General features: G+C 67.7%; 210 protein-coding genes, 3 tRNA genes, 1 pseudogene and 1 riboswitch (1 of these 215 cut by a window edge). Of the genes and pseudogenes, 123 read left to right on the top strand and 91 right to left on the bottom strand.

Annotated elements, in window-relative coordinates; genetic code table 11:
- The 4 genes from ABD210_RS24370 to ABD210_RS24355 all read left to right on the top strand — a co-directional run.
- Positions 1–586 carry the 3' portion of a GNAT family N-acetyltransferase gene (locus ABD210_RS24370; protein WP_344114407.1) on the top strand. The gene continues 206 nt to the left of window position 1, outside the view, so only the last 586 of its 792 coding nucleotides appear in the window; its start codon lies beyond the left edge, outside the window; its stop codon occupies positions 584–586.
- Positions 587–770: 184 nt separating this feature from the next.
- Entirely contained in the window at positions 771–3,098 is a 2,328-nt protein-coding gene (locus tag ABD210_RS24365; RefSeq protein WP_344114406.1) for a glycosyltransferase, read from the top strand.
- A complete protein-coding gene (locus tag ABD210_RS24360; RefSeq protein WP_344114405.1) occupies positions 3,098–3,928 on the top strand; it encodes a hypothetical protein in 831 nt (276 codons plus the stop codon). Before ABD210_RS24365 ends, ABD210_RS24360 begins: the two co-directional genes overlap by 1 nt.
- A complete protein-coding gene (locus ABD210_RS24355; RefSeq protein ID WP_344114404.1) occupies positions 3,921–5,696 on the top strand; it encodes a serine/threonine-protein kinase in 1,776 nt (591 codons plus the stop codon). The genes ABD210_RS24360 and ABD210_RS24355 overlap by 8 nt, the downstream gene beginning before the upstream one ends.
- 8 nt (positions 5,697–5,704) lie before the next feature.
- On the opposite strand, the gene ABD210_RS24350 is transcribed toward ABD210_RS24355, so the two are convergent.
- Entirely contained in the window at positions 5,705–6,658 is a 954-nt protein-coding gene (locus ABD210_RS24350) for a glycosyltransferase family 2 protein (RefSeq protein WP_344114403.1), read from the bottom strand.
- 3 nt (positions 6,659–6,661) lie between these two features.
- Between ABD210_RS24350 and ABD210_RS24345 the strand changes: the two genes are divergently transcribed.
- On the top strand, positions 6,662–7,192 hold the full coding sequence (locus ABD210_RS24345) for a GtrA family protein (protein WP_344114402.1): 531 nt from the start codon (positions 6,662–6,664) through the stop codon (positions 7,190–7,192).
- Positions 7,193–7,286: 94 nt separating this feature from the next.
- Entirely contained in the window at positions 7,287–8,027 is a 741-nt protein-coding gene (locus ABD210_RS24340; protein ID WP_344114401.1) for a class I SAM-dependent methyltransferase, read from the top strand.
- Positions 8,028–8,102: 75 nt separating this feature from the next.
- Here the strand turns inward: ABD210_RS24340 and pseI are convergent, their stop codons facing one another.
- Together pseI and ABD210_RS24330 are read right to left on the bottom strand one after the other, a co-directional pair.
- Entirely contained in the window at positions 8,103–9,161 is a 1,059-nt protein-coding gene (gene pseI, locus ABD210_RS24335; RefSeq protein ID WP_344114400.1) for a pseudaminic acid synthase, read from the bottom strand.
- Positions 9,162–9,165: 4 nt separating this feature from the next.
- On the bottom strand, positions 9,166–9,696 hold the full coding sequence (locus ABD210_RS24330; protein WP_344114399.1) for a GNAT family N-acetyltransferase: 531 nt from the start codon (positions 9,694–9,696) through the stop codon (positions 9,166–9,168).
- 185 nt (positions 9,697–9,881) lie between these two features.
- Between ABD210_RS24330 and ABD210_RS24325 the strand changes: the two genes are divergently transcribed.
- The 7 genes from ABD210_RS24325 (at position 9,882) to ABD210_RS24295 (ending at position 15,101) form a co-directional block, all read left to right on the top strand.
- A complete protein-coding gene (locus ABD210_RS24325) occupies positions 9,882–11,456 on the top strand; it encodes a glycoside hydrolase family 10-like protein (RefSeq protein ID WP_344114398.1) in 1,575 nt (524 codons plus the stop codon).
- 56 nt (positions 11,457–11,512) lie between these two features.
- Positions 11,513–11,719, top strand: coding sequence for a hypothetical protein (locus tag ABD210_RS24320; protein ID WP_344114397.1), 207 nt, complete (start codon positions 11,513–11,515; stop codon positions 11,717–11,719).
- Between the two features lie 10 nt (positions 11,720–11,729).
- On the top strand, positions 11,730–12,416 hold the full coding sequence (locus ABD210_RS24315) for a class I SAM-dependent methyltransferase (RefSeq protein WP_344114396.1): 687 nt from the start codon (positions 11,730–11,732) through the stop codon (positions 12,414–12,416).
- 65 nt (positions 12,417–12,481) lie between these two features.
- A complete protein-coding gene (locus tag ABD210_RS24310) occupies positions 12,482–12,733 on the top strand; it encodes a phosphopantetheine-binding protein (protein ID WP_344114395.1) in 252 nt (83 codons plus the stop codon).
- Complete coding sequence (locus ABD210_RS24305; protein WP_344114394.1) at positions 12,730–13,986, top strand: AMP-binding protein; 1,257 nt, start codon at positions 12,730–12,732, stop codon at positions 13,984–13,986. Before ABD210_RS24310 ends, ABD210_RS24305 begins: the two co-directional genes overlap by 4 nt.
- On the top strand, positions 13,979–14,725 hold the full coding sequence (locus tag ABD210_RS24300; protein WP_344114393.1) for an SDR family NAD(P)-dependent oxidoreductase: 747 nt from the start codon (positions 13,979–13,981) through the stop codon (positions 14,723–14,725). The genes ABD210_RS24305 and ABD210_RS24300 overlap by 8 nt, the downstream gene beginning before the upstream one ends.
- Positions 14,706–15,101 carry a hypothetical protein gene (locus ABD210_RS24295; RefSeq protein ID WP_344114392.1) on the top strand — a complete coding sequence of 132 codons (396 nt, stop codon included), beginning with the start codon at positions 14,706–14,708 and terminating at the stop codon, positions 15,099–15,101. Before ABD210_RS24300 ends, ABD210_RS24295 begins: the two co-directional genes overlap by 20 nt.
- Here ABD210_RS24295 and ABD210_RS24290 read toward each other — a convergent pair.
- Together ABD210_RS24290 and ABD210_RS24285 are read right to left on the bottom strand one after the other, a co-directional pair.
- Positions 15,088–16,482, bottom strand: coding sequence for an FAD-binding oxidoreductase (locus ABD210_RS24290; RefSeq protein WP_344114391.1), 1,395 nt, complete (start codon positions 16,480–16,482; stop codon positions 15,088–15,090). The genes ABD210_RS24295 and ABD210_RS24290 overlap by 14 nt on opposite strands.
- 109 nt (positions 16,483–16,591) lie before the next feature.
- On the bottom strand, positions 16,592–16,930 hold the full coding sequence (locus ABD210_RS24285; protein ID WP_344114390.1) for a hypothetical protein: 339 nt from the start codon (positions 16,928–16,930) through the stop codon (positions 16,592–16,594).
- Between the two features lie 135 nt (positions 16,931–17,065).
- Here ABD210_RS24285 and ABD210_RS24280 point away from each other — a divergent pair, with 135 nt between their 5' ends.
- The 3 genes from ABD210_RS24280 (at position 17,066) to ABD210_RS24270 (ending at position 19,912) form a co-directional block, all read left to right on the top strand.
- Positions 17,066–17,317: a hypothetical protein gene (locus ABD210_RS24280; protein ID WP_344114389.1), complete on the top strand. Its 252-nt coding sequence runs from the start codon at positions 17,066–17,068 to the stop codon at positions 17,315–17,317.
- On the top strand, positions 17,314–18,621 hold the full coding sequence (locus ABD210_RS24275) for an RNA polymerase subunit sigma-70 (RefSeq protein WP_344114388.1): 1,308 nt from the start codon (positions 17,314–17,316) through the stop codon (positions 18,619–18,621). Before ABD210_RS24280 ends, ABD210_RS24275 begins: the two co-directional genes overlap by 4 nt.
- Before the next feature lie 61 nt (positions 18,622–18,682).
- Positions 18,683–19,912 (top strand): DUF2786 domain-containing protein, encoded by a 1,230-nt coding sequence (locus tag ABD210_RS24270; RefSeq protein ID WP_344114387.1) that lies wholly within the window; start codon positions 18,683–18,685, stop codon positions 19,910–19,912.
- Positions 19,913–19,925: 13 nt separating this feature from the next.
- On the opposite strand, the gene ABD210_RS24265 is transcribed toward ABD210_RS24270, so the two are convergent.
- Positions 19,926–20,516, bottom strand: coding sequence for a TetR/AcrR family transcriptional regulator (locus ABD210_RS24265; protein ID WP_344114386.1), 591 nt, complete (start codon positions 20,514–20,516; stop codon positions 19,926–19,928).
- Positions 20,517–20,686: 170 nt separating this feature from the next.
- Here ABD210_RS24265 and ABD210_RS24260 point away from each other — a divergent pair, with 170 nt between their 5' ends.
- The 5 genes from ABD210_RS24260 (at position 20,687) to ABD210_RS24240 (ending at position 26,527) form a co-directional block, all read left to right on the top strand.
- Positions 20,687–22,207, top strand: coding sequence for an MFS transporter (locus ABD210_RS24260; protein ID WP_344114385.1), 1,521 nt, complete (start codon positions 20,687–20,689; stop codon positions 22,205–22,207).
- Positions 22,208–22,401: 194 nt separating this feature from the next.
- Positions 22,402–23,403, top strand: a complete 1,002-nt coding sequence (locus ABD210_RS24255) for a 2-keto-3-deoxygluconate permease (RefSeq protein ID WP_344114384.1) — start codon at positions 22,402–22,404, stop codon at positions 23,401–23,403.
- A complete protein-coding gene (locus tag ABD210_RS24250; RefSeq protein WP_344114383.1) occupies positions 23,400–24,605 on the top strand; it encodes a four-carbon acid sugar kinase family protein in 1,206 nt (401 codons plus the stop codon). The genes ABD210_RS24255 and ABD210_RS24250 overlap by 4 nt, the downstream gene beginning before the upstream one ends.
- Positions 24,602–25,648 carry a 4-hydroxythreonine-4-phosphate dehydrogenase PdxA gene (pdxA, locus tag ABD210_RS24245; RefSeq protein ID WP_344114382.1) on the top strand — a complete coding sequence of 349 codons (1,047 nt, stop codon included), beginning with the start codon at positions 24,602–24,604 and terminating at the stop codon, positions 25,646–25,648. The genes ABD210_RS24250 and pdxA overlap by 4 nt, the downstream gene beginning before the upstream one ends.
- A 24-nt stretch (positions 25,649–25,672) precedes the next feature.
- Positions 25,673–26,527: a GntR family transcriptional regulator gene (locus tag ABD210_RS24240; protein ID WP_344114381.1), complete on the top strand. Its 855-nt coding sequence runs from the start codon at positions 25,673–25,675 to the stop codon at positions 26,525–26,527.
- Between the two features lie 14 nt (positions 26,528–26,541).
- Here the strand turns inward: ABD210_RS24240 and ABD210_RS24235 are convergent, their stop codons facing one another.
- The 4 genes from ABD210_RS24235 to ABD210_RS24220 all read right to left on the bottom strand — a co-directional run bounded on the left by ABD210_RS24235 (position 26,542) and on the right by ABD210_RS24220 (position 32,689).
- Positions 26,542–27,528, bottom strand: a complete 987-nt coding sequence (locus tag ABD210_RS24235) for a GNAT family N-acetyltransferase (protein ID WP_344114380.1) — start codon at positions 27,526–27,528, stop codon at positions 26,542–26,544.
- A 41-nt stretch (positions 27,529–27,569) separates the two neighbouring features.
- Positions 27,570–28,598, bottom strand: coding sequence for an alpha/beta hydrolase-fold protein (locus tag ABD210_RS24230; RefSeq protein ID WP_344114379.1), 1,029 nt, complete (start codon positions 28,596–28,598; stop codon positions 27,570–27,572).
- Between the two features lie 19 nt (positions 28,599–28,617).
- Positions 28,618–30,327 carry an arginine--tRNA ligase gene (gene argS, locus ABD210_RS24225; RefSeq protein ID WP_344114378.1) on the bottom strand — a complete coding sequence of 570 codons (1,710 nt, stop codon included), beginning with the start codon at positions 30,325–30,327 and terminating at the stop codon, positions 28,618–28,620.
- Between the two features lie 136 nt (positions 30,328–30,463).
- On the bottom strand, positions 30,464–32,689 hold the full coding sequence (locus ABD210_RS24220) for a bifunctional glycosyltransferase/CDP-glycerol:glycerophosphate glycerophosphotransferase (RefSeq protein WP_344114377.1): 2,226 nt from the start codon (positions 32,687–32,689) through the stop codon (positions 30,464–30,466).
- A gap of 25 nt (positions 32,690–32,714) precedes the next feature.
- On the opposite strand from ABD210_RS24220, the gene ABD210_RS24215 reads away from it, so the two are divergent.
- Positions 32,715–33,515 carry a Fic family protein gene (locus ABD210_RS24215; protein WP_344114376.1) on the top strand — a complete coding sequence of 267 codons (801 nt, stop codon included), beginning with the start codon at positions 32,715–32,717 and terminating at the stop codon, positions 33,513–33,515.
- A gap of 313 nt (positions 33,516–33,828) precedes the next feature.
- On the opposite strand, the gene ABD210_RS24210 is transcribed toward ABD210_RS24215, so the two are convergent.
- The gene (locus ABD210_RS24210; protein WP_425552724.1) at positions 33,829–34,662 is read right to left on the bottom strand and encodes an HAD family hydrolase; all 834 of its coding nucleotides are present in this window, start codon (positions 34,660–34,662) and stop codon (positions 33,829–33,831) included.
- A 475-nt stretch (positions 34,663–35,137) separates the two neighbouring features.
- On the opposite strand from ABD210_RS24210, the gene ABD210_RS24205 reads away from it, so the two are divergent.
- Both ABD210_RS24205 and ABD210_RS24200 read left to right on the top strand, forming a co-directional pair.
- The gene (locus tag ABD210_RS24205; protein WP_344114374.1) at positions 35,138–36,850 is read left to right on the top strand and encodes a chitinase; all 1,713 of its coding nucleotides are present in this window, start codon (positions 35,138–35,140) and stop codon (positions 36,848–36,850) included.
- A 4-nt stretch (positions 36,851–36,854) separates the two neighbouring features.
- Positions 36,855–37,778 (top strand): helix-turn-helix transcriptional regulator, encoded by a 924-nt coding sequence (locus ABD210_RS24200; protein WP_344114373.1) that lies wholly within the window; start codon positions 36,855–36,857, stop codon positions 37,776–37,778.
- Here the strand turns inward: ABD210_RS24200 and ABD210_RS24195 are convergent.
- The 4 genes from ABD210_RS24195 to ABD210_RS24180 all read right to left on the bottom strand — a co-directional run bounded on the left by ABD210_RS24195 (position 37,775) and on the right by ABD210_RS24180 (position 42,910).
- Positions 37,775–38,224 carry an aminoacyl-tRNA deacylase gene (locus ABD210_RS24195; RefSeq protein ID WP_344114372.1) on the bottom strand — a complete coding sequence of 150 codons (450 nt, stop codon included), beginning with the start codon at positions 38,222–38,224 and terminating at the stop codon, positions 37,775–37,777. The two genes, ABD210_RS24200 and ABD210_RS24195, sit on opposite strands and share 4 nt — an antisense overlap.
- Before the next feature lie 4 nt (positions 38,225–38,228).
- Positions 38,229–39,455 (bottom strand): MFS transporter, encoded by a 1,227-nt coding sequence (locus tag ABD210_RS24190; protein ID WP_344114371.1) that lies wholly within the window; start codon positions 39,453–39,455, stop codon positions 38,229–38,231.
- A gap of 124 nt (positions 39,456–39,579) precedes the next feature.
- Positions 39,580–41,136, bottom strand: coding sequence for a glycoside hydrolase family 18 protein (locus ABD210_RS24185; protein WP_344114370.1), 1,557 nt, complete (start codon positions 41,134–41,136; stop codon positions 39,580–39,582).
- Between the two features lie 28 nt (positions 41,137–41,164).
- Complete coding sequence (locus ABD210_RS24180) at positions 41,165–42,910, bottom strand: glycosyl hydrolase family 18 protein (RefSeq protein ID WP_344114369.1); 1,746 nt, start codon at positions 42,908–42,910, stop codon at positions 41,165–41,167.
- A gap of 251 nt (positions 42,911–43,161) precedes the next feature.
- Here ABD210_RS24180 and ssd point away from each other — a divergent pair, with 251 nt between their 5' ends.
- The 5 genes from ssd (at position 43,162) to ABD210_RS24155 (ending at position 49,698) form a co-directional block, all read left to right on the top strand.
- Positions 43,162–44,247, top strand: a complete 1,086-nt coding sequence (gene ssd, locus ABD210_RS24175) for a septum site-determining protein Ssd (RefSeq protein ID WP_344114368.1) — start codon at positions 43,162–43,164, stop codon at positions 44,245–44,247.
- Positions 44,244–45,401 (top strand): TadA family conjugal transfer-associated ATPase, encoded by a 1,158-nt coding sequence (locus ABD210_RS24170; RefSeq protein ID WP_344114367.1) that lies wholly within the window; start codon positions 44,244–44,246, stop codon positions 45,399–45,401. The genes ssd and ABD210_RS24170 overlap by 4 nt, the downstream gene beginning before the upstream one ends.
- Positions 45,398–46,249, top strand: coding sequence for a type II secretion system F family protein (locus ABD210_RS24165; protein WP_344114366.1), 852 nt, complete (start codon positions 45,398–45,400; stop codon positions 46,247–46,249). Before ABD210_RS24170 ends, ABD210_RS24165 begins: the two co-directional genes overlap by 4 nt.
- A gap of 195 nt (positions 46,250–46,444) precedes the next feature.
- Positions 46,445–47,542, top strand: a complete 1,098-nt coding sequence (locus ABD210_RS24160; RefSeq protein WP_344114365.1) for a type II secretion system F family protein — start codon at positions 46,445–46,447, stop codon at positions 47,540–47,542.
- An 80-nt stretch (positions 47,543–47,622) separates the two neighbouring features.
- Positions 47,623–49,698 carry a DUF222 domain-containing protein gene (locus ABD210_RS24155; RefSeq protein WP_344114364.1) on the top strand — a complete coding sequence of 692 codons (2,076 nt, stop codon included), beginning with the start codon at positions 47,623–47,625 and terminating at the stop codon, positions 49,696–49,698.
- A 297-nt stretch (positions 49,699–49,995) separates the two neighbouring features.
- Here ABD210_RS24155 and ABD210_RS24150 read toward each other — a convergent pair whose 3' ends face one another.
- Complete coding sequence (locus ABD210_RS24150; RefSeq protein ID WP_344114363.1) at positions 49,996–50,601, bottom strand: TetR/AcrR family transcriptional regulator; 606 nt, start codon at positions 50,599–50,601, stop codon at positions 49,996–49,998.
- Positions 50,602–50,675: 74 nt separating this feature from the next.
- Between ABD210_RS24150 and ABD210_RS24145 the strand changes: the two genes are divergently transcribed.
- On the top strand, positions 50,676–51,197 hold the full coding sequence (locus ABD210_RS24145) for a cupin domain-containing protein (protein WP_344114362.1): 522 nt from the start codon (positions 50,676–50,678) through the stop codon (positions 51,195–51,197).
- A gap of 99 nt (positions 51,198–51,296) precedes the next feature.
- Here ABD210_RS24145 and ABD210_RS24140 read toward each other — a convergent pair whose 3' ends face one another.
- Positions 51,297–51,590, bottom strand: coding sequence for a YciI family protein (locus tag ABD210_RS24140; RefSeq protein WP_344114361.1), 294 nt, complete (start codon positions 51,588–51,590; stop codon positions 51,297–51,299).
- A 373-nt stretch (positions 51,591–51,963) separates the two neighbouring features.
- Between ABD210_RS24140 and ABD210_RS24135 the strand changes: the two genes are divergently transcribed.
- The 4 genes from ABD210_RS24135 to ABD210_RS24125 all read left to right on the top strand — a co-directional run bounded on the left by ABD210_RS24135 (position 51,964) and on the right by ABD210_RS24125 (position 54,162).
- Positions 51,964–52,173, top strand: coding sequence for a DUF4244 domain-containing protein (locus ABD210_RS24135; protein ID WP_344114360.1), 210 nt, complete (start codon positions 51,964–51,966; stop codon positions 52,171–52,173).
- 245 nt (positions 52,174–52,418) lie between these two features.
- Positions 52,419–52,835: a TadE family type IV pilus minor pilin gene (locus ABD210_RS24130; protein ID WP_344114359.1), complete on the top strand. Its 417-nt coding sequence runs from the start codon at positions 52,419–52,421 to the stop codon at positions 52,833–52,835.
- Positions 52,832–53,290 (top strand): Rv3654c family TadE-like protein, encoded by a 459-nt coding sequence (locus ABD210_RS32535; protein ID WP_425552722.1) that lies wholly within the window; start codon positions 52,832–52,834, stop codon positions 53,288–53,290. Before ABD210_RS24130 ends, ABD210_RS32535 begins: the two co-directional genes overlap by 4 nt.
- A 692-nt stretch (positions 53,291–53,982) precedes the next feature.
- A complete protein-coding gene (locus ABD210_RS24125) occupies positions 53,983–54,162 on the top strand; it encodes a hypothetical protein (protein ID WP_344114358.1) in 180 nt (59 codons plus the stop codon).
- Positions 54,163–54,463: 301 nt separating this feature from the next.
- Here the strand turns inward: ABD210_RS24125 and ABD210_RS24120 are convergent, their stop codons facing one another.
- The 9 genes from ABD210_RS24120 to ABD210_RS24080 all read right to left on the bottom strand — a co-directional run bounded on the left by ABD210_RS24120 (position 54,464) and on the right by ABD210_RS24080 (position 65,742).
- Positions 54,464–55,084, bottom strand: coding sequence for a response regulator transcription factor (locus ABD210_RS24120; RefSeq protein ID WP_344114357.1), 621 nt, complete (start codon positions 55,082–55,084; stop codon positions 54,464–54,466).
- A 443-nt stretch (positions 55,085–55,527) separates the two neighbouring features.
- Complete coding sequence (locus ABD210_RS24115) at positions 55,528–56,784, bottom strand: CehA/McbA family metallohydrolase (RefSeq protein WP_344114356.1); 1,257 nt, start codon at positions 56,782–56,784, stop codon at positions 55,528–55,530.
- Positions 56,784–58,001, bottom strand: coding sequence for an ABC transporter ATP-binding protein (locus tag ABD210_RS24110; protein WP_344114355.1), 1,218 nt, complete (start codon positions 57,999–58,001; stop codon positions 56,784–56,786). The genes ABD210_RS24115 and ABD210_RS24110 overlap by 1 nt, the downstream gene beginning before the upstream one ends.
- 45 nt (positions 58,002–58,046) lie before the next feature.
- On the bottom strand, positions 58,047–58,868 hold the full coding sequence (locus ABD210_RS24105) for a carbohydrate ABC transporter permease (protein ID WP_344114354.1): 822 nt from the start codon (positions 58,866–58,868) through the stop codon (positions 58,047–58,049).
- The gene (locus ABD210_RS24100; protein WP_344114353.1) at positions 58,865–59,788 is read right to left on the bottom strand and encodes a carbohydrate ABC transporter permease; all 924 of its coding nucleotides are present in this window, start codon (positions 59,786–59,788) and stop codon (positions 58,865–58,867) included. The genes ABD210_RS24105 and ABD210_RS24100 overlap by 4 nt, the downstream gene beginning before the upstream one ends.
- The gene (locus ABD210_RS24095) at positions 59,788–61,215 is read right to left on the bottom strand and encodes an extracellular solute-binding protein (protein ID WP_344114352.1); all 1,428 of its coding nucleotides are present in this window, start codon (positions 61,213–61,215) and stop codon (positions 59,788–59,790) included. The genes ABD210_RS24100 and ABD210_RS24095 overlap by 1 nt, the downstream gene beginning before the upstream one ends.
- A gap of 627 nt (positions 61,216–61,842) precedes the next feature.
- Complete coding sequence (locus ABD210_RS24090) at positions 61,843–62,589, bottom strand: RICIN domain-containing protein (protein ID WP_344114351.1); 747 nt, start codon at positions 62,587–62,589, stop codon at positions 61,843–61,845.
- A gap of 384 nt (positions 62,590–62,973) precedes the next feature.
- A complete protein-coding gene (locus ABD210_RS24085) occupies positions 62,974–63,387 on the bottom strand; it encodes a hypothetical protein (protein WP_344114350.1) in 414 nt (137 codons plus the stop codon).
- Positions 63,388–63,426: 39 nt separating this feature from the next.
- Positions 63,427–65,742, bottom strand: a complete 2,316-nt coding sequence (locus tag ABD210_RS24080; RefSeq protein WP_344114349.1) for a DEAD/DEAH box helicase — start codon at positions 65,740–65,742, stop codon at positions 63,427–63,429.
- Positions 65,743–65,936: 194 nt separating this feature from the next.
- On the opposite strand from ABD210_RS24080, the gene ABD210_RS24075 reads away from it, so the two are divergent.
- From ABD210_RS24075 to ABD210_RS24050, 6 genes are all read left to right on the top strand, one after another.
- On the top strand, positions 65,937–66,266 hold the full coding sequence (locus ABD210_RS24075) for an STAS domain-containing protein (protein WP_344114348.1): 330 nt from the start codon (positions 65,937–65,939) through the stop codon (positions 66,264–66,266).
- Positions 66,267–66,482: 216 nt separating this feature from the next.
- The gene (locus tag ABD210_RS24070; RefSeq protein WP_344114347.1) at positions 66,483–68,786 is read left to right on the top strand and encodes a sodium-translocating pyrophosphatase; all 2,304 of its coding nucleotides are present in this window, start codon (positions 66,483–66,485) and stop codon (positions 68,784–68,786) included.
- Positions 68,787–69,158: 372 nt separating this feature from the next.
- Positions 69,159–70,160, top strand: coding sequence for an ABC transporter ATP-binding protein (locus ABD210_RS24065; RefSeq protein WP_344114346.1), 1,002 nt, complete (start codon positions 69,159–69,161; stop codon positions 70,158–70,160).
- A gap of 1 nt (position 70,161) precedes the next feature.
- Entirely contained in the window at positions 70,162–70,926 is a 765-nt protein-coding gene (locus ABD210_RS24060) for a hypothetical protein (protein WP_344114345.1), read from the top strand.
- A 104-nt stretch (positions 70,927–71,030) separates the two neighbouring features.
- The gene (locus ABD210_RS24055) at positions 71,031–71,825 is read left to right on the top strand and encodes a DUF2785 domain-containing protein (RefSeq protein WP_344114344.1); all 795 of its coding nucleotides are present in this window, start codon (positions 71,031–71,033) and stop codon (positions 71,823–71,825) included.
- Positions 71,826–72,014: 189 nt separating this feature from the next.
- Entirely contained in the window at positions 72,015–73,475 is a 1,461-nt protein-coding gene (locus tag ABD210_RS24050; RefSeq protein WP_344114343.1) for a DUF7059 domain-containing protein, read from the top strand.
- Here ABD210_RS24050 and ABD210_RS24045 read toward each other — a convergent pair.
- From ABD210_RS24045 to ABD210_RS24035, 3 genes are all read right to left on the bottom strand, one after another.
- Positions 73,465–75,033, bottom strand: a complete 1,569-nt coding sequence (locus ABD210_RS24045; protein WP_344114342.1) for a GGDEF domain-containing protein — start codon at positions 75,031–75,033, stop codon at positions 73,465–73,467. The genes ABD210_RS24050 and ABD210_RS24045 overlap by 11 nt on opposite strands.
- 22 nt (positions 75,034–75,055) lie before the next feature.
- Positions 75,056–76,609: a GGDEF domain-containing protein gene (locus tag ABD210_RS24040; RefSeq protein ID WP_344114341.1), complete on the bottom strand. Its 1,554-nt coding sequence runs from the start codon at positions 76,607–76,609 to the stop codon at positions 75,056–75,058.
- A 114-nt stretch (positions 76,610–76,723) separates the two neighbouring features.
- Positions 76,724–78,025: a cytochrome P450 gene (locus ABD210_RS24035; protein ID WP_344114340.1), complete on the bottom strand. Its 1,302-nt coding sequence runs from the start codon at positions 78,023–78,025 to the stop codon at positions 76,724–76,726.
- Between the two features lie 689 nt (positions 78,026–78,714).
- On the opposite strand from ABD210_RS24035, the gene ABD210_RS24030 reads away from it, so the two are divergent.
- The 10 genes from ABD210_RS24030 (at position 78,715) to ABD210_RS23985 (ending at position 94,115) form a co-directional block, all read left to right on the top strand.
- Entirely contained in the window at positions 78,715–79,995 is a 1,281-nt protein-coding gene (locus ABD210_RS24030; RefSeq protein ID WP_344114339.1) for an alpha/beta hydrolase family protein, read from the top strand.
- A 284-nt stretch (positions 79,996–80,279) separates the two neighbouring features.
- Positions 80,280–83,063, top strand: coding sequence for a type I DNA topoisomerase (topA, locus tag ABD210_RS24025; RefSeq protein ID WP_344114338.1), 2,784 nt, complete (start codon positions 80,280–80,282; stop codon positions 83,061–83,063).
- Between the two features lie 18 nt (positions 83,064–83,081).
- Positions 83,082–83,531: a Fur family transcriptional regulator gene (locus ABD210_RS24020; protein ID WP_344114337.1), complete on the top strand. Its 450-nt coding sequence runs from the start codon at positions 83,082–83,084 to the stop codon at positions 83,529–83,531.
- 62 nt (positions 83,532–83,593) lie between these two features.
- Positions 83,594–86,464 carry a glycoside hydrolase family 2 TIM barrel-domain containing protein gene (locus tag ABD210_RS24015; RefSeq protein WP_344114336.1) on the top strand — a complete coding sequence of 957 codons (2,871 nt, stop codon included), beginning with the start codon at positions 83,594–83,596 and terminating at the stop codon, positions 86,462–86,464.
- A gap of 180 nt (positions 86,465–86,644) precedes the next feature.
- Positions 86,645–88,636, top strand: coding sequence for a dTMP kinase (tmk, locus tag ABD210_RS24010; RefSeq protein WP_344114335.1), 1,992 nt, complete (start codon positions 86,645–86,647; stop codon positions 88,634–88,636).
- Positions 88,633–89,802, top strand: a complete 1,170-nt coding sequence (locus tag ABD210_RS24005; protein WP_344114334.1) for a DNA polymerase III subunit delta' — start codon at positions 88,633–88,635, stop codon at positions 89,800–89,802. The genes tmk and ABD210_RS24005 overlap by 4 nt, the downstream gene beginning before the upstream one ends.
- 120 nt (positions 89,803–89,922) lie before the next feature.
- Positions 89,923–90,591 (top strand): DUF4190 domain-containing protein, encoded by a 669-nt coding sequence (locus ABD210_RS24000; RefSeq protein WP_344114333.1) that lies wholly within the window; start codon positions 89,923–89,925, stop codon positions 90,589–90,591.
- A 10-nt stretch (positions 90,592–90,601) separates the two neighbouring features.
- Complete coding sequence (locus ABD210_RS23995) at positions 90,602–91,489, top strand: DUF4190 domain-containing protein (RefSeq protein ID WP_344114332.1); 888 nt, start codon at positions 90,602–90,604, stop codon at positions 91,487–91,489.
- Between the two features lie 26 nt (positions 91,490–91,515).
- On the top strand, positions 91,516–92,565 hold the full coding sequence (locus ABD210_RS23990; protein WP_344114485.1) for a PSP1 domain-containing protein: 1,050 nt from the start codon (positions 91,516–91,518) through the stop codon (positions 92,563–92,565).
- Entirely contained in the window at positions 92,565–94,115 is a 1,551-nt protein-coding gene (locus tag ABD210_RS23985) for an alpha/beta hydrolase (RefSeq protein WP_344114331.1), read from the top strand. Before ABD210_RS23990 ends, ABD210_RS23985 begins: the two co-directional genes overlap by 1 nt.
- Before the next feature lie 21 nt (positions 94,116–94,136).
- Here ABD210_RS23985 and ABD210_RS23980 read toward each other — a convergent pair whose 3' ends face one another.
- Positions 94,137–94,763 (bottom strand): hypothetical protein, encoded by a 627-nt coding sequence (locus ABD210_RS23980; RefSeq protein ID WP_344114330.1) that lies wholly within the window; start codon positions 94,761–94,763, stop codon positions 94,137–94,139.
- Between the two features lie 89 nt (positions 94,764–94,852).
- On the opposite strand from ABD210_RS23980, the gene ABD210_RS23975 reads away from it, so the two are divergent.
- From ABD210_RS23975 to ABD210_RS23960, 4 genes are all read left to right on the top strand, one after another.
- A complete protein-coding gene (locus tag ABD210_RS23975) occupies positions 94,853–95,194 on the top strand; it encodes a sterol carrier family protein (protein WP_344114484.1) in 342 nt (113 codons plus the stop codon).
- 46 nt (positions 95,195–95,240) lie between these two features.
- Complete coding sequence (locus tag ABD210_RS23970) at positions 95,241–96,527, top strand: MFS transporter (protein WP_344114329.1); 1,287 nt, start codon at positions 95,241–95,243, stop codon at positions 96,525–96,527.
- Between the two features lie 210 nt (positions 96,528–96,737).
- Complete coding sequence (gene fdhA / locus ABD210_RS23965; RefSeq protein ID WP_344114328.1) at positions 96,738–97,952, top strand: formaldehyde dehydrogenase, glutathione-independent; 1,215 nt, start codon at positions 96,738–96,740, stop codon at positions 97,950–97,952.
- 122 nt (positions 97,953–98,074) lie between these two features.
- Positions 98,075–98,266: a hypothetical protein gene (locus ABD210_RS23960; RefSeq protein WP_344114327.1), complete on the top strand. Its 192-nt coding sequence runs from the start codon at positions 98,075–98,077 to the stop codon at positions 98,264–98,266.
- Between the two features lie 107 nt (positions 98,267–98,373).
- Here ABD210_RS23960 and ABD210_RS23955 read toward each other — a convergent pair whose 3' ends face one another.
- Complete coding sequence (locus tag ABD210_RS23955) at positions 98,374–98,526, bottom strand: hypothetical protein (RefSeq protein WP_344114326.1); 153 nt, start codon at positions 98,524–98,526, stop codon at positions 98,374–98,376.
- A gap of 185 nt (positions 98,527–98,711) precedes the next feature.
- On the opposite strand from ABD210_RS23955, the gene ABD210_RS23950 reads away from it, so the two are divergent.
- From ABD210_RS23950 to ABD210_RS23940, 3 genes are all read left to right on the top strand, one after another.
- Positions 98,712–98,891 (top strand): winged helix-turn-helix transcriptional regulator, encoded by a 180-nt coding sequence (locus ABD210_RS23950; protein WP_344114483.1) that lies wholly within the window; start codon positions 98,712–98,714, stop codon positions 98,889–98,891.
- A 357-nt stretch (positions 98,892–99,248) separates the two neighbouring features.
- On the top strand, positions 99,249–100,022 hold the full coding sequence (locus ABD210_RS23945) for a hypothetical protein (protein WP_344114325.1): 774 nt from the start codon (positions 99,249–99,251) through the stop codon (positions 100,020–100,022).
- A 130-nt stretch (positions 100,023–100,152) separates the two neighbouring features.
- Positions 100,153–101,640: a CYTH and CHAD domain-containing protein gene (locus ABD210_RS23940; RefSeq protein ID WP_344114323.1), complete on the top strand. Its 1,488-nt coding sequence runs from the start codon at positions 100,153–100,155 to the stop codon at positions 101,638–101,640.
- Positions 101,641–101,740: 100 nt separating this feature from the next.
- Here ABD210_RS23940 and ABD210_RS23935 read toward each other — a convergent pair whose 3' ends face one another.
- The 8 genes from ABD210_RS23935 to ABD210_RS23900 form a co-directional block, all read right to left on the bottom strand.
- The gene (locus ABD210_RS23935; RefSeq protein WP_425552721.1) at positions 101,741–103,387 is read right to left on the bottom strand and encodes a solute symporter family protein; all 1,647 of its coding nucleotides are present in this window, start codon (positions 103,385–103,387) and stop codon (positions 101,741–101,743) included.
- Positions 103,384–103,728 (bottom strand): DUF485 domain-containing protein, encoded by a 345-nt coding sequence (locus tag ABD210_RS23930; protein WP_344114321.1) that lies wholly within the window; start codon positions 103,726–103,728, stop codon positions 103,384–103,386. The genes ABD210_RS23935 and ABD210_RS23930 overlap by 4 nt, the downstream gene beginning before the upstream one ends.
- A gap of 194 nt (positions 103,729–103,922) precedes the next feature.
- The gene (locus ABD210_RS23925; protein WP_344114319.1) at positions 103,923–105,458 is read right to left on the bottom strand and encodes a sodium/solute symporter; all 1,536 of its coding nucleotides are present in this window, start codon (positions 105,456–105,458) and stop codon (positions 103,923–103,925) included.
- A 12-nt stretch (positions 105,459–105,470) separates the two neighbouring features.
- Positions 105,471–105,854, bottom strand: a complete 384-nt coding sequence (locus tag ABD210_RS23920; RefSeq protein WP_344114317.1) for a hypothetical protein — start codon at positions 105,852–105,854, stop codon at positions 105,471–105,473.
- Positions 105,855–105,922: 68 nt separating this feature from the next.
- Positions 105,923–106,672 (bottom strand): LytR/AlgR family response regulator transcription factor, encoded by a 750-nt coding sequence (locus ABD210_RS23915; protein ID WP_344114315.1) that lies wholly within the window; start codon positions 106,670–106,672, stop codon positions 105,923–105,925.
- Positions 106,673–106,682: 10 nt separating this feature from the next.
- Complete coding sequence (locus tag ABD210_RS23910) at positions 106,683–107,813, bottom strand: histidine kinase (RefSeq protein ID WP_344114313.1); 1,131 nt, start codon at positions 107,811–107,813, stop codon at positions 106,683–106,685.
- A gap of 17 nt (positions 107,814–107,830) precedes the next feature.
- Positions 107,831–108,580, bottom strand: coding sequence for a metallophosphoesterase family protein (locus tag ABD210_RS23905; protein WP_344114311.1), 750 nt, complete (start codon positions 108,578–108,580; stop codon positions 107,831–107,833).
- A 112-nt stretch (positions 108,581–108,692) separates the two neighbouring features.
- On the bottom strand, positions 108,693–109,847 hold the full coding sequence (locus tag ABD210_RS23900; protein ID WP_344114309.1) for a PQQ-binding-like beta-propeller repeat protein: 1,155 nt from the start codon (positions 109,845–109,847) through the stop codon (positions 108,693–108,695).
- A gap of 253 nt (positions 109,848–110,100) precedes the next feature.
- Here ABD210_RS23900 and ABD210_RS23895 point away from each other — a divergent pair, with 253 nt between their 5' ends.
- The 5 genes from ABD210_RS23895 to ABD210_RS23875 are packed head-to-tail and all read left to right on the top strand — an operon-like array spanning position 110,101 to position 115,727.
- The gene (locus tag ABD210_RS23895; protein WP_344114308.1) at positions 110,101–111,531 is read left to right on the top strand and encodes a serine/threonine-protein kinase; all 1,431 of its coding nucleotides are present in this window, start codon (positions 110,101–110,103) and stop codon (positions 111,529–111,531) included.
- A 24-nt stretch (positions 111,532–111,555) separates the two neighbouring features.
- Complete coding sequence (locus ABD210_RS23890) at positions 111,556–112,881, top strand: dipeptidase (RefSeq protein WP_344114307.1); 1,326 nt, start codon at positions 111,556–111,558, stop codon at positions 112,879–112,881.
- 52 nt (positions 112,882–112,933) lie between these two features.
- Positions 112,934–114,058, top strand: a complete 1,125-nt coding sequence (locus tag ABD210_RS23885; protein ID WP_344114306.1) for an NAD(P) transhydrogenase subunit alpha — start codon at positions 112,934–112,936, stop codon at positions 114,056–114,058.
- Positions 114,055–114,360 carry an NAD(P) transhydrogenase subunit alpha part 2 gene (locus ABD210_RS23880; protein ID WP_344114305.1) on the top strand — a complete coding sequence of 102 codons (306 nt, stop codon included), beginning with the start codon at positions 114,055–114,057 and terminating at the stop codon, positions 114,358–114,360. The genes ABD210_RS23885 and ABD210_RS23880 overlap by 4 nt, the downstream gene beginning before the upstream one ends.
- Positions 114,357–115,727 (top strand): NAD(P)(+) transhydrogenase (Re/Si-specific) subunit beta, encoded by a 1,371-nt coding sequence (locus tag ABD210_RS23875; RefSeq protein ID WP_344114304.1) that lies wholly within the window; start codon positions 114,357–114,359, stop codon positions 115,725–115,727. Before ABD210_RS23880 ends, ABD210_RS23875 begins: the two co-directional genes overlap by 4 nt.
- Before the next feature lie 13 nt (positions 115,728–115,740).
- On the opposite strand, the gene ABD210_RS23870 is transcribed toward ABD210_RS23875, so the two are convergent.
- Positions 115,741–116,895, bottom strand: a complete 1,155-nt coding sequence (locus ABD210_RS23870; protein WP_344114302.1) for an ROK family transcriptional regulator — start codon at positions 116,893–116,895, stop codon at positions 115,741–115,743.
- A gap of 89 nt (positions 116,896–116,984) precedes the next feature.
- Between ABD210_RS23870 and ABD210_RS23865 the strand changes: the two genes are divergently transcribed.
- On the top strand, positions 116,985–118,175 hold the full coding sequence (locus ABD210_RS23865; RefSeq protein WP_344114300.1) for an MFS transporter: 1,191 nt from the start codon (positions 116,985–116,987) through the stop codon (positions 118,173–118,175).
- Positions 118,176–118,841: 666 nt separating this feature from the next.
- Here the strand turns inward: ABD210_RS23865 and ABD210_RS23860 are convergent.
- Entirely contained in the window at positions 118,842–119,696 is an 855-nt protein-coding gene (locus ABD210_RS23860; RefSeq protein WP_344114298.1) for a helix-turn-helix transcriptional regulator, read from the bottom strand.
- Between the two features lie 233 nt (positions 119,697–119,929).
- Here ABD210_RS23860 and ABD210_RS23855 point away from each other — a divergent pair, with 233 nt between their 5' ends.
- The 3 genes from ABD210_RS23855 to purM all read left to right on the top strand — a co-directional run bounded on the left by ABD210_RS23855 (position 119,930) and on the right by purM (position 122,840).
- Positions 119,930–120,064, top strand: coding sequence for a hypothetical protein (locus tag ABD210_RS23855; protein ID WP_344114297.1), 135 nt, complete (start codon positions 119,930–119,932; stop codon positions 120,062–120,064).
- Positions 120,065–120,074: 10 nt separating this feature from the next.
- Positions 120,075–121,637 carry an amidophosphoribosyltransferase gene (gene purF, locus ABD210_RS23850; RefSeq protein ID WP_344114295.1) on the top strand — a complete coding sequence of 521 codons (1,563 nt, stop codon included), beginning with the start codon at positions 120,075–120,077 and terminating at the stop codon, positions 121,635–121,637.
- A 114-nt stretch (positions 121,638–121,751) separates the two neighbouring features.
- Positions 121,752–122,840 carry a phosphoribosylformylglycinamidine cyclo-ligase gene (gene purM / locus ABD210_RS23845; RefSeq protein WP_344114293.1) on the top strand — a complete coding sequence of 363 codons (1,089 nt, stop codon included), beginning with the start codon at positions 121,752–121,754 and terminating at the stop codon, positions 122,838–122,840.
- Between the two features lie 169 nt (positions 122,841–123,009).
- Here purM and ABD210_RS23840 read toward each other — a convergent pair whose 3' ends face one another.
- From ABD210_RS23840 to ABD210_RS23830, 3 genes are all read right to left on the bottom strand, one after another.
- Positions 123,010–123,198, bottom strand: a complete 189-nt coding sequence (locus ABD210_RS23840) for a DUF3073 domain-containing protein (RefSeq protein WP_344114292.1) — start codon at positions 123,196–123,198, stop codon at positions 123,010–123,012.
- A 216-nt stretch (positions 123,199–123,414) separates the two neighbouring features.
- Entirely contained in the window at positions 123,415–124,224 is an 810-nt protein-coding gene (locus tag ABD210_RS23835; protein WP_344114291.1) for an ABC transporter permease, read from the bottom strand.
- Between the two features lie 28 nt (positions 124,225–124,252).
- Positions 124,253–125,140 carry an ABC transporter ATP-binding protein gene (locus ABD210_RS23830; RefSeq protein ID WP_344114290.1) on the bottom strand — a complete coding sequence of 296 codons (888 nt, stop codon included), beginning with the start codon at positions 125,138–125,140 and terminating at the stop codon, positions 124,253–124,255.
- A gap of 142 nt (positions 125,141–125,282) precedes the next feature.
- Here ABD210_RS23830 and ABD210_RS23825 point away from each other — a divergent pair, with 142 nt between their 5' ends.
- Positions 125,283–126,482, top strand: a complete 1,200-nt coding sequence (locus ABD210_RS23825; protein WP_344114288.1) for a sensor histidine kinase — start codon at positions 125,283–125,285, stop codon at positions 126,480–126,482.
- Positions 126,479–127,135, top strand: coding sequence for a response regulator (locus ABD210_RS23820; RefSeq protein ID WP_344114287.1), 657 nt, complete (start codon positions 126,479–126,481; stop codon positions 127,133–127,135). The genes ABD210_RS23825 and ABD210_RS23820 overlap by 4 nt, the downstream gene beginning before the upstream one ends.
- A gap of 123 nt (positions 127,136–127,258) precedes the next feature.
- Here ABD210_RS23820 and ABD210_RS23815 read toward each other — a convergent pair whose 3' ends face one another.
- Together ABD210_RS23815 and ABD210_RS23810 are read right to left on the bottom strand one after the other, a co-directional pair.
- The gene (locus tag ABD210_RS23815; protein WP_344114286.1) at positions 127,259–128,116 is read right to left on the bottom strand and encodes a C40 family peptidase; all 858 of its coding nucleotides are present in this window, start codon (positions 128,114–128,116) and stop codon (positions 127,259–127,261) included.
- Positions 128,116–128,307, bottom strand: a riboswitch (cyclic di-AMP (ydaO/yuaA leader). It overlaps the preceding gene by 1 nt.
- A 253-nt stretch (positions 128,308–128,560) precedes the next feature.
- Entirely contained in the window at positions 128,561–129,511 is a 951-nt protein-coding gene (locus tag ABD210_RS23810) for a pyridoxal-phosphate dependent enzyme (protein ID WP_344114284.1), read from the bottom strand.
- A 195-nt stretch (positions 129,512–129,706) separates the two neighbouring features.
- On the opposite strand from ABD210_RS23810, the gene ABD210_RS23805 reads away from it, so the two are divergent.
- A complete protein-coding gene (locus ABD210_RS23805) occupies positions 129,707–130,069 on the top strand; it encodes a YciI family protein (RefSeq protein WP_344114283.1) in 363 nt (120 codons plus the stop codon).
- Positions 130,070–130,192: 123 nt separating this feature from the next.
- Here the strand turns inward: ABD210_RS23805 and ABD210_RS23800 are convergent, their stop codons facing one another.
- Both ABD210_RS23800 and ABD210_RS23795 read right to left on the bottom strand, forming a co-directional pair.
- Positions 130,193–130,378 carry a YegP family protein gene (locus ABD210_RS23800; RefSeq protein ID WP_344114281.1) on the bottom strand — a complete coding sequence of 62 codons (186 nt, stop codon included), beginning with the start codon at positions 130,376–130,378 and terminating at the stop codon, positions 130,193–130,195.
- A 108-nt stretch (positions 130,379–130,486) separates the two neighbouring features.
- Positions 130,487–131,173 carry a TetR/AcrR family transcriptional regulator gene (locus ABD210_RS23795; protein ID WP_344114279.1) on the bottom strand — a complete coding sequence of 229 codons (687 nt, stop codon included), beginning with the start codon at positions 131,171–131,173 and terminating at the stop codon, positions 130,487–130,489.
- 87 nt (positions 131,174–131,260) lie between these two features.
- On the opposite strand from ABD210_RS23795, the gene ABD210_RS23790 reads away from it, so the two are divergent.
- Positions 131,261–132,688, top strand: a complete 1,428-nt coding sequence (locus ABD210_RS23790; protein WP_344114277.1) for an MFS transporter — start codon at positions 131,261–131,263, stop codon at positions 132,686–132,688.
- A gap of 217 nt (positions 132,689–132,905) precedes the next feature.
- On the opposite strand, the gene ABD210_RS23785 is transcribed toward ABD210_RS23790, so the two are convergent.
- Together ABD210_RS23785 and ABD210_RS23780 are read right to left on the bottom strand one after the other, a co-directional pair.
- Positions 132,906–133,490 carry a class I SAM-dependent methyltransferase gene (locus tag ABD210_RS23785; protein ID WP_344114275.1) on the bottom strand — a complete coding sequence of 195 codons (585 nt, stop codon included), beginning with the start codon at positions 133,488–133,490 and terminating at the stop codon, positions 132,906–132,908.
- A 33-nt stretch (positions 133,491–133,523) separates the two neighbouring features.
- On the bottom strand, positions 133,524–134,405 hold the full coding sequence (locus tag ABD210_RS23780; protein ID WP_344114273.1) for a TolB family protein: 882 nt from the start codon (positions 134,403–134,405) through the stop codon (positions 133,524–133,526).
- A 115-nt stretch (positions 134,406–134,520) separates the two neighbouring features.
- Here ABD210_RS23780 and ABD210_RS23775 point away from each other — a divergent pair, with 115 nt between their 5' ends.
- Together ABD210_RS23775 and ABD210_RS23770 are read left to right on the top strand one after the other, a co-directional pair.
- Positions 134,521–136,182, top strand: coding sequence for an FAD-dependent oxidoreductase (locus ABD210_RS23775; RefSeq protein WP_344114271.1), 1,662 nt, complete (start codon positions 134,521–134,523; stop codon positions 136,180–136,182).
- On the top strand, positions 136,182–137,573 hold the full coding sequence (locus ABD210_RS23770) for a sensor histidine kinase (protein WP_344114269.1): 1,392 nt from the start codon (positions 136,182–136,184) through the stop codon (positions 137,571–137,573). Before ABD210_RS23775 ends, ABD210_RS23770 begins: the two co-directional genes overlap by 1 nt.
- Here the strand turns inward: ABD210_RS23770 and ABD210_RS23765 are convergent.
- Positions 137,535–138,092 carry a nucleoside/nucleotide kinase family protein gene (locus ABD210_RS23765; protein WP_344114268.1) on the bottom strand — a complete coding sequence of 186 codons (558 nt, stop codon included), beginning with the start codon at positions 138,090–138,092 and terminating at the stop codon, positions 137,535–137,537. The two genes, ABD210_RS23770 and ABD210_RS23765, sit on opposite strands and share 39 nt — an antisense overlap.
- 123 nt (positions 138,093–138,215) lie before the next feature.
- Between ABD210_RS23765 and ABD210_RS23760 the strand changes: the two genes are divergently transcribed.
- Positions 138,216–139,745 (top strand): GntT/GntP/DsdX family permease, encoded by a 1,530-nt coding sequence (locus tag ABD210_RS23760; RefSeq protein WP_344114266.1) that lies wholly within the window; start codon positions 138,216–138,218, stop codon positions 139,743–139,745.
- Positions 139,746–139,768: 23 nt separating this feature from the next.
- Here ABD210_RS23760 and ABD210_RS23755 read toward each other — a convergent pair whose 3' ends face one another.
- Positions 139,769–140,635, bottom strand: coding sequence for a hypothetical protein (locus ABD210_RS23755; RefSeq protein ID WP_344114265.1), 867 nt, complete (start codon positions 140,633–140,635; stop codon positions 139,769–139,771).
- A gap of 8 nt (positions 140,636–140,643) precedes the next feature.
- Positions 140,644–142,008 carry an FGGY-family carbohydrate kinase gene (locus ABD210_RS23750; protein ID WP_344114264.1) on the bottom strand — a complete coding sequence of 455 codons (1,365 nt, stop codon included), beginning with the start codon at positions 142,006–142,008 and terminating at the stop codon, positions 140,644–140,646.
- Between the two features lie 60 nt (positions 142,009–142,068).
- Between ABD210_RS23750 and ABD210_RS23745 the strand changes: the two genes are divergently transcribed.
- The gene (locus tag ABD210_RS23745; RefSeq protein ID WP_344114262.1) at positions 142,069–142,800 is read left to right on the top strand and encodes a polyprenol monophosphomannose synthase; all 732 of its coding nucleotides are present in this window, start codon (positions 142,069–142,071) and stop codon (positions 142,798–142,800) included.
- A 3-nt stretch (positions 142,801–142,803) separates the two neighbouring features.
- On the opposite strand, the gene ABD210_RS23740 is transcribed toward ABD210_RS23745, so the two are convergent.
- The 3 genes from ABD210_RS23740 to ABD210_RS23730 all read right to left on the bottom strand — a co-directional run bounded on the left by ABD210_RS23740 (position 142,804) and on the right by ABD210_RS23730 (position 144,556).
- Entirely contained in the window at positions 142,804–143,100 is a 297-nt protein-coding gene (locus ABD210_RS23740; RefSeq protein ID WP_344114261.1) for a hypothetical protein, read from the bottom strand.
- Complete coding sequence (locus tag ABD210_RS23735; RefSeq protein ID WP_344114260.1) at positions 143,097–144,101, bottom strand: hypothetical protein; 1,005 nt, start codon at positions 144,099–144,101, stop codon at positions 143,097–143,099. Before ABD210_RS23735 ends, ABD210_RS23740 begins: the two co-directional genes overlap by 4 nt.
- Positions 144,102–144,214: 113 nt before the next feature.
- A complete protein-coding gene (locus tag ABD210_RS23730; protein ID WP_425552728.1) occupies positions 144,215–144,556 on the bottom strand; it encodes a metallopeptidase family protein in 342 nt (113 codons plus the stop codon).
- A gap of 182 nt (positions 144,557–144,738) precedes the next feature.
- Here ABD210_RS23730 and ABD210_RS23725 point away from each other — a divergent pair.
- The 3 genes from ABD210_RS23725 to ABD210_RS23715 all read left to right on the top strand — a co-directional run bounded on the left by ABD210_RS23725 (position 144,739) and on the right by ABD210_RS23715 (position 145,068).
- Positions 144,739–144,811, top strand: a tRNA-Glu gene (locus ABD210_RS23725).
- 59 nt (positions 144,812–144,870) lie between these two features.
- Positions 144,871–144,947, top strand: a tRNA-Asp gene (locus ABD210_RS23720).
- Between the two features lie 48 nt (positions 144,948–144,995).
- Positions 144,996–145,068: transfer RNA gene (locus ABD210_RS23715), tRNA-Phe, on the top strand.
- A gap of 74 nt (positions 145,069–145,142) precedes the next feature.
- On the opposite strand, the gene ABD210_RS23710 is transcribed toward ABD210_RS23715, so the two are convergent.
- Complete coding sequence (locus tag ABD210_RS23710) at positions 145,143–145,676, bottom strand: site-specific integrase (RefSeq protein WP_344114481.1); 534 nt, start codon at positions 145,674–145,676, stop codon at positions 145,143–145,145.
- On the opposite strand from ABD210_RS23710, the gene ABD210_RS23705 reads away from it, so the two are divergent.
- From ABD210_RS23705 to ABD210_RS23695, 3 genes are read left to right on the top strand one after another with little or no spacing between them, the layout of a single operon-like run.
- Positions 145,610–146,041, top strand: coding sequence for a GntR family transcriptional regulator (locus tag ABD210_RS23705; protein WP_344114480.1), 432 nt, complete (start codon positions 145,610–145,612; stop codon positions 146,039–146,041). The two genes, ABD210_RS23710 and ABD210_RS23705, sit on opposite strands and share 67 nt — an antisense overlap.
- Positions 146,041–146,538, top strand: a complete 498-nt coding sequence (locus ABD210_RS23700) for a GNAT family N-acetyltransferase (protein ID WP_344114258.1) — start codon at positions 146,041–146,043, stop codon at positions 146,536–146,538. Before ABD210_RS23705 ends, ABD210_RS23700 begins: the two co-directional genes overlap by 1 nt.
- A 7-nt stretch (positions 146,539–146,545) precedes the next feature.
- Positions 146,546–147,088, top strand: a complete 543-nt coding sequence (locus ABD210_RS23695) for a hypothetical protein (protein WP_344114257.1) — start codon at positions 146,546–146,548, stop codon at positions 147,086–147,088.
- A 100-nt stretch (positions 147,089–147,188) separates the two neighbouring features.
- Here ABD210_RS23695 and ABD210_RS23690 read toward each other — a convergent pair whose 3' ends face one another.
- From ABD210_RS23690 to ABD210_RS23680, 3 genes are all read right to left on the bottom strand, one after another.
- Positions 147,189–147,989 (bottom strand): SLATT domain-containing protein, encoded by an 801-nt coding sequence (locus ABD210_RS23690; protein ID WP_344114256.1) that lies wholly within the window; start codon positions 147,987–147,989, stop codon positions 147,189–147,191.
- A gap of 644 nt (positions 147,990–148,633) precedes the next feature.
- Positions 148,634–150,166, bottom strand: a complete 1,533-nt coding sequence (locus ABD210_RS23685; RefSeq protein ID WP_344114254.1) for a tetratricopeptide repeat protein — start codon at positions 150,164–150,166, stop codon at positions 148,634–148,636.
- Positions 150,166–151,170 (bottom strand): protein kinase domain-containing protein, encoded by a 1,005-nt coding sequence (locus tag ABD210_RS23680; protein ID WP_344114253.1) that lies wholly within the window; start codon positions 151,168–151,170, stop codon positions 150,166–150,168. Before ABD210_RS23680 ends, ABD210_RS23685 begins: the two co-directional genes overlap by 1 nt.
- A gap of 701 nt (positions 151,171–151,871) precedes the next feature.
- On the opposite strand from ABD210_RS23680, the gene ABD210_RS23675 reads away from it, so the two are divergent.
- From ABD210_RS23675 to ABD210_RS23665, 3 genes are all read left to right on the top strand, one after another.
- Positions 151,872–152,708, top strand: coding sequence for a hypothetical protein (locus tag ABD210_RS23675; RefSeq protein WP_344114252.1), 837 nt, complete (start codon positions 151,872–151,874; stop codon positions 152,706–152,708).
- Between the two features lie 418 nt (positions 152,709–153,126).
- A complete protein-coding gene (locus ABD210_RS23670) occupies positions 153,127–153,672 on the top strand; it encodes a DUF6414 family protein (RefSeq protein WP_344114250.1) in 546 nt (181 codons plus the stop codon).
- Entirely contained in the window at positions 153,669–153,986 is a 318-nt protein-coding gene (locus ABD210_RS23665; RefSeq protein WP_344114249.1) for a DUF6414 family protein, read from the top strand. Before ABD210_RS23670 ends, ABD210_RS23665 begins: the two co-directional genes overlap by 4 nt.
- Positions 153,987–154,505: 519 nt before the next feature.
- Here the strand turns inward: ABD210_RS23665 and ABD210_RS23660 are convergent.
- A complete protein-coding gene (locus ABD210_RS23660) occupies positions 154,506–154,958 on the bottom strand; it encodes a hypothetical protein (RefSeq protein ID WP_344114248.1) in 453 nt (150 codons plus the stop codon).
- Between the two features lie 435 nt (positions 154,959–155,393).
- On the opposite strand from ABD210_RS23660, the gene ABD210_RS23655 reads away from it, so the two are divergent.
- Complete coding sequence (locus tag ABD210_RS23655; RefSeq protein WP_344114247.1) at positions 155,394–155,939, top strand: DUF2231 domain-containing protein; 546 nt, start codon at positions 155,394–155,396, stop codon at positions 155,937–155,939.
- A 305-nt stretch (positions 155,940–156,244) separates the two neighbouring features.
- Positions 156,245–157,066, top strand: a complete 822-nt coding sequence (locus ABD210_RS23650; protein ID WP_344114246.1) for an SCO6745 family protein — start codon at positions 156,245–156,247, stop codon at positions 157,064–157,066.
- A 234-nt stretch (positions 157,067–157,300) separates the two neighbouring features.
- Here the strand turns inward: ABD210_RS23650 and ABD210_RS23645 are convergent, their stop codons facing one another.
- Positions 157,301–157,429: a hypothetical protein gene (locus ABD210_RS23645; protein WP_344114245.1), complete on the bottom strand. Its 129-nt coding sequence runs from the start codon at positions 157,427–157,429 to the stop codon at positions 157,301–157,303.
- A gap of 121 nt (positions 157,430–157,550) precedes the next feature.
- On the opposite strand from ABD210_RS23645, the gene ABD210_RS23640 reads away from it, so the two are divergent.
- On the top strand, positions 157,551–158,468 hold the full coding sequence (locus ABD210_RS23640) for an alpha/beta hydrolase (RefSeq protein ID WP_344114244.1): 918 nt from the start codon (positions 157,551–157,553) through the stop codon (positions 158,466–158,468).
- 3 nt (positions 158,469–158,471) lie between these two features.
- Here ABD210_RS23640 and ABD210_RS23635 read toward each other — a convergent pair whose 3' ends face one another.
- The gene (locus ABD210_RS23635; RefSeq protein WP_344114243.1) at positions 158,472–159,440 is read right to left on the bottom strand and encodes a hypothetical protein; all 969 of its coding nucleotides are present in this window, start codon (positions 159,438–159,440) and stop codon (positions 158,472–158,474) included.
- Between the two features lie 300 nt (positions 159,441–159,740).
- On the opposite strand from ABD210_RS23635, the gene ABD210_RS23630 reads away from it, so the two are divergent.
- Positions 159,741–160,013 (top strand): YciI family protein, encoded by a 273-nt coding sequence (locus tag ABD210_RS23630; protein ID WP_344114242.1) that lies wholly within the window; start codon positions 159,741–159,743, stop codon positions 160,011–160,013.
- 66 nt (positions 160,014–160,079) lie between these two features.
- Here the strand turns inward: ABD210_RS23630 and ABD210_RS23625 are convergent, their stop codons facing one another.
- From ABD210_RS23625 to ABD210_RS23570, 12 genes are all read right to left on the bottom strand, one after another.
- Complete coding sequence (locus ABD210_RS23625) at positions 160,080–162,236, bottom strand: sensor histidine kinase (protein ID WP_344114240.1); 2,157 nt, start codon at positions 162,234–162,236, stop codon at positions 160,080–160,082.
- Between the two features lie 460 nt (positions 162,237–162,696).
- A complete protein-coding gene (locus ABD210_RS23620; protein WP_344114238.1) occupies positions 162,697–164,577 on the bottom strand; it encodes a YyaL domain-containing protein in 1,881 nt (626 codons plus the stop codon).
- A complete protein-coding gene (locus ABD210_RS23615) occupies positions 164,568–167,060 on the bottom strand; it encodes a glycoside hydrolase family 2 protein (RefSeq protein ID WP_344114237.1) in 2,493 nt (830 codons plus the stop codon). The genes ABD210_RS23620 and ABD210_RS23615 overlap by 10 nt, the downstream gene beginning before the upstream one ends.
- 1 nt (position 167,061) lies before the next feature.
- The gene (locus ABD210_RS23610) at positions 167,062–169,536 is read right to left on the bottom strand and encodes an alpha-mannosidase (RefSeq protein WP_344114235.1); all 2,475 of its coding nucleotides are present in this window, start codon (positions 169,534–169,536) and stop codon (positions 167,062–167,064) included.
- Positions 169,537–169,552: 16 nt separating this feature from the next.
- Positions 169,553–170,149, bottom strand: a complete 597-nt coding sequence (locus ABD210_RS23605) for a D-sedoheptulose-7-phosphate isomerase (RefSeq protein WP_344114233.1) — start codon at positions 170,147–170,149, stop codon at positions 169,553–169,555.
- Complete coding sequence (locus tag ABD210_RS23600) at positions 170,146–171,099, bottom strand: ROK family protein (protein WP_344114232.1); 954 nt, start codon at positions 171,097–171,099, stop codon at positions 170,146–170,148. Before ABD210_RS23600 ends, ABD210_RS23605 begins: the two co-directional genes overlap by 4 nt.
- 10 nt (positions 171,100–171,109) lie before the next feature.
- Positions 171,110–172,024, bottom strand: a complete 915-nt coding sequence (locus tag ABD210_RS23595) for a carbohydrate ABC transporter permease (RefSeq protein WP_344114231.1) — start codon at positions 172,022–172,024, stop codon at positions 171,110–171,112.
- Between the two features lie 3 nt (positions 172,025–172,027).
- On the bottom strand, positions 172,028–173,008 hold the full coding sequence (locus tag ABD210_RS23590) for a carbohydrate ABC transporter permease (RefSeq protein ID WP_344114230.1): 981 nt from the start codon (positions 173,006–173,008) through the stop codon (positions 172,028–172,030).
- Between the two features lie 3 nt (positions 173,009–173,011).
- Positions 173,012–174,379 carry an extracellular solute-binding protein gene (locus tag ABD210_RS23585; RefSeq protein ID WP_344114228.1) on the bottom strand — a complete coding sequence of 456 codons (1,368 nt, stop codon included), beginning with the start codon at positions 174,377–174,379 and terminating at the stop codon, positions 173,012–173,014.
- 1,016 nt (positions 174,380–175,395) lie between these two features.
- A complete protein-coding gene (locus ABD210_RS23580) occupies positions 175,396–176,436 on the bottom strand; it encodes a LacI family DNA-binding transcriptional regulator (RefSeq protein ID WP_344114226.1) in 1,041 nt (346 codons plus the stop codon).
- 10 nt (positions 176,437–176,446) lie between these two features.
- Positions 176,447–178,168: an alpha-amylase family protein gene (locus ABD210_RS23575; RefSeq protein WP_344114225.1), complete on the bottom strand. Its 1,722-nt coding sequence runs from the start codon at positions 178,166–178,168 to the stop codon at positions 176,447–176,449.
- A gap of 35 nt (positions 178,169–178,203) precedes the next feature.
- The gene (locus tag ABD210_RS23570) at positions 178,204–179,982 is read right to left on the bottom strand and encodes an MBL fold metallo-hydrolase (RefSeq protein WP_344114223.1); all 1,779 of its coding nucleotides are present in this window, start codon (positions 179,980–179,982) and stop codon (positions 178,204–178,206) included.
- 173 nt (positions 179,983–180,155) lie between these two features.
- On the opposite strand from ABD210_RS23570, the gene ABD210_RS23565 reads away from it, so the two are divergent.
- Genes ABD210_RS23565 through ABD210_RS23525 form a run of 9 tightly spaced genes read left to right on the top strand, consistent with a single transcriptional unit; the run spans position 180,156 to position 190,023 of the window.
- Complete coding sequence (locus ABD210_RS23565) at positions 180,156–181,796, top strand: carbamoyltransferase family protein (RefSeq protein ID WP_344114222.1); 1,641 nt, start codon at positions 180,156–180,158, stop codon at positions 181,794–181,796.
- A complete protein-coding gene (locus ABD210_RS23560; protein ID WP_344114221.1) occupies positions 181,793–183,250 on the top strand; it encodes an HAD-IIIA family hydrolase in 1,458 nt (485 codons plus the stop codon). The genes ABD210_RS23565 and ABD210_RS23560 overlap by 4 nt, the downstream gene beginning before the upstream one ends.
- On the top strand, positions 183,250–184,257 hold the full coding sequence (locus ABD210_RS23555; protein WP_344114219.1) for a glycosyltransferase family 9 protein: 1,008 nt from the start codon (positions 183,250–183,252) through the stop codon (positions 184,255–184,257). The genes ABD210_RS23560 and ABD210_RS23555 overlap by 1 nt, the downstream gene beginning before the upstream one ends.
- The gene (locus ABD210_RS23550) at positions 184,254–185,213 is read left to right on the top strand and encodes a glycosyltransferase (protein ID WP_344114218.1); all 960 of its coding nucleotides are present in this window, start codon (positions 184,254–184,256) and stop codon (positions 185,211–185,213) included. The genes ABD210_RS23555 and ABD210_RS23550 overlap by 4 nt, the downstream gene beginning before the upstream one ends.
- Entirely contained in the window at positions 185,210–186,421 is a 1,212-nt protein-coding gene (locus tag ABD210_RS23545) for a glycosyltransferase (RefSeq protein ID WP_344114217.1), read from the top strand. The genes ABD210_RS23550 and ABD210_RS23545 overlap by 4 nt, the downstream gene beginning before the upstream one ends.
- Positions 186,421–187,035: a D-sedoheptulose-7-phosphate isomerase gene (locus tag ABD210_RS23540; RefSeq protein WP_344114216.1), complete on the top strand. Its 615-nt coding sequence runs from the start codon at positions 186,421–186,423 to the stop codon at positions 187,033–187,035. Before ABD210_RS23545 ends, ABD210_RS23540 begins: the two co-directional genes overlap by 1 nt.
- The gene (locus tag ABD210_RS23535) at positions 187,032–188,396 is read left to right on the top strand and encodes a PfkB family carbohydrate kinase (protein ID WP_344114214.1); all 1,365 of its coding nucleotides are present in this window, start codon (positions 187,032–187,034) and stop codon (positions 188,394–188,396) included. The genes ABD210_RS23540 and ABD210_RS23535 overlap by 4 nt, the downstream gene beginning before the upstream one ends.
- Entirely contained in the window at positions 188,393–189,082 is a 690-nt protein-coding gene (locus ABD210_RS23530) for an SDR family oxidoreductase (protein WP_344114212.1), read from the top strand. Before ABD210_RS23535 ends, ABD210_RS23530 begins: the two co-directional genes overlap by 4 nt.
- Positions 189,052–190,023: a glycosyltransferase family 9 protein gene (locus ABD210_RS23525; protein ID WP_344114211.1), complete on the top strand. Its 972-nt coding sequence runs from the start codon at positions 189,052–189,054 to the stop codon at positions 190,021–190,023. Before ABD210_RS23530 ends, ABD210_RS23525 begins: the two co-directional genes overlap by 31 nt.
- A gap of 158 nt (positions 190,024–190,181) precedes the next feature.
- On the opposite strand, the gene ABD210_RS23520 is transcribed toward ABD210_RS23525, so the two are convergent.
- The 3 genes and pseudogenes from ABD210_RS23520 to ABD210_RS32530 all read right to left on the bottom strand — a co-directional run.
- Positions 190,182–190,898, bottom strand: coding sequence for a DNA alkylation repair protein (locus tag ABD210_RS23520; RefSeq protein ID WP_344114479.1), 717 nt, complete (start codon positions 190,896–190,898; stop codon positions 190,182–190,184).
- A 26-nt stretch (positions 190,899–190,924) separates the two neighbouring features.
- Positions 190,925–191,671 carry an SDR family oxidoreductase gene (locus tag ABD210_RS23515; protein ID WP_344114209.1) on the bottom strand — a complete coding sequence of 249 codons (747 nt, stop codon included), beginning with the start codon at positions 191,669–191,671 and terminating at the stop codon, positions 190,925–190,927.
- 102 nt (positions 191,672–191,773) lie between these two features.
- A pseudogene (locus ABD210_RS32530) lies at positions 191,774–191,893 on the bottom strand (DUF305 domain-containing protein); the annotation flags it as partial.
- Positions 191,894–192,039: 146 nt separating this feature from the next.
- Between ABD210_RS32530 and ABD210_RS23510 the strand changes: the two are divergent.
- On the top strand, positions 192,040–192,429 hold the full coding sequence (locus ABD210_RS23510) for an STAS domain-containing protein (RefSeq protein ID WP_344114208.1): 390 nt from the start codon (positions 192,040–192,042) through the stop codon (positions 192,427–192,429).
- A 74-nt stretch (positions 192,430–192,503) separates the two neighbouring features.
- Here ABD210_RS23510 and ABD210_RS23505 read toward each other — a convergent pair whose 3' ends face one another.
- Together ABD210_RS23505 and ABD210_RS23500 are read right to left on the bottom strand one after the other, a co-directional pair.
- Positions 192,504–194,012 (bottom strand): DHA2 family efflux MFS transporter permease subunit, encoded by a 1,509-nt coding sequence (locus ABD210_RS23505; RefSeq protein ID WP_344114207.1) that lies wholly within the window; start codon positions 194,010–194,012, stop codon positions 192,504–192,506.
- A 41-nt stretch (positions 194,013–194,053) separates the two neighbouring features.
- The gene (locus ABD210_RS23500) at positions 194,054–194,764 is read right to left on the bottom strand and encodes a hypothetical protein (protein ID WP_344114206.1); all 711 of its coding nucleotides are present in this window, start codon (positions 194,762–194,764) and stop codon (positions 194,054–194,056) included.
- A 15-nt stretch (positions 194,765–194,779) separates the two neighbouring features.
- On the opposite strand from ABD210_RS23500, the gene ABD210_RS23495 reads away from it, so the two are divergent.
- The 4 genes from ABD210_RS23495 (at position 194,780) to ABD210_RS23480 (ending at position 198,742) form a co-directional block, all read left to right on the top strand.
- The gene (locus tag ABD210_RS23495) at positions 194,780–195,790 is read left to right on the top strand and encodes a DUF4397 domain-containing protein (RefSeq protein WP_344114204.1); all 1,011 of its coding nucleotides are present in this window, start codon (positions 194,780–194,782) and stop codon (positions 195,788–195,790) included.
- Positions 195,791–195,984: 194 nt separating this feature from the next.
- Positions 195,985–196,482: a class F sortase gene (locus tag ABD210_RS23490; RefSeq protein WP_344114203.1), complete on the top strand. Its 498-nt coding sequence runs from the start codon at positions 195,985–195,987 to the stop codon at positions 196,480–196,482.
- A 76-nt stretch (positions 196,483–196,558) separates the two neighbouring features.
- Positions 196,559–197,932 (top strand): S41 family peptidase, encoded by a 1,374-nt coding sequence (locus ABD210_RS23485; RefSeq protein WP_344114202.1) that lies wholly within the window; start codon positions 196,559–196,561, stop codon positions 197,930–197,932.
- A gap of 189 nt (positions 197,933–198,121) precedes the next feature.
- Positions 198,122–198,742: an L-threonylcarbamoyladenylate synthase gene (locus tag ABD210_RS23480; protein WP_344114201.1), complete on the top strand. Its 621-nt coding sequence runs from the start codon at positions 198,122–198,124 to the stop codon at positions 198,740–198,742.
- A gap of 91 nt (positions 198,743–198,833) precedes the next feature.
- On the opposite strand, the gene ABD210_RS23475 is transcribed toward ABD210_RS23480, so the two are convergent.
- Positions 198,834–199,415: a dihydrofolate reductase family protein gene (locus ABD210_RS23475; RefSeq protein WP_344114200.1), complete on the bottom strand. Its 582-nt coding sequence runs from the start codon at positions 199,413–199,415 to the stop codon at positions 198,834–198,836.
- A 103-nt stretch (positions 199,416–199,518) separates the two neighbouring features.
- On the opposite strand from ABD210_RS23475, the gene ABD210_RS23470 reads away from it, so the two are divergent.
- Both ABD210_RS23470 and ABD210_RS23465 read left to right on the top strand, forming a co-directional pair.
- A complete protein-coding gene (locus tag ABD210_RS23470; protein WP_344114198.1) occupies positions 199,519–199,641 on the top strand; it encodes a hypothetical protein in 123 nt (40 codons plus the stop codon).
- Between the two features lie 12 nt (positions 199,642–199,653).
- A complete protein-coding gene (locus ABD210_RS23465; RefSeq protein ID WP_344114197.1) occupies positions 199,654–200,298 on the top strand; it encodes a nitroreductase family protein in 645 nt (214 codons plus the stop codon).
- Here the strand turns inward: ABD210_RS23465 and ABD210_RS23460 are convergent.
- The 4 genes from ABD210_RS23460 to ABD210_RS23445 all read right to left on the bottom strand — a co-directional run bounded on the left by ABD210_RS23460 (position 200,243) and on the right by ABD210_RS23445 (position 203,250).
- Positions 200,243–200,650, bottom strand: a complete 408-nt coding sequence (locus ABD210_RS23460) for a hypothetical protein (RefSeq protein ID WP_344114196.1) — start codon at positions 200,648–200,650, stop codon at positions 200,243–200,245. The genes ABD210_RS23465 and ABD210_RS23460 overlap by 56 nt on opposite strands.
- Positions 200,651–200,721: 71 nt before the next feature.
- Positions 200,722–201,234 carry a DNA polymerase ligase N-terminal domain-containing protein gene (locus tag ABD210_RS23455; protein WP_344114195.1) on the bottom strand — a complete coding sequence of 171 codons (513 nt, stop codon included), beginning with the start codon at positions 201,232–201,234 and terminating at the stop codon, positions 200,722–200,724.
- Between the two features lie 123 nt (positions 201,235–201,357).
- Positions 201,358–202,185 (bottom strand): sigma-70 family RNA polymerase sigma factor, encoded by an 828-nt coding sequence (locus tag ABD210_RS23450; protein ID WP_344114194.1) that lies wholly within the window; start codon positions 202,183–202,185, stop codon positions 201,358–201,360.
- Positions 202,186–202,377: 192 nt separating this feature from the next.
- Positions 202,378–203,250, bottom strand: coding sequence for a LysR family transcriptional regulator (locus ABD210_RS23445; protein ID WP_344114193.1), 873 nt, complete (start codon positions 203,248–203,250; stop codon positions 202,378–202,380).
- Positions 203,251–203,342: 92 nt separating this feature from the next.
- Between ABD210_RS23445 and ABD210_RS23440 the strand changes: the two genes are divergently transcribed.
- The 3 genes from ABD210_RS23440 to ABD210_RS23430 all read left to right on the top strand — a co-directional run bounded on the left by ABD210_RS23440 (position 203,343) and on the right by ABD210_RS23430 (position 204,831).
- On the top strand, positions 203,343–203,531 hold the full coding sequence (locus ABD210_RS23440) for a polyamine aminopropyltransferase (RefSeq protein WP_344114192.1): 189 nt from the start codon (positions 203,343–203,345) through the stop codon (positions 203,529–203,531).
- Positions 203,532–203,606: 75 nt separating this feature from the next.
- Complete coding sequence (locus ABD210_RS23435) at positions 203,607–203,753, top strand: hypothetical protein (RefSeq protein WP_344114191.1); 147 nt, start codon at positions 203,607–203,609, stop codon at positions 203,751–203,753.
- 121 nt (positions 203,754–203,874) lie between these two features.
- A complete protein-coding gene (locus ABD210_RS23430) occupies positions 203,875–204,831 on the top strand; it encodes a TIGR03557 family F420-dependent LLM class oxidoreductase (protein ID WP_344114190.1) in 957 nt (318 codons plus the stop codon).
- A 39-nt stretch (positions 204,832–204,870) separates the two neighbouring features.
- On the opposite strand, the gene ABD210_RS23425 is transcribed toward ABD210_RS23430, so the two are convergent.
- The 3 genes from ABD210_RS23425 to ABD210_RS23415 are packed head-to-tail and all read right to left on the bottom strand — an operon-like array spanning position 204,871 to position 206,005.
- Positions 204,871–205,131, bottom strand: a complete 261-nt coding sequence (locus tag ABD210_RS23425; RefSeq protein WP_344114189.1) for a DUF4235 domain-containing protein — start codon at positions 205,129–205,131, stop codon at positions 204,871–204,873.
- Positions 205,132–205,145: 14 nt separating this feature from the next.
- Positions 205,146–205,517, bottom strand: coding sequence for a DUF3618 domain-containing protein (locus ABD210_RS23420; protein ID WP_344114188.1), 372 nt, complete (start codon positions 205,515–205,517; stop codon positions 205,146–205,148).
- A complete protein-coding gene (locus ABD210_RS23415; protein ID WP_344114187.1) occupies positions 205,514–206,005 on the bottom strand; it encodes a phage holin family protein in 492 nt (163 codons plus the stop codon). Before ABD210_RS23415 ends, ABD210_RS23420 begins: the two co-directional genes overlap by 4 nt.
- 194 nt (positions 206,006–206,199) lie before the next feature.
- On the opposite strand from ABD210_RS23415, the gene ABD210_RS23410 reads away from it, so the two are divergent.
- Positions 206,200–206,571, top strand: coding sequence for a glyoxalase superfamily protein (locus tag ABD210_RS23410; RefSeq protein WP_344114186.1), 372 nt, complete (start codon positions 206,200–206,202; stop codon positions 206,569–206,571).
- 140 nt (positions 206,572–206,711) lie between these two features.
- Here the strand turns inward: ABD210_RS23410 and ABD210_RS23405 are convergent, their stop codons facing one another.
- Positions 206,712–206,909 carry a hypothetical protein gene (locus ABD210_RS23405; protein ID WP_344114185.1) on the bottom strand — a complete coding sequence of 66 codons (198 nt, stop codon included), beginning with the start codon at positions 206,907–206,909 and terminating at the stop codon, positions 206,712–206,714.
- Positions 206,910–207,301: 392 nt separating this feature from the next.
- Here ABD210_RS23405 and ABD210_RS23400 point away from each other — a divergent pair, with 392 nt between their 5' ends.
- A complete protein-coding gene (locus tag ABD210_RS23400; protein ID WP_344114184.1) occupies positions 207,302–207,484 on the top strand; it encodes a hypothetical protein in 183 nt (60 codons plus the stop codon).
- Positions 207,485–207,558: 74 nt separating this feature from the next.
- On the opposite strand, the gene ABD210_RS23395 is transcribed toward ABD210_RS23400, so the two are convergent.
- Positions 207,559–208,668, bottom strand: coding sequence for a serine hydrolase domain-containing protein (locus ABD210_RS23395; RefSeq protein ID WP_344114183.1), 1,110 nt, complete (start codon positions 208,666–208,668; stop codon positions 207,559–207,561).
- Positions 208,669–208,859: 191 nt separating this feature from the next.
- Here ABD210_RS23395 and ABD210_RS23390 point away from each other — a divergent pair, with 191 nt between their 5' ends.
- The 15 genes from ABD210_RS23390 (at position 208,860) to ABD210_RS23320 (ending at position 227,579) form a co-directional block, all read left to right on the top strand.
- Positions 208,860–210,791 (top strand): APC family permease, encoded by a 1,932-nt coding sequence (locus tag ABD210_RS23390; RefSeq protein ID WP_344114182.1) that lies wholly within the window; start codon positions 208,860–208,862, stop codon positions 210,789–210,791.
- 138 nt (positions 210,792–210,929) lie between these two features.
- Positions 210,930–211,865 (top strand): LysR family transcriptional regulator, encoded by a 936-nt coding sequence (locus tag ABD210_RS23385; RefSeq protein WP_344114181.1) that lies wholly within the window; start codon positions 210,930–210,932, stop codon positions 211,863–211,865.
- Positions 211,866–211,955: 90 nt separating this feature from the next.
- Positions 211,956–212,714: an SDR family oxidoreductase gene (locus ABD210_RS23380; RefSeq protein WP_344114180.1), complete on the top strand. Its 759-nt coding sequence runs from the start codon at positions 211,956–211,958 to the stop codon at positions 212,712–212,714.
- Positions 212,715–212,888: 174 nt separating this feature from the next.
- Positions 212,889–213,782, top strand: coding sequence for an SDR family oxidoreductase (locus tag ABD210_RS23375; RefSeq protein WP_344114178.1), 894 nt, complete (start codon positions 212,889–212,891; stop codon positions 213,780–213,782).
- A gap of 435 nt (positions 213,783–214,217) precedes the next feature.
- The gene (locus ABD210_RS23370; RefSeq protein WP_344114177.1) at positions 214,218–214,904 is read left to right on the top strand and encodes a GAF and ANTAR domain-containing protein; all 687 of its coding nucleotides are present in this window, start codon (positions 214,218–214,220) and stop codon (positions 214,902–214,904) included.
- 305 nt (positions 214,905–215,209) lie between these two features.
- Positions 215,210–216,019, top strand: a complete 810-nt coding sequence (locus ABD210_RS23365; RefSeq protein WP_344114176.1) for a glycoside hydrolase family 16 protein — start codon at positions 215,210–215,212, stop codon at positions 216,017–216,019.
- Between the two features lie 73 nt (positions 216,020–216,092).
- Entirely contained in the window at positions 216,093–216,308 is a 216-nt protein-coding gene (locus tag ABD210_RS23360) for a DUF3072 domain-containing protein (RefSeq protein WP_344114175.1), read from the top strand.
- Between the two features lie 290 nt (positions 216,309–216,598).
- Positions 216,599–218,938, top strand: a complete 2,340-nt coding sequence (locus tag ABD210_RS23355) for an MDR family MFS transporter (protein WP_344114174.1) — start codon at positions 216,599–216,601, stop codon at positions 218,936–218,938.
- Between the two features lie 62 nt (positions 218,939–219,000).
- Entirely contained in the window at positions 219,001–220,329 is a 1,329-nt protein-coding gene (locus ABD210_RS23350) for an SWIM zinc finger family protein (protein WP_344114171.1), read from the top strand.
- An 82-nt stretch (positions 220,330–220,411) separates the two neighbouring features.
- The gene (locus ABD210_RS23345; RefSeq protein WP_344114168.1) at positions 220,412–221,791 is read left to right on the top strand and encodes a DUF5691 domain-containing protein; all 1,380 of its coding nucleotides are present in this window, start codon (positions 220,412–220,414) and stop codon (positions 221,789–221,791) included.
- A complete protein-coding gene (locus ABD210_RS23340) occupies positions 221,788–222,897 on the top strand; it encodes an ATP-binding protein (RefSeq protein WP_344114167.1) in 1,110 nt (369 codons plus the stop codon). The genes ABD210_RS23345 and ABD210_RS23340 overlap by 4 nt, the downstream gene beginning before the upstream one ends.
- Positions 222,894–225,071: a DUF5682 family protein gene (locus ABD210_RS23335; RefSeq protein ID WP_344114165.1), complete on the top strand. Its 2,178-nt coding sequence runs from the start codon at positions 222,894–222,896 to the stop codon at positions 225,069–225,071. The genes ABD210_RS23340 and ABD210_RS23335 overlap by 4 nt, the downstream gene beginning before the upstream one ends.
- A 15-nt stretch (positions 225,072–225,086) precedes the next feature.
- Positions 225,087–225,428, top strand: coding sequence for a hypothetical protein (locus ABD210_RS23330; RefSeq protein WP_344114164.1), 342 nt, complete (start codon positions 225,087–225,089; stop codon positions 225,426–225,428).
- Between the two features lie 89 nt (positions 225,429–225,517).
- Positions 225,518–226,603, top strand: a complete 1,086-nt coding sequence (locus ABD210_RS23325; protein WP_344114162.1) for a VWA domain-containing protein — start codon at positions 225,518–225,520, stop codon at positions 226,601–226,603.
- Between the two features lie 532 nt (positions 226,604–227,135).
- Positions 227,136–227,579 (top strand): GNAT family N-acetyltransferase, encoded by a 444-nt coding sequence (locus ABD210_RS23320; protein ID WP_344114160.1) that lies wholly within the window; start codon positions 227,136–227,138, stop codon positions 227,577–227,579.
- Positions 227,580–227,835: 256 nt separating this feature from the next.
- On the opposite strand, the gene ABD210_RS23315 is transcribed toward ABD210_RS23320, so the two are convergent.
- Positions 227,836–228,487, bottom strand: a 652-nt coding sequence (locus ABD210_RS23315) for an HNH endonuclease signature motif containing protein (protein WP_344114158.1), incomplete at its 5' end; no start/stop codon positions are given.

Below are 228,487 nucleotides of genomic sequence, written 5' to 3'. Positions count from 1 at the left end.
GGCGCTGACAGGTGGTTCGCGGACGGCCGTGCTGGCGGACAGCCTCGTGTACTGGTCCCTCCCGGTCGGCAAGGGTCGTCGTCCGGCACCGTTGGCGGGCTTCAACGCCGGGCTGGAGCGCGAGGTCGACGACGACCTGGTGGACGACCTGGTCGGCGACATCTTCGGCGACTACGGCAACCACTACTGCGCGAACCCGTTGTTCGACAGGGCTCTCGCACTCGCCGGCTACCAGGAGTGGGCCCGGCGCAGCATCGCCGCCGGTGGTGCGGTCGTACTGCGCGGCCCGGACCGCCGGGTGCTCGGACTCGCCACGGTCGACCAGGAACCTTCCTGGACCGAGATCGAGCTGGCCGGGGTGGTCCCCTCCGAGCAGGGCCGGGGGCGCTACGGGCATCTGCTCGCGGCTGTCGAGGACGCGGCCACCTCCAAGCGGCTCGTCATCTCCACCCAGGGGCACAACACCGGGGTACAGCGGGCCTGGGCACGTTACGGTTTCGAGCCCGTTCACACGCTGTTGACGGTCCATCTGGTAACGCCCGGATTACCACTGGGTGAAGCTCTCCGCAGCGGTCGCGAAGGGTGACGCAGCCGTCGGGACCAGGCACGGCCGGTGCTAACATGACCGCGAGATCTTTGGTCGCCGCCCGGCCTCGGTTGCTCGGAGCGACGTGCCGCAGCAGCATCGGTCAGGCACGTGCAGCCGATCATGATGTCGATGCTGACCGAACTGTCTGTGACCGACCGACCGAGCCGAGGAGAACGCCGTTGTGACGCCGCGGCTGAGTGTCGTTGTGCCTTTCTACAACGTCGGCGAATACATCGGGGACTGTCTCGATTCGATCGCCCGCCAGACGTGGACCGACTTCGAGGCGATCCTGGTCGACGACGGGTCCCCGGACGACAGTGCCGCGATCGCGAAGGAGTTCTGCGCCCGCGACTCCCGGTTCCGGATCGTCGAGCAGCAGAACCAGGGGCTCGGCCCGGCCCGCAACACCGGCGTACGGCACGCGGACGGCGAGTACCTCACCTTCGTCGACAGTGACGACCTGGTCACCCGGCACGGTTTCGAGAAGCTGGTCCGGACCCTGGACGAGACCGGCTCCTCGTTCGCCGGCGGCAACGCCCGGCGGTTCAACAACAGCGCCGGCGTCCGGCCGTCCTGGATCCATCGGCTGCCGTTCGCCAAGGACCGGATCGCCACCCACGTGATCGAGACCCCGGACCTGATCCTGGACCGGATGGTCTGGAACAAGGTGTACCGGCGGTCCTTCTGGGACGAGTACGGCTACGAGTTCCCCGCGATCCGCTACGAGGACTACCCGGTGACGCTGAAGGCGCATCTGGACGCCGTCACCGTCGACGCCCTCGCCGTACCGGTCTACTACTGGCGCGAGCGCGAGTCCGGCGAGTCCATCACGCAGCAGAAGTTCCAGTTCGGCAACCTCGAGGACCGGGTCCGGTCGGCCGAGCAGGTGATGGACCTGATCGAGACCGGCGTGCCCGAAGTACGCCGCCGGGTGCACTCGCACTTCACCCAGATCGACCTGCTGACGCTGATGATGGCGTTCGGCGCGGCCCCGGCCGAGGAAGAGCAGAACCTGATCAAGCTGGCCCGACGGCTGATGGACCGGCTGGACGCGTCGGTGCTCGCTCGGGCCCACAGCTACGACCGGCTGCAGCACTCCGCGCTCCAGGCCGGTGACGTCGACCTGCTCCGCCGGCTGGCCCAGTTCCGCAACGACGGTGGATTGCGCGGCGGCGCCCGGGCCCTGTCGCGCCCCGGCCGGCCGTGGCAGTTCGAGCACAACTACCCAGGGGTGCAGGACCCGCGGAGCCCGGTGCCGCGCGAGCTCTACAAGCTGCCGATCAAGGACCTGACGCTGGCGACCAGCGTGCACGAGGTGGCCTGGCTGAACGGCGAGCTGTCCGTGAAGGGCACCGCCGAGATCCGTCACCTGGAGACCAAGACCTCCTCCAGCCTGCGGATCGCGCTCGTCATCGCGGGCGCCGAGACCCCGCTGGCCGTCCGTCGGTACGACGCGACCGACACACACGGTGATCCCGCGCTGGTCGGCTTCGAGGTGCGCCTCGACAAGACTGTGCTGGCCAAGCTCAAGGGCACCGCGGCGCCGGCGCACTTCGTCGTCCGGATGCGGTCCGGGCGGTTGCGCCGCAACGGCAAACTGCGCGGCCAGCGTCCGGGCAGTCCCGGCTGGCCGCCGGGTGCCTGGATCGACGGCACCAGCTGGATCCAGCCCGGTCCGGGCGCGGACGGCGCCTTCGTGCTGCGCAAGATGGTGGACCCGTGCCGCCTGACCTCGGTTGAGCAGACCGCCGACGCGCTGGTGCTGAACGGACGCGTCACCGGCGGGCTGGAGCACCCGAAGCTGCAGGTGACCCGGCCACTGTCCGGCCAGGACCAGATGCTGCCGCTCGCGTTGAGTGGTGACGGTCGCGACTTCTCCGTCCGGATCCCGATCCGCCCGATCATCGAGGACACCAACCCCGACGATCCGTTCACCCAGCGCACCACCTGGGCGTTCCGGCTGATCGGGTCGGACGACGAGGAGAAGCTGCTGCTCTGGACAGCCCCGCCGCAGGCGGCCAGACACATAGATCAGGGCCGCGTGGTGACGTTGACCCGGTCCACCGGCGGCTACGTGAACCTGCACGAAGCACCGCTGCGGGTGACCGCCGACCACGCCGAGGCGGTTGCCAATGGCAACGAAGTCGAGCTGCGGATCGCCGGCCCGGTGACCGACGGGGAGGCCGCCCACACGTTCAGCTGGCGGCGGTACCTGGAGGATTCCGACGACCACCTGGACGCCGCGTGCCGGCGTACGGTCGTCGACGGGAGGTGGACGGCGGCGGTCGAGCTGACCGAGCTGATCCCGGCGGACGCCGTGGCCAGTTCCACCGATCCGCTGGCCAGCCTGGCGGACTGGATCCTGTTCGCCGTCGCCCCGGACGGCACGTCGCACGCGGTGCAGTGCGAGCCGTTCCTGGCCTGCCGGTTGCCGATCGAGGCCGAGCAGGACGGCCACACCGCCGCGTTGCGCCCGCACGCCGGCACCCTCCACGTCGAGGTCCGCTGATGCATCACCACAACCTCTACTACGGACAGGCCCACATCCTGGCCCGGTACGCCGGGCTGGACGACGAGTACCCGCCCCGGCTGCGTGGCTACCTGCAGCACGGCTGGAACATCGCGGACGGCTGGAACCCGGTGCACGAGTTCTACGACGGTGCCTGGCGATTCACCTGGAGCGATGCACCCCGCCGCCGCGGCCACGCGCTGGGCCGGCGGAACTACCACAGCATCGGCGCCCCTTTCCTTTACCTGCAGGAGCTGGAGCCCGAGCTCGGCGCCGTGCCGGAGGAGGAGCGTGAGGGCACGCTCTGGTTCCTCTTCCACGGCTGGGAGGGCGGCAAGATCCAGGGCGACCACAAGCGCCTCATCGACGAGATCCGCGAGACCGAGCCCGGCCCGGTCACCTTCAGCCTGTACTACACCGAGTACGACCGGCCCGAGGTCCGCAAGTCGTACGAGGACGCCGGTTTCCGGGTGGTGTCGTTCGGCCGTCGCGGCTTCTCCTACGAGGGCACGGACGCGCGCTTCCTCTACAAGCAGCTGGCCGAGCTCCGCAAGCACAAGCGGGTCGCCGCGAACAGGCTGTCCACCGCGATCTTCTACGGCATCGCCGCGGGCTGCGAGCCGGCCGTGTACGGCGATCCGATGGAGATGGAAGGCGAGAACCCGCTGTTCGGGGGGCAGAGCCGGATCGCCAGGCTCTGGCCTGAGATGCTCGGCAAGGAGATCGACCTGGCCGCCGCTCGTGCGACGACCGACCTGGAACTCGGTGTCCCCTGGATGATGCCGCCCGAGGAACTGCGCATGGTGTTCGATTGGAGAGAGCGTGTCTGACAACCAGCTGGCCGTCGATGTGGTCCGCGGCGAGATGCAGCCGTGGAGCGACTACAGCGGCAAGCGTGGGCCTGTCCAGGGACCGGTGCTGCGAGCACTGCTGGACGACGTACTGCCCGAGCAGGCACGCACGCTGATCCTCGGCCCGCACGGTGCGGACCTCGTCGAGGCCGTTGTCGCCAAGGCCTCCGAGACCACGCTGCTGGTGCGGTCCGTGTCGGACGCGGCCGAGCTCAGCGAGCGGTTCGGTGACAGGCTGCAGGTCGTCGCTGGCGCTCTGGACGGTCTGGCTGCTGCGGACAAGCCTGCTTTCGACGTCGTGGTTGCCGCCGACGGCCTGGACCGGGTTCTCGGCTATGACAGCGACGACCTGGACTGGTCGCAGCGGCTGGACGCGCTGGCGGCAGTGGCTTCCCCTGAGGCAGTGCTGGTGCTTGGCCTGGAGAACGAATTCTCCCTGACCAACCTGCTGGACCGGCGCCCTGCGGACGAGCGGCACGCCGATGACGAGTGGCGGCCGCTGCACGACGACCCCTCCCGGCCGGTGTCCACTGACCAGCTGGCCGCTTCTTTGGCGCGAGTGGGCTTCGAGAGCTCCGTGGCTTATGCAGCCTTCTCCGTCGAAGAGGCTCCCTTCGCGCTGGTGACCGCGGAGGTCGCTGCGGCCGCACGACCGGGGCAACTCCCCGCACGCCTTGCTGTGGAGGCACTGGAGGCTTCGGCAGCCGCAGTACCGCTGCTGGCTCCGATCGCTGAGGGTGCCGAGTCTGCGGCCCGCGCTGGGCTGCTGGGTGCAACGCCGACCGGCTGGATCGCGGTCACCGGTGCCGTCAAGCACGCTATCTACGCGCACACTCCGGGCTACCCCTCAGTGCTGACCGCCGACGCTGCAGACAATGGCTGGACGGTCGCAGTGACCGCCGGTACTGCGGACGCTGGTTCCGCTGACCTCAAGTTCGACGCCGAGGCTGTTCCGCCGACCGTGCCGGGTGGGGTCACCGCTGAGACCCTGCTGTTCCGTCTCGCCGCGGCCGAGGATGTTCCGGGCTTCCGGGATCTGGCAGCGCGGCTTGGCGACTGGGCCCGTTCGCAGACCAGCTCTCAGACGTTGCTGCGCTGGGACGACGTGGTGGTGGACGGTGACAGCTTCGCCTTCGGGGTCTCGCCCTGGCAGACGGTTGCCGAGGAGAGCAAGAAGGACCTGCTGGCTGCGGCGTGGCAGCGGTTCCACGACCGGCTCATCGGCGGACACCGTCGGCACCCGTGGCCGCCGTGGATGGTCGGCGACGACCTGGTCTCAGCGTGGCTGGCGATGTCCGGTATCGAGGCGCCGAAGCAGGTCCCGGCGACCGGCCCGGACACCCCGTCCGCCTCGGTGGCACAAGTTGCCCGCGGCAAGGCTCTGGCGAAGGCGCTGGCTGCTGTGGTGGGGATTCCCGCCGACGCCTCGCAGACTCCCGACGTACGGACTGCGCTGGCAGACGCGGAGCGGGCGAAGAAGGAGTCGTTCGAGCTGGCCGGGCAGGTCTTCGGCCTCGAGCGCACCCTCGGCTTCCGGGACAAGGCTCTCAAGACCCGCGAGACCCGGATCCGCGAGATGCGGACCCAGGTCGCGAAGTCGAACGCGGAGCGGACCCGGCTGCGCAATTCCAAGGCGTACTCGGTGGTCAAGCTGATCCGCAAGGTCGCGATGATCCGGCACCCGCGCAAGTTCGCCGGCAAGGTCAAGCGCAAGCTCAACCGCCAGATCCGCAACAAGGTCGGCTGAGGTCAGCCTCAGTCGCTCTCGCTGGTGATGTCGGGGTGCGCGTCCACGTCCGTGCGCTCGCGGATCACGTAGGTTGGCCGGCCCATCGAGCCCGAGTGCAACCGCCCGACATACTCGCCGAGCACGCCGAGTGCGAGCATCTGGGCGCCCGAGAAGAGCGCGACCATCGAGGCGATCGTGGTGAAACCCGCCACCGTGGTCGCGCCCGCGGCGTACTTGTAGATGATCACGCCGAACAACCCGACACCGAACGCCGCGCAGATGAAGCCCAGGTAGCCGACCAGCCGCAGCGGCTCGGTGGAGTAGCCCGTGATCAGCGTCAGGGCGTGCTTCATCAGCATCCAGGTCGTGTAGTTCGACTTGCCCTCGGCGCGATCTTCCATCCGCACCGTGGTCTGTGCGATCCGGGTGGTGGACCACGACAGCGCCACGTCAACGGAGGCGTGCGGCCCGTCAAGCCCGTCGAAGCCGTCCCGCAGGAAGGTCCGGAACGCCCGGAAGGCGCTGATGGATTTGGCGCCCTTCACGGACAGGGTGTTCGACATCGCGGTCTTGACCAGCCGGGACGACAGACTCCGGAAGAACCCGTGCTCCTCATCGACCGGTACGCCGTACACCAGGTCGATGTCGTCGGTCAGCGCCCTCAACAGCACCGGGATCTGGTCGGCCGGGTGCTGCAGGTCGTCATCCATCGTGACGACGACCTCGTAGCGGGCGTTGCGGACGCCGGCGATGAGGGCGTTGTGCTGCCCGTAGTTCCGCGCCAGTCGCATCGCCCGGGTTTCCGCGTATTTGTTCGACAGTTCGCTGGCCACCTGCCAGGTGTCGTCGGGGCTGCCGTCCACCACCAGGACGATCTCGTAACCGCTGGTGACCTCGGGTAAGACCTGGGTGAGGTTTTCGACGAGGCGCGGAAGCGTGCCTGCCGACCGATAGCATGGCACGACGACGGAGACGAACACTGCTTGCCCTTCTGCTGGTGTCACAGGCGGAGATGCGGCGATGGCAGTTCCGCCGCTGCGATTATTCCACCGTATAGAAGAGGTGCTGTCATTTCCGTCGCTGAACTCGGCGCCCGGGCCACCGCGAAGGCCGCGAAGGCCACCGGGAACCCGCGGGTCCGCTATCTGATCGTCGGTGCCGGCACCAATGTCTTGTACTTCGGGCTGTTCTGGCTCGGCTGGCACCTGCTTCAAGGCACCGCGCCTTATCTGGCAGTCACCGCGGCGGCCAACTTCGCCACCGCCCTGATCGTGTACCCGCTCTACCGGGACTTCGTCTTCGGTTCCGCGACGGCAGGCTGGATCCGCGGTTTCGCCAAGTTCTACACGGTTTACCTGATGGGCCTGGCCTGTTCGCTGCTGGGCATGCCGCTGCTGATCGAGCTGCTCGGATTCCCGGTCCTCCTGGCGCAGGCACTCCTGATCGCCATCGTGCCGGTCGTCTCCTACCTGCTCCATCACTTCTGGACCTTCCGCGACATCTCCCACACCTGAAAGATGCCCAGCCCGCCGCGCAGGTTGTCTCCCGGCGGGTGAGTACTTCTCCGCTCTCTACACCGCCTGAGCCGTTTACGCGCTATCGTGCCGCATGGCCAAACTGATGCAGCGGGTCAAGCGGCGCCTCCGTCGCACGTTGTTCCCGCAGGCAAAACCGAACCAGACACCGGCGAAGCCCAGCGCGCAGCCCGCCCCGCAGTCCACCGGTCGCGCCGCCATCGACCGCGAGGCGTGGGAGACGGCGGCACAGAACGGTGAGCTCGGCTTCCACAAGCGGCACAACTTCCGCGCCGAGCAGGAAGTCTGGTGGACGCACGTGCAGCGGGACTGGGAGGCCCTCGGCCTCAAACCGACCGGCTGGGAAGGCAAGGTCATCGTCGACGTCGGCGCCGGCAGCAAGCTGCGCAGCGTGTACTTCGAGGGCGCGACGCTGATTGTGCTGGAGCCGCTCGCGGACCGGTACATGAGCGAGGTCGAGTGGCACGACCTCGACAAGGCCGACGAGATCTACTCGGTGCCGGCCGAGCAGTTCGTCCCCGAGCTCGAGAACCGGGCCGACCTCATCGTGTCGATCAACGCGCTCGACCACGGCTTCGACTTCGCGGAGGGCGTGCGGAACATCCGCCGGTACATGAAGCCGGACGCGACCGCGCTGCTGAGCTTCGACATGCACGACAAGCCGGACGACATGCACCCGCTGATCCTCACCGACGAGATCTGCCAGAAGATCTTTGTCGACGCCGGCTTCAAGATCGAGAAGTCCGAGAAGGGCAGGCGGTACCACGGTGCGGCCGGACCGCAAGCCACCCACTGGTGGCTCCGTCCCGTCTGAGCCCCAGTCATCAGTTAGGCCAGCGGGCGCCGGCTTCGACAGCCGGCGCCCGCTCTTTGCTGTCTGGCCAGGGGATCAGAGGACGTCCCAGGTCAGCGGGGTGCCGGCCGGGGCGTCGACGCGGAACTCGCGGCCCTCGACCGAGCCGAAGGCGTCCGGTGCCAGGCCGCCGGCCGGGCGGACCGAGCGGACGTTGTCGGCGGCGACCTTCTCTCCGGCCTTCACATCCCGGGTGACGTAGAGCGAGCGGCGGAACCGCAGAACGTTCTGCTCCGCCTGCTTCGGTCCGACGATCGGCTCGCCGAGCGCCTGCTGCGCGACCTTGGTGCCCTCGACCAGCGCCTTGACCTCGGCCGGCTCCAGCGAGAACGCCGAGTCCACACCGCCGTCGGCCCGGGACAGCGTGACGTGCTTCTCGATCACGGTCGCGCCGAGCGCCACCGCGGCGATCGAGGCGCCGATGCCCATCGTGTGGTCCGACAGGCCGATCTGCACGCCCAGGGCGTCGCGCAGGACGGGGATCGAGCGCAGGTTGGACTGGTCGGCGGGGGCCGGGTAGCTCGCGGTGCAGGACAGCACGATGATCTGCTCGTTGCCGGTCGAGCGGGCCGCGCGAACCGCCGCGTCGATGTCCATCAGCGTCGCGGAGCCGGTCGAGATGATGATCGGCTTGCCGGTCTCGGCCATGCCGCGGACCAGCGGCAGGTCGCCGATCTCGTTCGACGCGACCTTGTACGCCGGCACGTTCAGCTTCTCCAGTAACTCGATCGCGGTCGGGTCGAACGGCGACGAGAACGCCAGCATGCCGAGGGAGTTCGCCAGCTCGAACAGCGGCTCGTGCCACTCCCAGGGGGTGTGTGCCTCTTCGTAGAGGTCATACAGCCGGGTGCCGCCCCACAGTTCGTGCTCGGACGGCAGCCGGAAGGCCGGCAGGTCCACGTCCAGCGTGATCGTGTCGGCGGTGTACGTCTGCAGCTTCAACGCGTGCACGCCGGTCTCGGCCATCGCGCGGACGATGTCCTTGGCCCGCTCGAGGTCGCCGTTGTGGTTGCCCGACATCTCCGCGATGATGAACGGCTGGTGATCGGGGCCGACGGGGACGTCGCCGAAGTTGATGGTCTTGCTGGCACTCATGAGGTCAGTTTCCCTTCGGCTTCCGCCGGTTGTGCTTGTTCAGGCTGATGGGCAGCACGGTGATCTCGCGCCCGTCGGCGTACCGGGTCTCCGGCTCGCCCTCGACGAACCGGAACCGCCGGTTCATCTGCCGTACGACGGTGTTGTGCTCGAGGACCTCGCCGTTCAGGTCGTCCAGGCCGAGCTCGTCGAAGGCATAGTTCGTGGCGTCTTTCATGACCTCGATCCAGGCGGGCAAGGTCTCGCCCCGCTCGGCCAGGCCGTCGGCGTCCAGGAAGAACCCCCAGGCGCCGGTGCGCGGTTCACTGTCGAGCTCCAGGTCGAAGAAATTGACGACGCCGGCGACGGTGCCTGCACTGCCCTCGCGTTCGTAGATCAGCACCCGCCGGCTGGGGTCGACACTCGCCTTGGCCCACCAGCCGGCGTGCTCGTCGGCCGAGATCTCGTGCGCGGTGATGCTGACCTCGCGATTGGGCTGCTGGTTGCGCAGGGTCCGGATGATGTCGACGTCGCCGTCGGTGGCCGTGCGCAGCACTGGTCTCGCCCTCTCCCTACCGGATGATTCGGCCACCACGGTACCGGCTGCCAGGTGCCGGTTGCGATCCGGCGGCCAGAGCGGTACCGCATCAGGTCATCAGCGAATCGAATCACCCTCTTCTGTGCGGTCGCGGAGTGTGTAACTATCTTTCGAATCAATCCGTGGACCGGTCGGAGAGTGACATGAGAGTGTGGCGGATGGTCGGTGTCCTAGGCGCGGCAGCTGGTCTGTTGCTCGGCGCCCTTCCCGGTACTGCGAGCGCCGCGGCGCCCGCCCCTGAGGGCAGCTGCGCGCCGGACCCCAGTACTCCGCTGAGGCAGTTCCGCGCCAGCTGGGTCGCGTCGGTGGTGAACATCGACTGGCCGTCCAAGACAGGGCTTACCGCGGCCCAGCAGCAGGCCGAGCTGGTCGGCTGGTTCGATGACGCCGTCCGCCAGCACCACAACGCTGTCGTCCTCCAGGTCCGCCCGACTGCCGATGCGTTCTGGCCGTCCAAGGTCGAGCCCTGGTCGCAGTATCTGACCGGCAAGCAGGGCGGGGATCCGGGCTACGACCCGCTGGCCTTCGCCGTCGCCGAGGCGCACAAGCGGAACCTCGAGCTGCACGCGTGGTTCAACCCGTACCGGTTGTCGATGGGCACGAACCTCCAGGCGCTGGTCCCCGAGCACCCGGCCCGGCAACACCCGGAGTGGGTCGTCACCTATAGCGGCAAGCTCTACTACAACCCGGGAATCCCCGCGGCGCGCAAGCTGGTCGAGGACGCCATCATGGACGCCGTTTCCCGGTACGACATCGACGGTGTGCACTTCGACGACTACTTCTACCCCTATCCGGTGGCAGGCCAGGTTTTCGACGACGCGGCCACCTACGCGCAGTACGGCGCGGGCTTCCCGACGCTCGCGGAGTGGCGGAGGAACAACATCAACCTGTTGATCCAGGAGCTGCAGGGACGTATCAAGGCGGCCAAGCCGTGGGTGAAGTTCGGGGTCTCGCCGTTCGCGGTCTGGCGCAACAAGGGCACCGATCCGCTCGGCTCCGACACGACTGCGGGAGTCCAGACCTACGACGACCTGGCTGCCGACACGCGGCGCTGGGTGCGGGAGCACTGGATCGACTACATCGTGCCGCAGGTCTACTGGGCGGGCGGCTTCGCGCCGGCCGACTACAACAAGATCGTGCCGTGGTGGGCCGAGCAGGTCCGTGGTACCGGCGTACACCTCTACATCGGCCAGGCCACCTACAAGGTCGGCACGTCGACGCAGTCGCCCGACTGGTCCGACCCGGCCGAGCTGAGCGACCACCTGGCCTTCAACAGCACGATTCCCGAGGTCAAGGGCGACATCTACTTCTCCGCCAAGGATGTCCGCGCCGACAGGCTCGGGGCTACCAGCCTGTTGAACAGCAACTGGTACAGCCGTCCTGCGCTGGTTCCGGCGATGCCGTCGCTGGATTCCCGCCCGCCGTTGCCGGTCCGCTCGCTGCACTCGGACCGCACGGAAACGGGAGTCCGCCTGCAGTGGCAAGCCACCTCGGCCGACACCACGTCGTACGGGATCTATCGACGCGACCTTGCGGCCGGCGACTGGTGTCCCGACAACGACGCACGCAACCTGCTCGCGACGGTTCGTGCGGGCACTGGGCAGCAGACCTTCGTCGACACCACAGCGATCGTGGGGCACCAATACGTCTACCTCGTCACCGCGCTCGACCGGACCTGGAACGAGAGCATCCCGCTGCCCACGATCAGCCGCCGCTGAGCCGTTTACCGGAGGAGCCAAAGTGCTTACACTCAGTAGGCGACAGTCTCCAGTCCGTGACCGCAGGGGGAGGCATCATGTCCGCCCAGCACATCGCCGGCCTACCGATCGAAGAACTGCTCCTCGCAGCCATCGCCACCGCGACCCCTCTGATCGCCCTGATCACTTGGGAAATCCGGGACCGCCTCCGCCGCCTCCGCCACTCCCTGCAACGGTCCGCCTCGGACGACCCCCTGCCGGACCCCGCGGGCGAAAGCAGGTAAGACTGGTGAGGTGATCTCCGCCGGGCGCAAGGAAACGATCAGGTACCACCAGGACTTCTACGCCCGGCACCAGCTCCACGACCCCGGCACCTGGCTCAGCCGACCTTCCCCGTTCGTACTGCGAGCTATCGCGACGGCGGCAACCACAGGACCGGTACTCGCGGTCGACCTCGGCTGCGGCGTCGGCCGCCACGCAATTCCAGCCGCCCAGTCGCTGCCGCCGGGTTCCCGGGTGATCGGGGTGGATCTTCTCCCCATCGCAGCTGAGCGCCTGAGAGAAAACGCCGTGATCGCAGGGGTCTGGGTCCAGCCTGTGGTCGCGGACCTCGAGACATTTGCCATCGCGCCGGACCGAGCTGACCTGGTGATCTCCTGCTCGGCCCTCGAGCATGTCTCCAGTCGATCAGCCTTCGAGCAAGCGCTGGTGTGCTGGCAGCAGCTGACCACGGTGGGCGGGCTTCATTGCTTGGTGATCGGCGTCGACAAGCGGGAGGTATCTGCCGACGGGAGCACCCGGCCGGCGGTGGTCGAGTTCGACCTGTCGCTGCAAGCGGCCGAGGAAATCCTAGAGCGCGTTTATCGCGGCTGGGAGCGGCTGGACTATGGCGTGGACCACTACTCGGTGGCAGAGGCTCGTGACGGTCTGGAGTACCGGTTGGAATCGGTCTGCGTGCGCCTGTTGGCCCGGCGGGCGTGAGGTGGACCACTGTGGATCTGTGGGTGGGTCGGCGTGGTGACTGGCAACCGCTAGGCTCTGGGCTCATGAGTGAGTTGACGCGCGCCCAGATCCGGGACCTGATGGGCGAGGTGATGAAGGCGCAGGGCAAGGCGCTGCCGGGTGACGACAGTGCGGACCTGCGCGAGATCGGCTTCCGGTCGCTGGACTTCTCCGAGCTGGCCCTGCGGGTCGAGGACGAGATCGGCGACGAGCTGAACTTCGACGCCCCCGGCCTGCGGCAGATCGCCAAGGTCGGTGACGTCCTCGACTTCATCGAGCAGCTCCAGTCGGCGTGACCGCCCAGCGTCGTACGACCGCCTTGATCGGCGACGACAACCGCGTCGTCGTCGGTGGCAAGACGCTGACCTGGCGGACCCTGCACAAGCTGCCGCAGCTGCCCTCACCGGCGGCTGTCCTGGTGGACAACGGCGCCGATGCGCTCGCGGCCGTCCGGCACCACGCCGTGCACGGCACCGAGCTGCTGGTCGCCACCTCGTCCCGGGTCGACCTCGGCATGCGCGAGGAACTGGGCGAGTCCGGCTTCGCCGTGGTGATCGCGAACGGTGATGAGCACTCCGTCACGCCCGCGAAGCTGAAGCGGGTGGAGGAGTCCGGCCGAGTCTGGCTGCTCACCTCTGGTTCGACTGGCCGGCCCAAGCGGATCGGGCACACGCTCGAGTCGCTGACCACGGTCCGCGGCCAGCAGCAGCCGCGCACCTGGCTGGTCCCATACTCCCCGGGCACCTACGCCTGGTGGCAGGTCATCACGATCTCGCTCACCCAGGCCGACCAGGGCCTGGTCGTGATCGAGCCGTCCGAGCTGGATACGTGGCCGACGATCGCCGCCGAGCACGGCGTCACGGCAGCCTCCGGTACGCCGACCTTCTGGCGCCAGACGATCTACCGCGACAGCGAGGCGCTCGCCAAGGTCCCGCTGGAGCAGATCACCCTCGGCGGCGAGCCGGTGGACCAGGCGATCCTGGACCGGCTACACGAGATCTTCCCGCAGGCGCGGATCTCCTGGATCTACGCGTCGTCGGAGGTCGGGGCGTCGATCGTCGTCCACGACGGCAAGGCGGGATTCCCCAAGGCCTGGCTCGACCGCGACCCCGATCCCGAGTCTGAGCGGCCGATCCTGCACGTCGACGGTGACGAGCTGGTGATCAGCTCCCCGCACCACGGCGCCGGGCTCGAAGGCGCGCACCGGACCGGCGACCGGGTCGAGTTCGTCGACGACCGGGTGCTGATCACCGGTCGCCTCGACTCCGACGAGATCAACGTCGGCGGTTCGAAGGTGTCGGCCGGCATGGTCCGCAACGTGCTGATGGCCCACCCGGCCGTCGCGTGGGCCCGGGTGTTCGCCCGTAAGGCCCCGCTGGTCGGCCGGATGGTCGCCGCCGAGGTCGTCGCCGACCCTGAGCTCGGCCCGATCACCGACGCCGACCTGGTGCAGTGGTGCACGACCAGGCTGCCGGACTACGGCGTACCGCGCCGGATCCGGTTCCTGGACGAGATTCCCCAGAAGGAGACCCTGAAAAGCGATGTCTGACCCTACTTTGGTGCCGCCCTCGAAGGTGGTCCTCGTCTCCGGCGGTTCCAAGGGCCTTGGCCTGGCCATCGTCACCGACCTGATCGACTCGGGCGTCAAGGTGGCCGCGTTCGCGCGGACGGTGACCCCGGAGCTGACCGCGCTGGCCGAGAAGTACCCGGACCAGGTGCACGTCGGGTCGGTCGACATCAACGACGAGAAGGGCGCTCAGGCCTTCGTCAAGGAGGTCGAGGGCACGCTCGGCCCGATCGACGGCATCGTCAACAACGCCGCGATGGGTCAGGACTCGCTGCACGTGCACACCTCGGCCGAGCAGATCGCCAACATCATCCAGACGAACCTGACCGCGCCGCTGGTGCTGACCCGGTTCGTACTGCGCCGGATGATGGCCAAGGGCCTGAAGGGCCGGATCGTCAACGTCACCTCGATCTGCGCCCAGCGCGGCTACCCGGGCCTGGTCGCGTACTCGGCCACCAAGGGCGGCATGGACGCGGCGACCCGCTCGCTGGCCCGCGAGCTCGGCGGCCGCGTGCTCGCCAACGCGGTGGCGCCCGGCTTCTTCGCCTCGGACATGTCCGCGGTGCTCGGCCAGACCCAGCTCGACCAGATCGTCCGCCGCACCCCGACCGGTCACCTGACCGAGCCGGAGGAGGTCGTGCCGGTGGTCCGGATGCTGCTGCTGGACAACACCAACATCAACGGCCAGGTCATGGTCATCGATGGTGCCGCCAGTATCTGAGCTGCTCGCCTCGGCCCCGGATCACCTGCGGGTGGGATCGGCCGAGGAGATGGCGGACGCCGTCACCCGGTCTCACCTGCCCGACTTCCGCTGTGTCGGCTGGTACGCCGTCCCGCCGCCCGGGTGGTCGGTCGTGATCGACGCCGAGTACGCCGACCAGGTGGTTCCGGCGCCGCTGGCCCGCCGGTTCGGCGTCGAGGGGTTCTGGGATCGGTGGACCCGGGCGGAGTGCCTGTGCAAGCTCGCCGACGTCCCGATGCTGGCGTGGTGGCCCGAGCACGGCCTCGACGTACCGGCTGATTTCGACGGCGAATGGCGGACCCTGGCGGTGGGTCCGCTCATCGTCACCGTTGCCCTGGCTCCTAGCCGGGCTTGATGTTGGCGTTGCGGTGGAACACGTTTCCCGGGTCGTACTGCGCCTTGATGGCGGCGAGCCGGTCGTACTTGGCGCCGTACGACGCCCTCACCCGGTCGTCGGCGTCGTCATCGCTGATCGCGTTGACGTAGCTCCCGATCCCGCGGCTGTACGGCAGCAGGGCCTCCCAGAAGGATCGAACCCAGGCCCGGTCGTGCACGAGGAGCTCCGGGGTCGGACAGACAGCGATGATGAACATCGCGTACCCAGGCGAACGACCACCGCTGAACGCCGTCGCGTCCTCGGCGACCTCCGCGTAGGCCTCGTCCAGGCGGTAGACCAACATCACCGACAGCGGGGACTGCTTGAGCGGCATCTGGTCGGTGATCACCTGGATCGCCTCGTCCGAGAAGTCGTCCAGGTAGATGCCCTTGTCGTAGGCATGGAATCCCCACGCGTTCGCCTCGTCCAGCAGTTGCTGCAGGGCCGTGTACGGCATCGGCGTGGCGAATTCGAACAGCGGTGGCAAGGCTGTCCGGATCTCGGCCATCGTCTGCTCGTGTTCCTCGGCCGAGGAGAATCCAGTGACCACCAGGGCGTACCCGGGCTTGTAGTGATACTGCTCCGGGACGAACGGCACGGGTGGTGCGTTGACGCCGCCGATCAGGATGTTCAGCTCGCGGGGGAGTTTCGCGATCACCTCGCGCGCCAGCCGGAGCACCTCCGGACCCTGGGCGATATCCCAGAAGAGCATCCCGTACTGCACGATCGGACCCACCTCGTGCAGGCGGAACTCGAACTCCGTGACGACGCCGAAGTTGCCGCCGCCACCGCGGATGGCCCATAACAAGTCCGGGTTCTCGTCCTCTGCTGCCCGCCTGATCTGCCCGTCGGCCGTGACCACCTGGGCCGAGACGAGGTTGTCGATGCTGAGCCCGTGCTTGCGGCTCAGCCAGCCCATGCCGCCGCCGAGGGTGAGCCCCGCGACGCCCGTGTGGCTGATCATCCCCGCCGGTGTGGCGAGGCCGTGCTCCTGGGTCGCCGCGTCGAGCGCTCCCAGCAGCGCGCCGCCGCCCACCCGGGCCCGCTTCGCCTCCGGGTCGACCGTGACCTGGTTGAGCAGGCTGAGGTCGATCATCAGCCCGTCGTCGACGGCGGCCGAGCCCCCAGGATTGTGTGCACCGCCGCGGACCGCGATCTCAAGGCCGTTCCGGACGGCGAACACGACGGCATTGCTGACGTCCTCGGCGCTCTGGCATCGCGTGATCACCGCCGGTCGCCGGTCGATCCCCGCGTTCCAGAGCCGGCGGGCGTCGTCGTAGCCGGGATCGAGCGGACCGAGCACCGGCCCGGCGATCGTTGTTCTCAGTTGCCCGATGCCGCTGTCGGCAAGTTGAGTCATGTTGCTTCCTCCCCCTAGTTCCTTCGGATCTCTTTCACCGTAGATCTGTTCAGACCCGGTGACAGCAAATTCTTTGGGGGCAACATTGCTCCGGGCGATTAAGGCAGCCTTAAAGTACCTTCTGTTCCGGAGCTGCCTCTGTCTGTGACGACCCGGTGGCTCCAAACGAACCGGTGTACGTGCCGACGACTGTGACGTCGGTCCGCTCGGGTGCAGCGACCACCCGGCGGCCGAAGTCGCGCTGGAACTCCCGGAACGCGGGCAGCTCCGTCAGACCCTCGCCGATGACGAGGTGCAGGAAGGAAACGCCGTCGGCCAGCCGGACGCTCGTGTATTGCAGGCCGTCCGGTGTCTTCGCGGCGAGCTCGGCGAAGACATCTTCGATCAGGCGCTGGTTCTCGTCGGCCGCCTCCGGCGTGGTCCGGTAGCGGATCATTGCTGTACTCATGGCTTCTCCCTAGGTGATGGCCTCTGTCTACTTCAGACCGCTCGGAAGACCAGAACTCATCGCACCGATTAATCCAGGACCGCGCCGCTGTCAGTACCAGTGACAGACCAGTGACAGCGAATTCCTGGAGGATCTGTGCGCAAGGAAAGAACAACAGCCGAGCAGCGATGGGTGCTGGCCCTGACCTCGATCGGCTGCGCGCTGGCCTTCCCGCCTCAACGGCGCGGCTGGGCGATCGGCATCTTCAGCGGCGTCACCGGCCTGGCAGTACTCGGTGGCCCGATGATCGGTGGCTGCGCGGTGCCGCGCTGGTCACTCTCGCGGTGCTCGGCCTCGTCTGGGGTGTCGTCCGCGGCGCCGTCGCCGGCTGGGGAAGCCCGGAGGTGATTGGCTCGTTCGTGCTCGGATCCCTGCTGCTGCTGGGATTCCTGGTCTGGGAGAGCCGGGCCGAGCAGCCGATGCTGCCGCTGACATTCTTCCGCAACCGCGCCTTCTCGGCCGGTAACGCGGCGAGCTTCTTCCTGACCGCCGCACTCTTCGGCGCGGTCTTCTTCCTCGCTCAGTTCATGCAGGCCGTGCTCGGCTACGGACCACTGAAGGCCGGTCTGCAGCTGCTGCCGTGGACGGCCACGCTCTTCCTCGTCGCACCCATCGCAGGCCGCTTGGTGGACAAGTTCGGCGAGCGGCCCTTCGTGGCCACCGGCCTGACCCTGCAGGCCATCGGCATGCTCTGGATCGCCCAGGTGGCCGACCCGACAGTCCAGTACCACGAGTTGGTGGCGCCGCTGGTCGTGGCAGGCTGCGGCGTCTCCATGGCGATGCCGGCCACCCAGAGCGCGAGTATCGGTGCGCTGCCACAGCAGGCTGTCGGAATCGCCTCCGGCATCTTCAGCATGATGCGCCAGCTCGGTGGCGTCGTCGGAGTCGCCGTACTGGCCGCGGTGTTCGCCGCAGCTCGCCGCATGGTCCCGTCCGCCCTAGGTGCTCCTGGCAACGACCCGGACGAGATCGTCGGGCAGGCCCCGGAGGTCAGCTGGCTGGAGCCGTTCCCCGACCTGCTGCTGAACGCTGACCCGGCCTCGGTGGTCGGGACTCGGCAGAGCCTCCGCCTGGCGATGGTGGCCGCGCTGCAGCACCTGCCGCCGCGGCAGCGCGCAGTACTGATCCTGCGGGATGTTCTGGCGTGGCAGGCGTCCGAGGTGGCCGAGTTGCTCGGCACGTCGACCGCTGCGGTGAACAGCTCACTGCAGCGGGCCCGTGCCGAGCTGACGAAGCTGGCTCCCGCCGAGGAGGAGCTCAGCGAACCAGCTGAACCTGTGCGCCGCGCGCTGCTCGACCAGTACGCCACAGCCTTCGAGAAGGCGGACCTGGTTGCGCTGGAAGGGCTTCTGACCCAGGACACCCGGTGGGAGATGCCGCCGATTCCCACCTGGTTCGACGGCCGGGTGGATGTGCTGCGTCTCCTGGCGGCGAAGCTGCCGAAGGGGGAGGGCAAGCGGCTGGTGGTAGAGACGACGGCCAATGGTCAGCCGGCGTTCGCCCTCTACATCCGGGGCCGCGACGGCGGATTCCATGCGCACGACGTCCAGGTCCTGACCGTCAGCAAGACCGGCATCTCCGCCGTCCTGGCCTTCCACCTCCCCGCGCTCTTCCCCGCCTTCGGGTTGCCGATCAGTAGACCGGCGGACTAGTTATCCACAGAGTTTGGCCGACGGTCAGCGGCGGTTGGTTCCGGATGCCAGACTTCACTGCGTGACCGACGAGGAAATCCTGCGGATGCTGCCGTTCGCGGCTGCCGCGATCGAGGTGAACGAGCGACTGGCCGATCAGCACCTGGCCCAGCTCGGCCAGTACGACGAGCGCGACCAGGCGCAGGTGGATCGTTGCGTCCAACGACTGCTGGAAGGGCTCATCCGCGCTGCGTGGGAGCGCGGCTGGGCCCCGGCAGACGTTGTCCAGCACAGTCGCCGGAAGCTCGACGCGGCGATCGAGCCGTTGCTCCTCGCGGTCATCGCCTCGGAGCACCGCGCGTACCGGGACTCCACGATCGATCCGCGCTGGCTCGACCAACTGTCCGATCTCGGCGTCGACCGCCCCTTCGCCGAGCTCCAGCTGACCACCTGGGCCTCAGTGCAGCGCCTGGGCCGTTACCTCACTCTGCACAACGCCCTTGCGCTCGCCGGCTTCCTGCAGAAACTGCCGCCCCTGGCTCGCCTCTACCCACTCCCCGGCGCGGCCGTGCCTCAGAGTTCCGCGGGCGGCTCAGCAGGGCAGAGAGCCGCGGCGAGTGGGAAGATGTTGCCCCGGATCAGGGCCTTGCTGGCCAAGGCGGAGGCGACGGACTTCCCGGACGAAGCGGAGGCGCTGTCGGCGAAGGCGCAGGAGCTGATGGCGAAATTCTCGCTCGACCGGGCGTTGGTGGACGCCGATCCCGATCATCAGCTCGACGACGACTCGGCCGCACGGCGGATCTGGGTGGAAACCCCCTATGTGTCGGCGAAAGCGCAACTCGTCGGCGCCGTCGCCTCGGCGAACAACTGCCGCACCGTCTCGATGGATCAGCTCGCGGTGGTCACGATCGTCGGCGCCGAGCTGGATCTCCAGTTGACCGAACTGCTCAGCACCTCCCTGCTCGTGCAGGCGAACCGCGCGATGCTCGCAGCAGGCAAGCACTTCGGCCATCGCGGCGAGTCCCGCACGCGCTCGTTCCGGCAGTCGTTCCTGATGGCTTATGCCCAGCGGATCGGCGAACGCCTCCAGGCAACCACGGAGGCGACCCGGGCCGCCGTGCCTGAGCAGGATGCGAATCGCCTGCTGCCGGTGCTGAGTAAGCGGGAGGAGCAGGTCGAGGCGTTGTTCGTGAGGTTGTTCCCTGCCACGGTGCTCCGGCGTACGAGGGTCTCCAACGGCGCAGGCTGGGCAGCAGGCCTCAGCGCAGCCGACCTGGCCCAGCTAGAAGCCCGCCGCCCGGTATCTCGCTGACACCCGAGAGCTATCAGGCGGGGGTCGGCCTGAGCCCGGCCAGGACGATGTCGAGCAGGCGTTCGGCCTGGGCGGGCTCGATGTCGCGGCCCATGGTGATGCCACCGACCAGGCGCAGGATGTCCATCAGGTCGAGCTCCGGGCGGACCGCGCCGGCCGCCTTCGCCTTGCTCAGCAGCAGATCGCCCGCCTCGCGGACGTTCATCTTGCAGACCGAGAAGAACTCCGAATCCTTGCCCAGCGCAACGGTCAGCTCGCCGGCCAGGCTCTTCTTCGAGATGCTGTACCCGACAAAGCTCCGTAGCCATGCCTCCAGCGCCTCGAACGGCCCCAACTTGTCGGCGAACCCGTTGGCCCGGTCGCAGACCGACTGGATCTCGTCCACGTAGACGGCCTCGAGCAGCGCGGTCCGGCTCGGGAACCGCCGGTACAACGTCCCGATCCCGACCCCCGCCCGCCGGGCGATCTCCTCCAGGGACGTGTCGGTGCCATGCTCCGCGAACGCCTGTCGCGCGGCTGTCACCAGCAGGTCGTAGTTCCGCGCCGCGTCTGCCCGGGTCGGCCTGCTACACGGCAGCGGATGCGACGCGGCAGTCGAACTCATCCCGGCCTCCTTGCCGAATCGTCCGGACGTGCGGGTCCGGACAGGCCCGCAGAAAGTCATTCCGATAATCGCTTGATAAACCGGAGGCTGCCTCCGTATTGTATCCGGAGGAGCGCTCCACTTCTGCTGTCTCTCACTCTAGCCCCTCCGGGGTAAGGAGCAAGTCACATATGTCGGCAACATCCGCGGCGCCGAGCGGCGCCTCTACCGGCACGCCCGCACGGCGGCCGGGGGTAGTCCTCGCAGTCATCCTGGTCACCCAGTTGATGGTGATCCTGGACGGTACCGTGGTGAACATCGCGATGCCCAAGATCCAGCACGCTCTCGACTTCAGCCCGTCCAACCTCTCCTGGGTCCAGAACGCCTACGCGCTCGCTTTCGGTGGCCTGCTGCTCCTCGGCGCCCGGGCCGGTGACCTGCTCGGCCGCCGCCGCGTCTTCATCACCGGCGTCACTGTCTTCACCGGCGCCTCGTTGCTCGGAGGTCTCGCCCCGACCGCCGAGCTCCTGCTGGCCGCGCGCGTCCTGCAGGGCATCGGTGGCGCGATCGCGGCTCCGGCCGCACTCACCCTGTTGATGCTCACCTTCCGCGAGGGTCCCGAGCGACTGAAAGCTCTCGGCCTTTACAGCCTGGTCTCGTCCGGTGGCGCAAGCGTCGGGCTGGTCGTCGGCGGCATGCTCACCGACTGGGTGTCCTGGCGCTGGGGCCTGTTCATCAACGTGCCGATCGGAATCGGGCTGGTCTTCGCGGCCCGCTACGTCCTGACCGAGACCCCTGCTGAGTCCGGCAAGTTCGACGTCGCCGGCGCGCTCACCTCGACGCTGGGCATCACCTCGCTCGTGTACGGCTTCATTCGCGTCGCTGAAGCAGGCTGGACCTCTCCCGAGGTGCTTGCGGCCTTTGCGGTCGGCCTGGTGCTGCTGACCACGTTCGTGCTGATCGAACGCCGGGTGAGCCACCCGATCGTGCCGCTGCGGTTGTTCCGCGACTCCGACCGGGTGGCGGCATACCTGACCATGCTGTTGGTGGTCGGGACGATGTTCGGGATGTTCTTCTTCCTCACCCAGTACCTGCAGGGCGTGCTCGGCCTCAGCCCGCTGGCCGCGGGGCTGGCCTTCCTGCCGCTGACCGGTCTGCTCTTCACCTCGTCGCGGATCGTGCCGAGGCTGTTGGGCCGGGTCGACGGCGGCAAGCTGATGATCGCCGGGGCGATCTCGGTGACGGCCGGGATGATCTGGCTGACCCGTCTCACCCTCGACAGCAGCTACCTGACCGGAGTCGTCGGTCCGCTGGTTCTGTTCGGGTTCGGCGCGGGGATGATCTTCATCCCGCTGACCGGTCGCGCGCTGGCCGGCGTTCAGCCGGAGAACGCAGGTGCTGCCTCAGGTCTGCTGAACGTGCTGCAGCAGGTGGGCGGGGCTCTCGGCCTCGGCATCCTGGTCACGATCTTCGGTACTGCGAGCCGTTCGTCCATCGCCGACGGCGGTTCCGCGAACCCGGTCGAGCGCGCTCGTGAGGTCCTGACCGACGGCGTGCACGCCGCCTTCATCGGTTCGGCGGTCTACGCCGCGCTGACGTTGACCGTGATCGTCCTCGGCATCCGCCCCTGGACCTGGCGCCGCAGCCGGGCCGCCGAGGTGGCCACCGAGCCGACTGCGGTCGAGCCTGTGGTGGTCGACTCGCACATCTGAGACGATCCGTCCGAAGTCCGAGGCCCTGGCCACGCTCATCGCGTGACCGGGGCCTTGGCGCGTCCACGGCGCTGTCGCGGGCGCCGTCTCAATCTGTGTCGACCGGGGTTTACATCCGTGTAATCGTCGTGCCATCCTGTGCGGACAAGTTGTACGTACAAGTTACGACGGGCGTCGAGACGAGGAGAGGCCGCGTGAACGGCACCAGAACGACACGGATCCCGATGTTCGCGACCATGCAGCGGATCCCGGGCGGGCTGATGCTCATCCCGCTCATCCTCGGGTCGCTGATCGGGACGTTCGCGCCCGGCGCACTGGAGATCGGGAGCTTTACGACCGCCCTGTTCAGCAAGGGGGCGCTTCCGCTGATCGCCCTGCTGATCTTTGCCACGGGCACCCAGGTGGAGGGCCGGTCCGGCGCGGGGGTCGCCAGTCACACCATCGTCGTTCTGGTCTTCAAGACGTTGATCCCGGCCGGCCTCGTCGTGCTGCTCGGCACCCAGGTAGGGATCGACGGCTTCTGGGGCATCTCGATCCTCGCGCTGATCACCTGTTTCGCGAACAGCAACGGCGGCCTCTGGCTCGCGTTCGCCGGTCAGTACGGCGATGAGCGGGACCGTGGCGCGTACATCGCCAGCGCGTTCGACGACGGCCCGTTCCTGGTGCTGCTGTTCATCGGCGCCTCCGGGCTCGGCGACGTCCCGCTGATCGCCCTGGTCGCGGCGGTGGTGCCGTTCCTGCTCGGCGTCCTCGTCGGCAACCTGGACCAGGACTGGCGCAAGGCGGTCGAACCGGTACCGAACATCGTGATCCCGTTCTTCGCCTTCGCCCTCGGCGCCGGGATCAACATCAAGGACATCGCCACCGGTGGTTTCGCCGGCCTGTTCATCGGAGCCGGAGTGGTGCTGTTCACCGGTGGACTGCTGTACCTGGCTTACCGCTTCATCCTGCACCGCGGCCCGAAGTCCGGAATCGGGTTCGCGGCCGGCACCACAGCAGGCAACGCGGTCGCAACACCCGCGATCGTGGTCGCGGCCGACGCATCCTTCGAGCCCTACCTCGACTCCGCGATCGCCCAGGTGGCCGCCGCAGTGCTCGTCACCGCCCTGCTGGCGCCTACGGTTGCAGCGTTCGTGCTGCGGCGCGAAGGTGGACTGCAACCATCCACCCCGCTCGTCACCGAAGGTGCCGTATGACCTCACGTGTCGTCGTCCTCGCCGACGACCTCACCGGCGCGGCCGACACGGCCGGCCAGTTCGACCGGGCCGGCTGGACCGCCGAGTTGCAGGTCGGACCCGGTGGACCGAGCGACGCCGAGGTCGTTGCGATCAACACCGACTCGCGAGCGCTGGAGCCGGCCGCGGCGGCCGACGCCATCCGGACGGCGCTCGACAAGGTGGCGCTCGAGGAGGACTGGGCTGCCGTCTACCTCAAGGTGGACTCCACGCTGCGTGGACCGGTCCGAGCCATGACGCACGCAGTGCTGCAAGCACGCGGCGGTGACGTCGTCGCCGTGGTCTGTCCGGCGTTCCCGGCGGTCGGCCGCACCATGGTTGCCGGCACCCTGCTGGTGCACGGCGTACCCGTGGCCGAGACCGCGGTCGGCCGTGACCCGGTCACGCCGGTCCGGGAGAGTCACGTCCCGACGTTGCTCGGCGCACCGCTGGTCGAGCTCGATCCGCAAGCGGACGACACCGAGTTGGCCTCGGCTCTGCGCGGCCACGGCCCGGTCGTGGTGGTCGATGCGCGCGATGAGGTCGACCTCGACCGGGTCGCCCGCGCAGTACTTGCGCTAGGCAACCAAGCCGTCGCGGTCGGCTCGGCTGGGCTCGCGGCACATCTCGCCCGCAGGTGGCGGCCGCTTCGGAGTGGTCCTGTCCTGGTCGTGGTGAGCTCTCTGCACGATGCGTCCCGTGGTCAGGCCGAGTTGCTGGCCGCGGCCGGCGCGCGACGGATCCAGCCGGTTGCGGCCACCCTGGAGGACGCCGGAGCCTGGGAGCGGTTCGCCCGCTCGGTCGTTTCCGGCACACCGCTGGACGACTTCGGAGTACTGGTCCTGATGGGGCCGGCACGGGACGGCGAGGCGGTCGAGCCGTCCCTGGTAGCCGGCCGGCTGGGCGACCTGGCCGCGCGGCTGACGAGCATCCAACGTCCGGCCGGGCTTGTCCTGGCCGGCGGCGACGGGGCACTGGCCGTGCTCAGTGCCCTGTCCGCGACCGGTATCCGGCTGGACGGCGAGGTCGCGAACGGCGTCCCGATCGGCTCTCTCACGGGCGGTCCGTACGCAGGGCTGCCCGTTGTCACCAAGGCCGGAGGTTTCGGCGCCGACGACATCCTGATCCGCGCGGCCGAGGCTGTTCGGTCCAGGCCGCTCGATCCACGAAGGAGCTGTGCATGACCATCCCCACCCTCGCACTGACGATCGGCGACGCAGCCGGCATCGGTCCGGAGACGACCGCCCGGACCCTGCTCGGGCACGACGACCTCCGGGAGATCTGCCGTCCAGTCGTGATCGGTGACGCCGACGCCGTACGGCGCGGTGTCGAGGTGGTCGGTGGGGACCCGGAGTCGGTCCGGGTCATCGACAGCCCGGCCGATGCGCGCAACGAGCCCGGCACCATCGAGCTGATCCAGGACGGGCCCTCGCTCGGGAAGGTGCCCTGGGGCGAGATCAGCCCGGCGGCGGGCGATGGTGCCGCCCGGTTCGTCATGCGCGCCTGTGCGCTGGCTCGGGACGGCCTCGTCGACGGCATCGTCACCGCGCCGCTGAACAAGGCGGCGATGCACGCGGGTGGTCACAACTGGCCCGGGCACACCGAGTTGCTGGCGCACGAGTTCGGCGTCCGCAACTTCAGCCTGGTCCTGTCGGCGGGCGACCTGTACTTCTTCCACCTCACCACCCACGTGTCGCTTCGGCAGGCGATCGAGGACGTGACCCGCGAGCGTACCGACAACGTGCTGCGGTTGGTCGGTTCGTTCGCTCGCGCCCTCGGCCGGCCGGACGAGCGGATCGGCGTCGCCGGGCTCAACCCGCACGCCGGCGAGAACCGCATCTTCGGTGACGAGGACGCCGACATCCTGGCCCCCGCGGTCGAGGCGGCTCGAGCGGCCGGCCTGAACGCGCACGGCCCGCTGCCCGCGGACGCGCTGATCCCGCAGGCGGTGAAGGGCAAGTGGAACCTGGTGATCGTCTGCTACCACGACCAGGGCCACGCGCCGTTCAAGGCCGTGTACGGCGATGACGGCGTGAACATCACCGTCGGTCTGCCGGTCGTCCGGGTGTCGGTCGACCACGGTACGGCGTTCGACATCGCGGGGCAGGGGATCGCCCGCGAGGCCAGCCTGGTCCTTGCCACCCGCCGGGCCGCGGAACTGGCCCCCGGCTGGTCGGACGTCTGGGAGACCGCGCGGCGGGCCGACGAGGCGACCGCCACTCCGTAGCGTCCCGGACACTAGGCTGACGCCGTGGACGCCGAACGCTCTGACCTGGACCGGTCCGCAGCGGCGCCGCTCTATCTGCAGATCGCGGAGTCGCTGCGCCGGGAGATCCTCGGCCACGACTTGCCCCCCGGGTCGGCGCTGCCCAGCGAATCCGATCTCCAGCACCGGTTCGGCGTCGCCCGCAGTGTGGTGCGGCAAGCCATCGCGCGACTTGCCGAGGACGGCCTCGTCCACCGGCATCAGGGTCGGCCGAGCGTCGTCGCGCCGCAGCCGGAACACCGTCGGCTGGTGCAGCGAGCGACTGGCATGTTCGACCAGTTCGCCCGCACCGGGCGTCGGTTGAGCACTCGGATCGACGCGATCGAGCATGATGTGCCGCCGCCGGAGGCGCTGGCGTTCCTGCGCACCCGCGACGCCCTGCGGCTGGAACGGTTGCGGTCGATCGACGGTGAACCGCTGTCCTACGTGCGGACCTGGCTCCCGCGCGGACGGGTGCCGGAGCTGACGGCCGATGAGCTGACCGACGCGTCGCTGCACAAGCTGCTCAGCAGCAGGTTCGGGCTGCGGCCGGTGAGCGGCCGTCGGCAGGTCCGGGCCGTCGCGGCGGACGAGCGGCTGGCCACCGCCCTCGAGGTGCCGCCCGGGACACCTCTCCTGCTGCTCGAGGGGGAGACCGTCGATCAGCACGGCAATCCGCTGGAGTGGTTCACCACCTGGCACCGCGCCGACAAGGTCGTCTTCGACATCGACGTCACCGATGGCGCCGAGTTGCTGTCGCTCGATCCGGCCGGTGCACGCCCTGCCGAGGAGCCACCCGTCGGCGACGAGATCGCCAGAGCCCGCGACCTCGTCGCCGAGCTCGGCCGCATACTCGGCTGAGTCGCGCCCCCTGGCTAGCTGATCGGGCGGCGGTAGCTGATCGACTTGGTCTTCATCCGGAAGCCCAGCTTCTCGTAGAGGCCCAGCGCACCGGTCGGGTTCTCGGCATCCACGCCGAGCGAAACCCGCTTGAAGTCCGCCTCCTGGGCCACGGTCATGACCCGGGCCAGCGCGGCTCGGGCCGCACCCTTGCCCCGGTGGTCCCGCCTGGTTCCGACCTGGCCGACGTACAGCTCCTTGATGCCCGTGGCTGCGGTGTCGGCGACATACTCATAGCCGAGGACGTAGGCCGCGATCCGCTCGCCGTCCAACACCAGGAACGACTGAGCTGCCCGGAACGTCCTGGAGCCGGTGAACCAGGTCCGCCACGACTCCGGGTCCCGGGGCGTCGAGCCCCAGTGATCCAGGAACACCTCGTTGTGCGCCACCCTCAGCCTCTCGTCGTACGACGGGTCGAAGCCCACCAGGCGCAGGCCGCCCGCCACCGGCGAATCGGGCACCGGATCGGCGCCGAGGTCACGCTCCATTCCGAAGAAGTACCGGCAGGGCTCGAAGCCCCGCGCGGAGAACGGCTGATCCGCGGACGTGTTCGTGCTGATCGCGCCGACGCCGATCTCACCCGGCGCCTCCGGGTGACGCTCCCGGTGCAAAGCCGTGGCCCGGGGGATCAGCCAGCTCATCAAGGCGTCGCCCACACCCTTGCCCCGCCACTGGGGATGCACCGCGCCCTCGGCGAAGACCCGGTCGACGTCGACCACCTCATCCGGCCCGGTCACCTTGCCGTAGCCGACCAGCTGCCCGCCCGACCAGAGGCCGAGCGTGTCCGTCGCGGCGTTCAGCTTCGGGTCGTCGAGCTCCTCGAGCAGGTTGTCGGCGTCGTAGTTCTCACCCTCCTGGTCGACCTTCTCCTTGGCCGCCAGCAGGTCGGCCCACGCCTCGGCGTCCGCCTTCTCGATCGGCCGCGCCTCGACGCCGGCCGGCCACCCCTGAGCTATCCCCATGGCGAGAACGGTAGAGCCGGAACCATCCCCTGGCATCTGAATTAGCTGAGTTGCTTGCACAGCCAGGCGACAGCCAGTGGGTAGCGGTACTCGATCCCGCCGTGCTTGCCCTCGAACAGCTCGAAGTGCACCCGCTGGTCCGGTACTCCGGCCTCTCGCACCGCCTGGTGGAACGCCGTCGCGCCGAGATCGAGGTAATACTCGTCCTGCCTGCCCGCGTCGATCCACACGGCTCGCATCGACCGCAACGCCTCGGCGTACTCCGGCTGAGCAGCCATCTCCACCGGATCGCGGGACAGCCAGCGCTCCCACACTTCCGGGATCACTCGGCCCAGCTCGTCGTACGGGAGCAGGACTGTGCCGTCCTCCTCAGCCGAGTACGCCGCGGCGTACCCGTACATCTCCAGGAGCTCCAGATCCTGGTGGGTGTTCTGCCCGGCGCGGCTCTCGAAATCGGCGAAGAACTTCTCGTACGACCCCTCGTACAGATCGCGCAGTTGGCGGGCTCGGACCGGGAACTCGGGCTGGTAGCAGAGCTCGAACGCGGCATCTCCGGCATGAGTCGCCAGCGCGCCGAACACGTCCGGCCGGAGTAGCGGCGTCACCATCGCGGCGTATCCACCGCTGGACTTCCCGGTGATGGCCCGGTGGTCCCGGTCCGCGACGGTGCGATAGCGCGCGTCCACCCACGGCACGATCTCGTCGCACAGATACGAGTGGTAGCGCCCGGTGCCGGGGGAGTCGAGGTACTGGCTGCCGCCGAGCCTGGTCCACGCGTCGACGAACACCACGATCGCCGGCGGCACCTCACCCGTCGCGAACAACGCGTCCAACAACTCGGGATAGGGCTGCCGGAAAGGCGTCCGGTTGAACCACATCCCGAGGTGTCCGGTGTACCCCATCGCCACATAGATCGACGGATACCGCTGCTCCGACTCGTCGTACCCGGGCGGCAGGTAGACCAGCACCGGCCGCTCGTGCGGATCGCCGAGCGGATTCCCGCGCAGCAGCGAACTCTCGAACGTGGGCCGCTCGAACCGACCGGCCAATTCCGCGGACCACGGCAACATCAGACGACCTCCGGGTTGTTCACATGGTGTCGGGTGCGGTGATCCCGAGCAGACCCAGCCCATCCTGCAGCACCCGCCGGGTCGCCGCGCACAACGCGAGCCGGCTCGCCCGCACCTCACCCGCGCTGGTCAACACCGGACACGACTCGTAGAACGCGGACAAGGCGGCCGCCACGTCGTACAGATAGGTGCACAACCGATGTGGTTGCAACGTCTCAGCAACCTGTACGACGCTGTCGCCGAAGCCGGCCAGCAGCAACGCCAGCCGCTGCTCGGCTGGTTCCGCCAGGACTGTCACCTGCCCGGGTACCTCGCCCGCCTTGGCCAGGATCCGCGTCAACCGAGCGTGCGCATACTGCAGGTAGGGCCCGGTGTTGCCGGTCATCGCGACCATCCGGTCCAGGTCGAACACGTAGTCGTTGATCCGGTCGTTGGAAAGGTCCGCGTACTTGATCGCGCCGATCCCGACCGCCTCCGCGATTGCCAGCCGCTCCGACTCCGCCATCGCGTCGTCCCGGCCCTCCAACAGTGCCGCGGCCCGGGCGACGGCGCCATCGAGCAGTGACGCGAGCCGGACCGTGTCACCATCCCTTGTCTTGAAGGGCTTTCCAGCGGTATCAAGAACGGTGCCAAAGGCAACGTGTTCGGCTGGAGTTGTCGCTGGCAACCACCCGGCGGCCCGGGCGAGCGCGAAGATCTGCTGGAAGTGCAAGGCCTGCCGATGGTCGACCACGTACACGATCCGATCGGCGTGCAGGTCGTCGACCCGGTGCCGCACGGCCGCGAGGTCCGTCGCGCTGTAACCAAATCCGCCATCGGACTTCTGCACGATCACCGGCAGCGGCGATCCGTCCCGGCCGGTGAAGCCCGGCAGGAAGGCGCACTGCGCACCGCCTGACTCGGTGAGCAGACCGGCGGCAGCGAGATCGTCCACAACCACTTGCAGTTGGTCGTTGTACGCGCTCTCGCCTACGACGTCCGCTCGGGTCAACGGCGAACCCAGCTTGGCGTAGAGCCGGTCGAACTCCACCAGCGAGACCTGGACCATCGTCTGCCAGATCGCCCGCGTCCCGGCGTCTCCCGACTGCAGCAGCACCACCCGCGCCCGGGAACGATCGGCGAAGGTCGGATCACTGTCAAAGTGCTTCCGGCCCCGTTGGTAGAGCTGCTGCATCCCTTCTATATCAAGGGATTCCACCTGCAGCTGCTCCGAGAGGACCTGCTCGACCATCATGCCGAACTGAGTTCCCCAGTCTCCGACATGGTTCTGCCGGATGACGTCGTACCCGACGTACCGCAGTACGTTGCAGAGTGCGTCCCCGATGACAGTCGACCGGAGATGGCCGACGTGCATCTGTTTGGCGACGTTGGGCTGCGAGTAGTCCACGACCACCCGCTCGCCCCGTGGCGGCAGGGGACCGCGCAGCGAGTTGACCCCGGCCGCCAACACCGACGGAAGCAGGGTCAGGTTGACGAATCCCGGCCCGGCGATCGCCGCCGGCTCACACAGCCCGTCCAGCTCGAGCGCGGCGACCAGCCGGATCGCGATCTGCCGGGGTTGTTCACCCAGCGACTTGGCCAGTCGCAGGGCCAGGTTGGTCTGGAAGTGCCCGAACTCGGGCTTGGTTGCCGCCCGCAACTCAGGATCGAGCTCGCCGTACGACGGACCGAAAGCGGTCGCGACGGCAGCGGACAGCCGGGAGGCAAGGACAGGCAGCACAGCGGGCATGAGGAAATTCCTAAGAGACGAGGCACTGGAACAGGACTGACGTGTTCAGGCAGTGCGTCGTCGTCGCAGGCCGGAGCGATCGCGCAAGGCGCTCACGATCACCGGGCTCGTCGACATGGACTCAAGTATGCACGACTCAGAACCGGTGCGGCGAAGGAGCCGGATTCCGCTCCGCCGGCGGAACGACCGGCGGCAGCTCGGTCTCACCCAGATAGACGCGCCGGACCACCCGCTCCGCGGCCCGACCGTCGTCGAACTCGCAGAACTTCTCGCGGAACAGCTGCCGGTGCTTGGCCGCCTCCGCGCCGGCGAACCGGCCCGTCTGCAACGCGGACAGCAACTCCTCGCCGGACCGGGCCACCAGCCCCGGCGGGAACTCGGTGATGTCGAAGTAGGTGCCGCGGGTGTTCTCGTAGGCGCCCTGGTCGTCCACCAGCAGCATGATCGGCCGGTCCAGGTTCGCGTAGTCGAAGGTGATCGACGAGTAGTCCGAGATCAGCACATCGGCCGCGAGCATCAGGTCCTCCACCCGCGGGTAGTCCGACGCATCGACCACCCTGTCCGAGTGGATCGACGGCGACCTCGACAGTGAGTAGTGCGTCCGGACCAGCACCCGCCCGTGCTCCCCGACCGCCGCGGCCAGCCGATCCAGATCAAGATGGATCCCGGTGCCGCCCAGATCCACCACCCCGGTCGGTGTCCGTACCGCGTCGTGGCCGTCCCGCCAGGTCGGCGCGTACAGCACGACCAGGTGGGAGTCGTCGAACCCGAAGGACGCCCGGATCGCTCGCACCTGGTCCAGCGTCGCGTCCAGCAGCCGGTCGTTCCGCGGAAACCCGAACTCGAGCTCCTCGAAGTGGGAAGGGTAGGTGCGCTCCCAGATCTCCGAGGAGTAGCGGTTCGCAGAGAGGTTGAAATCCCACCGGTCGACCTGGCGCATCAGCTCCTCCAGGTCGAGGTCCTTCGCCGCGATCGGGTAGTGGCGCAGATCCGTCCCCATCGTCTTCAGCGGCGTCCCGTGCTGCGTCTGGAGGTGGATCTGTCCGTCGCGCTTGTCGAGCTCGCGCGGCAGATTCATGTTGCTGACGAAGTACGTCGCGGTATTCACCAACTTCTTGTACGCCGGAGACCCGGCCACCACATACTCCACACCCTCTGGGATCGCGGACACGTGGTCGGCGTCGATCACCCAGACGCCGCGCAGGTGCGGTGCGAGCTCGGCCGCCTTCTCGTAGATCGCCCGCGGGTTGCAGGCGTACTGCTTGAACCAGTAGGCGGCGTACAGAACCAGGTTCGGATCCAGCCCGCCCCGGCGCAGCAGCTTGTCGACCGTCTTCCGCCGGCTCGGCACACTCAGCACCTTGGCGCTCAGCTTCAGCGTCGTGTACGTCGCGTAGTCGTCGTGCACGATCAGCCACCGCTTGAAGCCCCGGCTGGTCCGGTCGCAGACGTAGCCCTCCGGTTTCCATCGCTTGGCGAAGGCGGCCGCCGCGTGGAAGAACTCGGCCCGGTCCTCCGGCGCGAGCCGCTCGGGCTTCGCGAGCACGGCCAGGATGTGGTCGAGCGAACGGTCGAAGGCGAACCGTCGCCAACTCGCCAGCTCGGGATCCGCCGTGATGAACGCGTGCACCCGGTCGTACTGGTCGAAGATGTCGAACTGCCGCCGGGTCCGGGTGCCGTGGATGTTGCCGCCGGTCCGGTGCTGCCGGTAGTGCACCACCACCCGGTCCAGCGTGGCGATCCGCTCGGCCGTGAGCATCGTGGAGTACGTCCAGGGGGCGTCCTCGTAGTACCCGGCGGTGAAGACGAAGCCGTGCAGGGTGAGGAAGTCGCGGCGGCATGCCTTGTTCCAGACCACCTCGAGGAAGGTCAGGAACACGGGTCGCTCGGCTGCGGTGAAGACGCCGTCACCCTCCCGGGCAAACGCGTCGTGCCGCTGGTTGCGGACCACCTTGCCGTCCCAGAAGATCCGCTCGTAGTCGAACATCATGATGTCCGGCCGGTCGGTCTGGTCGATCCGGGCCGAGATCGCCTCGAGCGAGCCGGGCAGGTAGACGTCGTCGGCGTCCAGGAACAGCACGTAGTCGCCGCGGCACGCCTTGAGCCCGACGTTGCGGGTCAGGCCGAGCCCGATGTCCTCGGTCAGGTGGATCGCGCGGACGCGCGGATCGGCCGCGGCGTACTCGTCCAGGATCCGGCCCGAACCATCCGTGCTCGCGCCGTCCACCCCGATGACCTCGAAGTCGGTGAAGGACTGCCCGAGCATCGAGTCGAGGCAGGGCCGCAGCCAGGCCCGTGCGTTGTGACACGGGACCACGATGCTGAACCTCGGGACCCCGGCGGAGTCGGTGCTGGCGGCCATGAGACGCCATCTTAGGCTGCGGACCATGAGCCAACCTCAAGCCGACGTCTTCGAACCACTGGCCGGTCTCGAGGGGGTCGGGTCGGCGGCCAGGGCCGCGCGGGACGCGGTCGACGTGCTGCTCCGGGACCGCGGCCTGCGCAAGGTCGGCTCCGACATGACAGCCGAGGCCCTGCTCCGGGGCGCACACGCCTCCGCCGCGCTGGCCGGCAGCCCGGAATCACTCGAGCAAGTACGCCGGGGCGCGACCGACCCCCGCGCGATCGGTGCCGTGCGGATGACGGGCGAACTCATGGCCCTTGCGCCGCGGGTGGATACCGCCCCCGTACAGGTCTGGACCAGACTGCACCAGTTGGCGGCGGCTGAACTCGGGAGCGAAGACCAGTTGGGTCATCTGCGGACCAACCAGGAGCCCCTGCCGGACGACATCCCGGGTCTGCCGGAGGCTCCCCCCGCGGAGGTCGTGTGGGAGCGCCTGAGCGGGCTGGCCCGGGCGCTGACCCGGCCCACGAACGCGCCGGGAATCGTCGTTGCCGCCATCGTGCACGCCGAGCTCGCGGTGCTCCGGCCGTTCCCGACGGCGAACGGCCTGGTCGCGCGAGCGGCCGAACGTGCCCTGCTGGTTGCCCGGGGCATCGATCCCGTCGCGGTCACGGTGCCGGAGGCCGGCCACTTCGAACTGGGTGGTTCGTACTCGCAGGGATTACGCGATTACGCCGACCGGGGGCTGGTCGGCGTCCGGGACTGGTTGCTGCGCTCGTGTGAGGTGGTCGCGCTGGGTGCCGAACGTTCACCACTCAACATCTCTGCCCAGCAAGGAAAGTGAGTTCCGTCGGCTGCCGATCCGGGTGAAAGAAAATGCGAACGGCGCTCTCAGACGAGAGCGCCGTCGCTGGCACGCCATCCTGGTTACCAAGCGTGCACCTTGTCTGCCGCCTCTTGCTGGTCCTCTCGGACCAGGCCTGAGGTCGTGCTGCCCGGTTGGGATGGGCTGGTCGCCGCGTGGGTGCCTGGCTGCCGTGCAATCTCTACAGGACCGAGGTCCCTTGTGTCTTCCTTTGTACTCCCCGAATCCCTTCGTGGGAAGCGTTTGAGCAGCGTTCATGAAGTTGTGAAAGATGAGGATCTGTCGCCGCGGGTCACGCCGCGCCGGTGTTCCGCGCGCGTCGCCGGGCGGCGTAGAGCAGCACTCCGGCGGCGGCGAGACCGGCGCCGACGGCGGTCGCGGCGACGGCCGGCCGGCGTACCTCGTGGAAGCGGGTGCGCTCGGTCAGGGCCACCGGTTTGGTGAAGTCCAGCACCGGCCAGTCGCGCGAGATCGCCACCCGGCGGAGCGCGCGGTCGGGGTTCACGGCGAACGGATGGCCGACCGCGGCCAGCATCGGCTCGTCGGTGATGGAGTCGGAATAGCCGTAGGAATCCTTCAGCACATAGCCTTCCGCGGCGGCGAGGTCGGTGATCGCGCTCGCCTTGTGCGGGCCGTAGACGTACTCCTCGATCTCACCGGTGTATTTGCCATCGGCAACGACCATGCGAGTGGCGATCACCTTGTCGGCACCGAGCATCCGGCCGATCGGCTCGACCACCTCGAAGCCGGAGGAGGAGACGATCACCACGTCCCGGCCGGCCGCGCGGTGCTCCTCGATCAGGGTCACCGCCTCGTCGTAGACGATCGGGTCGACGATGTGGTGCAGGGTGTCGGCGACGATCGCGCGGACCGTCTGGACGTCCCATCCTGTGCACATAGCGGACAGGTACTCCCGCATCCGCTCCATCTGGTCGTGGTCCGCGCCACCGAGCAGGTAGACGAACTGGGCGTACGCGCTGCGCAGTACGGTCCGCCGGTTGATCAGCCCGCCGGCGTAGAACGGGCGCGAGAACGCCAGGGTGCTGGAGCGGGCGATAACGGTCTTGTCCAGATCGAAGAAGGCGGCTGATCGGGACGTCCCCAGGTGCTCCATACCGACGAGCATAGGGCGGCCGGAAGAAACGCCGAGGGCCCGGCCTTTCGTGTGGCCTACTCTCCCGTTAGACTGTTGAACAGTGTGACAGTGACACTGGTCCGGGAGTCCCCCAGTGGGGGCGTCCGGGCGTCTGGATGTCGAGGTCTCAGTTTTACAGAACTGAGATGTGTGAGGTCCAGACTCGGGGGGTACATACCTTTCGACAGTGGCAGACTGTCGCCTCCTGATCGGCCCCCGGCTCCTCCCCCCGAGCCCGTGGCCGAAGACGGCCCCCGGTCACCCCCCCGCCGGGGGCCGTCGCCTTTCTCCTGGCAGAAGGGCGCGGCTCCGTTCAGATCTCTTGAGTCGTTGAGCTGCGATTTAGTTGCGCCCAGGCCCGAAAAAGTCAGAACGAAGTATAGTTTTCACTTTTTCTGACCGTGAGAGCGTTCCCACTTTATGTAGGGTCTTGACAATGTAGTTGACTGGTCACACTTTGTGAGTCATGAAACCGCGAACCCGCCCCCGCAGTACCGTCGCGATCATCCTGATCACCTTGTTCCTGGCCGTCGCCGGAATCGTGCTGGTGCCCAGCGCCGGCTCGGCGGCGACCAACCTTGTCACGAACGGGACTTTCGAGACCGGCTCTCTGAGCGGCTGGTCCTGCTCCGCCGGAACCGGAGCCGCCGTCAGCGGTTCGGCCCACACCGGGACCTGGGCCCTGCAAGGCAGTCCCACTTCCGGTGACAACGCCCGCTGCAGCCAGTCGGTTTCCGTCCGCCCCAGCTCGACGTACACGCTTTCCGCCTGGGTCAAGGGCTCGAACGTGTACCTCGGCGCCGACGGCGGCACGAGCACGTGGAGCACGAACACGGCGTGGAACCAGCTGACCACGACCTTCACCACGACCGCCTCCGCCAGCACGGTCACGATCTACCTGCACGGCTGGTATGGCCTCCCGGCGTACCAGGCGGACGACGTGGTACTGGACGGCCCGGGCGGTACGGGTCCGCCCCCGGACACCACGCCGCCGACGACGCCCGGTGGTCTCACGGTCGGCAGCCCGACGTCCAGCTCGCTGCAGTTGACCTGGTCTGCCGCGTCCGACGCGAACGGCATAGACCACTACGACGTGGTTCGTGGCACCGATGCCGCGCAGAGCGTTGGCAACGTCACCAGCTGGACAGCCACCGGGCTGAGCGCGAGCACCACCTACAGCTTCAAGGTGCGGGCCTGCGACGCGGCTGGCAACTGCTCCCCGTACGGCGCGACAGCGTCTGGCACCACCTCGAGCGGGCCGACCAACCCGCCGCCTGGCAACCTGCCGAAGCACGTCCTCACCGGCTACTGGCAGAACTTCGACAACGGCGCAACGGTGCAGCGGATCCGCGATGTGCAGGCGCAGTACGACCTGATCGCGGTGGCGTTCGCCGATGCCGACCCGAGCCGGCAGGGCGCCATCACGTTCACGCTGGACCCGACCCTGTCCAGCCGCCTGGGTGGTTACACGGCCGCGGACTTCAAGGCCGACATCGCCGCCAAGAAGGCGGCCGGCAAGAAGGTCATCCTGTCCGTGGGCGGCCAGAACGGCACCATCTCGGTGACCAACGCCAGCGCAGCCACCAACTTCGCCGACAGCGCCCTGTCCGTACTGCGTGAGTACGGCTTCGACGGGATCGACATCGACCTGGAGAACGGCGTCAACTCGCAGTACCTGGGCCAGGCGCTTCGCAGCCTGCAGAGCCGGTTCGGCAGCGGTCTGGTGATCGCCATGGCGCCGCAGACGATCGACATGCAGAGCACCTCGTTCGAGTACTTCAAGCTGGCGCTGAACATCAAGGACATCCTGACCGTGGTCAACGTCCAGTACTACAACTCCGGCTCGATGAACGGCTGCAACGGCCAGGTGTACTCGCAAGGCACGGTCGACTTCATCACCGCCCAGGCCTGCATCATGCTGCAGAACGGGTTGCGCCCGGACCAGGTCGGTCTCGGCCTGCCGGCGTCCTCCCGGGCGGCGGGCAGCGGCTACGTCTCGCCGACGATCGTCAACAACGCCTTGGACTGCCTCACCAAGGGCACCAACTGCGGCAGCTTCAAGCCGAGCACCACTTGGCCGACGCTGCGTGGCGCGATGACCTGGTCCACCAACTGGGATGCCCTGAACGGCAATGCCTTCGCCAACCAGGTCGGCTCCCACGTACACGCCCTTCCCTGAGGCCGTGCACAACTACCGCCCCGCGCAGGTGCTGGAAGCGCTCGGAGTGTGCTGCGAGGACGAGCAGCTCTACCGAGCGCTTCTGGCCCGGCCGGAAGCCACCACGACAGAACTAGTCGCCGACACGGGCTGGCCCACCGCACGCGTGGCCCGGCACCTCAGATCCCTGCTCACCCTAGGCCTTGCATCCCGTACTCCGGGCCGCCCGGCTAGGTTCACCCCGGCCGTCCCTGAGGCTGCCGTGGAACTCCTGGCCCTGCGGAAGCAGGCCGCGATCGTCCAGGCCCGGCTCGGTGCCTCCGTGCTGACCGAGGAGTTCCGGGCCAAGCGGGACGCCGGGCCGTTCACGGTGATCAGCGGTGCCGCGGCCATAGCGCAGCGGTTCTACCAGGCACAGCAGAGTGCGCAGAGCGAGGTACTGATCCTCGACAAGCCGCCCTACGCTGTGCTCCCGATCGAGCCCCGACGGGCCTACGGGGTGACCTATCGGACGATCTACGACATGGCCGCGCTGGGGAATCCGGCGGAATTGGCTGCAGCCCGTAGTGCGGGAACCAGTTGCAGGATGCTCCGCGAGGTACCGCTGAAGCTGGTGGTTGCGGACCGGCGTACGGGGTTGTTGCAGACCGGACAGGAGGTCATCGAGCTGGGGCCGTCGAGCCTGCTGGATGCGCTGTTGAAGCTGTTCGAGTTGCTTTGGCAGCAGGCGACTCCGCTGACGCCGGTGTCGGCTGACGGGCCGTTGAGCGTCGAGGATCAGCAGTTGCTTTCGTTGGCCGCGGCGGGACTCACCGATCAGGCGATCGCTCGTCGGATCGGGGTGGCGCAGCGGACCGTCGAGCGACGGATGCAGCGGATCCTCAGGGCTCTGGACGCGACCACGCGCTTCCAGGCAGGACTACGCGCAGGCCAGCGGGGGCTGCTCTAGTCGGTGACGTCCGCCACCGTCGCGTTGAGGCTCTTGGCCAAGGCCTCGGCGTCGACGGTCAGGCCGACGCCGTGGTCGCCGCCGCCGATCGAGATGGTTCCGGTGATCCGTTCGTCGGCGATGACCGGCCAGGCGTGTGTACTGCCGAGCGGAGTGATGGTGCCGCGGACGTAGCCGGTGACCGCGAGGGCCGTGTCCGCGCTGGGCATCGAGATCCGGTTGATGCCCAGCAATGTGCGCAGCTTCGGCCAGGCGATCTCGCGGTCACCTGGGACGAGGACGAACCGGTAGTCGTCGTCGGACAGTCGCACCACGATCGTCTTGATCAGCTTGGCCGGCTCGATCCCGCGGGCCGCGGCGGCTTCCTCGAGGGAGTTCACCCGTCCGTGCCGGGTCTCTTCATAGGTCAGGCCTAGTGCGTCTGCGGCTTCGGTAGCTCGGGTCACCCGGCTAGTTTCGCACCCGGCTGGGAATGCGCCTGAGTAGCAGAGCAAGGAGCAGGGTGATGAGGAGCAGCCCGGCTGCCTCGCCGACGACACCCGGCCAGGCGGCGCGCGTCCACGCAGTACCGGCTAGACCGCCGAACACGGACGAGCCGAGGTAATAGGCGAACAGGTAGAGACTGACGGCCTGTCCCGTGCCACCGCCTCCTGCGTGTGCCCGGACGGCTACCCAACCGCTGGCTACTCCGTGCACTGCGAAGAAGCCGGCGGTCATGACTGCCAAACCAAGGACCATGACCGGCAGCGGCGTTGCCAAGGTCGTCGCGACACCGGCCAGAGTGATCAGGCAGCCGAGGGGGACCACCGTGCGCCGGCCGTACTTGTCGGCCAGTCTTCCTGCTGCCGCAGACGCGGCCGAGCCCACCAAGTAGACGGCGAACACGAGCCCTGCCAGCCCCGGGCCGAGGAGGTATGGCGCTGCCGCCAGCCGGAAGCCGGTTGCGTTGTAGACCGCGACGAATGCGCCCATCGCCGTCGCTGCGATCCCGTAGAGGGCCAACAAGGCCGGGTCCTTGAGGACACGGACGGTCTGTTGCAGAAGCCTGTTGGGGCTCGGGGGTGCGGCAACGAAGTTCTGTGAAGGCGGTAGCAGGACGGCCACCAGGCCGGCGCACAGTATAGAGAGCAAGGCGATGCCGCCGAGTGCGGCCCGCCAACCGCCGAGGTCAGCGAGGGCACCTGCGATCAGCCGGCCGGTCATGCCGCCTACTGCTGTGCCGGCGACGTAGAGGCCGCTCGCTCGGGCATGGCTGCTCTCGTGGACCTCTTCGCGAAGGTACGCCATGGCGACAGCCGGGAGTCCGGCTAGCGCGATGCCTTGCAGGCCTCTGAGTGCCAGCAGTGCAGGCCAGTTGGGCGCCAGTGCGCAGAGGACAGCGATCGCGGCCGAGACTGCCACTGACCACCGCATCAGCTTGGTCCGGCCGAAGACCTCTGAGGCCGGACCGGCGATGAGTAGCGCGAGGCCGAGACCCAGTGTGGCCAACGACACGGTGAAGGCGCTCTGACTCGGCGAAACCTTGAACACCGTCGCAAGCTCCGGCAAAAGTGGCTGGGTGCTGTAGAGCATCGCGAAGGTCGCTAGGCCGGCTGCGAAGAGGGCGATCGACAGCCTGCGGTACCTGGGATCACCCGGTAGATAGCCCACCGGCGTGGTCTCGGGCAGTGTCTGCATGCTGTCGACGGTGCCAGATGTGCTGACATACGCAAAATGTCCTGGCTAGCATCGATCGATACGATCTGCGTACTGCGGCAGCTAGACGCGGTGGCCCGCCCCAGCTGCCGCAGTACGGGGTGGATCAGAAGCCTGCGGCGATGCGGGTGAACTCCCAGTCGGGCTGGGCGATGCCGCTGCAGTTGGAGACCACGCCGCCGCCGGCGCAGCCGCGGTCACGGTTCACCGACCAGAACGCCAGCCGGCCGAGGCTCTTGCTCTTGGCCCAGTTGGTGATGTTCTGCCAGGTCGCCGTGGTGGTCAGCTCCTGCTGGTCCGACAGACCGTTCATGCCCGAGATGCCCTGGTGGGCGTAGGCCTGTGCGTCGGTCCAGCCGAAGGTCGCCTTCAGCTTGTTCTTCAGGCCCTCGGACGCGCCGACGGTGTCGTTGTAGATGTTGGCGCTGCCGAAGTCGAACGGCATCAGCGTGAAGATGTCGATGTTCGCGCCGAGTGCGGCCGAGCGCTCGATCAGCCGGCTGCCCCAGTAGTTCGGGCCGGTGGTCGAGGTGCCGAAGGTGAGGATCGTCTGGATGCCGGGGTTGTTCTGCTTGACGATCTTGAGGGCGTTCAGGATGCGATCCTGGACGACCTCGCTCTCGAACTCGTCGGAGTTCTCGATGTCGATGTCGATCGCCTTCAGGTTGTAGGCGTTGATCACGGTCTGGTAGGCGCCGGCGAGGGCCTCCGGAGTACTGCAGTTCGGGCCCAGCTTGTTGCCGCTCCAGCCGCCGATCGACGGCACGATGTCGCCGCCTGCCGCACGGATCGCGGAGATGGCGGTGGCGTCGGCGCTTCCTTGCAGCGGCCTGCTGCCGTCCCAGGCCGGGTTGCATCCGCCGGAGGACAGGATGAAGGCCATGGTGAACCACTTGACACCGGTGGCGTTCATGACGGTCGCCGGGCTCGGCGGGTTGCCCCAGCCCATGTAGAGGTACGGCGCCGCCTTGCGGGAGCCGGTGCCACCGCCGCCACCACCTGCCTGCGTCGTGACGGAGATGGAGCCGCTCTTGGCGCCTTCACCCGCGCTGTTCGAGGCGCTGACCTGGTAGCTGTAGCTGGTGCTCGCGGAGAGCCCGGAGTCCGTGTACGACATACCGGTCGGGCTGCCCACCTTCGTACCGTTCCGGTAGACGTTGTAGCTGGTGGCGCCGCTAACGGCCGACCAGGACAAGCTCACGGAGGACGAGGTCGACGTACCGGAGAGTCCGCCTGGTGCGCCGGGCACGGTGCCTCCACCGCCGCCACCCGAGCAGGAACCACCGTTCAGTCGGCAGGCGGCGATACCAGGGAAGTTGCCCGGGCTGCCGTTGAAGCCGAAGGTGACGCTGGCGCCGGGTGCGAGCGGTCCGGCCCAGCTGGGCGGCGTGAAGGTGTGCGTCTGGCCGCTGCTGGTACGGGTGGCGTCCCATGAACTGCTGATCGTGTAGCCGGACGGGAAGTCCAACGCCACCGACCAGGTGCTGATGGAACTGGTGGTGCCGTTGGTGACGGTCACCTTGCCTTCGAATCCGCTGCCCCAGTCCGAGACCTTGGTGAAGGCGGCATTGACCCCTGCGGCCTGTGCTGCCGGGATTACGAGCACAGACATCACCACGGCGGCTATGGCGGCTATTGCTGTGGACAAGTACTTGCGTTTCATGATGCTCCGATCAGTGGGCGGTACGTGATCAGACCCGTCCCCAGAGCGCGGGGACGTTCGGCGGTTCCCAACCGGTCTGGGAGGTGTGGCCCTGGATGCACCGGTAGGTGACGCCGTTGTAGGACACCAGCGAGCCGGTCGCGTACGCCGTGTTGGGCGCCCACGGGGTTGCCGTCGGCGGGGTGGTCGGCGGCGTCGTGGGAGGTGTCGTCGGGGGAGTCGTGGGCGGTGTGGTGGGAGGCGTCGTCGGTGGGGTGGTCGGCGGTGGGGTGGGCGGCGTCGTCGGCGGCGTCGTCGGGGGGCCGCTGCAGCCGGGGGTTGCCGCGTTGACCGAGTTGACGACCGCGTTGAAGAGGGTGACGTTCGGGTCCAGCGCCTCGAGGGAGTACATCATCGCGCCGGCCAACCCCTGGCAGTGCTGGTAGTCGGCCTTCTCCTTGATCGAGCGGGCGTTGTCGCCGGTCCAGAAGGTTCCGTTGCTGAAGAACCAGGAGGCCTTGGTGGCATCGTCGAAGTACGTGGACGACGGGTTGTCGACGAAGCCGGTCAGCTCCTTGTAGAAGGACACACCGGGCACATTGCCGCTCAGCGCATGTCCGTCGGCGGGGCCCGTGGCTGTCTGGTACTTGCCGTTGCCGGTGCTGGGAACGCCCTTCCATCCCCTGTAGTAGAAGGGATACCCGATGGTCAGCTTGTTCGCGGGGAACCCGCCGGGAATGCCGTACGCCGGGTCGCCCGTGGTCCAGGCCTTGACCGCGCCGTCGATGGAGTACTTGGCCGAGCCGGGCGGGATCGGCGTACTGGGGTCGTTCGGTGCCTGGTACAAGGGATCCTGGAAGTTCGTCGGCCCGGTGGCATCCCAGCCGCCATGCATGTCGTACGTCATCACGTTGTTGTAGTCGAGGTACTGGCCGATCTTGTTCGTCTCGATCGTGGCGATCTTGTCCTGCCCGGCCGGAGTGGCCGCGGTCAGCCACATCTTCCGGCCAACGCTGTTGCCGTAGGCATCGAGTTGGGCGCGGAGCTCGGCGAGGAGCAGGGTGAAGTTCTGCTTGTCCGCGGCGCTGTAGTGGTTGCCGAGGTGACCGTTCGGCGAGCCCGGGTATTCCCAGTCGATGTCGATGCCGTCGAAGATCCCGGCGGCGCTGCCCGGTCCGCCGAAGCCGTCGACCAGCGGCAGGTCGCCCTTGAGGAACATGTTCACGCAGGAGCTGACGAACGCCTTGCGCTTGGCGTCGGTGGAGGCAGCGTCGGAGAAGTACTTCGAGTAGGTCCAGCCGCCGATCGAGATCAGGATCTTCAGGTTCGGGTACTTCGCCTTCAGCTTCTTCAGTTGGTTGAAGTTGCCCTGGATCGGCTGGTTCCAGACGTCGCCGACGCCGTCGACGCTGATGTCCGCACCGTACGACTTGCCGTAGTCCGCGAACGCGTCGCCCGAGCCGTCACCTGCGTTCGGGTTGTTCTCATCCTGCGAGGCGGCCTGGTTCGCCATGAAGCACGTGTGGCTGGTCGGGTGGATGTTCGCGAACGCGTAGTTCAGGAAGTCCAGCTTGCCCGCGGCGCCGGTGGTGACCAGGTTCTTCGGGTAGAACGCGTTCTGGTAGATGCCCCACTGGGTGAAGTAGGCCGTCTTCACGCCACCACTCGTGGCCGCCGGGGCAGCTTGGGCCTGGTTGGCTGATGGTCCTGCTGTTGCCACGGAGATGCCGGCGGCGGCGATCAAGGCGGTGGCGGCCACTGTGGCCGCGGCGGTGAGGCTGCGCATTCGACTCATTGGGCGGTCCTCCGGTCAGGAGCTGAGCAGTGCACGGATGTCCAGCTGGTGTCCACGAGTGGACGGGTTCGTAGCTTTCTGCAAGAAACTTAGTTAAAGACGCTTCGAAAGGAACGGTAGCCTTTTGCCGCGCGTTGGTCGCCGGGTCGCGCTGGCGGATTGCCGCTGCTGACGGGAATCCGACAGGGGGCTTATCCACAGCGCCGCGGCCCGTTCTGTCGGGGCCCTGAAACGACGGCACCTTCTCAGGCATGGACAACACTTCCTTGATGCCGGCGTCGGCGGTCCTGCTCGCCACCGCTGACGAGATGCTGCTCGACGACCTGCTCCGCCTCGCCGCGGCCGCTGAGGTGAGCCCGCGGGTGGAGACAGACCTACTCGGCCTGCGCCGCTGCTGGCAGAGCGCCACCCTCGTCGTGGTCGGCCAGGACCTGGTCGACCCTCTGGCCCGAACCCAACCGGTACGCCGCTCAGGTGTCCTGGTGGCCGGAGTGGACGCCGATGATCCGGAGGTCTATCGGCGTGCTCTCGCGATCGGCGCCGAGGGCGTCTTCCCGCTGCCGGCTGAAGAGGCTGCGCTCGGCGACAAGCTCGCGGACACCCTCGACGGCGGCGTGCGGTCTGCCATCACGCTCGCCTTCGTCGGCGGCTGCGGGGGAGCGGGTGCGACCACGATTGCCTCAGCCGTCGCCGTGACGGGCAGTCGACGTGGCCTGCGGACGATGCTGATCGACGGGGATCCACTCGGTGGTGGCATCGACCTGGCATTGGGCAGCGAGACTGACAGGGGCTCTCGGTGGCCCGAGCTCCTCAATGCGGCGGGCAGGGTCAGCGCGGCGGCTCTGCGTTCGGCACTGCCTTTGGTCAATGGGCTGGCCGTGTTGTCGTGGGATCGGTCTGACGTGACTGCCTTGCCTCCTGAGGCAATGCGGTCCGTGCTCGGCGCGGCCCAGCGGAGCAGTGATCTGGTGGTGGTCGATCTACCTCGCCGTGCAGATCCCGCCGCGGAGGAGGCCTTTGTCCGGGCGACTGCCACGCTGGTGGTTGTTCCGCGAGACGTCCGATCCTGCGCTGCTGCTGCTCGCCTGGTCGCGCCGTTGCGTGAAGTGGCCAGCGATCTGCGGGTGGTCGCCCGTGAGCCCGGGTTGAGTGGGTTGTCCGCTGTCGATGTCGCGGATCACCTGTCGTTGCCGCTGGCCGCCAAGCTGAGCTTCGATCGCGACCTGCCGTCCCTGATGGACAAGGGTCGCTTCGATCCGCGACCGCGGGGTGCCCTCGGCCGGACCGCTTCGGACCTGCTCGATCTCTTCGGTCTCTACGGGTTGATGGCAGCATGAACGTCCCGATGGAGCTCGTGGAGAGAGTGCGCGGAACCCTTGCCGCACAAGGATCCGAGCCGACTCCAGCCCGGGTTGCCGCCGCCCTCCGAGCGGATGGCGGCGTCTTCGGGGACTCCACCGTGCTCGCAGTGGTGGCCGCCTTGCGCCGTGAGGCTCTAGGCGCGGGACCACTCGACGGCCTGCTCTCCGAGCCCGGGATCACCGACATCCTGGTGAACGGAGCGAACGAGGTGTATGTCGATCGCGGCTCCGGGCTGGAGCGCGTCGCCCTCCGGACCGGTGACGAATCCGCCGTCCGTCGGCTGGCCACCCGCCTCGCCGCTGCTGCGGGCCGCCGCTTGGACGACGCCACGCCTTATGTCGATGTGCGCCTGGCCGATGGGACGCGGTTCCACGCAGTGCTGTCGCCTGTCGCTGCACCCGGTACTTGCCTGTCGTTACGGGTCCCCTCGCGCAAGGTGTTCGGTCTGGACGACTTGGTTGCGGCTGGCTCCTTGCCCGCCGGCGGAGTCTCGGTGCTGCGCGATCTGCTGGATGCCCGGTTGGCCTTCCTGATCAGCGGCGGTACTGGTACAGGCAAGACGACCTTGCTCAATTCGCTGCTGTCCTTGGTGGATGCCTCCGAGCGGCTGGTGTTGGTGGAGGACGCGAGCGAGCTCCGCCCGGATCATCCGCACGTCGTTCGGCTCGAGGCCCGTCCACCCAATGTCGAGGGAACTGGCGAGATCACCCTGCGCGAGCTGGTCCGCCAGGCACTGCGAATGCGCCCCGATCGCCTGGTCGTCGGGGAGGTCCGGGGTCCTGAGGTGGTGGACCTGCTGAGCGCCTTGAACACGGGACATGAGGGCGGTTGCGGCACAGTCCACGCGAACTCTGCATCCGACGTGCCGGCTCGATTGGAGGCGCTGGGCTCGTTGGCGGGCCTCGGCCGGGACGCCCTGCACAGCCAGGTCTCTTCGGCCCTGCAGGCGGTGATCCACCTCGTTCGAGGACCTGACGGCCGGCGTCGTGTGTCCGAGATCCGAGTAGTTGATCGGCTGAGTGATGGCCACGCGACCACGTTGCCCGCCGTCAGATTCGTTGCTGACGGCAATCTCGAACTCTGCGACGGAGCCAGTCGCTTCACCAAACTCCTGGCAGGTGCGGCATGACCTCAGCTGCCCTGGCCGCGCTCACGGTCCTCATCGCCCTGCTCCTGATCCTTCCACGACGTGGACGGGGTATCCATCGCCTTGCCGCTGCTTCACACCCACCGTCGGGGGTGATCGAAAGGCGGCGCCTCTTATCCGTCGGCAGCCTCGACCTGGCACGCACTGCGGGCCGGCGCTTGGGCCTACTAGCCCTGGTAGTTGCTATAGGCATCAGCATCACCGCCTCCCTGGGACCGCAGGTCTTGGTCTCGTCCATCGCCATTGGTGTGATCGCCGCTCTAGTCCTCACCCAACGCGCCCGTCACCGTCGTGACCGCGCCGAGGCTTCCCGCCGCGCCCAGATCATCGAGGCCTGCGACGTCCTCGCCGCAGACCTGAGCGCCGGCCGCCCACCCTCGGAGGCCCTCGCCGGTGCGGCCACCCTCTGCGCGGACCTGCAAATCGCCTCAGCAGCGGCAAACCTAGGCGGCGACGTCCCCGCCGCCCTCGAACTGGCCGCCGAATCCCCAGGCTCCGCCGGCCTCCGCGCCCTGGCCGCCGCCTGGCGAGTAGCCGAAGAATCCGGCGCCGCCTTCGCCGCCATCACCGAACGCCTGGCCGACTCACTCCGAGCCGACGAGGCGATCCGCCGCCAGATAGCAGCCAGCCTCGCAGGCACCCGCGCAACCGCCCGCCTCCTAGCCGCCCTCCCTCTCTTCGGCACAGCCCTCGGCTACGCCCTAGGCGCCAACCCCCTGACCTTCCTCACGGCCACCCCCACCGGCTGGCTCTGCCTAGCCCTGGGCCTCGCCCTAACCACCACAGGCCTCCTCTGGACCACCCACCTATCCCAACCCCGCACCCCCTAACCACCACAGGCCTCCTCTGGACCACCCACCTATCCCAACCCCGCACCCCCTAACCACCACAGGCCTCCTCTGGACCACCCAGCTATCCCAACCCCGCACCCCCTAACCACCCCCGGCCCCACCATCTCCCGCCCTACCACTTCCCGCCGCGCCCGAACCGGAGCACCTTGGGCAAGCCGACCGCCGCCACCTCGCGTGCCGCGAGCGCATCCCGGCAGCGCACCCGGAAAAGTCTGGCCGCCCAGCGCCGCGGACCCAGCGCCGCGGACCCAGCGCCGCCGACTCAGCTACCGACCGTGCACAACAGGTCGGCCCAAGAGCCTCGCCATCTCCTCCGCGAAGCCTCTGTTCCGCGTCACCTATGTCCATCATCCCGACCAGGCAGGAGCTCATGCGGTGTTCTCGGTTGTTCATCTCACGCTGGCAACTGTTCTACCTCTTACGGACCTGCCCGCGACGCTCGTGGATTCCGACGATGTAGTCGCCAGAACCGCCACGTCCGCGGCACCCGTGACCACAGCGGCGAACGGTCCGGCCCTGGTTCTCACGGCGCTGATAGCGGCGCTCACAGTGACCCTTGTGGTGCCCGGCCGTCCAGGCCCGCGTCGTCTGATCAAACGTCCGACTCTCCTCTCGAGACTATGGCCGACCTCAAAACGCTTCCGAGCAGGAGCCGTCTCCCCTTCGACCCGCCGAGTTCATCGCCTGGCCGCCGGTGTCGCTGCCGCTAGCGCATTGCTGCTTATTGGGTTTCCGTGGGGCCTCCTCCTCGCCCTCCCAGCCTTCTTCTGCATCCCCGTTGCCCTGAGCAGGCTCGAGCCAGCTGCAACAAGACAGCGCCACGCAAGGATCACAGCCGACCTCCCCTTAGCCGTAGACCTCCTCGCAGCCTGCCTTCGCGCCGGCCGCCCACCGCAGGCGGCCGTTGGCACTGTCGCCAAGGCAATCAATGGGCCATTGGCCGAACTATTGGCCCAGCTCGATCACCGGCTCAACCTAGGTACGGACCCAATCGACGCCTGGTCCTGCCTCCTGTCCGAACCCGCCTGCTCCAGCTTCGCCCGCGCTGTCCAGCGGGCCCTCCGATCGGGAGCGCCGTTGGCAAAATCTCTCGAGCACTTAGCAGACGACGCCCGCCAGGTACGTCGATGGACCGCCGACGAGCAAGCCCGCGCAGTCGAATCGCGCGCTGTGGTTCCACTCGGTCTCTGCTTCCTGCCTGCGTTCGTCTTCCTAGGAATCGTTCCGACGGTCGCGGGTTCGTTGGATGGCGTCTTGAAGTTGTTTGCTTGAAGCAACCACATTGGGATCTCCAACCCTGCAAGCGGTTCTGGAGGTTTGAATCTATCGAACACCTGTTCTAATATCAACTCATGAGTATCGGGGCGGTCGACCATGAGTACGGCGAACAACAGTTCGCCGCGGACCTCGACGCGCTCCTCGAGGCCGGACTGATCCCGATCCCGGACGACCCCGAGGCACCCGGCGGCCCGCGGCTGCTGGACGAGAAAGACTTCTACGCCGACGGCGCGAGCCTGCAACTGTCGGCCGTCGACGCTCTCGAATGGGAACTATGGGCGGGCGTCGAGCAGGACGAGGCCGAACGGTGCCTGCTGCAGGACAAGGCCCCGGCCTGGGTGTTCCTGCCGCCCGGCGCCGAACTCGCCGCGGCGCTGGAGCCGGTGCGGCCCCAGACCGAATCACCGATAGCGCTGATCGAAGTCATGAAGGCCAGCGCCCGCCTGACCGCCTGGAGCGAATCGATCAGGCTGTCGGCGATGGCCGCGTTCTACCGCCAGCGCCAGGCCCAGGCCACCCAGCTGCCGCGACCCAGCGAGATCGACTCCCGCGGCCGGCCCGTCGACCCCGAGCGGTCCTGGACCGCCGAAATCGCCTGCGCCCTGAAACTCGCCCCCGACACCGCGACCGCCCACCTCGACACCGCGCTGCGCCTCACCAGCGTCTTGTCCGCGACCCACACCGCGCTGCGCTGCGGAGCGATCTCCCTGTCCAAAGCCATCGCGATCTCCGACGCCACCCGCGCCCTCGACACCCACCAAACCCAGGCGGTCGAAGCCCACGTGCTGAAACGAGCCGCCTCCCAATCCCACGCCAACCTCCGCGCCTCACTGCGCCGCCAAGTCGCCAAACACGACACCCGCAACCACGCCGACCGCCACCGCGACGCCAAAAAAGACCGCGGCGTCCGCGTCGTCCCACTCCCCGACGGCATGGCCGGCCTCTGGATCGTCAACACCGCCGACAAGATCCAACAAATCTGGATCGTCATCCAAGCCATCGCCACCCTCGCCAAACGCAACACCCCGGACCCCACCCACACCAGCACCAGCCAGGACGGCACCGACCAGGACGGCACCAGCCAGGGCGGCACCAGCCAGGGCGGCACCGGCGCGGGCGGCAGCGGCCGGGCCCACGCCCAGCCCGGCGCGGGGCAGTCCGGCGCGGAGCAGGCCGGCCCGGAGCGGGCCGGCACCAACCGGCCGAAGACGGACCAGGGCGACGCCGCCCGGGCCGACGCCGCCCGGGCCGCCAGCACCCAGACCAGCACCGGTCAGCCGAGCACCACCCGCAACGGCCGCGGTCAGGTCCCTGACAACCAACAGAACAACCAGACCGACACGCACCCCAGCGGCCACAACCAGACCCGCGCCGGGCAGACCACCGCCGGGCAGACCACCGCCGCCCATGCCACCGCCGGGCAGGCCGGCGACGAGCAGACCGTCGCCAGGCAGACCAACGCCGGGCAGACCAACGCCGGGCCGGGCGGTGAACCCGCGGCAGCGATCGGCAAGGACGAGCGGACCGCGGATCAACGGCGCGCCGACATCACAGCCGACCTGTTCGAATTCATCCTCACCAACGGACTCGACTGGCTCGGCCGACGACTACCCGACCAACACCGCCGCCGACCACACATCGAAGTACTCATCCCGATCAACACCCTGCTCGGCCTCGACGACGACCCCGGCGAACTCACCGGATACGGCCCCATCCCCGCCGAAATGGCCCGGCACATTGCCACCAACGGCACCTGGCGCCGCATCCTCACCGACCCCACCAACGGCACCGTCCTCGAAGCCTCCACCACCCGCCACGACCCCGGCGCACTAGTCTCCGAAACACTCCTCGCCGCCCACCCCACCTGCGACTGGACCAACTGCAACAAACCCGCCCGCACCTGCGACCGCGACCACGGCACCCCCTTCACCCAAACCGGCATCACCCAACTGGCCGACCTACGCAACTACTGCGAGCTCCACCACATCATCAAAGACACCCCCACCTGGGGCTGGAAAGCCACCAACAACCCCGACGGCTCAACCACCCTCACCACCCCCACCGGCCACCGCTACACCACCCCACCACCAGCCCCCGGCCCCATCCCCCAACCACCCCACCCCACCAACACCGACCCCCCACCCTTCTAATCGCCGCCGCGGCCGGGGCGTCTGTGGAACGCGCGACCCCACCGCCTGGGCGTCCTCTCAAAACCCCGTTCGCCTAGCCCCTCCCAACCCCTGCCGCGTCGCCTGACCATCCGGCCCGCCTGACTTGTGGCAATGCGCTGGAGCGCCGTTTCCGATCCAGAGGATGCGACTTGATGTCCGCTCGGCTCAGATCCACGGTTGTAGTACTAGGCGGGCCCAGGCGCATTGCATGGTCCAGGGCCATTCCCAGAAGCCGTGCTAGTGCCCATCGTCACGACGCTCGCTCACACGAAGCCGTCATCCCGCCGCCGCGCAGACCATCGCCTCCATGAGATCGGCAGCTTCTTCGCTCGTGAGCGATCCCTCCCGGACGAGCGAGTGCCATGTCACGAACGAGATCGCGTGGCCGACGGCTGCCGCCGTGCGCGTGCGCACACGACCTCGCTCGCGGCGTCCCGTCATCAGTGAACGAGCGACGTGGCGGAAGTATCCGAAGAACGCCTCGCGGGCCGCCGGCGGGACAGCATCGATATCGCGGATGCCTGCCGAGAGCATCGCCTCCGTTTCCTCGTACCACCGATACAGTTCGCGCACCGCGACGCGAAAGCGCTCCTTGGGTGAGGCGATGCCGGCCCACGGCGTCGGGTCGGGCATGGGATGCCGCTCGTAGTAGTGGGCGTTGCACGCCTCGAAGAGCGCCTGGAGTTCGGGGAAGTGGTTGTACACCGTGGCGCGCTGCACGCCCGCGCGCTCGGCGATGGCCTTGATGGTCGTCTTCGCGGGGCCGAGCGTTTCGTGGAGCTCGACCGTCGCTTCAATGATTCGTTGCCGGGTCTCGGCTTCGGTGAGCGCACGCTTCGTCTTCCGATATGGGCGTGGCGACGCTATGTTCGCTGAACACATATGTTAGCCAATCTTGACGGGGCGCTTTGCTGCTGCTTCACTATACAGAGGTGTCATCCAAATGGAGATGCGGCATGAGTGCAGGGACTGAAGCGGCCACGACCGTGAAGGTTGTCCAGCCCGGTGAAGGTCGGCGCGGCGGATTGATGCCCGGCGTCGGGGTGGTCTTCAAGATCGACGGTGCCGACTCCGGTGGGGCCCTCGCCGTCGTCGAACACCCCTTCGAGGTCGGCGGGCTCGTCCCGCCGCACGTCCACCACCGCGAGGATGAGATCTCCATCGTGCTCGAGGGCGAGATCGGCTTCCGGTCCGAGGACAAGGAGATCGTGCTCGGTCCAGGCGGATACATCGTGAAGCCGCGCGGCGAGGTGCACGCGATGTGGAACGCCGGGCCGACGCCGGCGCGCATGATCGAGATCATCTCGCCTGCCGGACTCGAAGGGCTCTTCCGGACGGTCGTCGACCTGACAGAGCGCGGCGAAGCAGAGATGTCGAAGATCGTCGAGCTCGCGACCCGCTACGAGGTCCCAATCGCGGAACCCGAATGGTTCGCGGACGTCATCGAGCGCTACCAGCTCTCCATGCCGACGCCTTAGTCCGGGGCCGCCTGGATGTAAGCCAGGCGGCCCACACCCGTTCGCGATGGACTACCTGCTCGCTCGACAGGAACGCGATCACGACCTACGGCTGTAGGACTAGGTCGTCTCTCGGTACCGTTCGAGGCCTGATGCGACGGTAGTAGCGAGGAACTCGGTGATGCGGTAATCGCAGACGTCGGCGATCGTGAACGGGTCGGAGCTCGTTAGATCCTCCATCGCAGACCTGTCGTTGCCAAGAGCAATGATCACTCCACCGTCGCGGGCCTCCTTGCGGCCGGACGCGATGAATATGCCCGCGTCGTACTGCGTCTTCACCCAGGCCATGTGGTCGTCACGCAGTTCATCGACGAGGTCGAAGGGTGCAGTGTAGGTCAGCTCCAAGACGAACATTGAGCCACGCTAACGCACTGATCGCCGACACGGATGTCGGGTTGTGTCGACTGCGCTAGAGCTCCACATGACCTCTGCCGAGCTTGGTGCTGACCGGCTCGCCAGGCAGAAACCCGGACTTTCGACTGAGTTGACTGTCACCCATCGGGCCGCGGTCTGTTGGTACGGTCGTCGATCTCGCTATCTGCCGGACATGTTGCCGGCCGATGGGCGGGTGGGACTTCGGTTGGACACTTTACGCTAGGTTGAATCGGCGGCTCAACGCGGCCAGTTGTCCCCAGGCAGAAAACTCCTTTTCTATAAGGGGTTTGATGACGGCACCTTGTCAGTAAGCCGATCCGGAGGTGCCGGGCGGCAGATCAGGAGGTTCGATATGTCCAAGGCGCTGGTAGCAGTCCGCCGCTTCCGCAAGCAGTCCGAGCGAGGCGCCGCAACCGCGGAGTATGCGGTCTCGATGGTGGCGGCCTGCGGGCTCGGCGGCATTCTCATCGCCCTGCTGAAGTCCGACGCGATGGTTGCGTTGCTCAAGGCAATCATCAACTTCGCTCTGAAGGCCACCGGCATGGACGGCGTCCAGATCTGACCGGTGTCAGTGGACCGGCCGCGGCGCACCCCTCTGCATCGCGGCTGGTCCGCCAGCGGATATCCAGCCGGGGAGGTTCGATGTCTGACGGCACCGCGCAATTCTGACTGCCGCGGCCAAGGTTCGAATACCGCGGCCAACGTCTGAATGCCGACGCGGATGCTCGATGGCGCCGGGACCGCCTGAATGGCGCCGCGCTCGCCTCACGGTGCCGCGAGCGTAAGGGTCTCAGAGGAGGAGCTGACATGCGAGAGCGAACTGATACAGAGTGGCTGTGTTCGCTGGGTCGAGGCCGCGTAGTTGAACGGGGAGCCGTAACGGCTGAGGTGGCGATGGTGCTGCCGGTGCTGATAGCGACGATGCTCTTCGGAGTATGGGTGGTCGGCGTTGTGGTTGCGAACGTGCGATGTATTGATGCGGCAAGAGATGTTGCCCGCGCAGTGGCTCGAGGCGAGTCACCCGAGGCCGCTCAACAGATCGGCCTGCGCGCTGCGCCATTAGGAGCAGCAGTCTCGATCATTCGCGACGGTTCGGATGTCCGAGTTGTGGTGAGCTCAAAGCTCAGCATGGACGGGGCGCTACTCCGCGAACTTCCGCCGATTCCGGTCAAAGGCGAGGCCACCATCCAGGCTGAGCCCGGCACTACAGGCGATCTGCCATGACTGAGCGGCGGGGTCGTCGCCCGCGGCAAGCCCGGCGTCGGCTGATCAGTCGACGGTCAGATCGCGGTGCCGGAACGTTGCTGGCGGTCTGGGTTGCGATGGTCTTGATGGGTGCGGGAGTGGTCGGGGTTCTGTGGGCTGTGGTCTCGGTCGGCACTCACCGCGTTGCGGCGGCGGCGGATCTCGCCGCGCTAAGTGCGGCGCAGGCTGTTCAAGCTGGTGAGACGGAGCCCTGCGTGTCAGCCCGGCGGATTGCCGCGGAGCAACAGGTCGAGCTTCGAAGCTGCGAGGTAGATGGCGAGATCGTCGCGGTCGAAGCCGCGACGGCTCTTCGGCTTGGAGCTCTGGGATCGCCTCTGGTAAGCGCCGAAGCACGTGCCGGACCAGCCGGCGGCGGACCCAATGAGGGAGACCGGACGGTCATCGAAGTCGGTGGCGTCGAACGCGGCCGATAGCAATCGTCCGCGTGACCTGATCTGCGAGCCGCAAGGGCACAGATGCGCTGGCTCGCGCTACACCACTGAGCGTCCGGGGGCCCGATCGTGGGTTGCAGGTGCGAGGCCGTGACCGGGACGACGAATCTCACTGGCCGTGGTGGCATGGGCGAGCTTGAAGAGCTGACGGTACGCCGGTCTGCGGGGGCCGGCATGCGGGTGTCGGTGCACTCCTTCGGTTGGCGGGCGGGGGTGGGAGGAGACTGGGCTGGGTGACGGGTGATGAGGGTGTGGATCGGGGTCGGGATCGGTTGATCGTGGTCGATGCGGCAAACGTGGTGGGTTCGCGGCCGGATGGGTGGTGGCGTGACCGGGCCGGTGCGGCGCGACGGTTGCTGGAGAGATTGGCGGGGCTGGAGGAGCGGCTGGCGGAATCAGCCGAGGTGGTCGTCGTTCTCGAAGGGGCCGCACGAGGAGCAATTGCTAGCGCTCGGCAACCCGGTGCTAGCGGCAACAAAGGTACTAGCGCCGGAGGGACCCCGGGTGAGGGAGACCGACGGCCCGCAGCCGCCGACTCGGGAGCCGCGGACACGGGAGCCGCGGACACGGGAGCCGCTGACTCGGGAGCCGCCGACGTCGGAGGTGTGGAAGTTGGAGCCGGGTACGGGGGAGGTCTCGGTCGCCGGCCCGCTGACTTTGGAGGTGTTCGGGTCGTGCTTGCGGTGGGATCCGGTGATGACGCCATCGTTGACGTGGTGCGGGCGGCGGTGACTGAAGACAGCGGGCGCGCGATCACGGTGGTGACGGCTGATCGGGGATTGCGGGAGCGGGTCGAGGCGCTGGGAGCGAGTACGGTCGGTCCTCGTTGGCTCTGGGATCACCTCGGCGACTGAGCCGCTGAGCCGATGAGCGCACTGATCGGAAGAGTGCGCTGGCGGGCGAGCGGCCTGATCGGACCAGCGCGCTGACCGGACCAGTGCGCGAGCGGGTTGATTGGACGAGCGCGCTTACCGGACCAGTGCGCGAGCGAGTTGACCGGACGAGCGCGCTGACTGGATGAGCGGGCCAACCGGATGAGCGCGCTGACCGGATGAATGCGCGAGCGAGCTGATCGGAAGAGGGGGTGGCGGACTGAGGGAGTCGGTCAGGTGTTGTCTTGGCGCTGTCTGCTCAGTCGAATGCCGCTGGACCCGGCTAGTCGAGGAGCCAGCCGTTGCGTTCGGCTATGAGGATGGCGTCGGCTCGGGTGCGGGCGCCGGTTTTGCCGATGGCGGACCAGAGGCGGGTTCGGACCAGGCGTTCGGAGACGGCTAGCTTCTGGGCCATCAGGGCGACGGAACCACCTTCGCGGGCGGCGCGGAGGGTGTCGGTTTCGCCCTCGTTCAAGGGGGTGTCGGCGTACTGGAGGGTTTCGGCAGCCAGGTTGGCGTCGACAACGCGGAGGCCGCGGTGGACGCGGCGTACGGCGTCGGCCAGCTGGGGCGCGGGGCTGCCTTTGAGGGCGAATCCCTTTGCGCCGGCTTCGAGGCCGCGGCGGAGGTGTACGGGGCGGCCGTAGGTGGTCAGCATGACTACGCGGCACTCGGGCATCGAGGTGCGGAGGTTCGTGGTGACGTTGATGCTGTCGTATCCGGGGCCGGCGGTATCCAGGAGGGCGACGTTGGCGCGGTGACGTTTGGCGGCGGCCACTACGTCGTCGGCGCGGTTGAGCTCGGCAACGACCTCCAGATCCTGTTCGCGTTCCAGACCGCTTCTGAGGACGCCTCGGCTGAGGATCTGGTCGTCGACCAGCAACAGCCGGATGCGGTCGGGCAAACGGGCCTCCGGGGTGAGCGTCCGGGCGCCGGGGAAGTGCGTCCGGGAGCAGATGGGTAGGACTTCGGTTCCAGATCATGGGGGTAGGCAACTAGCGCCGTCCAGATCAACGCGGTATCTCTACCAGATTGCGACCAGATCGCGACCCGATCAGCACCGACGTCTTCGATCGCCCGCGGTCCTTCCCGCAACCACCCTCCGGCAAACCCGCGGAGAGCCAACTTCGCAGCTGAGAAACTCCTTAGTACGAAGCCGCCCGAACAACAGTTGCCGAACTCAACAGTCAGTACACAGGCAGCCGAGAACCCGGCTGGGCGGTCGGGACGGTCCAACCACAGCGCGACCGTCGTAGTGCGCCGAGCCCTCCATGTGGCCGGTGCTGATGTTCGGTGGGAGCGCCAAGCGATCCGGGACATGTCGCCGCTCAACTTGGGAGGAATCGGCTAGTTGGTGAGGGCTATGAACCGGCCGGTGTGGTCGACGAGCACGTGGCCGCCGGGTTGATCGGCCGGGACGTGCTCCTGGCCTGTGCGGATGGGGCGGCGGGTGCCGTCGGGGGAGATCAGAACCGTCCCGGGGGCATCCAGGATGATGAACTCGTTGCCGTTGCGGAGGAGGACCGGGGCGTTGTAACCGGCGGAGATGGCGGTTCGGCCTGCGGCGAGAGCTGCCATGACTGCGGTTGGGAGCTCGTCCGGGGCTTCGGCGGCGGCGTCGATGGCGACCCACGTTGTCGGGACACCGGGTGGGGTGAGCGACGTCGGGTTGTGCCAGTCGCTGCCGCCGATCGGGGTGGTCTTCTTCAGGCCCCAAGCCTCCCACCACGCAATCGGGCCACCCCAGCGGCGGTCGAGCCACGCCGAGTGCCAGATCTCCGCAAGGGCAGGGTGCGTCGGCAGTGGTTGCCGCCACGAGCAGTCGCCACCCAGTGGATGGTTGATCGACAGCAGGCCGCCGCGCGCTGCGACCTCCGTCACCCAGGTCGCAGCCGGGCGGCGGAAGTCGATCACGCCGATGGGGCCGAATGCGTTCGCGTGGCCTGATTCGGTGGTGACCTCCTGGCCCGGCAGGAGGCCGATGCCGAAGCGTCGTCCGACCGAGGGGAGTTCGAGGTGGTGAGACTCGGTGTTGTGGTCGGTGACGGCCATGAAGTCCAGCCCTGCAGCCACCCCGAGCGCAGCGAGATTGGCCACCGGCGTGGAGCCGTCAGAATGCAGCGAGTGCGCATGGAAGTCCCCGGCCACCCAGCGGAGTCCGTCAGCGGCAGGGAGTTCCCGACGCGGCGGTCGAGGCGGTACGGCGACCGTGGTCGAGGCGGCCTCGTAGGCAGTCAGCCCCGGGATGTCTTCGACGGCGACAGGGCCGGTGACAGCCTCGACGATGAGCTCGACGCCTTCCAAAGGAAGGCGGTGCAAGCCGAGCACGACCCACCAGGTGCCGGCCTCGAGTTCGCCGGCGACGTATCCAGGCGTCGCAGCGGTAGGGGTGATAGCAAAAGACTGCCGCGCGCCTCCGGACCAGCCGCGCCAGCCGTCGGCGCCCTCGCAGCCGAGGTCGATCACAGCGCCCTCGACGGCGGGAACCGTCAGGGTGACGGACAGTCCGGCGCAACCGGGCGGTAGGTCGACCGGCAAAGAGTGCCAGACCGATTCGGCCCGGTCGTCGAGGGTCCAATGCTGCCGATAGGCGGTGACTGCCATCAGGCGACGACAGCCGGCTGCCGGGCCAGCAGTTCGCCGGACTCCTTGTCATAGAGCAGTACCCGCTGGGCTGCAGCTGTCAGTACTACGGCCGCACCGGGCGCCGGCTCGTCCTCCTCGGGCACGGTGACGCCGATCAACGTGCCGTCGCAGTCGACCGATACCAGCGACTGGGTCCCGAGGTTCTCCGTCACGACCACAGAGCCGCGGATACACGGGCCGGTCACGCTGCCAGTAGACAATGTCAGGTACTCCGGCCGCACACCGACTGTCACCTCGGCCCCGACCGGCGCCGAACCAGTAGCCGCAGGCAACGATCCCCCAGCCACCGACACCGCACCACCGCCATCCGAACCGCAGCCGTTCGAACCGGAGCCGTTCGAACCGGAGCCGTCCGAACCGGAGCCGTCCGAGCCGGGGCCGTCCGAGCCGCGGCCGTCCGAACCGCGGCTATCCGAACCGGAACTGTCCGACACCACCGTCCCGGGCAGCAGATTCATCGGTGTGGAGCCGATGAAGTTGGCCACGAACGTGTTCGCAGGCCGGGCGAAGACCTCACGCGGGCTGCCGAGCTGTCGCAGTTTGCCCGACTGCATGACGGCGATCCTGTCGGCCAGGGCCAACGCCTCCGCTTGATCGTGCGTGACGAACACCGTGGTGATGCCGAGATCCCTCTGCAGCTTCTTCAGGAAGGTCCGTGCTTCCAGCCGAAGTCGCGCGTCGAGGTTCGACAGCGGCTCGTCGAGCAGGAGCACCTTGCCCTCGGATGCGATCGCCCGGGCCAGCGCGACTCGCTGCTGCTGACCACCCGACAGTTGCCCGGGCCTACGCTCGAGCAAACCCTGCAGGGACAGCTCATCACCCGTGCGCTCCGCGACCGAGGCACGCGTCGACGCCGCGACCCGCCGTACCTTCAACGGGTAGGTGATGTTCTCGGACACGGTCATATGCGGGAACAACGCGTAGTCCTGGAAGACCATCGCCACGCCGCGTTTGCCGGGCTCGGCCCGCGTCACGTCGACAGAGTCGATCCGCACGGTCCCCTCGGTCGCGGACTCCAGGCCGGCGATCGTGCGCAGCAAGGTCGTCTTGCCGCAACCAGATGGGCCGAGCAGGGCGAAGAACTCGCCGTCGGCCACGGTCAGGTCCAGCCCGTCGACGGCGCGCACGCCGTTCGGGTAGACGGTCGCCAGGCCTTCGATGTCGATGCCGGCCATCAGCTCTTGATCCCTCCGTGACTCAACTTTGGATCCCTCCGTCACTCAACTCTTGATCCCGCCGTGGAAGCGGAACCCGTACCGCGAGTTCACCAACAGGTACAGCACGACGACCGGGATCGAGAACAGCAGCGAGAAGACCGGGATCACCGAGAGGTTGGCACTGCCGCCCTCGTCGGTGAAGGTCTGCAGCAGCACCGCGCCGGGCTGCTTGTCGATCGACCGGATGAGCAGGAAGGGCACCAGGAAGTTGCCCCACGAGTTCACGAACGCCCAGACCAGGATGGTCGCCAGCCCGGGCCGCGCCACCGGCACCACCACGTCCCGCAGGATCTGCAGCGTGGAGGCGCCGAAGACGCGCGCCGACTCCTCATAAGACTTCGGCACCGCGTCGATGAAGTCCTTCAGGATGAAGATCGCCGCCGGCAACAGGCCTCCGGTCATCACCAGCGCGACGCCGAACCGGGAGTCGATCAGCCCGAGCTGGAACATCATCACGAAGATCGGCACCATCGCGGCGGTCCCGGTGACCACCGACGACAGCAGCAGCAGTCCGTAGAGCAGTGCGTCGCGCCCGGGGATCCGCACGCGGGACAGCGCGTAGCTGGCCAGAGCCGCGAAGGCCGTCACCGCCACTGCCGTGGTGATGCAGATGAGAAGTGAGTTCACCATCGAGTGCATCGCGTAGGGGTGCGCCAGCGTCTTGCGGAAGTTCTCCAGCGTCCAGTCCGGCCAGTGCACGCCCAGGCCGGGCGACGAGTCGAACGGCGCCGAAGCGATCCACAGCATCGGTACTGCGAAGAACAGCGTGACTATGCAGATCAGGATGTAGAAGCCGATCCGGCGTACTACGTAGGCCGGCGTCATGAGCGCCTCCTCAGCAGCCGCAGGTAGAGCAGGGCGACCAGCAGGTTCGCGATCAGCAGCAGGAAGGAGATCGCCGACGAGTAGCCGAGCTCACCGCCCTGCAGCGCGACGTTGTAGATGTAGACCGGCACTGTCTCGGACTCGTGGTTCGGGCCGCCCTTGGTCAGCAGGAATGGCGAGAAGTCGTTCGCAGTCCACAGCGAGATCAGCAGCGTGTTGGTCAGCACGTGCCCACGGATGTGCGGGAACACCACATCCCGCAGCGTCTGCCAGCCCGACGCCCCGACCATGCGGGCCGACTCCAGTTGCGACGGCGGCACGGCTTGCAGGGCGGACGAGTAGAGCATCATCGAGAAGGCCGTGCCTCGCCAGGTGTTGAAGAAGACCAGGCAGACCATCGGGTAGTCGATCAGCCAGGCCGTGCCCTGCGCTCCGAGGATGCTGTTCAACGTGCCGGTGTCCCGGTCGAAGAAGGCGATCCACAGATAGGCGACGACCGTTGACGGCAGGATCCACGCCAGCAGTACGAGGCCCTCGACCGTACGGCGAACAGCAGGCCGGGCGCGGCGCATCGTCCAGGCCAACATGAAGCCGAGGATGTTCTGCCCGATGATGGCCGAGCCGAGCACGAACAGCACGGTCAACCAGAGCGCGTTGTGGAACAGCGCGTCGTTCAGGGCCTTCGTGTAGTTCGACAAGCCGACGATGGACGGCGAGACGGCCTCGACCCCGGTCAGCCGGTAGTTCGTGATGCCGATGTAGATCGTCCAGATCGCCGGGAAGACCAGGAACGCCCCGATCAGCAACAGGGCCGGCGCCAGGAAGCCGAGGGCCCGGGTAACCCCGAGTCCCGCGACATCCTGGGCCGGACCACGTACCCGCGCCGGTGGTGCCGGCACGGGTTGGGATGCGGTCGTCATCAGTTGCTGGTGACCTTGTCCTTGCTGCCCGCAGCAGCCTCGACAGCGGTCTCGTAGCCCTTTGCGGCGGCGTCGGTGGACTTGCCGCCGACCACGTCCGCTGTTGCCTGCTGCAGCGCGGCCGAGATCTTCGGGTACTCCGCGAGGCCCGGCCGGTACTGCGTCAGCGGCAGCACCTTGGTGGCGACGAAGTTCAGCATCGGGTCACCGGCCAGCACCTCGGCGTTGACGTCGGTGCGCTGGGTGATCTTCGCGGCGCCGTTCAGCGACTTCTTGACCATGTCAGCCGAGTTCATGAACTGCAGGAGCTCCCAGGCCTGCTGCGGGAACTTGGTGTTCGGGTTGATCGCGGTTGCGCCGCCACCGGACATCGAGACGAAGTCCTGGCCCTTGATGCCGCCGCCCGGCTTGCTGGCCGGGATCAGCGCGTAGCCCACGGCTGCGTCGCGGTCGGCCATCTTGGCGACACCCTCTTTGGGCTGGACCACGCTGCGCCAGAAGTAGTCGCCCTCGAGCAGGATGCCGATCTTGTTCGCGGCGAACTCGGCGAACGACTTGTCCCGGCCCTTGGCCTCGCGCTGCAGCACCGGGTCACCAAGGCCCGTGCTGTAGATGCCTTTGTAGAAGTCGAGGACCTGCCGGATCTGGCTGCTGTTGCCGAGCCACTTGCCGTCGGTGTTGATGGTGGCGCCGGTGCCCACGAGCAGCGGCAGCACGCCCTGCATCGTGGTGGCCTCGCCCATCGCAGTACCGGCGTTGATCTGGACCGGGGTGACGCCCGGCAGCTTCTTCAGGGCCTGCGCCGCGCTGGTGATCTCGTCCCAGGACTTCGGCTGCCAGTCGGCGGGGAGCCCGGCCTGCTGGAAGAGCTTCTTGTTGAAGTAGAGCACCCGGCCGTCGGTGCCACCTGGTACGCCGTACCGCTTGCCCTCGAAGCTGCCGAGTTGCTGGACCGAGTCCGGGATCTGCTTCCAGCCGTCCCAGTCGTCCACCTTGGCGGCGTCGCCAACGGTGTCGGTGAGCGGCTTGATGTAGCCGGCCTGGGCGAACTCGCCGACCCAGATGCCGTCGATGTTGATCAGGTCCGGGCCGGCCTTGTTGGACAGGCTGAGGGCCAGCTTCTGCTTGTAGACCTCGTCGTCCGAGCCGTCACCCTCGAACTTCACGGTGACATCGACACCCTTGGTCTTCTGGTCTGCCACGAACGCGGGGATCAGCACATCCTGGGTGAAGGTCGCGCCGGAGCTGTTCTTGCCGCCCTTGACCGAGTTCGAGCCGATCGTGAGCTCGACCTTCTTGGCGTCGGCGTTGCGATTGGAGTCCTGGCCCGCGCTGCCGGAGTCCGACGACCCCAGGCAGCCGGTCAGCAACACAACGGCGGCTGAGCCGAGGACGGCCAGCCGGGACAAGCGCGAGATACGTCGCATCAGGGGGCTCCTTGCGGGTCAGTGCAGCCAGTGCCGGTCCACCTTGGCACTAGGGACCGACTATGTGAAGACTTTTACATGGAGCGCGCGAAAATGTTGCAAAGTTACGACCGCCTCAGCCGTACTGCGGGTCGCGGGCTGAGCACGGATTGTTGCCATAGGCCCACTGTCGTCCGGCGTCAAGTTGGATGCAGGCGGCATGCATTGCGGAAAAGTTAAAGTCCGCTCGCGGTTGCGTGACAAAAAGTACCTGACTAGGTACAGAGTGTGACAGGCTCGGGTAGCGTCAACCCCGATCGGATCACTGGATCGGAGGTGACGGACATGCTGTTGCACGGACTGGCTTGCCTTCTCGACGACCTTCTGGGCCACTGTCATTGCTGGTGGTGGTGACGTCTGGTCGGCGGTGACGACGCCCCCCTGCTGACGCGCAAGCAGCAGGCGGCGGACCACCGCTCCCAACGAATCCCGCTGCACCGAATCCCGTAGGACCAATCCCGTAGGACCAATCCCCGCAGTACCAATCCCGCAGTACGAACCCGAACCGGACCAATCCACCGAGGATCGAAAAGAAGCGGCCGGCCCCGACATCGTCGGGGCCGGCCGTCCTCTGGTGATCCTCCTCGATCAGCGCCTGGCCAGCTGCATCATCTGCTTCGGCAGTGTCGTCGTCTGCGCCGCGGCCGGGTTCTTGGCCCGGACCAGGTCGAAGAGGCTCGCCGCGGCCTTCGCGATCGGCAGCGGCAGGGCCAGGCCCAGCGAAGCCAGCAGTGCGTTCACGAGTGCCAGCACCGCGCCGAGGATGTCCAGACCCGGAAGCGGCAAGGCGCTCCAGCCCTGGTACGGAGCCCCGCTGGCCGGCCGGTTGCCGGTCGGCTGGGCCTGCTTGGCCTTGCCCTGGCCGAGCAGCGAGCTGAGTGCCATTCCGTTCGCCACGTTGGTGAAGGAACCGTCGCCCGCGTCGTAGCTCCACTTCTGCCCGTCGCCGTCACGGCAGGGCAGCACCAGCACCGGCGCTTGTGCCGATGGCCGGGCCAGGTCCGCACCGGTGTCCAGGCAGGCGCCGGTCTGGGCAAGGGCGCCACCGACGCTCTTGCTCATCGCCACCTGGAGCTGGCCGTTCTCGGTGTAGATCCACTCCTGGGTCTTGCCCTCCTTGCCAGGAGCGCACGCCATCATCACTGCCATCGGCACCTTCTCGGCGGTGACGAAGGTGAGGCAGTAGCGCGTGTCGGAGCGGTTGGCGATCTGCTTGGCCACTCCGACCTCGACGCCCGGCGGGTCGGCCGGTGCCGGTGCCGCTGCCTGCGCGGGAACGGCCGTGGCCAGGGCGACGCTGACGGCGAGTACTGCCACGCCGGTGCGACTCAACAATCTACGGATGATCAAGACAACCTCCAGAGGTCGTGCCATCTCGCGGCGTCAGGTCGTCGGGACCCCGAAGCGAGAGTGGTCGGACTCCGGGAACCGCGAACGACACCCCTTGCGCGTGGGCTGAGGTTGCGGGTCGATCCCCCGTGAGGAGGTGGTGTGGCCCGGAAGGCCGACGGTGACTCAACGCGACGTTGACGCCACGACCAGTAATGCACACCATCCTCGGCGGTGGTTATGGCCAACCGGTGTTAGTTGATGCCAATGGCAACTAACTGCCAGCGAAGAGATCGTTGCATAAGGCATCGAAATCTGGCTGGGTGGTCGCCGTAGCGCGGTTGTGTGGCGGTTGTGCCTGGATCGAAACAGGTGAAACCGCTTCAGCATCTACCGGTGCTGCTCCTTCGGTTCGGTGCTATCGGCAACGATGTGGCGCTCGCGGGCGAGCCGGTCGCCCTCATCGATGTCGACGGTGCGGGCCGCGCCGTCATCCGGTGCGGTCACGTCGGAGGAGTTGTCCACAGCGGGCGCGGTCTCGGTCGCGGGGGAGGCTGCGACCTGCTGGCGCAGTTCCCTGACCTCCTTGTGCCGGCGATAGCCGCGACCCAGTCCCTTCTTCGTCAGCCAAAGGCCGGCGACCAGGACGACGCCGACCGCCGCGCCGAGGAAGAACACCGTCGGCACCACGACACCGAAGTCCACCCCGAACACCGACATCGTGGTCGAGTCGCTGGAGGAGACCGAGACGCCGAGGCCGAGGAGGACGGCGAGGACGATCAGGACGATTCCGAGGACGACCATGATTACTGCCTTTCTTCCAGCAGGTTGGTGCTGGAGTGTTCAGGCCTCACTGCCGAGTAGTGCGGTGAGCAGCGCCACGGCGCCACCCTTGTCGAGCGGATTGTTCCCGTTCCCACATTTGGGCGACTGTACGCACGACGGGCATCCCTCCATGCACTCACAGTGTGCAATCGCCTCACGGGTCGCGGTCAACCACTCGCGCGCCGCGGCGTAGCCGTGTTCGGCGAATCCTGCCCCGCCCGGGTGGCCGTCGTACACGAAGACGGTGAGGCGGCCGGTGTCGGCGTGCTTGGCGGTGGAGACGCCGCCGATATCCCAGCGGTCGCAGGTGGCGAACAGCGGCAGCAGGCCGATCGACGCATGCTCGGCGGCGTGCGCGGCCCCCGGTACGTCGTCAAGGCCCAATCGCTCGACCAGCGCGTTCGGCAAGGTCCACCAGACGGCCTTCGTCCGCAGGGTCCGCTCGGGGAGATCCAGCGGCTGCTCATCCAGTACGTCGCCGGTGACGAGCGCTTTGCGCTGGAAGGAGATCACCTGGTTCGTCACCTGCACCCAGCCCCGGGACAACTCGGCCGAACCCCAGGCAGTGGTGTCCTCGGTGGCCAGGATGCTGATCTCGGTGACGTCCCGGGCGAAGGTGGTGTAGTCCGGCGACGCCTGCTCGACGATCGCGGCGTGGCCCTCCAGGTCGAGGGTCCGGACCAGGTAGGACTCCCCGGCATGCACGTAGACGGCTCCGGCGTGCACGCTCGCATGCGCGGAACCACCGTCGACTGTGCCGAGAAGCCGTCCGGTCTGGTCCTCCACGATCTGCACGGTCTTGCCGCCGGCCGACCGGATGTCGATCGCGTCCACCGCACGATCACGCCGGGTCCAGAACCAGCCGTGCGGGCGTTCGCGCAGTAGTCCCTGCCTGACCAGTTGGGCGATCACGTTCTCCGTGGTCGCGCCGAAGATCTCGTAGTCCGCCGGAGTCAGCGGCAGCTCCTGCGCCGCGGCACACAGTTGGGGCCCCAGGATGTACGGGTTCTCCGGGTTGAACACGGTCGCTTCGACAGGTCGCCCGAAGATCGCCTGCGGATGCCGGACCAGATAGGTATCCAGCGGATCGTCCCGAGCCACCAGCACGGCCAGTGCGTCGCCGCCAGACCTGCCTGCCCGCCCCGCCTGCTGCCAGAGTGAGGCCCGCGTGCCGGGCCAGCCGGACAGCAGCACTGCGTCCAGGCCCGCTATGTCGATGCCGAGCTCGAGCGCGTTGGTCGCGGCGACCCCGGTGAGCTCGCCGCTCTGCAGCATCCCCTCCAGCCTGCGCCGCTCCTCGGGGAGATAGCCGGCCCGGTACGCCGAGACCTGGTCGACCAGCACCGGATCCACCTCGGCAAGGTTGTCCCGCGTTGTCAGTGCGACGGTCTCGGCTCCGCGCCTGGACCGGACGAACGCCACGGTCCTGACCCCGGACACCACCAGGTCTGTGAGCAAGTCGGCCACCTCCGCCGTGGCAGAGCGTCGTACGGGTGCTCCGTTCTCACCGTGGAGCGAGGTGAGCGGCGGTTCCCACAGGGCGAAGGAGATGCCACCGCGAGGCGAGCCGTCTGCGACCACCTCGACCATCGGCAGTCCTGTCAGCCGCTGACCGGACACGGCCGGCTCCGCAACCGTGGCAGATGCGCAGATGAAGATCGGATGGGCGCCGTACTGCGCGCAGACCCGCCGGAGCCGACGGAGAACCCCTGCCACGTGTGCGCCGAACACCCCTCGGTAGTGGTGGCACTCGTCGACCACGACGTACTGCAGGCAGCCCAGGAAGCGGGCCCAGCGCTGGTGATTCGGCAGCACCGACCGGTGCAGCATGTCCGGATTGCTCAGCACAAAGGTCGCGTGGTCCCGGGCCCAGTCCCGCTCGGTCCGCTCCGAATCACCGTCGAGTGTGGTCGGCCGCAAGCCCGGCACGGAGTACTGCGAGACCGCGCGCAGCTGGTCATGCGCCAGGGCCTTGGTGGGGGACAAGTACAAGACAGAGGCCGTACGGCGATGGGGTGATGCCGCCTGGGCGATACTCAGCGTCGCGAAGGCGGGCAGCAAGTAGCCGAGCGATTTCCCCGAAGCAGTGCCGGTGGCAACCACGACGTGTTTGCCGCTGTAGGCAGCCTCGGCCGTGGCGACCTGGTGGCTCCACGGTTCGTTGATTCCGGCAGTTGCCAGTTGGCTGAGCACCTCCGGCGGCACCCAGCGTGGCCAAGCGCCGGTCTGGCCGAGCCGGGGCGGCACGGATTCCACATGGGTCAACCGTTCTGCGCGACCCGGTCCGGCAGCCAAGCGTTTGAGTACAGCCGCTGCCTCACCACCCTCACGCATACGGCGAGAGTAGTAGTGCCCACGGACAGTGCTGCACTCCGCAGTGGCGGAAGGCATCTGCAAATGCGGATGTACACGTCATTTTGACCGGGTGGGTCGACGCGGGATGCGACGAAATGAAAGAGTTTTCCGCAGCGGTCCTTCTCACGGTCCGTACATGGTTGAATGCAACAGTTCACGGATCGGAGGCTGAAGTGGATCTGTCGCTGACGACGCGCTCGGAGGGTGGGCGCACCGTCGTCGAGGTGGGCGGGGAGATCGACGTGTACACCGCGCCGAAGCTGCGCGAGACCATCGTCTCGCTCGTCGACGCGGGGCAGTACGACCTGGTCATAGACCTCGAACGAGTGGAGTTCCTGGACTCCACCGGACTCGGCGTGCTGGTCGGCGGGCTGAAGCGGGTGCGCACCCACGACGGGTCACTTTCGCTGGTCTGCACCCAGGAGAGACTGCTGAAGATCTTCCGGATCACCGGCCTGACCAAGGTTTTCGAGATCCACCCGGATGTGGCCTCGGCGATCTGACCCTGCCTGACAAGGCATCCCGGCGGCTACGGACGGTGAGGTCCCTGCCGTCCCGCGCGAGTATGGGATAGACCACCCTGTCGTCAGGTCTGGTCGAGAACCCGTTAGAGTGACCCACCGCGTCAGGTCATTGGCGCTGTTTCGTATTTCCCAACCCTTCGGTGGCGGCAGTACCGGGGCCGTCTAGCCCAGAGGGGTTGCCAACAAGGAGGACGGATGTCGCTGCTTGCTGCACAAGCGGTGGATCTTTCGTCGAGCAACACCACGCTGGTCATCGTCGTCGGAGTGATCGCGATCTTCGCGGTCGCCATCGCGATGGTGTTCCGCGGTCAGGTGCTTGCCGCGAACGATGGCACCGAGAGTATGAAGACGATCGCCCTGGCGGTCCAGGAAGGCGCATCGGCCTACCTGAACCGGCAGTTCAGGACGCTCTCGGTCTTCGCCGTGGTGGCTTTCCTGTTGCTGTTCCTGCTGCCTGTGCACAGTGACGGCGGCAACGACACCACGCTGAAGATCTTCCGATCGATCTTCTTCCTGGTGGGCGCGGGCTTCTCCGCCACCATCGGCTACCTGGGCATGTGGCTCGCCACCCGCGCCAACGTGCGCGTCGCGGCCGCAGCCCGATCGGAGGGGCGCGAACCTGCCATGCGCGTCGCCTTCCGCACCGGTGGCACCGTCGGTATGGCGACCGTGGGCCTAGGCCTGCTGGGCGCCGCCGCCGTGGTGCTGTTCTTCAAGGGTGATGCTCCGACCGTGCTCGAGGGCTTCGGTTTCGGTGCCGCCATGCTCGCCATGTTCATGCGTGTCGGCGGCGGTATCTTCACCAAGGCCGCCGACGTCGGCGCGGACCTGGTCGGCAAGGTCGAGCAGAACATCCCCGAGGACGACCCCCGGAACGCGGCGACCATCGCCGACAACGTGGGTGACAACGTCGGCGACTGCGCCGGTATGGCGGCCGACCTGTTCGAGTCGTACGCCGTGATGCTGGTCGCCTCGCTGATCCTGGGCAAGGCCGCCTTCGGTGAGCAGGGCCTGGTCTTCCCGCTGATCGTGCCGGCCATCGGTGCCATCACTGCGGTGATCGGTGTCTTCCTGACCAAGCCGCGGGCCGGTGAGAACGGTCTGCGGACGATCAACCGGGCGTTCTACATCTCCGCGGCGATCTCCGCGGTGCTGTGTGCGGTCGCGGCGTTCGTCTACCTGCCAGGCAGCTTCAGTGGCCTGACCGGCGCGACGCCGGCCATCGCCGCCTTCGACGGTGACCCGCGGGTCATCGCCACCGTCTCCGTGATCATCGGCATCGTGCTGGCAGCGGTCATCCTGGCCCTGACCGGCTACTTCACCGGGACCGAGGACAAGCCGGTCCAGGACGTCGGCAAGACCTCGCTGACCGGTGCCGCGACCGTGATCCTGTCCGGTATCTCGGTCGGTTTCGAGTCCGCCGTCTACACCGCTCTGGTGATCGCCGCCGCTGTCTATGGCGCATTCCTGGTCGGTGGTTCCGGTGTGGTCGCGCTGTTCGCGATCGCGCTGGCAGGTGGCGGTCTGCTCACCACGGTCGGCGTCATCGTCGCGATGGACACCTTCGGTCCGGTCTCCGACAACGCGCAGGGCATCGCCGAGATGTCCGGCGACGTGGACGGCGAGGCCGCCCAGATCCTGACCGAGCTGGACGCGGTCGGCAACACCACCAAGGCGATCACCAAGGGCATCGCGATCGCCACTGCGGTGCTCGCGGCGACCGCACTGTTCGGCTCGTACACGGACTCGATCTACGCGGTGCTGAACGACGCCGGAGACGCCGCGTTCAACGCGGAGGCACTGGTCTTCGACCCGTCCACCCTGGTTGGACTGATCATCGGTGCCGCGGTCGTCTTCATGTTCTCCGGACTGCTGATCAACGCCGTCGGCCGTGCCGCCGGCGCTGTCGTCTACGAGGTCCGTCGCCAGTTCCGCGACATCCCCGGGATCATGGAAGGCACCGGCAAGCCGGAGTACGGCAAGGTCGTCGACATCTGCACCCGCGACTCGCTACGGGAGCTGGCCACGCCGGGTCTGCTCGCGATTGCGGCCCCGATCGCCGTCGGCTTCGGCCTCGGCGCCTCGGCGCTGGCCGGTTATCTCGCCGGCGCGATCGCCAGCGGCACCCTGATGGCCGTCTTCCTGGCCAACTCCGGTGGCGCCTGGGACAACGCGAAGAAGCTGGTCGAGGACGGCCACCACGGCGGCAAGGGTTCGCCGGCGCACGAGGCCACCATCATCGGTGACACCGTGGGCGACCCGTTCAAGGACACCGCCGGTCCGGCCATCAACCCGCTGATCAAGGTGATGAACCTGGTCTCGGTGCTGATCGCCCCGGCCGTGGTCGGCATGTCGAGCATCGGCCAGGACACCAACACCGCCCTGCGCATCACCATCGCCGTGGTGGCGCTGGTGATCATCGTCGCGGCCGTAGTGGTCTCGAAGCGCCGGGAGTCGGTCATCTCCGACACCCCGGCCGAGGTCAACGCCGCAGCCTGACAGCGACAGCCTGAAAGCAACACCCTGAGAGGCCCGCCGGAGATTCTTCCGGCGGGCTTCTCTGTTTCCCGGCGGCAGATCCTCTTCGGAGCTGACGATCGGCTGGAAGTGACTTCCAAGCACGATTGATCTTTGGTCGGTGCGTTGTCGACTTTGGGTGGATGTCCGGGCTGCGGAGATGGGGGATCGTCGGGGGACGGGTCGGGGGGTCAACCGATGGCACTGCGTTGCACGACGACGGCAGAATCCACCCAGAGGTGGACACACCGGATCCGTCCCGGGTCCGATGTGGTGACCCGACCGGCACTCGATACTGATCCTGACAGCCCGCCCGAAGTTTCACTGGCGCGCCACCGAACGAGGAGTACGGCGATGATCGAGGCAAAAGGCCTCACCAAGCGATACGGCGCAACCGTTGCCGTTGACAACCTGTCCTTCGAGGTGAAACCCGGCAAGGTGACCGGCTTCCTGGGCCCGAACGGGGCCGGCAAGTCGACCACGATGCGGATGATCCTCGGACTCGATACCCCCACCGCCGGCGACGTCCGCATCGACGGCCAGCACTATCGCGACCTGCGTCAGCCGCTGACGAAGATCGGCGCGCTGCTGGACGCCAAATGGGTGCACCCGAACCGGTCGGCGAGAGCCCACCTGGCCTGGATGGCCGCTTCCAACAAGCTGCCCAAGGACAGCGTCGACAAGGTGCTGGAGATGGTCGGCCTGACCTCGGTGGCGAACAAGCGCGCCGGGGCCTACTCACTGGGTATGTCGCAGCGCCTCGGGATCGCCGGCGCACTGCTCGGCGACCCGGAGATCCTGCTCTTCGACGAGCCGGTCAACGGCCTCGACCCCGAGGGCATCGTCTGGATCCGGACCTTCATGCACCGTCTGGCCGGCGAAGGCCGGACCGTGCTGGTCTCCAGCCACCTGTTGTCGGAGATGGCCCTGACAGCCGAAGAACTGATCGTCATCGGCCGCGGACGGCTGATCGCGCAGAGCTCCACCACCGAGTTCGTCGACCGCGCCAGCGGTACGACGGTCAAGGTCCGCAGTCCGCAACTGGACCAGCTGCAGGGCGTACTGCAGGCGCAGCACCTGGTGACCCGGGTCGAGGAGGTCGAGGAGCAGGGCAAGGTCCTGTTCGTCGATGGCGACCTGACGACCGACCAGATCGGTGAGGCCGCCGCCGCTCAGGGCATCGTGCTGCACGAGCTCACCCTGCAGCGCGGCTCGCTGGAGCAGGCGTTCATGCAGATGACCGGTGACTCGGTCCAATACCACGCGCACGACGAGGTGGCCGCGGTCACAGAGCTGAACGCGGTTCCGCCGGTCTCCGGCGTCGAGGTGGCCACGGGGCCGAAGGAGGACAACTGACATGTCGGTCATCGCAGTAGAGCGGATCAAGCTCTTCTCCACCCGCTCGCCGTGGTGGTGCATGGTCGTCGCAGCAGTCCTGACGATCGGCTTCGCGGCCCTCACCACCGCGTTCATCACGGCGCCCGATGAGCAGCAGGCGACGATCTTCATCACCCAGCCTGGCGCGCAGCTCAGCCAGATGGTGATGATGGTGATGGCCGCACTCGCCGTCACCACCGAGTACAGGTTCAGCACCATCCGAACCAGCTTCCAGGCGGTGCCGCAGCGGGCCGCGCTCCTGCTCGGCAAGACCGCGGTCGTGGCTTTCCTGGCCGGGGTGGTCGGCCTGGTCGCGTCGTTCGGCGGATGGGCGATCGGCAACCTCTTCGTGAACTCGGACGCCCTGGCCATCGACACGGCGGCCGAGTGGCGGCTGCTGGCCGGGCAGGGCCTGGTATTCGCGCTGTCCGCGGTGATCGCGGTGGCGGTCGGCATCCTGATCCGGCAGAGCGCGGGCGCGATCGCGATCCTGATCCTGTGGCCGTTGCTGGTGGAGAACCTGTTCAACCTGATTCCCAAGGTCGGTGACGACCTCGCGAAGTGGTCTCCGTTCGCGAACGGCAGCTCCTTCCTGAACCAGGGGCAGGACTACGGTCTGGCCGGTGCGAACGCCGCCGGCAGCCAGTTCGCCCTGAGTCCCTGGTGGGCGCTGCTGTACTTCGCTGGTTGGGCAGGCGCGCTCCTGGCCATCGCGCTGTACAGCGCGAGCAAGCGCGACGCCTGAGGGGATTGGGCCCGGCCGGGCTGAGGGGTCCTGGTCGCTACGGTCCGTGGAACATCTGGTGATCCGGATGTTCCACGGACCGTTCTCTTGTTAGCCTGCGCGGCATGACGGATTGGGCGCGGATTCGCGCCGACGGCTTCGCCGTACCGACCGATCGACCGCTCGATGATCTGGTCGCCGAACTCTCGTCCATGCTGCGGTCGCCTGATCCGGTGGTCCGCGACACCCAGGCCTACACGACGCTTGCCACCTGGATCGCCAACGGCGCGCTCGGCACCGATCAGTTGCGGGCCCTGGGGGACGAGATGGTCGCCCGGTTCGATGACGCGGAGATCCAGGCGCGCACGTTCGCGCCGCTGATCCTCGACGTGATCGTGTCCACGGGGGTCTTCGAGCCGAGCTGGGTGCCGCCCTTCGAGCGGTGGTACGTGGCCGAGGAGGACCTGCGCGGCTTCGACCCGAAGCTGGGGTGGCTGCATGCGGTCGCGCACGGGAGCGACCTGCTCGGGGCTCTGGCGCGGGTGCCTGCGGTTGAACCGGTCGAGATGCTGCGGCTTGGCATCGGGCGGATCCTGACGCCCACGGAGTACGTGCTCGGGAGCTTGGAGGACGACCGCCTCGGCTTCGCGCTGGCAGTCGCCTTGGCTCGTCCTGATCTGAGTGCGGCGGATGCGGTCGGTTGGCTGGACCCGGCGGTCCGCGGCGTCGTCGTGAACGGCAGCGACGGCATCCGGCCCGAGTTGTCGAACACCCTGCGCACGCTCCGGGTCGTCTACCTGCTCATCGACCACGGCGTACGCCTGGATGCGGAGAACCCGCGCGTTCAGATCCCGCACCGCGACCTGGTGAAGGCCAAGCTCGTCGAGGTGTTCACGGTCGCGACGCCTTACTACTTCTGAGATGGCGACCGCGCCGGTGGATCCCTCGCCGCAGCTGCCGTAGAACGACACCACCTCCGATCCGGCCAAGCTCGAGGCAGCGCTGCGGGTGCCTGGATTCGACCAGGGCGGAGCTCACGCCAGACGCCTTCGTCGAGTCGGGCACGGTGCTGTACGCAACCGCCCGATAGCGGCTGTCAGGATGTCCCTATGGGTGGACAAGGGGACGGCGGGCTGACCGCGGCGCTGGGGCGGCGGCTCCGGGGTGCGTTCGAGGCGGCGGGGTACACCGTCGAGGGGGTGGCCGAGCGGTTAGGGGCCCAGGCCAACAATGCGCTGGCCCGCAACGAGACGACGCCGGCCTACCGTGCGACGACGGCCGGTGATCCGCTCGATCTGCTGATCCGGCTCTTCCTCCTCCAGCGAGCTGTACCGGAATCCCTGCTCAGCAAGGCGTTTCCAGCCACGACTCAGGAACTATCGGCCCTGGGCATCATTGAGCGGTCGGGCGACGAGGTGAGGGCGGCGGTCGATATCAGGCCGTATGCGGAGGACGAGCGGCAGTGGTGGGTGGTCGCGGATCTGACGCCGGGCCTGGACGGTCGTCGCGAGCCGATGCGTCCCGACTACGTACTCGGCATCGCACCCGCGAGCCTGAGCCTGGTCAGGCTGACCGTGCCGATCAAGGCCGAGAAGGCGCTCGATATCGGCACCGGCTGCGGCATCCAGGCGCTCCACCTGGCGGACCGGATGAACCACCTCGTCGCGACCGACGTGAATCCCCGGGCGCTGACGCTGGCCCGCTGGACCGCAGCGCTGAATGAGATCGAGCTCGATGTCAGAGAAGGCAGTCTCTACGAGCCTGTCACGGGTGAGCGGTTCGACCTCATTGTCAGCAATCCGCCCTATGTGATCGCGCCGCCGAGCGACGGGCGGCTCACCTATCGGGAGACGGGATTCGCGGGCGACTCGGTGGTCGAGCAGCTCGTCCGGCAGGCACCGGAGCACCTCGCCGAGAACGGCTGGTGCCAGCTGCTGGCGAACTGGACCTGCGTCCGCGGCCAGGACTGGCAGGATCGGATCGCCGGCTGGACCGGGGATCGGGCGGCCTGGGCCGTGCAGCGCGAACAACTCGACCCCGCGGAGTACGTCGAGCTCTGGTTGCGCGATGCCGGCCTGCACGGGCGCCCGGAGTACACCAGCCGGTACGACGCTTGGTTGCGGTGGCTCGACGAGCAACAGGTCGAGGCGATCGGCATGGGGTGGATCAACCTGCACAACGTTCCGGGGCAGACCCACGCCGAGGAATGGCCGTACGAGATCGAGCAGCCGATCGGCCCGCAGGTGCTCGACCGGTTCCAGCGGCAGGAGGAGCTGCCGGCTGACCTCACCGGGCTCTACTTGACGACGGCCGACGACGTCGTACAGGAGTCGCTCGGTCCGCCTGGAGCCGAGGACCCCGCGACGATCGTGCTGCGCAGGCAACGGGGGATGCGGCGGGCGGAACAGGTCGACACCGTGCTGGCGGGGTTCGTCGGTGCCTGCGACGGTGACCTCAGCGTTGGCCAGATCCTCGACGCGCTCGCCAGCCTGCTGGATCGCGAAGACCTGCACGCCGACTACATGCCGAAGATCAGAAACCTCGTCAGTGAAGGGTTTCTCAACTACTAGCCGGCCGTCGGCGGCGCTTCTCGGAGTACATGCGCCGGTCTGCTTCGGTCAGGAGATCCCCGACGGGGGTGCCGTCGGTACTGGTGGCCTGACCGATGCTCAGCCGGAGCATGGCGAACCATGGTTCGGCCGCGGTCGTCGCGACTTGCTCTGCGGCCGCCCGGATTCGCTCGACGAGTTCGCGGGCTCCCCGTTCGTCGGGGTTGTCGAGCACAACGACGAATTCGTCGCCACCGGCGCGGGCGACCACGTCCTCGGCCCTGCACTGCTCGGTCAGCAGCTGTGCGACCCGGCGGAGCACGTCGTCGCCGCAGGAGTGACCGTGACTGTCGTTGACCACCTTCAGGTTGTCCACGTCGATGGCGATCACGGCCACCGAGCGGCCGGAGTCCACGGCGAGCGACATCCGCTCGTCAAGTGCGCGGCGGTTCCCGACACCGGTCAGTGGATCCTCCCGCGCGGCTCTCCATTCGGCGTCGTGCCGGATCGAGAGCTCGTGGTTGGCCAGCGCACTGCGTACGGCGTACAGGCCGCGCAGGCGTTCGGCCCACCAGCCGCGGGTGATCGCGCGGGCGTACTGGAGGCCTGCGACCGCGCCCACATCACCCGAGTCGGCCACGATCTGCACGGCCGTGTGCCGGACCAGCGCCTCGACGGGCGGATCGGAGGTCGGCGGGAGCTCTGTGGCGGCGCGAGCTGCAGTCTCCATGGCGTCGTCGATCCGGCCGGCAGCCGCATACGCCTTGGCCAGGTAGGCGCCCGCGATCGCGGCCAGCTCGAGTGAGCCGAGCTTGGCCAGTTGGTCCCGGCAGTCCTTCAGGACGATCGCTGCTCCGGCCGGATCCGTGTCCCGATCGCAGGCAGCGAGCCACATCCGCCCGGTCATCGGCCAGTACCCGATCAGGTCGGCCTGGACGATCACCTCGATCGCCTCGCCGGCCCAGCGCCGGGCCTCGACGTGGCGCCGCCGGATCTCTTCGTCGTACGCCGGGTCGCCGAGCCGCTCCAGCTCGTGGGCCCACCGCAGGTTGGACTCCGCGAGGTTCAGCCGGTTGATCGCCGGGGACTCAGGCAGCCCGAGCGGATCCGAGTCAGTCTCCGCGGCGAGCTCGAAGTGCGGGATGCACAGCTCGAACAGTCGCAGCAGGTCATACGCATACCCCAAGCCGGTGTGGGCCCAGCCGGCCAGGCCGCTGTCGCGGGTCTGGGAGAGCGCGTTCTCGGCCGCGACCAGATCGGCCACCGAGTCGCCGCCCTCGCCGGTGCGGATCAGCGTGACGATCCGCAGCGCCAGCGCGTTCGCCTCCCAGCCGGGTTCGCCGATCGCGCGCGACACCCGGATGCAGCCGTCGACCGCGTCGAGCGCCTCCTCGGCGTCGTTGCCGTGATGGGCCGCGACGGCCCGCACGTACTCGGCGGCAGCGCGCTCGTGGGTCGGCTCCGGGCCGAGCTCGGCCAGCAGCCGGCGGAGGTCGGCCGCGGCCTCGGCCGGATTACCCGACTGGGCCCGCGTCATCGCCGCTGCGATCCGGGCGGTCACCCCCGAGGTCTCGCGCACGTCGCCTCCCCTGTCACCGCGGTCATCGCCCGCGGCGTTTGTCCTCGTACAGCCGGTTGTCGGCGATCGGGATCAGCAGTTCCACCGGAACTCCTTCCGCGGTGGCCGCGTAGCCGATACTGAGACTGATGCCGGCCAGCCACGGTTTTGTTGCGGTCGCGGCGACAGTCGCCACCGCGGTCCGGATCCGCTGGGCCAGCAGCGCGCCGCCCTTGGCGTCCGGCTGGTCCAACACCACTAAGAACTCGTCCCCTCCCGATCGAATCACGGCATCGGTGGGTCGCGCCTGGTCCACGAGCAGCTTTGCAACAACCTGCAGCAATTCGTCCCCGCGGGCATGGCCGAAACTGTCGTTGACCACCTTGAGGTCGTCCACGTCGATGGCCAGCAGGGTCACCGCCCGCTGTGAATCCCTGGCAGCGGTGAGCCTCTCTTCCATCGCCCGGCGATTACCGACCCCGGTCAGCGGATCCTGGCGCGCCGCATGCCACTCGGCATCATGCCGGGCCGGGAGGTCATGCAGCTCAAGAGCATGCCGTACTGCGTTCAGCGCGCGCTGGCGCTCCTTCCACCAGGCACGGGCCACCGAGCGCGCATACTCCAAGCCTGCAGCGGCTCCGAACTCGCCGGTGCGCGCCGCTAGCTCCGACCTGGTCTGCAGCACGAGCATCAGGGTCGCCGGATCCGCCAACGGGATCAGGTCATCGCCAGCTCGATCGGCTGCTGCCTTGGCCGCCTCCAGGTCGCCCTGAGCCGCGAAAGCCCTTGCCAGGTAGGCACCTGCGATCGCCAGCCGCTCTGTCTCGCCGAGCTTGCTGATCTCATCGCGGCAATCCTGCAACTCTGCAACGGCTTTCGCGGGCTCTGCCGCGGTGCTCGATGCGGCCAGCCAGAGCCGGACGCTCAGGCGCCAATACTCCTGGCTCTCGTCGTCGACGATCACCTTCGCCGCCTCGCCGGCCCAATGCTGGGCGGATGCCAGCCGCTCCCGGATCTGATCCTCGTACGCCGGGTCGCCGAGCCGCTCGAGCTCGTGGGCCCAGCGCAGGTGGGTCTCCGACAGATTCAGCCGGTCGATCGCCGGGACCTCGGCGAGGTCGAGCACCTCGCCTTCGGACGCCTCGGCGATCTCGTAGTGCGGCACGCAGAGCTCGAACATCCGCAGTACGTCATAGGCATAGCCGAGTCCGGTGTGGGCCCAGCCGGCCAGTCCTGGATCGGTCGTCCGGCTCAGGGCATGCTCAGCGGTCACCAGGTCGTTCACCGTGTCGCCGCCGCGTCCGCTGCGAGCCAGGGTGATGATCCGGATCGCCAGCGCGTTCGCCTCCCAGCCCGGCTCGTCGATCGCCCGGCCGACGGCGAGGCAGTCCTCCACAGCAGCCAGGGCTTCATCCGCATCGCTGGCGTGGTGCGCTGTGACTCCGCGGACGTACTCAGCCGCCGCCAGTTCGTAGCTGGGTCTGCCGCCGAGTTCCGCGCGGATCGCCTGGAGCTGGGCCGCGGCGACCGCATGACCGCCTGACTGGGCCAGTGTCATCGCCGCGGCGATCCGAGCGAGCACCAGCCCCCGGTCCATCGCGGCCCTCCCGTCCGTCACCCGTTGTTCGGGTCGGACCGCCCATTGTGGTCGCGGCGAGGCCCGGTGTCACGGACTTGCCGGAGAGGTGACACGGTCTTGACGCAGCGACCGTCAGCCGGCGACCTGCTGCGCCTGTGCTGCGTGCAGCTGGACGGGCAGGGATTCCACGCCGTAGACGATGGAGAAGTCGCGGAAGCGCAACTGGTCCTCGGACACGGCCAGGGACAGGTCCGGGAACCGGTGCGCGAGCGCGAGGAAGGCCGCGCGCAGCTCCATCCGGGCCAGCTCCGCGCCGACGCAGCGGTGCATGCCGTGTCCGAAGGCGAGGTGGGCGGCAGGTGCGCGCTTGGGGTAGAAGTCCTCCGCGTCCAGGCCGAAGACCTGCTTGTCGCGGTCTGCGCCGGACAGCGACACCGCGACCAGGTCGCCCTTCTTGACCTGCTGGCCGAACAATTCCTGGTCGTGCCGGGCGAACCGGGGGAACGCGACCTGGACCACGGTCAGGTAGCGCAGCAGCTCCTCGACGATCGCGTCGACGGCGCCTTCCTCGGTGCGGATCCGGGCGAAGTTCTCGGGATCGCGCAACAGCACCAGGGTGCCGAGGGCAAGCATGCTGGCCGACGTCTCGTAACCGCCCAGGAAAACGCCGTCCGCGAGGCCGCCGAGCTCGATGTCGTCGATGGTGTCCCCGTGCTCGCGGATGATCGAGCCGATCAGGCCGTCACCGGGGTCCTTGCGCTGCTTACGGACGATCTCGAACAGGAAGTCGCGAGACTCGCTGGCCGAGCCGAACACGCCGATCCCGCCGCCGGACAGGTCGAACCGGGCCGGGCCGAGGGCACGGAAGCGGTCGCGGTCGGACTCCTCGACCCCGAGCAGGTCGCTGATCAGCAGGAACGGCACGTTGAAGGCGAAGTCCGCGACGATGTCGGCGACCGGGCCCTTGGCCTCCATCAGGTCGAGCTGGTCGTTGACGATCTTCTCGATCGCCGGTTCCAGCCTGGCCAGCCGACGCTTGGTGAACTCCGGGGTGAGCAGCTTGCGCAGCCGGGTGTGGTCCGGCGGATCGGTGAAGCCGAGTCCGCCGATGCCTTCGGACGGCTTGTTCGGGTCCGAGCCGACCAGCGGCCGGATGTCGTTGCTGAAGTTCGCGGTGTCGGTGAGAACCGCCTTCGCCTCGGCGTGGCCGCTGACCACCCAGACGTTCAGCCCGAACAGGTGGGCCAGTTTGTGCACCGGCTCGGACTCGCGCACCCTGCCCAGCTCTGGGACGGGGTCCAGACCATCGCGGCGAAGCGGCATCGAGACCTGGCGCGGGACGATCCGCATCTTCGACAGATCCAGTCCACCCCGGCGAGTGGTTCTGCTCAGCAACCGACTGCCGACCCACCTCTTCAGGTATGTCACAACCATGACTCCCACGCGCCCTCTCTGACGTGCTGCCCCCGACGGCTTTCGGCTAACACGAAGCTAGCCGGTCCGGGGACCAGAACTGATGGTGTTGGCACTACTTCTGCAGTGGCGTTGGCACCACCATGGGAGGGGGCCATGGTTCTGCCGGTGTTGCCAGCTCAGACCTTGTCATGGACAAGGGGCCGGTTACCACCGGAACCCACCTGCACCGTCCCTGGGACGGCGACCAGTTGGGTTCCGGGACAGCTCAGGGAAAGTCCAGCCGAAAGTCGGATGCGCTCGGCGGGCCGCCAGGTTAGCTGTGCCTCGGCCCAGTCGGCGTGCTCCCTCGCCACGCCGCCGAGTCGAACTCCCGCCCACTCACCCAGGGTGGACCGGTCGGTGCCTGGGACAACGATGTGTAGGGCAACCGCGCGGTCGCCACCGTGCTGTCGGAATGTGAGGTGTCGTGCACCTTGTAAGTAGTTTCGGAGTCAGCCCCGCCCTCCGCAGGCTGGACGCTTGACGCGGTCAAAGAGATGCTCACGAGTGCCTCACATCACGCATCATTGAGCAGGATTGCGCTCCTCGTAGCCCACCCGTTCCGGCTTCGTCACTAGCGCGACCGCCGGCGGTGTCATCAAGTTGAGACGGGGTCTCCATCGGACGGTGGCTCCGCGCGGGCGGTCGCGGCGGTGACGATCAGTGGCATGACGAACAATCAAATGTTCAGTCGCCGCCGGGCCGTGGTCGCGGGGCTGGCCGCGAGTGCCCTGCTCTCCGTCCCTTTGACCGCTGTCGCGTCACCCCTCGACGTGCAGCCCGGCGACCGCGAGGTGGGCGGGGTCTCTTTCAAACTTCCGCCGCCGACCGGCCGTGATGACGTGGGCGTCACCGACCTTCACCTGGTGGATCCCGCCCGCAGGGATCCCTCGGCGCCCAGCGGCAAGCGGGACCTGATGGTGAGCGTCCTCTATCCGGCCGACGGCTTCGGCCAGGACGGCCCGGTCGCGAGGTACATGCCGCCCAAGACGGCCGCCTTCGTCGACGAGCGGTGGTCCGGGGCCCTCGAGGTGCCCGCCGGGACCTTCGACTTCGCGAACACCCCCACCCACGCCCTGGTCGGCGCGCCGGTCAAGTCGACCAGGCACCAGGTCGTGTTGTTCTCACCCGGCTATTCGTTCAGCCGGTTCACCAACACCGCCCAGGCGGAGGATCTGGCCAGCCGCGGGTACATCGTGGTCACCATCGACCACACCCACGAGACGCCGGTCGAGTTCCCCGGCGGCCGGTTCGTGCCGGCTACACAGGCGCAACCCACTCCTGACAGCTACCGGTGGACGATCGCCACCCGGACCGCCGACGCCAGGTTCGTGCTGAACCAGCTCGGCAGGATCGTCGCGGGCGCCAACCCGGATGCCGAGGGCCGGCCGCTGCCGATCGGGCTGAGGAACGCGATCGACCTGCGCAAGGTCGGCATGGTCGGCTTCTCGGCCGGCGGCCTGACCACCGCGAACACGATGCTGGAGGACAGCCGCGTCGCGGCCGGCGTCGACCTCGACGGCACGCTCGCGTACGACTTCGCGAGCGGTCCGCTCAGCGATGTCGCCAGGCAGGGTCTGGACCGGCCGTTCCTGCTCTTCGGCTCGGACGGCAGCCAGCGGACGGATCCCGAGAAGAAGGAGAACTACGACAAGTCGTGGGCCGGCTTCTGGCAGGCGCAGCGCGGCTGGAAGCTCAACCTCCAACTCCCCGGCTCGCGGCAGCTGGGTTTCTCGGACTTCCAGTTCATCCTTCCGCAGCTGGGGTCCTCGCTCGGCGACAACCCCGAGGTCGTGACCAGGTTGGTCGGCGACGTGAAGCCCGACCGCAGCGTCCTCGCCCAGCGCTCCTACCTCGCTGCCTTCCTCGACCAGTTCGTCAAGGGCAGGCCTCAGTCGCTGCTGCGCAAGGAGTCGCCGAAGTTCCCCGAGGTCGGTTTCGTCGACTGATCGGCGCGGCTGGGTCCACGGGCTGATCCGCGCGCTCGTGGCGAAGGCATTGGGATGCTGGGTTCGGGGTACACAGGGACGTCGGGCGAGCCGGTCCGGCCGGGTTGTGCGACCACGTTCTGAAACCCGAATGAGGGCGGCTACGCCCCGAGCGGTTACGGTGCGTTGAGAAATGCGTTGCTGTCGGCCGTACTCTGTCCCAGGACGGTTGGTCTGTGCCCGGGGGAATGGGCAGTCCGGCTGCAAGCGTTGTTGCATCGACAGTGGTGGGAGCTAGGAGCGCAGTGGCAGGGGCAACAGGAACGAAGACATCGTCCGGAACGTCGTCGACGACCGGACGCAGGCTGGTGATCGTCGAGTCGCCGAAAAAGGCGCGGATGATCGCCGGCTTCCTGGGGCCCGGGTACGTGGTGGAGTCGAGTTTCGGCCACATCCGGGACCTGCCGAAGGGCGCCGACGAGATCCCGGCCAAGTACAAGGGACTGCCTTGGGCCCGGCTCGGCGTGAACATCGAGGACCACTTCGACCCGCTGTACGTCGTACCGGCGGACAAGAAGGCGCAGATCCGCAAGCTGAAGGATCTGCTCAAGGACGCCGACGAGCTCTACCTGGCCACAGATGAGGACCGCGAGGGCGAGGCCATCGCGTGGCACCTGCTGGACGAACTGAAGCCGAAGATCCCGGTCAAGCGGATGGTCTTCCACGAGATCACCCCGAAGGCGATCCAGGACGCGGTCGGCAGCGCGCGGGACATCAACGACGCGCTGGTCGACGCCCAGGAGGCCCGGCGGATCCTGGACCGGCTGTACGGCTACGAGGTCTCGCCGGTGCTGTGGAAGAAGGTCATGCCGAAGCTGTCGGCGGGCCGGGTGCAGTCCGTCGCGATCCGGATGGTGGTCGACCGGGAGCGCGAGCGGATCGCGTTCCGCAGCGCGTCGTACTGGGACCTGGACGCCACTCTGGACGCGGGCGAGGGCAAGACGCCACGGTTGTTCCCGTCCCGGCTGGTTGCGGTGGACAGCAAGCGGGTGGCGCAGGGACGTGACTTCGCCTCCACCGGCGAGCTGAAGAGCCAGAACACAGTCCACCTGGACGAGTCGACGGCGACCGCGCTGGCCGCCGCGCTGCGGGACTCGCAGTTCACCGTCCGGTCGATCGAGTCCAAGCCGTACACCCGCAAGCCGTATGCGCCGTTCCGGACCACCACGCTGCAGCAGGAGGCCGGGCGCAAGCTGAACATGTCCGCCTCGCAGACCATGCAGATCGCGCAGCGGCTGTACGAGAACGGCAACATCACCTATATGCGTACCGACTCGGTGACGCTGTCCGACACCGCGATCACCGCGGCCCGTTCGCAGGTCCGCGAGCTGTACGGCGCGTCGTACCTGCCGGACAAGCCGCGGGTCTACACCTCCAAGGTGAAGAACGCCCAGGAGGCGCACGAGGCGATCCGGCCGGCCGGCGAGGTCTTCCAGACCCCGGCGCAGACCGGGCTGAGCGGCGCGGAGTACAGGCTCTACGAGCTGATCTGGATGCGCACGATCGCCTCTCAGATGAAGGACGCCGAGGGGCGCAGCGTCTCGATCAAGATCGACGCGAAGGCCTCGACCGGACAGAACTGCGAGTTCACCTCGTCCGGCCGGGTGATCACCTTCCACGGCTTCCTGAAGGCCTACGTCGAGGGCGCGGACGACCCGTCCGCCGAGACCGACGACCGCGAGACGCAGATCCCGGACGTGACCGAGGGCGACGTGCTGCCCGCGACCGAGGTGTTCGCCTCCGGGCACGAGACGAAGCCGCCGGCGCGTTTCACCGAAGCCACGCTGATCCGCGAGCTGGAAGAGCGCGAGATCGGCCGCCCGTCGACGTACGCGTCGATCCTGGGCACGATCCAGGCCCGCGGTTACGTCTACAAGAAGGGCAGCGCGCTGGTTCCGGCGTGGCTGGCCTTTGCCGTGGTCCGGCTGCTGGAGGAGCACTTCACCCGGCTGGTCGACTACGCGTTCACCGCGACGATGGAGGACGTGCTCGACGACGTCGCGGCCGGCAACCAGCGCCGCGAGGGTGTGCTGGGCCGGTTCTACTTCGGCGACGACGGCATCGAGGGCCTGCAGTCGATGGTCAGCGATCTGGGTGACATCGACGCGCGGGAGATGTCGACCTTCCCGGTCGGCGACGACGACAGCGGCATCGTCGTCCGCGTCGGCCGCTACGGCCCGTACGTCGAAAGCAAGGACGAGCAGCGCGCGAACGTGCCGGAGGACCTGCCGCCGGACGAGCTGACCGTCGAGAAGGCTCGCGAGCTGCTGAGTCAGCCGTCCGGGGTCGAGCTGGAGCTCGGCGCGACGCCGGACACCGGTCTGAAGGTGGTCGCGAAGGCTGGGCGGTTCGGCCCGTACGTGACCGAGGTGCTGCCCGAGGACGCGCCGAAGAGCGCGAAGCCGCGGACCGGCTCGCTGCTCAAGTCGATGTCGCTGGACAGCGTCACGCTCGACGACGCGCTCAAGCTGCTGTCGCTGCCGCGGGTGGTCGGCAAGGACCCGGAGTCCGGGGACGAGATCACCGCGCAGAACGGCCGCTACGGCCCGTACCTGAAGAAGGGCACGGACTCGCGGTCGCTACAGACCGAGGAGCAGATGTTCGACATCACCCTCGACGAAGCGCTCAAGATCTACGCCGAGCCGAAGCAGCGCGGTCGCCGTGCCGCGGCGCCGCCGCTGAAGGAGCTGGGCGAGGACCCGGCGTCCGGTCAGCCGGTGGTCGTGAAGGAGGGCCGCTTCGGCCCGTACGTCACCGACGGGGAGACCAACGCGACCCTGCGCAAGGACGACTCGGTGGAGACGATCTCGCTGCTGCGCGCCGCCGAGCTCCTCGCCGACAAGCGCGCCCGCGGCCCGGTCAAGAAGACAGCCAAGAAGGCCACGAAGAAGACGGCTGCCAAGAAGACGACCGCCAAGACGACCGCCAAGAAGACCGCGACGAAGAAGACAGCAGCCAAGAAGACAGCGGTGAAGAAGACGGCGGCGAAGAAGGCCCCGACCAAGAAGGCTGCCGCCAAGAAGTCCTGATAGGCGACACTGATCGGTATGGCGACTACTTCGAAGGGGCCGGCTGAGGTCACGGCGGAGCGGCTCCGGGAGCGGGGCGAGCGGGTCACGCCCGCCCGGCTGGCGGTCGTCGAGGTGCTGGCGAGTACGGAGGAACACCTCAGCGCCGAGCAGATCGGCGAACGGGCCGAGGAACTGCGCCCCGGCATTCACCGCGCCACGGTCTACCGGGCCCTGGAGGCCCTTGGCGAATTCGGGCTGGTCACGCATGTGCACCTCGGCCGCGCCGGTACGACGTACCACCTGGCGGGGGATCTCGCCCCGCGCCACCTGCACCTGCGCTGCAGCGAGTGCGGCACCGTCCTCGACGTGGCAGGCGACATCCTCGACCCGGTCCGGCGGAAGCTCCAGCGCGAGCTCGGTTTCCAGTTGGCGCCCGAGCAGGTCGCCCTGATCGGAGTCTGCGCGGACTGTTCCGCACGGGGCTGAGGTCTGGGCTGTCCATATCTGTTCATCAGTGTGGATTCGTGAACAGATTGGTCGTAGGGTCGATGCCTGTGACCTACGACCACAGCTATGTCGAAGACTTCGCCCCGGGCGCCAACGTGTTGCCCGCGCGGGCCTGGCTGGATGACGACTCCGCGCGGGTCTCGCTGTCCGGCGACTGGAGCTTCCGGCTCTCGCCGAGTCCGGCGGACGCCCCGGACGATCTGAAGGACCCGGACACGTCGTCGTGGGACACCATCAGCGTGCCGGGGCACTGGCAGCTGAACGGGTACGGCGCACCGGCGTACACGAACGTCGTCTATCCGTTCCCGCTCGAGCCGCCGCACGTGCCGACTGCGAACCCGACGGGTGACTACGTCCGGACCGTGACCGTGCCGGCCGACTGGGACGGCTCGCGGGTGGTGCTGCGGTTCGAGGGCGTGGACTCGCGGTTCGCGGTGCACGTCGACGGCAACCTGGTCGGCTGGTCCTCCGGCTCGCGGTTGCCCAGCGAGTTCGACCTCACCGAACTGGTTGCCCCGGGCAAGGAGATCCGGATCGCGGTACGGGTGCACCAGTGGTCCGCCGGCAGCTACGTCGAGGACCAGGACATGTGGTGGCTGTCCGGGATCTTCCGTGAGGTGAACCTGCTGGCGCTGAAGCCGTCGGCTCCGACGGATGTGTTCGTGCGGGCGGCGTATGACCACGTGGATGGCGCGGGCACGTTGGTCGTGGAGTCCGACGTACCGGGGACCGTCGTCATACCGGAGCTTGATCTGGAGGTGCCGGCGGGTGACCACGTCCGGCTCGAGAAGGTCGAGCCCTGGAGTGCGGAGAGCCCACGCCTGTACGACGCCGTACTGCGGACCGAGGGTGGTGACGTCCGGCTGCGGATCGGGTTCCGCACGGTCGCGATCGTGGCCGGCGTCCTCACCGTGAACGGGAACCGCGTGCTCTTCAACGGGGTCAACCGGCACGAGTTCCACCCGGATCGCGGCCGCGCGCTGAACGAGCAGGACATGCTCGACGACGTGATCCTGATGAAGCGGGCCGGGATCAACGCGGTCCGGACCAGCCACTACCCGCCGCACCCGTACTTCCTCGACCTGTGCGACCTGCACGGCCTGTACGTCGTGGACGAGTGCGACCTGGAGACGCACGGGTTCGGCTACGAGCCGAAGCCGCCGAAGCTGCCGAACCCGGTGATGGACCCGCGCTGGGAGGACGACCTGGTCGCGCGGATGCGCCGGATGGTCGAGCGGGACAAGAACCACCCCAGCATCATCATCTGGTCGCTCGGCAACGAGTGCGGGATGGGCGAGAACCTGCGCGCGATGTACGACTTCGCGAAGGACCGGGATCCGTCCCGGCCGGTGCACTACGAGCGGGACTCGCAGGTGGAGTTCGTCGACATCTACTCGCAGATGTACACCTCGCCCGAGGGGGTGGCGAAGATCGGCGAGGACCCGACCTCGTTCAAGGGTCTGCCCTTCATCCTGTGCGAGTACGGGCACGCGATGGGGAACGGGCCGGGCGGACTGTCCGACTACCGCGCGTTGTTCGAGAAGTACCCGCGCTGCCAGGGCGGATTCATCTGGGAGTGGATCGACCACGGGCTGCGGACCTCCGCTGACGGCAAGGAGTTCTACGCGTACGGCGGAGACTTCGGCGAGACGATCCACGACGGGAATTTCGTCTGCGACGGGCTGATGTTCCCGGATCGGACGCCGTCGCCGGGCATGCTCGAATACATCAAGGTGATCGAGCCGCTGGTGATCACGTCCGACGGCAAGGGCGGCATCGCCATCACGAACCGCTACGAGGTGCTCGACACCAGCCACCTGGTGTTCAAGGCGGTCACAGAGGTTCAGGGCGAGCCCACCGGCTCAGGTGTGCTTGGTGTGCCGGCGACCGCACCCGGCGAGACAGTGTCGGTCGAACTGCCGCCGGTGGATGCATCCCAGCCAGAGACCTGGCTGACCGTCACCGCCGAGCTTGCCGAGGGCACTGCCTGGGCTGAGGCCGGGCATCGGGTCGCGTGGGGTCAGATTCGCCTCGACCAGCCCGCTGAGGCGCGGCACGTGGGCTCCGAGGGGGAAGCGGCCGCCGACGCTGGGCCCGGCGACGAGGGTGCCGCGCGGCACGCTCGGACCGAGGCCGCCGGTGAAGACGTCCGGGCCGGCGTTTCCGGCATCGGTGTCGGGTCCCTCGGGATCAGCAACCTCCGGCTCGATGTCTGGCGGGCGCCGATCGACAACGACGCGATTCCGGGGGTCTCCGACGCTTGGAAGCAAGCCGGATTGCACCGGGTTCAGCACAGGGTCGTTTCCGCGGGCGTGAAGGACGGCGCCTGGGAGGTCGTGACGCGAACCGCCCCACCAGCTCTGCAGTGGGGCCTGGTCTCGACGTGGCGCTGGACCCACCTCGACGGCGGCTCGGTCCAACTCGACCTCTCGGTCGAGCCGGAAGGCCAGTTCCCGGCGACCCTGCCCCGGCTCGGCATCACCTTCGAGCTCCCTGCCGTGGACCGGGTCGAGTGGTTCGGAACGGGCCCGAACGAGGCGTACGTCGACACCCGCGCCGCTGCCGCCGTCGGGAAGTACTCCGCCACCGTGGAGCAACTCCAGACGCCGTACGTGCGACCGCAGGAGAACGGACACCGCATCGACACTCGCTGGGTGACCGTGAGCGGCGAGGCGACCCTGCGGATGGAGGCCGCGCCGGATCTGTTCGGCCTGACGGTCCGCAACTGGACCACTCAGGACCTCGAGAACGCCAAGCACACGCCTGACCTGGTGCCTGGCGACACGACGTACGTGACCCTCGACGTAGCCCAAGCAGGCGTCGGCTCCAACGCTTGCGGCCCAGCCCTCCCAGACCGCGACAAACTCCACACCACCCCAGCCAGCCTGTCCGTGAGGTTCACCAGGGTCTAGGACTGCGTGCGGCCCAGCCCGCTCCATGGGGCTGGACGTGGTTGGCCCGATGGCGGGTTAGTCGGCCGATGGCGTCCCTGGAAGCCGCCAGCGGCGGAAAATCCTGCCAGCGGCATGGCCTGCCCGGCCGTTGTGGGCGCCTGCGTGGGGGTGTCGGTGGGGGCGACTAGGCTTCGTAGCGTGCCGGAGGCGTATGACCCGTTGACTGACCCAGCACCGGCGCATGACCTGCGCGCGGTGTTGCGGATCCGGGCGTTCCGGCGGCTCTGGATCGCGTTCGGGTTGTCCAGTCTGGGGGACTGGATCGGGCTGCTGGCGCTGACGGCGATGGCCAAGGCGTTCGCGGGCGACGACTACCAGGCGGCGAACTTCGCGATCGGCGGGGTTCTGTTCCTGCGGGTGTTGCCCGCGCTGGTGATGGGGCCAGTCGCCGGGTGGGTGGCGGATCGGCTGGATCGGCGCTGGACGATGATCGTCGGCGATCTGGTCCGGGCCGCGTTCTTCGTCACCATCCCGCTGGTCGGCACGCTCACCTGGTTGCTGATCGCGACGGTGCTGATCGAGGTCGTCAGCCTCATCTGGGGGCCGGCGAAGGACGCGAGCGTGCCGAACCTGGTGCCGCGGCACCGCCTGGAGGCGGCGAACCAGCTCAGCCTGATCACGACGTACGGGTCGGCATTGCCGGCCGCGGTGCTGTTCACCGCGATCACCGTGATCACCCGCCCGCTCGACAACGACCTCTCGATCGAGCTCGCCATCTACGTGAACGCGGCGACCTTCGTGGTGTCCGCACTCGCGATCGTCTCGGTGGCGGAGATCGGGCGGGCCGACGGGCACGAGCACGAGGACCATCCGACGCTGTGGCGGACGATGATCGAGGGCTGGTCCTACGTCACCGGGACGCCGGTGGTCCGCGGTCTGGTGGTCGGGATCTCCGGGGCCTTCGCGGCTGGTGCCGTGGTGATCGGCCTCGGCCGCACGTACGTCGAGGATCTGGGCGCGGGCGACCCTGGGTACGGCGTGCTCTTCGGTGCGGTTTTCGGTGGTCTCGCGCTCGGCATGGGCTTCGCGCCCAGGCTCTTCTCGGGGCTGTCGCGGCGGAGGTTGTTCGCCGCGGGGTTGGTCGGGTCCGGGATCGGGCTGGCCGGGCTCGCGCTGATCCAGCAGATCGAGATCGCCACCATGATCGCCGTCGCGCTCGGCTTCTGCGCCGGCGCTTCCTGGGTGTCCGGCTACACGCTGCTCGGGCTCGAGGTGCCCGACAACGTGCGTGGGCGGACTTTCGCGTTCGTCCAGTCGGCGGTCCGGACCGTGCTGGCGTTGACGCTGGCCGTGGCGCCCTTCGCGGCCGGTGCGATCGGGCGGCACACGGTGAGCCTCGGCGGCCGCTCGCTGACCTACAACGGCGCCGCGACCACGATGCTGATCGCGGCGGTGCTGGCGGGCGTACTCGGACTGATCGCCTGGCGGCAGATGGACGATCGCCCGGGCGTTCCGTTCTGGCGGGATCTGCAACGCAGCTTCGGCAAATCGCCGGGCGTCTACCCGGCGACGGGGTTGTTCATCGCCCTCGAAGGCGGTGAGGGAGCGGGCAAGTCGACCCAGTCGGCGCTGCTGGTCAAGTGGCTCGAGGAGCAGGGCCAACAGGTCCTGCTGACTCGCGAGCCGGGCGCCACCGACCTCGGCAAGAAGCTGCGGCGGATCGTGCTCGACCCGGCGACCGGCGACATCTCACACCGCGCCGAGGCCCTGCTCTACGCCGCGGACAAGGCCGAACATGTCGACTCGGTGATCAAGCCCGCCCTGAAGGCCGGCGCCGTCGTGATCACCGACCGGTACGTCGATTCCGCGCTCGCCTACCAGGGCTCCGGCCGTGACCTGGACAGCTCCGACGTCGAACGCGTCAACCGCTGGGCCACCGATGACCTCCGGCCGAACCTGACGATCCTGCTGGACCTGCCACCGAAGAGTGGACTCGGCCGGTTCGAGGAGCGGGACCGGATCGAGTCACAGTCCGCCGACTTCCACGAGCGGGTCCGGACCGCGTTCCTCGAGCTGGCGGCCGCTGAACCGCAGCACTACCTGGTCCTTGACGCGTCGCTCGACCGCGCGCAGCTCGCCCAGCAGATCCAGGCCCGCTTGCTGCCGATGCTGCCGAAGGTGGGGCTATGACAGTTTGGGATGACCTCGTCGGGCAGGAGCCGGCGGTCGCAGTACTGAAGCGCGCTGTGGCCGGTGCGGCGGCGCGCCTGCAGGGTGGGAGCGGCGCGGCCACCGCAGGGATGACACACGCGTGGTTGATCACCGGTCCACCCGGATCGGGCCGGTCGAACGCGGGCCGAGCGTTCGCCGCTGCGCTGCAATGCGACACGCAGGGCTGTGGCGAATGCAATTCCTGCCGTACTGCGTTGAGCGGGGCGCACCCCGATGTCTCCTTGATCCGCACCGAACTGCTCTCGATCCGCGTCAGCGAGATCCGCGAACTGGTCCGCCGGGCCGCGATGAGCCCGACCCAGGGCCGCTGGCAGGTGATGGTCGTCGAGGACGCGGACCGCCTCACCGAACAAGCCGCGGACGCCCTGCTCAAGAGCATCGAGGAGCCGGCTCCGCGCACTGTCTGGGTGTTGTGCGCGCCCACGGTCGAGGACGTCGTACCGACGATCCGCTCCCGCTGCCGCCTGCTGGTCCTGCGGACGCCGCCGGTCACCGCCATCGCGGAGATGCTCACGAGCAAGGCCGGCGTCGAGCCGGAGCTGGCCGGATTCGCGGCGCGCGCGGCGCAGGGCCACATCGGCCGTGCCCGGGCGCTGGCCCGCGACGAGGAGGTCCGGAGCCGGCGGACCAAGGTCCTGGAGGTCCCGTTCGAGCTGCGCGACCTCGGCGCCTGCCTGAACGCCGCCCAGCGACTGGTCGACGCCGCGAAGGAAGAATCCAAGGCCAGTGCTGCGAAGGTCGACGAGCGCGAGCGGTCCGAACTCGAGCAAGCGCTGGGGATGGGCACCAAGGGCGCCAAGCCGCGGGAGACGGCGGCGGCCCTCAAGGAGCTCGAGGACCAGCAGAAGGCCCGGGCCAAGCGCTGGGAACGCGATGTGCTCGACCGGTCGCTGGTCGACCTGATGGCGCTCTACCGCGACGTCCTGGTGCTCCAGACCCGCGCCGGCGCCGAGTTGATCAATGCGGAGCTCAGCAGGAACATCGAGCAGTTGGCGAGCCGGACCAGTCCCGAGCAGACCATTCGCCGGATCGACGCACTTTCCGGCTGCCGCGAGGCGATCGAGGGCAATGTGGCGCCCCTGCTGGCGCTGGAGGCGATGACGATCGCGCTGTTCGAGGGCTGAGACGCCCGTCTGCGCCCTGGACGCGTTGTAACAAAGAGCAGTGTCCCGCCGATGTCTGGGTGGCTGGACCAACCAGCCTCCGTGCCCCCTCCTCCATGGTGCTCATCCTCAAGGAAATGCATGACCCAACCGCCCGTTCCGATCCAGCCTGCGCGGACGCCGCTTCCGCCGGCGGAATCCTGGCTGGAGGGCGTGCCGACCCCGGATCAACGTCGGCTGGATCGTTATGCCGTCGCGGGCTTCGCTTTCAGCCTGCCCGGGCTGGCGCCGGTGGCCGTGGTGCTGTCGCTGATCGCGCTCGCCCGGATCCGACGGTCCGGCACCCGCGGGCGGAGGCTTGCGGAGGCAGCGCTGGTCGTCAGTGGCTGCTGGCTGATCGCGATCGCCGTCGCCGCGGCACTCGGCCTGCACGGCGAGCGGCAGGCGGGCATCGGTCGCTCCACCTCGATAACGCAGGTGCATGTCAGCCAGTGTTTCGACGCGGACCTCGAAGCTGAGACGCTGCGGCTGGTGCGGATCGCCGACTGCACCGCAGAGCACGCCGGTGAGGCCTACGCAAAGGTGAAGGCGGCTCTGACCGGCCTGTCCACCGAGGAGAAGGGCGCGGTCGCGACCCAGGAGTGCGCGACGGCCTTCCGGCAGTTCGTCGGCAAGTCGTACGAGCAAAGTGAGCTGGACATGTATTACGTGGTGCTGGAAGATCGTGCTGTTGCTGATGGCAACGTACTGTGCATGGTCGGGCAGCCGGGCAAGCAGTTGTCAGGCTCCATGCGCGGCACACAGCGCTAGGGGGAGCGACTTGAGCTATCCGCCGTATCCGCCGGACCCGAACCGGCCGCAGGACACGCCCAGGAACTTCCCGACCTATGGGCGCGTAGAGCCGCCTCCGCAGCAACCTCAGCCGCAGCAACCTCAGCAGCCGCCGCCTGCCGCCTATCCGCCTGCCGCCTATCCGGCTGGCTACCATCCGCCTGGTCATTATCCACCCGCGTATGGGCCGCCGCCTCCGGCGTTCGGATATGGCTACGGATATGCGGGCACGCAGCCGAACACGACGAACGGCCTGGCGATCGCCGCACTGGCGACAGGGATCGCCAGCGTTCTCTTCGGGATCGCCGCGCCGGTCGCGATCGGGCTGGGGATCGCCGCGCTGGTGCAGATCAAGCGCCGAAACGAGAAGGGCATCGTCCAGGCCGTGGTCGGTATCGTCTCGGGCTGCCTGGTTGTGCTCTTCTGGGGTGGGATGCTCGCCCTGTTCGCTATCGGCCTGAGCACCGCGGACGACAGCTACGGCTCACCGGGTCCCACGTCCACACCCAGCTACTCGGGGCCCACGACGTACGTCGACGAGTTGAGTGTCGGCGAGTGCTTCGATGACGGGGCAGCCGAGGAAAAGGTCGTCCGCCAGCCGTGCCTCGAGCCGCACCAGGGCGAGCTGTTCGCCGTCGTGACGCTCACGACCCGGGCCTGGCCCGGGGAGCAGAACATCGAGGCCGTGTCGCGAGCGGCGTGCGAGAAGGCGTTCCTGCCTTATGTGGGCATCGCCGCCGACAAGTCCGAGCTCGACACCGCGGTCTGGACCCCGGACCTCTCGGCCTGGTCCAGCGGCGACCGAACGGTCCTGTGTGCCGCCTACGGGCCCGACGGCGACGACCTCGACGGCAGCGTCAAAGGGACCAAACGCTAGTCGGCACGTAGTCTGGCCGCGTGGGCATGGTGATGGCGGTGTCGTTCGAGCGCTACGGACGGCTGTACTACCTGGACCCCGGCTCGCATCGACCGCGGGTCGGGGACAAAGTGCTGGTCCCGACAGACGACGGTCCGGAGGTGGCCGAGTGTGTCTGGGCGCCGCAGTTCGTCACGGAAGAGATCGGTGGGCTACCGCTGTGTGAGGGCATCGCGACCGCCACGGATCTGGACCGGGACGAGCAGAACCGGCAGCGTCGCGCCGACGCGCGGCTGATCGCGAAGCGGCTGATCCGGGAGCACGGCCTGCCGATGAAGGTGGTCGGCATCGACTTCGTGGACCGCCGGGCCGACGTCGACCAGCTGGTCATCGTGTACTTCTCCGCGCCGCACCGGGTGGACTTCCGCGAGCTGGTGCGGGATCTTGCCCGCGGCCTGCGGGCCCGGATCGAGCTGCGCCAGGTCGGTGCCCGCGACGAGGCGCGCCTGCAGGGCGGCATCGGACCCTGTGGTCGCGACCTGTGCTGCGCCACCTTCCTGAAGGACTTCGAGCCGGTCAGCGTCCGGATGGCCAAGGACCAGGACCTGCCGCTCAACCCGCTCAAGATCTCCGGCGCCTGCGGCCGGCTGATGTGCTGCCTGAAGTACGAGCACCCGCTCTACCAGGAGTTCAACGCCAAGGCACCGGCCACCGGTACTGCGGTCGAGACGCCGGCGGGGGACGGCGTGGTCGTCGGGCACAACGTTCCCAGTGACACCGTCGTGGTCCGGCTGGCCGCCTCCGGCCGACGCTGTGCTTGCAGCCGCGCGGATGTGTGCTCCCCGCGCCAGCAGTACGAGGCCTCCAGCACGACCACACCCGACGCCCCCTTGCCCGTCGAGCTCAGCCAGCCTCCTCGGCAACCGCAACCAGCTGAGCAACCGCAGCAAGCTGAGCAGGTTGATCAGCCGCAGGAGGAGACGGACCGGCGCGGGCGGAAGCCTCGGAGGCGCCGGCGGTTGAGCCATGGCAGTGCGGAAGGCCATCAGGAGTCTGCAGGCGGCGGACCGGACGACACGGGAGACAGCTCGCAGTGATGACGCGCAGGACGACGGCATTCCTGACAGGTCTGACGGTATGGGCGGTACTGGCGAGCGGCTGTGGTGTGGCCGGCAGGGCCCAGGATGCCGGCGGCTCCGGCGGGGTGGCGCAGCCCGGTGGCGGCGGTACGACCAAGGGGCCGGCGGGCCCGATCCCGGCCGGGCTGGAGAAGTTCTACCAGCAGGAGCCCAACTGGACGCGCTGCGGCTCAGGACAGCAGTGCGCCACGATCACTGTGCCGCTTGACTACTCCGACCCGACCGGCAAGACCATCGAGCTGCGGGCCCGCAAGGTGCCGGCCCGCGATCGCACCGGCAAGATCGGCACGCTCTTCATCAATCCGGGCGGCCCGGGCGCCTCCGGTCAGCAGTTCGCATCCTCGGCCGGCTTCGTGCTGGGCGCGTCGTTGCTGCGCAAGTTCGACGTGATCGGTTGGGATCCGCGCGGGGTGGCGGACTCGACGCCGGTGAAATGCCTCGACACCGAGCAGTTGGACAAGTTCATCGCCGCCGATGGCAGCCCCGATGACGATGCCGAGATCACCGACCTGAACAACGAGGCGAAGATCCTGGCCGACGGCTGCGAGCAGCGCTCGGGCGAGTTGCTGCCGCACATCTCGACCAAGGACGCCGCCCGCGACATCGACGTACTGCGTGGCATCGTCGGCGACTCGGAGCTGTACTACCTGGGGATGTCCTACGGCACCTTCCTGGGCGCGACATACGCGGAGCTGTTCCCGAAGAACGTCGGCAGGCTCGTGCTCGACGGGGCCGTGGATCCTTCCCAGACCGCCGAGCAGAACAACCTGGCCCAGGCCAAGGGGTTCGACACCGCCCTGGAAGCCTTCGCCGAGGACTGCGCCCAGCGGAATTGCCGGCTGGGCAGCACCAAGGCCGAGGTGCTGGCGAAGGTCGACAAGCTGATCAACGACAGCGATGCGCACCCGCTCCCCGGTGATGGCAAACGCGAGGTGACCCAGGCGCTGGTCGTGCTGGGCGTCATCTACCCGCTTTATCTGAAGGACTTCTGGCCGCGGCTCGAGGACGCGGTGGTGGACGGGCTCGAGGGCAAGGGAGCCCGGCTGCTCGCGCTGGCCGACGAGTACACCGACCGCACGCCGACCGGCTACAGCAACAACGCGAACGAAGTGATCTATGCGGTGAACTGCGTGGACCGCCCCGACCTCGGATCGGTGGCCCAGGCAAAGGCCGAGGAAGCGAAGTTCAAGGCCGCCTCGCCGCGGTTCGGGTCGTTCCTGCTCTGGGGCTCGATCGCCTGCGCGAACTGGCCGGTGAAGCCGGAGGACAAGCCGCACCCGATCAAGGCGCCGGGAGCGAAGCCGATCGTCGTGGTCGGCACCACCCGCGACCCGGCCACGCCGTACGCGTGGGCCGTCGGGCTGGCCGGGCAGTTGGACAGCGGGGTGCTGATCACTCGCGACGGGGACGGCCACACCGGCTACAACGAGGGCAACCAATGCGTCGACAACGCGGTGGAGACCTACCTGCTGAAGGGCACCGCGCCCGCCACCGACCTCAAGTGTTGAGCTAGTGCCCCGCGTGATCCACTAGTTCGGCCGCTGGTCGCCGTTGTCCACCTGGGGCAACTGGAGGCTCTGGGTGGCCTGGTCGAGGACGGCTCGGAGGCCGGCCTCGTCCTGGGGACGGCCGCCGACGGTGATCTCGATGGCCGAGCGCTTGCCGCCGTCAGCGGGGATCCAGCGGGACAGGCCCATCCGCGGACCGCGGACCTGGTCGCGGTAGGTGTAGACCAGGGTGCCGTCAGCGCGGCTGATCACCTTGAGGTCCTGCTCCTCGATGCTCGCGGCCCGGGCGGTGACCTGTTCGTCCGGGGACTGCTTGCTGCCGCGGCTGTCGAAGCGGAGCTGCCAGACACCTGTCGGATCGGCGAACCGCGGCCTGGTCCCGTTCTGGGTGCTCTTCCAGCCGACGGGCACATCGGCGGTCACCGGCGCCTTGGCGGTGCCGAAGGTCTGCGCCACGAACTGCAATGAGTTCGCCTGCAGCCCGTCGGTCGGCGCGGGCGTCGTCGAGGTGGACGGTGGCGTGACCACTGCGGTCGAGCTGTCGGAACCTGGGCCTCGATTGATCGCCAGAACCGTGCCGAAGACGGCGACCCCGACGGTCATTCCCGCCACTGTCGCCAGCAGTGCCTGGTGCCTGGGCGTGAGCATCCCGACCTCGCCTCTCCGTCGCCTCGTCTTGATTATCGGGTACGAAGGGGCCTACGCCGAAACGCGGCGTACGCTGGCCCGTCGTGGAGATGGACGAGGCCCTCGACCAGGCGTTGCGGCGATACGACGCGGGTGAGGCGGAGCGGGCCGACCTGAAAATTCTGACCAAACACTTGCTGAATCTTCTGGTTGCCAAGGCGCCTGGGCACGCGGTCGAAGTACGGGTGCCACCGTATGGCGCGGTGCAATGTATCGAGGGGCCGCGCCACACCCGGGGCACGCCGGGGGCAGTGGTCGAGTTGCCGGCCGAGAGCTGGATCGACCTCGCCCTCGGCCGGACCAGCTGGGCAGAGGCCCGCGCCACCGGCAAGGTCCGGGCCAGCGGCGAACGCACGGACCTGAGTCCGCTCCTGCCCCTGCTTGCCCGCTAGGTAAAACAGGTTCGTCCTGCGTGGACGGGGATGTCACTATGTGCCGGTGGCATCTAGTTTCCGCGTCAGGCTTGCCCGGCTGCGCGTCGATCTGACTCCGTGGCGCGGTTCCCGTGACTTCCGCATCCTGGTGGTCTCGGGCTCGGTGTTCTTCCTCGGCGGCATGGTCGGGTACGTCGCGCTGCCGTTCCAGCTCTACCAGCTGACCGGCTCGAACTTCGCGGTCGGCGCGATGGGACTGGTGACGATCGCGCCGCTGGTCGTCTTCGGTCTGTACGGCGGGGCGCTGGCCGACCACGTGGATCGCCGGAAGATGCTGATCGCCACGGGCATCGCGCAGGCCCTCATCTGCGCCCTGTTGCTCGGGAACACGCTGCTGGACAGACCGCAGATCTGGCTCATCTACGTCTGCGGCGCCCTGAACGCGATCGCCACGTCGTTGCAGCGGCCGAGCCGGGAGGCGTTGTTCCCGCGGGTGGTCAAGCACGGCGAGATGGCAGCCGCGGTCGCGCTGAGCTCCCTGACGATGCAGATCGGCCAGCTGGCCGGGCCCGCGCTGGGCGGCGTACTGGTGGGGACCGCAGGTGTGACGTGGGCCTTCGCCGTCGAACTCACCGGCCTGGTGGTCGCCACTGCCCTCTACACGCGACTGGGCTCGTACAAGGCGAGGGAGCACAGTACGCCGCCGAGCCTGCGCGGGATCGCCGACGGGATCAAGTACGCGTACCGCCGCAAGGATCTGCTTGCCACCTACCTGGTCGACATGGTCGGCATGTTCCTGGCGATGCCGATCGTGCTGTTCCCCGCCTTCGCCACCGAGGTACTGAAGGAGCCGAAACTGCTCGGTCTCCTCTACAGCGCGGAGGCGATCGGCGCGATGATCGCCAGCCTGACCAGCGGATGGGCGAAGCGGGTCCATCACCAGGGCCGGGCGGTCGTGATCGCCACTCTCAGCTGGGGCGCGTCGGTCGGCCTCGCGGGGCTGGCGCCGAACATCTGGCTCGCGATCGCGTTCTTCGCAGTGGCGGGTGGCGCCGACATGGTTTCCGTGCTGTTCCGATCGGTGATCTGGAACCAGACGATCCCCGACGAGATGCGCGGCCGGTTGGCGGGGATCGAGATGCTCGGCTACTCCCTCGGCCCGCTCGGCGGCCAGGCACGCTCGGGTCTGGTCGCGGACCTCACCTCCGTCCGTACGTCGATCGTCAGCGGCGGCATCCTCTGCGTCGCGGGCGTGATCGGCACCGCCGTCTGGCTGAGCGAGTTCTGGCGGTACGACTCCCGCACCGACGAGCACGCGATCCGCGAACGGGAACTCCGCACCGCCGGCTGATCCACAGCCGACATCCCGTTGACTGGTCCGGGGGCCGGGACTAGCGTCGTAAACAATTCCCTTGATCGGCGCCGGCCTCGCGTAGTCCACGCAGAGGCTTGACGGCGTTCGGTCAAACGGGGGCAGGCGACGACCGCTTCGCCTTGTCCACAAGGCGATCGCGGCCCAGACGGCGTTCAGCGACGGAGGTTCGCGAGAGGAGCACTGATCGTGCCAGGCAACAGGGCAGTGATTTACAAAGGACCAGGCGACGTGGCGGTCGAGTCGATCGACTACCCGAGCCTGGAGCTCAAGGACGGTCCGGGGGTGAACCCTGCCAACGTGGGTCGTCAGGTGCAGCACGGAGCGATCCTCAAGGTCGTCGCCAGCAACATCTGCGGCAGCGACCAGCACATGGTTCGCGGCCGTACTACGGCGCCCGCGGGCCTGGCCCTGGGCCACGAGATCACCGGTGAGGTGGTGGAGGTCGGCCGGGACGTCGAGTTCATCAAGGTCGGCGACCTGGTGTCGGTACCGTTCAACATCGCCTGTGGGAGATGCATCAACTGCAAGGCAGGCAAGACCGGTGTCTGCCTGAACGTGAATCCCGACCGGCCCGGATCGGCGTACGGCTACGTCGACATGGGCGGCTGGGTCGGCGGTCAGGCGGAGTACGCGATGGTGCCGTACGCCGACTGGAACCTGCTGGTCTTCCCCGACAAGGACCAGGCGCTCGCGAAGATCCGCGACCTCACGATGCTGTCGGACATCTTCCCCACCGGGTACCACGGCTGCGTGACCGCCGGTGTGGGGACCGGTTCCACCGTTTACATCGCAGGGGCGGGACCCGTCGGCCTGGCCGCGGCGACATCGGCGTTCCTGCTCGGCGCGGCAGTTGTCATCGTGGCCGATCTCCAGAAGGAGCGGCTCGAACAGGCCCGCAGCTTCGGCTGCGAGACGGTCGATGTCTCCCAGGGCGAGCCGAGGGACCAGGTCGAACAGATCCTCGGTGAGCCGGAGGTCGATGCTGCCGTCGACGCGGTCGGGTTCGAGGCGCACGGCCACGGCTCCGACGCCGATTCCGAGCGGCCCGCAACCGTGCTCAACACCGTCATGGACGTCACCCGGGCGGGCGGCGCGGTCGGCATCCCGGGGCTCTACGTCACCGGAGATCCCGGCGCGAGTGACGACGCCGCGAAAACCGGTTCGCTGTCGATCCGGCTCGGCCTCGGCTGGGCGAAGTCGCTGTCGTTCACGACCGGTCAGTGCCCGGTGATGCGCTACAACCGCCAGTTGATGCAGGCGATTCTGCACGACCGGACCCAGATCGCGAAGAACGTGAACGCCACGGTCATCCCGCTGGACCAGGCACCACAGGGATACGCCGACTTCGACAAGGGCGCGGCTCGCAAGTACGTGCTCGACCCGCACGGAATGATCAAGTAACTCCCAACGCGAGGGAGCAAGGTTTCAGCCTTGCTCCCCTCGCCCTGTCGAGCCGAAATGTGCTGGTAACGACTCTTGGTCATACTGCGGATGAGGGGTAAACCGTCACGAGAGCGACTTCCATGAGCACTGACAGCCGGCTGGACCTCGAGTTCGCCTACACGACATACCAGGACTCTTGCCGCGATCTCTATTCGCCGCACTACTACTGCCGGAGGCCGGTGGGCCACGACGGCGTACACGCCGCGGGTTTCGGCTCGAGCCGCCTGCGCTGGGAGCACCACCCGGACCACCTTCCGCACATGGTCTCCTAGTGTCCTGAGTCGTCAATTCGCGATTACTTGGCAGATTGGTTTGTGGCGGGCGCCGCCCTCGAGGTGGACTGTCTCGCCGGAGATGAAGCCCGCGCGGAGTAGCCACATCACCGTGTCGACGACGTCGTCGGACTCGCCGTACCGTCCGACCAGCGTTCCAGCGGCGGCGCCGAACCGGTCGTCACGATGTGGTCGATCCCATCCGTGAGCCGTGCGGCCGCGGCGGCCATCGTCGTCTCGTCCTGCAGATCGATTCGCACCGCGGTCGCGTCGATCTCGGCCGCCTCTCGTAGGATCGGATCGCACGGTATGGATTTGATACCGGTATCTTCAACGGAACTGGGAGCACCCATGGGCAAGGCGTACAACGTGATGGCGGCGACCTGTCCGAGCCGAACCGTGCTCCACCGCATCGGCGCCCGCTGGACCGTGTGAAGTCGACGGCCTGATCAGCCGGCACGAGTACGCCGAAAACCCGCCACATGTCGAATACGCCCTGACACCACTGGGACGCTCCCTCCTCGTCCCGCTCCGCGCCGTACGACTCTGGGCCGAACAACACGTCCCCGACATCGAAGCCGCCCGGGCCCGTCACGAGGACCAGAGGTACGCCGACACGGTGTGAATGGGCGAGTCATGCTGAGCGCGCGGCTCAACCTGGTCGAACGCTGGTTCGCGCCACCTCAGCAGTAGAGGACTGACGCGGGCTGCAACGCCGCCTGGGTCGAGGACCGTCTACAGTCGAAGGCTCCGTCGCTAGGGAGTAACCATGCGTGTCCGTTCGGCCGTCGCGGTTCTAGGCGCACTGGCCTCAGCCGCATTCGCTGTCGCAGGCTGCAGTGGTCCTGGCGGCGAGAAGGCGCCGAATGTGCCACCGTTGGTGTCCGTCAGCACCACCCCCACCGAAACGCCTTCGGAGACCCCATCAGCGACTCCGAGCGGACCTGCGACATCCAAGGTGGCGGACACACTGTGCGTGCGGATGAACCAGTCGTTGGTGCAGACCACACTTGGCGTGCCGGCCGTGCAGATCCAGCCGGAGGGCTTGCCCGCGGACTTCGGCCTGCCCACGTACGACGTGTGCCAGCTCGGGCTGAGCACGAGCCCGAGTGGTCCTGTGCTGAAGCTCGGGATCTCGGTGCAGCTCGCGACCAAGGCGGATCTCGCCGCCGCGCAGAAGGCGTACGCCGCGACGAAGGCGGAACCGTCGAAGCCGGTGACCATCGGCCAGGGTGGATTCGGGACCAGCCGGTTCGTGGTGTTCCTGTTCAACGGCCGGATGGTCGAGGTCAGCGGACCACCCGCAACGCTCGCGAAGTACGTCGTACTCGGCCAGGAGGCGGTTCGGCAGGCGCCCGGGTTGCCGGAGGCGCCACAGCTGATCACCCGCGAACAGTGCGAACGGGGGTCGTCGGCCGCGGCGAAGGTGATGGGAGCGCCGGCGATGGTGCGGCGGGACAGCGAGACCGCGACGGGCGACCTCGTCTGCGGTTGGATCACCTCGACCAGCGTGCTCTACACCACCGTCCGGCGGGTGCCCGACGCGGAGAAGGTGATCGCGCCGGTCCGCAAGGCGCCGACGTCGATGTCGGTCCCGTTGGGCGACGAGGGGTACGTCGACACCGCGACCGGCCGAGGGATCCTGCGGGTCGGGACGGACAAGATCATCGACCTGGTCCCGCTTCCGGCCGGCCATGCAGATCCGGACGACATGGTCGCCTTCGCTCTGGCGATGTCGCCGCCCTACACCCGCTGACTGACCAGCTCGCCGAGTAGTGCCCGGTGGCACCTTCCACCACACGTTCTTCAAGGCCGTCGCCCGCCGGGCGGCGAATCTTGACGCGCAGCGGGTGGGGCGGATTGCCGCTGGATGGTAGACAAGACAGATGTCGACCGAACAGGTGGAGATCGAGACCAAGTACGACGTCGACGAGCACGCGATCCTGCCCGCGCTGCACGAGCTGCCCGGGGTCGAGAGTGTGGCGCAACCCGTCGAGCAGAACCTCGAGGCGGTGTACTTCGATACCGAGGGCCTCGACCTGGCCGCCAAAAAGGTGACACTGCGCCGACGGACCGGCGGCGACGACGACGGCTGGCACGTGAAGCTGCCGGTCTCGTCGGGCGAGCGGCTGGAGATCCACCACCCGCTGGGCCGGGTGGTCGGCAAGGTCCCGATCCAGGTGGTGCGGGTGGTCCGCGTGCATGTTCGCGGCAACCAGCTGGCGCCGGTGGTGACCCTGAGAACCCACCGCATCGTGCACCGGCTGCTGGATGCCGACGGCGAAGTTCTCGCCGAGGTGAGCGATGACTCGGTGACTGCCTCCATCGAAGGCGCTGAGCCTCAGAGCTGGCGGGAGTGGGAGGTCGAGCTCGTCAACGGCTCGGAGGTACTGCTGGAGGCTGCCGAACCGTTGCTGCGTGCGGCCGGAGCCTCGCCTGCCTCGGGGCCGAGCAAGCTGGCGCGGGCGCTCGGCGATCGGGTCCCTTCGCCGGAGGTTTGGGAGCTGCCGAAGAAGCCGGTCACCGCCGACCTGTTCCGTGCGTACGCCGGGGCGCAGGTCGAGGCGATCCACTTGCGCGACCCGGAGGTTCGCCGGGACCTGCCCGACTCGATCCACAAGATGCGGGTGGCGACCCGGCGGCTGCGGTCGGCACTCGCCAGCTATCGACCGGTGGTTGATCGTGAGGTCGGTGACCAGCTCCGTGCGGAGCTGAAGTGGTTCGCCGGCGAGCTCGGGCGCGCCCGCGACGCCGAAGTGATGCGCGAGCATTTCCTGACCGCGGTCGCCGAGCAGCCGACCGAACTGGTGATGGGCCGGGTCGCCGGTGCCATCGACGATCATCTGCGCGGGGTCTACAAGGCTGCCCGGGTCCAGGCGCTCGCCGCGTTGGAGAGCGAGCGGTACTTCCGCCTGCTGGACGCGCTCGACGAACTGCTCGCGAACCCACCCCTGGTGGACTCCGGACGCAAGGCCGCCAAGCAGCTCCCCGAGCTCCTCCAGCACGACTGGAAGCGGACGCGCAAAGCGGTCCGCCGGGCCGACCAGGCCGAGGACGCGACCGAGCGGGATCACGCACTGCACGACATCCGCAAAGCCTCCAAACGCCTCCGGTACGCCGCGGAGTCGGCCGAACCGGTCCTCGGCTCGACCGCGACCGACCTCGCTGCCCGGGCGGAAGAGGTCCAGGAGGTTCTGGGGGAACACCAGGACAGCGTGATAGCCCGCGAGCTCCTCCGCCAGCTCGCCGTCGAGGTCCACCTCTCCGGGGGCAACGCCTTCACCTTCGGCCGCCTCCACGCTGCGGAGGAGTACCGCGGCGACAAGTCCTACCGAGACTTCCTCGAACTCTGGCCGGCACTCAAACGACCATAGCGACGGGCCCAGCTCGAAGGAGCTGGGCCCGTAGCCAGGGGTGGTGCTGTCAGACAGGTTCGCAGGGAGTCGCAGGGCCTGCCTGACAGGTCTTGGGGGGTCAGTGCTGGGTGGCCTTCTCCGCGCCGGCGCCGGTGAGGGAGCGGACCTCCATCTCGGCGAACTTCTCGACGTTGGTGCCTTCCTTGCTGGTGACCGTGCCCAGCCAGCCGAGGAAGAAGGCGAGCGGGATCGAGACGATGCCCGGGTTGTCCAGCGGGAACCAGTGGAAGTCGATGCTGGTGTCCGTGATCATCGACAGACTGGCGTGCGTCTTGGCGTCGACCTTGCCGGACACGACCGGGGAGAACGCGATCAGGATGATCGCGGACGCCAGGCCGCCGTAGATGCTCCAGAGCGCGCCACGGGTGTTGAAGCGCCGCCAGAACAGCGAGTAGAGGATCGTCGGCAGGTTCGCACTGGCCGCGACCGCGAACGCGAGCGCCACCAGGAAGGCGATGTTCTGACCGTTGGCGAAGATGCCGCCCACGATCGCGACCGCACCGATCACCACGGCGGTGATCCGGGCCACCCTGACCTCTCCGATCCCGCTGATCTGACCCTTCTTGATCACCTGGCCGTAGACGTCATGCGCGAACGACGTACTCGCGGTAATCGTCAGCCCCGCGACGACAGCCAGGATGGTGGCGAAGGCGACCGCGGAGATCACCCCGAGCAGGAGCTCGCCACCCAGTTCGAACGCCAGCAACGGTGCGGCCGAGTTGGCCTTGCCCGGTGCGGCCTTGATGGCGTCCGGGCCGACCAGCGCGGCGGCGCCGTATCCGAGCACCAGGGTGAACAGGTAGAAGATGCCGATGATCCAGATCGCCCAGCTGACGCTGCGCCTGGCTTCCTTCGACGACGGCACGGTGTAGAAGCGCATCAGCACGTGCGGCAAACCGGCTGTCCCCAGCACCAGAGCCAGGGCGAGCGAGATGAAGTCGAGCTTGCTGACCCCCGTTGCGCCGTACTGCAGTCCCGGGTTGAGCAGCTTCTCGCCGGCCGCGGGGCTCTTGTCCACTGCCGCGCCGAGCAGCGAGGAGAGGTTGAAGGTGTACTTCGCGAGCACCCACAGGGTCATGATGCCCGCGCCGATCACCAGCATGACCGCCTTGACGATCTGCACCCAGGTGGTGCCCTTCATGCCGCCCACGAGCACGTAGGTGATCATCAGCAGACCGACGACGGCGATCACGACGTTCTGCCCGGCGCGGTTCGAGATGCCGAGCAGGAGCGCGACCAGACCACCGGCACCCGCCATCTGCGCCAGCAGGTAGAAGAAGCTGACCACGAGCGTGGAGATGGCCGCCGCCATCCGGACCGGCCGCTCCTTGAGCCGGAAGGACAGGACGTCGGCCATCGTGAAGCGGCCGGTGTTGCGGATCAGCTCGGCGACCAGCAGCAACGCCACCAGCCAGGCGACGAGGAAGCCGATCGAGTAGAGGAACCCGTCGTACCCGTTCACCGCGATCGCGCCGGCGATGCCCAGGAACGACGCAGCGGACAGGTAGTCGCCCGCGATCGCGATGCCGTTCTGCGGCCCGGTGAACGAACGGCCGCCGGCGTAGTAGTCGGCCGCTGTGCGGTTGTTGCGCGAGGCCCGGATCACGATCGCCAGGGTGGCCACGACGAACAGCGCGAAGATCGCGATGTTGACGGTCGGGTTGCCGATGTCTGTTGCCAGCGGCAACATCAGGGGTGCGCTCACTTGTCCTCACCTTCGATCAGCTTGCGCAGCTTCTCCGCGGCCGGGTCGATCTCCTTGTCGGCCCAGTGGACGTAGATCATCGTGATCGCGAAGGTGGAGACGAACTGGCCGAGCCCCATCAGCAGGGCGACGTTGATGTTGCCCACGACCCGATGGGACATGAAGCCGCTCGCGTAGTCGGCGAGCAGCACGTAGAGGAAGTACCAGGCCAGGAACAGGCCGGTCATCGGGAACACGAAGCGCCGGAACCGGCGACGCAGCTCGGAGAAGTCCGGGGACAGCTGGACATCTCGATACGTCATCAGTTCCGGATCGCCGTCCGCGCGTCGCGTTTCGCTCATCGCGGGACCTCCAGACGGGATCGGGCCGGGCCGAGTCCGGCGCGCAGGGGTGAAGCAGGGTTTGCTGGTCGTACTGTGATCCAGCTCGCTCCCGCTCAAACACCACCAACGCGAACCGAGCGCCCAGCGGCGCCCACCCTTCGACCGGCGGATCCACCCGCTGCGACAAGCGGTAGGAACGGTACGACGAGCGGTCAGCCCGGGGTGAAGCCTCGATCGACGTCGACGGCCTCGGGGGTGTGCAGGCGGACCATGCTGCGGGCGGTGCCCCGGGGGATCTTGTGCGGCGTCAGCCTCGACACCACGATCACGGTGATGAAGGCGAGCGGCATCGTCCAGGCGGCGGGTTGTCCGAACAGCGCCTTCGGCCAGCCGCCCGCGGGCGGACCGATCACGTTCACCAGTACTGCGGTGATCGCGGCGACGCCTCCCACCAAGAGCCCGGCCGCGGCGCCGACCGTGGACATCCTGCGCCACCAGATCCCCAGTACCAGCAGAGGACAGAAGGTCGACGCCGCCACCGCGAAGGCGAGTCCGACTGTGTCGGCGAGGCTGAGGGAGCCGGTCAGGTTGAACGCCAGATATGGCACCGCGATTGCCAGCAGAGCCGCGATGCGGAAGCTGTTGACGGCCAGGTAGTCCCCGCCGGTCAGCCGGTGCAGCCGATTCCGCAGCAGGTCCTGGTCGATCACGCCGGCGATCGCGACGGTCAACCCGGACGAGGTCGACAGGAACGCCGCGAACGCTCCAGCCGCGACCAGTGCACCGAGCAAATCCCCTGCTGTACCAGGGAAAATCCGGCCAGGTAGCTCGAGGACCACCGTGTCCGCGTTGTGCCCGATCAAGTCCGGCGCGAAGGAACGTCCCAGTACGGCGTAGAGCGGTGGGAACAGGTAGAACGCCCCGAGCAGCGCCAGTACTACGACGGTCGTGCGACGGGCGGCTCGTCCGTCCGGGTTCGTGTAGAACCGGACCAGCACGTGCGGCAGGCCCATCGTCCCGAAACAAAGGGCCAGGAGCAACGAATAGGTCGCGTAGAGCGGGTGCGCCCGGCCGCCGGCCTGAGACAACGGCTCGGCCCACTCGGAGCCGGCTCCCCGCAGCGCGTCGAGGACGCCGAGTGGGTGGTCCATCGAGCGCCAGGAGATCAGGATGACGAAGATCGGCGTGGCCAGCGCCGTGAGTTTGAGCCAGTACTGGAACGCCTGCACGAAGGTGATCGAGCGCATCCCGCCGGCGGCAACGTTGATCACCACGATCACCGCGACGACGGCTGCCCCGACGGCCGGGGGAGCACCGGTCACCGTGTGGAACGTCAGCCCGGCGCCGCGCAACTGCGGCAGCAGATAGAGCGTGCCGATTCCCACGACGAGTCCGGAGCAGATCCGCCGGACCACCGCGGACTCGAACCGGGTCTCGGCGAAGTCAGGCAGGGTGTACGCGCCGGACCTGCGCAGGGGGGCGGCGATCAGGACCAGCAGCATCAGATAGCCGACGGTGTAGCCGACCGAGAACCAGAGCATGTCGGCGCCGTTCACCAGCACCAGCCCGGCCACCCCCAGGAAAGATGCCGCCGACAAGTATTCGCCGCTGATCGCCGAGGCGTTCCAGCGCGGCGTCACCGCCCGGCTGGCGACGTAGAAGTCACTGGTGGTGCGAGAGATCCGCAACCCGAACAGGCCGATCCCGATGGTCGCCGCGATCACCAGCCCGATCGCGGTCAGACTCATTGTCGGGGACATCTATTTCCGCCCGACGAACTCGGTGAACTCGGCCTCGATCCGCTCCGCCTTGCGGACGTAGATCCGGGCGGCGACGTAGACAACCGGGTAGACCGCGATGCCGAGGAGTAGCCAGGGCAGCGGCAAGCCGAAGAGCGACAGCGTGCGGGTGGCGGGGACCAACGTGAACAGGAGCGGCAGGCTGCCAAGGACAACGGCGGCGCAGGCGACCACGGCCAACGCGAGGCGGAGCTGCGACTGGACCAGCGAGTGCATGTAGACCTCGCCCAGCCGGGTCTGCTCGTCGATCTCCCGGGTGCCTGCCGGCGCGGTCGGCCGACGAGCGGCGCTGGTTCGCGGGCTCGTCACCCTGACCCGGCGCGGCCCTTCCGCCTGCGTGCTCATCGGTGCTGTCTCATGGGTGCCGGCTTCTCGGCAGGCGCCTCGTCGGCAGGCGGCTCATCGGGACCGGCTCATCCCCGGAGCGAGGTTGAGCGGACCAGGAGGTCGCGCAGTTCGCGGGTGTGCCGGCGGCTGACCGGCAGCCAGTCGTCACCGACCCGGACAGCACACCGACCGCCGTCCACGCGCATCTCGTCGACGTGCGCGAGGGCGACCAGGGTGCTGCGGTGGATCCTGGTGAAGCCCGCGTCGTGCCAGCGTTCCTCCAGGGTGCTGAGCGGCACCCGGACGAGGTGCGAGTTCTGGCCGGTGTGGAGCCGGGCATAGTCACCCTGCGCCTCGACGTACCGGACGGTCGAGCGATGGACGAACCGGGTGACTCCGGCGAGCTCGACCGGGATGACCTCGTCGTCCGAGTCGTCCTGCGGGGTGAGCGCTGAGGGTGCCCCCGCGCTGACGACCCGGCGTACGGCTTCGGCCAGCCGTTCGGCCCGGACCGGTTTCATCACGTAGTCGGTGGCGTCCAGGTCGAAGGCGGCGACCGCGTGCTCGTCGTACGCGGTGACGAAGACGATCTGCGGGCGGCTGGCGAACTTGGACAGCACCCGGGCCAGGTCGATGCCGTCGAGGCCGGGCATCTTGATGTCGCAGAACACCACGTCGAGGTCGGCCGCCTGCAGGATCTTGAGCGCGTCGGGCCCGTTCGAGGCGGTCCGGATCTCGCCGATCCGTTCATCCCGCGACAACAGGTAGACCAGCTCGGCCAGGGCAGGCTCCTCGTCGTCAGCGACGAGAGCACGCAGCGGAGCAGAGTCGGTCATGGCCCACACATTAGGCCGATGCATGCACTCCTGAGGAGTATTTGGGCACGCGGAAGCTCACCTTCGTGCCGGCGTCGAGCGCTGTCTCCACCACGAGCCCGTAGGCGTCGCCGTAGACCTGGCGCAGCCTGGCGTCCACGTTGCCGAGTCCGATCGAGTCCCCGGTCGCCTGGCCGGCCAGGGCCGCGCGGATCACCTCGGGGTCGCTGCCGGCGCCGTCGTCCTCGACGCTGATCTCCGCCTCGGAGCCGCGGTCCAGTGCGCGGATGGTGATCCGTCCCGCCCCCGTGGTGCCTTCGAGACCATGCCGTACCGCGTTCTCCACGAGCGGCTGAACCACCAGGAAGGGGATCGCCACCGCCAGCACCTCCGGAGCGATCAGCAGGGAGACCATCAGCCGCTCGCCGAACCGGGCCTGCTCGAGGACCAGGTATCTCTCCACGTTGCGGAGCTCGTCGGAGAGCGTGGTGAACTCGCCGCCTCTTCGCAGCGCGTAGCGGGAGAAGTCCGCGAACTCGAGCAGCAGCTCCCGCGCCCGCTCCGGGTCGGTCCGGACGAACGACGCGATCGCCGCGAGCGCGTTGTAGATGAAGTGCGGGCTGATCTGGGCCCGGAGTGCGCGCAGCTCGGCCTCCATCGCCCGGGTGCGTTCCTTGTTGAGCTCCGCCAGTTCCACCTGGCCGGAAACCCAGCGGGCCACCTCCTCCGTGGCACGGACGAGCGCTGCCGACGAGCGAGGGCTGTATGCGACCAGGACGGCTACTACACGTTCTTCCGTGACGATCGGAGCCACTACCGCAGTACGGATCGGGCATTGTGGATCGCCGCAGGCCACGTCGTGCGGGCCGAGGACATGGGTGCGCCCGGTGCGGAGTGTGTTGGCCGCGATGGCCTTGGCGTCCACGCGGTGGTTGGACTCGTACGGACCGCCTACACCGTCCCAGGCGAGCACGCCGGACGAGTCGCAGATGGCGATGGCTGCCGTACCAAGCAGGTCCCGGAGGTGCTTGCTGGCCTTGCCCGCCGCTGCCGGGGTCAGCCCTTCGCGCAGGCTCGGCGTGGCGAGCGAGGCGGTGTGCAGGGTCGCATACGTCGCCTTGTCAGCCGGAGTCCCGAAGTGCTTCCGTCGCCGCCCGAACATGCCCCGACGGTAGCCGGTCAGACCTCCGAGCGCGGCCTGAAGGCCTCCAGGGCCTCGGTGTCGGAGTAGTTGGTGCGCAGGTACTCGTCGGCCCACGCCTCGACATAGGGGTAGGTGGATTGCTTGCCGAGGTCGTCGGCGGCCCGGGCTGTGTCGAAGTAGGTGCGCCTGAGCTGGACACCGCCGCGGCCCAGGAGAGCCCAGCTCGCGCCGGGTGCGCCGTACGGCATGCCAACGCTGCCGGCATTGACCACGAGTCTGCGGTCGACCTGCCGGGCGAACGGCATGTGCGTGTGCCCACACACGATCGTTCTGACCTCCTCCGGTACGCCGTGGAGCACAGCCGCCCACCGGGAGACCGGACTGTCGACGAGCACCATCTCCTCGTCATCGCGAGGAGTGGCGTGGCAGAAAAGGACCGGGCCGAGCCCCTCGACCTCCAGAGTCACGGTGGTCGGCAGGCTGTCCAGCAGCTCCACCTGAGCAGGCCGCAGCTGGGACGCGGCCCACGGACTGACCTCATCAGGCGGCGGCTCGGTGCTCACCCCACGAGCCATCGCCACCAGCTCGCGATCAGCGTTGCCACGCACCCAGACGACCCGTTCGCCCAGAGACTGCAGGAGATCCAGCGTCTCTACCGGCTGAGGCCCACTCGCGATATCCCCGGCCAGCACGATCGCCTCCGCCTCCACCACATCGGGCTCCGCCAGCACAGCCTCCAACGCCGGCAACACCCCATGCACATCGGCCAACACCACAACACTCATGAACCCAGTCTTATCGCCACAGCCCTTGAGTTGCTTCTGTCTCTGCTACCAGCAGATCGGGAGTATCTTCCAGCTCGGATCGAAACCGGGGCCGGCCGCTGGTCCGCCGTGGTCAGCTGCCGATCTTCAGTTCGCCGAGGGCCAGGGGAGTCGCCAGCTCGCAGCCACCGGTGGTGATGTCGCAGCGGATGATGGAGGCCTTCGTCTCGGGTCCGCCATCCGCGAGGATGAGGAGGTGCTGGTCGTCCTCGGCGACGGTCTGGCGGAACGAGCCCTTCCACTCCCGGATCAGCTTGCCGGTCTTCGCGTCCAGCGCCGACACGGTCCCGTTCGAGTAGCCGTCGAGGTAGGCGGGGGCGCCGATCGCGGTGGCGCCGTCCGGGGTGAAGCCCTCCAGCTGGTTCTCGCAGGTCCGCCACAGCCGCTTGCCGGTGGCGATCTCGGTGACGGCTGAGCAGGTCCCGTTCTGGCCGGGGACGCTCAACGACGCGGCGATCTCACCGTTGCGGGACAAGCCGGTCGGGGAAGCGACCGTCTTGATCTCGGTGACCTTGGACGTGTCCGGCGACCACTCGTACAGTTTCCAGCTGCTGCCGGCTTGGTCGTCGCCGGAGCGGTAGTAGACCTTTCCGTCCGTGTAGGCGAGCACCTGAAGATCCCAGCCATTGGGCACCTGGAGCTTGCGCAGGTCCCCCGACGGGGCGTCGGCGTACACGATGCCGCCCCTGAGCGCTTCGCCGCCTGATCCGGTGCGAACCGCGCCGTACGACGCGAGGGTTGCATCGTCCGTGGTCACCAGGGTGGTGACGTCCGGCGTGCGCACTGTTGCGGCGCCAGGGTAACCAAGCTGCAGGAGCTCGGTGCCCGTGCCCTTGGAGACGACGGCCAGGACATCGTTACCGCGGCGCGCGATCTGCTGGATCTGTTCCGTGCCGGGGATCTTCCTGGCGTCGCCGGCGCCGCCGCGGACCTCGCGGCCGACCAGATAGGGCACCTGCGGATCGCGGCCCCTGGGGAGTTTGCTCAGGTTCAGCGTGACCTTGACGGGAGCGCTCGACGGTGTGGCGGTAGGAGTCGGCGTGCTCGACGGAGCCTTCGTCGGTGTGACCGCGACCGGGGTGGTGCTGGGGGGCTGGCCGGCCAGCGGGGCCGCCGAGTTGCTCCCGGACCGAGGTCCCCGTTGGGACGCGACCACTCCGCCGGCCACCACGGCGAGCACCCCGACGACCGCGACCACGACGATCAGCCGGCCGTTCCTCTGCTTCATCACCAGGCTCCTAACTGCGTTTCAACTTCGGGACGAGGGCTCTCGTCGTCGTTCATCGCCAGGTCCCGAAGACTAGATCGGTGCTGGCCGGCGGGATGGCGAGTTCGCAGGTTCCGGAGGTGATGGCACAGCGGACGATCGCCTTGAGGGAGACGCCGGGACCGGGCGTTTTGTTCGCTCCAGCGACCCTCGGGCGACCCTTGGGCGACCCTTGGGCGACACGGTCGCAGGAAGGATCGAGCATAATGCGGGGATGGACCAGCCACCGCGGATCGGCCGGTACTCCCTGGTCCGCCGGGTGGGTGCCGGTGGGTTCGCGACCGTCTGGCTCGCCCGCGACGAGCAGTTGGACGCGGAGGTCGCGGTCAAGATCCTGTCCGACAACTGGGTCGACGAGGAGGATGTCCGCAGCCGGTTCCTGGCGGAGGGCCGCTTCCTCCGCCGGGTCGACTCGCCGCATGTCGTCGGCGTGCACGACGTCGGCGAGGCTGAGGACGGCCGACCGTACATGGTGCTCACGTACGCCGATGGCGGCTCGCTCGCGGATCGGATCAAGGCCGGCCCGTTGGAGATCGCCGATGTCGTGGACGTGATCACGCAGATCGGTAGTGGGCTCAAGCAGCTCCATGCACGGGGCGTTCTGCACCGCGACGTGAAGCCGGCGAATGTGCTCTTTCGCACGGATCCGGCCGGTGACCGCGCGATGCTGGGTGACCTCGGTCTGGGCAAGTCGCTGGAGACCGTGTCGCAGCTGACCCTGCCTGGCGGCACTCCTGCGTATGTCGCGCCCGAGCAGGTGATGGGCGAACGGCTCGACCAGCGGGCGGACCTCTACTCCCTCGGCGCTGTCACCTATGCGGCTTTCACCGGGCAACCCCCGCACGGCGTGGTCAGCTTGGGCGCGGTGATGCGGATCGACGCCCCGCCGCCTTCGATGAGCACGCTGCGCGAAGACATCCCGGACGCGATCGACGCGGTGGTACGCCGTGCGCTCGAACCGGATCGGGACAAACGCTGGCCCGACCTGGACAGCTTCCTCGACGCCCTGAACGAAGCGCACACCACCGGCAAGATCCCGGCTGGCCTGGTGCCCGCTGAGGAACTCCCTGTACCGACACCACCCGGCGCGATCGACCAGGCGACCGAACTGTCGGACGCGAACCGCCCGACGGTGGCCGCCACGGAGCCCACTGCGCGACGGAGATCGGGCCGGGCCATGGTGGTCGCCGCGTTAGCGGCCGTAGTACTGGCTGCTGGTGGTGGCTACGGCGGCTACAAGCTGGTCATGAGCAGGCCTGTCACAGTCACCGCAGGCAATCTGTCCGTCCAGGTGCCCCGGCAGTGGACGGAGAAGTCGACCCAGGCGAACCAGGCGCTTCTGGTCAGTACGAATACGGGCAGTTGGCGGACCGACGGCGCGGTGCCGGGGGTCTTCCTCGGAGTTTTGGGCACGCCGAACCTGCCCTCGACCTCGACCCCACCCGCCGGTTGCTCGGCTGCTCCAGCCAACCCCGCCCAGATCGGCGGCAAGGACGCTGTCACCTTCGAGTACTCCTGTGGCAGCAATCCGCGAGTTGTCGAGCGCTATCTGAAGATCTCCAGCACCCAGACGCTTCAGATCCAGGTGCGCAGCAGCGACTCGGCGGAGCTCAACGATGTGCTCCAGTCGGTGAAGTACAGCTAGCCAGGCCGCCGTACCGTAGGGCCTATGACCGACCTGTCAGCGGCTATCGACCGCGTTCTGCCCTCCGTCCGTGCCGATCTCGAGGACCTGATCAGGATCCCGTCGGTCAGTGCTGACCCGGCCCGCGCGGCCGACGTCCAGCGTTCCGCCGAAGCCACCGCCGCGCTGTTCGAGGCCGAGGGTTTCTCGGTGCAGATCGTTCGGGCCGGCGAAGGTGCCCCGGCCGTGATCGCGAAGAAGCCGGCACCCGAGGGCAAGCCGACCGTGCTGCTCTACGCGCACCACGACGTGCAGCCGACCGGGTCGGTCGACGAGTGGACCTCGGAGCCGTTCGAGCCGACCGAGCGGGAGGGGCGGCTCTACGCCCGCGGCGCCGCGGACGACAAGGCCGGCATCGCGGCCCACCTGGCCGCTGTACGGGCCTTCGGCAACGACCTGCCGGTGGGCGTGACGGTGTTCGTCGAGGGCGAGGAGGAGATCGGCTCGCCGACCTTGCTGGCGCTGCTGGACGAGTACTCCGACGAGCTCAGCGCCGACGCGATCGTCATCGCCGACTCGGGCAACTGGGCGATCGGCCGGCCGGCGTTGACCGTCTCGCTGCGGGGTCTGGTCGACTGCCATGTCGAGGTGCGGACGCTGGAGCACGCGGTCCACTCCGGGCTGTTCGGAGGTGCCGCACCGGACGCGTTGTCGGCGTTGTGCCGGTTGCTGGCCACGTTGCACACCGACAACGGAGACGTCGCGGTCGACGGCCTGGTCGCCACCCGTGCCGCTGACCTGGACTACCCCGAAGAGCGGTTCCGGGCTGAGTCGAGCGTGCTGGACTCGGTTCGGCTGATCGGCTCCGGCTCGCTGGTCGACCGGTTGTGGACGCGCCCAGCGATCGCAGTACTGGCCATCGACGCGCCGCGGGTCGCAGACGCCAGCAACACGCTGGTGCCGGTCGCGCGAGCGAAGGTCAGCCTGCGGGTCGCGCCGGGTGACGACGCTGTCAAGGCGATGGAGGCCCTGCGCAACCACCTCGAGCAGAACGCCCCGTGGGGTGCCCAAGTCACTGTCACGGAAGGAGATCTGGGCCAACCGTGCACTATCAATGCTCGCGGAGCCGCCTACGACGCGGCCCGTTCTGCCTTCGCCACTGCGTGGGGTGTTGAGCCTGTCGACATGGGGATGGGCGGCTCGATCCCGTTCATCGCGGAGTTCCAGGAGGCGTTCCCGCAGGCCGCGGTACTGGTGACCGGCGTGGAGGATCCGGACACCCGGGCGCACGGCATCGACGAGGGCCTGCACCTGGAGGAGTTCACCAAGGTATGCCTGGCCGAGGCACACCTTCTTCAGAACTTGGCCTGATCTCCTTGACCGGGCTTTCCGGCCGACCTGGGTTTGGCATAGGTTTCCCCGAGTGAAGATCGCAGTGGTGCGAGAGACCAGACCGGCGGAGCGCCGGGTGGCGCTGGTGCCGGAGCAAGTCGTCAAACTCGTCCAGCTCGGCTACGAGGTCGCGGTCGAACCCGCGGCCGGCGAGCGCGCGCTGTACTCCGACGACGCCTACCGCGACGCGGGAGCCGAAGTCGCCTGGGGAGCCGATCATGCCGCGACCGTAGTGGCATCGGTGCAGCCGCTCGAGCGGGAACGGCTGCAGCGGTTGCATGCCGGGACCGCGCTGATGTCGTTCCTGCCGACGAACCCGCCGGACGTGATCCGGGCCGCGACCCGGGCCAAGCTGACCGCGTTCGCGATGGAGCTGATCCCGCGGATCTCGCGGGCCCAGTCGATGGACGCGTTGTCCTCGCAGGCCCTCGTCGCCGGCTATCGCGCCGCCATCGTGGCAGCGGAACGCCTGCCTCGGTTCTTCCCGCTGAACATGACGGCCGCCGGCACGGTGCCACCCGCGCAGGTCGTAGTACTGGGTGCTGGTGTCGCCGGCCTGCAGGCGATCGCGACGGCGAAGCGTCTCGGCGCCGTCGTCAAGGCGTACGACGTGCGCACTGCTGCGGCCGAGGAGATCGCGTCGATGGGCGCGATCCCGATCGAGCTCGAGCTCGGCACCCTCGACGGGCCCGGCGGCTATGCGCGGGAGATGACCCCCGAACGCGCGCAGCTGCAACGCGACCTGCTCGCCCCGTACATCGCCGCCGCGGACGCGCTGATCACGACGGCGGCCGTACCGGGGCGGACCGCCCCGATGCTCGTGTCGAGGTCGATGGTCGAGCAGATGAAGCCCGGCTCCGTCGTGGTCGACCTGGCCTCTGAGTCCGGCGGCAACGTCGAGGGCTCGGTGGCCGGGACCGAACTGATGATCGGCAACGCCCTGGTCTGGGGCGGCGCGAACGTGCCGAGCCAGCTGGCCGGCCCCGCGAGCCGGCTCTACGGTCAGAACATCGCCAACCTGATCACCCTGATGACCCGCAACGCCAGCTTCGACCCCGACTTCTCGGACGAGATCGTGGCCGGTTGTTGTGTCACGCACGACGGCGCCGTACTGCACGAGCCGACCCGGGAGCTCCTGGAAGGACCGCTCAGATGACCGAGTCCATCGCCTTGCTGACCATCTTCGTGCTCGCGGCGTTCGTCGGCGTCGAGGTGATCAGCAAGGTCTCCTCGACCCTGCACACCCCGCTGATGTCCGGCGCGAACGCGATCCACGGCGTCATCCTGGTCGGCGCGATCATCGTGACCGGCCAGGCCGAGTCCGCGCTGGTGGTCGTGGTCGGGCTGGTGGCCGTCGTACTCGCGACGGTCAACATGGTCGGCGGCTTCGTCGTCACCGACCGGATGCTGGAGATGTTCCGCGGTCCCGGGGCTCGTAAGAAGGAGCTGCACAAGTGATCGCAACCTGGGCCCAGCTCGGTTACCTGGTCTCGGCCGTCTGCTTCATCGTCGCGCTGAAGGCGTTGTCGTCGCCCAAGACCGCCCGGACAGGCAACGGGCTGGGCGCCGCCGGCGCGGTGCTGGCCGTGGTGATCACGTTCGTCGCCTACAAGCCCGACCACCTGGTGCCGATCCTGATCGCGCTGGCGGTCGGAACCGTCGCCGGTGTGATCGGCTCGCGGCGGGTGCAGATGACCCACATGCCGCAGTTGGTGGCGCTCTTCAACGGTGTCGGTGGTGGCGCCGCTGCTCTCGTCGCGCTGATGGAGCTCGGCAAGGTGCCATCCGGTGAGACGGTTGCCGCGATCGCGACGGCTTTCACGATCGTGGTGGGCGCGATCTCCTTCTCCGGCTCGGTCGTCACCTTCGCCAAGCTGCAGGAGCTGATGACCACCCGGCCGCTGACGTTCCCGGGTCTGCCCGTGCTGTTCGTTGCCGGGATCCTTGGCGGGATCGCGCTGTCGGCCTGGCTCGTGACCGATCCGCGCGTATGGGTCGGTGTCCTGCTCTGCCTGGTGGGATTGGCCGTCGGTGTCATGTTGGTGCTGCCCGTGGGCGGGGCCGACGTACCGATCGTCATCTCGCTGCTCAACGCATTCACGGGTCTGACCGTCGCCGCTGGTGGTTATGTTCTCGGGAACACGCTGCTGCTGGTGGCGGGAACGTTGGTCGGTGCCGCCGGTACTTTGCTGACGAAGCTGATGGCCAACGCGATGGGCCGGTCCGTCTTCAACATTCTGTTCGGTGCCGTGCGGGGCGGCTCCACGCTTGGCGCTGGGACGGTGTCGGAGAGGCCGGTGATCTCCGGCGGTGCTCAGGATGTGGCGATCCTGCTGGGGTACGCCCAGCGCGTGATCGTCGTGCCCGGCTACGGCCTGGCCGTCGCACAGGCCCAGCACACGCTGCGCGAGTTGGTCGAAGAGCTCCAGGGGCGCGGGGTCAAGGTCGACTATGCGATCCACCCGGTCGCGGGGCGGATGCCCGGTCACATGAACGTGCTGCTGGCCGAGGCACAGGTGCCCTATGAGCAACTGCGGGAGATGGACGACATCAACGGCGACTTCAAGGCCACGGACGTGGTGCTCGTGGTCGGCGCCAACGACGTGGTCAACCCGGCGGCCCGCACTACGCCGAGCGCGCCGATCTACGGCATGCCGATCCTCAACGCGGACGAGGCCCAGCGAGTGATCTTCCTGAAGCGCTCGATGCGCCCGGGCTTCGCAGGCATCGAGAACGAGCTCCTCTACGACCCCCGCACCACGTTGTTGTTCGGCGACGCCAAAGACTCCCTCGCCAAGCTCTTGGCCGCTCTCAAGACCGTCTGATCCTCCGGCGAGGTCAGGACTGGGCGAAGGTCTCCTCGTGGAGGAGGTCCAGGGCGATCAGAACCGCGCCGCGGAGCACCGGATTGCCGTCGACCGTGCCCGGGGCAACGGCGGTGGAAAGCGGCGTCGTGCGGTTCACCCGTTCCGCGACCCGCTCCGCCAGGGCCTCGCCGCCGGCCCTGCCGATCGTGCCCGCCAGGACGAGAAATCCCGGATCCAGTACTGCGCAGACGCCCGCCGCGCCGAACGCGATCCGGTCGGCGAGCTCGTCCAAGAATTCCTTGCCACCAGCGGCTCCGCCGACGGCCGCTGTCACCGCCGCCGCGGCGTTGTCCGACTTCGGCCGGATTCCGTGCGTTTTGGCGAGGGCCAGCACCGCTCCGCCGGCGACCAGCTCCGGGAAGAGCCGCCCGGCCTGATCTGCGGGGAGATAAGAGAGCTCGCCCGCGCCCCCCGACGTACCGCGGTGCAGGTGACCGTTCAGCACCAGGGCCATACCGATACCGGAGCTGAATGACAACAGGGCGAAGGTATCGCGGCCGCGAGCGGCGCCGAGCCGGTGCTCGGCCAGACCGACCAGATTGACCTCGTTCTCGACGAGCACGGGGACGCCGCCGAGGCTGTCCCGCAGGCCGGGCAGCAGATTGGCGTGCCAGGTCGGGAGTGCCCCGACGAAGGAGATGTCGCCGGTCGCGGGGTCGACCAGGCCAGGGGTGCCGATCACCACACTGCGCAGCCGATCCGCCGTCAGTGTCGCGTCGGCCAGTGCCTCGGTGATCGCCCGGTGGACCAGGTCGTGAGGTTCGGCCGCCGTGTCCTGGGCAAGCTGGGCGGCGCCGACCTGGCGGCCGGTCACATCTGTGACGGAGGCCAGCACAACGTCAGGGAGCACTTCGACCCCGGCGACGTGCGCACGGTCCGCAACCAGGCCGTAGAGCAAGGCGTTGGGGCCACGCCGCCGCACCTGGGACTCGCCGGCGGGCGCGATGACGCCGGCCGCCTCCAACCGGTCGACCAGGTCGCTGACGGTGGGGTGGGACAACCCGGTGAGGCGCTGCAGTTCGGTCCGGGACAGCGGACCACGCTCCAGCAGCAAGGCGAAGGCCGCCCGGTCGTTGATCAACCGTGCGGTCCGCGGAGTCGCTGCGCGGGACGGAGTACGGGTCATAGCTCCAGAAGATAGCCGCTATCCCTTTTATTCAGGAACCCTACCTGTTAGTTTTTCGTGCCAAGCCTGATGACCCGGCAGGAGAACCGATGCGACCTCCCGTGATGCGGCTGTTCCCGCTGGCCGTCTTCTTCACCCTCGACGGCACGATCTTCGCCACCTGGGCGGTTCGGATCCCGGCCGTCAAGCAGCAGTTGGGGCTGACGACGACCGCGCTGGGCGTCGCTCTGCTGTGTCTCTCGCTCGGCACTCTGCTGTCGATGATCGCCAGCGGCAACCTGGTCGTCAGGTTCGGTACCAGGGTCGTGTTGCTGACGGCCTGTGCCCTGGTCTCGGCCGCGCTGGTGCTCCCCGCGCTGGCCGGATCGGTGGTCTGGCTGGCTGCGGTACTGGCTCTGTTCGGCCTGTTCTACGGGGCTCTGAACATCTCGCTGAACAGTGCGGCCGTCGAGATCGAAGCGGCTCTCGGTCGTCCGGTGATGTCGATGCTGCACGGTCTCTGGAGCGTTGGGTGCCTCGCCGGATCCCTGCTCGGCGGACTGCTGGCCGGCCGGCTCGGGACGGTCGCACACTTCGGCCTGGTGGCTGGGACGAGCCTCGTCCTGACGGCGGTCTGTGCACCGGCGATGCTGCGCGCCCCGGAGCAGTTGCCCACCGTTCCACTCGCGGAGGGAATCGCAGGCCAGGCCGCGGAACCGCGGTACGGCGGACGTCGACTCGGGTTGCCGGTAGTGATCTTCGGTGTCGTCGCGCTGTGCGTGGCGTACGGCGAGGGTGCGGTCGCCGACTGGAGCGGACTGCACCTGCGGGAAGGGCTCGGCGCCGAGGCGAGCCTGGCCGCCTATGCGTTCGCCGCCTACAACTTCGCCATCGCCGGCGGCCGGTTGATCGGCGGATGGCTCATCGGCCGCCTCGGGGTGACCGGCGTACTGGCCGGCGGCGGGGTCCTGGCGGCCGCGGGCATCCTGCTCACCGCCTGGACCGGACAGATCTCACTGGCCTTCGCCGGACTCGTCGCGGTCGGCCTCGGCCTGGCCAACATCTTCCCCGTCGCCATCGCCCGGGCCGGGGCGCTCGGCGGACCCAACGGAGTCAGCCTCGCCGCCGGCATCGGTCATACCGGCATGCTCGCCGGACCACCCTTGATCGGCTTCCTGGCCGACCACGCCGGTCTGCCCACCGCGCTGTCGACCATCGCGATGGTGTCGCTGGCGGTGGCCGCCCTGGCCGTGCTCGGTAGGGCGAGAACCGCACCCGTGTCGGCTCTCCGTGCCCACTGACCCCAGTACTATGTCGACCACACCTGAGGTATTCACGGCTCACGTTGTCAACGGCCGCGAGGGAGTTTTCGTTTGCCGTCGCCGGTCTCGTCGGCCAGTTTGGTGAACAAGTTTCGACTGATGTCGAATGGGTTGCGCCCATACACGCTTTTCTACTGCTACCGCAACCCTCTGGCATCTTCCAGTCACCGCATCGCTGGTGAAAATCAACCGGTCCAGTCCGGATATTTCCCAGCTATTGTGACAACGAGCTGTTGGATAGCCTTTTCCCGCCGGGCAGCCCTACTGCTGCGCCGGGACCGACTGAGCCTGCGGTGCGAGGCTCTGGATGCCCGTCGGCCCGTCCGTGCCCCGATGCGCAAGCAGTTCAGCAATTTCGCCCGCTTCGACGTGATGCGGGCGTTGGCGGCGCGTGTGTCCTCGAACAATTGATCGCTTGCCGCCGGCAAAGTGCGCGGAGAATGATTAGGCGGATGGGAACCCGGTGCATGGCGAATGACCGTGGCGGTCAATTGATCGTGATGGTCCCTCGCTATTGGAGGGCAACTATTGGCCCGCTTTGGTTGAATGCGGCACCGCGCAGAGATCTCGGATCTTCATCCCTGATCAGGAAATGCTTTGCCTGCAGATTCTCCGGTGTTTCGATTGGCCAGGTCGAAAGCGTGATCAGACCCAGCCGCGTTTGGCGGCGGCAACGCCGAGTTCGAAGCGGGAGGTGGCGTCCAGGCGCTCGGAGAGGTTGGCGGTGATGCGGCGGGCGGTGCGCAGTGAGATGCCGAGAAGACGGGCGACCTGCTCGTCCTTGGCGCCGCCGGCCAGCAGGCGGAGGACCTCGGCCTCGTGCGGGGTCAGCGGTGAGTTCTCGTCGCGGTCTTCCGGGGAGAAGAGGTCGGTGGCTCGGGACCAGTAGGAATCGAACAGGGCGAGCGCGACCGCCACCACTGCCGGGCTGCGGTGGATGACCGCACCCGAGGTGTGGTTCTCCGGGTCCATCGGCATGATCGCGAGTTCCTGATCGAAGATCAGCAGGCGCATCGGAAGGGTGGGCGTCGCGCGCACCTCGCCGCCGAGTCGATGCATCGTGGCCGCGTATTCCATCCCGTGCTTCGACACTGTCATCGACTGCAGGTAGATGGTTCTCATCTTCAGGCCACGCTCCAGCAGCGGCATGTCCGGCGACTCCTCCGCCGGCGCGAGAGCCTCGTCGACATGAGCGGGGACCATGCCCCAGAAGGTCTCCCTGGCCTTCAGACCCAACTCCTCGATCCGCCGTGACGCATTGGCGCGACCCTTGAGGACCTCGACGTCGCCGCTGCTTCGCGACGTGAGGAGTTCGTTGTACTGCTCGGCGATGACCTCCGCCGAGGTCTCGGCCTCGCGTAGCTCCCCGAGGAGTCTGTTCAGTTCGATCCGGCGACGTTCCGCGAGCCCGGTGAGGCCGACCCGGGGGTGCACCGCATGTTCGCCACCGGGATTCGTCCAGGTCGGGACCAGCAGTTCGAGTTTCCGGAGCTTTTCCATGAGCTTGAGAACCTGGTCCAGCTCGATACTTACTAGCGCCGCAATCTGCTCGGGCGTACCGTCTGGGTGGCGCAGAAGGGCGTGATAGACCGCGAACGTTGCTTCGTCCACCCCCAGTGGTTCTAGCACCCCGGACACCCTCCAGCACTTGTTTGGAACCGACCATATCCAGAACGCGTCCAGAAGTGACGGTTGCCAGTCCTATTTCCAGGATATTTGAAAGGACACCACACGTGGTCAAGCGGTTTCTCATAGTGATCACTGCTGCGCTCGCGCTCTCCCTCACGGCCGGCGCCGGTGTGGCGCAGGCCACTGGCGGGGGCGAGGACCCCTGCGTGCTGTGCTGGCTCACGCCGATGACCCCGTAGACTGCGGGGTGTGGCTCGTGGCGATGGTCGGCTCACCCATGATCTTGACCCGCAGGACCTAGGCCCGCAGGACGCTTGTGGCGTCTTCGGTGTCTGGGCTCCCGGGGAAGAGGTCGCCAAACTCACCTATTTCGGGCTCTACGCTCTGCAGCACCGGGGGCAGGAGTCGGCTGGCATCGCGGTCAGCAACGGCAGTCAGATTCTGGTCTACAAGGACATGGGTCTGGTCAGTCAGGCGTTCGACGAGGCGACCCTGGCCTCGCTCCGGGGGCATATCGCCGTCGGACACTGCCGGTACTCGACGACAGGGTCCAGTGTCTGGGCGAACGCGCAACCCACCTTTCGGTCCACCGCGACCGGGTCGGTGGCGCTCGCGCACAACGGCAACCTGACCAACACCGGTGATCTCGCGGCGACGCTGGACGGCAGCGACCAGCTCGATCTGGGGCTGGACTTCGAGGTCGAGCACGCGAAGGCGAACGCCAAGCACGGCGCGTCCTCCGACACCGACCTCCTCACCTCGATGCTCGCCGGGTATCCGGACCTGAACATCGAGCAGGCAGCCGCCAAGGTGCTGCCGAAGGTCAAGGGCGCCTACAGCCTGATCTTCATGGACGAATCCACCCTGTACGCCGCTCGCGACCCGCAGGGGATCCGCCCGCTGGTGCTGGGCCGGCTCGAACGCGGCTGGGTGGTCGCCAGCGAGACCGCCGCCCTCGACATCGTCGGCGCCTCCTTCATCCGGGAGGTCGAGCCGGGCGAGATCGTCGCGATCGACGAGGACGGGCTGCGCTCGACCCGGTTCGCCGAGGCGGACCCGAAGGGCTGCCTGTTCGAGTTCGTCTACCTGGCCCGCCCCGACACCCAGATCTCCGGTCAGCGGATCCACTCGACCCGCGTCGAGGTCGGTCGCCAGCTGGCCCGCGAGCACCCGGTCGAGGCCGACCTGGTCATCGCGACCCCCGAGTCCGGCACCCCCGGTGCCATCGGGTACGCCGAGGAGTCGGGTATTCCGTACGGCTCGGGCCTGGTCAAGAACGCGTACGTCGGCCGCACCTTCATCCAGCCCAGCCAGACGATCCGCCAGCTCGGTATCCGGCTGAAGCTGAACCCGCTCCGCGAGGTGATCGAAGGCAAGCGGCTGGTCGTGGTCGACGACTCGATCGTCCGCGGCAACACCCAGCGTGCGGTGATCCGGATGCTGCGCGAGTCCGGCGCGGCCGAGATCCACGTACGCATCTCCTCGCCGCCGGTCAAGTGGCCGTGTTTCTACGGCATCGACTTCGCCAGCCGCGCCGAGCTGATCGCGAACGGCCTGAACACCGAGGAGATCTGCCGCTCGATCGGCGCCGACTCCCTCGGCTACGTCAGCCTGGACGGTCTGATCGAGGCCAGCACCGTGCCGAAGGAACGGCTCTGCCGGGCCTGCTTCGACGGGGTCTACCCGGTCGCGTTGCCCGACCCGGAGCACCTCGGCAAGCACCTGCTGGAGCTCCCCATCAGTACTGATGTGGACGGCCTGGCCACGGTTTCCGGCGGCGCCGGTGCAGCGGACGCTCTCTCCAGACCGTGAACCTGGCCCGACCGTGAAACTGGCCCGACCGTGAAACTGGCCCGACCATGAACTTTTTCGACCGTGAAGCGGCCCGTCCGTGAACTGGCCCGCCATGACGAGGGAACCACGCCCATGACCAAGGAGAACACTGTGGGCGCGAGCTACGCCGCCGCCGGAGTCGACATCGAGGCCGGTGACCGGGCCGTCGAGCTGATGAAGGAGTGGGTGGCCAAGGCGACCCGCCCCGAGGTGGTGGGCGGGCTCGGCGGATTCGCCGGCCTGTTCGACGCCACCGCGCTGACGTCGTACCGGCGGCCGCTGCTGGCGACGTCGACCGACGGTGTCGGCACCAAGGTCGCGATCGCGCAGATGCTGGACCGCCACGACACGATCGGGTTCGACCTGGTCGGCATGGTCGTCGACGACCTGGTGGTCTGTGGCGCGGAGCCGCTGTTCATGACCGACTACATCTGCACCGGCAAGGTGGTCCCGGAGACGATCGCGCAGATCGTGAAGGGCATCGCCGAGGCCTGCGTGGAAGCCGGTACGGCGCTGGTCGGTGGCGAGACGGCCGAGCACCCCGGCCTCCTGGAACCCGAAGAGTACGACGTGGCCGGTGCCTCCACCGGTGTCGTCGAGGCCGACGAGCTGATCGGCGCCGAACGGGTCCGTGCGGGTGATGTCGTGGTGGCGATGGCGTCGTCGGGGCTGCACTCGAACGGGTACTCCCTGGTTCGGCACGTCTTCTTCGATCGCGCCGGCTGGAAGCTCGACCGGGAGGTCCCTGAGCTCGGGGGCACCTTGGGCGAGACCCTCCTGACCCCGACGCGGGTCTACGCCAAGCACTGCCTGGAGCTGATCCAGGAGCTCAACGGTGGAGACGAGAAGCCGCTGCACGCGATGTCCCACATCACCGGCGGTGGATTCGCGGCGAACCTGGCCCGGGTGATCCCGGACGACCTGGCCGTCCGGATCGACCGGTCGACCTGGACGCCCGCGCCGGTCTTCGGACTGGTCGGTCAGCTCGGCGAGGTCCCGCTGCTCGAACTGGAGAAGACCCTGAACATGGGCGTCGGCATGGTCGCGGTACTGGACCAGGCCGCAGCGGATCGCGCGATCGCAGTACTGGGTGAGCGGGACATCGCTGCCTGGGTCTGCGGTGAGGTCACCGCTGCCGACACCAGGAACGGCGTCGAACTTCAGGGCGACTACGCAGGCTGATCAGGCGGCGGCTGACGTCGCCCTCCGACGGAGAACTGCCTGAGTTCTCCGGGCGGAGGGCGTGACAAGACCGTCTGAAGTGCCGTGTGGTGAAACTCGTCGGTCAAGCACGGCCGACCTGCCCAAGCGCCCGAGGCGCTGGGCAGGTCATCCGAGCTGTTGCGCTGCTTTACCGACGGGGGTGGTAGTCGTCGGCGTCATCGCCGGCGTCAGTATCGTCGCCGTTCGCAGAACCGTTACCGTTCTGGTCCCCGCCGGACAGCTCACGCTTGAGCTGGTCCAAGTCGGTCTCCCAGGTGCGGTACTTCAGGTCGCGAGCGACCTTCGTCTGCTTGGCCTTTGCACGGCCGCGCCCCATAGCGTCGACCCCCTCGCACAAGTCAACCGGGTACGCAGCTGGGCGCCCACGGATCAGTCGTCAGTAATCGTGCTTATAGGTTACCCGGAGCCGGGGATCGACACACGCACCGACCCCTCACTGGACGCCTCCGGAGGTCCGATGACAGGCCGAAAGACCTGGCTGATCCCCTCGAACCGGCCAGGCCCTCCGCGTCTCGAGCGCCTCGCGGCGCTGCTACTTCACCTCGCGACGTGAGCTTGCCCACAGTCCGACGATCGTCGGGAGCACGATCCAGACCCCGATCGCGGTGAGCGTCTCGGGCAGCATCCCGTGCAGGTCGCGCTCGGCGATCCGGCCGAAGGCGCCGAACACGTCCAGCCAGTCCGCGTTGCTCTTGAACAGGGCCGGTCCGGCCAGCGTCCAGGCGGTGGGGGCGATGAAGAAGACCAGGATCGCGACAGCGGTCTGGGCGATCAGCGCACCGAAGGCGGCGCCCATCACAACGTTCAGCGCGGTCGTCAGGTAGGCCCCGGCGAGCGAGCCGCCCAGTCCGGCGTACGACGTGCCGTTGCCGGTGGTGGCTCCACCGAGCGCGGTGGCGGCCAGGGCGAGCAGGGTGGTCGCGGTTAGCACCACGACGCTGAGCACGATCGCGGAGACGAACTTGGCCAGCTGGACCCGCACCCGGCGCGGCGACAAGGTGAAAGTGGTCAGCGCGGTCCGCTGGGTCCACTCGCTCGTCATCGCCATCACGCCGATCACCGGCAGCAGCAGCTGCACGCCGGTCGAGGCGGCGGCCAGGAAGGTGTCGAAGGTGGCCTGTCCCGGGTCCATGTGGGTCAGTTGCCAGGTGAGCGCGGCCACGGCCAACGCGAGGATCGCCAGGATCAGCACCCGGCCGCTACGAGTGTCCACGGACTTGCGCAGCTCGGTGCTGACGAGCCTGAGGAAGGACTGCCCGCGGGCGGGCGGCAGCGAGGTGGCGACGGTCGCGCGGTGCGTGGCGACGGCCGGGGGCGGTGAGGTGATTTCAGTGATAGCCATGGTGGTGGGCTCCAGAAGATAGGTGTGGTCAGGCGGCGACAGCGGTCGGGCTGGTCAGCTGGAAGAAGAGCTCCTCCAGGCCGGCGCCGTCGCTCTCGCGAAGTTCGATCAGGATCTGGCCCGCGGCCGCGGCCGCGCGGCCGACCTGCTCGGCACTGGCATCAACGCGCAGCGCGCCGTCGTGCAGCGGCTCGAGGCTCAGGCCGGCCGCGGTCAGTGCCTGGTTCAGGCCGATCGGGTCGAGGCCGCGGACCAGCGTGCCGCTGCCGGCCAGCAGCTCGTCCAGTGAGCCGTTCGCGACGATCCGGCCGCCGCCGATGACGACCAGACGGTCAACGGTCGCCTGCACCTCACCCAGCAGGTGGCTGGACAGGATCACCGTGCCGCCGCGGGAGGCGAAGTCCTGCAGCAGACCGCGCATCCAGCGGATGCCCTCGGGGTCCATCCCGTTGGCAGGCTCGTCGAGGATCAGTACTGCGGGGTCGCCGAGCAGGGCGCTCGCGATACCGAGCCGCTGCCGCATCCCAAGGGAGTACTGTCCGACGCGGCGCTTGGCGGCCGAGCTGAGCCCCACTGCTTCGAGCAGCTCGTCGGCGCGGGTCTTCGGTACGCCGAGCAGGCTCGCGTTGAGCTGCAGGGTCTCCCGGCCGGTGCGGCCCGGGTGTTGCGCCGCGGCGTCGAGCATGACTCCGACCACCCGCCCGGGGTTCGGAAGCTCGGCGTACCGCTTGCCGGTGATCGTGGCGCGGCCCGAGCTGGGCGGCGTGAGGCCCGTCAGCATGCGCAGGGTGGTGGATTTGCCCGCGCCGTTCGGTCCGAGGAAGCCGGTGATGCTGCCTGGCTCGACGGTGAACGAGACGTCGTGGACGGCCGTGGTGCTGCCGTAACGCTTGCTGAGGTTCTCGACGGTGATCATGGGCGCAACTCTTCCGTCCGGCACCCCGTCTTCACATCGGACGAGCGTCTTGACCTACCCCCTACCAAAGTCGTCAGGGAACGACCCTGAGGCCCACCTGCAGAGGGACGAAAGTCAGTACGCCCGCCACTACGCTGACGGAATGCGATGGTTGCGGCGCTGGTTCGCCTGGTTCATCCGGCGTGCCCCCCGGATCCGCGATCTGATGTTCATCGGCTTTAGCCTGCTCACGATCGTCGCGCAGGCGGCCGCGGGATCCAGTGGCGGCTGGCAGGCACGGGACTGGTACGTGCTGGCGGCCGGGATCGTCGCGTCACTCGCGTTGTGGTGGCGCCGTCGCTATCCCGTCATGGTCACGGTGGTGACCATCCTGGCGATGGCGACCGCGCAGATCTTCGTGCCGATGGGCCTGGCGCTGCTGACGCTGTCGATCCGCCGCCGCGACACGATGCTCGTCATCCTGAGCGTCGCCGGGTATGTCGCTTACGTCGCCAGCTATTGGTCCGGCAACAGTGATCCCTTCGTGCTCATGTTCACCGGACCGTTCCTGATCGGCACCTGGGTCGCGGTCGGCGCGTATGTCGGGGCCAGGCGAGACCTGATGGTGTCGCTGCGGGACCGGGCCGAACGCGCCGAGTCCGAACGGGAGCTCCGGGCCGAGCAGGCCCGGCTGGGTGAGCGGGCCCGGATCGCCCAGGAGATGCACGACGTGCTCGCCCACAAGGTGTCGCTGATCGCGCTGCACGCCGGCGGGCTGGAGGTGAACCCGGCCGTCGGCCCGGAGAAGGTGGAGAGCTCGGCCGGCCTGATCCGCGAGACCGCCCGGCAGGCGATGGAAGACCTGCGCGAGGTGCTCGGCGTACTGCGGACTGACCTCAGCGTCGCCGGCGCCGACCTGGCCCCGGTACCACGGGCCGCCGATCTGGCCCGGCTGGTGGAAGCTTCGCGCGCGGCGGGGGTGAAAGTGACGAGTGACCTGGCCCTGCCGGACGAAGTACCGGCGTCTGTCGGCCGTACGGTCTACCGCATCGTGCAGGAGGGGCTGACCAACGTGCACAAGCACGCGCGTGGTGTCACGACCGAGGTGCTGGTGCGCGGCGCCGCGGGGACGGGTGTGACTGTCCGGGTGACGAACGTGCGGCCGGTAGCGGCTGATGCCCTGCTGCCGGGGTCGGGCGCGGGCCTGGTCGGCCTGAGGGAGAGAGTCGGCCTGTCCGGCGGGCGCATCTCGACAGGACCCACCCAGGAGGGTGGCTGGCAGGTCGAGGCCTGGCTGCCGTGGTCCGACGGCAGGTCGGAGGCGTCCGAGGACAAGTCCGACGGTGAGGAAGGGGAACGATGACGCGGCTGTTGATCGTGGACGACGAGGCGCTGGTCCGGGCCGGGCTGAAGATGATCCTGGAGTCGGCCGACGATCTCGAGGTGGTCGCCGAGGCCGAGGACGGCGCCGACGCGGCCGCGATGGTCCGTGAGCATCGCCCCGACGTGGTGCTGATGGATATCCGGATGCCGAGGCTGGACGGACTTGCCGCCACTCGGGAGGTGCAGGCGCTGCCCGTTCCGCCGAAGGTCGTCGTACTGACCACGTTCGATCTGGACGACTATGTGTTCCGGGCGTTGCAGGCCGGGGCGAGTGGGTTCCTGTTGAAGGACACCCCGCCGCGGGAGTTGGTCCAGGCCGTGCGAGTGGTCGCGGCAGGGGACGCGATGCTGTCGCCGGCGGTGACGCGGCGGTTGATCGGGCACTTCGCCGCGGATCCGCGGACGGATCGGCAGCGGAAAGCTCGGGAGCGGCTGACCACCCTGACGGACCGGGAGAAGGAAGTACTCGCCGCGGTCGCGCGCGGCCTGTCCAACGCGGATATCGGCAAGCAGTTGTTCATGAGCGAGGCGACGGTGAAGGCGCATGTCTCGCGGGTGCTGGTGAAGCTGGACGCCACCAACCGGGTCCAGGTCGCGATCCTGGCCCACGATGCCGGCCAGCTCGACACGTAGAAATCGATGGGTGGACAGAGGAACCCGGTCGCGCGCTGCCGGAGGGGGGTGGGGGCAGCAGGCGCGCGACCGGTTTCAGGTCAGCGGTCCCAGGGGGAGTGGGTCCCGCTGACAGTCAGGACATCAGGCGCGGCCGAAGGCCACGCTCGAGGTCCAGATCTTCGCCTTCGCGACCGGGCGGCCAGGCCTCGAAGAGTGCCACAGCATGTTGCCGCCGGCGTAGATGCCGACGTGGTAGACGCTGCCGCCACCGCCCTTGAAGAACACCAGGTCGCCGGGCTTGGCGGCCGTACGGCTCAGGTGCTTGGTCGCGCTGTACTGCTGGCGCGCCGTGCGGGGGAGCTTCTTGCCGGCCTTCTTGTAGACATAGCCGGTGTAGCCGGAGCAGTCGAAGCCGCTGGTGGTCGTGCCGCCGTAGCGGTACGGGGTGCCCCTGAGCTTCGCTGCTTCCGTCAACACCCGAGCCTGGAAGGTCGAGAGGTTGCCGCTGCTGCGGGTGCCGCCGTGCAGCAGACCGTGGCTCGCGGCGTAGAACAGCGAACGCCAGGTGTTCACGGTCATGGTGCCGGTGCGGGGCAGGCCCACCCGGCGCTGGAAGTTGGCGACCGCCGTACGGGTTGCGGAGCCGTACCAACCGCCGGCCTGGACGTCCAGGGAACGCTGGACGTACCGGACAGCCTGCCCGGCATCGCCGTAGCGGAGCAGCGGCTTCTTGGCGATCGCGCTGTTGCCTCGGGCCCACTGCGCCGAGGTGGTTCTGGTGGTGGCGGAAGCGGTCTGCGGAGTCGAGACCACGCTGAGGACAGCTCCACCGCTGACCGCGAGGCCGACGGAGAGCACGGCCGCGGCGGCGCGAGGGGCGGCCACGGACTTGGTTGGCTTGCGGTGCTTGGCCAGGTGCCGGCCGGTGGGCCGCGGACTGGGCTGGCTGGAGTGACTGACGGCGCCAGGCAGCGCTGTCCGTCGGGCAGTGACGGGCATGGTTGTCTCCCGACGCCTGCGGAGTTAGCTGTCGGGTTCGGGCTGAGAGTCATTAGCCCGGTCCACTCCCGTGGACTTCACCCCAGGGACTCAACCACTCACGGTTGAGACCCACCTTCCTGGGTCCCCCACTCCTGCCATGGTGTTCGAGGGGAACATGTGTGCCTGGCAGGACTCGGCGTTGACACACATGCAGTTCGTCTAATTTGTCGAACCGCCGACGACTGTATAACAGAATGATCACGACGCAAACCCTCAGATCCACAGAGACCCACCTGAAAGCCGCTGAACGGCTATCTGACGGGTCAGGGACCCCTGGTGAACACCTGGTGTCGTGAGCGCGTCCGAGCGTCGCTCAGGCGACCGCACAGCAGAATTATGTGACCCTGGTCACATTTGGAGATGGCTCTCTGTGACGACGACCACAGTGAGTGTTCGGGCGCCTCAGCCGAGCAGTTCGAGGAAGCGCTCCAGCCCCACGTTGCCGCCCGAAAGCACGACGCCGATGCGCTCCGGCCGGCCCTGGATCCGGCCGGCCAGCAGCGCGGCCAGCGCGCTCGCGCCACTCGGCTCGAGCACGATTTTCAGCCGCTCGAACGCGAACGCCATCGCGGTCCGGATCTCGTCGTCGCTGACCAGCTCCACGCTGTCCAGCAACTGCTGGTTGATCGCGAAGGTGAGCTCACCGGGAATCGGGATCGCCTGACCGTCGGCGATCGTCCGCGGTACGCCGATCTCGACCCGCTCGCCGGCGGCAAGGGAGCGGGCGGTGTCGTCGCCGGCCGCGGGCTCGACGCCGATCATCCGGATGCCGGGCGACAAGGCGGTGGCCGCGGTCGCGCAGCCGGCCATCAACCCGCCACCACCGATCGGGACCAGCAGCGCGCTGAGTGGTCCGACCTCCTCGATCAGCTCCAGCGCGACAGTGCCTTGGCCGGCCATCACGTCGTAGTGGTCGTACGGCGGGATCAGGGTCACCCCGCGGTCCGTCGCGAGCTGCTGCGCGATCGCGGCGCGGTCCCCGGTGTACCGGTCATAGGTGACCACCTCGGCGCCGTACCCGCGGGTGGCTGCGACCTTCGTCGGTGGAGCGTCGTCAGGCATCAGGATCACCGAGCTCGTGCCTGCCAACGACGCGGCCAGCGCTACCGCCTGGGCGTGATTCCCGGACGAGTACGCCGCGACGCCGCGCGCGAGTTGATCGGTGGACAATCGGCTGACCGCGTTGAACGCGCCGCGGAACTTGAACGCCCCGATCCGCTGGAAGTTCTCCGCCTTGAGGAACACCTCGGCGCCTACCCGCTCGTTCAACGTGCGCGATGTGAGTACCGGCGTACGGTGTGCGGCTCCTTCGATCCGCTTCGCCGCAGCCTGGACGTCCTCGAAGGTCAGCATGCACTGGAATCTACCGCCGGCGACCGTGCGAACTCGGGGCGTCCCGCGCCTCGGCTGCCTCGGCGTGGCCGGGCCGGGTTCGTTCGCGGCCGATGGCCGTCCGAGTTCGTAGCATCGCGATGTCAAGACCGCGGAGTCGGCTCCGTACTGATGACGAGTGGTTCCCATCGGGGGAGCCGTGGCGAAGGAGACATCGTGAAGTACCTATTGGTCCTGAACATCAATCCCGACGTGCTGGCGGCGCTGTCCGAGGACGAGCAGCAGGCGATCTTCAGCGGTCACGAGAAGTTCATGGCCCTGACGAAGGAGACCGGCGAGTTCCACAGCACGGTCGCGCTGGCCGAGCCCGCGAAGACCGCGGTGGTCAAGGTCCGCGACGGTGTCCCGGCGGTGACCGACGGGCCCTTCCTGGAGTCGAAGGAGTTCCTGGCCGGCTACTACCTGCTGGACTGCGCGACGCCCGAGCGCGCCCACGAGCTGGCGGCGATGATTCCGGACGCGGCCATCGAGGGCCTCGGCGTCGAGGTCCGCGAGGTCATCCACGAAGTCGGCCTCTGAGTCTGCCGCTGAGTCTGCGCTTGGTCGGCCGCCGGCACCGGTCGCGGGAGCCGGGCGGCACCGAGAACCACGAAACGGCAGGATCTCCCCAGGGAGAGATCCTGCCGTCCGAGTGGTCTGCGATCAGGAGGTCTGGTCGTCGACGTTCGCGCCGGCGGCGTTCGTCTTGATCGACTCGATCCCGTTGAGCGCACCGGCCTTCGTCGTGTAGCTCTCGCTGCTGGTCGCGATGATCTCGCCGTTGCCGGCCTTCAGCCGAAACCGGAACCCGCCCGACTTGTCCTCGTACAGCTCGAACTTGCCCGCCATGGAAATACCTCCCGTGTAATGGTCTGACGACGCTTCGGAGCGTAGACCTCGCGGGTGTCCAGCGGCCGTCCCGACATGCGATTTCCTCGATGACCGTGCTGACTACCACTACTTCGCCCTCAGTCGTTCGGCCAGTACGCCGCGGATGCCCGCGACGACCAGGTCGATCCCCAGGCTGTAGTACCGGTCGGTCGAGGTTGGGCAGATCAACGTGTCCGCCGCGGCGGTGATCAGGGGGTAGCGCCGCGGGGACAGCGCGCCGAGAGCCGCGCGCTTCATCCGCAGGGCATCCTCGCGCGCCACGGGATCCGTGTCCTCTCCGGCGCCGGGCTCGGTCGTCACCAGGGTGATCAGCGAGCACAGGGATTGCCGGCCGACCTCGGCCGCATCGTCCACGGAGAAGCCGCCGGCCGTCAGGAGCTCCATCGTCCGCTCGGCCATCGCTAGGCCCGGTTCCGCCACCAGGATGCGGAACAACGTCAGCCCCGCGGCCTTCGGATGGGGCCGGAGGGCGTCGACGAAAGCCGTGAGGACGGCGCGTAGCTGGACGTCCCAGCGGTCATCGTTCGGCTCCGGCAAGTCGATGTCAGCCAGCAACCGGTCGCCGATCGCGGCGAGCAGATCGTTCTTGTCGCTGAAGTGCCGGTAGAGCGCCATCGGCGTGACGTCGTGCTGATTGGCGAGTCGCCTGATGGTGACCGCTTCCAGGCCTTCGACGTCGGCAATAGCCAGCGCACTGGCCGCGAGGGTCTCCGGGTCGAGCCGCTTGGCGGTCTCCTTGCTGGTCGTTGCCACGTTGACAAGTCTACAACGTAGACCTAGTGTCTACGAGGTACGCGTACAACGTACACATACAACGTAGACATCTCCTGTGAGGTAGACATGCGACGCAGTCCTTGGGCGACACTCGCGGTGTTGGCCCTGGCGCAATTCATCGTGGTGCTGGACGTGACGATCGTGAACGTCGCGCTGCCCCACATCCAGGCGGACCTGAACTTCTCCGCCGACAACCTGCAATGGGTCATCAACGCCTACACCTTGCTGTTCGGCGGCTTCTTGCTGCTGGGCGGCCGGATGTCGGACCTGCTCGGGCCGCGCCGGGTGTTCATCGCCGGCCTGCTGCTGTTCGGTCTCACCTCGCTGGTCGCGGGGCTGTCGAACTCGCCGGAGTTCCTGATCGGCGCCCGCGCAGTACAAGGTCTTGGTGGTGCCCTGTTGTCGCCCGCGGCGTTGGCGATCCTGACGGTCACCTTCGCTCATGGGCGCGAGCGGAACATCGCGATGGGCGTCTGGGGCGGCCTCGCAGGGCTCGGCGGAACGCTCGGGGTAGTGGCGGGCGGTGTACTGGTCGACTCCCTCAGTTGGCAATGGGTCTTCTTCGTGAACGTGCCGATCGTGCTCGGCCTGGTCGCGCTGATCCCGGTCTTCGTCCGCGACACCCGGCACAACCAGGACCGCGACCGCACCTTCGACACCGCCGGCGCCGTGCTCGGCACCGCTGGTCTGCTCTCTGTCGTGTACGGCGTGGTGCGGTCCGAGCCGAAGGGGTGGGGTTCGGCTGAGGTGGTCACCTTCCTCGGCGGTGGCGTGGCCCTGCTGATCGCCTTCGTGCTGGTGGAAGCACGGTCGAAGGCGCCGCTGGTTCCGCTGCGGCTGTTCCGGTCCCGCGCGCTGAGCGTGTCGGGTGGTGCTCTGGCGCTCAACGGCGCGGGGTTCCTGTCGATGTTCTTCCTGACCGCGATCTACCTGCAGCAGGTTCGCGGCGACTCCGCCCTCGACGCGGGCGTGCACTTCCTGCCGATGGGTGGCGCCGCGATCATCGGTGCGGTGCTGGCGTCTCAGCTGGTCCAGAAGGTCGGCACCCGGACCGTGCAGTTGGCCGGAAGTGTGCTCAGCGTCATCGGCTTGCTGCTGCTGTCGCAGGCCGACGCGACTGGTAGCTATACGAGCCAGTTGCTGCCCGGGTTGATCATCTTCGGCTTCGGGATCATCGGTGTGGGGGTGCCGGGCCAGATCACCGCAATCTCCGATGTGGAGCACCACGAGGCGGGCGCTGCGTCCGGTGTGGTCAACGCGATGTACCAGGTGGGCGGCGCGCTCGGCCTGGCGATCGTGACGACTCTGTCGATCACCCGTACTACGGACGCGCTGTCCCAGGGCGTCGCCCAGCAGCAGGCCCTGGTCGAAGGCTTCCAGCGCGGTCTTCTGGTGGCCGCCGGGTTCGCCGTCGCCAACGTGCTCCTCACGCTGGCGTCACCCCAGCTCCAGCCCACCGCCGAACAACTGACCGAAGCCACTGCCGCAGCCTGAGCCGGCCCCTCGGCCCGGCCCCGGGTGCTGCCTAAAGTGCTGGCGGGCCGGCTCGCGGGTGGTAGCTCCTGCCGAGATCCCCAGGCTCGCCGACGCAGCGGCTGCCTGGGCCGCGCAGCTAATTGCCCAGAGCAATGAATTGTCGCAACCGTTGCCGGCTGCGGTATTGGGTGCGGCATTGGAAACTGTGGATGCCTTCAGCAACCGGGCTCTTGGCCTAGCGGGACGCCGTGTAAACGGCGGCGGTGGGGGTACGCCGGCCGGGTGGGTCCCAGGTGGCGGCGGTGACGTCGGTGAAGCCGGCCTGTTGGAGTACCGCGGCGAGGTCGGGTGGGGCCCACTTCTTGTGGACGGAGATGAGGAGGCGGCCGTTCGGTTTCATCACGCGGCGGATCTCGGCGAAAGCGGCGGGCAGGTCCGGCCAGAGCTGGACGTTGTTGACGGACATGACGACGCTCGCCGCGTGGTCCGGCTGATGCGTGTTCGCCGCGTCACCGTTGATCAGCTGGATCTTCCCGGCTTCGACCAGATCGAGGCTGCGGTGCTTGGCGGCTCTGAGCATGGTGTCCGAGGGGTCGACCCCGACCACGATCGCGGCGTACTTGGCTGCCATCCGGAGCCCGACGCCCGGCCCGGGGCCGAGCACGATGACGTGTTCCTTCGGCTGGATCTGCGCCAGCTTGACCAGATGTTTCTCGGTCGGGCCGTTGCCCCGAGCCATCAGCCAGCCACCGAACCGCCCGAGCGCTCCGTCGGGTCGCCCGAACCCCTTCATCAGCAACGTCGTACCGATCGAGCCCATGGATCCATCACACCACGGCGTCGGGCCGACCTACTACTGGCCGGCGATGGGGTAGGCGACGTAGGCGAGGTGGGTGCTGTCGGGGGACCAGCTGGGGACGTTCATGGTGCCTTGGCCGCCGAAGAGGGTGGCTAGTTCGCGGATCTTGCCGTCGGCATCGAGCAGTCTCAGGCGTACGTCGTCGATGTCCGCGGGGTGACCGAGGGTGCCGGGCGGGAAGCTGACGTAGGCGACCGTGGATCCGTCTGGCGCCGGATGCGGGAACCAGTTCACCCGCTCGTCGTCGGTGAGCTGCTCGATGGTCCGGCCGGCGATCCTGAAGAGCTGGGCATGCCCGGGCGCGGTCGAGGCTCGCTCGGAGTTGAAGTAGATCCACTTGCCGTCGGGGCTGTACTCCGAGCCGTCGTCGGCGTACTCGTCATTCGTGATCTGCACATCCTCGCCACCGGCCGAGGGGATCGTGTAGACGTTCGTGATCCGCCTGCCATCTGCGAGGTTCTCCAGCCCGATGTAGGCCAGCGTGCTGCCGTCGGGCGAGATCCCGTGCAGGTAGTGATGGAAACCCGCACCCCGATCGTTCGTCACCCGGCTCGATGAACCACCTGGAATCGGTACTGCGTACAGGTGGCCGTCGTCCGCGGACACGTACACGGTTGTCCCGTCGGGGCTGAGCACATGATCGTTGTTGATCGGTGGCACCCCACCCAGGTCGAGCTGCTCGAGCTCGTCGTCGCCGCCGACCGGGATCCGGAACAGCTGACCGTCGCCGTTGACCACCAGCCAGTCGCCGTCACTGCTCCAGTTCGGCGCCTCGAACAACAACGAGGACGAGCTGAAGACAAGTCTGTGCTCACCCGTGGTCACATCGACGACATAGAGCTCGGCGCGCTGACCCGGCAGGAGAGTACGTGGCATAGACCGTGAATTTAGCCGAGACTCGCAACCGGGAGGGCGGGGCATCAGCGGTTGAGACGGCTTCTCGCTCTTGACCTTGCTGCCGGGGGGACCGAGCATGGCGGCGGGGAGGGGCATGAGTAAACCGGCCATTCTTACGGTCGACGACGATCCCATGGTTTCGGCGGCGATCTCGCGCGACCTGCGGAACCGCTACGGGGACGACTATCTCGTCGTGGGCGCGAGATCGGGGGCGCAGGCGCTCGCCGTACTGACGAAACTCGCCCTGCGCAACCAACCGGTGGCGCTGATCGCCTCCGATCAGCGGATGCCGGGGATGACGGGCGTCGAGATGCTCGAGCAGGCGAGGACGCAGGCGCCGGGTGCGAAGTATCTGCTGCTCACGGCGTACGCCGACACGGATGTCGCCATCAAGGCGATCAACGACATCGGCCTCGACCACTACCTGCTCAAGCCGTGGGACCCACCGGAGGAGCGGCTCTACCCGATCGTCGACGACCTGCTCGACGACTGGCGGCAGGCCAACCCCGACCACACCTCCGACGTACGGGTGGTCGGGCATCGGTGGTCTGATCGCAGCTACGACATCAAGACGTTCCTCGCTCGCAATCACGTGCCCTACCGGTGGTACGACATCGAGCGCGACGCCGAGGGTCAGCGGTTGCGCGCCCTCGCCGACGCGACGGTGGCCGAGTTGCCGCTGGTGCTGATCCCCGAAGGCGACACGCTCCGCTCGCCCACCACGCTCGACCTCGCTGCCGCGCTCGGTCTGCGCACCAAGGCCGAGCAGCCGCTGTACGACGTTTGCATCGTCGGGGGAGGCCCGGCCGGTCTGGCGGCCGCGGTGTACGCCGCGTCGGAGGGGCTGAGCACTGTCATCGTGGAGCGCGAGGGCCCTGGCGGGCAGGCCGGTCAGAGCGCGGCGATCGAGAATTACCTGGGATTCCCGAAGGGGTTGACCGGCGCCGACCTCACCCAGCGCGCCGTCGCCCAGGTCGCCCGCTTCGGTGCCGAGATGGTGCTCGCACGCGCCGCTGTCGGATTCGAGACCCGCGGGCCCGTCCACGCGGTAGTGGTCGACGGCTCCGGCGAGATCGAGGCCCGCGCGTTGGTCTTGGCGACGGGTGTGTCCTACCGCCGCCTGGAGGCAGCGGGGCTTGATGAGCTCACCGGCCGTGGCGTGTACTACGGGGCGACGGCAAGCGACGCGAGCCTGTGTCAGGACGACGATGTCTATGTCGTGGGTGCCGCCAACTCGGCCGGCCAGGCCGCGCTCAACCTGGCCCGCTACGCCAAACGTGTTGTGCTCGTGGCTCGCGCCGCGACGCTCGAGAACACGATGTCGCGGTACCTGATCGACCGGATCGCCGCCGCCCCCAACATCGAGGTGCGATGCCGCAGCGAGGTGGTGGCCTGCCGGGGCGACGGCCACCTCGAAGCGCTCACGCTCGCCAACCGGGACTCCGGCGCCAGCGAGGAAGTGGAATCCAGCTGGCTGTTCATCTTCGTCGGTGCGTCACCGCGGACGGAGTGGCTGGGGCCTGACATCGCCCGCGACGACAAGGGGTTCGTCGTCACAGGTCAGGACCTCCTCATCGGTCAAGACCACACTCCACGCTGGCCGCTGGCCCGGCCGCCCTTCGCGCTGGAGACCAGCGTGCCCGGCGTGTTCGCGGCCGGCGACGTACGGCTCGACTCGATGAAGCGGGTCGCGTCGGCTGTCGGAGAGGGTGCCATGTCGGTCTATCTCGTGCACCGCTACCTGGCGACGATCTGATGAGAGTCGACGACCTCCGCTCGTTCAACCTCTTCGACGGGCTGACTGACGACCAGCTCGCGGAGCTCATCGAGGCCGGCACGGAGGTGGGCATCGTGCCTGGCGTCGACCTCTTCCACGAGGGCGAGCACGCGGACTACTGGTGGGTGCTCGTCGATGGCGCCATCGAACTCATGCGCCACGTCGGCCGTGAGGACAACGTGGTCGGGAGGATGGACGTACCGGGCCGCTGGGCCGGCGGGTTCCGGGCCTGGGATGAGAACGGCGTCTATCTCGCGACCGGCCGCGGCGTGATCGAGGGACGAGTACTCCGGGTGCCCGCGGAGGTGCTGCGTGAACGGTCCAAGGCCTGGTTCCCGTTCGCCGGGCACCTCATCGAGGGCGTGTACGGCACCGCGCGCAGAATCGAGGCGACGGTGCGGCAACGCGAATCGCTCGTCACCCTCGGCACACTCGCTGCGGGCCTAGCGCACGAGATCAACAACCCGGCCGCTGCCGCGACCCGCGCTGTCGGCGCCCTGGAGGGCTCGTGTCAGACGCTGCTCTCGTCGCTCGGCCGCTTGGCCCAGGGCGAGATCTCGGCCGCTCAGTTCAGCGAGCTCGACGGGCTTCGCCTTGAGATCAAGCCTCGAGCGGCCGACGTTGACCCACTCGACGTCGCCGACCAGGAGATCGACCTGTCGTCGTGGCTCACTCGCCACGGCGTGGAGCGTGACTGGCTCATCGCGCCACCGCTTGCAGCCGCGGGAGTCGACGTCGCGTGGTGCGAGCGGGTGGCGGCGGTGCTTGGTGAAGCGGCGCTGGAGCCGGGCCTGGAGTGGGTGGCAAGCACCTACTCCGTGGCCACGCTCCTCGCAGAAGTGAAGGAGTCGACCCGGCGTATCTCCGATCTCGTCGCGGCGGTCAGGTCCTACTCACAGATGGACCGCGCGTCGATCCAGACCATCGACGTGACGGACGGCCTGGAGAGCACTCTGGTGATGCTCGGCCACAAGCTCCGCGACGGCGTCGAGGTCGTGCGTGATTACGACACCGGCATACCTCGGATCGATGCATTCGCCGGTGAGCTGAACCAGGTCTGGACCAATCTGATCGACAACGCCGTCGACGCGATGGACGGCGCCGGCACGCTCCGGATAACGACGCGCGCCGATGGGAACGACGTCGTCATCGAGATCGGCGACACCGGCGCGGGCATGACGCCTCAGGTTGCCGCCCGTGCGTTCGAGGCGTTCTACACGACCAAGGACGTCGGCAAGGGCACCGGCCTGGGCCTCGACATAGCCCGCCGAATCATCGTCGAACGCCACAGCGGCACCATCACCATCGACTCCGAACCGGCTGAGACCGTCCTAAAGGTCCGGCTCCCCATCCGCCAGCCCGGGAACTAGCTCGAGTTCAGTCAGCAGGTGGTCGACTACCTCGGTGACCGGGGGGCTGGCGTCGATGAGGATGGCGCCGAAGCGGCGGTTGTCGGCGTCTACGTTTGCGTGCCAGGCCAAGACTCTTTGGAGTTCGTCCTCGGTGGATCCGAAGCTGTCTACGCGTTCGGCCAGGCGTCGGCGTACCGTGGCCGCGTCGATGCTGAGGCTGATCACCGCTGTGAAGAGGTCCCAGATCTGGTCGTCGTTCCCGACCGTCCCACAGATGAACCCCACTTTGTCGCCCACCGCCGCCGCGACCCGCAGTACGGTCTCTGGCGGTAGCCGGTAGGTGTGATGCATGAACCAGTTGTCATCCCTGTGGGCAGGATCGGTCGGCATGCTCACCTCGGCGCCGGTTCTGTTGTCGAACCAGCGAGACAGGCCGTCCTCGTCCGTGCCGTGGGCCGGGTAGCCACGACGGCGGAGCTCCGCGCGGACCGTCGACTTGCCGGCACCGGACGCACCCGTGATGTAGATCAGAGCCATTGGCGAAGTATCAGGCTACGCCGGGGGCGGGATGTGCAGAGGGCGTCGCCGGTGGCACACTGCGACGTAGGCGCATGACCTCTCGCGCCGGTTCTGCTGAGTGTCTGGGGATGCGGTAAGCCCATGAGCCTGGCCTCCGGAGTAAACACACTGACCGCGATTCACACGGACAGCCAAGCCGATGTGAACGCACCATGGAACGGCCATGACACGCGGGTGCTGATCGTCGCTGTCATCGGTATCGCGCTGATCGTGCTGCTCATCGTCGTATGGAAGGTGCATGCGTTCCTCGCGCTCACGATCGGCGCCCTTTTCGTCGGCCTCGCCTCCGGTATCGGTGCGGGTGACGTGACGAAGTCGTACGAGACCGGCGTCGGAGGCGTACTCGGGTACGTCGGCGTGCTCATCGCACTCGGCGCGATGCTGGGGAAGCTGCTCGCTGACTCCGGCGGTGCCGACGAGGTCGTGGACACGCTGTTGCGCGGCAAGCCCGCGACCCTGCCCTGGAAGATGGGGCTGATCGCCGGGATCATCGGCATCCCGATGTTCTTCGAGATCGGCCTCGTCCTCCTGATTCCCATCGTGATGCTTGCTGTGCGGCGTACTGGCGGCCGGGCCATGTTGCTCGGCATTCCTGCGCTCGCCGGGCTGTCGGTACTGCACGGCTTCGTGCCGCCGCACCCGGGGCCGCTCGCCGCGATCGGCATCCTGAAGGGCGACGTAGGCATCACGCTGGCCTTGGGTCTGCTCGTCGCGATCCCGTCGGTTGTTGTCGCCGGCCCGCTGTTCGGCCGGTTGGCCGCCCAATGGGTGCCGATCGGTGCCTCCGGCGCCGCGCTGGCGGTGACCGGTGGGTCACGTCGCAGTGGCGTGGCCAGTGCCGGCGCCGACGGTGACGGTGACCGTAGTACACGGCCAGTTGGTGTTGGCCAGGACACACAGGACACAGCCGTGACCGGCAGAGCGCAGGACCCGGAGGCGACCAGTACTCCGAGCTTCACCTGGACTCTCGTCACGGTGCTGTCGCCGGTGGTGTTGATGCTGATCAAGGCAGCCTCGGACGTCTGGATGAGCAAGGATGCGACGCTCTATCCGGTCCTGCAGTTCATCGGGGACCCGGTGGTCGCGCTGCTGATCGCAGTGCTGCTGGCCATGTACACGTTCGGCACGGGGGTCGGCTTCACGGTCGCTGTGCTGAGCAGGAAGATCGGCGAGAGCTTGTACCCGATCGTCGGCGTAATGCTGATCGTCGGGGCGGGCGGTGGGTTCAAGCAGGTGCTGGTGGACGGCGGTACGGGCACCGCGATCGCGAAGATCGCCATCGCAGCCAGCCTGTCCGCACTCGTACTCGGCTGGATGGTCGCGGTGCTGATTCGCTTGGCCACCGGGTCGGCGACAGTGGCCACCGTGACCGCCGCCGGCATCGTGGCGCCGTTGGCCACCGGCCTGAACGCCACGAACCTTGCGCTGGTCGTGCTGGCCATCGGGGCGGGGTCGCTGTTCTTCTCCCACGTGAACGACGCCGGGTTCTGGCTGGTCAAGGAGTACTTCGGGCTGACCGTCGGGGAGACCATCAAGACTTGGTCAGTGATGGAGACCATCATCTCGGTGATGGGACTGGGGCTGACGCTGCTGCTGTCCTTGTTCTTCTAGTGCCGTTCTTCTATGCCCCCGGGTCAAGCCGTGGCCTCGGTCCAGGGGCGGCCGGTGCGACGGACGGTGGCCGCGATCTCGGCCAGGCGTTGACGACACGGGCCTGCCAGCACGGGGCTTGGGTCGTCGACGGCGAGTGCGGGAGTCCACAGGGCTCGGCCGGCGAGGGTCCCTGAGGCTCCGCCGGTGCAGGCTAGTTCGACGGCCCGGGGGAAGTCATCGCGGGCTACACCGTTGGACAGGACGACCCACGGAACGGGCAGGATCTCAGTCAGCCGGCTGCAGGTCTTGACGATCGCGTCGGCATCCCCGGTGCCGCGGCTCGGCACCTGCGCCTTGTAGAGGTCCGGTCGGGTCGGGCCGAGGGCCTCGGCTGCCTCGACGATCGCCGTGTCCAGGTCGAACTCGGTTTCGCCTTCGGTCGGCTGGACGACCGGTTCCAGCACCGACAGCAGGCCTGCCTCGGCACACCGGCGGACGAACTCCCCGGCCATCTCGAGCCGGCGACTCCGTTGGTCGTCGCGCTTCCAGATCACCAGCAGCTTGAGGGCTACCGCACCACTCGATCGGGCTGCGTCCGGGTCCACGGTCTCGTCCAGATGCGTGTCGGTCACCGGCCCGCCGCGCTCCTGGGTGAGCCTGTCCGCAGCCAGGATCAGGCCAGGCCCCGGCTGGAGGTCGATGTCGTAGCCGCGATCGATCAGGAAGCCCGATGCAAGCGGCGCGAGGTGCTCAGCGACACCGGCCTTGAACCGGGCGATCGCCGCCGGGCTGTCGTCACGTCCCTCGGCGGCCAGCATCGTGCGGAGACTCTCCCGCTGGTCCATCGCGACCATCGCGAAGGTGCCGTTGTCGTAGGCCAGGCTGTCGAGCTGGTATGCCGCAGTCATCGGACTCCTCAGGTCGGTTGCGGTCCGGACACCACTCTATGGAATCGATGCCAGAAATGGCTATCCCAGTGATCCGCCAGGACAGGATTCACCGGCAGAGAAGATGATTCGAGCACTGCCGCCGGTTCGCCTGTCACGACCTCCGAGGCCATCAACCCCGCACCTACAGCGCCTGTCGCGTCCTCGGCGACCACCGAGAACTCCCGCAGAGTAGGACTGGCACTCGCCAGAGCCTTCCGAGCCATCCAGCCCGCCAGTCTCACCGGACCACCGAACGCGACGGTACTGCGCCACTCGATCCCCAGCAGCGAGGTCTGCTCCTCGGCCATCCACCGCGCGTGCAGCGCCAACGCATCCACCAAAGCCCGCATCGCCATGGCGGGATCCTCTGCGTCGGCCCGTACGTCGTACCGCGTCGCAGGATCCGGCGCCGGCGCCTGACGCCCCGCCGGGTAAGGCGCGACCACCTCCGCGCTTGGTGGTCCGATCTGCGCCAATATGTCGGCGAGCCAGTTGTAGTCACGGTCGAGGTACGCGAGCCGTTGCTCGATCAGACCACCCGCGGCGCCGTTCCCGGAGATCGCGCAGCCGTGGCGGCCATCGGCGTACCAGCCGGAGCTGATGCCCTGCTGGCGAAGTACGTCGTCCAGGACGAGGGCGCTGCTGGGCGTGACCACCGCTTCCGACGTACCGAGTGAGTCTGCGACCTGTCCCGGTGCCCGTACTCCGGCCGCCCACGAGGCGACGAGGTGGTCATGACCACACAAGACCACCGGGATCCCCGCCGGAGTTCTCGCGGTGACCGTCATCGGCTCGGCGATCCGCGGCAGCTGGTCTGCGCGGAGTCCGCCGAACTTCAGAAGGTCCGGATCCCACGAACGCTTGCGCAGATCCAGTACTCCGAGTCGCTGGGCGTGGGTGAGATGGGTCGCGTAGGCGCCGGTCAATGCGGCGAGCACGAGGTCGGGGGCCCCGGCCCAGGTCCGGGTGCGGGCCCGCAGGTCCTCGCCAAGCCAGCGCCACGTGACCGCCGGGAGCTTTGCGCTCAGCCGCAGCCCGGTCCGCGCGAAGAGCTCCTGCGGTCCGATTTCCGCGGCCAGTTCCGCCGCCTGCTCGACGCCGGGCTGGTCGCGCCAGGTGATCAGCGGAGTCAGCGGCTGGAGATCGTGATCCAGCGGAACACCGGTCTCGGCCATGCCTGTGATGCCGACGCCCTCTAAGGTGTGATCCTGCGCGATCTCGTCGATCAACCTGAGCGTCGCCGCCTGGAGTCCCCCCGCGCTGTCCGGCGTACGGGCCGTCATGGTCCTTCCGTCCGGAATCAGGCAGACCTTGGTGTTCGTCGTACCGATGTCGATCCCCAGCCAGCTCACCCGATGCAGGCTAGACCGGTCGATGCGATAGCGTCCTGATCCCCCGAAGAAGGAATGTCCATGGGCGAGAGCTCCTCCAAGATCATCGTCGTCGTGCCGACCTACAACGAGCGGGACAACCTGCCCGTGCTGGCCGGTCTGCTGTCCGACCTGCAGCTGCCCGGCCTGCAGATGCTCGTGGTCGACGACAACTCCCCCGACGGCACCGGCGACGTCGCTGACGAGCTTGCCAAGGCGGCCCCGGAACAGGTCGGTGTCCTGCACCGGACCGAGAAGGACGGCCTTGGTCGCGCCTACATCGCCGGTATCGGCCGGGCGCTGTCCGAGGACGCCGACATCGTCATCCAGATGGACGCCGACCTGTCGCACCCGGCCTCGGTGATCCCCGCCATGGTGGAGAAGCTCCGTACGACGGACGCGGGCGTCGTGATCGGCTCCCGGTATGTCGAAGGTGGTTCCGCCGCGGCCGAGTGGGCGTGGCACCGGCGGATGTTGTCGGCGTTCGCGAACATCTACGTGAACACGATCCTGCGGCTGCATGTGAAGGACGCGACCGCCGGCTTCAAGGCGTGGAAGGCGGACACGCTGCGCGCGATCGACGTGTCCACCATCCAGAGCAACGGGTACTCGTTCCAGGTCGAGATGAACTACCGGACGGTGCGGCGCGGGCTGCGCATCGCCGAGGTCCCGATCCGCTTCGAGGAGCGAACCTACGGCGCCTCCAAGATGAGCCTCAAGGTCCAGCTGGAGTCCGCCCTGATGCCCTGGAAACTGCTCGTCCGCCGCTCCTGAGGCTCAGATCGAGCGGGCGACGGAAGCGATCATCTGGCGGACCTCGGCGCGGACTGCGTCGAGGTCCTCCTGACACGCCAGGAACCAGATGCTGACGCTCACGTCGTTGACGGTCGGCGCACCTCGCAGCCGCGTGCACTCACCGCCGAACGAGTAGGTTGCCTGGTCGATCGTCTGCCGGCCGGTGAAGCTGATCCGCCCTGCCTCGATGATGTTGAGGTTGGGTGCAGGCAGCCACGTCACCGCTCCGACCTGTACTCCGAGGCCGCCGACCATCAGCCCGACCTTGGTTCCGCTCACCGGGCCCTGCTGTAGCGCCATGGCTCAGATGGACCGGGCGACGGAGGCCAGCATGCGGGTCCGTCGCGGAAGGTGGCGCTCGGGTCGTCCTTACGGGCCTCGACGCACAGCGTCACCGTGACGTTATGGATCGACTCGACCCCGGTCATCGTCGTACACCGGCCGGTCAGCGAGACGGTTCCACCATTCTGCTTGTACCGCCCGGAGAACGTCAGCTGCGCCTGACTGGCGATGTTCGAGTTGGCGGGACGCAGCGTCTTGACCGGGCCCGTCTGCACTCCCGTGAGGTGATCGACCTCGATCATGGTCCGCACGACATTCGGCACAGCTGAGGCCGCGGGGTAGCCGATCGGGCTGACGAGGACGACAGCGACGCCCCGGCCCTGTGCCCCGAGCGTCACCGAATACTTCGTCCCCCGGAACTTCCGCCAGCCGCCGGCGAGCTCGACGTAGACGTCGTCGTACACCTTGAGGCCCTGGTCGATGTCCTTCAGCGTTCTGACCTTCTCCGTCGGTGTCGGCGACGGGACAGGCTCGCTGGTCGGGGTCTCGGTCGGCTCGTCCGATGGTGTCGGGTCGTCGGATGGTTCAGGCGACGGCTGGGACAGGCCGTCGGTGTAAGACCCGCTCGGCACTGGCGGCCCGGCTGAGGCGTCGCCGCCTGCGTGGCTCACGACGAACACGGTCGCACCGCCGACCAACGCCACCACCAGCGCGATCGCTCCTGCCAGCAACCACGGTGTCCTGGTCTTCGCCGCAGGTGGTGGCAGCAAGCCCTGCTCGTCCTGGTTGCCGGGCGGCGGCTGCTGCGCGTAGTACGCCGGCGGCTGCTGTCCGTACGGCGGGGGCGGTTGGCCGTACTGCGGCTGCGGTGGCTGCGGCCGCTGTCCGTACTGCGGCTGCGGCGCCTGCGGCTCGTAGTACGGCATTGTCGGCTCGTTCTGGGGGTTCCAGGCAGGGTCGCGGCCGGGCAGGGGCGGCTGGGATGTCGGGTCGCTCACGAAGGGGCCTCACTCGATCAAGGAGGGGCGAATGCGTCGGTCCCCGATCCGACCGGCAGAGGCTACAACAGCCGCGGCCGTTGTGCTGCGGGAATTGCAGCTACTGACATCCGTCAGCCGTAGCCGAGTTCGTGCAGGCGGGCGTCGTCGATGCCGAAGTGGTGGGCGACCTCGTGGACGACGGTGATGTTCACCTCGTCGACGACATCCTCGATGGTGTCGCAGATCTCGAGCGTCGGGTTCCGGTAGATCGTGATCCGGTCCGGCAGCACACCGCCGTAGAAGTGCCCACGTTCGGTCAGCGGGATCCCCTCGTAGATGCCGAGTAGGTGCGGATCGCCGGCTGGCGAGTCGTCCTCCACGAACACCGCCACGTTGTCGATCAAGGCGGCGAGTTCGGGCGGCACCTGGTCCAGCGCCTCGGACACCAGTACCTCGAAGTCCGCCCGGCTCATCTCGATCACTCCGCCAGCGTAGTGACACCGCCCGCCCCAGCCCCGCAGTACAAGCTCGATCTGGCCGGCCACGGCGTGCGATGAACGCCTGTTTCGCCACCCGCAGGAACTCGTTTTGGAGCCTGGGCGGGTCTCCTCTATGCTTACGGACGTCCCTGGAGCTTCGGCTCCCGCGGGTCCGAGTCCCCATCGTCTAGTGGCCTAGGACGCTGCCCTTTCAAGGCGGTAACGCGGGTTCGAATCCCGTTGGGGATACGGTCGAAAGACCGATGTCAGTACCGCTCGAAGGATGGTGTAACATCGTCGAGCAATCTGGCCCAGTAGCGCAGTTGGTTAGCGTGCCGCCCTGTCACGGCGGAGGTCGCGGGTTCGAGTCCCGTCTGGGTCGCCAGGAGAGTGGCGGCGGGTGTCAACACACCGCCGCCATATTTTCTCTCCCGGTCAGGTAGCTCAGCTGGTAGAGCGTCCGCCTGAAAAGCGGAAGGTCGGCGGTTCGAGACCGCCCCTGACCACACTTCTGACCTGCGGTTTCTCCATCGGAGAGCCGCCGACCTCCCGCAAATGACCGCAGCGTGTACCGCAACGTCTATCCGGCGAGGTGCTCCGCGAGCTGGTCGAGCGCCTTCCGCTGGTCTTCAAGGGATGCGTGCGCGTAAACCGCCATCGTCACCTGGACGTCCGCGTGCCCGACGATCGCCTGAACGATGTGCGGCGGCACCTTCAGCCGTAGGAGCAAGGTCACACAGCTATGCCGCAGATCGTGAAAGCGCATCTTCCCTAGGCCGGCCGCGTCCCGCAGGGGGTACCAAGTCCGACGCAGGTTGTCCGGCTCGATCGGCGTACCGATCTCGGTCGTGAACACATAGCCGGTCTCCACCCACTTCTCACCGGCCAGCAATCGTTCCTTCGCCTGCTGCCGCTTGTGGCTCCTGAGCGCATCAATGCACAGCTCGATCAGCGGCACCGTACGGCGTGACTTCTTCGTCTTCGGGGTGACTGCTCGAAGCACACCATCGACGCGTTGCAACGTACGCCGGATTTCTACCGTCTTGTCTGCCCAGTCGATGTCTTCCCATTTCAATCCGAGTAGCTCACCGCGCGGCGCTCCAGATCCCCACAGGCACAGCGATTCAGGCGCGAAACCGCCTCCGCTGGGTAGACGATGAGCCCCACCAGCTCAGCGACTCCTACTTCCCGCCATTCGTCACCGACGGAAACGACCTGTTCTGGAACCCCAGCGACCTCGGAGTCCAAGGCGGCCTGCTCGCAGCGACCGGACACAAACAGGTCCGCTGGCACGACACCCTCACCGCCCGCATGCCCAGCGCCGACGAATCCCAGCGCCTCATGATGGCACCGGGCACCCCACTACTGATTCACACCCGCGTCGGCTACGACGCCGAGGGACGCCCGGTCCGCTACATGGTCTCCCGCATGGCAGCCGACCGCGTCGAAGTCTCATACGACCTGAACACGGACGACTGATGCTGATCACCCTCGACGAATCCCACCGCCAGCTCGTCCACCAGGTCCGCGACCAGGCCGGGGAGTGGCTAGCGACAAAGGGCACCGACCAATACCGGGGCGGCCTCGACATGGCGCAGGTCCACGCCAACATCGACCACGACTTCGACGCATACCCTTTCGTCGGCTGGCTCGTCGACGGGGAAGTGGTGGCCATGGTGGCGCTCATTGCCCCAGAGGCTGAGGCCGAGTTCTGGTCGCCTGAGGAGATCGCAGAGCCCCAGACCTACATCAGTCGATTCTTCGTGGTGGAACACGGCAAGGGATACGGCTCGGCTCTGCTGGAAACGGTGATCGAACAGGCTCGCCAAGAAGGCAAGCACTGGGTCCGGCTGAACTGCTGGAGCACCAACACCAAGTTGCACGCCTACTTCATTAACCACGGATTCGAGCACCTACGCACCTGCAACGTTCCCGGTCGAATGAGCGGTGCCCTGTTCCAACGGAAGGTCAAGTGACCGCAGAATGGCCGACCAAACAGCCTGGGCCGTCGTAGCGGCGTTCGTCACGGGGGCTGGCCTCGATGCGCTTCGGGGAAGTATCGCCTCAAGGCACGCAAAGAAGGCACGCGCGGCCGAGCGAGACTCGCTATTCGACGACCGCCAAGCAGACTTCGAACGCAACACGTTGCTTGAGTACGAACAGGTGATCGAAAAGCTAACGAGGTTGACGGCCAGAGTCCACCTGGCATACGAGAAGGAGTATCGCTCAACGGGCCATTTCGCTAGAAGCCAGTTACCTGATGAATTGGGTGGAGATACTGGCCGCGAAATCAGCGAAGAATGTAGCCGGTTATCGAGTCGAATTATCGATGATGATATCCGGACACTGGCTTCGAAGTTGCAAGGAATGTGCCGGGCAGTGATACATACGTTTCAGTGCGACGAGGAGATTGGCGGCGACGTCAGAGAACAGAATAGGAGTGAATTCAACCAAGCAATGTCAATGGCCTTGGAGATGCGCGAGGCGATTGGAGCCAAGCTCCGGGAACTCTATTTGCGTCGCTAGACCTAGCAACCCTGACAGCACGAGCGACAGAGGATCACCTGTCCCACGCCCAGGGGGGCTCATAGCGTGCCGGACAATCTGGCAGCGCCGGGGACGTCACCTAGATCCCAGATGACGAGCTTTGCTGCATGTCAGGCGGTTGATCAAGTGACCGCTCTTTGCTCGCCTGCTCAGCGCGCAGGGATTCGATCCTTTCGGTCAACTTACGATATCGCGTCCGATCGTCCGGATCGTTGGCGTAGTCGCCTATGCGAAGCTCCGCAGCGCGGTACTCCCGTTCAATCTCAATCGCCGTTGCCTGCAATGCGTCGCCACGTTCTCGAATACGAAACGTGAGGGAGAAGCTAGCTGCGACACCAACGGCAAGCGATATCGCCACCGCAATTGTCTTCGAATTTGGTGAATTTATCGACGCTGTTAACGCTGACGCTGACAGCGATCCAACGATCACCACTAATTGCAGCGACACGTACGTACGCCGATGCCGCTGGGCCCGCAGTTTCAGATGCTCGGCCATGGCCGGTAGGTGTTCCTTGTACCTGGCAAACGGTGCTGCCGCTCGGGGCGCTCTCCCTGCCAGCGCGTCTCGGCGCTCTATCTTCAAACGGTCCAATTGCCGCTTCTGCTGAATCCGCTCACCTCGGTTCTCGGAGGCGTATATTCCGAGCGCAACGGCCGAGGCGAAGAGCAAGACTCCCCCAAGTCCCGCGACAGAGACCAGGCCATCAATCCGCGTGATGGAGGCGGAAATGATAAAGCCGCATTCGAGCAAAGCAGCTGCAGCCAGACCGTACACGACCCAACGCCAACGCAATAGCAGCTCGGACAGCTCTTGTTCTGCTTCGGATATATCGGCGTCGATCTGTGCCACTTCGGGCGGTGACGGCATATCGTTGGACATTTTGCGATTGTCCACGGACATGAAGCATTTGCGCAAGCCATGTGACATCGGCCGGGCTGTGAGCCGAGTGCGCTCTCTATGGCAGGCGAACTCGGCGGGCTCCCGAAGCCGACTCTGCCCGGTCAGCCGTGCCCCTGTGTTCCGCTTGACAATTCTGTTCCCAAGCTGACCGAGATCGTGGAGGCGCATCTCTCCGAGTCCGGCCGCCTCCCGCAGCGGGTACCAAACCCGTCGCAGGTTGCCGGGTTCGATCGCCTACCGATCTCGGTGGTGAACACCTAGCCGGTGTCCACCCACTTCTCACCAGCGACCAGCCGCTCCATCGCTTGCCGGCCATCCTGCTTGGCTCGCATCTCTCGCAGTCCTTCGGTACGCAGGCGTGCGCATCTCCGACCCGCACGGCGGGCTCGAGCACTTCGCTTGAGCCACTCGAATCCGGGACCGGAGACCACGTCGCAAGAGACTTCCGCTGGGAATGGGTCCTCAGCCAACTGGAGCCCAGCTCAGTTCGTGAGTGACACGTAGGAGGCCCTTGCGTCTGCCTGACGTCCTCGGCTGGCTCCCGGCATCCATGTCCAGCCTGGCTGTCTACCCTCAGCACATGATACGAGTTCGCCGCAAATCATGTTGAGCGAACCAATCGGCTAGCGGCGGCGCTTACGGGGTCTCTTCTCGCTCCCCGCTGCGACCATCGCCGACAGGCGACTCCGCCACATTTCCACGAGCCTCCATCCTGATCCACTACCCACCTTCGTCGCATCTTCGAGCACATTCAGCGCCTCAGGAGTACCGGCAATCAATTCTTCGCGCGCCCACAGAAATGTCGCGAGCGCCGCTCTGTAACTGTCCTCGTTGCGCCTGAATGTAGATACGGAATCCTGATATCTCGCGCGACCCGCTTGCGTATTGCCCGAACGAAAATCAACAAGGCCCCGAGTCGCCTCTGTCACCGCCTGATCCTTTGTGTCGGGCAATGTTTCCATCTTGGCCGCCTCGACCGCGGCATCCTCTATCCGCCCGACGCTCGCCAGGGAGAAGACTAGATTGTTTCTCAACATTGTATTCGCAGGATTCGACCTAAGGCCGCGTTCAGCGATATCAATAGCCGTGTCGTATCGCTCTAGAGCCATCGCGGCTACGTATGAACCGAACAAAGCAGGCTCTGGATCGAAAGGCTGATCAATCTGCCACCGCATCGCTTCTTCGAGCGCTTCCAGATACTTCCCGGCCTGCTCGAATTCTCGAGCCTTGGCCTCATGGAGCAATGGAGGCTCATCACCCGGAATAGCGGGAATATCTATCCCGCTCTCGATAGCTACCCACTTAACCTGAGCAATTGTATTCTCTGTTGGACTGACCAGCGCCCGCCTAAGTAACTGCTTCCCGTGACGAACCTTCCCGGCCCTGAGATCGATGGTGGCTAACTCACTCGCAAGCTCACTCAAATGCCATGGCGCGAAGGCATCCTCCTCGACTGCCGTCCGCGCGGCACGCATCTTGCGCGCCGGCCGCTCCAGGATCTCTGCGAGCGACAACTCAGACGCATGAATCCAGGGGTCACGCAGCAGGTCGTCATCTCTCAGGACAAACCTGGCCTGATCAGGGCGGTCGAGTAGGAGGTAGAGCCGGACGGCCGATCGCAGCACGTAGCGGTTGCTCGGCGAGAGACTGAGCGCGACTCGCATGGCGCGTTCAGCCTGCTCCAGCAGCCCTAGGTTTACGTAGGCGAGCGCGAGATCCGTCCAGCGGATGGAATTCCTGGGCTCACGCTGGAGAATGCCGCGCATTTGTCGGACGCGCAGCCGAAAGTCGGCCACCTCGATGAGGGGACTAGAATCGAGTTGGCTCGCTCCGGAGATGGAGTCATTAACGACCCTCTCGGCCAACTGGGATGCGATCCTTCCAGTCTGATTCGGCGCTGTGATGACATATCGCGCAGCCGCGTCAATCTCAGGACTGCGGAACCCTAATACAACCGCCTGACTTAGCACGTCCCCAGCGGTGTGCAATCCCGGATCTGACGCATATGCTGCGAGAGACTCGTTCAAGCCAACGGTTGAAACCTCCGGCGACTGCGGCACATGAAGCGGCTTTAGTTCGCCAACGCGAACAGTCTTGCCGAATCGACGCCAGCGCGGGATGATATTGCGTTCGCCACCGCCGTGCAACGCGCTCATTAGGACCTCAATTCCATTGCCGCTTTGCGAGCCAACACGTCCAACTCGGTGACGATGCGTTGCAGGGCATAAGGATTTCCACGCATACTGCGCGTCTTCGCATGGCCGCGCCTCATCGGATCTGGATCGCAGAGCTGGGAAACCAGAGAGTAGACGTCGTCTTTGATCGACTTCGGAACGTCTTCAGCAAGTCGCTCCAGCGCCCTGCCGAATGCATCACGAACGAAGGGCAGAACGTCGTCATACGATTGACCCCAGTTGCCCCAAATGTGCTCCGGGTGAAGCTCATCTCGCAGGAGAGCATTGAACGAAACGCTTGTAAAAACGTAGCAAATCATACTTCCCAGCTGATACAAGTCCACTGCAAATCTACGTGGACCTATCCCCTCCATCGGCTTCCCATACAAAGCCTCCGGTGGGGCGTAGGTTCGGTCTCCAGCAATTAGCAGGTTGTCATGTTCAGCCGGACGACCGTGCACAGTCGCGCGGCCAAGATCCCCCAGCTTTGTGACGCGATTTCCAGTAAAGTCTGGCTCGAAGACAAGCGTATTCGAGGGCTTTACGTCTTGATGCGCAACCTTGTTGGTGTGCAGTTGATTGATACCCGTCGCCAGGTGATGGAGAGCCCTCAGGCGGAGCGGCACGTCAAGTTCGTCGCCAAGGTTAAGGAGTTTGCGAATATCCTTCCCAGCGGCCTCGAAAATGATATAGCTGACAGTTGGGAAGGCGTAGTCCCCTTCAATCTCAACTTCGCCATCATCCAGCGCCGTGATCACACGCGACATGCTGACGCACATCCGCGCCAGATCACGCTCGAATTGGTAAGCCTGGGTAGCTCTCGTGAGGGCATCAACAAGGTTACTTCCTCGTTGCCTACTCTTCAGAATCCATTCGAGGTCGAGTACCTTGCAGAACGCGCGGCCACCTTGCTCGTTCTCGACCCAATAATTGACGGAGAAGTTTCCGCCAGTATCGGCAGGTTGTTTATAGACCTTCTCTACCACCCGCCAACCATTAGGAAGGGTGTGGCCCACAAGGTCTCCGGCCGGACTCAGCTTCGTCACTAGTTATCTCCCGCCCGGTACCGATCTCTGCTGCCTGCCAGTCAGAGCCCCCCGGTACCGTTGTGGTTCCGCAGCGTAGTGGACCCGGCCGCTCATGACTACTCTTCGTACGCGTGGAGCCTGGCCACCGTCAGCTGGCCGGGCTTGCTCTCAGATCGAGGGTAGGCATGACCGCAACCATGACCGCAACAGCTACCGTCATCGACCACCAGGGCCCGAGCAGAGATGCCTGCCAGGCGCCGGGATCGTTCGGCGCCCCGGGTACTGCTGTCGAGCTGAAAAGCGGAAGGTCGGCGGTTCGAGACCGCCCCTGACCACCCTTCCTGAGCGTGAATCCGGCCCATCCAGGCCGACCGCCAGTGCCCGTGAGTCCCCCTAAGCGACCATCCGTTGTTGCACGGATATCGCACGGCTGACCGGGCAAGGTGAGACACCTTCTACTGGTTGTGCGCTGCCCACCAGTTCGGCGCCGTTGGGTCAGACTTGGGTCGGGTTGTCGAGCGACTTACAACGCACCTAGCAACCGTGGAACCGGAACCCGTTCTGCTCCGTCAGACGAAGGACTCGGCCCGGCCCGGGCCCCCGGACTGCGGTCGAGCCCTGAGGAGGTGGAGGAAGTGACAAGTCGAGAGCTCGCGTCCTTGATCCTGCTGGGCGCACTGGCGGCGTATGTGCTCTCGCACCGAGAGGTCAGAAGCTCCACCGCGGACGTGGCCAAAGCCTTCCTCCAGCCGAAGATCATGGCCCCGATCGTCGCCTTCGGTGTCTACCTGACCGCTGCCGTGTGGGCCGCGTCCCAGGTGAACCTGTGGGAGCGGGAGATTCTGAAAGACACGATCATCTGGGGGCTTCTCACCGGGCTTGCCCTCCTGTTCAAGACCACCGATGCGAAGAGTGTTGGGTTCTTCCGCGACACGGCTCTGCGAACGATCGGCCTGAGCGCCTTCGTCGAGTTCTTCGTAAACATCGAGAGCTTCCACCTCGTGGTCGAACTGGTCCTGCAGGCAGTTCTGATCCTCGTTGTCGGCATGTTGGCTGTCACCTCGAACGATGAGGATCAGCGACAGCTGAAACGACTGCTGGAGGGCTTCCTTACTCTGGTAGGTGTGATCCTGATCGTCACCACCGCCTGGAAGCTCGGGCAGAACTGGTCGTCGGTTGACAAGGGCCTGCTGTGGCGCTCGCTGGCCCTCCCGGTCTGGCTTACGGTGGCGGCACTTCCGTACATCTACGGACTCTCGCTGGTGATGGGCTACGGCACCACGTTCAGCCGGCTAAAGCTCGTCGACAGACCGCGCTCCTTGAGCCTCAAGCTTCGCGTGGCGGTCGTTGTCGGTCTAGGTTGGCGACTTCGCTATGTGCACGGGTTCACGGGCCCATGGGCAATGCGCCTCGGCAGGACATCATCGTTCACTGAGGGTCGTGCGTTGGTCAATGAATTCAGGGCTTCATTCGCTAGCGCCAACGTCGGCCAGTAGAACAGGTACGGCCACACCTGCCCGCCCCCGGATAGCTGCACGAGCAGGGCACAGCACAGACCTTCTGAGCCGTAGGAGCCTGCAGCGGCTGGCAGCCCACCGGCCCCAGTCCGGCTAGCCACAGTCCGATAGGCGGCCTTGTGCCCGCAGTCTGGAGTCGTTGGGGTCACCCAGCACTGCCTTGCAAAGGCGGTTCGGCCAGTCACGCTGGCCTGAGCAGTCAGACGTTGGGCGTAAGGCTCCGTTGGTTCCTCCCCGTGTGTGACCGCCGAGCCCACTGCTGCGTTTCCGCTAGGGCACGTGGAGGGCACAGACCTTGATCCGTAGTCGACGTCGGCGATCATCCGTCGGTCTCCGCCCTTATGACTGACTGCCAGCCACACGTAACGAATCCGGGCGCTAATGCGATCATGTCTGCATGGGGGAATACAAGAAGCCAAACAAGCAGGTACACCGAGGGTTCTCCTACCTGGACGATGAGACAGTCATCAACTCGCTGTCCGCGATCGAGGCGGGCAAGATCGACGAGGTTGTTGCGAAGATTGTCAACGCAAAGCACGGGGGTGGCGGCGGAGGCGTCGGTGTTCCTGGATTGAAAGTCGAGGGCGAGTACAAGTCCGATACATCTCTTGAGGAAGAGATGGTCAGAACACGCACTCGCTTCTCAGTCTTCGAAATCTGGTACGGCATCTTGCAGAACAGCAAGGCCCTGGGTCGCTTCGACGGCTGGGCACCTGGTGCTCTGGTTGGGGTTCAACCGGGCGACACTGTGGAGATTCGCGCAGCAGTGTCGGTTGCGCCTCTACAGACCATGCTCCGACTGTTCTATTGGTTCGCGGACCAAGCGAAGTCGCAAGGTTCCCTGTTCTCACAGTCAGGCCCTGAACTGAAGACCACAAAGGAAACCGAGCGGCATATGCGCTCGATGTTTGAAGGCCAGCATGGGCAAGTTCCCGCCAAATGACGCCAATCGGCGATGCCGGCCCCGAAGTGCTGGCTCTTCTCACTGAAAAGTGGATGATCAGCCCCCTCGGCAGACTGGACGGTGAGTACACCGTTATCGGCCAGGTCGAACAGATCGTCGGGGAAGGCAGCGAGTGGCCCGTAATGCGTCTGACGCAAGACGCGCCCGTCACGCCGCTGGAGCTAACGACCATGAAAGATGCCATCAAGGAGTTCGCGAAGGGTGGAGAAGGACTCGGGATTGATGCGTCGTCCGTCAAAGCGACCCTGACTGGCCCCGCCCTGGTGCTAACCCCAATCGCGATTTTCAGATGAAGTTCTGCATGGGCAGGAGTTGGCGCTTGCCGCCCGCACGACCGTGATCCACACCTGCTCCGTCCCCCTGATAGCTGCAAAACCCAGGTCAGCGCGGCGCAGGTCAAGAGTCGAACTTGTTCGATCCCATCGGGACGCCGTAGGCGCTCTTGACGTGTGTCGTGGTGGCCGGACAATCGAGCGGCCAGGGGGACGGGGCTAACCGGCGGTCAGACGCCAGCACGTCGGTCATTGGCAGTAGGGCTCGCGTGGACAGAGAGGCGTCCTGCTCGTTGGGCCCGGCGAGGACGGCGCCCCGGCGCCGCCCGCAGTCCGGGCCCGCGCGCCGAAGGCGCGCCCTTGATCCATAAGAGCCAAATTCGGCAAGAGCCCGCGCGGACGGATGTCCTCCGTCGACAGGGCGCGATACTCGTCCGCCAGATGACGTGCGACAGTCGCGGGCGTGGTGCATCTCGTGCGGTCCCGCGTTCCGGATCGCGGCAGAAGCGCGCGGCAAGTGAGGCGTCGCGGAACAACGCGCTACGTGTCGTACTCCAGCCCGTCCCAGGGTTCGTAGTACGCGATGAAGTCCCCTGGCTCGATGTTGATGGAGTAGACGCCGTCGAACTGATCGCCCACCCAGCCAAAGGTCACACCCTCAACCTCCTCGGCGAACGGCTCGACCTCGATCGGCTCCAGGACGTACTCGCCGAGCTCGGCCAGCCGAGAAGCGACGAGCTCGTCCGCACTGGCCGGACCTGCCTGACCTGGGGGAAGCCCTGCAGGACGAGCAACCTTGTCGACTCTCACCTCGTCGAAGGTGCCGTCGGTCTTCCACAGGAACAGCCCGACATAGGCCGACGTTGGATCGAATAGTTCGTCGCTCAGGAAGAACCTGCGTCCGTCCTCGGCGGTGCCGGCGTAGGGCACGTGATAGTCGTCAGGAACGATCGTGAAACGCGCGGGTGCTTTGGTCCATGGCAACTCCTTCACCCGGGTCTGTTGGCGCGTCGCGCTCGTCAGCCGGACGATTCGGCATGGCCCGCTCCAGAGACGACGTAAACACCATGCGCCGACGATACGACCGACGTACGACAACACCTGCTGTCCAGCGAGCCCGAACGCACCATAGGTGCCCCGACAAGATCGGTCTTCGCTCGCCCGAAGTGCACCAGTCGCCACAACGGCCCCTGACTGCTTTGAAACACGGCCTATAACGAGTCTGACCGCTTCCTCTTTGATGAGGGTTCCGGCTTCAGGCCCGGTCGGCCTCCAGGGCGGTCCCGGCCTGGCGCGCCGGAGGCGCGCCCGTCATCCCGACAGCCGAAGGCACGGATCGAAGCCAGATCCGCGCTTCTGTCACCGGCGTACTCAGCAAAGCGCAGCCAGCGCTTCCAGGGGCGACGGTCGTGAGCGTATCTTGACAACGTGGCATCGAGATCCTTGCCGCGACGCGTAGTCGGCGCGGTCGGCGAAAGCCCGCTCTCCGAGCGGGTTGCCCGTGCTCAGGAGCTGGCTTACGGGCCGCTCATCGAATGGGCACGACGCAGCCCGCTGCACACCGACGTGCTCGGTCATTCGTTGCATCCGTCACTTACCGACGTGACCACCGGGTGCTGGCTCGGCACGTCCCTTCTCGACCTCGCCGGTGGGTCCGAGGCGCGTCGCGGGGCGGCGCTCCTCGCGGGGTTCGGACTGCTGGCGTCCGTACCGACGGCTCTCGCAGGCGCCGGCGACTGGGCGGAACTGTCAGGCGCTGAACGCAGGATCGGTGCGGTCCATGCGATCGGCATGGACGCTGCAACGTTCCTCTTTGTCGGTTCGCTCGTCGCGCGTCTGCGCGGCGGGCATCGGCTCGGCACAAAGCTTGCCGTAGCCGGGAACCTGGTCGTGGCGGGTGCGGGCTTCCTCGGCGGGCATCTAGCTCTGCACCGCGGCACTGCCCGCCGACCTTCCATGGCTGAGCGCATCTAGAGCTCTCAACCCACTGCACTGCCCATCATTGACGTGGCGCTCGGTCGGCTGCTCGGCAAGGGACGTGCATCAAACACCCCGCACGTGCAACAGGAAGTCCCGTAAGGTCACCCCGTCGAAGGAAACCCCCTTTGTACTGATCGTCATGTGCACTGGCGGGTATCGACCACGCCCTCGCCAAGCGCCACGGTGCAGCTGGTCGAAGACTAAGAAACTCCCGAGCGCGGTGTAGAAAGGTGCCGGGCTGGTTCGTAGTCAGAGTGAGAGACCGGTGACGGGCCGGTTCGACGACTAGGAGAACCCCGATGGAAAGCGTGGCGCGGCGACTCAAGAAGCTCTTCGTACCGATCCATGAAGTCGCCTACATGGCCGACGACCCGACCGAGGAGCTGCAGGCGCTCGGGTACGAGGGCTACTGGCCGGGGTACTTCGCCGCGCGGTCGGCGCCACTCGGGCGCGTGCCGGCCGAGGTCGTGGATGCACTGTTCTACAACTTCGCTCCGGGCGAGGTCGCCGCGTACATCCCGAGCGTCTGGGAGATCGCCACGCCGGAGGCCGTGCTCGCCGCCCGGCAGCGCGGCTGCGTCGCGGCGCTCCGCCGGATCCTGGGCGACCTGGCCGACAGCCCGGCGATTGCACGGGCCGCCGAGCTCGCCACGAAGGCCGCGTTCAACGCACCGATGGAGGGCAGGCTCCTGTACGCCGGACTCCGCTCGCTCCCCGTACCCGAAGAACCCCTCGCGCGCCTCTGGCACGCAGCCACCCTGCTCCGCGAACATCGTGGTGACGGTCACGTGACCGCGCTGGTCGCCGCTGCCATCGACGGGCAGGAGGCGCACGTGCTGCAAGCGCTCTACATGGACATGAAGCCGCGAGAGTTCGGCCGGCTCGACCCGCTCACCGACGACCAGCTGGACGCGGTCGTCGACGGTCTCCGGCTCCGCGGCCTGGTCGACGCCGCCGGCTGGTTCACGCCGGCCGGCCGTAAGCTCAGGACCGAGATCGAGGAGCTCACCGACGCGTTGGCCGCCCCGGCGTACACCTGCCTCGAGCCGCACGAGGTCGACGAACTCACCACCGACCTCGGCCCGGTCGCCGCGAAGCTCAACGCCGCCAGCCCCTTCTGACAGTTGCTGGAACATGCGCGGGGAGGTGTAGCTATCGCTGTAGCAACACCCGTCTCCGGGCACCGACTCACGTGATCTCCTACCGTCCGCAGTCCCGATGGTGATCGCATCGCACGCTGCGGGCAGCGCGACCTGAAAGCGGAAGGTCGGCGGTTCGAGACCGCCCCTGACCACACTTCTCACCTGCGGTTTCTCTTTCGGAGAACCGCAGACCTCCGCAAATGACCGCAACGCCTACTCGGCGACGTGTTCGGCGAGCTGGTCGAGCGCCTTCTCCTGATCCTCCAGGTACGCGTGCCCGTAAACCGCCATGGTCTTCTCCACGTCGGCGCGAATCACCAGGATCAGGTGACGCCTCCTCACCTGCCTGGTGGCAACGCTGGCAGTGGCCCGCCTCGCGGCAGGGAGTTTCAGCAGTGGATTGTCATGGGCGAGCCCACCCGGGAGCGCTGGCTAACCAACCCGAACCGAAGGGAGATCCCCCGTGAGCACCGAGCAGCGAGAGACCCTCGAAGCAGTCCTGCGACAGTCAGCCTTCCCCGTCGGCATCGATGTCATCGAGCAGCGGCGGCTGCTCCGCGAGTTGATATCTGCGCAGCCGCTGCCCGCCGACGTGACCGTGACCGCAGCCGCACTGGGCGGCGTCCCAACCGCCGAGATCACCATCGACGGAATCGAACCTCGACACGTTGTTCTCTACTTCCACGGCGGCGTGTACGTACTGGGGGACGCCTTCCTCGCCGCTGACCTGGCCTCGCAGGTCGGCCGGCGAACGCGCGCGAAGGTGATCTCCGTCGACTACCGGCTCGCCCCCGAGCATCCGTATCCGGCGGCGGTCGACGACGCTCTTGCAGCCTACGAAGCCCTCCTGCGAAACGGCACTGCCCCCTCGGACATCGTCTTCGCGGGAGAGTCCGCTGGCGGCGGGCTCGCCGTCGCCACCCTCGTCAACGCTCGAGATCACGGGCTGCCCTTGCCAGCCGCAGCCTTCCTCATGTCACCGTATGCCGACCTCACCCTGGCCGGGACGACCATGGAAACCAAGGGCGAGGTCGACACGCTGATGAGCCGAGAAAACCTCCAAGCCCGAGTCAGCGACTATACGTCGGGACAAGACGCCGCTCTTGGCCTCATCAGCCCGATATTCGCCGATCTGTCCGGCCTGCCGCCCCTGATCATCCAGGCCGGAACTCACGAGGTTCTCCTCGACGACGCCGTACGCCTCGCGCAACAAGCCGCCAGCGCCGACGTCGAGGTCACCCTCGATATCACCCCCGGGGTGCCGCACGTCTTCCAAAATTTCTACCCGATCCTCGACGAAGCGGCCGCTGCACTGGACAGAGCCGGACAGCTGCTGTCGGCCCATCTCGCCGGCGCAGAAGGCGTCGCTGCCGGACAGTGACGTCTAGCCCCTGGCGTTGGCGGCGAAGAGGTCGTTCAAGGTGACCACGTACCACGTGCCGCGGTGGAAGGCGTGGAGTGTGTCGCCTCGAAACGTGTAGCGCAAGCCCTGTGCCTCGGTGCCATCAGGCATCACAATCCGGCACTGGGAGCCGAATGTCTCGACACCTTCCCGAGTGATCCGAATTGGCGTCACCAAGTCGTACTCCGGTCCCCAACCGCCCAGGAATGCGCCCTCACCGCCACGCATCAGAAGACCGTGGGCCGAACGATGGGGAGCCACCCCGAGATCTACTGCCTTGCCATCTGCGATGGAGATGAGATGGAAGTCGGTGTAGGGACAGATGTACGCGCGCTCCGCATGCACGTTCAGGGTGTAGCAGTCGAACACCGGTGGAAGCCCGGCGTTGATCGGGTAGAGCCAGTCGGGGCTGAGGTCCGGCGTGAAGCGGGCCAGTCCATGCCCTTGCGGGCCGCTTCCCCCCAATGCTTCGTCGAAGTAGCCGACCCACACGCTGCCTGCCGGCGTGGTCATCAATTCTTCGATTGCGTCGCCCAGATCTCCGGTCAAAAGAAGCTCGCCACCGTCACTCCACACCTCCGCATTTGGTGCAGCTCCGTCTGATCGCCGCGCGGCCGCGAGGAGCAACCTGCCCTCCGGCAAAGACTGAACAAACCACACCCGCAGGTCCGACTTGACCTCGACAGCCGTCGCAATGTCGCTCCCACCTACATGCGAAGTCACCTGCTTACGCCTCGCATCGCGGGAGTGGCGCCAAACCGCGTAGGCCATACCTTCCGGTCCAACGCCGACGGCCTCGGGCTCATCCGGCCACTCAGATCGATCGGTCGGCTCCAGATAGCCGTGATGTGTGAGCGGCAGGACGGGCAGCTTGAGAACCTCCAACCGCCGCTTGAGACTCCGGCGATCACGTTTCGCGTGAGACCTAGGCATCGCCACATCATCCGACATCGTGCGATTGGCCTCGCGCGTATCTGCTCTATGCGCGGCCGAGTCGGTCAGCCAGGCGACCTCGGCCCAGTCGGGGTCTCGATCCGCCGGTTGCCGTATCAGGGCGTCGATCCTGCCGCCTCGGTTCCTCGGCTGACAGGGCACGGCCCGATCTTTTGAGCGCGAATCCGGTCCTTCTGGGCAGACGCCAATGCTAGTGAGTCGGCCCGCCGTCGTATCGACGAGGTCGTTCGACCGCGAGGATCTGGCTGACGACGAGAATTGGGCAGCCGATGACGCTCTCCCACTTGGAGGAACAACGTGAAGTACGTGGTGCTCTACGACTCTGCCTCAGACGTGCTGACGACGGCACCGGTCCACTTCCCAGCGCACAAGGCCCGGCTGGACGACTTCCACGCCCGTGGGCTGCTGTTGATGGTCGGCACCTTCGCAAACCCCGTGGAGGAGGGCTCGATGGCGATCTTCAGCACCAGGGAGGGCGCTGAAGACTTCGTGAAGGGCGACCCGTTCGTCGTGAACGGGGTCGTCCAGTCGTGGACCATCCGCGAGTGGAACGAGATCCTCACGCCGTGAGCAATGAGCGGCCACATCCGGCGTTCACGATGCCGAACCGTCCGGTGACCGCAGCTGCCAGTGCCTCTACGGCTCGGGCGACACTGCGCTGTTCGGGCGTTCGAGCGGGATCTCGACCAGCAGGGTGGTGCCGTCGCCGGCCGGGCTGATCACCTGGAGTGTGCCGCCGAGCGCTTCGATTCGATCGCTGAGCCCGAGCAGTCCTGACCCCTGGCCGGGGTCGGCTCCGCCGATCCCGTCGTCGCGAATCGCCAGCCGCAGGATCTCTTCGTGGGTGTCGAGGTCGACTCGTACGACGGAGGCCTGTGCGTGCTTGGCGACGTTGGTCAACGCTTCTGAGACGACGTAGTACGCCGCGACCTCGACTAGCTCTGGCAGCCGTCGCTCGGTGTCCAGGTTGAGCTCGACCGGTAACACCGAACGGCGGCACAGTGCAGTGATTGCCGGCTTCAGACCGCCCTCAGACAGGATCGCGGGATGAATCCCGCGGGAGATCTCCCGCAACTCGTCGAACACACTGACCAGTCCGTCGGCAACGCGCGACAACAAGCCCTCGAGCTCGCTGAGCTGTAGAGGTGCCCCCGCCTGTGCTCCGCGCACCTCCAACCCGAGCGAAACGAGCCGCTGCTGGATGCCATCGTGCAGATCGCGCTCGATCCGCCTGCGCATCTCGTCGGCGGCGGCGACGATCCGCGCACGGGAGGCGGCGAGAGCCTCGCGGCTGGCCGTGTTCGCGATCGCCGTCGCCATCAGCTCCGTGAAGTTGGCGAGGCGGGCCTCCGTGTCCGCCGGCAGCGACTGCTCCGGCCCGGCGCTTGCTGTCATCACACCCCAGAGGCGGCCGTCGACGATGATCGGCGTCCCGATCGAGGTGTGGAGTCCTCCCTCGCGGATCGCGGCAGCGAGCGGCCCGGGGGCATCGGCATAGCTGTCGATCCGGGCCGCTTGGCCGGTCTGCGCGACCATCGTGCTGACGTTCTTCCCGTCGAGGGGCCACCGGCGGCCAACGGGGAACCGGTCGACTACCTGGCTCGACGTCGCCACGTTGGTCATCGTCCCGTCGGACTCGTAGCGGCCCATGGCCGCGAACGTGACGGGAAGCAGTTGTGCGACTTCCTCGACGACCGCCGCGAACAGCTGCTCCGGAGGTGTTCCGCGCGCCACGAGGGTCGCGACCCGCCGCAACGCCGCCTGCTCCTCAGCCAGCCGGGCGAGCTCGCCGCGGTTCTCCGCGTTCGCGATCGCTGTCGCGACGAGCTCCGTGAAGCCGGTAAGTCGGGATTCGGTGTCCCGGGGGAGCACCTCGTCAGTCTGCTTCGAGTGGACGAACAGAGCGCCCCACAACCGCCCCTCGACGACGATAGGGCTGCCGACCGACGACCTGATCCCGAGTTCCTCGCGAACGAACGCGGCGATGCGCCCAGGAACGCTGTCGTAGTCGTCTATCCGGACGGATCGACCCGTCCTCGAGATCGTCGATGCAAGATCGCCCCCTTCGAGCGGCCAGGGACCCGGGACCAATGGGTGCTCGCCTTCGGCGGCCCAGGCAGCCAGGACAGTCAACTTGTCATCGCCCTCGTAACGGGCCATCCCGGCGAGATGCGCGCCGAGTGCCCTTCCAGCCTCCTCGCTGACCGCCGCGAACAGCTCGGCCGGCGATGTCCCTCGCGCCACCAGCGTCGCGACCCGCCGCAAGGCGGCCTGCTCTTCGGCCAGCCGGGCGAGCGCGGCGCGGCTCTCCGCGTTCGCAATCGCTGTCGCCACCAGTTCCGTGAAAGACGCCAGGCGCGCCTCGGTATCCGCGTGCAGCGACTGCTCCAGGGTCGAACCGGCGGCCATCACCCCCCACAGGTGGCCCTCGACGATGATCGGCGTTCCGACGGCTGAGCCGATCCCGTCCTCGCGCGCTGAGTCACCGAGTGGCCCGGAGGAATTGGCAAAGCTGTCGATCCGGGCCGGTCGACCGGTGTCGTACACCATCGTGCTGATGTTCTTTCCCCCGAGGCTCCACCGGCGGCCGGCGGGAAATTGGTCGACTGACCTGCCCGAGGCGGCGAGGATAGTCATCGTCGCGTCGGCCTCGTAGCGGCCCAGATGCGCGTATTCGACGGAAAGCAGGCGGCCGGCCTCCTTGGTGACCGCCGCGAACACCTCCTCCGGCGGCGTTCCGCGTGCGACCAGCGTCGCAACCCGCCGCAACGCCGCCTGTTCCTCAGCCAGCACACGGAACTCCTCACCGCTCAACGGTGCTCGCCATCCCCTCGCGACCGCGCGCCACAAGCAAGGGGGCCAAGCGACGCCACCACCCACGCCCAAGAGATCGACCGCTCCGGGGGAGATCTCCCGCAGGACCCGGCGCAGCAGGTACACCAGTCTCCGCCACGATCAACGCGACGGCGACCACGATCCACAACACGAGGAGAGTCGACATCTTGCGCATCCAGCAGGTGACCCGCACACGCGTGCGCATCGATTGCAACCGTACGCCTGCCTGGCCACTACGTGAACGCCGCGCGCAACGGACGCCACACGCTCCGCTCCTCGTCACGCTGGGCGACCTCAGCGGCCGCGACCAGACGTCGGCCTGCTGTCGCAGCCGGGGCCCGGGCGGCGCGGAGATGGCCAGCCGGCGATTGAGCCGCCCCGCAACCGTCACAACCTCGTCGCCGAGTTGCGCGGCGGATTACCAGTCGAGGGTGGCCAGGCTTGGGTTGGTCAGGACGTCTTCGCAGGCGAGTAGCAACAGACCGATGCACCAGGAGTGGGAGAGGGTGAGGATTGCGCCGGGTGGGCCGAAGCATTCGGTTTGGTAGTACCGCTCTGTGACCATGCCACGGCGGGCGTTGAAGTCGCCGTTGCGGCGGGCAACGAATTGGCGGAAGCAGCGGAGGTGTTCGGCGGCGGAGTTGGCGTAGCTGTCGTCGCCGGTCAGGGTGGACAGGGCGACCAGTTCGGGTGTGCAGATCAGGCCGTAGTTGTGGAGGTGCTGGTTCGACGGGCTGGCCTGGTCTGCGCCTCGGGTGCGGAAGCCGTACGAGCCGAGGATGGTGTCGCTCGGGAAGCTGACGTCGTAGCTGTAGCGGAAGGTCAGCATCCAGTCGGCCGCCGCGCGCGCGAGCTCCAGCCAACGGTCCGACGGATCTATCCGGTGCAGGGCGACATACGCGATGACGGCCGCGTAGCCGTCCTCGGATGTCGGGGCAAGGTCCACGTCCTCCGGTGCACCGCACAACGTGCCGTTCCGCACGTAGGAGGCGTAGTAAGCGCCACCAAGCCGGGCCGCCTGTAGGTACCGGTCGTCGCCGAACAGCTCGTAAGCCTCGGCCATCGCGGCGATCCAGCTCAAGCCCGCGGCACCCAGCCGGGACAACACCTGGCCGGTCTCGAGGTGGTAAAGGCTGCCGAAGTTGCCCTCGGCATCTTGTGCGCTCAACCCGGCCTCGAGATTGCTGAGCGCCGCCTGCCGCCAGACCGGGTGGTCGATCGGTTCTGCGACAAGGGCGCGCACCGTGAACAAGGTCGCCTCGGCCAGCGTGCGCGCATGCAGGCCACCGGGCACTGGTGTCCACGACTGCCTCCAGCCGTGCTCGGCGTACCAGACGCCCCAGAAGGTGCCGCCCGGCGTGAGGTTGGCCGTGATGTTGTCGATCACGGCCGTTCCCGCCTCGACGTACGTCGGGTTGTCGACGCGGCGGCCGTGTCGCAACAGAGCATGCGCATACGGGATGCCGCTGACCCAGGCGACATGCATTGCCAGCCGGTCACCCCGGTCGCCGAGATCGCCGGCCAGCTCGCGGTCGAAGAGGGCGGTCTCGATGAGTACCGCAGGATCCGGCCGATAGTGCCACCGCCACAATCCGTACGACGTAAGCACCGCGGCTGTGGTTATGTCGACCCACGGCTGGACCGGTGGCGCGGTACGACGTACGCGCTCGCGGAGTCCGCGCAGTACGGGGGCGTAGCTGGCTCGGTCGGCGGGCAGCGTCCACAGTCCGAGCCGCAGCTCGTGGGATTCGCCTGGCTGCCAGCTATGCGCCGCAGCCAAAGGTGCGACCCCTCGTGGTTCGCCGGTGTAGCTGAAGGGCTCCTCCCGGTAAGGCAGGCTGACCCAGACGGAAGGGGGCCGATCCGGTCCGGCGCCGAGGCCGAGGCCGCTCAGGCCAAGGGAGGTGTCGGCGTCCACCTCCAGCGCGACGCCACCGGAAGCGCCCCAGCCGAACACGATGGGCGTGGCGGCCCGGTCCGCGCGGAACGACCAGCGGTCCGCCACCAGTTTCTCGGCGTCTTCCTCACCTGGCGCATACCGGGGATAGAGCCGGGCGCATGCCGGGTCGCGGTTGTCCCCGTAGAAGAGGCCCGGAATCAACCAGTACGGGTCCTGCTCGGCAGGGACCTCCGCCCCGACCCGGATGCGCGCGTCGACCGGTGCAGGGCCGTCATACGAGACCTGAAGGCGGAGCTCCTGTTCCCACTCGTCTGCCGGCGAGATCTCCAGCTCGAGTTGCCAGCCGACCTGGTCGAGCAGAGCCCCGTCGGGCCCCTCGATGGTTACATTCACCTGCACTGGATCAACCTTTCGGCGTGAGCGAGTCCGAGGCCGTCGACGCTGACGAGACGATCGCCGCTGGCCCCGTGCCAACTGAGGGAGAGCGTGCGTTCCTCGCCTGGCAGCAGAACGAAGCCGCTGTCGGAGCAGTGCAGCCAGCCGTCAGCGTCGGAGTCGCCGCCGCGGTAAGGCCGTCCATCGAGGATCCGGACGAACGGCGCGACCACCCCAGCGAGGTTGCGGACTGCCAGTCGCCCATCCTCGTACTGCGTATCCAGCACAGCCCGGCCATCCAGGAGTCGGGCCAAGTCGGGGGAGCCGGTCAGGACGTAGCGCCGCACAGCCCGTACGGCGCCCGCAGCCAACTGGACATCCACGATGAAAGGTCCAGGGGGTGTGGGCGCGCAGAGTTCGCCGGCCATCACCGTGCCGCCGGCAAGTTCCACGTCCTTCACAGTCGCTGAGGCAAGTTCTTCACCATCGAACGAGAGCAGCCGAGCCGTGATGGTGGCGGGACCCATGGACTCCTCCGTCAACGCCCACAACGGCAGCCTGATCTCGCCGAAACCGGCCCAGCTCTGGCGAGAGCAGACCGCCCCGACCAGGACGGGCCGGTACGCCGCCGCGACCCCGAAGTACGCGGGTTTCGGTTCACCGGCATGGGTGATTGCCGCCGTACACCAGGCATTCGGATACGGCTCGTTGAACTGCCAGGGCAACGTGCCTACGCAGCGTGGTGCACGGCGACGGTGGGCTTCCACCGCGTACGACAGGCCGTCGCGCTGGAGGAACTGGCTGGCCAGGCCGAGCGTGGTGAGGTCATGAAGCCGGCCGCCGAAGGACTTCTGCACAAGGTCCTCGTTGTTCCACCAGCGGCCCAAGTGATCCCAGACCGGCCTCCCGCGAGTAGGCAGCTGCCGCGACGGCTCAGGCACCACCCTGGCGAGCACCCGCGGCGTCGTCATCCCCTCGACGCCGAACTCGCTCAGCAGCTGCGCGCTGCCTGCGTCGTACAGGGCGTAGTGGTCCTGCAGACCCTGGTGTTCCCACGGGCCGTGGACGTCGTGCTGGTTCTCGGGCGCCTGCTCGATCAAGTCAAGCCGGTTCAGGAAGGCCGGCCCTGTTGATGAGGTGGGCAGCCAAAGACGCGTGGGATCGAGTCGGCGGACGACCCCGGAGAGGGCGGCCAGCACCGGAGTAGCGTCGTCGAGCGGTTCGCCCTCGCCGGCCTGGAGCTCGTTGCCGCCGCCCCAGATCGCCAACGACGGATGGTTCCTCAGCCGAGGCACGAGCTGCTCAGCCTGCTCCAGCATCATCGCGACGAAGCCGGCGTCATCCGTGGGCGTCGATGAGATCCCCGAGCTGGACTGGGAGAACTCCTGCCAGACCAGAAGACCACGTCGGTCGCATTCGGCGTAGAAGGCCGGCGTCTCGATCAGCCCGCCGCCCCAGACCCGCAGCAGGTTCGCCCCGGCGTCGGCCGCCAGCCCGAGCAGGTGCTCCAGCCGCGCCCGGCGGGGTACGCCGTAGCTCAGATCCAACGGGACCCAGTTCCAGCCCTTGGCGAAGATCCTGCGTCCGTTGACCTCGACGCCGTACGGCAGGGCATTGTCGGTGGCGCCCTCGGCGCGGAAGAAGCGGAGGTTGCGCAGGCCGATGGTGAGCTCTCGTACGTCGCTGATGGCATCGCCGGCAAGCGCGGTGACCCTCAGCCGGTAGAGGTACGGATCGCCATAGCCGTTGGGCCACCAGAGCCGGGGGTTCTCGACAGTCAGGACGTCGGTCCCGGTCGCCACCAACTCCCCGTCGGCGTCCATCAGTGACAGCACGACATCGTTGCCGGGAGCGTCGAGAGTCACGTCGACCTCGAGCTGCGCACGATCGGCCAGCAGCTGGGTGGAGACGGCGACATCGGTGATCCGCGCTGGGCCGGTGAGCTCGAGGGAGACCTGCTGCCAGATGCCCTGGTGGACCAGCCGCGGGCAGAAATCCCAGCCGTAGGTCATCCGGGCCTTGTGCACTGCCACCTTCGCGGTGAATCCAACCTGCGGCTCGCTGGCCGGCGCGGGCTCCACCACGACGACCAGCAGGTGGTCGGGCTGCGAACGGAGGTGGGAACTGACGTCGAAGCGGGCCTCGACGAACATGCCGTCCACCCGGCCCAGCTCCTCGCCGTCCAGGTAGACGATGCCGCTGTGGTCGACACCGTCCAGGCAGAGCCACGCCCGCTGACCCGGCCCGGGTGGTTCCAACCGGAACTCGTGCCGATAGGCCCAGTGGCGGTCCGAGACCCATTCGATCGCGCGGGTATTCAGGCCGACGTACGGGTCCGGTACTGCGCCGGCCCGCCACAGGTCGTCGGCCACGCTGCCCGGGACCTGGGCCGGCATCCACGCGTCGGGCTCGCGCAGCGGCCCGTCCGCCCAGACGCGGTGATGCCGCCACTCGTCCCCGAGGAAGCCCCGGACCCGCCAGGGGGACCGGTCGAGCGGGATCCGCACGTCAGTGGATGACGCCGGGCGGCGGCTTGGCGGGATCCCACTCGAGCAGGTCGACCTCGACGACCGGGTCGTCGGCGGAAGGGGCGATCCGCAGGGTCTTGATCTCGCTCGGACGGAAGGTCGTGTCGAACCGGCGACCCAGGAACTCGACGGTCACCTCGGCAGCACGGCCGGTGGTCTCGTAGCCGCGCAGCACGGCGGCGCCGCTGTCGTCCTCGTCCTTCTTCAGCACCGAGAAGACGACCTGGTCAGCGCCCGGACCCTCGACGGACAGGTAGGACTGCTGCTCCGGCAGGGGTCCGCGGTGGAAGCACTCGACCAAGGGCGTCACGGGTTGGTTCAGCACTGCCGCCTTCCGTACGACGCCGGCCGCTCGCCAGTCGCCGGCGTGCGGCTGCAGGCGGTAGCGGAACCGCTGGATGCCCTGGTCCAGGTACTCATACACGCCGTCGTCCGCCAGCTGACGCGGGTCGTGCCAGGCATAGACGGGTGAACGCACGCAGGTCATCGCCAGGACCGGCCGCCCATGCTTGGAACCGTCGACGGCGAAGGAATACTTGCCGTCGTTGAGTAGTGCGACCCCGCCTCCAGCACCTGATACGTCCACCCAGGTGTGGCTCGGGACCTCCTCGCGGTTCTGCTCGCGAACCAGATGACCGTAGGGGATCTCGTGCGTCGCCTCGGCGTCGTCCAGCGCGAACGGGAAGCACAGCTTGAGGGCCTTCAGCTGCTCCCGCCAGTCGATGGTGACCCGTACTTCGACTGCGTCGGAGCCCGCGTCCAGGACGAACTCCTCGACCAGCGTCGACCGGCCGTATGCCGATTCCACCCGGACCAACTGGCGGATCGGCCCGTCGGCGAGCCGGCGTACGGAGGTCACCTCGAAGGCGTCGACGGTGTTCCACAACGAGCGGACGCCGTGGCTCCAGGTGTCGGTGTCGTCGTCGATCACCTGGGCGTGGGCGATCGCGTTGCGTCGGTTCGGCGGCAGCAGGTTCTCGCCGTCGGCAATGCTCAGCGACTTCAGCCAGCCCGTGCGCGGGTCCACCTCTGCGCGGACGATGCCGTTGTCCAGCACGGTGTGGCTCTCGAGCGGCCGACCTGAGTGGTACGACGTGTCGCCCGGGCGCATCGTGTAGAGCTGGTAGCCGAGCGGCGGAAGCTCCGCGGTGAAGGCGACCCGGCGGCGGCCGTTGGCCGTTGCAGCGGATCGCACCTCCTGCAGCTCCAGCGGGCGTCCGTCGAGGCCCTCCGTCAGCGCGATCGCGCCCCGCAGCGGAGCCGGGTACCCCAGCTCGAGCTCAACCGTCGCGCTGACCGGCCAGGCGTGCGGATTGAACACCGCGACCGGGACCATCGCAGGCTCGGCCGGGAGGTCGATCTGCCGGGAGATCGACTGGATGGACCTGTTCGCCAGCCGGGCCGCGATCGACTTGGCCTCGCCGAGCTGATCGCGCGCATCCTCGTACGCGGGCTCGATGGCCGTGCCGGCGGCGATGTCGTGGAACTGGTTGAATAGCACCTGCTTCCACGCGTGACCGAGCTCAGGGGTCGCGTCCGGCATGCCGCCGACCGTGACCGCGATCGTGCTCCACTTCTCCGCAGCCAGCAGCAGCTGCTCGGCCAGCCGGTTCTGCCGCTTGACCTCGGAGTGGGCGGCATAGCAGCCGATAGCGTGCGGCTGGAGCTCCGTCGCGTGCACCGGGATGTCAGCGGCGGTACGGGCCTCGTCGAAGAAGCGCCGCATCGTCGAGGGGAACATGGTCGGGAACAGGTCGCGGGAGGCGAGCTGCTTGATCGACTCGATGTTCTCGATCGTCGGTCCGCCGCCGTGGTTGCCGACGCCGTAGAACACCATCAGCGGCTCGGTCGTCACCGGCAGTTGCTGCAGTGCCTTGGTGACGTGGCCGGAGATCTCGCCGCCGGGCGAGCAGTACTCGTGCGGGATGCGGTAGGCGAGCACCCGCGAGCCGTCCGCCGACTCCCACCAGAACTTCTGCCCGGGCAGCTCGCGCTCGTGGCTCTGCGGGCGCAGGAACGCATAGGAATCGAGCCGGGACTTGCTGAGCAGTTGCGGCAGCGTCGCGTTGTGCCCGAAGGGGTCGACGTTGCAGCCGACGGTCGCGATCACGCCGAGGTGCTCGGCCAGCCAGCGCTGCGAGTAGAGCGCATGCCGGACGAAGGCCTCGCCGCCGGGGAGGTTGCAGTCCGGCTCGACCCACCAGCCGCCGACGATCTCGAACCGGCGCTCCGCGACCCGCTTGCGGATCCGGTCGAACAAAGCCGGATCGTGCTCGGCGATCCAGCTGAAGTAGGCGACGGAGTCGGCAGTGAAGACGTAGTCCGGATATTCGTCCATCCGGTCCAGTGCGGAACGGAAGGTGGCCCGCACTTCTTGGTATCCCTCCTGCCACTGCCAGAGCCACACCGCGTCGATGTGGGCGTTGCCGATCATGTGAAGTGGTCCACGGCTCATGGGTTCTGCAGGTTCCTCAGCTCGGGGAATCGGTGTCGGCCGCCCAGCGGTCGACGAGCTCGCTGATCAGGTGCAGCGCGAGCAGGTGCATCTCCTGGATGCGCGCGGTCTCCACCGCCGGTACTACTACTGCCAAGTCTGCCGCTTCGGCCAAGTCCCGGCCGCGCGTGGAGGTGAAGGCCACCGAGCAGGCGCCCTTGGCACGAGCCGCGGCGAGGCCCTTCACCACGGTCGGCGAAGTGCCCGAGGTGCTGAACCCCACCACTATGTCCGCCGGGCGGACCAGCGCGTTCACCTGGCGCGCGAAGACGTCGTCGTAGGAGTAGTCGTTCGCGATGCAACTCACCACCGCGGCATCGCCGATGAGGGCGACAGCCGGCAGCGGCCGTCGCTCCCGCAGATAGCGGCCGATCAGCTCGCCGACGAGATGCTGCGCATCCGCCGCCGAACCACCATTGCCGTACGTATACAGGACACCGCCCTGCGCCAGCCTGCGGATGAGTTCATCCGCAACAGCCTGTACTGCGGGTAGCTGATCCCGCATCGCCGAGGTGATTTCGACGTGCTGGTCCAGCTGGTCGGCGATCACGCCGTCCACTTGGAGTTGTGTCATGCGCCGCTCTCCAGTTGGTGGTAGGCGATCGCGGCGGCACCGAAGACGCCGACGGCATCGCCGTGATGGCTGAGGACCACGTCGCACGCCTTGGCGGCCGGTGGCATCGCCTGCCGGAGCGCAGCCTCGCGGACGGGATCCAGCAGGTAGCTGCCGGCCCGGGTGACGCCGCCGCCGAGCACGACCAGCTCCGGTTCGCAGATGTTGATGATGACGGCGACCATCCGGCCGAGCATCGCGACGGTCTCGTCCCAGATCTCCCGGGCCAGGCTGTCACCGCTCCGCGCGTGCTCCGCCACGTCTTTTGCGGTGACGACTGGCAACGATGCCAGTGTGGAGTCGGGCCGGCCGCTCAATGCCTCGACGGCCCGCTTCGCGATCGAGGTGCCGGAGACGTAGGCCTCGGCACATCCCCGGGCACCACAACCGCAGTACCTGCCCTGCCAGTCGACCACCACGTGCCCTAGCTCGCCGCCCTGGTTGGCCGAGCCGGTGAACAATTTGCCATCAGCAACGACGCCGCCGCCGAAACCGGTCGACACCGTGAGGTAGACGAGGTTGCGCACATCCCAGCCGCCCCAGCGGTGCTCACCGAGCGCGGCCGCCGTCGCATCGTTCTGCACGTACGTCGGGACGCCGAACTGCGCGTGCACCAACGATCCCAGCGGGACCTCGTCCCAGCCCGGCAGTCCAGGAGGTCCGAGGATCACGCCGTTGAGCGGATCCAGCGGGCCGCCGCAGCCGATGCCGACGGCGGCCAGCTCGGGTTGGCCTGCTTCGGCCAGGGCTTTCCGCGCGAGGTCGACCAGCCGCTCGATCACCGTGGCGGGCCCGTCGGCGACGTGCGTCTCGGTGCTCCGGAATGAGTGCAGCGAACCGTCGGCGGACACGACGCCGGCGGCAAGCTTGGTCCCGCCGACGTCCAGGGCGAGCACGGGGAGTTGCGGCATGACGGAAGGTTCAGCCCTTCTGCGCGGTCGTCGCCACGCCATCGAGGATGTGTCGCTGGCCCAGCGCGAACAGGATGATCATCGGCACGGTCGCGATCACGCTGGCGGCCATCGCGATCTCCCAGTGGTACTCACCGGACAACGCGAACGCGTCGACGAGTTGCTTCAAGCCTCTCGGCATGGTGAAGAACTCGGGGGTCTGCAGGTAGATGAGGGGCTTCATCAGGTCGGACCAGCTGGCCTGGAACTCGAAGATGAACACGATCACGAGGGCGGGCCGGCACAGCGGCAGGGCGATCCGGCGGAAGAGCCCGAGGTAGCCGCAGCCGTCGACGCGGGCGGCTTCGAACAGTTCGCGCGGGATGCCGAGGAAGAACTGCCGGAGCAGGAAGATGTAGAACGCGGAGCCGAACAGGTTCTGCGCCCACAGCGGCACCTGGGTGTCGATGAAACCGAGCTTGTTCCAGATCAGGTAGACCGGGATCATCGTGACCGCGCCGGGCAACATCATGGTGGCCAGGACGAGGCCGAACAGCGGGCCGCGGAACCGGAACCGGAAGTAGGCGAAGCCGAACGCGACGGCAGCGCTGGACAGCGTGACGGTGCCGGCGGCCATGATGCCGACGGTGAGTGAGTTGAACAGCCAGTTCAGCACCGGCGCGGTCTTCCAGACCTCGACGTAGTTCTGCGGCTGGAACACCTCGGGGATCAACCGGTTGTCGAAGACCTGCGACTTGGGCTTCAGCGATGCCGACACCAACCACACCAGCGGGTAGCAGAACGCGAAGGTGGCGACGGTGAGTCCGAGGTAGAACGGGAGCCGCTTCCACCAGCGTGCGTCCGGCCGGTCGGGCGGGGTGGCGGCGGCAGGCGGCTCGACGGCCTGCTCGACCGCTTGCGTGCGGACCAGGGTTGAGTCAGACATCGGTCAGTCCCTCTCGCCCTCGTAGTAGACGTAGCGTTTCCCGATCCGCAGCTGGATCAAGGTGATCGCGAGGATGATCAGGAAGAGCAGCCAGGCCATCGCCGAGGCGTAGCCCATCTTGAAGAACTGGAAGGCGTTCTGGAACAGATAGATCATGTAGACCAGCGATTCGTCTGACGCGGTCGCCTTCTGCTGCGGTCCGTAGAACATCGTGTAGGCCTGGTCGAACATCTGCAGCGCGCCGATGGTGTGGGTGATGATTGTGAAGAACAACGCCCCGGAGATCATCGGCAGCGTGATCCGGGTGAACCGGGTGACCGGTCCGGCACCGTCGATCGCGGCCGCTTCGTACAACTGCTGCGGCACATTCTTCAAGGCGGCGAGGTAGATGACGACACTGCCGCCGACGCTCCACAGGCTGACGATCGCGATCGAGGGTTTCAGCCACGCGGGGTCAGCCGTCCAGTTCGGCCCCTGGATCCCGACCCACCCCAGCACCTGGTTGATCAGGCCTCGCTGCCCGTTCAGCAGCAGCAGGAACATGGCGCTGGCCGCGACCGCCGGCGTCATCACCGGCAGGTAGAACGCGGTCCGGAAGAACCCCGCGGCCCGGCCCACCTTGTGCAGCATCATCGCCAGCGCAAGCGCTACCACGGTTCCGGTCGGGACGAAGATCAGCGCATAGATGAAGGTGTTCATCAGCGACTTGGCGATCTTCGGGTCCTGCACCAGAGTCTGGTAGTTCTCCAGCCCGACGCCGTGCGGCGCGCGGATCATCTCGTAGTCGGTGAACGACAACACCAGACTCGCGATCATCGGACCCGCGGTGAAGACCAGGAACCCGATCACCCAGGGGGAGATGAACATCCAGGCCGCGCGCCCCTCGCCCCGTGCGAGAGGACTGCGCTTGTCCCGCCCGCGGCGGGCGGATCCACCGGATCCACCCACCGCGGTGCGCTCGACCGACTCAACCGTGGCAGCCATCCGTCAGCCCTGTGCGGCCTTGTCGTACGCCGTCTTGGCGTCTTTCTGGGCCTGGTCCAGGGCCGCCTGCGGGGTGGCCTGTCCGGCCAGCGCCTTGGCAACCTGGCTCTTCCACGCCGCGTCGATCTCGGCGCCGGCGGGTGACGGGTTCAGCGCCTTGGCGACGTCCAGGCTGTTGTAGTAGTTGTTGATCGCCTGGTCGAAGCCCGCGTCCCCGGTCGGCTTGAGGTACTTGGCCTTGATCTGCTCGTCCGCGACCTTGTTGCCGGTGAACAACCCGGTGAAGAAGCTCTTGTTCTTCGTGACGGTCTGCATCCTGGCCTCGGCGGCCTTGTTCCAGGTGTCGACCGACGTCAGCGTCTTGGCCCACTTACAGGCCGCGTCGACGTTCTTCGCGCCCTTCGGGATCACCCAAGCTGACCCGCCGACCGTGCTGATCGGCTGACCCTGCCGGTCGGTGAACATGGTCGACTGCAGCTCCAGCCCGTTCTTGCGCGAGTCGAGCAGCACGTTCACGTACCAGTTCTCGATCGGGAACGCGGCGAGCTGGTCCTGGATGAACTGGTTCTTCTCGCCGAACAGGTCGAACGTGTCCCGGAAGGTCTTGAAGTTCGACCAGCCACCCTGGTCATTGACCAGCTTGACCGCGTAGGCCAGCGCCTCGACCGCCTTCGGGTCGTTCAGGTTCGGCTCACCGCCGGGCTTGACCAGCTCCGCGCCGTTGGCCATCGACCACAGCGGGAAGAAGTCCGGCATCTTCGGGTCGAACCCGATCCTGGCTGGCCGGCCCCCCTTGGTCTTGGCCAGCTTCTTCGTGGTCGCTTCGAGCTTGTCCCAGTCGGCGGTCTGGATGTCGGTGGTCGGCACCCCCGCGGACTTGAGCGCCTTGCCGCTGATCAGGTTGACCACGACGGTGTAGAACTCCGGGATGCCGTAGGTCTTGTCCTTCAGCTTGACCGCGTTCATCGCGGCCTCGCGGTACTGACTGGTATCGATTCCATTGTTCTTGATGCAGTCGTCCAACGGCTGGATCGCACCCTTGGCCGCATAGGTGCCGATCAAGTTGCGATCCATGTAAACGACGTCGGGCGGGTTGCCGCTGGAGACGGCGGTGAGGAACTGCTGGGCGTCGAAATCGCCCTTGTTGTTCTTCACCGTGACGGTCGGATACGCCGCCTTGAACGCGTCGATCCGCGACTGCGCCACTTCATCCTCACCGCTGAAACCCATCACGTTCAGCGTGCCGGAGGGGGTGGAGTCGCCTGAGCTGTTCCCGCTCCCGCCGGCATTGTCCTTGGTGCCGACGCCCGCACAGGACGTCACAACCAGCGCGCTGGCAGCCAGCACCACGGGTAGGCGGACGTGCTTCATCGCGTACTCCTTACCTCGACAAGGGGACGATACCGCACAAATGTGGCATCGATGCCACACGTTGGCGAGCACGCTATTTCGTGAGTGGGTTACCGTCAAGGCCGCGAGTGTCGTCTATGGATAACGGTCCGGCCGCGACGACCCGCAGCAGCCGCCAGACGAGCAGGCCGCAGGATGAGGGTGCCGCCATACGAGCAGGCCGCAGGACGAGGGTGCCGCCATACGAGCGGCGGGCGGACAGGTGCCCGGAGGCTAGTACGACAGCCGTAGTCCGTGATGATGCCTTTCGGCAGGGGGCCGTGGCCTGGGTGGGGTGCGGCCCTGACCAAGAGTGGGGGCCTGGGACAGGTGGTCGGGGCCTTGGACACGTTATTGCGTGTCCCCGGTCCCGGTTTGGTGTTCAAGGCCGCTACTTCGTGACCGCTGCGCGGCACCGAGTCGGGTACTGATCAATGCCGGCGTGGGGTGCGGCCCTGGGGTTGCGTCCCCTGGCCAAGAGTGGGGGCCTGGGACAGGGAGTCGGGGCCTTGGACACGTTATTTCGTGTCCGCGGTCGCTGGTTGGTGTTCAAGGCCACCACTTCGTGACCGGTGCGCGGCCACCGAATCGGGTGCTGATCAACGGCGGCGTGGTTTCGGCGGGTTCCTGAGCCCCGCGGCGCCAACGCTCATCAGCCACGGCTGATTGCCTCCGGCCGAGCGTGCGCAGGCCCGCTCGCGACCAGGACCCCCGCACTGTGAGTGCCGGCAGTCCTAAGCCCGGCACAAGCCACCGGGAACGGTTCTGCCCCAAAGCGCGGCAAAGAGCAGCGTCCGAACAACCGCGGGGCAGGACCCTCAGTACTTCGGACGCAAGGCGTCACGCAAGGCGCCACCTAGGCGCCGAGGACGTGGCGGGTGTAGGGGTTGGTGAAGGTTCGGCCGGGGTCCAGGCGGTCACGCACCGCCAAGAAGTCGTCGAACCGGGCCTATCTCCGCAACAGCACAAGGTCCGGCTCTGGTATTAGCGGCCGGCGGTCAGGCTCGAGGTGCCGGGCCGGTGGAGCCGCGGATGATCAGGCGCGGCGCGACGCGCACGATGCGTCGCCGGGTGGGCAGCTCCTCGCGGATCCTCGCGAGCAACAATCGCGCGCAGCTGCGCCCAAGCTCGACCGTGTGCTGGTCGACCGTGGTGAGTGCGGGCTCGACCAACGACATCCACGGCACGTCGTCGTAGGCCGCGAGACTGATCTGGCGCGGGATCTTCAGCCGGCGGTCCTTCAGTTCGGCCAGCGCGCCCTGGGCGAGCACGTTGTTGGCGGAGATGATCGCGGTGGGCTGTTGGCCCAGCAGGTCCCGGGTGGTCCGGCGGGCGGCCTCCGCGTCGAAGCTGGTGTAGGCGATCAGGTTCTCGTCGAGGGTCAGGTCGGCATCGACGTGCGCGGCACGGAAGCCGGCGAGCCGACCGGCTCCGGTGGACCACTTCGTCTCGTCGATCAACAGGCCGATCCGGCTGTGGCCGAGCCCGATCAGGTGTTCCGTCAGCTCCCGCGCGCCGGCCTTGTTGTCGCTCAGCACCACGTCGCCGCCGGAGCGTCGGAGCTCGCGGTCCGCACAGACCACGTGCACGCCGTTGTCCTGCAGCATCCGCGGGCAGTCGGCGGTGACCGGGGTGACGATGACGCCCGGCACCCGCATCGCCAGCAGCGTCTCGGCGGCCCGCATCTCCTCCGCCGGGTCGGCGTTGTCGTTGACCAGCACCATCTGGTACTCCGCGGCCCGCAACTCTTCCTCGATCCCGGCGGCCAGATCGGCGTAGAAGGGGTTCCGCAGGTCCGAGATCAGGACACCGATCGAGGTCGACGTGCGACTGCGCAGGTTCCGGGCGTTGTGGTCGAGGACGTAGCCGATCTTCTCGGCGGCCGCCCGGACGCGGTCCCGCACGTCGGGTGACGCGTACCCGCGGGTGTGCAGGGCACGTGACACGGTCGACGGCGAGACGCCTGCCTCCCGGGCCACGTCCTGGACGGTCGGACGCTTCATCGGCGGCCGGACTGCCTGCTGCTGCCGACGGTTCATGGCCGGAAGTCTAAAGCGTCGTGGTGGTTCCGAAGCGTTGCCAGCTGTCCTGGATGGCGGCGAAGTCGTCCGGCCCGAAGTCATGACGGTCCGTGTCGGTGCCGTCCACGTAGTACAGAGCCGGTACGCCGAGGCCGTGCTGGATCTTCAGGTAGGCCCGCCACTCCGCGTGGCTGGGCATCATCCAGCCGTCCGTGTCGATGCCGAGTTCGGGGCAGACCGCCGTCACCACGCCGGCCCGGTACGTCATGTGCCTGGCCACGTATCCAGGCTCTCCGTGCTCGGCCCGCAGGACGTCGTTCAGCCGGATCATGTCGGTGACGTCGATGAACGCGGGGTTGGGGGTGTGCGTGACCACCAACGCGTCCGGCTTCACCCGCTTGGCGGTCTCGTAGACCAGCCGCAGTTGCTCGTGCAGCAAGGCCGTGCCCCAGCGGGGACCACTGTGACGCAGGGACGCGCCGGACGGCGTACGGGCGGTGAAGTCGATCTTGAAGCCGTCTGCGTCCAGGCCGTCCGTGGACAGCATGTACTCGACTGCTTCGGTGATCAGCGCGACGCAAGCCGGGGAGTCGGGGTCGAGGCTGACCGGATTGCCGGCCGGATCGGTGATGCAGGCGTCCGCCGGAGCGCCCTCCTCGTCCCAGGCCTTCCACCACAGCAGCACGCGCTGGCCGGCTGCGTGCCGTTCGTCGATCCAGCCCCGGAGGTCGTGCCACTTGGCCGGATCGGGCCGGCAGGTCGCGTAGTCCTGCTGCCACTTGTCGTCCACGACCACGGTCTGCGGACGGATGCCCTGCGCGGCCAAGGTGGCGAGGAACCTGTCGTAGTTGACCTGGGTGGCCAACGGCTGAGGAGGCTGGCCGGTCCTGGCGGAGATGGCGCACTGCGCGCCCCAACCGCAGAAGATGGTTCCCTGCCACCAGGCCGGTCGATCCCGCCGACGGCCGGGCACCACGCCGTACTCGTCGAGCAGTTCCCGGTGCCGGACCAGTACGCCGTTGGGGTCCTTGCCGTCGAGGTGGATCACCAGCGGCGGGGTCCTGAAGGATCCGTCCACGACTGTCTGGCCCTCATAGTCCAGCCGCAGGCTGAAGCCGCCGGTCACCGGTGAGTAGACATAGTTCGTGAAGTTCTGCTCCTCGATCGGAGCGACGATGCTGAGGCCGATCCAGTGCGGGGACGCGCTGTCGGCCGGGTCCGGCGAGACCGCGAAGCACCACGGCGCCGGGCTGAACAGCCAGCGCTCGATCCCCGGCTCACTGCCCTCACCGCACGGTCCGATGGTCGCCGGCTCGAGGGCGTCGCGGATGATCCGGGTCGGGTGGTCCGGATTGGGTGAGAACGCGTGCAGAAGGTGCGAGCCGCTGGGCAGGAAGCCGCGCGGTGTCCGGCGGCCACCCAGGAGGTGGACGTCGGTGAGTCGGCCGGCGCCGGTCACAGTCGTACTGGTTTCGATGCGGTCCGCGAGGAACCTGGTCGTCGTGACCCGGGATTCCCAGACCGTGCTGCGAGCCGTGGTGGTGATGACCAGGACGCCGAGCTGCTGCGACTCCTCGACGACGATCTCGCCGTAGCTCTCGTCGGGGCCGGCCGTGGTGTCGAGGGAGCTGTGCAGGCGGACCGCGAACCACGGACGGCCGTCGAGCCCGTGGACCGAGGCGTACGCCTTGGCGGCGTTGATCTGGACGGTGTAGGTGCCGGTGTGCAGTGGCTTCTCGGAGACAGGCATGGAAATCCCTTTCTGCTAAAGGATTTTGGAAGGAGTCAGGGCAGGCGGACGTCGACCAGGGCCTCGGCCAGCTGCCCGAGGTAGTGGCCGTCCAGGGTGATTTCGGCGGCTACCCGTGCCCGCCTGACCGGCTGGTCGACGTGTGGCACGACCAGGAATACGCAATCGTCGATCTGCTGGCAGTCCCAGCCGGCGGGAACGGTCAGCCGGACGCTGGTGCCGTTCGAGCTGACCGTCAGCTCGAACGGCTTCCCGTCGACGGCGTCGACCCGGTACGGCGTGATGCGGGCGCCTCCTCCGAAGACCGGATCTTCCGGGAGCAGCAGCTCGCGGTGGACCCGGGCCACCTCGTCGCCGACCCGGGTGAGCTCGTCCAGGTAGGACTGATCGACCAGGCGCGGCTGCCAGTGACCCGAGATCATCAGGTCTGGCTGGAGCCGCTGGTAGAGCGCTGCGGAAGCGGCAAAGTCGTCGGGGCGGAATCGGTTCGCATACTGGAAGTTCGGGATCTCCGCGACCATGCCGGGCATCCACGTGCCGGTCTGCTGATCGCCGGTGGCCAGCACTCGCCGCCCGTCCGCCTCGAAGCCGATCGCCGATGCGTAGAGGGTGTGGCCTGGCAGCGCGTGCATGTCCAGCTCGTACTCACGCCACTGCACGCTGGTGCCGTCCGGGATGTGCCGTTCGCAGTGGATCGGGTCGTACCAGAGGCAGGGCAGGTCGTAGTCCTGCGGGTTCTCCAGGACGTGCGCGACGGGACTGCTGGCCCAGACCTCGGTGCCATGAACGTCCCGCAACAGGTTGAACGCCGCAACATGGTCGTCGTGGTAATGCGTCGGCACCGCCACCTCGACCTTGTCGATCCCGTAGTCGCGCCGCAGCGCGCGAAGACTCGGCAGCCAGGGCCTGACGGCGAACCGCTCGCCGCCCTGCGGGATGCCGGTGGTCAGGTCGTAGCCGTAGTCGATCAGCAGTGCCGTGCCGGAGTCGGACAGCAGGACATAGCTGCGGGACTCGCTGGTGTGGTTCATCAGCAGGTGCGGGCTGAGTTCGATAAACGGTTGCGCCAGCTTGGCGGGCAGGTCCGAACGCATACCCATCCGCACCTCGATCAGGTCGGCCAGGGCTGCCGTCGTCTGCTCTGCAGCGGCCCGGGGTTCCTTCATCGGCTGGCCGTGACTAGGCAGCAGGAGATCCGGTTCATGGTCGAGCAGCAGCTCCAGCGATGCCATGGTGAGGGCCGCACCCTCCATGCCGACGTACGACCACTGCAGAGCGGCGGCGGACCACACCTTGCCCGGGCTGTGGATCAGGTCGCCGGTGAAAGCGTGGCGCCGGCCGTCGAGATCGACGACATACGTGACGCTGCCAGGCGTGTGTCCCGGCGTCGGCACAGTGGTGATGTCCAGGTGGCCGATCCGGCGGGTGCCGTAGTCCCGCATCGTGCCGGTGACCGCAGCGGGATCCAGCAGCGAGAACCGGTCGAGGCGTAGGTCGTAGTTGTTGGCGACGGGCCGTCGCTGCCAGTTCTGGTCGACGTGCGCCACCAGGTCGTGCTCGTTCTCGGGCACCCAGACCCGCGCGCCGGATGCGGCCAGGCGAGGCAGTCCCTCGACCTGGTCGCGGTGGTGGTGCGTGACCACCACATCGGTGACGGCGTCCACGCCGTACGACTCCAGCTGGTCCAGCCACCTGCCGGAGCCCGCGTCGACGGCGACAGCCGTCCGGGCCTCCTGGTCCACCAGCAGGTACACCACACAGGTGTCTTCGATCGCGTAGAGGGCCGCGCCGAGCCTGGAGTTTCGAAGCGTCACACACAGAACCCTATGCAACGCTTCTCCGGAGCTGGCAAGTGGGATATGGCATCGATTCCACTCGACTGCGTGCAGTAGCGCGTCCCGGACCAAGAGAAATGAAGCGCTACTCGGTGCGTACGAGCGCATGTTGTGGGTACCGCTCGGCATCGGCAGCCTGGGAGGTGGAGCAAGTGCGGGTTCTCGGTGTCAACGCGATCTTCCACGATCCGTCGGCCGCACTGGTCGTCGACGGCAGGATCGTGGCGGCTGCGGAGGAGGAGCGGTTCAGCCGCCGCAAGCACGGCAAACGGCCGGTGCCGTGGTCCGCGTGGGAGCTGCCCGAACAGGCGATCCACTGGTGTCTGAAAGAAGCGGGGCTCAGACCCGAGGAGCTGGATCTGGTCGGCTACTCGTTCGACCCGTCGCTGTGCGTCGACCTGGCCGGGCTGGGCGTGATGGACCCGGGCGACCAGGTGCGCACCGACTATGCGCGGCGAGCCCCGAACTTCCTGGCCGCCGCCATGCCCGGACTGGACCCGGCGAAGGTGCGATTCGTCCCGCACCACGTCGCTCATGCCGCCTCCGCGGGCCTGGCGTCGCCGTACGACGAGAGCGCGTGCCTGGTCCTGGACGGCCGCGGTGAACGGGCCTCGCACCTGGCCGGCCGGTACGACGGACCTGAACTGGAGGTCCTCGCTGCCCAGGACCTGCCGCACTCGCTCGGTCTGCTCTACGAGGATCTGACCGAGCACCTCGGTTTCCTGCGGTCGAGCGACGAGTACAAGGTGATGGCCCTGGCGTCATACGGCAAGCCTCGGCACCTGGCGGACTTCCGCGAGCTCGTGCACACCACGGATGACGGCGGTTTCGTCACCCTGGGCGTCGAGTGGGCTGCCTATGCGCCGAAGGTCCGGCCGGGCGACGACCTCGGCGACGGGCATGCGGACCTTGCCTGCAGCGTGCAACGGCGCCTCGAGGAAGTACTCCTGGAGCTGGCCGTCTGGCTGCACGACCGCACTGGCGCGAGGGCTCTCACCATGGCAGGTGGTACGGCGCTGAACTGCGTCGCCAACTCAGTGCTCGCCCGACGCGGCCCTTATGACAACATCTGGGTGCAGCCGGCCGCGGGTGATGCCGGTACGTCGCTAGGCGCGGCCCTTCAGCTGAGCGCGAGTGCCACGTCCACCCGGCCCGAACCGATGCCCACTGCGGCACTCGGTCGCGAGTGGTCCGACGACGAGCTGGCAGCGCGGCTGCAGCAGGCCGCTCTGCCATTCGAGACCCCGGAGAACCTTGCAGCAGTGGTCGGTCAGGCGCTGGCCGACGACCACATCGTGGCCTGGTACCAAGGCCGCTCGGAGTACGGCCCGCGTGCGCTGGGCCACCGCTCCCTGCTCGCTCACCCCGGTCGCCGGGAGAACCTCGAGCGGCTGAACGACATCAAGGGACGCGAGCAGTTCCGTCCGGTCGCGCCCCTGGTCCTTGCGGAGCGCGCAGCGGACATCTTCGACGGCCCACTGCCCAGCCCCTACATGCTGTTCGTCCACGACGTCGCTCCGGCCTGGCAGGACCGGATCCCAGCAGTCGTGCACGTGGACGGGACGGCGCGGATCCAGACGGTCGATCGTGCTGACGAGCCCTTGCTGGCGTCTCTGTTGGAGGAGTTCGAAACCCGGACGGGCCTGCCCGTGCTGGTGAACACCAGTCTCAACACCGCGGGCCGTCCGATGGTCGACAGCCCGGCCGACGTCCTGGAGCTCTTCGGGTCGACGCCGGCGGACCTACTCGTGCTCGGGCCCCACATTGTGCGGCGCGCGGGGGCGTTCCAGTGATCCGTTGGTCCGTGGTGGTTCCCACCGTTGGCCGGGCGTGCCTCGCGGAGCTGCTCGGGGATCTCGCCTGCCAGTCCGTACTGCCGGACCAGGTGTTCGTGGTGGATGACCGCTCCGATCCGGACGAGCCGCTGGACGTCTCGGCGTACCGGCAGGCCGTAGTACTGCGGGGTGGTGGCCGGGGCCCGGCTGCGGCGAGAAACACCGGGTGGGTAGCCGCGACGACCGAGTGGATCGCCTTCCTGGACGATGATGTCCGGCTGCCGGACGGCTGGGCTCAGACCCTGCTCGACGATCTTGACCGGGCCTACAAGGACATCGGCGGCGTACAGGGCGGCATCGTCGTGCCGCTGCCGTTAGATCGGCGGCCAACCGACTGGGAACGCAGTACTGCGGGCCTGGAAGGCGCTAGGTGGGCTACGGCCGATATGGCGTACCGCAGGTCCGCACTGCAACAAGTAGGTGGCTTCGACGAACGCTTCCCGAGGGCTTACCGGGAAGACGCCGAGCTGGCTCTGCGGGTCCGCCAGCGCGGTTGGAAGCTGGTCCGTGGTCTGCGGCGCGTGGCTCATCCAGCTAGGGCTGAGAACTTCTGGGTCAGCGTGCGGGTCCAGCGGGGCAATGCCGACGACGCCCTGATGCGCGCCGTCTACGGCAAGCACTGGCGTGAGCTCGCCGAGTGTCCGCCAGGGCGCTTCAAGTGGCACCTCGCAACAGTGTCGGCTGCGGCTGTTGCCATTGGGGCACGCAGTCGACTGGCGACCGCGATCTGGGCCGCGCTGACAGCCGACTTCGCCCGTCGGCGCATCGCGCCCGGTCCGCGGACGGCTGACGAGTTCACCCGGATGGCCGTCACCTCGGCCGTCATCCCCTTGGCCGCTGTCTGGCATCGGATCCGTGGGGCCGTGCGCCATCGCGGCAGTAAGGCATGGCCCGGTCCCGTGCGGGCGGTCCTGTTCGACCGGGACGGGACGCTCGTGCACGACGTCCCCTACAACGGTGATCCCGACCTGGTCCAGGTGGTGCCCGAGGCGAGCAGCGCGGTGGGTCGACTGCGCGCGGCGGGCCTTCAGCTCGGTGTGATCACGAACCAGTCCGGCGTCGGCCGCGGTCTGATCAGCGCCGACCAGGTCTCCTCCGTCAACCAGAGGGTCGACGAGTTGCTCGGGCCGTTCCACACCTGGCAGGTCTGCCCGCACAAGCCTGAGGATCACTGCGGCTGCAGGAAGCCCGCAGCGGGTCTGGTGCTCGCCGCCGCGGCCGAGCTTGGTGTCGCAGCGAGCCAGATCGTGGTGATAGGTGACATCGGCTCCGATGTGCAAGCGGCGCAAGCGGCCGGCGCGCGGTCGGTCCTGGTCCCGAACGGGGCGACGAGGGCGGAGGAGATCGCCGCAGCGCCTGTTGTTGCGCCTGACCTCGGCGCGGCGGTCGACCGGGTGCTCGGGGGACTTTGATGCGCACGGTGCTGATCACCCGGATGGACAACGACGGCGACGTGCTGCTCGCCGGGCCGGCCGTCCGCGCGGTCGCCGCCACCGATCGGGTCGTCCTCCTGGTCGCGCCGTCCGGGGAACAAGCCGCGCGGTTGCTGCCCGGCGTACACGATGTCCTGGTCTGGCCCTGCCCCTGGACAGGTTTCGATCCACCCGCGGTCGATCGGGCCGGCGTGAACACCTTGATCGATGCCCTGCGGCTCGCACACCTCGGCGCGGCGCTGGTGCTCACGTCGTACCACCAGAGCCCGCTGCCGATGGCCCTCGTACTGCGGATGGCCGGCATCGGCTGGATCGGTGCGGACAGCGAGGACTACCCGGGATCCCTTCTGGATCTCCGGCATCGGAGGCAACCAGGTCACGAGGTCGAGCGCGGACTGGCACTGGCAGCCGCTGCCGGCTACGAGTTGCCGGCAACCGACGACGGCCGACTGGCGATCAGGAACGGCCTCCTGAAGCCGTCGCCGCCGCAGCAGCAGCCCTACGTGGTGGTGCATCCGGGTGCCTCGGTGCCTGCGCGTGCGGGCGTTCCCGAGCAGCTGCGGACCTTCGTCGCGGCGCTGGCGGCTGATGGGCACCGGGTCCTGGTGACCGGTTCGGCCGCGGAGCGAGCCCTCACCAAGAAAGTTGCCGGGGGCAATGGAACTGACCTTGGCGGCAAGACGAACTACCGCGAGCTCGCTGGTCTGCTATCGGCCGCGTCCTGCGTGGTGGTGGGCAACACCGGGCCAGCCCATCTGGCCGCCGCCGTCGGCACACCTGTCGTCTCGCTCTTCGCCCCGGTGGTCTCCGCCGACCAATGGGCGCCGTGGAAGGTGCCGTGCGTCCTGCTGGGTGACCAGCAGGCGTCGTGCCGAGGCTCGAGGGCTCGCGTCTGCCCGCTGCCCGGTCATCCCTGTCTGAGCGACGTCACTCCGGACGAGGTCGTCGTCGCGGTTCGCAAGCTGATCGAGGAGGTCGCGCCATGAGGATCCTGGCCTGGCACGTCCACGCCGCCTGGATGACGTCGTTCGTCCAGGGAGCACACGAGTACCTGGTCCCGGTGCTGCCCGACCGCAGCGCCGACGGGATGGGCCGGGCACAGACCTACGCCTGGCCCGACTCCGTCCGCGAGATCACCCCCGAGGAGTTGCCGACAGCGGACTTCGACCTGGTGGTCCTGCAGCGCCCGTCCGAGCTCGAGCTGTTCCAGCGGTGGACCGGTCGCTCGCTGGGACGCCGCGGCGTACCGGCCGTCTACGTCGAACACAACACGCCGCGTGGTGACATCAACGACTGGCACCATCCGCTGGCCGGCCGGGCCGACATCCCGATCGTGCATGTCACCGAGTTCAACCGCACGATGTGGGACAACGGGATCGCGCCGGCCATGGTGATCGAGCACGGCGTACCGGACTACGGCTACCACTACACGGGCGAGCTCGACTCTCTGGTGGTCTCGGTCAACGAGCCGGTACGCCGGTGGCGCGTCGCGGGCACCGATGTGGTCGGCAGGATCGCCGAGCAGGTCCTTGTCAGCGTCTACGGGATGGGCACCAGCGAGCTGAAGTCGCACATCCCGCACGGGCTGGCGATGGTGGACGACCTGTCGCAGGCCGAGTTGCACGAGCGGATGGCGGCGCACTTCGCCTACCTGCACCCCTATCGCTGGACCAGCCTCGGTCTGTCTTTGATCGAGGCGATGACGATCGGACTACCTGTCCTGGTGCTGGCCGCGACCGCGGCGCCCGAGGCAGTGCCGGCTGAGGCCGGACTGGTCAGCTCGGATGTCGGCCTGCTCGCTTCCACGGCGTCGCGGTGGCGCGCTGATCGCGACGAGGCGAGGGAGCGCGGCCAGGCGGCACGCGAACACGCCCTGCGCCACTTCGGCCTGCCGCGGTTCCTGGACGACTGGGACCGGTTGCTGAAGGAGGTCAGCCGATGAGGATCGCGATGGTTTCCGAGCACGCCAGCCCGCTCGCAGTGCTGGGTGGTGCGGACGCGGGCGGCCAGAACGTCCACGTGGCGGCCCTTTCGCTCGCCCTCGCCGAGCGCGGGCACAGCGTCGAGGTCTACACCAGGCGGGACGGCCCTGAACCTGAACGTGTTGCGCTCGGTCCCGGTGTCGAGGTGATCCACGTCCCCGCCGGCCCGGCGGAACCGATCCCCAAGGACGAACTGTTGCCCTACATGCCCGCGTTTGGTGAGTGGCTGGCAAACCGGTGGGCGGAGGACGCGCCTGATGTGGTGCACGCACATTTCTGGATGTCGGGCGTCGCCTGTGAACATGCCCGCCGGACGGTGTCCTTTCCTTTCGCGCAGACCTTCCACGCGTTGGGTATCGTGAAGCGCCGCCACCAGCACGACCAGGACACCAGCCCGGCTGAACGGCTGCAACTGGAGGCCGGCCTGGCCGTCGGTGCTGACGCCGTGATCGCGACCGCCACGGACGAGGTCCGCGAGCTGCTCGCGATCGGCGCGAAAGCAGCCTCTCTGCACGTTGTGCCCTGCGGCGTAGACCTCGACCTGTTCCCCGGTACGCCGGACGGCGAGCGCTGGTGGCGCCACGAGCGCGGGCGGATCCTCTCGCTCGGCCGGCTCGTCGAGCGCAAGGGTGTGGCCACCGTCATCACCGCGCTCTCCAGGCTCGACCTGCCCGAGGTGGAGTTGGTGGTCGCGGGCGGCCCCGCCGGTTCCTTCGACGACGATCCCGAGGTACGGCGGCTGCGGGCCGAGGCAGAACGTCAGAGCGTTGCGGATCGCGTCCGGCTGATCGGGCCGGTCCGGCGCGAGGAGATCCCCGGGCTGCTCGGTTCGGCGGATGTGGTCGTCTGCACCCCGTGGTACGAGCCGTTCGGCATCGTGCCGCTGGAGGCTATGGCCTGCGGTCGCGCGGTGATCGGGTCGGCTGTCGGCGGCCTGCTGGACACGGTGGTCGACGGCGTCACCGGGATCCAGGTCCCGCCGCGGGATCCGGACCGGCTGGCCGACGTACTGCGGGACCTGCTGGCCGACGACGAACGACGAGAGGCGCTGGGGCGCGCGGGTGCGGAACGAGTGGCCCGGAACTACACGTGGGCGAAGGTCGCCGCTGACACCGAGCAGGTGTACCAGCGCATCGCCGCTCCGGTGACCATCGGGAGGAAGCGCTGATGGCGCGGTTCGGCACAGTGGCAGAACACCTCGAGCAGCTGCGAGCCGGGCTGTGGAGCCTGGAGCAGCAGGCAGGCATCATCGACGGCTGGGGCCGGGAGCTCGCTCGAGTGTTCGCCGGTCGCGGCCGATTACTTGCCGCAGGCAACGGTGGTAGTGCGGCCGAGGCGCAGCACCTGACCGCGGAGCTCGTCGGTCGCTTCGAAGCCGCCGACCGAGAACCCCTGTCCGCGCTCGCCTTGCACGCCGAGACCTCCAGCCTGACAGCGATCTGCAACGACTTCGGGCCGGACGAGATCTTCGCCCGGCAGGTGGAGGCGCACGGTCGCAGCGGCGACGTGCTGGTCCTGCTCTCGACCAGCGGGCGGAGCCCGAACCTGTTGGCAGCGGCGGCGCGGGCCCGACGGACCGGAGTACAGGTCTGGGCACTGAGTGGACCGCGGCCCAACCCACTGGCCGACGAGGCCGATCAGGTGCTGGCGGTGGATACGCCGTCGCCGACCGCGGTCCAGGAGGTCCATCTGGTCGCGGTGCACGCACTGTGCTCCGCGGTCGAACGGCAGTTGCCATCCGTCCGCGGGGCGGTCGGGGAGAGCGAGGAGGTGGTCCGGTGACGGTCCGGGTACTGGTGGTCGGGGACGTCCTGCTCGACCGGGACATCGAGGGCGACGTGCGCCGGGTCGCTCCAGATGCACCGGTCCCGGTGGTGCAGGTCGGCGAGGTGACCGAACGAGCCGGTGGCGCGGGACTCGCCGCCACCCTGCTGGCCCGTGAAGGTGTCGAGGTCAGCCTGATCACGGCGATGGCAGACGACGAGCCGGCCAAGCGGCTGGAGGCGCTGCTGACCGAACGCGTCTCGGTCACGGCGATCTTGACCGCGCCGGGGACGCGGTGCAAGACGAGGATTCGGAGCGCCGGCCAGTCCCTGCTGCGGCTGGACGTCGAAACGCCCGCGGCGCCGGCGGATACCGACGAGCGGTGTGATGTCGAGGCGTTGGAGGCCGCGCTGGAAGCGGCGGACGCGGTCCTGGTGTCGGACTATGGGGGTGGCATGGTGGGTCATCCCGCGGTTCGTGGGGTCCTGCGTCGCTGGGCTTCGCAGATCGCGATGGTCTGGGATCCCCATCCGCGCGGCCTCGAGCCCGTGCCGGGAGTCACCTTGGCGACCCCGAATCGCTCGGAGGCACAGTGGTTCTGCCCGGACGGAGCGTCGGAGCCGGATCGACTGGCCGCCGAGCTGCGGGACCGCTGGCAGTCCTGGGCCGTTGCTGTCACCGACGGCGGCAAGGGCGTCTTCACCTCGGCGGGTGGCGGTCCGACCCTGTTCACCCCCACGCCGTTCGAGCATCGCGGTGATGCGTGCGGAGCAGGTGATCGCTTCGCCGGAACAGTCGCCGCTAACCTCGGCGCCGGAGCAACTGCCCGGGATGCGGTCGAGACGGCCGTCCAGGACACCGCCGACTGGCTGGCTGCCGGGGGAGTGAACGCTGCCGTGCCGTTGCCGGGCCGGATCGAGACGAGCGAGACCGACGCGGCGACGGTGATCCGCAGAGTGCGCTCGTCCGGTGGCACGGTGGTCGCGACCGGCGGCTGCTTCGACATCCTGCATGCCGGGCACATCGCCAGTCTCGAGGCGGCTCGCAAACTGGGCGACGCGCTCGTCGTGCTGGTGAACTCCGACGACAGCATCCGCCGGCTGAAGGGCGCCGACCGCCCGGTGAACCAGCTGGCGGACAGATGTCGCGTACTGCGGTCGCTGCGGTGCGTGGACGCCGTCGCCGTCTTCGGTGGCGACGACCCGTGCGAAGCGCTCGATCAGTTGCGCCCGGACATCTGGGCGAAAGGCGGTGACTACACCGCGGAGATGTTGCCCGAGGCACCGATAGTGAACAGCTGGGGCGGCCGGGTGGTGCTGGTGCCCTATCTGCCCGGCCGTTCGACCACAGCCATTCTCAGTGAAGGGAGTTCCCGATGACGTCTGCGTTGGACCGTGTAGTCGTGACCGGAGGTGCGAGCGGCTTGGGTGCCGCCGTCATCCGTGCCGTGCAGAAGCGCGGCGGTACTGCGGTCGCGCTCGACCGGCAGCAACCACCCAACGGCATCCCTTGGGTCAAGGCGGACCTGTCAGACCCCCAGGCGGCCGAACCGGCTCTCGCCGCCGCAGAGGAAGCGGTCGGCCCACTGACCGGCGTGGTCACCGCGGCGGGCGTGGACGCGTGCGGCCGGATCGAGGACGTGGACCTGGACGACTGGGTCCGGGTGATCCAGGTCAACCTGATCGGCACCGCGGCGATCGCCCGGGCCGCCGTACCGAGACTCGAGGCCAACCACGGCCGGATCGTCACGGTCGCCTCGACCTTGGGACTCCGCGCGCTCAGCGACGCCACGGCGTACTGCGCATCCAAGTTCGGCGTGGTCGGATTCAGTCGGGCGCTCGCGGTGGAGACCGCGGGGCGCGTCGGCGTGACGATGCTGGTGCCAGGCGGGATGCAGACGGCCTTCTTCGACGGGCGCCCGGAGCAGTACAAGCCCGGGCCGGACGCGATGCTGAACGACCCGGACGCTGTCGCGGAGGCCGTCGTCTACGCACTCGGCCAGCCGGCCGGTGTGGAGATCCGCGAACTCGTGGTGTGCCCGTCCGTCGAGCCGTCCTGGCCGTAGTCGTGACCCGGCCTGTCGTGGTCCTGCGCGCGCTCGGCCTCGGCGACGCTCTGACTGCCGTACCCGCGCTGCGTGGTCTGCGGCGCCTGTACGGCGGTCGCCCGTTGCTGCTGGCCGGGCGGGAGCCCGTGTCGGGCTGGCTCGGCCGGCTCGGGCTCGTCGACGGGGTGGTGCCGACCGAGGGGTTGTCCGCGCGACCGCCCGGACTCTCGCTCGGTCGGCACACGGCGGTGAACCTGCACGGCAAAGGACCGCAGAGCCACCTGCTGCTGCAGGCCCCGGCGGACGACCTGGTCGCCTTCGACTGCCCGGCCGCCTGTTATCGCAGTACTACGCGTTGGCAGCTCGACGAGCACGAGGTCGATCGCTGGTGCCGGCTGGTGAACGACGCGGCCGGCTCGTCCTCGTGCTCCGTGGAGGACCTCCGGCTGGGAGATCTTCGGCTGGGGGTCGACGGGGATGCCGTGGTCGTTCACCCGGGGGCGGCCAGTGGTGCTCGGCAATGGCCGGTGGCCCGGTGGATCCGGGTCGTCGAGGAACTGGCCGCGGACGGGCGCCGCGTAGTACTGACCGGGTCTGAAGAGGAGCTGTGCGGTCGGATCGCTGCCCGGACCGGAGGTGATGATCTGAGCGGTCGGCTGTCACTCGACGAGTTGGCGGCGACGATCGCCTCGGCGGCTCTGTTGCTGAGCGGAGACACCGGCGTCGCGCATCTGGCAACAGCGCTCGGCACCCGCTCGGTCACCCTCTTCGGCCCGACGCCCCCGGCGTGGTGGGGTCCGGCGATCGACCTCGATCTTCACACCGTCCTCTACCACGGCAGCCGACTCGGCGATCCCCACTCACCCCTCCCCGACGAAGCTCTCCTGCGAATCACCGAGGCCGAGGTCCTTCGGGCCGCCCGAGACCACCTTGCCTGCTCACCGTCCCGCGCCGGCTGACGGTCGGTGCCGCCTGATCCCGGCCATCGGTAACGGCTCTCTTGACCAGTAGCGCGTTTATTTGACGCCACTGGCCGAAAAGCCCGCCAGCGGACCACCCGGACCACCCGGACCGCCCGGACCGCCCGGACCGCCCGGACCCCCCGGGGAGTGCATGCTCAGTCGCGGACGGACCGTTTGATGGATAGGTACTGCTTGCGGACGTCGGGTGGGAGGCGTTCGAGGGCGTAACGAAGCATGGTGCGGGGCATGGCTGGGGTGTGTTGGTTGAGGAAGGCCAGCAGTTCGTCCTCGGAGATGCGTTTGCCCGCTTCGCGCAGCATCCAGCCGGAGGCCTTGTGGATCAGGTCTTCCTTGTCGTTCAGCACGCGGGCGGACAGCGCGTAGGTATCGGCGGATTGACCGGCGGCTATGAACCAGAGGGTGGCGAGCAGGGCGATCCGGCGTTCCCAGAGGGACGGGGACTCGATCAGCTCGTACAGGATGTCGCGGGGCTTGTCGAAGAGGTAGCCGCCGACGATCTGCGGGGCGCTGCCGTCGATCAGGTCCCAGTTGTTGATGAAGGCGGTGTTGCGGAGGTAGAGCTCGTAGATCGCGGCGAGCTCGGCCGGGTCCGCAGTACGGGGTTTCTGGGCGCGGGCGGCGCGGTCGGCGAGCAGGGCGAGAATCGCCAGGCGGTGTTCGTGGACCGGGCTCGCCAAGGCCTTCTCGAAGTCCGGCAACGCAAGCGAGGCGCGCTGGTAGGGCTTGAGCAGGGTTCGGATCGTCGAGAGCTTGACGCCGATCATCTGGTCCCCGAAGCCGTAGCCGCCCGGCTTCAGCTGGAAGTACCGGCTCAGCGACTCAGCGACCGCGGGGTCCGCGGCCTGATCGATCGAGGCGATGAGTTCGTCGACAGTGCTCAGATCAGCAGCCCTCCGGTGACGCGCAGGTTCTGCCCGGTGATCCAGCGACCGTCGGGTCCGGCCAGGAACGCGACCACGTCGGCGATGTCGGCCGGTTGACCCACGCGGCCCAGAGCGGTCATTCCGACCATCATGTCCGCCGCCTCGGGTGGGTTGGCATTCCTGAACATGTCGGTGTCGGTGGCGCCGGGCGATACGCAGTTCACGGTGATGCCGCGGGGGCCGTACTCCCGGGCGGCGACGGCGGCGAACTGCTCGAGCGCGGCCTTGCTCGCGGCATACAGGGAGATGCCCGGACCAGGGAGAGCGGTGTTCAGGGTCGAGAGGTTGATCACCCGGCCACCGTCCCGCAGTACGGCACCTGCCTGTTGCAGGGCGAAGAAGGGACCCTTCACGTTGGCTGCCATCAGTTCGTCGTACGCCGCTTCGGTGACGTCGGCGATCGGGGTCACCATCGCGGCGGCCGCGTTGCACACGAGGATGTCGAGGCCGCCGGTCGCCTCCGCTGCCAGTGCGAACAGCTTCGGCAGCCCCGCGAGGTCGGCCTGATCAGCCTGTACTGCGCGGGCGCGACCACCCGCCGCCTTCACCAAGCTGACCACCTCTTGCGCGGCGCCCTCGTTGGAGACATAGGTGAACGTGACCTCGGCTCCGTCCGCGGCGAGGCGGCGGACGATGGCGGCGCCGATCCCCCGCGAACCGCCAGTGACGAGCGCCGCCTTTCCATCGAGAGTGCCGCCCATCAGAGCTCCTTCTGCAGCTGTCGCATCGTCGCGATCTCCTCGGTCTGCGTCACGGTGACGTCCTGGGCCAACTCGCTGACCCGGAGGTCCGACCCCGTTCTCGAGTTGCTCCCCGCTCATCGTCACCGCGCCCTCATGATGCTTGATCATCAGCTGCACGAACAGGGTGTCGAACGCCACGCCAGTGGTCTGCTGCAACGAGGCCAGCTGGGCCGGCGGCAAATGCTAAGCGCTTACATCACGCTCCGAGGTCACTCGCCTGAGAACCGTTGTGACCTCGCGGCGTTCGGGCATACGGTTACGTCAGGGCTGCCTCCGCCACGCCAGGACCGACCGGCGTCCGCGGACCAACCCGGGAAGAGACCGTCGTGACCACCCAGCCAGAGTCGCAGGACGGCGAGATGATCAGGACCACCTTCGATGCGGTCACCGAACAACTGCAAGCCGGTGTGTTGCTCGTCCGGCTGTCCGGTGAGATCGACATCGCGACCACCGACTTCGCCGCCGAGTCGATCCGGGCCGCAATAGCACCACCGGCGCAGCTCGTCCTGATCGACGTGTCGGCGGTGACGTTCTGCAGTTCCGCCGGCCTCGGCAACCTGGTCGAGGCACGGCAGTTGGCCGGTCGACATGGAATCGATCTCGCACTGGTCGGGGTCGGGAGACCGGTCGACCGCCCGTTGACGATCACGGGTCTCGGCCGCGAGTTCCGCATCTTCGCCTCCGTCGCGGACGCTCTGCAGCACGGCGTCACCTGATCACTGGGTTGGAGCTGTTCTGCGAGATCCGGGATGAGTGCGGCGTGCACTGGTTGGGATTTGTCGACTTGTCTTCACCGTGAGGCCTTGGTGCCTGGGCAGTTCGACAGGGGCGGCGATTCCAAGGCGCAGTGCCGGTGGCTGCCCACCAGAACCGGCACCTTCAAGGAGGGTTGGCGCACGCCGAGCGTGACCCAGGCCAGTACGCCGCCGGCCGCGGCCAGCGCGGCCGAGATCCACATCGCCATGGTGAATCCATCACTGAAGGCACCCGGGTCACGGTAGGAATCACCAGTGATCCCTGCCGCCAGCGGGATCGCCGCGACCGAGATCAGCTGAGCAGATCTCGCGACTGCGTTGTTCACGCCGGACGCGATCCCCGCATGGTGGTCCTCGACGGAGGACAGCACCGTCGCCGTCAGCGGCGCGACCGTCGAGACCAGGCCAAGACCGAGCACGAGGACGGCAGGCAGTACTGCGCTGACGTAGCCGGCGCCCGGCTTGATCCGCAGCATCAGCAGGAATCCCACGGCCATCAGGAACGGCCCGATCGTCATCGGAATCCTCGGTCCGATCCGGTCGGCCAGGCCTCCGGCATAGCCCGAGAGGGTGAGCATCAACAGGGTCATCGGCAGCAGTGCCGCACCCGCCCCGATTGCCGAGTAGCCGAGGCCCGTCTGCAAGTACACGACCACCAGGAAGGTGGCGGTTCCGAGAGCGCCGTACACGACGACGGTGACCAGGTTGGCGCCGGTGAAGCGCACGTTGGCGAAGATGCCCGGTGGCAGCATCGGGTGCGAACTGCGGCGTTCGACCTCGACGAACACCGCGAGCGCGACGACCCCGATCACCAGGGAGGCCAGCACAGTGGCGTCACCGAACCCGCGGTCGCCGGCGCTGATCAGGCCGTAGGTGAGGCCTGCGAGGCCGACTGAGGCGAGGATCGCGCCGTTGATGTCGAGCTTGCCGGTCGAGGTCTCGTCGCGGGTGTCGGGGACGTGTCGCATCGCCACCAGAACGGTCACCAGTGCGAGCGGGAGGTTGATCAGGAAGATCCACCGCCACGAACCACTGTCGACCAGGTAGCCGCCGACGAACGGGCCGATCGCCGCGGCGACCGACGTGAGACCGGACCAGGCTCCGACCGCCTTGCCGCGATCGGAATGCCGGAAGCTGGTCTGCAGGATGGCGAGGCTGCCCGGGGTGAGCAGAGCTCCGCCGACGCCTTGCAGCACGCGGCCGGCGATCATCACCCCGAGGGTCGGGGCTACCGCGCAGACAACTGAGGCGACCGCGAACCAGATCACCCCGACGACGAAGAGCCGCCGCCGGCCGAGCCGGTCGCCTAGCGAACCGCTCAGCAGGATCAGGGAGGCCAGCATCAGCATGTACCCGTTGATGATCCACTGCAGACCGGCGATGCCGGCATTGAGGTCCTTGCCCATCGCCGGTAGCGCGACGTTCACCACCGTGCCGTCGAGAAAGGCCATGCCGGAGCCGAGCGCCGTTGCTGCCAGCACCCACCTGGCACGGGCCGTGCCGAAGGCGATCCGATCCGATTCCTCGGGCTGAGCATCGACCATGAGCCCACAATAGGCTCAGCGGCGGTGCTCAGTTGGGGTGTTCAGGGCTGGATCGGGAGGTCCAGTTGGAGTACTACGAGTGTCTTCGCGGCCGGGATCCCCTGTTGAATGGCGAGCCGCGGTACTTGCCCGACCGCGCAGCGCGTCTCCGTGAGCTGCGGGCAGACGGCGTTGAGCAGTCCGCCGCCGACCACGATGAGATCCGTTGGCAAGCTGCCATCCACACCGGCTGTCAATGGTCTGATCGCGGCTGAAGCGCGACCTGGCCTCGACTGTTGCCGCCGCACGGACGAGTCCTCCAGCCGGTAGGTGATGGCGAATTTCGTGGCAGCGGTGAACAGTTGGAGAACCCGCGATCTGCTCAGCTCGGGCTGATCCAACGGCACCGGAAGGCCGTCTCCCACGATCCGCAGTCCGGTCGCTTTCGGGGTCGTCGGGGTCATCATCCCCTGTAGCCGCCGACCCGACTGTGGCAACCGCAACGGCAACCTGACGGTCGCGTTGCGCAGCACCACCTCTTCGGTGATGTCGAAGCTGCCGTCGGCTTTCGGCCGTGCGGACAGCCGGATACCCGGCGCACCCAGTCCGTGACCCTGGGGTGTCGGCGATGCCAGGACAGGCGCGGAAATCCCGCCCCTGACCAGCAGTCCGGGGCTTGGCGGAGTCGGGCTTGCCAGCTCCGAGGAACAGGCAGCGGTCGCGCCGAACCCCAGTGTCAGCGCGGCCAGCGCGAGCCTCCTGGCAAAAGACATGAGCCATCGCCCCCAATGACCCGGGCAACCTCTGGTGGCTGGGTCGACTTCCGAATACGATACGCCGGAATTAGCTTTGTCAGGCAATTCATGAATGTCGTTACCGGGGGAGGGGAAATGCTGGAACGGAGCGTATCCGGGCAATTCCGAACGGTCATGAAGGCGATCGGTAAAAGTCGGCCGGCAATTACGAGAAGGCCAGGTCCGCATTATCCCAGGGTGGTTTCCCTGATGCTCGCGGTGACGGTCGCGGGCCTCTCGGGACTCCTTGCGATCCCAGCGCGAGCAGCTGGCAACGGTCAGGTGTTCGTCGTCCAGGGGCTGCCCGGCCGCACGGTGGACATCTCCGTGGATGGCAGGACGGTCGCCCAAGGGGTGAAGGCGACGGAGGTGGCCGGACCCTTCACGGTGACGGCGGGTCAACGCAAGATCACGGCCCGCGACGCCGGGAAAGTGGTGATCGAGAGGATGGTGTCGGTGGGGGCCGGCAGCAACCTCGACGTCGTCATCCACCGCCCGGTCGCGCCCACGGCGCCGCCGGTGATCACCACCTACGTGAACAAGTTGGCGGCCGTCCCGACCGACAAGGCGGCGTTGCGCGTCGCCCACGATGCGGCGGTCGGACCGGCGGATATCCGCGTGAACGGCAAAGTGTTGTTCGCGAACGTGGCGAATGGTGAATCACTCGACGTAGTCGTTCCTGCCGGAAAGTATTCGGTCGATATTGTGCCCGCGGGCGCGAGTTCGCCGGTTGTTCTCGGTCCGCTGGCATTACCAGTGCGGGCTGGCTATCTGACCCGTGTGTTCGCGGTGGGGGATCCGAACGTGAAGACGATGACTGTCGCGGTGGCCACTCTTCGGCTGGGGAGTACCGGCACCGGCAAGCCGGACCAGGTGAACACCGGGACCGGTGGCCAGGCAGCTGATCTGATGGACCGCGGATCCTCGTCCGCACCGCTGGTCGCCCTGTTGATCGCCGGCGCCCTGCTGGCGCTCGTGATGGTGCGGAAGGTCGTGCGTCGCTGAAGAAGTTCTTGCTCGGGCTGCTGTTGTCCTGCATGGCCCTGGAGGGGTGCGCCACGCAGGTGGATGAGGCGGTCCCGAGTCCCAGTGGGGGCGGCGGCGCCGCGGCTGTGGGGCAGCCGGCGCCGCCGTCCGTGCAACCCGGCCGGGCGTTCGCACTGCCAGAGAGAGCCTCCGTGCCACCGGGAACAGCCTCTGTGCCACCGGGAAGAGTCGGTACGCCGGCCGCGAGCCAGCGAGTCCGCTTCATCCCGGCCGAGGTGGTTCTCCCGGGTGGGGCCCAGGCGCCGGTTCTCCCGGCGAGCACGGTGGGCGGTCAGCTGGTCGTGCCGGAGCGAGTCCAGCGGGTCGGTTGGTGGGACGGTGGCGCCGAGGCGGGTGATCCGTTCGGGTCGATCGTCCTGGCCGGCCACGTCGACTCGGCTACCGACGGGCTAGGGTTCTTCGTCCGCTTGCTGCGGGTCAGGCCCGGCGAGGTCGTCGTGCTCCGCGGCGCCGGCCACAGCGCGTCGTACCGGATCGGGTCGCTGGTCTCCGTGCCGAAGGACGCGCTGGCGACGAAGAGCGGCGCCTTCGACCAGACAGGGGATCACAGGCTGGTGCTGATCACCTGTACGGGTGCCTATGACCGGGCGCGGGGCGGCTACGAGAAGAACCTGGTGGTGACGGCGACGCCGATCAGGCTGGCTCGCTAGGGGTGGGGTTATGCCTACCTGGGATGGGGTGTTCGGCCCATGGTTCGCCGGTCGCCTCGAGCCAAGACTGGTCGGCATGGACCTTCAGAAGTTCCGCCCAGGTCGCCGACAGCTGTTGGCCGTCGGAGTCGCCGCCGGGCTCGTGGCTGCTCCACTCTCCGCACCGCTGGCGGCAACAGCCGCCGCGTCGATCGATGGCGTCTGGCAGACAGACGGCTACGGCGTGATCGTTGCCGTCGACAACGGTAAGGCACAGCTCTACTCCACCACGAGCATCTCTTGTACTCCGGCCGCGGTCTTCCGTCAGGACGGCAACCGCTTCACCACCAAGGACGAACAAGCCTTCACTGTGCAGGTCAAGCGCGATCAGGCGACGATGCACGTCGAGGGCAACGTCGGCGACAAACGTCTTCGCCGGCTGGAGGGTATGCCGAGGAGTTGCACGCGACCAGGTGCCACCGGCCCGCTCGCGGTATTCGACCAGTTCTGGACCGACTACGCGGAGAACTATCCGTTCTTCCAGGCCAAGGGGATCGACTGGAACGCGGTCCGCGCGCAGTACCGGCCGCGGGTCAAGCCGGATCTGTCCGACGATGCGTTGTTCGACCTGCTCGCGGCGATGATCAAGCCGCTTGGCGACGCGCACACCGCTATCGGGATCCCTGACGGGCGCCGCTTCATGGGAGTCCGCCCGGGGACGACCTTCCCAGACGAGGTCCTCGAGGCCAAGCTGCGCCCCTACATCGAGCAGACCGCGTTGAAAGCCGTGAAGTTCACCTCGTATGCCCACGACAGGATCGGGTACGCCGAGCTGCCCGGGCGGATCGGCTACCTGCGAGTGATCGCGTTTCTCGGCTACAGCGGCATCGCCGACTACAACGCCGAGTTGAACACCTTGAACCAGACGCTCGACAAGATCCTGAAGCCCAACCTGCGCGGGCTGATCATCGACCTGAGGATCAACGGCGGCGGCTCCGACCAGCTTGCGCTGGACCTCGCCTCCCGGTTCACCGACAAGCCGTTCTTCGCCTACTTCAAGCGCGCCCGGAACGACCCGCAGGACGCGTCCGCCTTCACCCCACCACAGCCGCTGTTCGTGCAGCCCGCGAAGGGTCACCCCACCTACACCGGCCCGATCGTGATGCTGACCGGGGGTTCACAGCTGAGCGCGGGCGAAACCTTCACCCAGGCGATGATGAACCGCGCGCCGCGCCCGATCCGCGTCGGCGAGAACACCCAGGGCGTCTTCTCCGACACTCTGCAACGCAAACTCCCGAACGGCTGGAGGTACATCCTCCCCAACGAGGAGTTCCGCACCCTCAACTGGAAGTCCTACGACGGCCGCGGCATCCCACCCGACATCCGCACCCCGGTCTTCACCCCCGCCGAGCTCGCCGCCCACCGAGACTCCGCCTTCACCGAAGCGCTCCGGTTGCTCACCAGAAAATAGCCGACATGCTGCGCACGTGCGCCGACGGACAACTGGAGCCTGGAGTGCGACTACCACTTCGGTGGCTACGCGAATCGCATTCCGCAGATCTGAGCGGTTGGATCAGGCGGAAGGCGAATCTCCCAGCCAGTCCGGACGCAAGCGGCGAGCTCGGCGGGGGTGGGGAGCGGTGGGCGCTAGGGTCGGGGGATGGCGAGGTATTTCGATGTGCATCCGGAGAATCCGCAGAAGCGCGCGGTGGGGCAGGTGGTCGAGCTCGTTCGGGAGGGTGGGCTGATCGCGTATCCGACGGACTCGTGCTTCGCGCTCGGGTGTGCGCTGGGGAACAAGGACGGGATCGACCGGATCAGGAGCATCCGGCAGCTCGACGACCGGCATCACTTCACGTTGGTATGCCAGGACTTCGCGCAGCTCGGGCAGTTCGTGCACATCAGCAATGCGGTGTTCCGCTCCATCAAGGCGGCGACGCCGGGCAGCTACACGTTCATCCTGCCGGCGACCAAGGAAGTGCCGCGTCGGCTGCTGCATCCGAAGAAGAAGACGGTCGGGGTGCGGATTCCTGACCATGTAGTGGCGCGGGCGCTGGTGGAGGAGCTCGGGGAGCCGCTGCTGTCGAGCACGCTGTTGCTGCCCGATCAGGAAGAGCCGATGACGCAGGGCTGGGAGATCAAGGAACTCCTCGACCACCAGGTCGACGCCGTGGTCGACTCCGGCGACTGCGGAACCGAACCGACCACCGTGATCGACTTCTCCGAGGACTTCCCCGAAATCGTCCGCGTCGGCGCCGGCGACCCCCGACCCTTCGAGTAGTCGGACGTACTGGCCTACTTCGACCGGCCCGGCACCAGCAACGGTGTGTCACCGTTCGCAGTGGACTTCTTCGCGTACCCGCTCAGATCGGTCAACGGCGCACCCGATAGCGCAGGTGAAGCACCCGGTTGCCCTGAATCACCACGTCAGGATCCTCCAACAGATGCTGAGCGTGGACCGTCCCGAAGTAGCGCTTGCCGGACCCGAACACGACGGGTACGACGTCCATGCGCACCTCGTCGACCAGGCCCGCGGCAAGCACCTGGCCACCGACGTCGCCGGCGGCGACCTCGACCACGCGGTCACCCGCGAGCTCCTGCGCCTTGGCCACGGCGGCCTCGACGCCGTCGACGAAGTGAAACGGCGCCTCGGGGTCCCAGCCCTCGGGCTCCGGCCGGTGCGTCACGACGACCACGTGGTCGATCCCGCCCGGAGGCTTCCCGTCCCAGCCGTCCGTCATGTCGAAGACATGGCGGCCGACGAGTGTCGCCCCGATCTGGTCCCAGTACGGCCGGGTGTAGTCGTAGGACGTCTGCGACACCTTCAGCTCGCCGCTCTCGTCCAACGGGACGTCACCGCTGGACAACCAGTCGAACAGCGGTCCGGGCTGGTCATTCTCGTCCGCGACGAAGCCGTCCACCGACACCGAGCTGTACATGACCACCTTGCCCACGGGGCTCTCCTTTGCTTTGGGGTGCCCCCAAATTAGCGTGTCGTGAGCTGTCGCTCTTGCAAGAAATCAATCGGCCGGCAGCGCACCCGGCCACGTGCGGATCGTGTTCTTCGATGACGCCGTCCTGATCGACGAAGGCCTGACGTCACAGTGGCCCGCCCACGACAATCACCTGCACGTCCGCTTCTGCGAGAAGGTCCACCCCAACAGCCTGTATACCTGCTGACAGACTGAGGATGTGACCACACTCGACCTGACTCCTGACGAACTGCTCACCACCACCCGGACGGTCCGTAAGCGGCTCGATCTCGAGCGGCCGGTGCCGATGGAGTTGGTGCGTGAATGCATCGAGATCGCGCTCCAGGCTCCCTCGGGCAGCAACCGCCAGACGTGGCACTGGCTGGTGATCACCGATCCGGAGAAGCGGGCCGCGATCGGCGAGTACTACCGGCGGGCGGTCGCGGAGTACCTGGGATCCTCGGGTGCGGCCGGCAAGCTCTACTCCGACGACGCCGAGCGGGCGCCGGTCCAGCAGCGGGTCGGCTCGAGCGTGGAGTACTTGGGTGAGCGGATGGGTCAAGTTCCGGTGCTGGTGATCCCGTGCCTACAGACCAAGTCGTTGCCTGCGGGCAACCAGGCCGGGCTATGGGGTTCGATCCTGCCGGCCGCCTGGAGCTACTGTCTGGCCGCTCGGGCTCGCGGACTCGGGACGGCCTGGACGACTCTGCACCTGAAGTACGAGAAGGAGATCTCCGCACTGCTCGGCGTCCCAGAGGACGTCCACCAAGCTGTACTGCTACCGACGGCCTACTACACCGGCGACAGGTTCAAGCCCGCCCCGCGTCAGCCGCTGGATCAGATCCTCCACGTTGACGCCTGGTGACGACGTGCAGGAGAGCGACCTGGTCCTTGGCCGCTTCGAGTTCGTGGGAAAGTTCGGTCAGCGTATCGCCGATCTGATGGACGGCGTCCGCGGTCAGACCCAGGAGATCGCCGGGGGAACCGCCGTCCGGTTCGACGCCGTCACGCCAAGCGGCGTGGTCGGTCGCGTCGGCGAGATGTCCGCCCAGACAGTCCGCCAGCCGGGCCGCCGAGCTGATCACCGCGCCGAGGCCGGCCAGCATCTCCTCCCAGTTCTCGGCGGAGGATTCGAATCGCACTTCCTCGAGCCGGGTCACCTCGTTCAGCGCCGTCGTGGCGGTCGCGAAGGCGGCGCCGGAGTCCGCACTGCACATCGGGGTGACCTCCTCGGCTGCAGGCCGGCTCGATCCGGTCCAGGGGACGTCGGTACCCCGAGTGGTCCCGTCTATGCGTCGGAACCGGTGGCCGCCATCTCCTCGATGCTGAGGCCGCTGAGGATGGATTGCGGTTCCGCCGTGGTGAGGTCCAGGGTCGGATCGGCGGCCGCGTCGCGGACCTTCACCATCAGCCAGTCGCCGTCACGGTCCGTGCGGGTGAAGGCCCAGGCGCCGTTCAGCTTCACGCCCTGCAAACGGAACTTGAAATGGCCGCGCTCGATCGCCTCGGCAGGATCGATCAGGCGGCGCTGCTTGTCCTTGGTGAGGTTCTGGTAGACGCCTGCGTCCCAGACGATCACCGCGCCGCTGCCATACTTGCTCTCGGCAAGGACCCCTTCGTACTCGGCGTACTCGATCGAGTGGTCGCTGGTCGGCACGGCGAGCCGTTTGACGGAAGGATCCAACGACGGCCCGCGCGGGACCGCCCAGGACTTCAGCACTCCGTCGACCTCGAGCCGGACGTCATAGTGCAGCCGGCGGGCATCGTGCAGCTGGACAACGAAGATCGGTGCCTCAGGCATCTGGTGTCGACCTCCGCAGGTGGTCCGCCGCACAGACAAGTCTACGGCGGACCACCGCGGGGAGGGCGCTACCGCGGTGACGAGGGCTGGATCAGGCCGCGGTAGCGGCGGGAGGGCTGTGGATCAGGCCGCTGCAGCGGCAGGCGGCTCGATCTGGTCGCGCAGGCGGTCGAGAATCCCGCGCAGCAGGCGGGAAACCTGCATCTGGCTGACGCCGATCTCAGCGCCGATGTCAGCCTGGGTGTGACCCTCGACGAAGCGGAGCTCGAGGATCTTGCGTTCACGCGGTGCCAGGTCGTTCAGCACCGGTTCGAGCACTGCGACGGCCTCGGTCCGCTCGAAGGCGGAATCCTCTTCGTCGGCGATCGTGTCGGCCAGGTTCGCCGTCGACTCACCGTCGACCGGCCGATCCAGCGAGAGGACGGAGAAGCAGCCGTCCGCGGCGATCGCGGCCTCCACCTCGCCGACCTCGGCGCCGATCTCGACGGCCAGTTCTTCCAGGGTCGGATCGCGCTGCAGATCCTGCACCAGCTGGGGCCGCGCCGCGGCGATGGATCCCTGTAGTTCTTGCAGTCTGCGCGGAATGCGAACGGTCCACGAGCAGTCGCGGAAGTACCGTTTCACCTCGCCGCGAATGGTCGGTACGGCGTACGCGAGGAACGGCGTCTCCGTATCCGGGCGGTAGCTGCGGGCGGCCTTGACCAGCCCGAGGAAGGCAACCTGGTCCAGGTCGTCGGATTCGACTCCGCGGCCGCGGAAGCGGCTCGCAATGCTGTGGGCGATGCCGAGATTCAGCTCGATCGCCTGGTCCAGCAGCGACTGCCGGACTTCTTCGTTCGTGGATTTCGCTCGCTGGTCCAGAAGGGACCTGGTGAGTCTGTCGCGGCGCTGCTTCGGATCGGATGCTGCAGTCTGCTCGTCGACGGTGGTGCTGGCAAGTACGGTAACCATGATTCTTGACCTCGCGACTGTTAGTCACGGCGCGGCACATGTCTGGACCGCGGTCAATTGATCTGGAGTCATTCCTACCCCATGGTCCGCGAAGTTATGCATCCGACTTTCGACCTTCACCAACCAGGAAGCATCGAGACACGACGGAAATACTGTCTGTGTTGAAGAAACGGTGTCGCGGCGCGCGAAGACTCAGTCGAGGTCACGCAGCGCAGCCAGCGCAGCCGCCGGGGTGCGAGCTGTGTCACGCCAGCGCAGTGCCCACCCGTACGGCGGGACGCCGGCGGCGAGGGGGCGCACGACGACGCCGTCGGGACAGGGCGTAGAGAGCAGCCCGAGCGCGACGCATTCACCGGCACGCACTAGTTCAAGTGCGGAACTGGTTCCGTCCGTACTTGCGGGATGGCGACGTGGCGTGAACCCCGCCGTATGACAGCAAGCCAGCACGAACTCGTTCCACTCCGGCGCGAAGTCGTCCCGCGGGAGGTAATGCGTCTCTCCGGTCAGCTCCCGTACGGCGACGGTGTCCGACTTGGCGAGTGGGTGATCCGCCGGCAGCGCGACGCCGAGTGCCTCCCGCCGGATGATGCGTTGGCTGAGGCCGTCCGGGCAGCGCGCGGTGGATCCACACAACGCGAGGTCCAGCGAACCGTCGAGCAGGCGTTGCTCCTGGTCGCGGGAACCCCGGCTGCTCACCTCCAGCCGGAGCGACGGGAGGCGGTCGCGCAGGCGGGCGAGTACCGCGCGCGGAGTCGCGAGGTCGGACTGCAGCACGTCGATGCGCAGGACCTGGTCCCGGCCGGCCGCGGCAGTGGCCTCGGCGGCCCCCGACCTGATCGCAGCCAGCGCGGCTCGCGCGTGTGGCAGGAAGGCGTCACCCGCTGCTGTCAACGTCACGCCTCGCGGCGAGCGGTCGAAGAGCTGGGCGCCGAGTTGGGTCTCCAATCGGCGGATCTGGTTGCTGAGCGCCGGCTGTGAGACGTAGAGCCGGCGTGCGGCTGCGGTGAAGTGCAGTTCCTCCGCCATGACCAGGAAATACCGCACCAGCCGTAGATCGACGTCCATGACCTTCCCACCTGCAGTGATAACCAGAACATGTGACGTTAGTGCGACTGGGTGTTGTACGTCGAGCCCCTGGGCCACCGAACGTCATTCGTATGACGACACTTCGTGAGGGCCTGCGGGCGTTCCCGTCTGTCGAGGTTGTTGCCGTTGACATCGATCCGCTGCTGCTCGATCTCGCCCGCGATGCGTTCGCCGCAGACGAGCGCGTCGAGGTGGTGTCGAGGCAACTGGCCGAGCCTCCCTGGACCGACGGCCCCGGCGGCGGGGTAACGACGTGCTGATCCTCGCGGTCCGCGGATGAGGCGCATACGAGGTCGGCGCGGGGGTACCTGCCGGGTTCTGGGAAGGAGTCCTTCATGACAGAGCCTCCGGCCGACCACACCGACTTGGATGAATCTCGGATCGAAGACCTGATCGACGAGACGCGCGGTCCGGAAGAGGACCCGCCTGAGGCCACCGATGTGGCCGAGGAGATGCCGGTCACCCCCGAGCCGCCCGACTAGTTGCCGGTGGCGGCCCCGGCGCTGTCTGCTCAACGCCGGGGCCTTGGGCAACCAGTACTTGCTGACCCTCAGGTGCCCAGGGGCAACCAATCCATTCGTTTCCACAGGAGGTTTCGATCACATGCGAGTCGGGTTCAAGTTGATCGCGGAAGCGTTCTCACCCACTGAGATCGTCGCGCAGGCCGTCCGTGCCGAGGAGGCCGGCTTCGATTTCGTCGAGGTGAGCGACCACTTTCATCCGTGGGTGTCCGAGCACCAGCACTCGGGGTTCGCGTTCTCGATGCTGGCGGCAGCGGCGGCCCGGACCTCGACGATCGAGCTCGCGACCGGGGTGACCTGCCCGTTCATCCGGTATCACCCGGCCGTGGTGGCTCAGGCCGCGGCGACCACCGCGCTGTTGTCGGACGGGCGGTTCACGCTGGGTATCGGTGCCGGTGAGCGTCTGAACGAGCACGTGGTCGGCGCGGGCTGGCCGGCGGTCGCCGTACGGCACGAGATGCTTCGCGAGGCGCTGGAGATCATCCGGCTGCTGTGGAGCGGTGGCTACCAGTCCTACGACGGTAAACACCTGAAGCTCGAGGACGCGCGGGTCTTCGATCTGCCCGACCCCTTGCCACGGATCGCCGTCGCTGCGGGCGGACCGGCCGCAGCGCGGATCGCAGGCGAGCTCGGCGACGCCTTGTTCGCCACCGAGCCACGCGACGACCTCGTCACGGCGTACAAGTCGGCAGGTGGGACAGGGCCGCGGTACGCCGAGGTGCCGCTGGCCTGGGCCCGTTCTGAGGAGGACGGCGCGGAGTCGGCTCGCAAGCTCTTCAGGTTCGGGGTGACCGGTTGGAAGGTGCAAGCCGAACTGCCGAACCCGGTGAACTTCGACGCCGCCACCAAGACGGTGACGGCGGATCACCTGCGGGAGCAGTTCGGCTGCGGTCCGGACGTGGCCCGGCATGTCGAGGTCGCGAAGCAGTTCGTCGACGCGGGGTTCGACCAGCTCGCGCTGATCAACGCGGGACCGGACATGGACGGCTTCTTCGACTTCTTCGCCAAGGAGCTGAACCCGGCCCTGCACGAGTTGTGACTAGCGGCACGAGTTGTGACTAGCGCGGGACCGGCGGCTCTAGTCGCCCGGCCATTCGCCGGTCCAGCGTTGGAAGGCCTTGGCGCCACCGCGGTCTATCGCTGCTTTGACCACGCCGTACACGGCGCCCTGAAGGGCAGCGACCAGCAGGATCTTGCGCCAGGGGTACTCCGACTGGAGGGCGTCGGGAGCGTCCTCCTCGTCGGAGATTCGTCGCCAGACCTGCTTGAAGACAACGCTGGCGACCAGACCTCCGGCGATCCCCGAGATCAGGCCGAACGGACGGTACGCGACCTTCATTGCCTTGTTGCTGCTCACTTGTGGCGCCCGGCGATCCATGCAGCCGCACCTACGCCGAGCGCTACTGCACCACCAACGGCCGCCGTCGCCTTCGGATGCCGCCGGGTCAACGCCGGCATTTCCTTCGCGCGGACCGGCAGATTCTTGGCGTACTCGGGGAAGTGCTTGGCTCGCTCGGCCGCCGTTTGCTTGGCGCGCTGACCTGCTTCGCCGGCGACCTGTACTGCGCGGTGCCCGGCCTGGCTGGCGGATTCCTTGATCCGGCGCGGCACATTCAGCTGGCGGCTGAGCTCCTGGACCGTCTCGGCCAGGTGTTGCCTGGTCAGCTCCAGGTCGGCGCGGAGCGCCTCGGTCTCACTCAACTGGCTGTCCTTCGTGGTCGTCATACCGTGGCCTTTCCGTCCGGCTGGTGGCTGCTGAGCTGCTGGCCGCTGAGCTGCTGACCCGTGTGCTGGTGGCCCTTGAGTGCTTCGAGGTCCTCGTGGACGCCCTCGACGGCGCGCTGCGGAACGGGCGGTGTCGCTTGCGTGACGTGCCGCTTCCCAAGCAGCGCGGCAACACCAGCGACCGCGAACAGCAGCAGCGCGATCAACAGAGCCGACAACCACGCCGGTACTGCGGCCGCAAGGCCGAGGATGGCCGCCGCGACTAGGGCGCCGAGGCCGTAGAAGGCCACCGTGCCGGCTCCGCCGAACAGCCCGAGCCCGATGCCGGCCTCCTTGCCTTTGACCTTCAGCTCCGCCTTGGCGAGCTGGAGCTCGTCGCGAACCAGCCGGCTCACGTCGCTGCTCAACTGGGCGACCAGGGCGCCGACGTGCTCGTCCTGTCCGGTCCGGTGACCGTCATCCCGGACGGCCCGTGGATGCGTCGTCATGGTGCCTCCCGTGTTTGGCATACCGCCCAGGTACCCAGGGGTGGTCACACCAAGCAACCGCACCAGTTTTGTCGGTGGCAGGTTCTGCGCTGCTTTACGGGTGGCGCTGCTTTCCGGGCGGCTCTGTCGGCCGGCCGGTTTGGTCCGTGCCGGGCGGTAGGTTGCTGACCTCAGGAACGATCGGGAGGACAACGATGGACTGGAAGCTCGAACTGGTGTCGGTGCCGGTGTCGGACGTCGACCGCGCCAAGGCCTTCTACACCGAGAAGATCGGCTTCCACGCCGACCACGACCACCAGGTGACCGAGGACCTGCGGTTCGTGCAGCTGACCCCGCCGGGCTCGGCCTGTTCCATTGCCATCGGCACCGGTATGGCCCAGGCCGAGCCCGGGTCCGTCCGCGGCCTGCAGGTGGTCGTCGGCGACGTCGCCGCCGCCCGCGCGGAACTGGTCGAACGTGGCGTGGAGGTCAGCGAGATCGAGGAACACCCCTGGGGCCGCTTCGTCTACTTCGACGACCCCGACGGCAACGGCTGGGCGCTGCAACAGATCCCCACCTACAGCTAGAACCGCCTACAGCTAGAACCGCCGGCAGCTAGAACCCCGGCAGCCAGACCCCCTGCACCTAGAACCCCGGCAGCCGGACCCGCGGCAGCCAGAACCCCCGGGCGACGATCGGTGTCCGGGGGTTCTTGGGGGGCGTGCGGCTAGTCCCGGGGAAGTTGCTCGTTCGGGTCCTCGTCCGGGTCGGGTTCCGGCTCGTGGACCGGCTGGGACAGTGGACTGTCGTCGCCCGGCCGGACGCCGACGTTCGGGTTGTCGAGACCGGGATCCACCAGGTCGGGATTCTCGGGATCGCTGCCCGGACCCATCGGCGTTACCGGGCGAATCGGATTGGTACTCATCTTCTCCTCCTTCGCCCGCGCTCCGCGCAACCGCGAACCGCGCCCCCGCCCAGTACCCGCCGGTACCGGATCCCAAGCCGTATCCCACGCCGGCCGGCCACACGCCCGCGCACGAAAACACGTGGACGAACGCAGTCGCACAAGGGAATCCCCGAGGTGGCAATGCCGGGGTGGCCTGGAGGCAGCCTGGGAGCGGACAGTTCGAGATATCGCTGTATTCGCCTTCGTCACCGGTTGTAGGGTGGCCTTTGGTTGAGCAGCCAGCCGGCGTTGGATGCGTCGGCGACTGCGGTCCCTGCCGAGGACGAACGATGACCGATCTGCATCACCCTCCGAGAACTGCCGCACGACGCGGCAAATCCGTTGCCGCCCCTGTCCAGAAGTCGAGTGCCATGCCCCTTGCGACTCCAACGGCGACTCTGTCCAGCCCGCACCCGCAGCCCATCGACGTCCAGGTCCAGATCGGCGGTCGCTGGATCGCGGGCCAGGCCTTGACCCGGCGCGACAACGAGATACTGGTCAGCCACCACGGCCACCTGGTCTGGGTGGACGAGCAACAGGTCCGTACGCCGTAGTCCTCCGGGCGCCGCACGGCGAGCGATCGTGCGAAATCCCTACCGGGTAAGGGATTTCGCAGCGACGTTGCCGATCAACGCGCCAGGGATTTCGCAACGAGGTTGCCGATCTGGATCGCGGCCTCCGCCTCGGTCGGGTTGAACCGGTTCTTGGTCAGCCCGAAGGCGATCCCCGTGTCCCGGTCCGCCCAGCCGACGCTTCCACCCATCCCAGGCATACCGAACGAGTTCGGCGACTCTTCCGCGCTCGAGCCCAGCCGGCCGACCGGATAGCCGAGCGCCCAGCTGGCCTGATTCCCCATCAACTCGTCCGTGCCGACCAGGGCCGGACTGGTGATCTCCACGAGCCGCTCCGGGTTGAGCAGACGAACCCCGTCCACCTCGCCGAGCAGAGCGGCGTACAGCTTGGCGATGCCGCGGGCGGACATTGTGCCGCCGGACGGCAGGTCCGCGGTAAGCACGTCGGCGCGGTTGCCGTAGTCGGCAGTCGGCATCACCGCGGCCGGCGCGACCTTGGCGAACATGCCCGCCATCATGGCCAGCATCGCCTGGATGCCGTCGGGTTCGTTCAGCTTGCCGACCCGGTGCAGCTCGGACGCCGGTACGCCGAAATACAGCTCGTCCGCGATGCCGAGGGGTTCGGTGATCTGCTCACGCAGTACTGCGGAGATCGGCTTGCCGGTGGCTCGCCGGACGATTTCGCCGACCAGGAAGCCGAACGTCTGGGCGTGGTAGGTCGTCTTCGTCCCCGGCTCCCACCACAGCTCCGCAGCCGCGATCGCCTCGGTCATGGTGGTCCAGTCGGTCAGGTCCTCGATCGTGGTCTCCGGGGGGATCGCCGGCAGGCCGACCGAATGCGTCAGCACATGCCGCAGCGTCGCCTTCTCTTTGCCGTGCACGCCGAACTCGGGCCAGAGTTCGACGATCGGGGCGTCGTACGAGAGGACGCCGCGGTCGACCAGCAGGTTCGCCACGGTGGCGGTCGCGGCCTTGCCGGTCGAGGCGCTGTAGAAGAGCATGTCCGAGGTGACCGGCATCCCGTTCGCCAGGTCCGCCGTACCGGCGACGGCGTCCACGATGAGCTCGCCGTGCTGGTAGACGGCGACCTGCAGACCGGTCTCGGCGCCCGACTCGATCAGCGCGTCGATGGATTCCTGCACCAGGTGCTGGAGGTTGTCGCTCATGTCCGTCCTAACTATGAGGAGTGCTGTCACCGCTAGGTCGGAGCCCGTCCTGCCTCCTTGACACCCCCCGGCGAAGATTGTTTCGGCCTCAGCGAGACGATGTTAGAGAGCTGTTGGAGCGGACGGTCCGCGGTACTGCTCAACCGCTAGGCTGCGCGCGGCAGGGGGCGGGCAGAGTCGAGGAGGACGCTGTGGGCAGGCCTGAAACGATCCGCGGACGATTGGTGTCGTGGCTGTTGCAGGACCAGCCTGTCGGTCAGCAAGGCCCGCACCGCCCGGCGCCGCACCCGACCCACCCGTGGTGGAAGGTGATGTGCCTGACCGGTGTCGACTACTTCTCCACCCTGGGTTATCAGCCGGCGATCGCGGCTGCGGCGGTCGGGCTGCTGTCGCCGCTGGCCACGCTGGTGCTCGTCCTGGTGACCCTGCTCGGCGCGCTCCCGGTCTATCGTCGGGTGGCGGAGGAGAGCCCGCACGGCGAGGGCTCGATCGCGATGCTCGACCGGATGATGGGCCGCTGGAAGGGCAAGTTCGCCATCCTGGTCCTCCTCGGCTTCATGGCGACCGACTTCATCATCACGATGACGCTCTCGGCCGCCGACGCCACCGCGCACCTGGTCGAGAACCCTTACGTGCCGCATTTCCTGGCCGGCAAGGAGGTGATCATCACCCTGGTCCTGCTCGCTCTGCTGGCCGCTGTGTTCCTGCGCGGCTTCGGTGAGGCGATCAGCCTCGCGGTCGTACTGGTGACGGTGTACCTCGGCCTCAACGTGGTGGTCGTGGCCGATGCGCTGTGGAACGTGATCACCGCGCCCGAACTCGTCACGAGCTGGCGCAATGCCCTCGTCGCCGAGCACTCCAACATCTGGGTGATGATCGGCATCTCGCTCATCGTCTTCCCGAAACTGGCGCTCGGCCTGTCCGGGTTCGAGACCGGCGTCGCTGTGATGCCGCAGGTCGAGGGTTCTTCCGACGACGACCCGGAACGACCGGCCACCCGGATCCGGAACACCCGCAAGCTGCTCACCACCGCCGCCCTGATCATGAGCTGCTTCCTGATCCTCAGCAGTTTCACCACCACCGTGCTGATCCCGGCGGACGAGTTCAAGGCAGGCGGCCAGGCGTCCGGCCGCGCGCTGGCGTTCCTGGCGCACGAGCACCTCGGCAACGGCTTCGGCACCGTGTACGACATCAGCACCATCACGATCCTGTGGTTCGCCGGTGCCTCCGCGATGGCTGGTCTGCTCAACATCGTGCCGCGCTACCTGCCGCGGTACGGGATGATCCCTTCCTGGGCCCGGGCGACCCGGCCGCTGGTCCTGGTCTTCGCGTCGATCGGTTTCGTCATCACGTTGCTGTTCAAGGCGAACGTGAATGCCCAGGGTGGTGCGTACGCGACCGGTGTACTCGTCCTGATGTTGTCCGCGTCGATCGCCGTGACGATGTCGGCGCGGCGCCGTGGCCAACGGAACGCCGCCATCGGATTCGGCGTGATCAGCGTGGTCTTCCTCTACACGACGATCGCCAACATCATCGAACGCCCCGACGGCGTCCAGATCGCGTCGTTCTTCATCTTCGCGATCATCCTGACCTCGCTGATCTCGCGCGCCACCCGGACCCTCGAGCTGCGGGCGACCGGCATCCGCTTCGACGACGAGGCCCGCCGGATCCTGAACGAGGCCGCCGCCACCGGGCAGATCCGGATCATCGCGAACGAGCCGGACGACCGCGACGAGGCGGAGTACCGGGACAAGGACGCCGAGCAGCGAGACGTCAGCAACATCCCGCAGGACGCGTCGGTCATCTTCCTGGAAGTCACGCTGACCGACGCCTCCCAGTTCGAGACCGAGCTGGACGTGCACGGCGAGGAGCGCTTCGGCCACAAGATCCTTCGGGTGGAGAGCCCGTCGGTGGCCAACGCGATCGCCGCGCTGCTGCTGAAGATCCGCGACGAGTGGGGCGTGATGCCGCACATCTACTTCGCCTGGGCCGAGGGCAACCCGTTCTACTTCCTCTTCCGCTACCTGATCTCCGGCGAGGGCGACGTCCCGCCTGTCACCCGCGAGATCCTCCGCCGCGCCGAACCCGACCGCTCGCACCGCCCGCGGGTCCACGTGGGATGACTGCCCCGGACGCCCAGCACTCATCAAGCCGCGGATCTGCCGGTGATCCCTGCGCCGCTGAGCCTGGAGCCGAGGCGATGGTTCCCCACTAGGCGGGGTTGGTGAGTGTTGGCGGTCCGTGCTGCCAGACTCTGGGCTGTGGAGTTGCGGCAGTTGGAGTACTTCGTGGCGGTGGCGCATGAGCGGAGTTTCACGCTCGCGGCAAGGCGGCTGCATGTCGTACAGAGTGCGGTGAGCGCGGCGATCGCCTCGCTGGAGCGGGATCTCAAGGTGACCCTTTTCGAGCGCAGCGCGCAGCGCGTCGTGCTGACCGAAGCCGGTACTGCGCTGTTGCCCGAAGCGCTGGCTGTCATGGACGCTGTGCAGGGCGCGCGTGACGTCGTCGACGAACTAGGCGCGGGGATGCGCGGCTCGGTCCGGGTCGGCCTGCTGCCCGGGCTCGGGCTGATCGACCTGCCGGCCGCTGCGGGCGAGTTCCGCCGGCGCTACCAGAAGGTCGAGCTCCAGTTGCGGGTCGAACCCGAAGGATCAGCGGGCGTCATCGTCGGCCTGCGCAACGGAGACATCGATGTCGGCTTCCTCGGGATCAGCGCGGGCAGTGTGCCTCGCGACCTCACTGCCTGGGAGCTCCTCCGGGTCCCGCAGGTGCTGGCCGTCCCGACCGGGCACCGGCTCGCCCGGCGCAGGTCCATCACGCTGCCGGAGTTGGCCGACGAGGCGTTCGTGGACTTCCCGCCGGGCTTCGGCACCAGAACCTTGATCGACCAGAAGTTCGAGGCAGCTGGGATCGAGCGGCAGGTGGTGGTGGAGGCCCTGGGGATCGACAACGGGGTCCAGTTCGTCCGGCATGGTGTCGGTCTGGGGATCCTGCCCGCCTACGCAGTGGCCGGAGAGGAGGGCATCCGCGCGCTGCCGGTGTCCGGTGAGACCTTCCAGTGGTCCCTCTATATGGCGACGCTGCGGAAACGCAAGCCGTCGGCGGCGCTGCGGGCCCTGCTCGGCCTGGTCAGCCCGCACCTGCGGCATCCCGAGGGAACCGAGCTCGGCCGCGAGCTACAGGATCAACAGAATTGATCCTCGTATCGTATTGATTCGTTGGACCTGATGCATCGACCGGCGCAGGATCTAAGTGTCAGCCAGACACCAGATAGAAGGAGCAGGGCGATGACCGAGGTTGTGAACAACCAGGGGACCACCGAGCGGGTGGCGATCGTGACCGGTGGATCCCGCGGGATCGGTCGCGAGACCGCGGCCCGGTTGGGCCGTGACGGCTACGCGGTGACGGTGGTGTACGGCGGTAACCAGGCCGAGGCCGAGGAAGCCGTCAAGGAGGTCGAGCAGGCTGGCGGCCGGGCGATCGCGGTCCAGGCGGACGTCGCCGACGAGGTCGCGGTGGCCGCGCTGTTCGACAAGACCGAGGAGACCTTCGGTGGGGTGGACGTGCTCGTGCACGCAGCCGGCATCATGCCGTTGGCGCCGCTGGCCGAACTCGACCTGGACGTGTTCGACCGGCTGGTGCGGACAAACCTGCGTGGCACCTTCGTGGTCGACCAGCAGGCGGTCCGTCGACTGCGAAGCGGTGGAGCGATCATCAACATCTCCAGCTCACTCACCAAGCTCGCCCGTCCTGGGTATTCGGCGTACTCCGCGACCAAGGGTGGCGTCGAGGCGATCACGCTCATCCTGGCTCGCGAGCTGCGCGGTCGTGACATCACCGTCAACGCCGTCGCCCCCGGTCCGACCGCCACCGCGCTGTTCTTCGAGGGCAAGTCGCAGGAGCTGATCGACCGCATCGCGGCCGAGCCGCCGCTGGAGCGTCTGGGCCAGCCGCAGGACATCGCCGAGATCATCGCCTTCCTCGCCGGACCTGGTCGCTGGGTCAACGGCCAGGTCATCTACGCCAACGGTGGCTCCGCCGCCTGACCCACCGGGCGGCTCCGCCGCTTGCCCCAACGGCGGCTCCGGCCGTCGGTCCACGGGCGGCCTCCGTCGCCTGAGCCTGTCGGGCGCGCGATCTGCCGCCCGACTTCCCCAGTAGCTCGGCGGTGGCCGCCGCCTGCCCGAAACCCCTTGTTTTGTTGGAGAAGGAGAACTGTCATGAGCAAGATCGTTCTGATCAGCGGTGCTTCGAGCGGCTTCGGCGCGCTCACCGCCCACGCCCTGGCCGACGCCGGCCACACCGTGTACGCCGGGATGCGCGACGTCGCCGGTCGCAACGCCGCTGCGCCGGCCGAGGCGAAGCAGTACTCGACCGAGCACGGAGTCGACCTCCGCACGGTGGACCTCGATGTCAGCTCCGACGAGTCAGCGCGGCAGGCCGTGCGGACCGTCGTGGCGGAGCAGGGTCGCCTGGACGTGCTGATCCACAACGCCGGCCACATGGTGACCGGCCCGGCCGAGGCGTTCACCCCCGAGCAACTCGCCGACTTGTACGACACGAACGTGCTCGGCACCCAGCGGCTCAACCGTGCGGCTCTGCCCCAGTTGCGTGAACAGCAGGATGGCCTGCTCCTTTGGGTCGGCAGCTCGAGCAGCCGCGGCGGCACCCCGCCGTACCTGGCTCCGTACTTCGCGGCGAAGGCGGCGATGGACGCGCTGGCCACCAGTTACGCACTGGAGGTCTCGCGGTTCGGGATCGAGAGCACCATCATCGTGCCGGGCTCCTTCACCCACGGGACGAACCACTTCGCCCACAGCGGCAAGCCCGCCGATGATGACATCGTCGCGGTCTACGAGACCCGGTACGCCGGGCTGATGGAGCAGGTCAGCCACAAGCTCCGTGAGCTCGAGCCGGCGTGGGCCGATGTCGCCGAGGTCGCCGAGGCGATCGTGACCGTGGTCGACACCGAGAAGGGCCGGCGGCCGTTCCGGGTCCACATCGACCCCTCCGACGACGGCGCCGCCGTGGTCAACGCGGTCGCCGACCGGGTCCGGACCGAGTTCCTCCGCCGCGTGGAACTGGACGACCTGCTGCACCCGACCACCGCATGACCCAACGCCTGAGGTCGGCGCCTCCGGGGCTCCAGCAACGCAGGCGGCCTGTGTCCGGGCGACCCGTCTTGGGACCGGCTGTGGAAGTCGCTGAACGACAGGTCAGCCGTCGTCCTCCTGCACCCGACCTCGCCCCGCAGTGGCGGCAGGTCGCACTCGACCGGCCCCGGCCGGCCTGGGTGACGATGAACCGGAGGTCGGGATAGCGGGCGAGGATCCCCGTCAGGACCAGGGAAAGACCATTTGCTCTACGGCAGCGATCACTGGTTCACCCCGGTGGAAGAGGTGGCGCAACAGATCGCAGCCTTGGACGAATCAACTGTGGCGGATGGATGGTGGACTCGCACCACGGCGAACGCAGTACGGCTGCTTGGTCAGCGAGTCGCGTCCTGATCATTCACTGGTGAAGGACGAATCGCGTCGTAAGGTTGGTCTGTGGACGATGACGGCGCGGATGTCGCGGATGTCTTCGCACAACTCGCTGTCGAGTTGCATGAAGAACCCGGCGTTGAAGAAACCGTGGAGGCTGTGCTTCAGTTCGCCCTGCAGGCGGTCAGCTGCACTCATGCAGGTGTCGCCCTGTCCCAGCGTCGAGGTCAGCTGGAGACTCTCGCGGTCACCGACCCGCTGATTGAGCAGAGCGACGAGATCCAGCGCGACAGCGGTGAAGGTCCGTCGCTCGACGTGATCAATGGCGAGGACACGGTCCTGGTGCCGGACACCGGCAGTGACGAGCGCTATCCCATCTGGGCCCCGAAGGTTGCGGCCCTTTCGCTGCGCAGCGTACTCAGCGTGCGGCTCCAAGCCAATGGGACCGCTCTGGGCGTGCTGCAGTTGTCCAACACCGAGCCCTACGCGTTCGAGCCCGATGACGATGCCGTCGCGCACATCCTCGCCCGGCACGCGTCGGTGGCGCTGGCCAGCGCCCGGCAGGAGGCCTCGCTGTGGCAGGCGATCGACGCGCGCAAGCTGGTCGGCCAGGCCCAGGGCATCCTGATGGAGCGGTTCGGTATCGACGGCGACAAGGCGTTCACCGTGCTCCGCCGCTACTCGCAGGACAACAACATCAAACTCCGCGACGTCGCGCAGCGGCTGATCGACACCCGCAAACTGCCGGACTAGGGAGCTTGAGTTTGTGATGTTGCGGGGACGGGCCCGGACTGCGCAGCGGTCCCGAAGCGGCGACCTTGAACACCAAGCAGGGACCGCGGACACGAAATAACGTGTTCAAGGCCCCGACTACCTGTCCCAGGTCCCCACTCTTGGCCAGGGCCACACCCACCCAGCCCTCCGCGGCCCCCTGGCCAAAAGCATCATCACGAACTACGGCTGTCGTACTAGCCGGATAACCCTTTCGCTGAAGGGAGATCCTTTCCAGGCTGGTCGAAGTCATCGAATTGTCATCGTCCGTTCTTACGGTGAGGAAGATGACAAACAAACGGATGAAATTCCTGCTCGCTGCGCTGGTGGTCGTGGCCGGCGCCTACTTCGTGCAACCCGGACCGGACGCGGCGGCCGCAGTACAGGACGACGGCACCGCGGCTTCGAAGTACAACTGGGGTACGCCGTTGCCGGGGTCGGACGAGTTCGATTACAGCGGCGCACCGGACGCCGGCAAGTGGGGCGTGTACGGCGCCGGTGGTGACGAGGGTGGTTCCGGCTCGAACTGCTGGCCGGGTCACTCCGGCAACGGCCGTCGATGCGCTAGCGCCAACTCCGTGGCCGACGGGTATCTGCGCCAGACTGGTCTGGCTAACGGGGACACCGCTGGAATCGCCTCGAAGACGAACCTCAAGCACGGGCGGTGGGAGGTGCGGGCCCGGATGGCGGCGGCTCCTGGCGCCTCGGGCGATCCGTATCACCCGGTGCTGATCACCTGGCCGGCGAACGACGAGTGGCCGGCCGGCGCGGAGTACGACTTCCTCGAGGTCAACATCGGTGATCGCGGAGCCGGCGCGTTCCTGCACTACCCGAACCATCAGCCGAGAGTCCAGGAGCACGCCGAGAAGGCGGGGGTCGACCTGACCCAGTGGCACAACTACGGCTTCGAGTGGACCACGGACGGGCTGGTCGGCTACATCGACGGTGCTGAGTGGTTCCGCTTTCATTCGGACTGCATCCAGTGCGCGCCTGGCCCGATGCACCTCACCATCCAGCTCGACAACTTCTTCGGCTCCGGCGGTCTCCAGAAGGCCTTCCTCGACGTCGACTGGGCCCGGATCTATCCAGCTCCCTGACGCATGAGTTCACTTCGGCCGGGTACCTGGCTGCCAGCAATCGAGCAGGTATTCGAACGCGAAGGGAACCGAGATGAGCGCCGATAGTGACGTGCAGCCGACCCCCGAGAAGGACCCTGAGGACTGGGTCACCGGCGACGAGCCGATGACCGGTCCGCAGGCGTCTTATCTGAGTACGTTGGCGCAGGAAGCGGGGCTTGAACCGCCATCGGCCGAGCTCAGCAAGGCGGAGGCGTCTCACTTGATCGACGACCTGCAGGCCCGGACCGGCCGCGGAGCGGGAAGCTGACGCCGGGGTTGCCTGTCTTGAAAGGCCCCGGTGGGCCCTGACAGCACCACCGGGGCGGACTTTCAGTTGATCACTCAACAGTTCCAAATGGTAGCGGATTCAGCTGGTGGCGTTCGACCGGGTGCTCCGCAGGCAGAGACCCGCTGGGCGGCGCCAACCCGGCGGGCTTATCGTTGGGTACTGCAACCAAATACCTGGCCCGGGTGAGGACCCAATGCCGGCCGTACTCCGCCCCAGAGCAGCTCGACCAGCTGCTCCGGCCGAACGACCGCGCAGGAGAACGGACCCCGATGTCTGCCACCGAGACCATGTCTGTTGCCGCGCCCGGGGCCATCGCTCCGGGTGACCCGGCGACGTCGCCACCCGCCGCACCGCAACCCGCAGTACAGGCGTCCGGGCCGCCCAGGCCGGTGGATCCCGGGCTGAGCCACAAGGAGATCCTCGAGATCCTGATCGGGCTGCTCGCCGCGTTGTTCACGGCAGTGCTGAGCTCGACGATCGTCAGCAACGCACTGCCGACGATCATCGCGGACCTGGAAGGCTCGCAGACCCAGTACACCTGGGTGATCACCGCCAGCCTGCTCGCGATGACCGTGTCCACGCCGGTCTGGGGCAAGCTCTCCGACCTGATGAGCAAGAAGTTGCTCGTCCAACTCGCGATCATCCTGTTCGTCATCGGTTCGGCCCTGGCCGGGATGGCGCACAACGTTCCGTTCCTGATCGGCGCCCGCGTCCTGCAGGGGCTGGCGATGGGCGGTCTGATGGCTTTGGCGCAGGCGATCATCGGTGCCGCGATCCCACCGCGCGACCGCGGCCGGTACTCCGGCTACATGGGTGCCGTGATGGCTCTGGCGACCGTGAGCGGGCCGCTGATCGGCGGCGTCATCGTCGACACCTCCTGGCTCGGCTGGCGCTGGTGTTTCTATGTGTGCGTACCGCTCGCGGTCGTCAGCCTTGTTGCCCTGCAGCGCTTCCTGCACCTGCCGGTGATCAAGCGCAAGGTGAAGATGGACTACCTGGGCGCGGCCTTCATCAGCGGTGCGGCCAGCCTGCCGCTGATCTGGGTCTCGTTCGCCGGCCAGCACTTCCCGTGGTGGTCGTGGCAGACGGGCGCGTATCTCGGCGGTGCGGCCCTGCTGGCAATCCTCGCCGTGATCGTGGAGAGCAAGGCGAGTGAACCGCTCGTCCCGTTGAAGGTCGTACGCGAACGCACCACGGCGCTGGCGATCCTGGCCAGCGTCTCCGTCGGCATCGCGATGTTCGGCAGTGCGGTCTTCCTCGGCCAGTACTTCCAGGTCGCCCGGGGTTACAGCGCCACTGAGGCAGGGCTGCTGACGATCCCGATGATGTTCGGCTCGTTGCTCGGGTCGGTCGGTGCCGGGCAGCTGATCAGCCGGTTCGGTAAGTGGAAGCGATACCTGGTGCTAGGAGGGCTGTTCCTGGTCGCGGGCCTAGGCGTGCTCGGCACGATCGACCACACCAGCCCGTACTGGTACATCGGCCTCGGCATGCTCGGCATGGGTATCGGCATGGGCATGATGATGCAGAACCTCGTCCTGGCCGTGCAGAACACCGTCGACGTGAGCGAGGTCGGCGCAGCCAGTGCCACGGTCACGTTCTTCCGCAGCCTCGGTGGTGCTGTGGGAGTCTCCGTGCTCGGCGCGGTGCTGGCGACGCGGGTGATGGACCTGATCACCGCAAACGTTCTGAAGCTGGGGCCCGAAGGCGCCCAGGCGGCAAGGGCTTTGCAGGACGGGTCCGGCACGAGCGTGCTCGACGTCGGTGCCCTCCCGCCGCAGTTGGCGAACATCGTCAGGCACGCGTACGGCGACGCCACCGGGCAGATCTTCGCGATTGCGGCTGCGGCTGCCGTGGTGAGCCTGCTGGCGGTGCTGTTCCTCCGCGAGGTGCCGCTGCGGAGGACCGTGGCGATGGCGGACCAGGAGGACGTAGTACAGGCTGATCTGGCTGCGGCGGCTGCGCCGGGGGCGGGGAGTCCTGGCGTGCTGCCGAATCCGGACGATCCGGCTGAGCGCGCTGCTGTGGTGGCGTTGGACGTGATCACCTCGGCCGAGCGGACTGCGCTCGAGCGGGAGCGGGAGGCCAGCGAGCGGGTCCAGGCGGCGGCCAACGTGATCCGGCGGATGCGGACCGATGTGGCCGATCTGTTCAGCCGGGTGGATCAGCAGATCGCTGAGCTCGAGCAGACCTTGCCGGGCGGCGACAGTGATCACCCGATGGCGCCTGTCCTGGACGCGCATCAGGGGGACGGGGAGTTGGTGGGCGAGCTCAGGCGGTACGAGTTGAGCGTGCTCAGTGCGAGCCAGCGGACGGCCGATCACCTGCGCCAGGTCGCGAAGGCCGAGGCCGACGAATTGCTGGCCGCGGCGCGGTCGGAGGAGGACGCGATCCGGCAGCGCATCGCGGAGTTGCGCGCCGTCGAGGAGCGGTTGCTGGGTTCGGTTCGCGACGGTCTGTCCGACACTCCAGCGCCGCCGGCCGCCCCGCCGCCCGCCATCACCAATCCGCACCGCGAGGACGGCGCGGATCATCAGCACAACGGTGCCGCGGACACGGCCGGGAACGGGTATCCGGGCAGCTACGAATCGGAGCGGCAGGCCTTCGGGTAAGGGCGTTCGAACGGTTGTCGGCGAGGGGTGGCATGCTCTCGGCTCACGGGTAGGAACGAGCTGTGGCAGGGGGCGAAGTGGAGCCTTGGGATGCGGAGCAGGTGCTTGCGCTGGCACCCGATCCTGCCTCAGCCAAGGCAGGACAGGCCCAGGCTCGGGCGACGAAGTGGTCTGCCGGGGGCTGTTCCGACCGCGCGCTCTGGGGCCTCTGCCAGGGCAGCGGCAAACAGCCCTACCAGACGGCGGTCGAGCTCGCCGGGCCCGCGTTCCGCTGTTCTTGTCCGAGTCGCAAGTTCCCCTGTAAGCACGCGCTCGGGCTGATGATGTTGTGGTCCAGCGGGGAGGTCGTCGCCGCCGACGAGCCTGACTGGGTGTCCTCCTGGCTGACTGAGCGCTCGACGCGGGTTGAACGCACCGCGGACAGAGCGGAGAAGAAGCCGGGAGAAGTCGCGGATCCACTGGCGGCCCAGCAGCGAGCCGCCCGTCGGGCGGATCGTGTGTCCGCCGGCATGGCCGAGCTGCAGAGCTGGCTGGACGATCAGGTACGCCGAGGCCTGAGCGGATTCGAGCAGCGTGGGTACTCCGAGCTGAGCCGTCTCGCCGCGCGCATGGTGGACGCCCAGGCGCCAGGCGTGGCAGGAGCAGTACGCCGGGCAGCTGGGGTGGTGGGCCGAGGCCACGGCTGGCCGGGCGAACTCCTGGAGGAGTTGTCGTTGATCCACCTCACCGTTTCCGCGCACGGCAGGCTCGCCGAGCTGCCGCCCTCGCTTGCGGACACCGTGCAGTCCCGGATCGGCTGGACGGTGGAAACCGCCCGGGTTCTGGCCGAGGGGGAGAAGGTGGAGGACGACTGGCTCGTCCTCGGCCGGGTGATCGAGCCGGACGACTACCTGACCGTACGGCGGCTGTGGTTGCGCGGGGCTTCTTCCGGCCGGCTCGCGCTGATCCTCAACTTCGCGTCGGCGGGACGTCAGCTGGACCCCCTTCCGGGCCGTCCGGGGGAGTTGGTGCCGGGCGTGCTGTCGTTCTACGCCGGGGCTTTACCGATGCGGGCGCTGCTTACCCAGACGGCACCACGCTTGCCTGGCGGCCGTCCGGGTGGCCTGAACGCGAGGCAGGCGCTCGCGTCGTACGTGGAGTCGTTGGCGGCCGATCCCTGGAACGAGCGGTGGCCGCTGGTGCTGGCGGACGTGCGGCCGGCGAGGAACGGGGACGGCTGGGCATTGGTGGACGCTGCGGGCGATGGGTTGGAGCTGTTGCCGGGGACGGATCCGTGGAGGTTGCTCGCGGTGTCGGCAGGGGATCCCCTCACGGTTGCGGGTGAGTGGAACCGGGCCGGCTTCAAGCCGATCACGTGCTGGCACGGCGACCGCCCGGTGGTGTTGTCATGACGCGTCGACGGTGGACGGCTGCTGCCGCGTGGTGCCTCGGTGGGCGACGGACGGTGGCGTCGTGAGGGGGTGGGATGGATTGGTGAGTTCGGCCTTGCTCGGGACCGAGCGGCGGCCGCCGCATTTCGACGAACTGCCTCCGGCGATCCAGGAACAGCTGGGTGAGGGTGAGCTGCTGGACGCCGCCGCCTTTGCCACGCTCTACAAGCGAGCCGGCCGGCTGCCGCTGCAGGGTTTGACGCCACTGCCCTCGGCGGTCGGCGAGGACAGGCCGCTCCCAAGGCCGGTGGCGATCCGCCGGTTGGCCGCGATGCTCGGCGGATTCCAGACGGCCGCGCTGGGTGAGTGGCTGCGTGCAGCGGATGCTCGCGGATGGGGCGTACCGCCGGAACACCTTCCTGCGTTGGCGGATTTCGCTCGCGGGCGCTCGGAGTACCGGCCGCTGGTGGTCGCGGCGGCCGGTCGCCGGGCGAGCTGGCTGGCCGACCTCAACCCCGACTGGCGGTTCCTCCACGCTGCGGTTGCTGAGAGCAACGACCCCGAGGTCTGGACGCACGGCAACGCGATCCAGCGCCGCAGCTGGTTCCGTTCCCTGCGTCAACAAGACCCCGAAGCCGCCCTGGAAGCCCTGCGCGAAGTCTGGCCTGCTGAGGCTGCAGCCACGCGGGCGGAGTTCCTCGGTCTCTTGGCGGTGGGTCTGTCACCTGCGGACGAGGAGTTCTGTGAGGCGGCTCTCGACGACCGCTCCAAGGAGGTACGCCGGGTCGCGGCCGGGTTGCTCGCGCGGATCCCGGGTGCGCGGTACGGCGAACGCATGGCCGAGCGGGTGCGGTCCCAGCTGACGGTCAGCCAGGGTGTTCTTGCCGTGAACCTGCCCACGCGGGTGACCGCGTCCATGTTGCGGGACGGCATCGATCCGCAACCGCAGGAAGGACTGGGCAAACGCGCTGGGTGGTTCCGGCAGATCCTTGCGGCGGCTCCGCTTGCGACGTACGAGCTGGAGTATCTCGCGATGCCGGTCGAGGGGTGTGCTCCTGAGATCTTCCACGTCGCCTGGGCCGAAGCGGCTGTGCGCGAGCGATCGGTTGAATGGGCCCGCGCCTTGCTGCAGGCCGAAGCATCGACCGGCAACCGGATCGCCGAGCTGCTGCGGGTGCTGCCTGAAGAGGAATGGGTCGCGGCGACCGAGGCGTTGCGATCCCGGCTCGACCTCGCGGATCTGGTCGGCGGGCTGCCCGTGCCGTGGCCGGCTCCGCTCGGGGTGATGGTTCTCGACCAGCTCGCGAAGGTCGGAACCGCTCGCAACTGGGCGCGTCTGGCGAGCATCGCGGCCCGGGCGGTGCCGGCCGAAGTACTGAACCATCCGATCACTCGTGAGCCGACTGGTGAGGAAGACACCTGGCGGTCGCGTCTTGTCGAGACCCTGATCTTCCGTCGTGAGATGTACGAGGAGCTGTCATGACTGTGACCACCGCTGCGCAAACTCCGACCCCCCAGGTGCTGCGCCCGCACGCCGAGGAGGAGTACGCCGGTGAGCTGGCCGCGCTGGCTGCCTCGGACGACCGGCCGCGGCCGCCTGCGTGGCGGATGTCCCCGGCCGCGGTGGTGACGTATCTGCTGGGTGGTGCTGCGGGTGATGTCGAGATCACGCCGAAGTATGTGGGACCGCGCCGGTTGGTGGAGGTAGCTGTCGCGACTCTGGCGACGGATCGCGCCCTGCTGTTGCTCGGCGTACCGGGCACTGCGAAGACATGGGTCAGCGAACATCTGGCGGCAGCCATCAGCGGTGACTCGACCTTGTTGGTGCAGGGCACCGCAGGCACTGCCGAGGAGGCGATCCGGTATGGGTGGAACTACGCGCAGTTGATTGCCCAGGGCCCCAGTGAGACCGCGTTGGTGCCGAGTCCGGTACATCGGGCGATGAGGGACGCGAAGATCGCCCGGATCGAGGAGCTGACCCGGATGCCGTCCGACGTCCAGGATGCGCTCATCACGATCCTGTCGGAGAAGACGTTGCCGATTCCCGAGCTCGGGACGGAAGTCCAAGCCCGTAAGGGATTCAACGTCATTGCCACGGCCAACGATCGCGACAAGGGCGTCAACGAACTGTCGAGCGCGTTGCGGCGAAGGTTCAACACGGTGGTGCTGCCATTGCCGGATTCCGCCGAGGACGAGGTGGAGATCGTCTCGCGCCGGGTCGCGCAGCTTGGCTCGTCGCTCGAACTACCTCAGCAGGACAACGCGCTGGACGAGATCCGCCGCGTGGTGACCGTGTTCCGCGAGCTGCGGGCCGGCCGGACCGAGGACGGCCGGACCGCGGTGAAGTCACCCTCCGGCACGTTGTCCACCGCCGAGGCGATCAGCGTGGTGACCGGCGGACTCGCTCTCGCCGCGCACTTCGGTGACGGCGTGCTGCGCTCGTACGACGTGGCCGGCGGCATCCTCGGCGCGGTGGTCAAGGATCCCTCGGCAGATCGGGTGGTCTGGTCGGAGTACCTGGAGACGGTGGTGCGCGAACGGGACGGCTGGTCCGACTTCTACCGGGCGTGCCGGGACATCACCGGATGACCGTTCACCTCTTCGGGATCAGGCACCACGGCCCGGGTTCGGCCCGGGCACTGGCGGCTGCACTGGCGGAGCTTCAGCCGGACATCGTGCTGATCGAGGGACCACCCGAGGCGGACAAAATCGTCTCGCTGGCCGCGAGTGCCGACATGGTGCCGCCCGTGGCTCTGCTTGCCTATGCGGTCGACGATTCGACCCGGGCTGCGTTCTGGCCGTTCGCGGTGTTCAGCCCGGAATGGCAGGCGATCCGGCATGCGCTGACGGCCGGCGTACCGGTCCGGTTCTGTGATCTGCCGGCGGCGCACCAGTTCGCGTCGTCGGGCTCGGAGGGACGGCGCGGGCTGTCGATGGATCCGCTGGCGACGTTGGCGGCAGCCGGTGGATACGACGACCCCGAGCGCTGGTGGGACGACGTGATCGAGCACCGGCGCGACGGAGCCGAGCCGTTCACGGTGATCGCCGAGGCAATGGGCGAGTTGCGTGTCGGCGAGGAGGCGACCGGTCGGGAGGCGCAGCGCGAGGCCTACATGCGGACGGTGCTGCGGAAGGCTCTTCGCGAGGGATTTGAACGGATCGCCGTTGTCTGTGGTGCTTGGCATGTGCCGGCGTTGCAGGCACCGTTGCCCCCGGCAACGCATGATCAACGCATCCTGAAAGGCTTGCCGAAGCGGAAGGTCGCCTGCACCTGGGTGCCTTGGACGCACGGCCGATTGGCTTCTTCGAGTGGGTATGGAGCCGGCGTGACGTCGCCCGGCTGGTATCACCATCTCTTCACGGCACCCGACCAGATCACCACGCGCTGGCTGTCGAAGGTCGCCCGCGTACTACGGGCCGAGGATCTGCCGGTTTCGAGTGCTCACGTGATCGAGGCGGTCCGGCTGGCGGACACGCTGGCGGCATTGCGTGAGCGGCCACTAGCGGGGTTGAGCGAGGTCACCGAAGCCACCCGGGCCGTGTTGTGTGGCGGGAACGACGTACTGCTTGAGCTGGTGACGCGAGAAGCTGTCGTCGGGGAACTGCTGGGCGAAGTACCGGCTGAGACTCCGCAGGCTCCCGTTGCGGCGGATCTCGCAGCGCAGGCCCGGCGATTGCGGATGAAGCGGGACGCGGCAGAACGCGTGGTCGACCTGGATCTGCGCAAGCCGAACGATCTGGAGAAGTCGCGATTGCTGCACCGGCTTCGGATCCTGGGGATCGACTGGGGTGTGCCGACGGCGGACGAACGGCGAAACCAGGGCACGTTCCGCGAGGTGTGGACGCTGAGCTGGGATCCCGGGCTCGAGGTCGACCTGGTCGCGGCGGGCGCGCACGGGACGACTGTGCTCGGTGCTGCCACGACTGTGATGCTGCGGGTTGCCGGCGAATCCTCGACGCTGGCCGACGTTACTTCGGCATTGGAGCGGTCGCTGCTGGCGGATCTGGCGGAGGCCTTGCCGGCCTTGCTTTCCGGAGTGGATACGCGCGCGGCCAAGGACGCTGATGTCGGTCATCTGATGGCGGCCTTACCTGCGTTGGCGCGGTCGGCTCGGTATGGGGATGTGCGCGGGAGCGATACGGCAGGACTCGGTGCGGTTGCGAGCCGGATGGTGTCGCGGGTCTGTGCTGGTCTTGGTCGGACTGTTCACGGGCTGGATCCCGAGGCTGCGGCTTCAGTGTTGGAGCTCATCGACGGAGTGCAGGATGCGACCGCGCTGTTGTCACCGGACGTTCGCGCCGAGTGGCTGACGACGCTCGAAGGCTTGAGCGATCGGTCGTCGGTGCCGCCGCTGATCGCTGGACGGCTGACTCGGCTGATGCTCGATACGTCACGGCTGGATGCGGGCGAGGTTGGGCTGCGCCTGGGCCGGGTGCTGACGCGCGGGACTCCGACTGCTGATGCAGCCGGGTACGTGGAGGGGTTCCTGGCCGGCGGTGGTCTGCTGTTGATCCACGACGAGCACCTGCTGACATTGGTAGATTCCTGGCTGGCAGGGATCCGCGACGAGGACTTCCTGGAGGTGCTGCCGTTGCTGCGCCGCACCTTCGGCACCTTCGCCCCGCCGGAACGCCGCTCAATCGGCTCCCGCGCAGCCCTCCTGGGCGGCCGCCGCGTCGCAGTTGTGGCCGAGGACAAGGATCTCGACCTGGACCTGGCAGCCTCCGTCCTGCCCGCCGTAGCCCGTCTGTTGGGGGTGTGACCGCCATGACTCCGGATGCTTCGCATGCTCCGGACGCTTCGAGTGCTTCGGGCGCTGGGGGTGCTGTGCGTGCTGTGGGTGCCGCGGATGCTCCGGGCGCTCCGGGCGCTCCGGGCGCTTCTGGCGCCGCGGGTGCTGTGGATGCTGGGGGTGCCGCGGATGCTTCGGGCGCGGCGGGCGCGGCGGGCGCTGTGGGTGCTGTGGATGCTGGGGGTGCCGCGGATGCTGGGGGTGCCGCGGGCGCTGTGGGTGCTTTGGATGCTGCGGGCGCTGGGGGTGCTTCGAGTGCTTCGAGTGCTTCGAGTCCTTCGGGCGCTTCGGGTGGCCGGGCTGCTGCGGGAGCTTCGGGTGCTGTGAATGCTGCCAGTGCTGTCGATGCTTCGGATGAGGAGCGGTTGCGGCGGTGGCGGCTTGTGCTTGGCAGTGAGGCCGAGCCGGAGACTGGGATGACGTTGTCGGCGGCCGACAGATCCGTCGACGCCGCCCTCGCTGCCCTGTATGACGCGGAGGCGGGTGAGTCAGGCCCTGGGCGATCGGCAGGCTTGGGTTCCTCGGCGCCGCGGGTTGCGCGGTGGTTGGGGGACATCCGCAGCTACTTCCCGAGCACGGTCGTCCAGGTGATGCAGCGGGACGCCGTCGAGCGGCTCGGCATCACCCGCCTGCTGATGGAACCGGAACTCCTCGGCGCGGTCGAACCCGACGTACACCTGGTCAGCACCCTCCTCGCGCTCAACGAGGTGATGCCCGAGGAAACCAAGCAGACCGCACGAGAAGTTGTCGGCCGCGTCGTCGCCGAGCTCGAACAACGCCTGGCCCAGCGAACCCGAGCCGCCGTCACCGGAGCACTCGATCGAGCCGGGCGTACCGGCCGGCCGCGACACTCGGACATCGACTGGGACCGAACCATTCGCGCCAATCTCAAGCACTTCTCGCCCGCCCTGGGAACGATCGTGCCGGACCGGCTGGTCGGCTATGCCCGCCGCAACCACAGCGTGCAACGCGATGTCGTTCTGGCGATCGACCAGTCCGGCTCCATGGCGGAATCAGTCGTCTACGCGAGCCTCTTCGGCGCAGTACTGGGTTCGATGCGCGCGCTCAGAACCAGCCTGGTCGTCTTCGACACCGCTGTGGTCGACCTGACCGACCAGCTCGACGACCCGGTCGACGTCCTGTTCGGGACCCAGCTCGGTGGTGGCACCGACATCAATCGTGCGCTCGCGTACTGCGAGGGCCTCATCACCCGCCCGGCCGAGACGGTACTCGTCCTCATCAGCGATCTCTATGAGGGCGGCGTCCGCGAGGAGATGCTGCGGAGGGCCCGTTCCCTAGTCGAGTCCGGCGTCCAGGTCATCGCACTCCTCGCCCTCGCTGACTCCGGAGCCCCGTCCTACGACGCCGACAACGCCGCCGCCCTCACCAACCTCGGTATCCCCACCTTCGCCTGCACCCCTGACCTCTTCCCTGACCTCCTAGCCGCCGCAATCCGCCACGAAGACATCCCCACCTGGACCGCCACAAACCTTTCCAGCTGAGGTTCTTACGAGCCCAGGTCCAAGAGCGCCACCGCAGGGACTCTTGCCAGCGGTGTGTGCGGCTCCAGGGATGGTGGCTTCGGGGTGCGTGTGGTGGCTTCGGACACCCTAGGGACTGCGGATACCATCTGGGGACCTTGGACAGCAAATATCATGACCGCGGACCCGGGTAGGTGTCCCAGCTTCCCAGATCTGGTTGAACCTGCCAGCAGATCTGCTCGCCTGTCCGGGCCTGCCTCCACTCGAACGTCGGCTCGCAGCTAAAGCTGGGTCCCGGCCGCCGGTAACGGCTTCTTCGCCCGATAGCACCGTACTTGCCGCCAGTCGCCGAACTACGCGGCAGGGGATGGAGTGATGCCTGCTCGCGTGAAGCAGGAGCAGCACCCGTGGGTCTTCGGGCGCACGAGCGTGGGGATGGGCGGAAAGGAGTGGCGGCGGAGAGCTGTTGGGCGAACGATGGCGGGTGTCGGCGAGGGCGTTCTGCAGGCCGATGTAGTCGGTAGAGTCGGTGGAGCGGTCAAGGGATGGGGTAATGAGAGTTTCAGGAGTTGGGGTTGAGGAGTATGGGCGCGCGGCGGAGGTCTGGGAGGCTTCCGTCCGGGCCACTCATGACTTCGTGACGGAGGCGGATCTCGACGTGTTCCGGCCGTTGGTGGCCGGTTCGTTCGGGAAGATCGCGCAGTTGGCGGGCTTGTGGGACGACGACGACCGGCTGGTGGGATTCGTCGGCGTCGAGCATGGCAAGGTCGAGATGCTGTTCCTCGATCCCGAGGTCCGCGGCCAGGGCGGCGGCAAACTGCTGATCGAGCACGCCATCGAGGTCTTCGGCGCCAGCACGCTCGACGTCAACGAACAGAACCCCCACGCCGTCGGCTTCTACCTCCACCATGGCTTCCGGGTCATCGGCCGCTCCGAGCTGGACAGCACCGGACGCCCCTACCCTCTTCTCCACCTCACCCTCAGCCCGACCGCCTGACTCCAGGCCTGCTTGGTCCGCGCCGGACCGGTGCCGCTCCTTGCCGATGGTCAGGCTCAAGTGGGATCGGCATCCGGACGGTTGTCGGAGGCAATGAACTGTCCATCGGCCAGATCGGATCGGCAGCATCCCCAGAGCTTGAGCGTGCCTGGTCGGCCCGGTCTTGCTCGGTGGGCGTGGCTGCGGTGTTTGTCGCTTCCCGGTGACCTTCAGCGGTGACACCGGGCATGGCATGCAGGTGCCGGCCGGGCGGTACTCACGGACCGGGGAGCCCGGTGTCCTGGTCGTCGTCCCAGGGCGACTTCCAGGCGGTGTCGGTTGCCGCGCTGCTTGGGGCGCGCGCGGTTGTGGCGTGGAGTGGTTCGTCGCCCCAGGGGTTGAGGCGTGCGGTTTCCTCCGGGGTGATCCAGGGGATGTCGCTGGTGTGTGGCCAGGCCGGAGCCGGGCGCGGTGGCCCCTGGTCGCCGGGTGGCTGTTCGTCGCCCGTTGCGCCGGGTGAACCGGGTGCGGGGCGTGTGTCTGGTGTGGCGGGTGGTCGCTTCCGGTTGAGGCGTGGGAGGCGGCCGGGTTCGGCCCAGGTGGGGCGGGTGACGTTGACGCGGCCGCGGGTGATGGTGATGGTCCAGTGGCCGTGGTGGATCTGGATGTGATGGGCCCGGCAGAGCAGGACCAGGTTCCAGATCGCGGTCGGGCCGCCGTCGATCCAATGGATCAGGTGGTGGGCGTCGCACTGGATCGGTGGTGCGCCGCACACGACGCAGCCCCTGTCGCGGAAGTTCAGCGCGCGGCGCATCGCCCGGTTGACGAACCGTTCCTCCTTCCCCACATCCAAAGGTTCGGAGTCGGTGCCGAGGATGATGGGGACGACGCCGGCGTCGCAGGCGAGGCGGCGGACGGCGGCGGCGGAC

Origin of the sequence: Kribbella alba (assembly GCF_039529635.1) — a bacterium.
GTDB lineage: Bacteria > Actinomycetota > Actinomycetes > Propionibacteriales > Kribbellaceae > Kribbella > Kribbella alba.
Note: the sequence above shows the minus strand (reverse complement) of the source record. Positions and strands in the feature narration are given on the sequence as shown.

What these genes read in the sequence shown, in the direction of transcription:
- ABD210_RS23790 (WP_344114277.1), top strand. Translation starts at nt 131,261, where the DNA reads ATGCGACGCAGTCCTTGGGCGACACTCGCGGTGTTGGCCCTGGCGCAA.
- ABD210_RS23415 (WP_344114187.1), bottom strand. Translation starts at nt 206,005, where the DNA reads ATGACGACGCATCCACGGGCCGTCCGGGATGACGGTCACCGGACCGGA.
- ABD210_RS24140 (WP_344114361.1), bottom strand. Translation starts at nt 51,590, where the DNA reads ATGTTCGTCTTGGAGCTGACCTACACTGCACCCTTCGACCTCGTCGAT.
- ABD210_RS23360 (WP_344114175.1), top strand. Translation starts at nt 216,093, where the DNA reads ATGAGCGCCGATAGTGACGTGCAGCCGACCCCCGAGAAGGACCCTGAG.
- ABD210_RS23505 (WP_344114207.1), bottom strand. Translation starts at nt 194,012, where the DNA reads ATGGTCGATGCTCAGCCCGAGGAATCGGATCGGATCGCCTTCGGCACG.
- ssd (WP_344114368.1), top strand. Translation starts at nt 43,162, where the DNA reads ATGGACAACACTTCCTTGATGCCGGCGTCGGCGGTCCTGCTCGCCACC.
- ABD210_RS24230 (WP_344114379.1), bottom strand. Translation starts at nt 28,598, where the DNA reads ATGTTGCCGTGGTCCGCGGAATTGGCCGGTCGGTTCGAGCGGCCCACG.
- ABD210_RS24235 (WP_344114380.1), bottom strand. Translation starts at nt 27,528, where the DNA reads ATGGGGATAGCTCAGGGGTGGCCGGCCGGCGTCGAGGCGCGGCCGATC.
- ABD210_RS24110 (WP_344114355.1), bottom strand. Translation starts at nt 58,001, where the DNA reads ATGGCCGGCATCGACATCGAAGGCCTGGCGACCGTCTACCCGAACGGC.
- ABD210_RS24150 (WP_344114363.1), bottom strand. Translation starts at nt 50,601, where the DNA reads ATGTGTTCAGCGAACATAGCGTCGCCACGCCCATATCGGAAGACGAAG.
- ABD210_RS24020 (WP_344114337.1), top strand. Translation starts at nt 83,082, where the DNA reads ATGGCGACTACTTCGAAGGGGCCGGCTGAGGTCACGGCGGAGCGGCTC.
- ABD210_RS23665 (WP_344114249.1), top strand. Translation starts at nt 153,669, where the DNA reads ATGACGCCAATCGGCGATGCCGGCCCCGAAGTGCTGGCTCTTCTCACT.
- ABD210_RS23810 (WP_344114284.1), bottom strand. Translation starts at nt 129,511, where the DNA reads ATGCTGACCTTCGAGGACGTCCAGGCTGCGGCGAAGCGGATCGAAGGA.
- ABD210_RS24180 (WP_344114369.1), bottom strand. Translation starts at nt 42,910, where the DNA reads ATGAGTCGAATGCGCAGCCTCACCGCCGCGGCCACAGTGGCCGCCACC.
- ABD210_RS23555 (WP_344114219.1), top strand. Translation starts at nt 183,250, where the DNA reads ATGCGCACGGTGCTGATCACCCGGATGGACAACGACGGCGACGTGCTG.
- ABD210_RS23960 (WP_344114327.1), top strand. Translation starts at nt 98,075, where the DNA reads ATGAGCACTGACAGCCGGCTGGACCTCGAGTTCGCCTACACGACATAC.
- ABD210_RS24165 (WP_344114366.1), top strand. Translation starts at nt 45,398, where the DNA reads ATGACCTCAGCTGCCCTGGCCGCGCTCACGGTCCTCATCGCCCTGCTC.
- ABD210_RS23410 (WP_344114186.1), top strand. Translation starts at nt 206,200, where the DNA reads ATGGACTGGAAGCTCGAACTGGTGTCGGTGCCGGTGTCGGACGTCGAC.
- ABD210_RS24070 (WP_344114347.1), top strand. Translation starts at nt 66,483, where the DNA reads ATGTCGCTGCTTGCTGCACAAGCGGTGGATCTTTCGTCGAGCAACACC.
- ABD210_RS23550 (WP_344114218.1), top strand. Translation starts at nt 184,254, where the DNA reads ATGAGGATCCTGGCCTGGCACGTCCACGCCGCCTGGATGACGTCGTTC.
- ABD210_RS23400 (WP_344114184.1), top strand. Translation starts at nt 207,302, where the DNA reads ATGCCCCTTGCGACTCCAACGGCGACTCTGTCCAGCCCGCACCCGCAG.
- ABD210_RS23590 (WP_344114230.1), bottom strand. Translation starts at nt 173,008, where the DNA reads ATGGCTGCCACGGTTGAGTCGGTCGAGCGCACCGCGGTGGGTGGATCC.
- ABD210_RS24190 (WP_344114371.1), bottom strand. Translation starts at nt 39,455, where the DNA reads ATGCAGACACTGCCCGAGACCACGCCGGTGGGCTATCTACCGGGTGAT.
- ABD210_RS23540 (WP_344114216.1), top strand. Translation starts at nt 186,421, where the DNA reads ATGGCGCGGTTCGGCACAGTGGCAGAACACCTCGAGCAGCTGCGAGCC.
- pdxA (WP_344114382.1), top strand. Translation starts at nt 24,602, where the DNA reads ATGACCATCCCCACCCTCGCACTGACGATCGGCGACGCAGCCGGCATC.
- ABD210_RS23690 (WP_344114256.1), bottom strand. Translation starts at nt 147,989, where the DNA reads ATGTCCAACGATATGCCGTCACCGCCCGAAGTGGCACAGATCGACGCC.
- ABD210_RS23455 (WP_344114195.1), bottom strand. Translation starts at nt 201,234, where the DNA reads ATGCCTGAGGCACCGATCTTCGTTGTCCAGCTGCACGATGCCCGCCGG.
- ABD210_RS23880 (WP_344114305.1), top strand. Translation starts at nt 114,055, where the DNA reads ATGACCGAGTCCATCGCCTTGCTGACCATCTTCGTGCTCGCGGCGTTC.
- ABD210_RS24035 (WP_344114340.1), bottom strand. Translation starts at nt 78,025, where the DNA reads ATGGTTGTGACATACCTGAAGAGGTGGGTCGGCAGTCGGTTGCTGAGC.
- ABD210_RS23910 (WP_344114313.1), bottom strand. Translation starts at nt 107,813, where the DNA reads ATGTTCGGGCGGCGACGGAAGCACTTCGGGACTCCGGCTGACAAGGCG.
- argS (WP_344114378.1), bottom strand. Translation starts at nt 30,327, where the DNA reads ATGCCCGCTGTGCTGCCTGTCCTTGCCTCCCGGCTGTCCGCTGCCGTC.
- ABD210_RS23375 (WP_344114178.1), top strand. Translation starts at nt 212,889, where the DNA reads ATGAGCAAGATCGTTCTGATCAGCGGTGCTTCGAGCGGCTTCGGCGCG.
- ABD210_RS23940 (WP_344114323.1), top strand. Translation starts at nt 100,153, where the DNA reads ATGTCGACCGAACAGGTGGAGATCGAGACCAAGTACGACGTCGACGAG.
- ABD210_RS23320 (WP_344114160.1), top strand. Translation starts at nt 227,136, where the DNA reads ATGAGAGTTTCAGGAGTTGGGGTTGAGGAGTATGGGCGCGCGGCGGAG.
- ABD210_RS24285 (WP_344114390.1), bottom strand. Translation starts at nt 16,930, where the DNA reads ATGAGTACAGCAATGATCCGCTACCGGACCACGCCGGAGGCGGCCGAC.
- ABD210_RS23755 (WP_344114265.1), bottom strand. Translation starts at nt 140,635, where the DNA reads ATGACTGCGGCATACCAGCTCGACAGCCTGGCCTACGACAACGGCACC.
- ABD210_RS24100 (WP_344114353.1), bottom strand. Translation starts at nt 59,788, where the DNA reads ATGACGACCGCATCCCAACCCGTGCCGGCACCACCGGCGCGGGTACGT.
- ABD210_RS24220 (WP_344114377.1), bottom strand. Translation starts at nt 32,689, where the DNA reads ATGGCCGCCAGCACCGACTCCGCCGGGGTCCCGAGGTTCAGCATCGTG.
- ABD210_RS23695 (WP_344114257.1), top strand. Translation starts at nt 146,546, where the DNA reads ATGGCCGACCAAACAGCCTGGGCCGTCGTAGCGGCGTTCGTCACGGGG.
- ABD210_RS23530 (WP_344114212.1), top strand. Translation starts at nt 188,393, where the DNA reads ATGACGTCTGCGTTGGACCGTGTAGTCGTGACCGGAGGTGCGAGCGGC.
- ABD210_RS23815 (WP_344114286.1), bottom strand. Translation starts at nt 128,116, where the DNA reads ATGCCCGTCACTGCCCGACGGACAGCGCTGCCTGGCGCCGTCAGTCAC.
- ABD210_RS24290 (WP_344114391.1), bottom strand. Translation starts at nt 16,482, where the DNA reads ATGACTCAACTTGCCGACAGCGGCATCGGGCAACTGAGAACAACGATC.
- ABD210_RS24260 (WP_344114385.1), top strand. Translation starts at nt 20,687, where the DNA reads ATGTCGGCAACATCCGCGGCGCCGAGCGGCGCCTCTACCGGCACGCCC.
- ABD210_RS23760 (WP_344114266.1), top strand. Translation starts at nt 138,216, where the DNA reads ATGAGCCTGGCCTCCGGAGTAAACACACTGACCGCGATTCACACGGAC.
- ABD210_RS23585 (WP_344114228.1), bottom strand. Translation starts at nt 174,379, where the DNA reads ATGAAGCACGTCCGCCTACCCGTGGTGCTGGCTGCCAGCGCGCTGGTT.
- ABD210_RS23870 (WP_344114302.1), bottom strand. Translation starts at nt 116,895, where the DNA reads ATGACCCGTACTCCGTCCCGCGCAGCGACTCCGCGGACCGCACGGTTG.
- ABD210_RS23595 (WP_344114231.1), bottom strand. Translation starts at nt 172,024, where the DNA reads ATGTCTGACTCAACCCTGGTCCGCACGCAAGCGGTCGAGCAGGCCGTC.
- ABD210_RS23930 (WP_344114321.1), bottom strand. Translation starts at nt 103,728, where the DNA reads ATGAGCGAAACGCGACGCGCGGACGGCGATCCGGAACTGATGACGTAT.
- ABD210_RS23600 (WP_344114232.1), bottom strand. Translation starts at nt 171,099, where the DNA reads ATGCCGCAACTCCCCGTGCTCGCCCTGGACGTCGGCGGGACCAAGCTT.
- ABD210_RS24005 (WP_344114334.1), top strand. Translation starts at nt 88,633, where the DNA reads ATGACAGTTTGGGATGACCTCGTCGGGCAGGAGCCGGCGGTCGCAGTA.
- ABD210_RS23990 (WP_344114485.1), top strand. Translation starts at nt 91,516, where the DNA reads ATGGTGATGGCGGTGTCGTTCGAGCGCTACGGACGGCTGTACTACCTG.
- ABD210_RS23650 (WP_344114246.1), top strand. Translation starts at nt 156,245, where the DNA reads ATGGAAAGCGTGGCGCGGCGACTCAAGAAGCTCTTCGTACCGATCCAT.
- ABD210_RS23745 (WP_344114262.1), top strand. Translation starts at nt 142,069, where the DNA reads ATGGGCGAGAGCTCCTCCAAGATCATCGTCGTCGTGCCGACCTACAAC.
- ABD210_RS23450 (WP_344114194.1), bottom strand. Translation starts at nt 202,185, where the DNA reads ATGGTTACCGTACTTGCCAGCACCACCGTCGACGAGCAGACTGCAGCA.
- ABD210_RS23575 (WP_344114225.1), bottom strand. Translation starts at nt 178,168, where the DNA reads ATGCCTGTCTCCGAGAAGCCACTGCACACCGGCACCTACACCGTCCAG.
- ABD210_RS23925 (WP_344114319.1), bottom strand. Translation starts at nt 105,458, where the DNA reads ATGAGTCTGACCGCGATCGGGCTGGTGATCGCGGCGACCATCGGGATC.
- ABD210_RS23440 (WP_344114192.1), top strand. Translation starts at nt 203,343, where the DNA reads ATGACGACACTTCGTGAGGGCCTGCGGGCGTTCCCGTCTGTCGAGGTT.
- ABD210_RS23610 (WP_344114235.1), bottom strand. Translation starts at nt 169,536, where the DNA reads ATGAGCCGTGGACCACTTCACATGATCGGCAACGCCCACATCGACGCG.
- ABD210_RS23775 (WP_344114271.1), top strand. Translation starts at nt 134,521, where the DNA reads ATGAGTAAACCGGCCATTCTTACGGTCGACGACGATCCCATGGTTTCG.
- ABD210_RS23460 (WP_344114196.1), bottom strand. Translation starts at nt 200,650, where the DNA reads ATGTGCAGTGCGGACTCCGGCGCCGCCTTCGCGACCGCCACGACGGCG.
- ABD210_RS24055 (WP_344114344.1), top strand. Translation starts at nt 71,031, where the DNA reads ATGACGGATTGGGCGCGGATTCGCGCCGACGGCTTCGCCGTACCGACC.
- ABD210_RS24040 (WP_344114341.1), bottom strand. Translation starts at nt 76,609, where the DNA reads ATGGACCGGGGGCTGGTGCTCGCTCGGATCGCCGCGGCGATGACACTG.
- ABD210_RS24000 (WP_344114333.1), top strand. Translation starts at nt 89,923, where the DNA reads ATGACCCAACCGCCCGTTCCGATCCAGCCTGCGCGGACGCCGCTTCCG.
- ABD210_RS24015 (WP_344114336.1), top strand. Translation starts at nt 83,594, where the DNA reads ATGCCTGTGACCTACGACCACAGCTATGTCGAAGACTTCGCCCCGGGC.
- ABD210_RS23330 (WP_344114164.1), top strand. Translation starts at nt 225,087, where the DNA reads ATGCTTCGCATGCTCCGGACGCTTCGAGTGCTTCGGGCGCTGGGGGTG.
- ABD210_RS24325 (WP_344114398.1), top strand. Translation starts at nt 9,882, where the DNA reads ATGAGAGTGTGGCGGATGGTCGGTGTCCTAGGCGCGGCAGCTGGTCTG.
- ABD210_RS23840 (WP_344114292.1), bottom strand. Translation starts at nt 123,198, where the DNA reads ATGGGGCGCGGCCGTGCAAAGGCCAAGCAGACGAAGGTCGCTCGCGAC.
- ABD210_RS24295 (WP_344114392.1), top strand. Translation starts at nt 14,706, where the DNA reads ATGGTGCCGCCAGTATCTGAGCTGCTCGCCTCGGCCCCGGATCACCTG.
- ABD210_RS24095 (WP_344114352.1), bottom strand. Translation starts at nt 61,215, where the DNA reads ATGCGACGTATCTCGCGCTTGTCCCGGCTGGCCGTCCTCGGCTCAGCC.
- ABD210_RS24060 (WP_344114345.1), top strand. Translation starts at nt 70,162, where the DNA reads ATGTCGGTCATCGCAGTAGAGCGGATCAAGCTCTTCTCCACCCGCTCG.
- ABD210_RS23445 (WP_344114193.1), bottom strand. Translation starts at nt 203,250, where the DNA reads ATGGACGTCGATCTACGGCTGGTGCGGTATTTCCTGGTCATGGCGGAG.
- ABD210_RS24185 (WP_344114370.1), bottom strand. Translation starts at nt 41,136, where the DNA reads ATGAAACGCAAGTACTTGTCCACAGCAATAGCCGCCATAGCCGCCGTG.
- ABD210_RS23580 (WP_344114226.1), bottom strand. Translation starts at nt 176,436, where the DNA reads ATGAACCGTCGGCAGCAGCAGGCAGTCCGGCCGCCGATGAAGCGTCCG.
- ABD210_RS24250 (WP_344114383.1), top strand. Translation starts at nt 23,400, where the DNA reads ATGACCTCACGTGTCGTCGTCCTCGCCGACGACCTCACCGGCGCGGCC.
- ABD210_RS23685 (WP_344114254.1), bottom strand. Translation starts at nt 150,166, where the DNA reads ATGAGCGCGTTGCACGGCGGTGGCGAACGCAATATCATCCCGCGCTGG.
- ABD210_RS23730 (WP_425552728.1), bottom strand. Translation starts at nt 144,556, where the DNA reads ATGAGCCGGGCGGACTTCGAGGTACTGGTGTCCGAGGCGCTGGACCAG.
- ABD210_RS23430 (WP_344114190.1), top strand. Translation starts at nt 203,875, where the DNA reads ATGCGAGTCGGGTTCAAGTTGATCGCGGAAGCGTTCTCACCCACTGAG.
- ABD210_RS23380 (WP_344114180.1), top strand. Translation starts at nt 211,956, where the DNA reads ATGACCGAGGTTGTGAACAACCAGGGGACCACCGAGCGGGTGGCGATC.
- ABD210_RS23700 (WP_344114258.1), top strand. Translation starts at nt 146,041, where the DNA reads ATGCTGATCACCCTCGACGAATCCCACCGCCAGCTCGTCCACCAGGTC.
- ABD210_RS23405 (WP_344114185.1), bottom strand. Translation starts at nt 206,909, where the DNA reads ATGAGTACCAATCCGATTCGCCCGGTAACGCCGATGGGTCCGGGCAGC.
- ABD210_RS23905 (WP_344114311.1), bottom strand. Translation starts at nt 108,580, where the DNA reads ATGAGTGTTGTGGTGTTGGCCGATGTGCATGGGGTGTTGCCGGCGTTG.
- ABD210_RS23425 (WP_344114189.1), bottom strand. Translation starts at nt 205,131, where the DNA reads ATGAAGGTCGCGTACCGTCCGTTCGGCCTGATCTCGGGGATCGCCGGA.
- ABD210_RS24170 (WP_344114367.1), top strand. Translation starts at nt 44,244, where the DNA reads ATGAACGTCCCGATGGAGCTCGTGGAGAGAGTGCGCGGAACCCTTGCC.
- ABD210_RS24085 (WP_344114350.1), bottom strand. Translation starts at nt 63,387, where the DNA reads ATGGTCGTCCTCGGAATCGTCCTGATCGTCCTCGCCGTCCTCCTCGGC.
- ABD210_RS23335 (WP_344114165.1), top strand. Translation starts at nt 222,894, where the DNA reads ATGACCGTTCACCTCTTCGGGATCAGGCACCACGGCCCGGGTTCGGCC.
- ABD210_RS24130 (WP_344114359.1), top strand. Translation starts at nt 52,419, where the DNA reads ATGCGAGAGCGAACTGATACAGAGTGGCTGTGTTCGCTGGGTCGAGGC.
- ABD210_RS24080 (WP_344114349.1), bottom strand. Translation starts at nt 65,742, where the DNA reads ATGCGTGAGGGTGGTGAGGCAGCGGCTGTACTCAAACGCTTGGCTGCC.
- ABD210_RS32535 (WP_425552722.1), top strand. Translation starts at nt 52,832, where the DNA reads ATGACTGAGCGGCGGGGTCGTCGCCCGCGGCAAGCCCGGCGTCGGCTG.
- ABD210_RS24155 (WP_344114364.1), top strand. Translation starts at nt 47,623, where the DNA reads ATGAGTATCGGGGCGGTCGACCATGAGTACGGCGAACAACAGTTCGCC.
- ABD210_RS24065 (WP_344114346.1), top strand. Translation starts at nt 69,159, where the DNA reads ATGATCGAGGCAAAAGGCCTCACCAAGCGATACGGCGCAACCGTTGCC.
- ABD210_RS23890 (WP_344114307.1), top strand. Translation starts at nt 111,556, where the DNA reads ATGACCGACCTGTCAGCGGCTATCGACCGCGTTCTGCCCTCCGTCCGT.
- ABD210_RS23435 (WP_344114191.1), top strand. Translation starts at nt 203,607, where the DNA reads ATGACAGAGCCTCCGGCCGACCACACCGACTTGGATGAATCTCGGATC.
- ABD210_RS23325 (WP_344114162.1), top strand. Translation starts at nt 225,518, where the DNA reads ATGACGTTGTCGGCGGCCGACAGATCCGTCGACGCCGCCCTCGCTGCC.
- ABD210_RS23820 (WP_344114287.1), top strand. Translation starts at nt 126,479, where the DNA reads ATGACGCGGCTGTTGATCGTGGACGACGAGGCGCTGGTCCGGGCCGGG.
- ABD210_RS23485 (WP_344114202.1), top strand. Translation starts at nt 196,559, where the DNA reads ATGGACCTTCAGAAGTTCCGCCCAGGTCGCCGACAGCTGTTGGCCGTC.
- ABD210_RS23480 (WP_344114201.1), top strand. Translation starts at nt 198,122, where the DNA reads ATGGCGAGGTATTTCGATGTGCATCCGGAGAATCCGCAGAAGCGCGCG.
- purM (WP_344114293.1), top strand. Translation starts at nt 121,752, where the DNA reads ATGACCAAGGAGAACACTGTGGGCGCGAGCTACGCCGCCGCCGGAGTC.
- ABD210_RS23765 (WP_344114268.1), bottom strand. Translation starts at nt 138,092, where the DNA reads ATGGCTCTGATCTACATCACGGGTGCGTCCGGTGCCGGCAAGTCGACG.
- ABD210_RS23500 (WP_344114206.1), bottom strand. Translation starts at nt 194,764, where the DNA reads ATGTCTTTTGCCAGGAGGCTCGCGCTGGCCGCGCTGACACTGGGGTTC.
- pseI (WP_344114400.1), bottom strand. Translation starts at nt 9,161, where the DNA reads ATGAGTGCCAGCAAGACCATCAACTTCGGCGACGTCCCCGTCGGCCCC.
- ABD210_RS24340 (WP_344114401.1), top strand. Translation starts at nt 7,287, where the DNA reads ATGGCCAAACTGATGCAGCGGGTCAAGCGGCGCCTCCGTCGCACGTTG.
- ABD210_RS23860 (WP_344114298.1), bottom strand. Translation starts at nt 119,696, where the DNA reads ATGGAAAAGCTCCGGAAACTCGAACTGCTGGTCCCGACCTGGACGAAT.
- ABD210_RS23495 (WP_344114204.1), top strand. Translation starts at nt 194,780, where the DNA reads ATGACCCGGGCAACCTCTGGTGGCTGGGTCGACTTCCGAATACGATAC.
- ABD210_RS24050 (WP_344114343.1), top strand. Translation starts at nt 72,015, where the DNA reads ATGGGTGGACAAGGGGACGGCGGGCTGACCGCGGCGCTGGGGCGGCGG.
- ABD210_RS23920 (WP_344114317.1), bottom strand. Translation starts at nt 105,854, where the DNA reads ATGAGCACGCAGGCGGAAGGGCCGCGCCGGGTCAGGGTGACGAGCCCG.
- ABD210_RS23670 (WP_344114250.1), top strand. Translation starts at nt 153,127, where the DNA reads ATGGGGGAATACAAGAAGCCAAACAAGCAGGTACACCGAGGGTTCTCC.
- ABD210_RS24205 (WP_344114374.1), top strand. Translation starts at nt 35,138, where the DNA reads ATGAAACCGCGAACCCGCCCCCGCAGTACCGTCGCGATCATCCTGATC.
- ABD210_RS23825 (WP_344114288.1), top strand. Translation starts at nt 125,283, where the DNA reads ATGCGATGGTTGCGGCGCTGGTTCGCCTGGTTCATCCGGCGTGCCCCC.
- ABD210_RS23865 (WP_344114300.1), top strand. Translation starts at nt 116,985, where the DNA reads ATGCGACCTCCCGTGATGCGGCTGTTCCCGCTGGCCGTCTTCTTCACC.
- ABD210_RS23800 (WP_344114281.1), bottom strand. Translation starts at nt 130,378, where the DNA reads ATGGCGGGCAAGTTCGAGCTGTACGAGGACAAGTCGGGCGGGTTCCGG.
- ABD210_RS23785 (WP_344114275.1), bottom strand. Translation starts at nt 133,490, where the DNA reads ATGGGCTCGATCGGTACGACGTTGCTGATGAAGGGGTTCGGGCGACCC.
- ABD210_RS23985 (WP_344114331.1), top strand. Translation starts at nt 92,565, where the DNA reads ATGACGCGCAGGACGACGGCATTCCTGACAGGTCTGACGGTATGGGCG.
- ABD210_RS23900 (WP_344114309.1), bottom strand. Translation starts at nt 109,847, where the DNA reads ATGAAGCAGAGGAACGGCCGGCTGATCGTCGTGGTCGCGGTCGTCGGG.
- ABD210_RS23835 (WP_344114291.1), bottom strand. Translation starts at nt 124,224, where the DNA reads ATGGCTATCACTGAAATCACCTCACCGCCCCCGGCCGTCGCCACGCAC.
- ABD210_RS23635 (WP_344114243.1), bottom strand. Translation starts at nt 159,440, where the DNA reads ATGTCGGATGATGTGGCGATGCCTAGGTCTCACGCGAAACGTGATCGC.
- ABD210_RS23780 (WP_344114273.1), bottom strand. Translation starts at nt 134,405, where the DNA reads ATGCCACGTACTCTCCTGCCGGGTCAGCGCGCCGAGCTCTATGTCGTC.
- ABD210_RS23915 (WP_344114315.1), bottom strand. Translation starts at nt 106,672, where the DNA reads ATGACCGACTCTGCTCCGCTGCGTGCTCTCGTCGCTGACGACGAGGAG.
- ABD210_RS24360 (WP_344114405.1), top strand. Translation starts at nt 3,098, where the DNA reads ATGCATCACCACAACCTCTACTACGGACAGGCCCACATCCTGGCCCGG.
- ABD210_RS24310 (WP_344114395.1), top strand. Translation starts at nt 12,482, where the DNA reads ATGAGTGAGTTGACGCGCGCCCAGATCCGGGACCTGATGGGCGAGGTG.
- ABD210_RS23420 (WP_344114188.1), bottom strand. Translation starts at nt 205,517, where the DNA reads ATGACGACCACGAAGGACAGCCAGTTGAGTGAGACCGAGGCGCTCCGC.
- ABD210_RS23545 (WP_344114217.1), top strand. Translation starts at nt 185,210, where the DNA reads ATGAGGATCGCGATGGTTTCCGAGCACGCCAGCCCGCTCGCAGTGCTG.
- ABD210_RS24300 (WP_344114393.1), top strand. Translation starts at nt 13,979, where the DNA reads ATGTCTGACCCTACTTTGGTGCCGCCCTCGAAGGTGGTCCTCGTCTCC.
- ABD210_RS24265 (WP_344114386.1), bottom strand. Translation starts at nt 20,516, where the DNA reads ATGAGTTCGACTGCCGCGTCGCATCCGCTGCCGTGTAGCAGGCCGACC.
- ABD210_RS23830 (WP_344114290.1), bottom strand. Translation starts at nt 125,140, where the DNA reads ATGATCACCGTCGAGAACCTCAGCAAGCGTTACGGCAGCACCACGGCC.
- ABD210_RS23980 (WP_344114330.1), bottom strand. Translation starts at nt 94,763, where the DNA reads ATGCTCACGCCCAGGCACCAGGCACTGCTGGCGACAGTGGCGGGAATG.
- ABD210_RS23895 (WP_344114308.1), top strand. Translation starts at nt 110,101, where the DNA reads ATGGACCAGCCACCGCGGATCGGCCGGTACTCCCTGGTCCGCCGGGTG.
- ABD210_RS23355 (WP_344114174.1), top strand. Translation starts at nt 216,599, where the DNA reads ATGTCTGCCACCGAGACCATGTCTGTTGCCGCGCCCGGGGCCATCGCT.
- ABD210_RS24215 (WP_344114376.1), top strand. Translation starts at nt 32,715, where the DNA reads ATGAGCCAACCTCAAGCCGACGTCTTCGAACCACTGGCCGGTCTCGAG.
- ABD210_RS24105 (WP_344114354.1), bottom strand. Translation starts at nt 58,868, where the DNA reads ATGACGCCGGCCTACGTAGTACGCCGGATCGGCTTCTACATCCTGATC.
- ABD210_RS24210 (WP_425552724.1), bottom strand. Translation starts at nt 34,662, where the DNA reads ATGCTCGTCGGTATGGAGCACCTGGGGACGTCCCGATCAGCCGCCTTC.
- ABD210_RS23365 (WP_344114176.1), top strand. Translation starts at nt 215,210, where the DNA reads ATGACAAACAAACGGATGAAATTCCTGCTCGCTGCGCTGGTGGTCGTG.
- ABD210_RS23770 (WP_344114269.1), top strand. Translation starts at nt 136,182, where the DNA reads ATGAGAGTCGACGACCTCCGCTCGTTCAACCTCTTCGACGGGCTGACT.
- ABD210_RS23515 (WP_344114209.1), bottom strand. Translation starts at nt 191,671, where the DNA reads ATGGGCGGCACTCTCGATGGAAAGGCGGCGCTCGTCACTGGCGGTTCG.
- ABD210_RS23605 (WP_344114233.1), bottom strand. Translation starts at nt 170,149, where the DNA reads ATGACACAACTCCAAGTGGACGGCGTGATCGCCGACCAGCTGGACCAG.
- ABD210_RS23975 (WP_344114484.1), top strand. Translation starts at nt 94,853, where the DNA reads ATGGACGAGGCCCTCGACCAGGCGTTGCGGCGATACGACGCGGGTGAG.
- ABD210_RS23395 (WP_344114183.1), bottom strand. Translation starts at nt 208,668, where the DNA reads ATGAGCGACAACCTCCAGCACCTGGTGCAGGAATCCATCGACGCGCTG.
- ABD210_RS24030 (WP_344114339.1), top strand. Translation starts at nt 78,715, where the DNA reads ATGACGAACAATCAAATGTTCAGTCGCCGCCGGGCCGTGGTCGCGGGG.
- ABD210_RS24115 (WP_344114356.1), bottom strand. Translation starts at nt 56,784, where the DNA reads ATGGCAGTCACCGCCTATCGGCAGCATTGGACCCTCGACGACCGGGCC.
- ABD210_RS24145 (WP_344114362.1), top strand. Translation starts at nt 50,676, where the DNA reads ATGAGTGCAGGGACTGAAGCGGCCACGACCGTGAAGGTTGTCCAGCCC.
- ABD210_RS24135 (WP_344114360.1), top strand. Translation starts at nt 51,964, where the DNA reads ATGTCCAAGGCGCTGGTAGCAGTCCGCCGCTTCCGCAAGCAGTCCGAG.
- ABD210_RS23945 (WP_344114325.1), top strand. Translation starts at nt 99,249, where the DNA reads ATGAACCAGTCGTTGGTGCAGACCACACTTGGCGTGCCGGCCGTGCAG.
- ABD210_RS23340 (WP_344114167.1), top strand. Translation starts at nt 221,788, where the DNA reads ATGACTGTGACCACCGCTGCGCAAACTCCGACCCCCCAGGTGCTGCGC.